The sequence below is a fragment of the Escherichia sp. E14V7 genome, from assembly GCF_004212225.1.
Taxonomy (GTDB): Bacteria; Pseudomonadota; Gammaproteobacteria; order Enterobacterales; family Enterobacteriaceae; genus Escherichia.
Genome location: NZ_RHJJ01000016.1, coordinates 1 through 230,686 on the forward strand (window position 1 = coordinate 1; position 230,686 = coordinate 230,686).

The 230,686-nt window shown below is 50.7% G+C and carries 208 protein-coding genes, 1 tRNA gene, 5 pseudogenes, 1 riboswitch and 1 other annotated feature (1 of these 216 cut by a window edge); of the genes and pseudogenes, 99 read left to right on the top strand and 115 right to left on the bottom strand.

Annotated features, from left to right (window positions below; all coding sequences use genetic code 11):
- Positions 1–227: 227 nt before the first annotated feature.
- A complete protein-coding gene (murI, locus tag D9741_RS18030; protein WP_130215331.1) occupies positions 228–1,085 on the bottom strand; it encodes a glutamate racemase in 858 nt (285 codons plus the stop codon).
- Complete coding sequence (gene btuB / locus D9741_RS18035; protein WP_130215329.1) at positions 1,030–2,874, bottom strand: TonB-dependent vitamin B12 receptor BtuB; 1,845 nt, start codon at positions 2,872–2,874, stop codon at positions 1,030–1,032. The genes murI and btuB overlap by 56 nt, the downstream gene beginning before the upstream one ends.
- A gap of 64 nt (positions 2,875–2,938) precedes the next feature.
- Positions 2,939–3,129: riboswitch (cobalamin riboswitch) on the bottom strand.
- Between the two features lie 113 nt (positions 3,130–3,242).
- Here btuB and trmA point away from each other — a divergent pair.
- Positions 3,243–4,343, top strand: a complete 1,101-nt coding sequence (gene trmA, locus D9741_RS18040) for a tRNA (uridine(54)-C5)-methyltransferase TrmA (protein ID WP_000187026.1) — start codon at positions 3,243–3,245, stop codon at positions 4,341–4,343.
- 39 nt (positions 4,344–4,382) lie between these two features.
- On the opposite strand, the gene D9741_RS18045 is transcribed toward trmA, so the two are convergent.
- The 4 genes from D9741_RS18045 to D9741_RS18060 form a co-directional block, all read right to left on the bottom strand.
- Entirely contained in the window at positions 4,383–4,742 is a 360-nt protein-coding gene (locus D9741_RS18045) for a YijD family membrane protein (protein WP_000806411.1), read from the bottom strand.
- On the bottom strand, positions 4,742–5,392 hold the full coding sequence (gene fabR / locus D9741_RS18050) for an HTH-type transcriptional repressor FabR (RefSeq protein ID WP_001309117.1): 651 nt from the start codon (positions 5,390–5,392) through the stop codon (positions 4,742–4,744). Before fabR ends, D9741_RS18045 begins: the two co-directional genes overlap by 1 nt.
- 103 nt (positions 5,393–5,495) lie before the next feature.
- Positions 5,496–6,812 (bottom strand): citrate-proton symporter, encoded by a 1,317-nt coding sequence (locus tag D9741_RS18055; protein WP_130215327.1) that lies wholly within the window; start codon positions 6,810–6,812, stop codon positions 5,496–5,498.
- A gap of 42 nt (positions 6,813–6,854) precedes the next feature.
- A complete protein-coding gene (locus D9741_RS18060; RefSeq protein WP_130215325.1) occupies positions 6,855–8,021 on the bottom strand; it encodes a M20 aminoacylase family protein in 1,167 nt (388 codons plus the stop codon).
- 329 nt (positions 8,022–8,350) lie between these two features.
- On the opposite strand from D9741_RS18060, the gene sthA reads away from it, so the two are divergent.
- Positions 8,351–9,751, top strand: a complete 1,401-nt coding sequence (gene sthA, locus D9741_RS18065; RefSeq protein WP_130215323.1) for a Si-specific NAD(P)(+) transhydrogenase — start codon at positions 8,351–8,353, stop codon at positions 9,749–9,751.
- On the opposite strand, the gene oxyR is transcribed toward sthA, so the two are convergent.
- The 4 genes from oxyR to argC all read right to left on the bottom strand — a co-directional run bounded on the left by oxyR (position 9,734) and on the right by argC (position 14,140).
- Positions 9,734–10,651 (bottom strand): DNA-binding transcriptional regulator OxyR, encoded by a 918-nt coding sequence (gene oxyR, locus D9741_RS18070; protein WP_130206544.1) that lies wholly within the window; start codon positions 10,649–10,651, stop codon positions 9,734–9,736. The genes sthA and oxyR overlap by 18 nt on opposite strands.
- Positions 10,652–10,917: 266 nt before the next feature.
- Positions 10,918–12,291 (bottom strand): argininosuccinate lyase, encoded by a 1,374-nt coding sequence (gene argH, locus D9741_RS18075; protein WP_130215321.1) that lies wholly within the window; start codon positions 12,289–12,291, stop codon positions 10,918–10,920.
- Positions 12,292–12,351: 60 nt separating this feature from the next.
- A complete protein-coding gene (gene argB / locus D9741_RS18080) occupies positions 12,352–13,128 on the bottom strand; it encodes an acetylglutamate kinase (protein WP_130215319.1) in 777 nt (258 codons plus the stop codon).
- Positions 13,129–13,135: 7 nt separating this feature from the next.
- Positions 13,136–14,140 (bottom strand): N-acetyl-gamma-glutamyl-phosphate reductase, encoded by a 1,005-nt coding sequence (argC, locus tag D9741_RS18085; RefSeq protein ID WP_130215317.1) that lies wholly within the window; start codon positions 14,138–14,140, stop codon positions 13,136–13,138.
- A gap of 153 nt (positions 14,141–14,293) precedes the next feature.
- Between argC and argE the strand changes: the two genes are divergently transcribed.
- The 4 genes from argE (at position 14,294) to D9741_RS18105 (ending at position 21,561) form a co-directional block, all read left to right on the top strand.
- Entirely contained in the window at positions 14,294–15,445 is a 1,152-nt protein-coding gene (gene argE / locus D9741_RS18090) for an acetylornithine deacetylase (RefSeq protein ID WP_130215315.1), read from the top strand.
- 473 nt (positions 15,446–15,918) lie between these two features.
- A complete protein-coding gene (gene ppc / locus D9741_RS18095) occupies positions 15,919–18,570 on the top strand; it encodes a phosphoenolpyruvate carboxylase (RefSeq protein ID WP_130215313.1) in 2,652 nt (883 codons plus the stop codon).
- Between the two features lie 180 nt (positions 18,571–18,750).
- Positions 18,751–20,484, top strand: a complete 1,734-nt coding sequence (locus D9741_RS18100) for a phosphoethanolamine transferase CptA (RefSeq protein WP_130215311.1) — start codon at positions 18,751–18,753, stop codon at positions 20,482–20,484.
- 225 nt (positions 20,485–20,709) lie between these two features.
- Positions 20,710–21,561, top strand: a complete 852-nt coding sequence (locus D9741_RS18105) for an AraC family transcriptional regulator (RefSeq protein WP_000274608.1) — start codon at positions 20,710–20,712, stop codon at positions 21,559–21,561.
- Here D9741_RS18105 and D9741_RS18110 read toward each other — a convergent pair.
- From D9741_RS18110 to D9741_RS18130, 5 genes are read right to left on the bottom strand one after another with little or no spacing between them, the layout of a single operon-like run.
- Entirely contained in the window at positions 21,548–21,889 is a 342-nt protein-coding gene (locus D9741_RS18110; RefSeq protein WP_032304250.1) for a PTS fructose-like transporter subunit IIB, read from the bottom strand. The two genes, D9741_RS18105 and D9741_RS18110, sit on opposite strands and share 14 nt — an antisense overlap.
- Position 21,890: 1 nt before the next feature.
- Positions 21,891–22,769: a [formate-C-acetyltransferase]-activating enzyme gene (locus D9741_RS18115; protein ID WP_130215309.1), complete on the bottom strand. Its 879-nt coding sequence runs from the start codon at positions 22,767–22,769 to the stop codon at positions 21,891–21,893.
- A complete protein-coding gene (locus D9741_RS18120; RefSeq protein ID WP_130215307.1) occupies positions 22,735–25,032 on the bottom strand; it encodes a formate C-acetyltransferase in 2,298 nt (765 codons plus the stop codon). Before D9741_RS18120 ends, D9741_RS18115 begins: the two co-directional genes overlap by 35 nt.
- A 50-nt stretch (positions 25,033–25,082) precedes the next feature.
- Positions 25,083–25,403, bottom strand: a complete 321-nt coding sequence (locus D9741_RS18125; RefSeq protein ID WP_130215305.1) for a PTS fructose-like transporter subunit IIB — start codon at positions 25,401–25,403, stop codon at positions 25,083–25,085.
- Positions 25,404–25,417: 14 nt separating this feature from the next.
- Positions 25,418–26,497, bottom strand: a complete 1,080-nt coding sequence (locus D9741_RS18130) for a PTS fructose transporter subunit EIIC (RefSeq protein WP_130215303.1) — start codon at positions 26,495–26,497, stop codon at positions 25,418–25,420.
- A gap of 309 nt (positions 26,498–26,806) precedes the next feature.
- Here D9741_RS18130 and ptsP point away from each other — a divergent pair, with 309 nt between their 5' ends.
- The 4 genes from ptsP (at position 26,807) to D9741_RS18150 (ending at position 31,988) form a co-directional block, all read left to right on the top strand.
- Positions 26,807–29,308 carry a phosphoenolpyruvate--protein phosphotransferase gene (gene ptsP, locus D9741_RS18135; RefSeq protein ID WP_130215301.1) on the top strand — a complete coding sequence of 834 codons (2,502 nt, stop codon included), beginning with the start codon at positions 26,807–26,809 and terminating at the stop codon, positions 29,306–29,308.
- Between the two features lie 11 nt (positions 29,309–29,319).
- The gene (gene fsa, locus D9741_RS18140) at positions 29,320–29,982 is read left to right on the top strand and encodes a fructose-6-phosphate aldolase (RefSeq protein ID WP_000424838.1); all 663 of its coding nucleotides are present in this window, start codon (positions 29,320–29,322) and stop codon (positions 29,980–29,982) included.
- Between the two features lie 10 nt (positions 29,983–29,992).
- Positions 29,993–31,096 carry a bifunctional L-1,2-propanediol dehydrogenase/glycerol dehydrogenase gene (gene gldA, locus D9741_RS18145; RefSeq protein WP_130215299.1) on the top strand — a complete coding sequence of 368 codons (1,104 nt, stop codon included), beginning with the start codon at positions 29,993–29,995 and terminating at the stop codon, positions 31,094–31,096.
- Between the two features lie 274 nt (positions 31,097–31,370).
- Positions 31,371–31,988, top strand: a complete 618-nt coding sequence (locus D9741_RS18150; protein WP_130215297.1) for a DUF1287 domain-containing protein — start codon at positions 31,371–31,373, stop codon at positions 31,986–31,988.
- 26 nt (positions 31,989–32,014) lie between these two features.
- Here D9741_RS18150 and yijE read toward each other — a convergent pair whose 3' ends face one another.
- The 3 genes from yijE to metF form a co-directional block, all read right to left on the bottom strand.
- Positions 32,015–32,923, bottom strand: coding sequence for a cystine transporter YijE (yijE, locus tag D9741_RS18155; protein ID WP_130215295.1), 909 nt, complete (start codon positions 32,921–32,923; stop codon positions 32,015–32,017).
- A gap of 93 nt (positions 32,924–33,016) precedes the next feature.
- Positions 33,017–35,197: a catalase/peroxidase HPI gene (gene katG / locus D9741_RS18160; RefSeq protein ID WP_130215293.1), complete on the bottom strand. Its 2,181-nt coding sequence runs from the start codon at positions 35,195–35,197 to the stop codon at positions 33,017–33,019.
- 340 nt (positions 35,198–35,537) lie between these two features.
- Positions 35,538–36,428, bottom strand: coding sequence for a methylenetetrahydrofolate reductase (metF, locus tag D9741_RS18165; protein WP_130215291.1), 891 nt, complete (start codon positions 36,426–36,428; stop codon positions 35,538–35,540).
- Between the two features lie 498 nt (positions 36,429–36,926).
- Between metF and D9741_RS18175 the strand changes: the two genes are divergently transcribed.
- Both D9741_RS18175 and malI read left to right on the top strand, forming a co-directional pair.
- Positions 36,927–38,426, top strand: a complete 1,500-nt coding sequence (locus tag D9741_RS18175) for a PTS transporter subunit EIIC (protein ID WP_130215288.1) — start codon at positions 36,927–36,929, stop codon at positions 38,424–38,426.
- Positions 38,427–38,513: 87 nt separating this feature from the next.
- The gene (gene malI, locus D9741_RS18180) at positions 38,514–39,530 is read left to right on the top strand and encodes a Mal regulon transcriptional regulator MalI (RefSeq protein WP_130215286.1); all 1,017 of its coding nucleotides are present in this window, start codon (positions 38,514–38,516) and stop codon (positions 39,528–39,530) included.
- A 73-nt stretch (positions 39,531–39,603) separates the two neighbouring features.
- On the opposite strand, the gene D9741_RS18185 is transcribed toward malI, so the two are convergent.
- Positions 39,604–41,157, bottom strand: coding sequence for a bifunctional UDP-sugar hydrolase/5'-nucleotidase (locus D9741_RS18185; protein WP_130215284.1), 1,554 nt, complete (start codon positions 41,155–41,157; stop codon positions 39,604–39,606).
- Between the two features lie 132 nt (positions 41,158–41,289).
- On the opposite strand from D9741_RS18185, the gene D9741_RS18190 reads away from it, so the two are divergent.
- Entirely contained in the window at positions 41,290–42,420 is a 1,131-nt protein-coding gene (locus tag D9741_RS18190; RefSeq protein WP_130215282.1) for a cytoplasmic protein, read from the top strand.
- On the opposite strand, the gene metL is transcribed toward D9741_RS18190, so the two are convergent.
- Together metL and metB are read right to left on the bottom strand one after the other, a co-directional pair.
- Complete coding sequence (gene metL / locus D9741_RS18195) at positions 42,384–44,816, bottom strand: bifunctional aspartate kinase/homoserine dehydrogenase II (RefSeq protein WP_130215280.1); 2,433 nt, start codon at positions 44,814–44,816, stop codon at positions 42,384–42,386. The genes D9741_RS18190 and metL overlap by 37 nt on opposite strands.
- Before the next feature lie 2 nt (positions 44,817–44,818).
- Positions 44,819–45,979 (bottom strand): cystathionine gamma-synthase, encoded by a 1,161-nt coding sequence (gene metB, locus D9741_RS18200; RefSeq protein WP_130215278.1) that lies wholly within the window; start codon positions 45,977–45,979, stop codon positions 44,819–44,821.
- A 276-nt stretch (positions 45,980–46,255) separates the two neighbouring features.
- On the opposite strand from metB, the gene metJ reads away from it, so the two are divergent.
- Together metJ and D9741_RS18210 are read left to right on the top strand one after the other, a co-directional pair.
- Positions 46,256–46,573, top strand: coding sequence for a met regulon transcriptional regulator MetJ (metJ, locus tag D9741_RS18205; protein WP_000852812.1), 318 nt, complete (start codon positions 46,256–46,258; stop codon positions 46,571–46,573).
- A gap of 183 nt (positions 46,574–46,756) precedes the next feature.
- Positions 46,757–46,933 (top strand): annotated as a pseudogene (locus D9741_RS18210) (YiiX/YebB-like N1pC/P60 family cysteine hydrolase); the annotation flags it as partial.
- Positions 46,934–46,988: 55 nt separating this feature from the next.
- Here D9741_RS18210 and D9741_RS18215 read toward each other — a convergent pair.
- A complete protein-coding gene (locus D9741_RS18215) occupies positions 46,989–48,374 on the bottom strand; it encodes an MFS transporter (protein WP_130206592.1) in 1,386 nt (461 codons plus the stop codon).
- 871 nt (positions 48,375–49,245) lie between these two features.
- On the opposite strand from D9741_RS18215, the gene D9741_RS18220 reads away from it, so the two are divergent.
- From D9741_RS18220 to D9741_RS18230, 3 genes are read left to right on the top strand one after another with little or no spacing between them, the layout of a single operon-like run.
- Positions 49,246–50,478, top strand: coding sequence for an ABC transporter substrate-binding protein (locus tag D9741_RS18220; protein WP_130215276.1), 1,233 nt, complete (start codon positions 49,246–49,248; stop codon positions 50,476–50,478).
- Positions 50,475–52,442 (top strand): ATP-binding protein, encoded by a 1,968-nt coding sequence (locus D9741_RS18225; RefSeq protein ID WP_130215274.1) that lies wholly within the window; start codon positions 50,475–50,477, stop codon positions 52,440–52,442. Before D9741_RS18220 ends, D9741_RS18225 begins: the two co-directional genes overlap by 4 nt.
- 2 nt (positions 52,443–52,444) lie before the next feature.
- Complete coding sequence (locus tag D9741_RS18230; RefSeq protein ID WP_130215272.1) at positions 52,445–53,707, top strand: sigma-54 dependent transcriptional regulator; 1,263 nt, start codon at positions 52,445–52,447, stop codon at positions 53,705–53,707.
- Between the two features lie 81 nt (positions 53,708–53,788).
- Here the strand turns inward: D9741_RS18230 and rpmE are convergent, their stop codons facing one another.
- Positions 53,789–54,001 (bottom strand): 50S ribosomal protein L31, encoded by a 213-nt coding sequence (gene rpmE / locus D9741_RS18235; protein WP_000710769.1) that lies wholly within the window; start codon positions 53,999–54,001, stop codon positions 53,789–53,791.
- 203 nt (positions 54,002–54,204) lie between these two features.
- Between rpmE and priA the strand changes: the two genes are divergently transcribed.
- From priA to D9741_RS18280, 9 genes are all read left to right on the top strand, one after another.
- Positions 54,205–56,403: a primosomal protein N' gene (gene priA, locus D9741_RS18240; RefSeq protein WP_130215270.1), complete on the top strand. Its 2,199-nt coding sequence runs from the start codon at positions 54,205–54,207 to the stop codon at positions 56,401–56,403.
- A 155-nt stretch (positions 56,404–56,558) separates the two neighbouring features.
- Complete coding sequence (cytR, locus tag D9741_RS18245) at positions 56,559–57,584, top strand: DNA-binding transcriptional regulator CytR (protein ID WP_130215268.1); 1,026 nt, start codon at positions 56,559–56,561, stop codon at positions 57,582–57,584.
- A 91-nt stretch (positions 57,585–57,675) separates the two neighbouring features.
- Complete coding sequence (ftsN, locus tag D9741_RS18250; protein ID WP_130215266.1) at positions 57,676–58,635, top strand: cell division protein FtsN; 960 nt, start codon at positions 57,676–57,678, stop codon at positions 58,633–58,635.
- Between the two features lie 92 nt (positions 58,636–58,727).
- Positions 58,728–59,258: an ATP-dependent protease subunit HslV gene (gene hslV, locus D9741_RS18255; RefSeq protein ID WP_000208242.1), complete on the top strand. Its 531-nt coding sequence runs from the start codon at positions 58,728–58,730 to the stop codon at positions 59,256–59,258.
- Positions 59,259–59,267: 9 nt separating this feature from the next.
- On the top strand, positions 59,268–60,599 hold the full coding sequence (hslU, locus tag D9741_RS18260) for an HslU--HslV peptidase ATPase subunit (RefSeq protein WP_001293348.1): 1,332 nt from the start codon (positions 59,268–59,270) through the stop codon (positions 60,597–60,599).
- Between the two features lie 66 nt (positions 60,600–60,665).
- A complete protein-coding gene (menA, locus tag D9741_RS18265) occupies positions 60,666–61,592 on the top strand; it encodes a 1,4-dihydroxy-2-naphthoate polyprenyltransferase (protein ID WP_130206608.1) in 927 nt (308 codons plus the stop codon).
- 92 nt (positions 61,593–61,684) lie between these two features.
- Positions 61,685–62,170: a ribonuclease E activity regulator RraA gene (gene rraA, locus D9741_RS18270; protein ID WP_000872908.1), complete on the top strand. Its 486-nt coding sequence runs from the start codon at positions 61,685–61,687 to the stop codon at positions 62,168–62,170.
- Between the two features lie 59 nt (positions 62,171–62,229).
- Positions 62,230–62,904 carry a hypothetical protein gene (locus D9741_RS18275; RefSeq protein ID WP_130215264.1) on the top strand — a complete coding sequence of 225 codons (675 nt, stop codon included), beginning with the start codon at positions 62,230–62,232 and terminating at the stop codon, positions 62,902–62,904.
- A gap of 122 nt (positions 62,905–63,026) precedes the next feature.
- Positions 63,027–63,653 (top strand): hypothetical protein, encoded by a 627-nt coding sequence (locus tag D9741_RS18280; protein WP_130215339.1) that lies wholly within the window; start codon positions 63,027–63,029, stop codon positions 63,651–63,653.
- A 39-nt stretch (positions 63,654–63,692) separates the two neighbouring features.
- On the opposite strand, the gene zapB is transcribed toward D9741_RS18280, so the two are convergent.
- A complete protein-coding gene (gene zapB, locus D9741_RS18285; RefSeq protein WP_001296623.1) occupies positions 63,693–63,938 on the bottom strand; it encodes a septal ring assembly protein ZapB in 246 nt (81 codons plus the stop codon).
- Between the two features lie 424 nt (positions 63,939–64,362).
- On the opposite strand from zapB, the gene glpF reads away from it, so the two are divergent.
- The 4 genes from glpF (at position 64,363) to fpr (ending at position 68,791) form a co-directional block, all read left to right on the top strand.
- The gene (glpF, locus tag D9741_RS18290; protein WP_130206614.1) at positions 64,363–65,208 is read left to right on the top strand and encodes a glycerol uptake facilitator protein GlpF; all 846 of its coding nucleotides are present in this window, start codon (positions 64,363–64,365) and stop codon (positions 65,206–65,208) included.
- A gap of 22 nt (positions 65,209–65,230) precedes the next feature.
- On the top strand, positions 65,231–66,739 hold the full coding sequence (gene glpK / locus D9741_RS18295) for a glycerol kinase GlpK (protein WP_130215262.1): 1,509 nt from the start codon (positions 65,231–65,233) through the stop codon (positions 66,737–66,739).
- 198 nt (positions 66,740–66,937) lie between these two features.
- On the top strand, positions 66,938–67,948 hold the full coding sequence (gene glpX / locus D9741_RS18300) for a class II fructose-bisphosphatase (RefSeq protein WP_130206618.1): 1,011 nt from the start codon (positions 66,938–66,940) through the stop codon (positions 67,946–67,948).
- Between the two features lie 96 nt (positions 67,949–68,044).
- Positions 68,045–68,791 (top strand): ferredoxin--NADP(+) reductase, encoded by a 747-nt coding sequence (fpr, locus tag D9741_RS18305; RefSeq protein ID WP_130215260.1) that lies wholly within the window; start codon positions 68,045–68,047, stop codon positions 68,789–68,791.
- Positions 68,792–68,795: 4 nt separating this feature from the next.
- On the opposite strand, the gene uspD is transcribed toward fpr, so the two are convergent.
- The 3 genes from uspD to D9741_RS18320 form a co-directional block, all read right to left on the bottom strand.
- Positions 68,796–69,224, bottom strand: a complete 429-nt coding sequence (gene uspD, locus D9741_RS18310) for a universal stress protein UspD (RefSeq protein ID WP_130215258.1) — start codon at positions 69,222–69,224, stop codon at positions 68,796–68,798.
- Positions 69,225–69,250: 26 nt separating this feature from the next.
- Positions 69,251–69,550 (bottom strand): DUF406 domain-containing protein, encoded by a 300-nt coding sequence (locus tag D9741_RS18315; protein ID WP_032204720.1) that lies wholly within the window; start codon positions 69,548–69,550, stop codon positions 69,251–69,253.
- 211 nt (positions 69,551–69,761) lie between these two features.
- Positions 69,762–70,202 carry a DUF805 domain-containing protein gene (locus D9741_RS18320; protein ID WP_064530283.1) on the bottom strand — a complete coding sequence of 147 codons (441 nt, stop codon included), beginning with the start codon at positions 70,200–70,202 and terminating at the stop codon, positions 69,762–69,764.
- Positions 70,203–70,302: 100 nt separating this feature from the next.
- Here D9741_RS18320 and D9741_RS18325 point away from each other — a divergent pair, with 100 nt between their 5' ends.
- Positions 70,303–70,902: a YiiQ family protein gene (locus D9741_RS18325; RefSeq protein ID WP_130206624.1), complete on the top strand. Its 600-nt coding sequence runs from the start codon at positions 70,303–70,305 to the stop codon at positions 70,900–70,902.
- 107 nt (positions 70,903–71,009) lie between these two features.
- Entirely contained in the window at positions 71,010–71,777 is a 768-nt protein-coding gene (tpiA, locus tag D9741_RS18330) for a triose-phosphate isomerase (protein WP_130206626.1), read from the top strand.
- Positions 71,778–71,835: 58 nt separating this feature from the next.
- Here tpiA and cdh read toward each other — a convergent pair whose 3' ends face one another.
- The 5 genes from cdh to cpxP all read right to left on the bottom strand — a co-directional run bounded on the left by cdh (position 71,836) and on the right by cpxP (position 76,690).
- Entirely contained in the window at positions 71,836–72,591 is a 756-nt protein-coding gene (gene cdh, locus D9741_RS18335) for a CDP-diacylglycerol diphosphatase (protein ID WP_130215256.1), read from the bottom strand.
- A gap of 104 nt (positions 72,592–72,695) precedes the next feature.
- Positions 72,696–73,685 (bottom strand): sulfate/thiosulfate ABC transporter substrate-binding protein Sbp, encoded by a 990-nt coding sequence (gene sbp, locus D9741_RS18340; protein WP_130215254.1) that lies wholly within the window; start codon positions 73,683–73,685, stop codon positions 72,696–72,698.
- 310 nt (positions 73,686–73,995) lie between these two features.
- Positions 73,996–74,958 carry a 6-phosphofructokinase gene (pfkA, locus tag D9741_RS18345; RefSeq protein WP_032185626.1) on the bottom strand — a complete coding sequence of 321 codons (963 nt, stop codon included), beginning with the start codon at positions 74,956–74,958 and terminating at the stop codon, positions 73,996–73,998.
- A 180-nt stretch (positions 74,959–75,138) separates the two neighbouring features.
- Complete coding sequence (gene fieF / locus D9741_RS18350; RefSeq protein ID WP_064530279.1) at positions 75,139–76,041, bottom strand: CDF family cation-efflux transporter FieF; 903 nt, start codon at positions 76,039–76,041, stop codon at positions 75,139–75,141.
- A 148-nt stretch (positions 76,042–76,189) separates the two neighbouring features.
- Entirely contained in the window at positions 76,190–76,690 is a 501-nt protein-coding gene (gene cpxP, locus D9741_RS18355) for a cell-envelope stress modulator CpxP (RefSeq protein WP_130206850.1), read from the bottom strand.
- Positions 76,691–76,838: 148 nt separating this feature from the next.
- On the opposite strand from cpxP, the gene cpxR reads away from it, so the two are divergent.
- Both cpxR and cpxA read left to right on the top strand, forming a co-directional pair.
- Positions 76,839–77,537, top strand: coding sequence for an envelope stress response regulator transcription factor CpxR (gene cpxR / locus D9741_RS18360; protein ID WP_130206632.1), 699 nt, complete (start codon positions 76,839–76,841; stop codon positions 77,535–77,537).
- On the top strand, positions 77,534–78,907 hold the full coding sequence (gene cpxA / locus D9741_RS18365; protein ID WP_000580414.1) for an envelope stress sensor histidine kinase CpxA: 1,374 nt from the start codon (positions 77,534–77,536) through the stop codon (positions 78,905–78,907). The genes cpxR and cpxA overlap by 4 nt, the downstream gene beginning before the upstream one ends.
- Positions 78,908–78,982: 75 nt before the next feature.
- On the opposite strand, the gene yiiM is transcribed toward cpxA, so the two are convergent.
- Positions 78,983–79,687: a 6-hydroxyaminopurine reductase gene (yiiM, locus tag D9741_RS18370; RefSeq protein WP_130215252.1), complete on the bottom strand. Its 705-nt coding sequence runs from the start codon at positions 79,685–79,687 to the stop codon at positions 78,983–78,985.
- Positions 79,688–79,839: 152 nt separating this feature from the next.
- Here yiiM and D9741_RS18375 point away from each other — a divergent pair, with 152 nt between their 5' ends.
- A complete protein-coding gene (locus D9741_RS18375; protein ID WP_130215250.1) occupies positions 79,840–80,730 on the top strand; it encodes a dihydrodipicolinate synthase family protein in 891 nt (296 codons plus the stop codon).
- A 55-nt stretch (positions 80,731–80,785) separates the two neighbouring features.
- On the opposite strand, the gene kdgT is transcribed toward D9741_RS18375, so the two are convergent.
- Together kdgT and sodA are read right to left on the bottom strand one after the other, a co-directional pair.
- Positions 80,786–81,769, bottom strand: coding sequence for a 2-keto-3-deoxygluconate transporter (kdgT, locus tag D9741_RS18380; RefSeq protein ID WP_130215248.1), 984 nt, complete (start codon positions 81,767–81,769; stop codon positions 80,786–80,788).
- A 259-nt stretch (positions 81,770–82,028) separates the two neighbouring features.
- Positions 82,029–82,649: a superoxide dismutase [Mn] gene (gene sodA / locus D9741_RS18385; protein ID WP_130215246.1), complete on the bottom strand. Its 621-nt coding sequence runs from the start codon at positions 82,647–82,649 to the stop codon at positions 82,029–82,031.
- A gap of 285 nt (positions 82,650–82,934) precedes the next feature.
- Between sodA and rhaT the strand changes: the two genes are divergently transcribed.
- On the top strand, positions 82,935–83,969 hold the full coding sequence (gene rhaT, locus D9741_RS18390; RefSeq protein WP_130215244.1) for an L-rhamnose/proton symporter RhaT: 1,035 nt from the start codon (positions 82,935–82,937) through the stop codon (positions 83,967–83,969).
- On the opposite strand, the gene rhaR is transcribed toward rhaT, so the two are convergent.
- Positions 83,966–84,814 (bottom strand): HTH-type transcriptional activator RhaR, encoded by an 849-nt coding sequence (gene rhaR / locus D9741_RS18395; protein ID WP_130215242.1) that lies wholly within the window; start codon positions 84,812–84,814, stop codon positions 83,966–83,968. The genes rhaT and rhaR overlap by 4 nt on opposite strands.
- A gap of 72 nt (positions 84,815–84,886) precedes the next feature.
- Entirely contained in the window at positions 84,887–85,723 is an 837-nt protein-coding gene (gene rhaS / locus D9741_RS18400; protein ID WP_130215240.1) for an HTH-type transcriptional activator RhaS, read from the bottom strand.
- A gap of 287 nt (positions 85,724–86,010) precedes the next feature.
- On the opposite strand from rhaS, the gene rhaB reads away from it, so the two are divergent.
- The 5 genes from rhaB (at position 86,011) to rhaM (ending at position 91,266) form a co-directional block, all read left to right on the top strand.
- On the top strand, positions 86,011–87,480 hold the full coding sequence (gene rhaB / locus D9741_RS18410; protein ID WP_130215236.1) for a rhamnulokinase: 1,470 nt from the start codon (positions 86,011–86,013) through the stop codon (positions 87,478–87,480).
- Positions 87,477–88,736, top strand: a complete 1,260-nt coding sequence (gene rhaA / locus D9741_RS18415) for an L-rhamnose isomerase (RefSeq protein WP_130215234.1) — start codon at positions 87,477–87,479, stop codon at positions 88,734–88,736. Before rhaB ends, rhaA begins: the two co-directional genes overlap by 4 nt.
- Positions 88,737–88,910: 174 nt before the next feature.
- Positions 88,911–89,735, top strand: a complete 825-nt coding sequence (gene rhaD, locus D9741_RS18420) for a rhamnulose-1-phosphate aldolase (RefSeq protein ID WP_130215232.1) — start codon at positions 88,911–88,913, stop codon at positions 89,733–89,735.
- Positions 89,736–89,806: 71 nt separating this feature from the next.
- Positions 89,807–90,955 carry a lactaldehyde reductase gene (gene fucO / locus D9741_RS18425; RefSeq protein WP_130215230.1) on the top strand — a complete coding sequence of 383 codons (1,149 nt, stop codon included), beginning with the start codon at positions 89,807–89,809 and terminating at the stop codon, positions 90,953–90,955.
- Positions 90,952–91,266, top strand: coding sequence for an L-rhamnose mutarotase (gene rhaM, locus D9741_RS18430; RefSeq protein ID WP_130215228.1), 315 nt, complete (start codon positions 90,952–90,954; stop codon positions 91,264–91,266). The genes fucO and rhaM overlap by 4 nt, the downstream gene beginning before the upstream one ends.
- A 94-nt stretch (positions 91,267–91,360) precedes the next feature.
- Here rhaM and D9741_RS18435 read toward each other — a convergent pair whose 3' ends face one another.
- Complete coding sequence (locus D9741_RS18435; protein WP_130215226.1) at positions 91,361–92,101, bottom strand: MipA/OmpV family protein; 741 nt, start codon at positions 92,099–92,101, stop codon at positions 91,361–91,363.
- Between the two features lie 124 nt (positions 92,102–92,225).
- On the opposite strand from D9741_RS18435, the gene D9741_RS18440 reads away from it, so the two are divergent.
- Complete coding sequence (locus tag D9741_RS18440) at positions 92,226–93,200, top strand: LysR family transcriptional regulator (protein ID WP_130206642.1); 975 nt, start codon at positions 92,226–92,228, stop codon at positions 93,198–93,200.
- Here the strand turns inward: D9741_RS18440 and D9741_RS18445 are convergent.
- Positions 93,197–94,333: an HlyD family secretion protein gene (locus tag D9741_RS18445; RefSeq protein WP_130215224.1), complete on the bottom strand. Its 1,137-nt coding sequence runs from the start codon at positions 94,331–94,333 to the stop codon at positions 93,197–93,199. The genes D9741_RS18440 and D9741_RS18445 overlap by 4 nt on opposite strands.
- A 5-nt stretch (positions 94,334–94,338) precedes the next feature.
- Entirely contained in the window at positions 94,339–94,662 is a 324-nt protein-coding gene (locus D9741_RS18450) for a DUF3302 domain-containing protein (protein WP_130215222.1), read from the bottom strand.
- A 122-nt stretch (positions 94,663–94,784) separates the two neighbouring features.
- On the opposite strand from D9741_RS18450, the gene D9741_RS18455 reads away from it, so the two are divergent.
- Positions 94,785–94,988, top strand: coding sequence for a hypothetical protein (locus D9741_RS18455; RefSeq protein ID WP_130215220.1), 204 nt, complete (start codon positions 94,785–94,787; stop codon positions 94,986–94,988).
- 218 nt (positions 94,989–95,206) lie between these two features.
- Here D9741_RS18455 and aldB read toward each other — a convergent pair whose 3' ends face one another.
- The 8 genes from aldB to D9741_RS18500 all read right to left on the bottom strand — a co-directional run bounded on the left by aldB (position 95,207) and on the right by D9741_RS18500 (position 105,119).
- The gene (aldB, locus tag D9741_RS18465) at positions 95,207–96,745 is read right to left on the bottom strand and encodes an aldehyde dehydrogenase AldB (protein WP_000183976.1); all 1,539 of its coding nucleotides are present in this window, start codon (positions 96,743–96,745) and stop codon (positions 95,207–95,209) included.
- A 107-nt stretch (positions 96,746–96,852) separates the two neighbouring features.
- The gene (locus tag D9741_RS18470) at positions 96,853–98,148 is read right to left on the bottom strand and encodes a Fic family protein (protein WP_130215218.1); all 1,296 of its coding nucleotides are present in this window, start codon (positions 98,146–98,148) and stop codon (positions 96,853–96,855) included.
- A gap of 119 nt (positions 98,149–98,267) precedes the next feature.
- Positions 98,268–99,419, bottom strand: coding sequence for an L-threonine dehydrogenase (gene yiaY / locus D9741_RS18475; protein ID WP_130215216.1), 1,152 nt, complete (start codon positions 99,417–99,419; stop codon positions 98,268–98,270).
- Positions 99,420–99,608: 189 nt separating this feature from the next.
- Positions 99,609–101,453 (bottom strand): selenocysteine-specific translation elongation factor, encoded by a 1,845-nt coding sequence (selB, locus tag D9741_RS18480; protein ID WP_130215214.1) that lies wholly within the window; start codon positions 101,451–101,453, stop codon positions 99,609–99,611.
- Complete coding sequence (gene selA, locus D9741_RS18485) at positions 101,450–102,841, bottom strand: L-seryl-tRNA(Sec) selenium transferase (RefSeq protein WP_130215212.1); 1,392 nt, start codon at positions 102,839–102,841, stop codon at positions 101,450–101,452. Before selA ends, selB begins: the two co-directional genes overlap by 4 nt.
- A gap of 97 nt (positions 102,842–102,938) precedes the next feature.
- Positions 102,939–103,547 carry a glutathione S-transferase gene (locus D9741_RS18490; protein WP_130215210.1) on the bottom strand — a complete coding sequence of 203 codons (609 nt, stop codon included), beginning with the start codon at positions 103,545–103,547 and terminating at the stop codon, positions 102,939–102,941.
- 70 nt (positions 103,548–103,617) lie between these two features.
- Positions 103,618–104,754: an HlyD family secretion protein gene (locus tag D9741_RS18495; protein WP_000364939.1), complete on the bottom strand. Its 1,137-nt coding sequence runs from the start codon at positions 104,752–104,754 to the stop codon at positions 103,618–103,620.
- 2 nt (positions 104,755–104,756) lie between these two features.
- A complete protein-coding gene (locus D9741_RS18500) occupies positions 104,757–105,119 on the bottom strand; it encodes a DUF3302 domain-containing protein (protein WP_130215208.1) in 363 nt (120 codons plus the stop codon).
- Between the two features lie 535 nt (positions 105,120–105,654).
- Here D9741_RS18500 and mtlA point away from each other — a divergent pair.
- The 3 genes from mtlA to mtlR all read left to right on the top strand — a co-directional run bounded on the left by mtlA (position 105,655) and on the right by mtlR (position 109,666).
- Entirely contained in the window at positions 105,655–107,568 is a 1,914-nt protein-coding gene (gene mtlA, locus D9741_RS18505; RefSeq protein ID WP_130215206.1) for a PTS mannitol transporter subunit IICBA, read from the top strand.
- A 365-nt stretch (positions 107,569–107,933) separates the two neighbouring features.
- On the top strand, positions 107,934–109,079 hold the full coding sequence (gene mtlD, locus D9741_RS18510; protein WP_130206670.1) for a mannitol-1-phosphate 5-dehydrogenase: 1,146 nt from the start codon (positions 107,934–107,936) through the stop codon (positions 109,077–109,079).
- Entirely contained in the window at positions 109,079–109,666 is a 588-nt protein-coding gene (mtlR, locus tag D9741_RS18515) for a mannitol operon repressor MtlR (RefSeq protein WP_130215204.1), read from the top strand. The genes mtlD and mtlR overlap by 1 nt, the downstream gene beginning before the upstream one ends.
- Before the next feature lie 4 nt (positions 109,667–109,670).
- On the opposite strand, the gene yibT is transcribed toward mtlR, so the two are convergent.
- Positions 109,671–109,880 (bottom strand): protein YibT, encoded by a 210-nt coding sequence (yibT, locus tag D9741_RS18520; RefSeq protein ID WP_130215337.1) that lies wholly within the window; start codon positions 109,878–109,880, stop codon positions 109,671–109,673.
- Positions 109,881–110,148: 268 nt separating this feature from the next.
- Here yibT and D9741_RS18525 point away from each other — a divergent pair, with 268 nt between their 5' ends.
- From D9741_RS18525 to D9741_RS18535, 3 genes are all read left to right on the top strand, one after another.
- The gene (locus tag D9741_RS18525) at positions 110,149–110,511 is read left to right on the top strand and encodes a YibL family ribosome-associated protein (RefSeq protein WP_096938243.1); all 363 of its coding nucleotides are present in this window, start codon (positions 110,149–110,151) and stop codon (positions 110,509–110,511) included.
- Between the two features lie 538 nt (positions 110,512–111,049).
- Positions 111,050–111,733 carry a DUF3251 domain-containing protein gene (locus D9741_RS18530; protein ID WP_130215202.1) on the top strand — a complete coding sequence of 228 codons (684 nt, stop codon included), beginning with the start codon at positions 111,050–111,052 and terminating at the stop codon, positions 111,731–111,733.
- 43 nt (positions 111,734–111,776) lie between these two features.
- Positions 111,777–116,165, top strand: a complete 4,389-nt coding sequence (locus tag D9741_RS18535; RefSeq protein ID WP_130215200.1) for a YadA-like family protein — start codon at positions 111,777–111,779, stop codon at positions 116,163–116,165.
- An 80-nt stretch (positions 116,166–116,245) separates the two neighbouring features.
- Here the strand turns inward: D9741_RS18535 and D9741_RS23810 are convergent.
- A pseudogene (locus D9741_RS23810) lies at positions 116,246–116,360 on the bottom strand (hypothetical protein); the annotation flags it as partial.
- 293 nt (positions 116,361–116,653) lie between these two features.
- On the opposite strand from D9741_RS23810, the gene lldP reads away from it, so the two are divergent.
- The 4 genes from lldP to trmL all read left to right on the top strand — a co-directional run bounded on the left by lldP (position 116,654) and on the right by trmL (position 120,848).
- On the top strand, positions 116,654–118,309 hold the full coding sequence (gene lldP, locus D9741_RS18540) for an L-lactate permease (protein ID WP_130215198.1): 1,656 nt from the start codon (positions 116,654–116,656) through the stop codon (positions 118,307–118,309).
- A complete protein-coding gene (lldR, locus tag D9741_RS18545; RefSeq protein WP_130215196.1) occupies positions 118,309–119,085 on the top strand; it encodes a transcriptional regulator LldR in 777 nt (258 codons plus the stop codon). The genes lldP and lldR overlap by 1 nt, the downstream gene beginning before the upstream one ends.
- The gene (lldD, locus tag D9741_RS18550) at positions 119,082–120,272 is read left to right on the top strand and encodes a quinone-dependent L-lactate dehydrogenase (protein WP_130206682.1); all 1,191 of its coding nucleotides are present in this window, start codon (positions 119,082–119,084) and stop codon (positions 120,270–120,272) included. Before lldR ends, lldD begins: the two co-directional genes overlap by 4 nt.
- 102 nt (positions 120,273–120,374) lie before the next feature.
- The gene (trmL, locus tag D9741_RS18555; RefSeq protein WP_000932351.1) at positions 120,375–120,848 is read left to right on the top strand and encodes a tRNA (uridine(34)/cytosine(34)/5-carboxymethylaminomethyluridine(34)-2'-O)-methyltransferase TrmL; all 474 of its coding nucleotides are present in this window, start codon (positions 120,375–120,377) and stop codon (positions 120,846–120,848) included.
- A 52-nt stretch (positions 120,849–120,900) separates the two neighbouring features.
- Here trmL and cysE read toward each other — a convergent pair whose 3' ends face one another.
- From cysE to D9741_RS18580, 5 genes are all read right to left on the bottom strand, one after another.
- Positions 120,901–121,722 (bottom strand): serine O-acetyltransferase, encoded by an 822-nt coding sequence (cysE, locus tag D9741_RS18560; RefSeq protein ID WP_001277565.1) that lies wholly within the window; start codon positions 121,720–121,722, stop codon positions 120,901–120,903.
- 79 nt (positions 121,723–121,801) lie between these two features.
- Complete coding sequence (gpsA, locus tag D9741_RS18565) at positions 121,802–122,821, bottom strand: NAD(P)H-dependent glycerol-3-phosphate dehydrogenase (protein ID WP_112914747.1); 1,020 nt, start codon at positions 122,819–122,821, stop codon at positions 121,802–121,804.
- Positions 122,821–123,288 (bottom strand): protein-export chaperone SecB, encoded by a 468-nt coding sequence (gene secB, locus D9741_RS18570; protein WP_130206686.1) that lies wholly within the window; start codon positions 123,286–123,288, stop codon positions 122,821–122,823. The genes gpsA and secB overlap by 1 nt, the downstream gene beginning before the upstream one ends.
- A gap of 62 nt (positions 123,289–123,350) precedes the next feature.
- Positions 123,351–123,602: a glutaredoxin 3 gene (gene grxC / locus D9741_RS18575; protein WP_000024392.1), complete on the bottom strand. Its 252-nt coding sequence runs from the start codon at positions 123,600–123,602 to the stop codon at positions 123,351–123,353.
- 140 nt (positions 123,603–123,742) lie between these two features.
- Positions 123,743–124,174 carry a rhodanese-like domain-containing protein gene (locus D9741_RS18580; protein WP_130215194.1) on the bottom strand — a complete coding sequence of 144 codons (432 nt, stop codon included), beginning with the start codon at positions 124,172–124,174 and terminating at the stop codon, positions 123,743–123,745.
- 244 nt (positions 124,175–124,418) lie between these two features.
- Here D9741_RS18580 and gpmM point away from each other — a divergent pair, with 244 nt between their 5' ends.
- The 3 genes from gpmM to D9741_RS18600 are packed head-to-tail and all read left to right on the top strand — an operon-like array spanning position 124,419 to position 128,219.
- Complete coding sequence (gene gpmM / locus D9741_RS18590) at positions 124,419–125,963, top strand: 2,3-bisphosphoglycerate-independent phosphoglycerate mutase (RefSeq protein ID WP_130215192.1); 1,545 nt, start codon at positions 124,419–124,421, stop codon at positions 125,961–125,963.
- 33 nt (positions 125,964–125,996) lie between these two features.
- Positions 125,997–127,256 (top strand): murein hydrolase activator EnvC, encoded by a 1,260-nt coding sequence (envC, locus tag D9741_RS18595; RefSeq protein WP_001626259.1) that lies wholly within the window; start codon positions 125,997–125,999, stop codon positions 127,254–127,256.
- Positions 127,257–127,259: 3 nt separating this feature from the next.
- A complete protein-coding gene (locus D9741_RS18600) occupies positions 127,260–128,219 on the top strand; it encodes a divergent polysaccharide deacetylase family protein (RefSeq protein ID WP_130215190.1) in 960 nt (319 codons plus the stop codon).
- On the opposite strand, the gene waaH is transcribed toward D9741_RS18600, so the two are convergent.
- From waaH to kbl, 3 genes are all read right to left on the bottom strand, one after another.
- Entirely contained in the window at positions 128,206–129,240 is a 1,035-nt protein-coding gene (gene waaH, locus D9741_RS18605; RefSeq protein WP_130215188.1) for a UDP-glucuronate:LPS(HepIII) glycosyltransferase, read from the bottom strand. The genes D9741_RS18600 and waaH overlap by 14 nt on opposite strands.
- Before the next feature lie 238 nt (positions 129,241–129,478).
- Positions 129,479–130,504, bottom strand: coding sequence for an L-threonine 3-dehydrogenase (tdh, locus tag D9741_RS18610; RefSeq protein ID WP_130206693.1), 1,026 nt, complete (start codon positions 130,502–130,504; stop codon positions 129,479–129,481).
- A gap of 13 nt (positions 130,505–130,517) precedes the next feature.
- On the bottom strand, positions 130,518–131,714 hold the full coding sequence (gene kbl, locus D9741_RS18615) for a glycine C-acetyltransferase (RefSeq protein WP_130215186.1): 1,197 nt from the start codon (positions 131,712–131,714) through the stop codon (positions 130,518–130,520).
- Between the two features lie 213 nt (positions 131,715–131,927).
- Here kbl and rfaD point away from each other — a divergent pair, with 213 nt between their 5' ends.
- The 4 genes from rfaD to rfaL are packed head-to-tail and all read left to right on the top strand — an operon-like array spanning position 131,928 to position 136,132.
- A complete protein-coding gene (gene rfaD, locus D9741_RS18620) occupies positions 131,928–132,860 on the top strand; it encodes an ADP-glyceromanno-heptose 6-epimerase (protein ID WP_000587764.1) in 933 nt (310 codons plus the stop codon).
- A 9-nt stretch (positions 132,861–132,869) separates the two neighbouring features.
- On the top strand, positions 132,870–133,916 hold the full coding sequence (rfaF, locus tag D9741_RS18625) for an ADP-heptose--LPS heptosyltransferase RfaF (protein ID WP_130215184.1): 1,047 nt from the start codon (positions 132,870–132,872) through the stop codon (positions 133,914–133,916).
- A 3-nt stretch (positions 133,917–133,919) separates the two neighbouring features.
- The gene (gene rfaC / locus D9741_RS18630) at positions 133,920–134,876 is read left to right on the top strand and encodes a lipopolysaccharide heptosyltransferase RfaC (RefSeq protein WP_130215182.1); all 957 of its coding nucleotides are present in this window, start codon (positions 133,920–133,922) and stop codon (positions 134,874–134,876) included.
- Between the two features lie 38 nt (positions 134,877–134,914).
- On the top strand, positions 134,915–136,132 hold the full coding sequence (rfaL, locus tag D9741_RS18635; protein ID WP_130215180.1) for an O-antigen ligase RfaL: 1,218 nt from the start codon (positions 134,915–134,917) through the stop codon (positions 136,130–136,132).
- 53 nt (positions 136,133–136,185) lie between these two features.
- Here the strand turns inward: rfaL and D9741_RS18640 are convergent, their stop codons facing one another.
- The 10 genes from D9741_RS18640 to rfaQ all read right to left on the bottom strand — a co-directional run bounded on the left by D9741_RS18640 (position 136,186) and on the right by rfaQ (position 146,130).
- Complete coding sequence (locus D9741_RS18640) at positions 136,186–137,328, bottom strand: lipopolysaccharide N-acetylglucosaminyltransferase (RefSeq protein ID WP_130215178.1); 1,143 nt, start codon at positions 137,326–137,328, stop codon at positions 136,186–136,188.
- Between the two features lie 87 nt (positions 137,329–137,415).
- Positions 137,416–138,189, bottom strand: a complete 774-nt coding sequence (waaZ, locus tag D9741_RS18645; protein ID WP_130215176.1) for a 3-deoxy-D-manno-oct-2-ulosonate III transferase WaaZ — start codon at positions 138,187–138,189, stop codon at positions 137,416–137,418.
- A gap of 73 nt (positions 138,190–138,262) precedes the next feature.
- Positions 138,263–138,961: a lipopolysaccharide core heptose(II) kinase RfaY gene (gene rfaY / locus D9741_RS18650; protein ID WP_130206705.1), complete on the bottom strand. Its 699-nt coding sequence runs from the start codon at positions 138,959–138,961 to the stop codon at positions 138,263–138,265.
- A 17-nt stretch (positions 138,962–138,978) separates the two neighbouring features.
- A complete protein-coding gene (rfaJ, locus tag D9741_RS18655) occupies positions 138,979–139,995 on the bottom strand; it encodes a lipopolysaccharide 1,2-glucosyltransferase RfaJ (protein WP_130215174.1) in 1,017 nt (338 codons plus the stop codon).
- A gap of 39 nt (positions 139,996–140,034) precedes the next feature.
- Positions 140,035–141,054, bottom strand: coding sequence for a lipopolysaccharide 3-alpha-galactosyltransferase (gene waaO, locus D9741_RS18660; RefSeq protein WP_130215172.1), 1,020 nt, complete (start codon positions 141,052–141,054; stop codon positions 140,035–140,037).
- Positions 141,054–142,133: a lipopolysaccharide 1,6-galactosyltransferase gene (waaB, locus tag D9741_RS18665; RefSeq protein WP_130215170.1), complete on the bottom strand. Its 1,080-nt coding sequence runs from the start codon at positions 142,131–142,133 to the stop codon at positions 141,054–141,056. Before waaB ends, waaO begins: the two co-directional genes overlap by 1 nt.
- Positions 142,134–142,176: 43 nt before the next feature.
- Positions 142,177–143,112, bottom strand: coding sequence for an LPS core biosynthesis protein RfaS (gene rfaS / locus D9741_RS18670; protein ID WP_130215168.1), 936 nt, complete (start codon positions 143,110–143,112; stop codon positions 142,177–142,179).
- Between the two features lie 36 nt (positions 143,113–143,148).
- Positions 143,149–143,946 carry a lipopolysaccharide core heptose(I) kinase RfaP gene (gene rfaP / locus D9741_RS18675; protein WP_130215166.1) on the bottom strand — a complete coding sequence of 266 codons (798 nt, stop codon included), beginning with the start codon at positions 143,944–143,946 and terminating at the stop codon, positions 143,149–143,151.
- Entirely contained in the window at positions 143,939–145,063 is a 1,125-nt protein-coding gene (gene rfaG / locus D9741_RS18680; RefSeq protein ID WP_130215164.1) for a lipopolysaccharide glucosyltransferase I, read from the bottom strand. Before rfaG ends, rfaP begins: the two co-directional genes overlap by 8 nt.
- Positions 145,060–146,130, bottom strand: coding sequence for a lipopolysaccharide core heptosyltransferase RfaQ (gene rfaQ / locus D9741_RS18685; RefSeq protein WP_130215162.1), 1,071 nt, complete (start codon positions 146,128–146,130; stop codon positions 145,060–145,062). Before rfaQ ends, rfaG begins: the two co-directional genes overlap by 4 nt.
- A 404-nt stretch (positions 146,131–146,534) precedes the next feature.
- On the opposite strand from rfaQ, the gene waaA reads away from it, so the two are divergent.
- Both waaA and coaD read left to right on the top strand, forming a co-directional pair.
- A complete protein-coding gene (gene waaA, locus D9741_RS18690; protein ID WP_130215160.1) occupies positions 146,535–147,812 on the top strand; it encodes a lipid IV(A) 3-deoxy-D-manno-octulosonic acid transferase in 1,278 nt (425 codons plus the stop codon).
- Between the two features lie 7 nt (positions 147,813–147,819).
- The gene (coaD, locus tag D9741_RS18695) at positions 147,820–148,299 is read left to right on the top strand and encodes a pantetheine-phosphate adenylyltransferase (protein ID WP_001171866.1); all 480 of its coding nucleotides are present in this window, start codon (positions 147,820–147,822) and stop codon (positions 148,297–148,299) included.
- Positions 148,300–148,337: 38 nt separating this feature from the next.
- Here the strand turns inward: coaD and mutM are convergent, their stop codons facing one another.
- From mutM to radC, 4 genes are all read right to left on the bottom strand, one after another.
- Positions 148,338–149,147, bottom strand: coding sequence for a bifunctional DNA-formamidopyrimidine glycosylase/DNA-(apurinic or apyrimidinic site) lyase (gene mutM / locus D9741_RS18700; RefSeq protein ID WP_001114533.1), 810 nt, complete (start codon positions 149,145–149,147; stop codon positions 148,338–148,340).
- A 97-nt stretch (positions 149,148–149,244) separates the two neighbouring features.
- Positions 149,245–149,412, bottom strand: coding sequence for a 50S ribosomal protein L33 (rpmG, locus tag D9741_RS18705; RefSeq protein WP_001051798.1), 168 nt, complete (start codon positions 149,410–149,412; stop codon positions 149,245–149,247).
- Positions 149,413–149,432: 20 nt separating this feature from the next.
- Positions 149,433–149,669, bottom strand: coding sequence for a 50S ribosomal protein L28 (gene rpmB, locus D9741_RS18710; RefSeq protein WP_000091955.1), 237 nt, complete (start codon positions 149,667–149,669; stop codon positions 149,433–149,435).
- A gap of 216 nt (positions 149,670–149,885) precedes the next feature.
- Complete coding sequence (gene radC, locus D9741_RS18715) at positions 149,886–150,554, bottom strand: DNA repair protein RadC (protein ID WP_130215158.1); 669 nt, start codon at positions 150,552–150,554, stop codon at positions 149,886–149,888.
- A gap of 171 nt (positions 150,555–150,725) precedes the next feature.
- Between radC and coaBC the strand changes: the two genes are divergently transcribed.
- From coaBC to slmA, 3 genes are all read left to right on the top strand, one after another.
- Positions 150,726–151,946, top strand: a complete 1,221-nt coding sequence (gene coaBC / locus D9741_RS18720) for a bifunctional phosphopantothenoylcysteine decarboxylase/phosphopantothenate--cysteine ligase CoaBC (RefSeq protein ID WP_130215156.1) — start codon at positions 150,726–150,728, stop codon at positions 151,944–151,946.
- Entirely contained in the window at positions 151,924–152,382 is a 459-nt protein-coding gene (gene dut / locus D9741_RS18725; protein WP_165383465.1) for a dUTP diphosphatase, read from the top strand. Before coaBC ends, dut begins: the two co-directional genes overlap by 23 nt.
- Before the next feature lie 106 nt (positions 152,383–152,488).
- Positions 152,489–153,085 carry a nucleoid occlusion factor SlmA gene (gene slmA / locus D9741_RS18730; RefSeq protein ID WP_130206731.1) on the top strand — a complete coding sequence of 199 codons (597 nt, stop codon included), beginning with the start codon at positions 152,489–152,491 and terminating at the stop codon, positions 153,083–153,085.
- A gap of 45 nt (positions 153,086–153,130) precedes the next feature.
- On the opposite strand, the gene D9741_RS18735 is transcribed toward slmA, so the two are convergent.
- The 3 genes from D9741_RS18735 to rph all read right to left on the bottom strand — a co-directional run bounded on the left by D9741_RS18735 (position 153,131) and on the right by rph (position 155,811).
- On the bottom strand, positions 153,131–154,090 hold the full coding sequence (locus tag D9741_RS18735; protein ID WP_130215154.1) for a reverse transcriptase family protein: 960 nt from the start codon (positions 154,088–154,090) through the stop codon (positions 153,131–153,133).
- A gap of 297 nt (positions 154,091–154,387) precedes the next feature.
- On the bottom strand, positions 154,388–155,029 hold the full coding sequence (gene pyrE / locus D9741_RS18740) for an orotate phosphoribosyltransferase (RefSeq protein WP_000806177.1): 642 nt from the start codon (positions 155,027–155,029) through the stop codon (positions 154,388–154,390).
- 65 nt (positions 155,030–155,094) lie between these two features.
- On the bottom strand, positions 155,095–155,811 hold the full coding sequence (gene rph, locus D9741_RS18745; protein ID WP_001247086.1) for a ribonuclease PH: 717 nt from the start codon (positions 155,809–155,811) through the stop codon (positions 155,095–155,097).
- 126 nt (positions 155,812–155,937) lie between these two features.
- On the opposite strand from rph, the gene D9741_RS18750 reads away from it, so the two are divergent.
- Both D9741_RS18750 and D9741_RS18755 read left to right on the top strand, forming a co-directional pair.
- The gene (locus tag D9741_RS18750; protein ID WP_000621326.1) at positions 155,938–156,801 is read left to right on the top strand and encodes a YicC/YloC family endoribonuclease; all 864 of its coding nucleotides are present in this window, start codon (positions 155,938–155,940) and stop codon (positions 156,799–156,801) included.
- A gap of 251 nt (positions 156,802–157,052) precedes the next feature.
- The gene (locus tag D9741_RS18755; RefSeq protein WP_064526048.1) at positions 157,053–157,670 is read left to right on the top strand and encodes a trimeric intracellular cation channel family protein; all 618 of its coding nucleotides are present in this window, start codon (positions 157,053–157,055) and stop codon (positions 157,668–157,670) included.
- Here the strand turns inward: D9741_RS18755 and ligB are convergent.
- Positions 157,667–159,352 carry an NAD-dependent DNA ligase LigB gene (gene ligB / locus D9741_RS18760; RefSeq protein ID WP_130215152.1) on the bottom strand — a complete coding sequence of 562 codons (1,686 nt, stop codon included), beginning with the start codon at positions 159,350–159,352 and terminating at the stop codon, positions 157,667–157,669. The two genes, D9741_RS18755 and ligB, sit on opposite strands and share 4 nt — an antisense overlap.
- 258 nt (positions 159,353–159,610) lie before the next feature.
- Here ligB and gmk point away from each other — a divergent pair, with 258 nt between their 5' ends.
- The 5 genes from gmk to recG are packed head-to-tail and all read left to right on the top strand — an operon-like array spanning position 159,611 to position 165,474.
- The gene (gmk, locus tag D9741_RS18765; protein ID WP_010344504.1) at positions 159,611–160,234 is read left to right on the top strand and encodes a guanylate kinase; all 624 of its coding nucleotides are present in this window, start codon (positions 159,611–159,613) and stop codon (positions 160,232–160,234) included.
- 54 nt (positions 160,235–160,288) lie between these two features.
- The gene (gene rpoZ / locus D9741_RS18770; RefSeq protein ID WP_000135058.1) at positions 160,289–160,564 is read left to right on the top strand and encodes a DNA-directed RNA polymerase subunit omega; all 276 of its coding nucleotides are present in this window, start codon (positions 160,289–160,291) and stop codon (positions 160,562–160,564) included.
- Between the two features lie 18 nt (positions 160,565–160,582).
- Positions 160,583–162,691 (top strand): bifunctional GTP diphosphokinase/guanosine-3',5'-bis pyrophosphate 3'-pyrophosphohydrolase, encoded by a 2,109-nt coding sequence (gene spoT, locus D9741_RS18775; RefSeq protein ID WP_130215150.1) that lies wholly within the window; start codon positions 160,583–160,585, stop codon positions 162,689–162,691.
- A 6-nt stretch (positions 162,692–162,697) separates the two neighbouring features.
- Positions 162,698–163,387, top strand: a complete 690-nt coding sequence (gene trmH, locus D9741_RS18780) for a tRNA (guanosine(18)-2'-O)-methyltransferase TrmH (protein ID WP_130215148.1) — start codon at positions 162,698–162,700, stop codon at positions 163,385–163,387.
- Positions 163,388–163,392: 5 nt separating this feature from the next.
- The gene (gene recG / locus D9741_RS18785) at positions 163,393–165,474 is read left to right on the top strand and encodes an ATP-dependent DNA helicase RecG (protein ID WP_130215146.1); all 2,082 of its coding nucleotides are present in this window, start codon (positions 163,393–163,395) and stop codon (positions 165,472–165,474) included.
- Positions 165,475–165,662: 188 nt separating this feature from the next.
- On the opposite strand, the gene gltS is transcribed toward recG, so the two are convergent.
- Entirely contained in the window at positions 165,663–166,868 is a 1,206-nt protein-coding gene (gene gltS / locus D9741_RS18790) for a sodium/glutamate symporter (RefSeq protein WP_064526038.1), read from the bottom strand.
- Positions 166,869–167,148: 280 nt separating this feature from the next.
- Between gltS and xanP the strand changes: the two genes are divergently transcribed.
- The 3 genes from xanP to D9741_RS18805 all read left to right on the top strand — a co-directional run bounded on the left by xanP (position 167,149) and on the right by D9741_RS18805 (position 170,797).
- Positions 167,149–168,540 (top strand): xanthine/proton symporter XanP, encoded by a 1,392-nt coding sequence (xanP, locus tag D9741_RS18795; protein ID WP_130215144.1) that lies wholly within the window; start codon positions 167,149–167,151, stop codon positions 168,538–168,540.
- Positions 168,541–168,661: 121 nt separating this feature from the next.
- A complete protein-coding gene (locus D9741_RS18800) occupies positions 168,662–170,371 on the top strand; it encodes an AsmA family protein (RefSeq protein WP_130215142.1) in 1,710 nt (569 codons plus the stop codon).
- Between the two features lie 331 nt (positions 170,372–170,702).
- Positions 170,703–170,797 (top strand) — tRNA-Sec (locus tag D9741_RS18805).
- 162 nt (positions 170,798–170,959) lie between these two features.
- Here D9741_RS18805 and fliB read toward each other — a convergent pair.
- Complete coding sequence (gene fliB / locus D9741_RS18810) at positions 170,960–172,174, bottom strand: flagellin lysine-N-methylase (protein WP_130215140.1); 1,215 nt, start codon at positions 172,172–172,174, stop codon at positions 170,960–170,962.
- 204 nt (positions 172,175–172,378) lie between these two features.
- On the opposite strand from fliB, the pseudogene D9741_RS18815 reads away from it, so the two are divergent.
- Positions 172,379–173,303, top strand: a pseudogene (locus D9741_RS18815) (carboxylate/amino acid/amine transporter).
- Positions 173,304–173,306: 3 nt separating this feature from the next.
- On the opposite strand, the gene nlpA reads toward D9741_RS18815, so the two are convergent.
- Positions 173,307–174,125, bottom strand: a complete 819-nt coding sequence (gene nlpA / locus D9741_RS18820) for a lipoprotein NlpA (RefSeq protein WP_130215136.1) — start codon at positions 174,123–174,125, stop codon at positions 173,307–173,309.
- A 221-nt stretch (positions 174,126–174,346) separates the two neighbouring features.
- Between nlpA and yicS the strand changes: the two genes are divergently transcribed.
- Positions 174,347–174,640, top strand: coding sequence for a protein YicS (gene yicS / locus D9741_RS18825; protein WP_064526021.1), 294 nt, complete (start codon positions 174,347–174,349; stop codon positions 174,638–174,640).
- Positions 174,641–174,680: 40 nt separating this feature from the next.
- On the opposite strand, the gene nepI is transcribed toward yicS, so the two are convergent.
- The 3 genes from nepI to adeQ form a co-directional block, all read right to left on the bottom strand.
- On the bottom strand, positions 174,681–175,871 hold the full coding sequence (nepI, locus tag D9741_RS18830; RefSeq protein ID WP_130215134.1) for a purine ribonucleoside efflux pump NepI: 1,191 nt from the start codon (positions 175,869–175,871) through the stop codon (positions 174,681–174,683).
- Positions 175,872–176,090: 219 nt separating this feature from the next.
- Entirely contained in the window at positions 176,091–176,543 is a 453-nt protein-coding gene (locus D9741_RS18835) for a DUF1198 family protein (protein ID WP_130206763.1), read from the bottom strand.
- Between the two features lie 52 nt (positions 176,544–176,595).
- Positions 176,596–177,930, bottom strand: coding sequence for an adenine permease AdeQ (adeQ, locus tag D9741_RS18840; RefSeq protein ID WP_130215132.1), 1,335 nt, complete (start codon positions 177,928–177,930; stop codon positions 176,596–176,598).
- A 175-nt stretch (positions 177,931–178,105) separates the two neighbouring features.
- On the opposite strand from adeQ, the gene adeD reads away from it, so the two are divergent.
- Positions 178,106–179,872, top strand: a complete 1,767-nt coding sequence (gene adeD / locus D9741_RS18845; protein WP_130215130.1) for an adenine deaminase — start codon at positions 178,106–178,108, stop codon at positions 179,870–179,872.
- A 46-nt stretch (positions 179,873–179,918) separates the two neighbouring features.
- Here adeD and uhpT read toward each other — a convergent pair whose 3' ends face one another.
- The 7 genes from uhpT to ivbL all read right to left on the bottom strand — a co-directional run bounded on the left by uhpT (position 179,919) and on the right by ivbL (position 187,200).
- Positions 179,919–181,310: a hexose-6-phosphate:phosphate antiporter gene (gene uhpT, locus D9741_RS18850; RefSeq protein WP_130215128.1), complete on the bottom strand. Its 1,392-nt coding sequence runs from the start codon at positions 181,308–181,310 to the stop codon at positions 179,919–179,921.
- A 202-nt stretch (positions 181,311–181,512) separates the two neighbouring features.
- Complete coding sequence (gene uhpC / locus D9741_RS18855; RefSeq protein WP_130206854.1) at positions 181,513–182,832, bottom strand: MFS transporter family glucose-6-phosphate receptor UhpC; 1,320 nt, start codon at positions 182,830–182,832, stop codon at positions 181,513–181,515.
- A 9-nt stretch (positions 182,833–182,841) separates the two neighbouring features.
- Positions 182,842–184,350, bottom strand: a complete 1,509-nt coding sequence (gene uhpB / locus D9741_RS18860; RefSeq protein WP_130215126.1) for a signal transduction histidine-protein kinase/phosphatase UhpB — start codon at positions 184,348–184,350, stop codon at positions 182,842–182,844.
- The gene (gene uhpA, locus D9741_RS18865) at positions 184,350–184,940 is read right to left on the bottom strand and encodes a transcriptional regulator UhpA (RefSeq protein WP_047612689.1); all 591 of its coding nucleotides are present in this window, start codon (positions 184,938–184,940) and stop codon (positions 184,350–184,352) included. Before uhpA ends, uhpB begins: the two co-directional genes overlap by 1 nt.
- Before the next feature lie 73 nt (positions 184,941–185,013).
- The gene (gene ilvN, locus D9741_RS18870) at positions 185,014–185,304 is read right to left on the bottom strand and encodes an acetolactate synthase small subunit (RefSeq protein ID WP_104920000.1); all 291 of its coding nucleotides are present in this window, start codon (positions 185,302–185,304) and stop codon (positions 185,014–185,016) included.
- Positions 185,305–185,307: 3 nt separating this feature from the next.
- Positions 185,308–186,996: an acetolactate synthase large subunit gene (gene ilvB / locus D9741_RS18875; protein WP_130215124.1), complete on the bottom strand. Its 1,689-nt coding sequence runs from the start codon at positions 186,994–186,996 to the stop codon at positions 185,308–185,310.
- A gap of 105 nt (positions 186,997–187,101) precedes the next feature.
- Positions 187,102–187,200, bottom strand: a complete 99-nt coding sequence (ivbL, locus tag D9741_RS18880) for an ilvB operon leader peptide IvbL (RefSeq protein WP_130215122.1) — start codon at positions 187,198–187,200, stop codon at positions 187,102–187,104.
- 563 nt (positions 187,201–187,763) lie between these two features.
- Between ivbL and tisB the strand changes: the two genes are divergently transcribed.
- Complete coding sequence (tisB, locus tag D9741_RS18885; RefSeq protein WP_000060506.1) at positions 187,764–187,853, top strand: type I toxin-antitoxin system toxin TisB; 90 nt, start codon at positions 187,764–187,766, stop codon at positions 187,851–187,853.
- Positions 187,854–188,149: 296 nt separating this feature from the next.
- Entirely contained in the window at positions 188,150–189,334 is a 1,185-nt protein-coding gene (emrD, locus tag D9741_RS18890; RefSeq protein WP_130215120.1) for a multidrug efflux MFS transporter EmrD, read from the top strand.
- Between the two features lie 7 nt (positions 189,335–189,341).
- Here emrD and D9741_RS18895 read toward each other — a convergent pair whose 3' ends face one another.
- From D9741_RS18895 to D9741_RS18905, 3 genes are read right to left on the bottom strand one after another with little or no spacing between them, the layout of a single operon-like run.
- A complete protein-coding gene (locus D9741_RS18895) occupies positions 189,342–189,839 on the bottom strand; it encodes a radical SAM protein (protein ID WP_130215118.1) in 498 nt (165 codons plus the stop codon).
- Positions 189,836–190,198: a DUF202 domain-containing protein gene (locus tag D9741_RS18900; RefSeq protein WP_130206779.1), complete on the bottom strand. Its 363-nt coding sequence runs from the start codon at positions 190,196–190,198 to the stop codon at positions 189,836–189,838. The genes D9741_RS18895 and D9741_RS18900 overlap by 4 nt, the downstream gene beginning before the upstream one ends.
- Positions 190,188–190,535, bottom strand: a complete 348-nt coding sequence (locus tag D9741_RS18905) for a YidH family protein (protein ID WP_000703955.1) — start codon at positions 190,533–190,535, stop codon at positions 190,188–190,190. The genes D9741_RS18900 and D9741_RS18905 overlap by 11 nt, the downstream gene beginning before the upstream one ends.
- Before the next feature lie 108 nt (positions 190,536–190,643).
- On the opposite strand from D9741_RS18905, the gene yidI reads away from it, so the two are divergent.
- Complete coding sequence (gene yidI / locus D9741_RS18910; protein ID WP_130215116.1) at positions 190,644–191,093, top strand: protein YidI; 450 nt, start codon at positions 190,644–190,646, stop codon at positions 191,091–191,093.
- 77 nt (positions 191,094–191,170) lie between these two features.
- Here the strand turns inward: yidI and D9741_RS18915 are convergent, their stop codons facing one another.
- The 3 genes from D9741_RS18915 to ibpA form a co-directional block, all read right to left on the bottom strand.
- Positions 191,171–192,832 (bottom strand): putative transporter, encoded by a 1,662-nt coding sequence (locus D9741_RS18915; protein WP_130206782.1) that lies wholly within the window; start codon positions 192,830–192,832, stop codon positions 191,171–191,173.
- 196 nt (positions 192,833–193,028) lie between these two features.
- Positions 193,029–193,457: a small heat shock chaperone IbpB gene (gene ibpB, locus D9741_RS18920; protein ID WP_001243431.1), complete on the bottom strand. Its 429-nt coding sequence runs from the start codon at positions 193,455–193,457 to the stop codon at positions 193,029–193,031.
- 110 nt (positions 193,458–193,567) lie between these two features.
- The gene (gene ibpA / locus D9741_RS18925) at positions 193,568–193,981 is read right to left on the bottom strand and encodes a small heat shock chaperone IbpA (RefSeq protein WP_001243437.1); all 414 of its coding nucleotides are present in this window, start codon (positions 193,979–193,981) and stop codon (positions 193,568–193,570) included.
- Positions 193,975–194,047: a sequence feature (ROSE (Repression Of Heat Shock gene Expression) occurs in the 5'-region of heat shock genes and acts as an RNA thermometer to modulate expression.), on the bottom strand. It overlaps the preceding gene by 7 nt.
- 238 nt (positions 194,048–194,285) lie before the next feature.
- Here ibpA and D9741_RS18930 point away from each other — a divergent pair.
- A complete protein-coding gene (locus D9741_RS18930) occupies positions 194,286–194,618 on the top strand; it encodes a YceK/YidQ family lipoprotein (protein ID WP_130215114.1) in 333 nt (110 codons plus the stop codon).
- 1 nt (position 194,619) lies between these two features.
- Here D9741_RS18930 and D9741_RS18935 read toward each other — a convergent pair whose 3' ends face one another.
- Positions 194,620–195,834, bottom strand: coding sequence for a DUF3748 domain-containing protein (locus D9741_RS18935; RefSeq protein WP_205712848.1), 1,215 nt, complete (start codon positions 195,832–195,834; stop codon positions 194,620–194,622).
- Positions 195,835–195,934: 100 nt separating this feature from the next.
- Here D9741_RS18935 and cbrA point away from each other — a divergent pair, with 100 nt between their 5' ends.
- The gene (gene cbrA / locus D9741_RS18940) at positions 195,935–197,035 is read left to right on the top strand and encodes a colicin M resistance lipid reductase CbrA (RefSeq protein WP_130215112.1); all 1,101 of its coding nucleotides are present in this window, start codon (positions 195,935–195,937) and stop codon (positions 197,033–197,035) included.
- On the opposite strand, the gene D9741_RS18945 is transcribed toward cbrA, so the two are convergent.
- The 5 genes and pseudogenes from D9741_RS18945 to dgoR form a co-directional block, all read right to left on the bottom strand.
- Positions 196,996–198,333, bottom strand: coding sequence for an MFS transporter (locus tag D9741_RS18945; RefSeq protein ID WP_165383466.1), 1,338 nt, complete (start codon positions 198,331–198,333; stop codon positions 196,996–196,998). The genes cbrA and D9741_RS18945 overlap by 40 nt on opposite strands.
- A gap of 74 nt (positions 198,334–198,407) precedes the next feature.
- On the bottom strand, positions 198,408–199,556 hold the full coding sequence (gene dgoD, locus D9741_RS18950) for a galactonate dehydratase (protein WP_105228040.1): 1,149 nt from the start codon (positions 199,554–199,556) through the stop codon (positions 198,408–198,410).
- Positions 199,553–199,624: pseudogene (locus tag D9741_RS18955) on the bottom strand (2-dehydro-3-deoxy-6-phosphogalactonate aldolase); the annotation flags it as partial. The pseudogene D9741_RS18955 and the gene dgoD, both read right to left, overlap by 4 nt.
- Positions 199,618–199,719 (bottom strand): annotated as a pseudogene (locus D9741_RS18960) (2-oxo-3-deoxygalactonate kinase); the annotation flags it as partial. The pseudogenes D9741_RS18955 and D9741_RS18960, both read right to left, overlap by 7 nt.
- A gap of 28 nt (positions 199,720–199,747) precedes the next feature.
- Entirely contained in the window at positions 199,748–200,437 is a 690-nt protein-coding gene (gene dgoR / locus D9741_RS18965; RefSeq protein ID WP_000174305.1) for a D-galactonate utilization transcriptional regulator DgoR, read from the bottom strand.
- A gap of 277 nt (positions 200,438–200,714) precedes the next feature.
- On the opposite strand from dgoR, the gene D9741_RS18970 reads away from it, so the two are divergent.
- On the top strand, positions 200,715–201,371 hold the full coding sequence (locus D9741_RS18970; RefSeq protein WP_130215108.1) for a hypothetical protein: 657 nt from the start codon (positions 200,715–200,717) through the stop codon (positions 201,369–201,371).
- Between the two features lie 43 nt (positions 201,372–201,414).
- Here D9741_RS18970 and yidA read toward each other — a convergent pair whose 3' ends face one another.
- The 6 genes from yidA to dnaA form a co-directional block, all read right to left on the bottom strand.
- Positions 201,415–202,227: a sugar-phosphatase gene (yidA, locus tag D9741_RS18975; RefSeq protein ID WP_130215106.1), complete on the bottom strand. Its 813-nt coding sequence runs from the start codon at positions 202,225–202,227 to the stop codon at positions 201,415–201,417.
- Between the two features lie 114 nt (positions 202,228–202,341).
- Positions 202,342–202,740 carry a YidB family protein gene (locus tag D9741_RS18980; protein ID WP_205712847.1) on the bottom strand — a complete coding sequence of 133 codons (399 nt, stop codon included), beginning with the start codon at positions 202,738–202,740 and terminating at the stop codon, positions 202,342–202,344.
- Between the two features lie 239 nt (positions 202,741–202,979).
- Complete coding sequence (gyrB, locus tag D9741_RS18985) at positions 202,980–205,394, bottom strand: DNA topoisomerase (ATP-hydrolyzing) subunit B (RefSeq protein WP_130206798.1); 2,415 nt, start codon at positions 205,392–205,394, stop codon at positions 202,980–202,982.
- Positions 205,395–205,422: 28 nt separating this feature from the next.
- Positions 205,423–206,496, bottom strand: a complete 1,074-nt coding sequence (gene recF / locus D9741_RS18990) for a DNA replication/repair protein RecF (RefSeq protein WP_000060112.1) — start codon at positions 206,494–206,496, stop codon at positions 205,423–205,425.
- Positions 206,496–207,596, bottom strand: coding sequence for a DNA polymerase III subunit beta (gene dnaN / locus D9741_RS18995; protein WP_000673464.1), 1,101 nt, complete (start codon positions 207,594–207,596; stop codon positions 206,496–206,498). Before dnaN ends, recF begins: the two co-directional genes overlap by 1 nt.
- Positions 207,597–207,600: 4 nt before the next feature.
- On the bottom strand, positions 207,601–209,001 hold the full coding sequence (gene dnaA, locus D9741_RS19000; protein WP_000059100.1) for a chromosomal replication initiator protein DnaA: 1,401 nt from the start codon (positions 208,999–209,001) through the stop codon (positions 207,601–207,603).
- 296 nt (positions 209,002–209,297) lie between these two features.
- Here dnaA and D9741_RS19005 point away from each other — a divergent pair, with 296 nt between their 5' ends.
- The 13 genes from D9741_RS19005 to yieF all read left to right on the top strand — a co-directional run bounded on the left by D9741_RS19005 (position 209,298) and on the right by yieF (position 220,495).
- Positions 209,298–209,369, top strand: a complete 72-nt coding sequence (locus tag D9741_RS19005) for a hypothetical protein (RefSeq protein ID WP_123057980.1) — start codon at positions 209,298–209,300, stop codon at positions 209,367–209,369.
- A gap of 238 nt (positions 209,370–209,607) precedes the next feature.
- Positions 209,608–209,748: a 50S ribosomal protein L34 gene (rpmH, locus tag D9741_RS19010; RefSeq protein ID WP_000831330.1), complete on the top strand. Its 141-nt coding sequence runs from the start codon at positions 209,608–209,610 to the stop codon at positions 209,746–209,748.
- A 16-nt stretch (positions 209,749–209,764) separates the two neighbouring features.
- Entirely contained in the window at positions 209,765–210,124 is a 360-nt protein-coding gene (gene rnpA, locus D9741_RS19015) for a ribonuclease P protein component (protein ID WP_000239730.1), read from the top strand.
- Entirely contained in the window at positions 210,088–210,345 is a 258-nt protein-coding gene (gene yidD / locus D9741_RS19020; protein ID WP_001307474.1) for a membrane protein insertion efficiency factor YidD, read from the top strand. Before rnpA ends, yidD begins: the two co-directional genes overlap by 37 nt.
- A gap of 2 nt (positions 210,346–210,347) precedes the next feature.
- Positions 210,348–211,994, top strand: a complete 1,647-nt coding sequence (gene yidC, locus D9741_RS19025; RefSeq protein WP_064525945.1) for a membrane protein insertase YidC — start codon at positions 210,348–210,350, stop codon at positions 211,992–211,994.
- A 105-nt stretch (positions 211,995–212,099) separates the two neighbouring features.
- On the top strand, positions 212,100–213,464 hold the full coding sequence (gene mnmE, locus D9741_RS19030; protein ID WP_001282361.1) for a tRNA uridine-5-carboxymethylaminomethyl(34) synthesis GTPase MnmE: 1,365 nt from the start codon (positions 212,100–212,102) through the stop codon (positions 213,462–213,464).
- Positions 213,465–213,706: 242 nt separating this feature from the next.
- On the top strand, positions 213,707–213,781 hold the full coding sequence (gene tnaC / locus D9741_RS19035; protein ID WP_127447239.1) for a tryptophanase leader peptide: 75 nt from the start codon (positions 213,707–213,709) through the stop codon (positions 213,779–213,781).
- A 222-nt stretch (positions 213,782–214,003) separates the two neighbouring features.
- Positions 214,004–215,419 carry a tryptophanase gene (gene tnaA / locus D9741_RS19040; protein ID WP_130206804.1) on the top strand — a complete coding sequence of 472 codons (1,416 nt, stop codon included), beginning with the start codon at positions 214,004–214,006 and terminating at the stop codon, positions 215,417–215,419.
- Between the two features lie 91 nt (positions 215,420–215,510).
- Complete coding sequence (gene tnaB, locus D9741_RS19045) at positions 215,511–216,758, top strand: low affinity tryptophan permease TnaB (protein ID WP_130215102.1); 1,248 nt, start codon at positions 215,511–215,513, stop codon at positions 216,756–216,758.
- 134 nt (positions 216,759–216,892) lie between these two features.
- Positions 216,893–218,068, top strand: coding sequence for a multidrug efflux MFS transporter MdtL (gene mdtL / locus D9741_RS19050; protein ID WP_130215100.1), 1,176 nt, complete (start codon positions 216,893–216,895; stop codon positions 218,066–218,068).
- Entirely contained in the window at positions 218,043–219,002 is a 960-nt protein-coding gene (yidZ, locus tag D9741_RS19055) for an HTH-type transcriptional regulator YidZ (protein ID WP_130215098.1), read from the top strand. The genes mdtL and yidZ overlap by 26 nt, the downstream gene beginning before the upstream one ends.
- Positions 219,003–219,157: 155 nt before the next feature.
- Positions 219,158–219,907 carry a 4'-phosphopantetheinyl transferase superfamily protein gene (locus D9741_RS19060; protein WP_130206812.1) on the top strand — a complete coding sequence of 250 codons (750 nt, stop codon included), beginning with the start codon at positions 219,158–219,160 and terminating at the stop codon, positions 219,905–219,907.
- Between the two features lie 21 nt (positions 219,908–219,928).
- The gene (yieF, locus tag D9741_RS19065; protein WP_130215096.1) at positions 219,929–220,495 is read left to right on the top strand and encodes a class I chromate reductase YieF; all 567 of its coding nucleotides are present in this window, start codon (positions 219,929–219,931) and stop codon (positions 220,493–220,495) included.
- A gap of 53 nt (positions 220,496–220,548) precedes the next feature.
- On the opposite strand, the gene adeP is transcribed toward yieF, so the two are convergent.
- Positions 220,549–221,886 carry an adenine permease AdeP gene (gene adeP, locus D9741_RS19070; RefSeq protein WP_064525932.1) on the bottom strand — a complete coding sequence of 446 codons (1,338 nt, stop codon included), beginning with the start codon at positions 221,884–221,886 and terminating at the stop codon, positions 220,549–220,551.
- Between the two features lie 166 nt (positions 221,887–222,052).
- Here adeP and yieH point away from each other — a divergent pair, with 166 nt between their 5' ends.
- Complete coding sequence (gene yieH, locus D9741_RS19075; protein ID WP_130215094.1) at positions 222,053–222,718, top strand: 6-phosphogluconate phosphatase; 666 nt, start codon at positions 222,053–222,055, stop codon at positions 222,716–222,718.
- A gap of 93 nt (positions 222,719–222,811) precedes the next feature.
- Here yieH and phoU read toward each other — a convergent pair whose 3' ends face one another.
- The 7 genes from phoU to lpfC-O113 all read right to left on the bottom strand — a co-directional run.
- Positions 222,812–223,537, bottom strand: a complete 726-nt coding sequence (gene phoU, locus D9741_RS19080) for a phosphate signaling complex protein PhoU (RefSeq protein ID WP_130206818.1) — start codon at positions 223,535–223,537, stop codon at positions 222,812–222,814.
- A gap of 14 nt (positions 223,538–223,551) precedes the next feature.
- Positions 223,552–224,325 carry a phosphate ABC transporter ATP-binding protein PstB gene (gene pstB, locus D9741_RS19085; protein ID WP_000063126.1) on the bottom strand — a complete coding sequence of 258 codons (774 nt, stop codon included), beginning with the start codon at positions 224,323–224,325 and terminating at the stop codon, positions 223,552–223,554.
- A 90-nt stretch (positions 224,326–224,415) separates the two neighbouring features.
- Positions 224,416–225,306 (bottom strand): phosphate ABC transporter permease PstA, encoded by an 891-nt coding sequence (gene pstA / locus D9741_RS19090; RefSeq protein WP_130215092.1) that lies wholly within the window; start codon positions 225,304–225,306, stop codon positions 224,416–224,418.
- On the bottom strand, positions 225,306–226,265 hold the full coding sequence (gene pstC / locus D9741_RS19095) for a phosphate ABC transporter permease PstC (protein WP_000741620.1): 960 nt from the start codon (positions 226,263–226,265) through the stop codon (positions 225,306–225,308). The genes pstA and pstC overlap by 1 nt, the downstream gene beginning before the upstream one ends.
- Before the next feature lie 86 nt (positions 226,266–226,351).
- On the bottom strand, positions 226,352–227,392 hold the full coding sequence (gene pstS, locus D9741_RS19100) for a phosphate ABC transporter substrate-binding protein PstS (RefSeq protein WP_000867162.1): 1,041 nt from the start codon (positions 227,390–227,392) through the stop codon (positions 226,352–226,354).
- A gap of 247 nt (positions 227,393–227,639) precedes the next feature.
- The gene (locus D9741_RS19105; protein WP_130215090.1) at positions 227,640–228,710 is read right to left on the bottom strand and encodes a fimbrial protein; all 1,071 of its coding nucleotides are present in this window, start codon (positions 228,708–228,710) and stop codon (positions 227,640–227,642) included.
- Positions 228,711–228,720: 10 nt separating this feature from the next.
- Positions 228,721–230,686, bottom strand: the 3' portion of a protein-coding gene (gene lpfC-O113, locus D9741_RS19110) for a long polar fimbrial usher protein LpfC-O113 (protein WP_130215088.1). The gene runs 557 nt beyond the window's last position; the window shows 1,966 of its 2,523 coding nt (coding positions 558–2,523); its start codon lies beyond the right edge, outside the window; it ends in the stop codon at positions 228,721–228,723.

The window sequence follows — 230,686 nt, forward strand, 5'->3', positions numbered from 1 at the left end:
CGACGCGGCTTTCAGCTCACTGTCGCGAGGTGGCGTATAATACGCTTTCCCGCTACAGAGTCAAGCATTTTTTTGCTTTTCTCTGCCGGAATTCTCAGGAGAATCCCGCTGACCCGGCGGCGTGTTTGCCGTTGTTCCGTGTCAGTGGTGGCGCATTATAGGGAGTTATTCTGAGCTGACAAGAGGAAATTTAAAATAATTTTCCGAATGCGCAACATTCAACCAAATCAGCCTGAAACTGCCAGTTTTTCGAGCGTTTTGAAGCCGTAACGCTGTAAAACGGGTAATAACTGTTCAGCTTCTGGCGTCATTGCCATACAAAAGGCAATATTCGCATCGGCAGATTTCGCATCCGGAGCTTCATGTTCCAGCAGCCAGGCCGTTCGGCGGGCAATCGCTGCGCCAGAATCCACCAACCGGGTTCCCTCTGGCAGCACCTTTAACAGTTCTTCTTGTAGTAGAGGAAAATGGGTGCAACCCAGAACAACGGTATCTGGCGGCTCTTTCATTCTTAACCACGGGCGCAGGATACGTTTTAGCGCATCCAGAGAGATTTCTTCGCCATGCAACTTCGCTTCAGCCAGCTCAACCATTTCTGCCGAGCCCAGCATCTCTATCTGACATTCATTAGCGAAACGCGCGATTAGCTCGTGGGTATAAGAACGTTTTACCGTACCACGAGTTGCCAGCAATCCGACAATGCCATTAGCTGTCAGGCGTGCCGCTGGCTTAATTGCCGGAACGACACCGACAACCGGGAACGCAAACTTTTCGCGTAATGCAGGAAGTGAGACGGTACTGGCGGTGTTGCAAGCGACCACAGCCAGCGCAAGGGGATAACGCTCTTGCACTGCGGTGACAATTTCCACCACACGCTCAACAATAAACTCTTCGCTTTTTTCGCCATACGGGAAAGCGACGTTATCGAAAGCATAAATGTAATGGAGATCCGGTAAGAGATGCCGGATCTCGTCATAGACCGACAACCCACCGACGCCGGAGTCAAACACCAGCACGGTGGGACGTGGTTCAGAAGGTGTAGCTGCCAGACAAGGTGTATTCCCGTCCTGCAGTTTGGTAGCCATAGACTGTCTCGTAATCTTTGTCGAACAGGTTGGCTATTTTACCACGAACTGTCAGGTGAGAGGTGACCGGATATGCAACCGCAAGATCCCACAAGCTCACACCGCCCATTTTAACGGTTTGATAAGGATAAGATGAGTAATCCTTATCATAGCGAGAGCCTAAATACTGATAAGTAATACCCCAGTCGAAGTCATACAGCTGCCAGTCGAGCTGGTATTTCACCTGCTGTTTAGCACGGCGTAACAACGGTGTGTCGGTAATTGCGTTACGGGCATCAACATAATCGTAACTCACAGTATGCGTCAGTGGTCCGGTATCAAAATTGGCGGTCGCCTCGACACCTTTAATCCGCGCTTTCCCTTCGTTGTAATATTTCAGGATATGGTCGTCATAATCGATTAAGTCACTAACATCGTTACGATATCCGGAAATACGCCAGTTCACTCCTGCTGTTAAGCCTTCAAACGCGCCTTCCCACTGTTTGCTTTTCTCAGGGTCCAGATCCGGATTACCGTAGAAGCCGTACAGTTGTCCAAGATTTGGTGCCTTATAAGATGTCCCATAGGAAGCGATAAAACGATAACCTTCGATGAACTCCCATCCGACGCTGGTTTGCCAGGTTCCATGACGACCAAACTGTGAGTTATCGTCGCTGCGTGCTGCGCCTTCAAAGGTAAAATCGCCAACTTGTTGCAGCCCGGTCAGATAGATGCCGGTATTACGTTGATCATATCCATCCTCAACGTAACCTGTACCCGGCGTCGTAGTCTGTTTCTGCCAGTCGACACCCGCGCCAATACTACCGTGACCAACGATGACATTGTTTGCCCACTGGACGGTGTATTGCTTCATCTCATCGAGCGTCGCCGACGAATCATAACGACCATAATGCGGATCGTAGTTGTAATCTTTGCTATGGCTATAGCTAGTAATGAGTTGTGATTTAATCAGTTCGCCGTTATAGCGCAGCCCGGCGTCCCAACTTTGACTATAGAGTTTACGGGTATCGACCAATGGTGAACCCGGAGAATAATACGCGTCATAATTGGTCCGATTATCATAGCCATAGCCACGTACAAAGCCGCTCCAGGCATCGGTAAAATTATGTTCCAGCGCACCATAAAGCGTTTTACTTAAGAAACCATCGTTATCAGGCTGCGCTTGCATTCCTGTATTGCCGTAAGCGACAACATCATAACCATGGGTATAAGCGTAATCGCCCAACAGAGTTACCCGTGTCTTATCCCCCAGTTGTTGCTGCGTCGAGACATCGTAGTTCTGATAACTATGGCTTCCCCACCCCGCTGAAATTTCCGTTCCAGGTTCATCGCGCGTCGTGATGATATTCACCACCCCGCCTATTGCATCAGAACCATAAACGGCGGAACGCGGCCCACGGATATATTCAACACGCTGGACAAGCGCAATAGGGAACTGACTAAGGTCAGCAGAACCACTCACCCCCGCCAAATTCAGGCGGACGCCATCAATTAACACCAACACATGACTGGCATTTGTGCCACGAATAAAAATAGAAGAAAGCTGACCTGAACCGCCGTTTTGGGTGATATCCACGCCAGGGAGACGGCGCAGCACATCATTGACCGAGGTCGACTGCCAGCGGTCGATATCCTGACGCGTCACAACAGTAGTTGGCGCAAGCACAGTGCTGCGCGGCTGTTCAAAACGGTTAGCAGTAACAACGAGAGTATCCGGGCTGGTATCCTGTGCCCAAGCGGAAAAGGCTGTGACAGAACACGCCGTCAGCAGCGAAGCTTTTTTAATCATTGTAAAGCATCCACAATAGAAGAAGGATGCCGCAGGTTTCATCAATATTACGCGATGATGAGAACCAGATGCGACGTTGGCCGGCAGGTCTTCGGGCTTGGAGGGGTATCTAAGATACTAAGAGATGATGACTTCCCACCGGATGGCAGTGTCCGCATAACGCAATCATCGCACCTTTCCTTACCGCTGCGCGTCAGCTCCAGATTCGCACTGGATTCCCTATTAACTCACAGGACCGGCAAGTGGATGCTACAGGTTGTAACAAGTTACTGTCCAGACGTAGCTCACAAATAGGAATTCATCAAGATCTGGACATCTGATGAGCAATCCCTACAATCGCCGCGTACTTTAATTTTTCAGGATACATCATGACCCCCGAACACCTTCCAACAGAACAGTATGAAGCGCAGTTAGCCGAAAAAGTGGTACGTTTGCAAAGTATGATGGCACCGTTTTCTGACCTGGTTCCGGAAGTGTTTCGCTCGCCGGTCAGTCATTACCGGATGCGTGCGGAGTTCCGCATCTGGCACGATGGCGATGACCTATATCACATCATTTTCGATCAACAAACCAAAAGCCGTATCCGCGTGGATAGCTTCCCCGCCGCCAGTGAACTCATCAACCAGTTGATGACGGCGATGATTGCGGGTGTGCGTAATAATCCCGTTCTGCGCCACAAGTTGTTCCAGATTGATTACCTCACCACGCTGAGTAATCAGGCGGTGGTTTCCCTGCTGTACCATAAAAAGCTGGATGACGAATGGCGTCAGCAGGCGGAAGCCCTGCGCGATGCGTTGCGCGCGCAGAATCTGAATGTGCATCTGATTGGTCGGGCAACGAAAACCAAAATCGCGCTGGATCAGGATTACATCGATGAACGTCTGCCGGTCGCCGGAAAAGAGATGATCTACCGTCAGGTAGAAAACAGCTTTACCCAGCCAAACGCGGCGATGAATATTCAGATGCTGGAATGGGCGCTGGACGTAACCAAAGGCTCAAAAGGCGATTTGCTGGAGCTGTACTGCGGCAACGGTAACTTTTCATTAGCGCTGGCGCGCAATTTTGATCGGGTATTAGCTACCGAAATCGCCAAGCCGTCGGTTGCTGCTGCGCAATACAACATCGCAGCTAACCATATTGATAACGTACAAATTATTCGTATGGCGGCAGAAGAATTCACTCAGGCGATGAATGGTGTGCGCGAGTTTAACCGCCTGCAAGGGATCGACTTAAAGAGTTATCAGTGCGAAACCATTTTTGTCGACCCGCCGCGCAGCGGTCTGGACAGTGAAACCGAGAAAATGGTGCAGGCGTATCCGCGTATTCTGTATATCTCCTGCAATCCGGAAACATTATGTAAGAATCTGGAAACATTAAGCCAGACGCACAAGGTTGAACGTCTGGCTCTGTTTGATCAGTTCCCCTACACGCACCATATGGAGTGCGGCGTATTACTGACAGCGAAGTAATACCCATGCCGGATGCGCCAGCATCCGGCATGATTCCGATTACTCAGCAACTTCCTGCTTACGGTTACGCATCTTCGCGCCAATCCAGAACACCATAATGACGGACAGCACAGCCGGGAAGAAGTTAGAACCGATATCCGGATATTCCGCACGAACCACAGTGCTATAAAGCAGAACGCCGAGAATAAAACAGGCAGCAGCCAGACCCGGCAAGCCGACCGGCATAGTGCGATTAAGATAACGTTGATGCAGGCAGTAAACCGTCAGCACCAGGGAAATAATCGGGAATACAGAAAATGGCACAATGGAGCTAAACAGCGCTGCGAAAGTACCATTAATCGATAAGCCAGCAACTAACGCCAGCAGCAGCGTACCTCTATCTTGATTTGCTTGTTTCATTACTCGTCCTTCACATTTCCCGGAATAATTGCGGTTTTCTCTTGTTCACGGCGATACCAGTAATAAGCCCCTTTCGAAATCATTCGCAGTTGCAGTACCAGTCGCTCTTCTAATTGCCGACGTTGTTCGACGCCGACATCCAACGCCTCGGCACCCGCACTGAAGACAATCGTCACCATGGCTTCGGCTTGCGCTTCAGTAAACGCGCGAGGCATATGGTTTTCGAGTTCAAGATAGTCCGCAAGTTCCGCAATGAAGTGCTGAATTTCACGCGCAACGGCGGCACGAAACGCGGCGGAGGTGCCGGAGCGTTCCCGCAATAATAACCGGAAGGCGTTAGGATTATTACCGATGAACTCCATAAATGTGGATACCGAGGTACGGATCACACTCCCGCCTTTAGCGATACGCTGACGCGCCTGGCGCATAAGCTGACGCAGCATCAAACCACTCTCGTCAACCATGGTCAGGCCAAGTTCGTCTACGTCGCGGAAATGCCGATAAAAAGAGGTGGGAGCAATGCCCGCTTCACGCGCCACTTCACGTAAACTCAGGCTGGCGAAGCTGCGTTCAGCACTTAATTGGCTAAATGCGGCTTCTACCAGCGAACGTCGGGTTTTTTCTTTTTGCTGCGCTCTTACGCCCATCACGATGTCTGAATCCTTGCCAAAAGTACTGCTGGCACTATACCAGAGAATGAACATACTGGATTGCTCCAGTGTTGTGAATGAACGGTAGCGCAATAAAACACATTTACTGCAACTCTTTAGCCGGTTCTTTTACAAACAGCAACGCCAGCATAGACAGCAATGTTCCCCCGCCCAGATACCACGCCGGAGCCGTCAGGCTATCCAGTAAGACGATGGATTGCGTGGCGAAATATTGCGCAAAACCGCCGAAGATTGCTACGCCAATGCTATAAACCAACGCGAAGCCTAATGCCCGAATCCGTTTCGGCAATAGTTCGGAAATCAGCAACATTACCGGTACCCCACCAAGCGTGGTAAAGCTGACCATCACGAAAACGACCGTCAGCAACATGCCGGGACTGGGGTAATTCACCAACAGCCAGAACGAAGGCCAGCTACAGATCAGCACCATCACACGAGAGATTAAAATCAGTTTTTTACGCCCGACCGAATCACATAGCATCCCCACCAACAGCGCGCCCACAAACGTAATTACCCCCGCCAGTAACATCGCTGCATGAGAATAGTGTTGAGGCATTGCCAGATACTTCGCCGCCCAGGTGCCATAGTAAAAGAGGGAAATATAGGTTGCTACCGTGCTACCAATAGCGAGTAAAACGCCGTTAATGATAGTCGCTTTATGTTGCAGGAGCAGAGAGAACGCGCTTTCGCTGGCAGCAGCTTTTTTATTGTGTACAGGTTCAGGCACATCATTTTCCAGGCTCAGACGCAGCCAGCAACCGATGGGCGCTAAAAGCACACCAATAAAAAATGGCACACGCCAGCCCCATTCGGCCATTACAGTTTCTGAACCTGTGGCGAACGGTAGCCATGCGCTCAGACCTAAAGCGACAACACCACCAAAGGTCGTTGCCAGCCCCTGGGTCGCCAGCGACCAGCTACTGTAAAAGCCACGACGATTTGCCGGAGCTGATTCAACCAGTAAAGACATTGAGGCGCCGACTTCACCACCTGCCGCAATACCCTGAATCAGACGCGCCAGTACCAACGTCGCCGTTCCCCAATAGCCCGCCGTCGCATATGTCGGCGCAATGCCAATCATCAACGTACCGAGGCTCATCAGGGCAATGGTGAACACCATCGCGGGCTTACGTCCGAAGCGATCGGCCCAGGCCCCGACGATAATTCCACCAAGCGGGCGCATAAAAAAACTCACGCCAAACGTTGCAAATGCCAGTAACAGCGCGACATTGTGATCAGCGCTGGGCGGGAAGAAAAGCGTACTGATATAGACCACAAAAAAGTTGTAAACGCCAAAATCAAAAAATTCGAGCGCATTGCCAAACGCCGAAGCAAAAATCACCCGCTTACCGCTGGGCTTTTTCTTCACAATCACGCTTCCATTTACGATCGCCGTCATTCCATGTTCCTTGCCAGAAAGTGTTGTTGTGTGTTGTTTTATTTATTGCAGCCAGGCTTCTACCAGTGCGCCCCAGTAGCTGCATGCCGGGACCAGACTTGCATCGTTGAAGTCGTAGCCCGGGTTATGCACCATGCAGGAACCTTCCCCGACATCGCCATTACCGAACAGCAAAAAAGCGCCTTTCGGCTGGGCTTCCAGCATGAAAGAGAAATCCTCACTGCCCATCAGGGGCTTGATGCCAAACTCGGCCCGATCTTCACCAAACGTTTTACACGCCACCTGCCAGGCGAAGCGCGCCATCTCCTCGTCATTCACTAATACCGGCGTACCGTTAACATGCGTAACATCAGCCGTAGCGCCAAAGCTGACAGCCTGGGCTTGCGCCAGAGCCGGAATACGGGTCAGTAGAAGTTGTCGGGTATCGCGGCTAAGAGAGCGGACGCTGATTTTCATCTCAGCACTGTCAGGAATGACGTTAGCGGCCTCACCCGCAACAATGCTGCCAACGGTAATTACCGCCGCTTCCAGCGGATCGACATTGCGCGACACAATGCTTTGTAATGCAGTGGTGATATGTGCCGCGACCAGCACCGGATCGATGGCTTTGTGAGGAATTGCGCCATGCCCTCCACAGCCACGAACTGTGATGTGGAACTGATCCATTGACGCCATTAGCGCCCCTGGCTGGAAGAAAAACTTGCCAACCGGCAAGCCCGGCATGTTGTGCATCCCGAAAATCACATCGCAGGGGAAGTGGTCAAAAAGACCTTCTTTAACCATAATCTCGCCGCCGTTAATCATCTCTTCTGCGGGCTGGAAGATAAGACGTAACGTGCCGTTAAAACGACGAGTTTCGGCAAGATAACGCGCAGCACCTAGTAATATCGTGGTATGGCCGTCATGCCCGCATGCGTGCATTAAACCGGGATGTTTACTGGCCCAGGGCTTGCCACTATTTTCATAAATTGGCAACGCATCCATATCCGCCCGCAGGCCAATACTTTTCTCTCCATCGCCCACTTTTAACGTGGCTACCACGCCGGTTGTCGCCAGCCCTTGCTCAACCTCATAGCCCCACTGGCGCAGCTTTTCCGCAACCAGAGCACTGGTTTTAAATTCTTGTAGCCCCAACTCCGGGTTTTCGTGGATTTTGTGGCGGATCTCGCGCAACTCTTCCTCAAACCCACGAATGTAGTGTTCGATCATCGACTATTCCTTTATTCACTTATAAACAGGTTAATTAACGGATTTTATTGATGGTATAAATATAAATAAGGCATCAATATAAAATATTTATATATTTGTTTTATAAGAATATTTAACATAGACAATAACAAAAAAGCACACTTCGGCAAGATAAAACTATCAGCCATAATAAAAAGCAATTAATAGTGAATAAATAAAATAAGAAGGAGGAAGACAAAGCAAAGGCCGCTCACGATATAGCCAGATAAATGACGGGGATCAATTGGCTTACCCGCGATAAAATGTTACCATTCTGTTGCTTTTATGTATAAGAACAGGTAAGCCCTACCATGCCACATTCCTACGATTACGATGCCATAGTAATAGGTTCCGGCCCCGGCGGCGAAGGCGCTGCAATGGGCTTGGTTAAACAAGGTGCGCGCGTCGCAGTTATCGAGCGTTATCAAAATGTTGGCGGCGGTTGCACCCACTGGGGAACCATCCCGTCGAAAGCTCTCCGTCACGCCGTCAGCCGCATTATAGAATTCAATCAAAACCCACTTTACAGCGACCATTCCCGACTGCTCCGCTCTTCTTTTGCCGATATCCTTAACCATGCCGATAACGTGATTAATCAACAAACGCGCATGCGTCAGGGATTTTACGAACGTAATCACTGTGAAATATTGCAGGGGAACGCTCGCTTTGTTGACGAGCATACGTTGGCGCTGGATTGCCCGGACGGCAGCGTCGAAACACTAACCGCTGAAAAATTTGTCATTGCCTGCGGCTCACGCCCTTATCATCCAGCAGACGTCGATTTCACCCATCCACGCATTTACGACAGCGACTCAATTCTTAGCATGCACCACGAACCGCGCCATGTACTTATTTACGGTGCTGGAGTGATCGGCTGTGAATATGCGTCGATCTTCCGCGGTATGGATGTAAAAGTAGATCTGATCAATACCCGCGATCGCCTGTTGGCGTTTCTCGATCAAGAGATGTCAGATTCGCTCTCCTATCACTTCTGGAACAGTGGCGTAGTGATTCGTCACAACGAAGAGTACGAGAAGATCGAAGGCTGTGACGACGGTGTGATCATGCATCTGAAGTCGGGCAAAAAACTGAAAGCCGACTGTCTGCTCTATGCCAACGGTCGCACGGGTAATACCGATTCGCTGGCGTTACAGAACATTGGGCTGGAAACTGACAGTCGCGGACAGCTGAAGGTCAACAGCATGTATCAGACCGCGCAGCCGCACGTTTACGCGGTGGGCGACGTGATTGGTTATCCAAGCCTGGCTTCAGCGGCCTATGACCAGGGGCGCATTGCCGCGCAGGCGCTGGTAAAAGGTGAAGCCACCGCGCACTTGATTGAAGATATCCCTACCGGTATTTACACCATCCCGGAAATCAGCTCCGTGGGCAAAACTGAACAGCAGCTGACCGCGATGAAAGTACCGTATGAAGTAGGCCGCGCCCAGTTTAAACATCTGGCGCGTGCACAAATCGTTGGCATGAACGTGGGTACGCTGAAAATTTTGTTCCATCGGGAAACGAAAGAGATTCTGGGGATCCATTGCTTTGGTGAGCGCGCTGCCGAAATTATTCATATCGGTCAGGCGATTATGGAACAGAAAGGTGGCGGCAACACCATTGAGTACTTCGTCAACACCACCTTTAACTACCCGACCATGGCGGAAGCCTATCGGGTAGCGGCATTAAACGGCTTAAACCGCCTGTTTTAACGCTTTATCGAAATGGCCATCCATTTTTGCGCGGATGGCCTCTGCCAGCTGCTCATAGCGGCTGCGCAGCGGTGAGCCTGGACGATAAACCAGACCAATGGTACGGCGTGGTTCCGGCTTAATGCACGGCAGATAAACGACGCCATCGCGTTTGCGTTCTGGTGGTACAGCCAGCGCAGGCAATAAAGTGATCCCGCTACCTGCGGCCACCATGTTGCGCAGCGTCTCCAGACTGGTCGCGCGGAAGTGTGTATCTTCATCCGCTCCAGCTTCAAAGCAGAAGCCCATTGCCTGATCGCGCAGACAGTGACCATCTTCCAGCATCAGCAGTTTTTCCCCTGCCAGATCGGCCATCGGCACGCATTCGCGATTAGACCACGGGTGATCTTCATAGACTGCCAACAACATGGGTTCATCAAACAACGGTACTTCAATGAATGCTTCGCTCTCTTTCACCAGCGCGAGGATCACGCAGTCGAGTTTGCCACTGTCCAGTTGCGCCAGTAACTGATGGGTCTGCGCTTCATGCAGATACATTTCCAGCTTCGGAAAGGTCTGGTGCAGCATCGGGATGATATGCGGCAACAGGTAAGGCCCAACCGTGGGAATCAAACCAATATGCAGCGGCCCGGACATCGTCTCCCCCTGCTGGCTTGCCATCTCTTTAAGGACTTTCACCTCGCGCAGCACGGTACGCGCCTGATCCACCAGTAGCATTCCCGCCTGGGTGAATAACACTTTACGGCTGGTCCGCTCCAGCAACATCACGCCCAGCTCATCTTCCAGCTTACGAATTTGCCCGCTAAGCGTCGGCTGGCTAACGTGGCAGGAATCTGCCGCACGGCGAAAATGGCGGTGCTCGGCCAATGCCACCAGGTACTCAAGATCACGAATATTCATTATCCATCCTCCATCGCCACGATAGTTCATGGCGATAGGTAGCATAGCAACGAACGATTATCCCTATCAAGCATTGTGACTGATAATTGCGCACAGAAACGGAGCGGCACCTCTTTTAACCCTTGAAGTCACTGCCCGTTTCGAGAGTTTCTCAACTCGAATAACTAAAGCCAACGTGAACTTTTGCGGATCTCCAGGATCCGCTTTTTTTTGCCATAAAAAAGCCCGGCGATAAGCCAGGCTCAAATTTGTACATATAAATGTTCTTACCCCAACCGCGCCCTTGCAAAAGCAATCGCCTGCGCCACCTGCTGCGGTGAGACGCCGCCTTTTGCAGCACGCTTGTCGAGGCACGATTGCAGCGACAGAATCGGATAGACATCTTCGCCAATCACCGGGCTGAATTTCTGCAACTCACTGAGAGGCAGCTCTTCCAGCGGTTTGCCCTGACGAATGGCTTCCACCACCGCTTCACCAACAATATGGTGCGCCTCGCGGAACGGTACGCCTTTCGCCACCAGGTAATCCGCCAGTTCGGTGGCGTTGGCGTAACCCTGCTGAGCCGCTTCCTGGCAACGTGGACGTTTCACCTGAATGCCGTCCAGCACCAGCGCCGCCATATGCAGGCAGTCCAGCCAGGTATCGAGCGCGTCGAACAGACCTTCTTTGTCTTCCTGCATATCTTTGTTGTAAGCCAGCGGCAAACCTTTCAGCGTCATCATCATGCCGGTTAACGCGCCCTGCACCCGACCGCATTTACCGCGAATCAGCTCCAGCGCATCCGGGTTTTTCTTCTGCGGCATTAATGATGAACCGGAAGTCACGCGGTCAGAAAGCTCGACAAACCCCGCTTCGCCGGTGTTAAAGAAAATCAGATCTTCAGCAAAACGCGACAGATGCACCATGCCGATAGCGGCAGCAGAAAGCAGTTCCAACACATGGTCACGGTCAGAAACGCTGTCGAGACTGTTACGGGTCGCCGAAGCAAAGCCCAGCCAGCCTGCTAACTGTTCACGGTCGATTTCATAGGCCGTTCCCGCCAGCGCGCCACAGCCTAGCGGGCTGACATCCAGACGCTTAAGCGCGTCCTGCAAACGGCTTTCATCACGCGCCAGCATCTCAACGTAGGCCAGGCACCAGTGCGCGAAAGTCACCGGTTGAGCGCGTTGCAGGTGAGTGTAACCTGGCATCACCGCGTCCTGATTGTTTTGTGCGGTTTCCACCAGCGCCGATTGCAGCTGCCGGTTAGCCGTCAGCAACTCGCTAATGGTATCTTTGCACCACAGTTTCAGGTCAGTCGCTACCTGATCATTACGGCTACGCCCGGTATGCAGTTTTTTGCCTAACTGGCCCACTTTGTCGATCAGTTTACCTTCCACCCAGCTATGGATATCTTCGGCGTCGCTTTCAAGGATTTGTTGTGGCCTGGCGCGAACATCTTCCAGCAGCACGTTCAGCGCCTCTTCCAGTTGCGCCTGCTCTTCTGCGGTTAACACGCCGACCGTTACCAGGGCTTTGGACCAGGCCACAGAGCCAACAATATCCTGCTCCGCCAGACGGTAATCAAAGCGCAGTGAGTCGTTGAATTGTTTGAACCGTTGATCTGCTGCCTGGGTAAAACGCCCGCCCCAAAGTGCCATAACTCTGTTTCCTTATTTTGAAATTCAATGCCGGAAAGCTGCGCCTCCGGCCAACAAAACTTAAGCTAAAATCCGCGTACCCATCGGCATACCGTTAAACAGTACCGGAAGCTGTTCCGCATGACGCCAGGAAGCGATATCTACCGGACGGCCCAGCGTGCGCGCAGCATCCAGCGCCGCGTTCACTTTCACTATCATGCCGTCAGTAATAATGCCCTGCTCAATCAGTTGTTCTGCTTTCGCGGCGGTCATTTCGGCAATGCGTTGCCCTTTGCCGTCGAGAATGCCACTCACGTCGGAGAGCAAAATCAGATCCGCGCCCAGCGTTGCCGCCAGCGCCGTCGCCGCCTGGTCGGCATTGACGTTCATCAGTTGCCCTTCGTCCGTTACGCCAATGGAGCTGACCACTGGCAGATAACCGTTTTCCAGCAACGTATTGATAAGCTTAGGCGAACCTGGCTGCGCCAGTCCAACATGGCCTAACTCTTCATCAAGCTGGGTCACTTTGACGCTGTCGCCGTCACCGAGAAACAAACCTACGGCCGCAATCTGATGTTTCTTCGCCCATGCCAGCAGGGTTTTATTTGCCGTTCCCGCCAGCGCTCCGGTGATAATGTCTATCTGATCCGCAGGCGTCACCCGCAGGCCGTTTTTCTTTTTCACCGGCAGATTCAGCCCTTTCATCAGCTCATCCACCACGCAGCCGCCGCCGTGGACAATCACTAGCGGACGCTGATGTGACTCACGATATTTCACCAGTGCGCTGAACAGCCGTTCCAGCGCCTCTTCGCTATCCAGCAGTACGCCGCCCAGCTTGATAATTAATGGATTCATCATTGCACCCTTAAATAAGAGACTGCGTTTCCGCATAGCCGAAACGAATATTGGCACACTGGATTGCCTGTGCCGCCGCGCCTTTCAGTAAGTTATCTTCGGTCGCCACAATAATCAGATGCTCGCCCTGAACGGCAAATCCGATATCGCAAAACGGCAGCCCGACGACATTTTTTAGTGCCGGAACGCCTTTGTCATACAGACGCACCAACGGTTTATGCGCATACGCCTGCTGTAATGTCTGCGCCACTTGCGCCTGACTCACGCCCGGTTTCAGGCGGCAGGTAATGGTTTCGAGAATACCGCGCGGGAAATTGCCCAGATGCGGGGTGAAGATGACGTCAGCACCGAGATGCGTAGCGATCTCCGGCTGGTGGCGATGGGTAAAGATGCCATACGGTTGCAGACTAACTTCACAAAAACTATTTGAAATCGCTGCCTTACGTCCTGCACCGCTCACGCCGCTGGTGGCGTTGATCACCGGCCACTGATTGAGGTCAAGAAGATCGGCATCAATCAACGGTTTCAGCGCCAACTGTGCCGCCGTCGGATAACAGCCTGGCACCGCAATCAAGTTCGCTTCTTTTAATTTATTACCGCACCACTCCGCCAGACCGTAGGCTGCCTGTTCCAGCAGTTCCGGGTATTGATGGGTAAAGCCGTAATATTTTTCATAGAAGGTGGCGTCGTTAACACGAAACGCGCCGGAAAGGTCGAACACCACGCAGCCCGCTTCAAGAAACTGCGGCGCTAAATCGTGGCTAACTTCATGGGCGGTGGCGAGAAACACCACGTCCACCCCTGGGCTAAACTCGCTGATATCCGACATCGGCTGCAACGGCAGATCAACGATGCCTTTTAGCTGCGGATGCAAATCGGAGATTAACTTTCCCGCATCATTGCTTTGCGCTGAAACAGTCAAAGCGGTTATGTTCATATGCGGATGGCGATTTACATAGGTCACTAGCTCTGCGCCAGCGTAGCCGCTGGCACCCACAATCAGCGTATTTAACATCGGGGCTATTCACCTTCTTATGTCTGGTTGCCAGGTTAAACGTAAAACATTCACCTTACGGCTGGTGGGTTTTATTACGCTCAACGTTAGTGTATTTTTATTCATAAATACTGCATGAATATTGATACTATCATGACCAGAGGTGTGTCAACAATGAAAAACAAATTACCGCCATTTATCGAGATTTACCGCGCTCTGATTGCCACACCTTCAATAAGCGCTACGGAAGAGGCACTCGATCAAAGCAATGCAGATTTAATCACTCTGCTGGCGGACTGGTTTAAAGATTTGGGCTTCAATGTGGAAGTGCAGCCTGTGCCAGGAACTCGCAACAAATTTAATATGCTGGCAAGTACCGGACAGGGGGCTGGCGGCTTGTTGCTGGCGGGGCATACCGATACGGTGCCATTTGATGACGGTCGCTGGACGCGCGATCCGTTTACACTGACGGAGCATGACGGCAAGCTTTACGGCTTAGGCACTGCCGACATGAAAGGCTTTTTTGCGTTTATCCTTGATGCGCTACGCGATGTCGACGTCACGAAACTGAAAAAACCGCTCTACATTCTGGCGACTGCCGATGAAGAAACCAGTATGGCCGGAGCGCGTTATTTTGCCGAAACTACCGCCCTGCGCCCGGATTGCGCCATCATTGGCGAACCGACGTCGCTGCAACCGGTACGCGCGCATAAAGGCCACATCTCAAATGCCATTCGCATTCTGGGTCAGTCGGGCCACTCCAGCGATCCGGCGCGCGGAGTTAACGCTATCGAACTGATGCACGACGCCATCGGCCATATTTTGCAGTTACGCGATAACCTGAAAGAACGTTATCACTACGAAGCGTTTACCGTGCCATACCCCACGCTCAACCTCGGGCATATTCACGGCGGCGACGCCTCTAACCGAATTTGCGCCTGCTGTGAGTTGCATATGGATATTCGACCGCTGCCGGGCATGACACTTAATGAACTTAATGGCCTACTCAACGACGCGCTGGCTCCGGTGAGCGAACGCTGGCCGGGTCGTCTGACGGTCGAAGAGTTACACCCACCGATCCCAGGCTATGAATGCCCGCCAAATCATCAACTGGTTGAAGTGGTTGAGAAATTGCTCGGTGCAAAGACCGACGTGGTTAACTACTGTACCGAAGCGCCGTTTATTCAAACGTTATGCCCGACGCTGGTGCTCGGTCCGGGTTCCATCAATCAAGCTCATCAGCCTGATGAATATCTGGAGACGCGGTTTATTAAACCCACCCGTGAGTTGATTACCCAGGTAATTCATCATTTTTGCTGGCATTAAAACGTAGACCGGATAAGGCGCTCGCGCCGCATCCGGCACCGTTGCCAAACTCCAGTGCCGCAATAATGTCGGATGCGATGCTTGCGCATCTTATCCGACCTACAGTGACTCAAACGATGCCCAACCGTAGACCGGATAAGGCGCTCGCGCCGCATCCGGCAACGTTGCCAAACTCCGGTGCCGCAATAATGTCGGATGCGATGCTTGCGCATCTTATCCGACCTACACCTTTGGTGTTATGTATGGCGATTTTTTAACATTCCCATAAGTTACGCTTATTTAAAACGTTGTGAATTTAATGGCGTAAATTCCTGCTATTTATTCGTTTGCTGAAGCGATTTCGCAGCATTTGACGTCACCGCTTTTACGTGGCTTTATAAAAGACGACGAAAAGCAAAGCCCGAGCATATTCGCGCCAATGCGACGTGAAGGATACAGGGCTATCAAACGATAAGATGGGTGTCTGGGGTCATATGAACGAACAATATTCCGCATTGCGTAGTAATGTCAGTATGCTCGGCAAAGTGCTGGGAGAAACCATCAAGGATGCGTTGGGAGAACACATTCTTGAACGCGTAGAAACTATCCGTAAGTTGTCCAAATCTTCACGCGCTGGCAATGATGCTAACCGCCAGGAGTTACTCACCACTTTACAAAATTTGTCGAACGACGAGCTGCTGCCCGTTGCGCGTGCGTTTAGTCAGTTCCTGAATCTGGCCAACACTGCCGAGCAATACCACAGCATTTCGCCGAAAGGCGAGGCTGCCAGCAATCCGGAGGTGATCGCCCGCACCCTGCGTAAACTGAAAAACCAGCCGGAACTGAGCGAAGACACCATCAAAAAAGCAGTGGAATCGCTGTCGCTGGAACTGGTCCTCACGGCTCACCCTACCGAAATTACCCGTCGGACACTGATCCACAAAATGGTGGAAGTGAACGCCTGCTTAAAACAGCTCGATAACAAAGATATCGCCGACTACGAACACCACCAGCTGATGCGCCGCCTGCGCCAGTTGATTGCTCAGTCCTGGCATACCGATGAAATCCGTAAGCTGCGTCCAAGCCCGGTAGATGAAGCCAAATGGGGCTTTGCCGTAGTGGAAAACAGCCTGTGGCAAGGCGTACCGAATTACCTGCGCGAACTGAACGAACAACTGGAAGAAAACCTCGGCTATAAGCTGCCGGTCGAATTTGTTCCGGTCCGCTTTACCTCGTGGATGGGCGGCGACCGCGACGGCAACCCTAATGTAACCGCCGATATCACCCGCCGAGTCCTGCTGCTCAGCCGCTGGAAAGCCACCGACCTGTTCCTGAAAGATATTCAGGTTCTGGTTTCTGAACTGTCGATGGTTGAGGCCACCCCAGAACTGCTGGCGCTGGTCGGCGAAGAAGGTGCCGCAGAACCGTATCGCTATCTGATGAAAAACCTGCGTTCTCGCCTGATGGCGACACAGGCATGGCTGGAGGCGCGCCTGAAAGGCGAAGAACTGCCAAAACCAGAAGGCCTGCTGACGCAGAACGAAGAACTGTGGGAGCCGCTCTACGCTTGCTACCAGTCACTTCAGGCGTGTGGCATGGGTATTATCGCCAACGGCGATCTGCTCGACACCCTGCGCCGCGTGAAATGTTTCGGCGTACCGCTGGTGCGTATTGATATCCGTCAGGAGAGCACTCGTCATACCGAAGCATTGGGCGAGCTGACCCGCTACCTCGGCATTGGCGATTACGAAAGCTGGTCAGAGGCCGACAAGCAGGCATTCCTGATCCGCGAACTGAACTCCAAACGTCCGCTTCTGCCACGCAACTGGCAACCAAGCGCCGAAACACGCGAAGTGCTTGATACCTGTCAGGTGATTGCCGAAGCGCCGCAAGGCTCTATTGCCGCCTACGTGATCTCGATGGCGAAAACGCCGTCCGACGTACTGGCTGTTCACCTGCTGCTGAAAGAAGCGGGTATCGGGTTTGCGATGCCAGTCGCACCGCTGTTTGAAACTCTCGATGACCTGAACAACGCCAACGATGTCATGACCCAACTGCTGAATATCGACTGGTATCGCGGTCTGATTCAGGGCAAACAGATGGTGATGATTGGCTATTCCGACTCAGCAAAAGATGCGGGCGTGATGGCGGCCTCCTGGGCGCAATATCAGGCACAGGACGCGTTAATCAAAACCTGCGAAAAAGCGGGTATTGAACTGACGCTGTTCCATGGTCGCGGTGGTTCCATTGGTCGCGGCGGCGCACCTGCCCATGCGGCGCTGCTGTCGCAACCGCCGGGAAGCCTGAAAGGTGGCCTGCGTGTAACCGAGCAGGGCGAGATGATCCGCTTTAAATATGGTCTGCCAGAAATCACCGTTAGCAGCTTGTCGCTGTACACCGGGGCGATTCTGGAAGCTAACCTGCTGCCACCGCCTGAGCCGAAAGAGAGCTGGCGTCGCATTATGGATGAACTGTCAGTCATCTCCTGCAATCTCTACCGTGGCTACGTGCGTGAAAACAAAGACTTTGTCCCTTACTTCCGCTCCGCTACGCCGGAACAAGAGCTGGGCAAACTGCCGTTAGGTTCACGCCCGGCGAAACGTCGTCCAACCGGCGGCGTCGAGTCTCTGCGCGCCATTCCGTGGATTTTTGCCTGGACACAAAACCGCCTGATGCTCCCCGCCTGGCTGGGTGCAGGTACGGCGCTGCAAAAAGTGGTGGAAGATGGCAAACAGAGCGAACTGGAAGCCATGTGCCGCGACTGGCCGTTCTTCTCAACGCGTCTGGGTATGCTGGAAATGGTATTCGCCAAAGCAGATCTGTGGCTGGCGGAATACTATGACCAACGCCTGGTCGACAAAACACTGTGGCCGTTAGGTAAAGAGTTACGCAATCTGCAAGAAGAAGACATCAAAGTGGTGCTGGCGATTGCCAACGACTCCCATCTGATGGCCGATCTACCGTGGATTGCCGAGTCTATTCAGCTACGAAATATTTACACCGACCCGCTGAACGTATTGCAGGCCGAGTTGCTGCACCGCTCCCGCCAGGCAGAAAAAGAAGGCCAGGAACCGGATCCTCGCGTCGAGCAGGCGTTAATGGTCACTATTGCTGGGATTGCGGCAGGTATGCGTAATACCGGCTAATCTTCCTCTCCTGCAAACCCTCGTGCTTTTGCGCGAGGGTTTTCTGAAATACTTCTGTTCTAACACCTTCGTTTTCAATATATTTCTGTCTGCATTTCACCCAGATTCTGGATATCCCTTCAGATATCCTTAAGGTTTTGTCCTTACATTCGGCGCTATTATCCAAAACGGGTTCTTACTATGCATTCCACTGAAGTCCAGACTAAACCCATTTTTAGCTGGAAAGCCCTGGGTTGGGCACTGCTCTACTTTTGGTTTTTCTCTACCCTGTTACAGGCCATTATTTACATCAGCGGCTACAGCGGCACCAACGGCATTCGCGACTCGCTGCTGTTCAGTTCGCTGTGGTTGATCCCGGTATTCCTCTTTCCGAAGCGGATTAAGATTATCGCAGCGGTAATCGGCGTAATGCTGTGGGCGGCTTCTCTGGCAGCGTTGTGCTACTACGTCATCTACGGTCAGGAGTTCTCGCAGAGCGTTCTGTTTGTGATGTTTGAAACCAACACCAACGAAGCCAGCGAGTATTTAAGCCAGTATTTCAGCCTGAAGATTGTGCTTATCGCGCTGGCCTATACGGCGGTGGCAGTTTTACTGTGGACGCGCCTGCGCCCGGTCTATATTCCAAAACCGTGGCGTTATGTTGTCTCTTTTGCCCTGCTTTATGGCTTGATTCTGCACCCGATCGCCATGAACACGTTTATCAAACACAAGCCATTTGAGAAAACGTTGGATAATCTGGCATCTCGCATGGAACCTGCCGCGCCGTGGCAATTTCTGACCGGTTATTATCAGTATCGTCAACAACTTAACTCACTGACGAAGCTGCTGAATGAAAATAACGCATTACCGCCACTGGCTAATTTCAAAGACGAATCGGGTAACGAACCGCGCACCTTAGTGCTGGTGATTGGCGAATCGACCCAGCGTGGACGCATGAGCCTGTACGGCTATCCGCGTGAAACCACGCCGGAACTGGATGCGCTGCATAAAACCGATCCGAACCTGACGGTGTTCAATAACGTGGTCACATCGCGTCCGTACACCATTGAAATCCTGCAACAGGCGCTGACCTTTGCCAACGAAAAGAACCCGGACCTGTATCTGACACAGCCGTCGCTGATGAACATGATGAAACAGGCAGGTTATAAAACCTTCTGGATAACCAACCAGCAGACGATGACTGCCCGCAACACCATGCTGACGGTATTTTCGCGCCAGACCGACAAGCAGTACTACATGAACCAGCAACGTACGCAGAGTGCGCGTGAATACGACACCAACGTGCTGAAGCCGTTCCAGGAAGTTCTGAAGGACCCTGCGCCGAAGAAACTGATCATCGTTCATCTGCTGGGTACGCATATCAAATACAAATACCGCTACCCGGAAAATCAGGGCAAGTTTGATGGCAATACCGATCATGTTCCGCCAGGATTAAGCGCAGAAGAGCTGGAGTCATATAACGATTATGACAACGCTAACCTGTATAACGATCATGTAGTTGCCAGCCTGATTAAAGACTTTAAAGCAGCAGATCCGAACGGATTCCTGGTTTATTTCTCTGACCACGGTGAAGAGGTTTACGACACGCCGCCGCACAAAACTCAGGGGCGTAACGAAGACAACCCGACGCGTCATATGTACACCATTCCGTTCCTGCTGTGGACGTCGGAAAAATGGCAAGCGACTCATCCGCGTGATTTCTCGCAGGATGTTGATCGTAAATACAGCCTGGCGGAACTGATCCACACCTGGTCAGATTTGGCGGGCTTATCTTACGACGGTTACGATCCAACCCGTTCAGTGGTGAATCCGCAGTTCAAAGAAACTACCCGCTGGATTGGTAACCCGTATAAGAAAAATGCGCTGATCGATTACGACACTCTGCCGTATGGCGATCAGGTGGGTAATCAGTAATTATCAGCCAGATGCCATTTGCCGGATGCGACGCTTGACGCGTCTTATCCGGCCTACAGATCGCGGCGGTAGGCCAGATAAAGCGTTTACGCCGCATCCGGCAATACAAGGCGACTGAAACTGCCGCAATGTTTACATCGAACTCCCATCAGGCCACACTTTTCAGGTGGCCTTTTTTCATAATGCCAGTTACTGTTTTCCCGTCTACATACCTAAGGGAATAACATGTATCACGACGTCAGCTATCTGCTCTCCCGCCTGATCAACGGCCCGCTGTCGCTGCGCCAGATTTACTTTGCCAGCAGCAACGGTCCGGCGCCCGATCTTGCGTATCAGGTCGATTTTCCACGGCTGGAAATAGTGCTGGAAGGTGAGTTTGTTGATACCGGCGCTGGAGCAACGTTAGTTCCCGGCGATGTGCTGTACGTTCCCGCTGGCGGCTGGAATTTCCCACAATGGCAAGCCCCCGCCACCACCTTTAGCGTGCTGTTTGGCAAACAGCAACTCGGCTTCAGCGTCGTGCAATGGGATGGCAAGCAATATCAAAATCTGGCGAAGCAGCACGTCGCCCGACGCGGCCCGCGCATTGGTTCTTTTCTGCTACAAACGCTCAATGAAATGCAAATGCAGCCACAGGAGCAGCAAACGGCAAGGCTTATCGTCGCCAGCCTGCTTAGCCACTGCCGCGATTTGCTTGGCAGCCAAATCCAGACCGCCTCACGCAGCCAGGCTCTATTCGAAGCTATTCGTGATTATATCGACGAACGCTATGCCTCCGCGCTTACCCGCGAATCTGTCGCACAGGCGTTCTATATTTCACCAAATTATCTCTCGCACCTGTTTCAAAAAACGGGGGCCATTGGTTTTAACGAATACCTGAATCACACGCGACTGGAGCACGCTAAGACGTTATTGAAAGGCTATGACCTGAAGGTAAAAGAAGTGGCGCACGCCTGCGGCTTTGTCGACAGCAACTACTTCTGCCGTCTGTTTCGTAAAAATACCGAACGCTCGCCGTCGGAATATCGTCGGCAGTACCACAGCCAACTGACAGAAAAACCGACTACTCCAGAATAAGATGGGTTTGCTGCGGCGCAGAAAGCACTTTACGCACCGCGCTCATCACCCGCTGCGGCTCACGCAGGAACGCGTAGATACTGCATTGCACGTAGCGACAATGTTCAAATCGCTCGGCACCAGCAAGCTCGATATCCGTAATCAACAGCGCAACATCCGCCCGGCGGATATCCTCGTCCGCTAAACGATTCTCCGTTCCCAGCGCGCCCTGGGTTTCAATGCTGACGCCCCATTTCTCTATCTGGCACAACTTTTCCAGCCGTTCCGCCGCCATATAAGTATGCGCCACGCCGCTCACGCAGGCGGTTACTGCCACCAGGTATGCCATTTTAACCTCCCACGGTAACCTGAAATCCGGCCCGTTCTGCCATTTCGCGCATTGTTGCCACATCGGCTGACGACGGCGCAGAAACCTCTTTCATCGACCATGTTTTCCCCAGCAGACGGTATTTCGGCTCGCCGTACTGATGAAACGGTAACAGATGGATCTGCCTGATATTCAGCGGGATCAGCACGTCCAGCGCCTGCTGCATATTCTCCCGGCTGAGCGTGAAACCGGGGATCAGCGGCAAACGCGGGATCACGTTGACACCCTCACTCACCAGCAAACGCAAGTTCTCCAGCACGCGTGGCAGATTCATCTTCACCACATCCCGCGCCTGAGTCGCGTCCATAATTTTTAAATCGAACAACACTTCATCGCACAATTTCGCCAGCGGCAACAGTTTGCTGGCTGGCGCGTCTCCGGCAGTTTCGATGGCGCATGACACACCCCACAACCGCAGTCGCTGTAAAAAACGGGTAGCAAACTCCGCCTGCATTAATACTTCGCCGCCAGAAAGCGTGACGCCGCCGCCGGACGTGCGAAAGAAAACGTCATCTTTCATCACTTCCCGCTCCAGCGCGTCAAGGCTGATATCGCGACCAATCCGTTCAAACGCCCCGGAGGGGCATTCATCCGCATCGCGCAAACATTTCGCGCAGTGCAGACATTTCGCCTCTCTGCGTACCGTCTGGATTTTGCCGGAGATCGACTCCGGATTAGCACACCACGGGCAAAGATGCGGACAGCCTTTAAAAAAGACCACCGTACGAATGCCCTCGCCGTCATTCAGCGAATAACGCTGAATGTTGAAAATGCGCGCCACATCATCGCGGCGCGTTTCTACAACGTTACAGCTGATGCGCAGTCCGGCGGATGATGTCATCCTGGATCTCCTTCGACAGTTCGACAAAGAAGGCGCTGTATCCGGCAACGCGTACCACCAGCCCCGCATAGTCCTGCGGGCGTAATTGGGCTTCACGTAACGTGTCGGCGTTCACTACGTTAAATTGAACATGCTGCAACTTAAGCTGGGTAAATGCCCGTAAGAAGTCGGCCAGTTTGCGTAATCCCGCTTCACCTTCCAGGGTCGCCGGAGTGAATTTCACGTTCAGCAACGTCCCGTTAGAAAGCAGCGTGTTATCGAGCTTACTGACTGACTTCAGTACCGCCGTTGGCCCTTGCCCGTCCTGACCCAGCATGGGTGACAAGCCGCCGTCTGCCAGCTGTTCCCCAGCAAAACGACCATCTGGCGTCGCACCAACTACCGATCCCAACGGGACGTGAGCAGAAACGGTATACGACCCCGGCGTGAAGTAGCCGCCGCGCGGGTTCTGGTATTTTTCCACTTCTTTGCAGTAGTGGCGTAACAGTTCGGCGCTGATGTTATCCACCTCGTCGATATCGTTACCGTATTTCTCGAAGCGGTTAATTAAGCGAGCGCGGACTTTTTCACCTTCTGGCGTTGCGAAGTTAGCTTTTAATACCGACAGCAATTCGTCAAAACTTAAACGCTGTTGTTCAAAAATCATCCCTTTCAACGCATGGAGAGAATCGCTCAGGTTGGCGATACCGATCCCCTGTACGCCGGAGAAGTTATAACGCGCGCCGCCATCGGTAATATCGCGGCCTTTATCCAGACAATCGCTGATAAACGACGAGAGCAGCGGTACAGGTGCCCAGTCGCGATGACCGATATCGCAAATATTGCTGCCCTCAACCATCAGGGTGATGTAGTGGCTGATCTTGGCGCGGATCTGTTCCAGTAAACCTTCATAAGTCAGCGCAGCATTGCCTTCATTTTCATGCAGGCAGATTTCCATCACTTTCAGCAGGTTAAACATCGCGATGTCATGCAAGCCGTAGGTTCTGCCGGGAATAGATAATTCCACACAGCCCACTACGGAATAGTCGCGCGCATCTTCCAGCGAAACGCCACGGTTGAGGAACGCTGGCACCACCACTTCATCGTTGAAGATTTGCGGAATACCCGTGCCGAGGCGAATGGTTTCTGCGGTTTTCATCAGGAACGGCGTGTCGATCAAGGCGTTAGTGCGCACACCGAGGTTCGGTTGCGGTAATTGCACGCTTTGATAGGCGTCGAGACAGAGGAACGAAAGCACGTTCACCGCGCTACGTCCATTCTCGGTTAACCCGCCGAGCAGTGCGGTATAGCCGGTCGGGAAACCTGCGAAATAACGCGCACTGCTGGTGGAACGCAACAGCACGATGTCGTTGCATTTCACCCATAAAGATTCGAGCAGTTCTTTCAGGAACGCCGGATCTTCGCCCTGGGTTAATGATGCCTGATAGAACGGCAACATATACTGGTCGAAGCGCCCTAAAGACAGCGAACTGGCGTTGGATTCGTATTGCAGAATGATGTTCATGTACCAGAATAACTGGCACGCCTGCCAGAACGTCTGCGGCTTATGTTCGGCGTTATGGCGGGAGATCTCCGCAATAGTCAGCAGTTCTTCGCGACGCTGGGCATCAGTGCAGTTTGCCGCCAGCGTTTCCGCCAGTTCGGCGTAACGCAGAATGTGTTTCTGCGAGGCTTCGAGCAGTAACAGCGCTGCCTGATAAAAGTGATTCTCCGGCTGTTGCTGACAATGTTGCTGCATCTGCGCCACCAGCTCACCCAGCCCATGATTCAGCAGGCGCGGGTAATCAATAATAATGTGCCCCTGACCTTTATCCGTCTGGTTGATACTGAAAATCTGCGTGCTGGTCGCGGCTTTTACTTCATCCGTCATCTGCCCGTTGATGAAATCTTTCATCGAACGTTTTTCCCAGTACGGGAACAACTCTTCACGGTAGATACGTTTGTCTTCTTCGCTAATGGCGAAACGGTCTTGCGGGCGCGTCGGGAATTGATCCAGCTCTTTCAGCAACCAGTAAGGGTCCATTTCCGGCGACATAATCCCGGCGCGCGGTTTTACGGTGCGGTTACCGGCAATCAGTTCTTCATCACGAATCGAAATTTCAACATGTTCAAGGATATACGCTGTTGCTTTCGCCCGGCGCAATATCACTGGCTCGCCTTCGGTTTGCCGATGGCTGGCGGTATAAAGCAGCGCCCGCTCCAGCGAGATTTCACGGGTATTGGCAAACAGTGCAGTTTTGAGGCGAGAGATACGATTCGTCATGAGGAACTCCTGTGGGAAAGCGAACCCGCCCTTACGGGCGGGATAAGAACTTAAGCGGTTTGTGTCAGATGAGCTTCAATTTTGCTCATAATGGCGTCAGCGCGTTTAACCGCGTCGCTGATATTGACGCGCACGATGGTCTTGCCTGCAAAACGCTCTTCAAATTTGATGCCGATATCTTTGGTCAGAATCACCATATCGGCGCTCGCCACGTCTTCCGCAGTCAGTTCATTTTCCAGACCAATCGAGCCCTGGGTTTCCACTTTTACTTCCCAGCCTTTCGCTTTCGCGGCACTTTCCAGCGCCTCTGCCGCCATATAGGTATGGGCAACACCTGAAGGACATGCGGTTACTGCAATAATTTTCGTCATGGCTCGTTCCTCAATTAATTAATTTCAAAATCCAGATCCAGGTCGTCTTCCTTCTCATCAGTCGAAGACCCATTTTTACGCGCCAGACTTTTCAGCACGTTAACGCAGATAGCCGTTGCTACAGCCCCAACAGCCACTGCCGCGATATACCCCAGCTTGCCTTCAACCACCGGCAGCACAATCAGACCACCCCAGCCTGCATAGCACTGCGCACCTACCATTGCAGCGGTCACCGTGCCACAGACAGTCCCCACCATAATGGAAGGAATGACACGCAACGGATCGGCGGCAGCGAAAGGAATCGCCCCTTCAGTGACGCCAACACAGCCCATTACCAGCGCCGCTTTACCGGTTTCGCGCTCTTCTGCGGAGAAATTTTTACGACCAATCAGCGTCGCCAGCCCCATGCCCAGCGGCGGAACACAGATCCCCACGGCAGCAATTGCCACCACGGTATAAACACCCTGAGCAACGCAAATCAGCATGAACGCATAGGCCACTTTGTTAACCGGGCCGCCCATATCGAACGCCAGCATCAGCCCCATGATCACCGCCAGCATCACCACGCTGCCTTGCTGCATCCCCTGAAGCCACTGAGTCAGGCTGTTGGTTAACGCACCGACAGGTTCCCCCAGCCCCCACATCATGACGCCAGCGGTAATCAGTGTGCCGACGATTGGAATGATGAAGATTGGCATCACCGAGCGCAGAACTTTATGCACCGGAATTTTCTTCAGGTAATGCACCACGATGCCGCCGATAATCCCGGCGATCAGCGCACCAAAGAAGCCTGCACCAAAGCTGTTGCCAACCCAGGCACCGATAGCGCACGGAGCCAGCGCAGAGCGTTCTGCAATGGAATAACCGATGTAAGCGGCGAGGAAAGGCACCATCAGCGTTAAACCTGCAACACCGATATCAAACAGTTTTTTCAGATTCGGATCGGCTACGGCATCCGGCACTGCGCCTTTGCCATACAACATGACGGAAACCGCCAGCAAAATACCGCCCGATACCACGAAGGGAATCATGTGTGAAACGCCCGTCATTAAGTGCTGACGAGTGTTTTTCAGGATCTGTACCAACTCATTCATAAGTCGCTCCCAGGCTTACCCAAGCCTATGTCCATATTTTTTGATGGGAGAAACAATAGGCAATCGCAAGCAGGTCAAACAGTGGATAAAAAGGCCATTTACTGGACTTTTGTAATGTCAGTACAAAAATGCGATCCGCCTCATAACTTGCGTTAACTCGGAATCATGCCGGAATGGCGCGTCTTGTGAGACGCGTCGCAAATTGGCGGTTACATTACATTTGTCCAGCTTTTGGCAGATTTGTCACATGGCAGGTCGTTGCCATGCGCTCTTATCCTGTAAACAGAAAACCGTACCGGGAGAGAGGCAATGGCCCTGATTGTGGAATTTATTTGTGAGCTGCCTAACGGCGTACATGCGCGTCCGGCAAGCCACGTTGAAACGCTGTGTAATACTTTTTCATCTCAAATTGAGTGGCATAACCTGCGTACTGACCGTAAAGGCAACGCCAAAAGCGCCCTGGCGCTGATTGGCACCGATACACTGGTGGGCGATAACTGCCAGTTACTGATTTCCGGGGCTGACGAACAAGCAGCACACCAGCGCTTGAGCCAGTGGTTACGTGATGAATTCCCCCACTGCGATGCGCCGCTGGCAGAAGTTAAATCTGACGAGCTGGAGCCGCTGCCGGTTTCACTGACCAATCTGAATCCGCAAATTATCCGCGCCCGCACCGTATGCAGTGGTAGCGCAGGCGGCATTCTGACGCCGATCTCTTCTTTAGATCTCAATGCGCTGGGTAATCTTCCTGCAGCCAAAGACGTTGACGCTGAGCAATCCGCGCTGGAAAACGGCCTGACGCTGGTGATGAAAAACATTGAGTTTCGTCTGCTGGATAGCGACGGTGCCACCAGCGCGATTCTGGAAGCGCACCGCTCGCTGGCTGGCGACACGTCCCTGCGCGAACATTTACTGGCAGGCGTCAGTGCCGGATTAAGCTGCGCCGAAGCGATTGTCGCCAGTGCGAATCACTTTTGCGAAGAGTTCGCCCGTTCCAGCAGTAGCTACCTGCAAGAACGTGCGCTGGACGTACGCGACGTCTGCTTCCAGCTGCTTCAGCAAATCTACGGTGAACAACGCTTCCCGGCACCGGGCAAGCTGACGCAGTCATCTATTTGTATGGCGGATGAGCTGACCCCCAGCCAGTTTCTCGAACTGGATAAAAATCACCTCAAAGGTCTGTTACTGAAAAGCGGCGGCACTACGTCACATACGGTAATTCTTGCCCGTTCGTTCAACATTCCGACGCTGGTTGGTGTGGATATCGATGCCCTTACCCCGTGGCAGCAACAAACGATTTATATCGACGGCAACGCCGGGGCAATTGTGGTTGAGCCTGGGGAAGCCGTAGCCCGTTATTATCAGCAAGAAGCCCGCGTACAGGACGCTCTGCGTGAGCAACAGCGTGTCTGGCTGACCCAGCAAGCGCGTACCGCTGACGGTATCCGTATCGAAGTCGCGGCGAACATCGCCCACTCCGTGGAAGCGCAGGCCGCATTTGGCAATGGCGCGGAAGGCGTTGGTTTGTTCCGTACTGAAATGCTCTATATGGATCGCACCAGTGCACCGGGCGAAAGCGAGTTGTACAACATTTTTTGTCAGGCGCTGGAGTCCGCCAACGGGCGCAGCATTATTGTGCGCACTATGGATATTGGCGGCGACAAACCCGTTGATTATCTGAACATTCCGGCAGAAGCTAACCCGTTCCTCGGTTATCGCGCGGTGCGTATTTATGAAGAGTACGCGTCGTTATTTACCACACAACTACGCTCGATCCTCCGTGCCTCCGCTCACGGCAGCCTGAAAATTATGATCCCGATGATCTCCTCAATGGAAGAGATCTTATGGGTGAAAGAAAAACTGGCAGAAGCCAAACAGCAACTGCGTAACGAACACATTCCGTTTGATGAGAAGATCCAGCTCGGCATTATGCTGGAAGTGCCGTCGGTGATGTTCATCATCGATCAATGCTGCGAAGAGATTGACTTCTTTAGTATCGGTAGTAATGACCTGACGCAGTATCTGCTGGCGGTGGATCGCGATAACGCTAAGGTTACTCGTCACTACAACAGCCTGAATCCGGCATTCTTGCGGGCGCTCGATTACGCCGTGCAGGCGGTGCATCGTCAGGGGAAATGGATTGGTCTGTGCGGAGAACTGGGGGCGAAAGGTTCCGTGCTGCCGTTGCTGATTGGTTTAGGTCTGGATGAACTGAGCATGAGCGCGCCGTCGATTCCGGCCGCGAAAGCGCGAATGGCACAGCTTGATAGCCGCGAATGCCGCCAGTTGCTCAACCAGGCAATGGCCTGCCGGACTTCGCTGGAAGTGGAACATCTGCTGGCGCAATTCCGTATGACCCAACAGGACGCACCGCTGGTCACCGCCGAGTGCATCACGCTGGAAAGCGACTGGCGCAGCAAAGAAGAAGTGCTCAAAGGCATGACCGATAACCTGCTGCTGGCTGGCCGCTGCCGCTATCCGCGTAAACTAGAAGCCGACTTGTGGGCGCGCGAGGCCGTTTTCTCTACCGGTCTGGGCTTTAGTTTTGCCATTCCACACAGCAAATCAGAACACATTGAGCAATCCACCATCAGCGTGGCGCGTCTGCAAGCGCCGGTGCGCTGGGGCGATGATGAAGCGCAATTCATCATTATGTTAACCCTGAACAAACACGCTGCGGGCGATCAGCATATGCGCATTTTCTCGCGCCTCGCTCGTCGCATCATGCACGAAGAATTCCGTAACGCGCTGGTTAACGCCGCCTCTGCCGACGCTATCGCCAGCCTGCTGCAACATGAACTGGAACTGTAAAAGGAAACATCATGGAACTGTATCTGGACACCGCTAACGTCGCAGAAGTCGAACGTCTGGCACGCATATTCCCCATTGCCGGGGTAACAACTAACCCGAGCATTATCGCTGCCAGCAAGGAGTCCATCTGGGAAGTGCTGCCGCGTCTGCAAAAAGCGATTGGTGATGAGGGCATTCTGTTTGCTCAGACCATGAGCCGCGACGCGCAGGGGATGGTGGAGGAAGCGAAGCGCCTGCGCGACGCCATTCCGGGCATTGTGGTGAAAATCCCGGTGACTTCCGAAGGTCTGGCAGCAATTAAAATACTGAAAAAAGAGGGTATTACTACACTTGGCACCGCAGTGTACAGTGCTGCACAAGGGTTACTGGCCGCGCTGGCAGGGGCAAAATACGTTGCTCCCTATGTAAATCGCGTGGACGCTCAGGGCGGAGACGGCATTCGTACCGTCCAGGAGCTGCAAGCGTTACTGGAAATGCACGCGCCAGAAAGCATGGTGCTGGCTGCCAGCTTTAAAACACCACGTCAGGCGCTGGATTGTTTGTTGGCAGGATGTGAATCCATCACACTGCCCTTAGATGTAGCGCAACAAATGCTCAACACCCCTGCGGTAGAGTCAGCTATAGAGAAGTTCGAACACGACTGGAATGCCGCATTTGGCACTACTCATCTCTAAAGGAGCAATTATGGACCGCATTATTCAATCACCGGGTAAATACATCCAGGGCGCTGATGTCATTAATCGCCTGGGCGAATACCTGAAGCCGCTGGCAGAACGTTGGTTGGTTGTTGGCGATAAATTTGTATTAGGTTTTGCTCAGGCAACCGTCGAGCAAAGCTTTAAAGATGCCGGGCTGGTAGTAGAAATTGCGCCGTTTGGCGGTGAATGTTCGCAAAATGAGATCGACCGTCTGCGTGGCATCGCGGAGACTGCGCAGTGTGGCGCAATTCTCGGTATCGGTGGCGGAAAAACCCTCGATACTGCCAAAGCGCTGGCACATTTCATGGGTGTTCCGGTAGCGATCGCACCGACTATCGCCTCTACCGACGCACCGTGCAGCGCATTGTCTGTTATCTACACCGATGATGGTGAGTTTGACCGCTATCTGCTGCTGCCAAATAACCCGAATATGGTCATTGTCGATACTAAAATCGTCGCGTGCGCACCTGCGCGTCTGTTAGCAGCGGGTATCGGTGATGCGCTGGCGACCTGGTTTGAAGCGCGTGCCTGCTCTCGTAGCGGCGCAACCACGATGGCGGGCGGTAAGTGTACTCAGGCGGCGCTGGCGCTGGCTGAACTGTGCTACAACACCCTGCTGGAAGAAAGCGAAAAAGCGATGCTTGCCGCCGAACAGCATGTAGTGACTCCGGCGCTGGAGCGCGTGATTGAAGCGAACACCTATTTGAGCGGCGTTGGTTTTGAAAGCGGTGGTCTGGCGGCGGCTCATGCGGTGCATAACGGCCTGACCGCTATCCCGGATGCGCATCACTATTATCACGGTGAAAAAGTGGCATTCGGTACGCTGACGCAGCTGGTTCTGGAAAACGCGCCGGTTGAGGAAATCGAAACCGTAGCTGCACTTAGCCATGCGGTAGGTTTGCCAATAACCCTCGCCCAACTGGATATTAAAGAAGATGTCCCGGCGAAAATGCGAATTGTGGCAGAAGCGGCATGTGCAGAAGGTGAAACCATTCACAACATGCCTGGCGGCGCGACGCCAGATCAGGTTTACGCCGCACTGCTGGTAGCCGACCAGTACGGTCAGCGTTTCCTGCAAGAGTGGGAATAACCTTGTCAAACTCCCGGCTTGTCCGGGAGTTTGAACGCAAAATTGCCTGATGCGCTACGCTTATCAGGCCTACGTAATCTCTACAATATATTGAATTTGCGTGCTTTTGTAGGCCGAATAAGGCGTTCACGCCGCATCCGGCACTCTGTGCCAGTAAACTAAAACTCCCACGTTGATTGGGAGTTTTTTTATCCGCTTCTGGACATTTTCTCCACAGAACAATCGTTAGCCCGGAAGGTCGAATCTGTGACTCTTATTTTCACGGATGAAACAGATGAAAGCTTCACTGGCGCTGGTCAGCCTGCTAACAGCATTTACCAGCCACTCCTTAAAATCTCCCGCCGTTCCACCAACCGTGGTACAAATCCAGGCCAACACCAATCTTGCCATCGCGGACGGTGCCAGACAGCAAATCGGCAGCACGCTATTTTACGATCCGGCGTATGTGCAGCTTACCTATCCTGGCGGTGATGTCCCGCAAGAACGCGGCGTATGTTCCGATGTGGTGATCCGCGCCTTGCGCAGCCAGAAGGTCGATTTGCAGAAACTGGTTCACGAAGATATGGCGAAGAATTTTGCCGATTATCCGCAAAAATGGCAGTTAAAGCGCCCGGACAGCAACATCGATCACCGTCGGGTGCCTAATCTGGAAACCTGGTTTACCCGCCACGATAAAACACGCCCCACCAGCAAAAACGCCGGGGACTATCAAGCGGGTGATATTGTCTCCTGGCGACTGGACAACGGGCTGGCACATATTGGGGTGGTGTCAGATGGCTTCGCCCGCGACGGTACGCCGCTGGTGATACATAACATTGGCGCAGGCGCGCAGGAAGAAGATGTACTGTTTAGCTGGCGGATGGTGGGGCATTATCGTTATTTTGTTAAATAAGCGATCGCCCCACATGAAGAAAAAATTCAGATCCTTTTTACACTGACGGCTTCTTTTTTCTTACGGCTCACCAGCGCCAGTGCCAGCACAATCAGCACAATACCGCTACCCTCAACCGCGCCAGGATTCTCACCGAGCAGCCACCAGGAAAAAAGTACACCACAAACGGGAACGGCCAGTGTGCTTAAGCTGGCAATACTGGCAGGCAAGTTTTTCAATACAAACAACCATAAGCTCCACGCCAGCGCCGTCGCCAGAATCGCACTGTAGGCCAGCGCCCAGAACACGGTGGGCTGCAAGTCAATTTCACGTTGCGGTACCAGTAAAGCGACCACACTCATCACCAGCGCCGCATACAGCATCTGCCAGGATGTTAACGACAATAAATCCACGCGCGGATGACGGGCATACAGACGTTTAGCAACAATCGCGCTCGCCCCCCAACTGACGCCGGAGAGGATCGCCAGCATGGCGCTTTTCATCGAAGAGAAATCGAGTTGCCACGGCTGCAACACCAAAAATAAACCGAAAGCGGCAATCAGAATCGCGAAATATTGCCCACGTCGCAGGCGTTCACCGAGAAACAACGCGGCGAAAATCACCACCCAGAACGGCATGGTATAGCTCAGGATCGCCACTTTCCCCGCTCCGCCGCTGACCAGCGCCCACTGCGCCAGACCAACCATCCCGCAGGTTTGTAACAGGGCAATGGCTAAGGTGTATTTAAACGGCGTCGGGCGCATTCCGCGACCACGTAATAAAAAAAGGACGATGAATAAAACGAGAGCGCCGAAAATGCAGCGTAAGGCGGTGAAGTCGAAGGCACCGATGTAGCTGGTGACTTGCTTCATGAAAATCCAGCTATAACTCCAGATAAGTGTGAGCACAACCAGGCCACTGATTGCCAGTGGGTTGCTCTTTCCTGCGGCAGACATGAGAGATCCAGTGTGTAGTTTTCCTGTGGACACTATACGCTGGTAAAGAAACTTCAGCGACTGCCTGAAAGGCAGTCGCTGAAGAAGGTCAGATTACAGCAGGTCGAAACGGTCGAGGTTCATCACTTTCACCCATGCCGCCACGAAGTCTTTAACAAACTTCTCGTGGGCATCGCTGCTGGCGTAAACTTCTGCCAGCGCACGCAGGACGGAGTTAGAACCAAATACCAGATCCGCACGGCTGGCGGTGTATTTCACTTCACCCGTTTCACGATCACGGCCTTCGAACAGCTCTTTCGATTCGTCGGTCGCTTTCCACTCGTAGCGCATATCCAGCAAGTTCACAAAGAAGTCATTGCTCAATACGCCCACACGGTCAGTGAAGACACCGTTTTTGCTGCCATCGAAGTTGGCGCCCAGCACACGCATCCCGCCCACCAGCACAGTCATTTCTGGTGCAGTCAGCGTCAGTTGCTGCGCTTTATCGATCAGCAGTGATTCAGTGGTAGCCTCGCCCGACGCAGCGCGATAGTTACGGAAACCATCAGCAACAGGTTTGAGCAGCTCGAACATCTCGATATCCGTCTGATCCTGACGTGCATCTACGCGACCCGGCGTGAACGGAACACTGATGCTGATACCCGCAGCACTCGCCGCTTTTTCGACACCAACAACACCGGCGAGAACAATAATGTCAGCGAGTGAAGCCGTGTGTGAGGATTTATAGATCCCCTCCAGCACCGGCAATGCGCGTGCTGCTGCGGCATTAACCTCCCAGTCGCGCTGCGGAGCTAATGCCAGACGCGCACCGTTGGCACCGCCACGTTTATCCCCAACGCGGAAGGTGGAGGCAGAAGCCCAGGCAACAGAAACCAGCTCGCTCACAGAGAGACCAGACTCAGCAATCGCCGTCTTCAGGTTAAGGATATCTTCCTCGCTCGGGTTGAAGAACGCATGTGGCAGCGGATCTTGCCAGATCAGATCTTCTTTCGGCACTTCCGGTCCGATGTAACGAGATTTCGGCCCCATATCCCTGTGCGTCAGTTTGAACCACGCACGGGCAAAGGCTTCGTTGAACGCTTGCGGATCGTCAAGGAAGCGACGTGAAATCTTCTCAAACTCTGGATCAAAACGCAGCGTCAGGTCAGTGACCAGCATCGTCGGCTTACGTTTCTTCGACGGATCGAACGGATCCGGGATAATTTCCGGTGCATCTACAGCTTCAAACTGGATGGCGCCTGCCGGGCTACGAGTCTGTACCCACTCATACTTGAACAGGTTTTCGAAGAAATAGTTGCTCCACTGGGTCGGCGTCTGGGTCCAGACCACTTCCAGACCTGACGTAATGGCATCGGCACCGACACCGGAACCAAAATCACTTTTCCAGCCTAAGCCCTGGTTTTCGATCGGGGCCGCTTCTGGATCAGGACCTACGTGCGTTGCCGGGCCTGCGCCGTGAGTTTTACCTAACGTATGACCACCCGCGATCAGCGCAACGGTTTCTTCGTCGTTCATCCCCATATTGCCAAATGTCGCGCGAATAGCTGCAGCCGCAGAAAGCGGTTCGCCGCTGGCATTTGGTCCTTCCGGGTTAACGTAAATCAGCCCCATTTCGGTTGCTGCTAATGGGCGTTTTGCCAGTTCTTCCGGGTTACGGTGGGCAAGCCAGGTTTTTTCATCACCCCAGTTTACGTCGAGATCCGGTTCCCAGACGTCTTCACGACCGGCACCAAAACCGAAGGTACGGAAACCGGAGTTTTCCAGCGCCACGTTACCCGCGAGGATAAACAGGTCGGCCCAGGAGATTTTCTGACCATATTTTTGTTTGATTGGCCACAACAGACGACGCGCTTTATCGAGGCTGACGTTATCCGGCCAGGAGTTGAGCGGTGCAAAACGTTGCTGACCACGACCCGCGCCGCCGCGACCATCGATTGAACGGTAAGTCCCCGCGCCGTGCCAGGCCATACGAATAAACAGACCAGCGTAGCTGCCCCAGTCTGCTGGCCACCACGGTTGAGACTCTGTCAGCAGATCTTTCAGATCTTTTTTCAGGCCGTAGTAATCTAGCTTGCTAAATTCTTTGCGGTAGTCGAAGTCCTCACCCAGTGGGTTAGAACGGTTAGAATGTTGGTTTAACAGGTCAACACGGAGTTGTTTTGGCCACCAGTCATGAGTGGTTGTTCCCGCACCGGCGCTCTGGTCATGACCGCCATGATGGAACGGGCATTTTCCGGCTGCTGTTGTGTTATGGATATCGTCTGACGTGCTCATCAATATACTCCCTCTACAGTGTTACCCTTACGATACACAGCGTTAGAGAGAAGTTATAATTGAATTAATCCACGGATGCGATAGTTGGGATCTTACATATCATTAGTTAAAGAGATGTAGATCAAATTGATCTTAAATAAGCCTTTTTGATTATGTCCGATTACGGACAAATACCTTATAAAAAAGGGTTTTATCCCTGTTTTCTCTCTGTTCTTTTAAGGAATGAAGGAGAAAAAGCGAGTCAATAGTTTTACTTGTCTGCCCCCTCGCTTCGAGGAGGCATTTTGTGCTTTGTTTTAATTTTGTGATCACCGTGTGATTTTTACAGAAACCAAAGCACTTATAAACCAGGTCGGACACCCAATGTGTGGCAAATCGCGTAACTCATTTCAGCGCGGTTAAGCGTATAGAAGTGGAAATCTTTCACTCCTTCACGGCTTAAAATCTTCACCATATCCATCGCAATATTCGCGCCCACCAGCTTGCGGGTTTCGGCGTCGTCATCCAGACCATCAAACATTTGCGCCATCCACGCCGGAATGCGTACGTTGGTCATGTCAGCAAATTTCTTCGCCTGTTTAAAGTTAGAGACGGGCAAAATGCCAGGAATAATTTCCACATCGATACCCGCCGAAACGCAGCGATCACGAAAACGCAGGTAGCTTTCGACATCAAAGAAGAATTGGGTAATCGCGCGATTGGCGCCGGCGTCCACTTTGCGTTTCAGGTTAAGCAAATCCGCCTGAGCGCTTTTTGCTTCCGGGTGAACCTCCGGATACGCCGCCACGGAGATATCGAAATCCGCCACTTCTTTTAACAGCGTCACCAGGTCAGAGGCATACATTTCCGGCTTACCGCTTCCCGGCGGCAGGTCGCCACGCAGCGCCACGATATGGCGAATACCGTTATTCCAGTAGTCGCGGGCGATGCTCCGCAGCTCGTCAGGCGTCGCATCAATGCAGGTGAGATGCGGCGCAGCCTCCAGACCCGTACGGTCTTTAATGCCTTTAATAATACTGTGCGTGCGGTCGCGCTCGCCGGAGTTTGCGCCATAGGTCACTGAAACAAATTTCGGTTTCAGGCTACTAAGACGATCGATGGAGTTCCACAGGGTCTGCTCCATTTCACTGGTACGCGGCGGGAAAAATTCGAACGAAACATTAATCTGCCCCTGGACTTCGGCCAGGCTCTGATTCAGGGCATCCCGCTGGCTGGCGTGAAAAAAGCTCATACCTTACCTCATCAATCGCTTGTCGTTATATGTTGTGTTGTGAACATCTATCCATTTAGACGTCCAGATGTAAAGATGAAGGAAAAGCCGAGGGGCGTCAACCGAAAAATGCCCCATGATGGTGAGGAAAAATCAGGGAAGATGAATTTTCTTCATTTGAATGTGGGAGTAAATGGGTTCTCTCACATTATCGCGCGCGAAGTAATGAATAAACGGATAAACCATCGGCTTCAAATTTATTTAAATAAGAGTTAATTAATATGCTCGTCTGTGTTAGCTGGACACTTATTTAAATAAAACAAATAGATACCATAATTTGCATTCAATACTGCATGTTTATTATTTGAACTACTTCAAACTATTAACAATTTCTCCAAAATTATGTTGCAGAGCAATTATGCATCCCCCACGATAAGTAGAACGTTCTACTAGAACGTTCTACTTATACAAAAAAAGACTAATTCGCGCAGATTTATGCGCTATTCGGGGGAAATCAGCATGAATCTGATGTCGAGTTTCGTGAAGTCACTTTCTAAATTGTCGATGATTGGTCGCGCCCTAATGCTGCCAATTTCGCTTCTGCCTGCCGCTGGGTTGTTACTGGCATTCGGCGATAAATTCCATTTGCCTTTGATGATGAATGCAGGCGGCATTATTTTTGATAACTTGCCGATGCTTTTTGCTATCGGTTCCGCCGTAGGGCTGGCTTCTGAATCAGGAATTGCGGCGTTATCCGCAGCCGTTTCCGTTTTTGTCACCAATATCACCATCAGCACCGTACTTAGCATCACGCCAGAAATGGCCGGGCAAGGCGGCAAATACGCGATGGTGGTGGGGATCCCAACACTGCAAATGGGCGTTTTTGGCGGCCTGATATGCGGGATTCTGGCAGCGTGGTGTTACAACCGTTTTCATACCATGCAATTGCCAGAATTCCTTGGTTTTTTCTCTGGCAAACGCTTCGTGGCTATCGCGACAGCTTTTCTTTCCTTCATCCTTGGCTTGTTACTGCCCTATGTCTGGCAACATATTCAGTCGGGAATCGATGCACTATCAGTTATCGTCAATGGTGATAACCAAGCGGCATCGACCTTTATTTTTGGTGTGACAGAACGTGCGCTCATTCCGCTTGGGCTGCACCACATCTGGTATCCGTCGTTCTGGTACTCTTTTGGTGATTACACCACCCAGGCAGGGCAAACAATCCACGGTGACCAAACAATTTGGTTCAAAATGCTGGAAGAAGGTGTGAAATCGTTCAGTAGCGACAGCTACCATAACGCAGGTAAGTTTTTACAGGGCGAGTTCCCGCTCATGCTGTTCGCGCTGCCTGCGGCGTGTCTGGCGATGTACCATGAAGCACACACCAAAAATAAGAAAATTGCCGCCGGTATTCTGTTCTCTGCCGCATTAACCTGTTTCCTGACCGGTATTACAGAACCCGTTGAATTTACATTTATCTTTGTCGCCCCTGTGCTGTATGTCTTCAATGCCATCATGGCGGGCCTTTCCTATATGGCGATGTATCTGCTGCATGCACATATTGCCAAATCCTTCTCTGCGGGGCTGATTGACTATATTTCGTTTGGCATCCTGCCATCCTTTAACGGCTACGAAACCAACTTCCTGAGCGCCATTATCGTCGGCGTGCCAATGGCGGTGATCTACTACTTCACCTTCCGCTTTGTTATTCGTTGTTTTGATGTAAAAACGCCTGGTCGTACCGAAACTACGGTTAGCGCTAATGATAAAACCGATGACGAGCTGGCAACAGAAATCATCACGCTGCTTGGCGGTCAGCAAAACATTAAATCGGTAGGCTCCTGCATCACGCGTTTACGTCTGGAAGTCTCTGATAAAGAAGCGGTGGATCAGGATGGTCTAAATAATATTGGCGCCCGTGGCGTGGTTTTTGTTGGCGATAACGGCATTCAGGTCATTTTTGGCGCGCGAGCGCAATTTATCGCGCAAACCATGTCGACGATGATCGGTAAATAGCCTTAAGATTACTCGATGTCAGAGGTTCTGGTCCCTGACCAGAACCTTCTTGCTATTTAAAGAATCAACGTTGTTCAGGGAGTGAGTTTGAAGAAAGTCAGCATAATTGATGTTGCCAAAAGAGCCGGTGTTTCCGTCTCTACCGTGTCGCTAGTGCTGCGCCAGAAAGGGAAAATCTCAGAGGCGACCATCGGGAAAGTTCATGCTGCTATTGACGAACTGGGCTACGTGCATAATGTTGCCGCCGCCAATTTACGTTCCCACACGTCAAATATTATCGGACTGATTTTACGTGATTTTAGCGATAGCTTTTCCATCAAAGTGATGGCCAGTATTGTTCAGGAACTGGAAGCCAGGGGCTATATGGTATTCCTCGGGCAACCACAGAACGAACATGAACATCTTGAACGTTGTTTACTTTCCTTCAAGCAACAAGGTGTTGCCGGAGTGATTTATCTGGCTTCCGATGCGCATCGTGAAACCCTCCCCACGCTAATCCGCCAGTGTTCGCTTCCCCTTGTTGTCGCGTCACAAACGCCTATCAAAGATGAGTGCAACCTGGTGTTGCGTGACAACCAGCAGGCAGCAAGTCTTGCCACACGTTATTTAATTGAGCGCGGCCATCGTTACATTGCCTATCTCGGTGGCAGAGAGAGTGATCTTATCCGTCAGCAGCGACTGGTTGGTTTTCGCCAGACCCTGGCAAAATTTGGCATTGCTGGTCGTGACGAGTTCACGCCAGCCTGTGACGGTGACACCTGGGCTGCCAGCATGGCAACGCGCCAGCTGCTGGAAAATAACAACGCCATTACCGCCCTGCTCTGCCATTCGCCCGACGCTATGATTGGCGGCATCAACGGCATACATCAGGTGGGGCGCACCGTCGGGAAAGACGTCTTTCTGACCCAGCAGGTAGCGCTAATTGGTTTTGAAGATATGCTGCATATCAACCTGACCTCTCCTGTTTTCACCTATGTATCTTCCGCCAGTGAAGAAACCGGACGCCAGGCAGCGACCCTGATGATTCGCAAATTAAAAGACCCGGATTTGCAAACCCAAAGAATTGCGCTTTCCGGGCAACTGGTGGTGCGGGAATCGGCGTAATACAAATGCCGAATGAGATATACGTCGATATCATCATCCGGCAATAAGGTGTAAACCAACTCAATGCGTATGTTTACTTGATATCTTTCACTCGCATACCGTTGAGCTGTTCATCCGTGATGGTATTGCCCGCTTTGAAGTAATCAACCACGGCGTGATAAACGTAATAACCGCCCGTTGTGTTACGCGCTTTCCCTTCGGTAAAGGCGGTAAAACCATCCCCACCATCAGCAAGGAAACTTTGAGTAGCAATAGGGTAAACCGTCGCATCTTCAATCGGTTTGCCATTCAGAGTCAGTGAGATAACCCGCTGACCAACCGGCTTACTGCTGTCGTACTTCATTTCCAGGCCTTTCGATACCTGTAAAACGCCATTACTTAAACTTGCGCCGTGTTCCATCAAACTGCGTAATTGTTTACCCGTGAGATCCATCGTCACCAGTTCGTTGGGGAACGGGAAGGTACTGATGACGCCGCCCATCGTAATCGCCCCTGCGGGGATCTCATTGCGAATACCGCCAGAGTTGGTTAAAGCCAATTGGGTGTTTTTACCCGCCGCTACCAGTAAAGCGTCAGCCGCCAGGTTCCCGAGGGATGCCGATTCACCATAGGCACGTTTTAATTCAACCGGCGATTGCGCCACCGTTTGTTGCACCACTTCATCAAGCTTTTTATTCCAGCCGTCAATCACCTGTTTCGTTTGTGGATCGGGCTTCCACTCGTCGGCGTAAATGGTTTTAAGCTCGAAGCTTTTCACCGTAAATTTATGCGGCTTCTCTTTGTAGTCCAGCACCAGTTTACCCACATCAATCCCGCCGCTGTCCGTCGAGAGGATCAGCGTATTGCCGACTTTAATCGGTTCCGGTGTACCCACATGCGCATGTCCGGTGATCAAAATATCCAGCCCTTTCACCTGACTTGCCGTCTGAATATCTTTATCCAACGCGCGACGCACATCCGTGCCTCCCATACTGGACTGGCGGGCCGGAACACCTTCGTGGATCAGGGCGACGGTCAAATCAACCTTGCCTTTGAGTTCATCGATATAACGTTGTAGCCATTTAATTTCATCGCGCGCCTCAATACCCACTCGCGTGGCAGCGGATACCGTGTCATTAAAGGCAAATACTCCGTGCAAACCTATAACGCCAATTTTCACGCCGTCTTTTTCGATGATGGTATAGGGCTTATCCCAGAATGATTTACTGCTGTTCTGATAAAAAATATTGCCCTGCACAATAGGGAATTTTGCCTGACTCAACTGTAATAATGTGTTGTCCCAGCCGTGGTCAAATTCATGGTTGCCTATTGTGGCGACATCAAACGGCATGGTATTCATAATATCGATAATAGCTTTGCCTTTGGTCAGGCTGCTGATATAGGGCCCGGTAAAATAGTCACCCGCATCAAAAAACCATGTCGCTTTATTTTTTGCTTTTTCTTGTTTAACCAGCGTAGTGATATTTGCCCAGCCGCCAATATCTCGTTTACCGTCAGCAATCCACGGCACTTTATAAGGCTCTACATGTGCATGGAGATCGTTGGTATAAATGATAGTGACATCTTTGGCGCAAGCCCAGAACGGCAGTGTTAATGCGATACCCGCAGCAAGTATTTTAATTTTCATAAATAGTCCCTTTCAGTGATTTAAAGGATTGCTACATTACGTTCTGAAAGAGTTATTTATGTGAGAGTAATCACATCCACAAGGGAGCGTTGCCGGACAAAATCAACGACCTTGTGAAATCGTTGGTGATATATGTCGACTCTGTTTACGATTAATGCCTGCAAGTCGTTTGGTTGCCGTAATTTAGGACGGTCAACATCGACAGATTACAGCTGGCCTGACTATCGACTGGGTTATGCAGCATTGCACTGCCGGGCATGTGGAAGCTACCCACCGTTGTTTGACGAACAACAATTTCGTGACTGGTTGTCAGTTCACTTATCTACGTGGGCCTCTGAAAAGGGCCATTTCTGCCCGGTATGTTATGGCACAGAGACGATTTGTTATGGTCACAATCCACGAGGTTCGCAACGCATTCAATGCCGTAACTGCAAAAAGGTCTGGACGCCCAAACAATATCAGAAAGAAATAACGCCTCCAGAAATAATCGAAACGGTTGCTCTTCTGGTGCCATTTCAGGGAGCCAGCGGCGGGCAGAAACTGTATGTTTTAATGAGTTTCGATGCTATTCACGGAAATATTCTTCATCTCTCTACTAATTACACGCAGCATCAAGCGGGAGAAAGCCTGCATTACCGATTTAAAGGAAAAGCAGAATCAGAGCTATACGATAGCAATATCGTACACCGCGTTGATATGCGCGAAGCACAATTTCTACGCCGCAGTCAGTTTGATGAAATTCAGTATGGCAGCGCAGCGCTCAAGCGCAATGCCAAAGGCGCTATTCTGCGCCCGGTTATCACTGCACACGGGCATTTCAGAGTACTGAATATTTTATTCCCGACAGTTAAAACTCATGTTATTTCACACGAGTGTTTTTTAAGAGGCGCCATTATTACGGTCTGGGCTGATCTGTTTCGCCAACAGCAAGGTGAAATTTGGTTCATTGAAGAGGAAATAACTGACTGTACCAATAATATGCCCTGGCGTTTTCAGGGAACAACTTATCACGGCTGGTGGAAAAATCAGTGGCAACTCTGGGAGCAGGGAAAAAATCGTAAAATGGTATGTGCATTAACGGGCGGAAAGAGTAGCAAAGCTGAAATGCTCTCTTTGGCAACCAGCAGAGAATTTATCCACTGGCTACATAAACAAGCAGTATTTACTCACAGCACCCCGCTTTCCGCAGGGCGCGTTACGCAAATACTGCTTTCTCTGGCTCAGGATTACAACAACTGCGCCAGACGGTTGATATCCGACTGAATCGCCCCGGCGGTGACATCACGCCCTGCGCCTGGCCCGCGGATCACCAGCGGATTATCGCGATACCAGCGGCTTTCGATGGCAAAGACGTTATCGCACGGCAGCAAAGAAGCCAGTGGATGATCTTCCCGCACCGCTTCCACGCCCACACGCGCTTTGCCATTGGCATCGAAACGCGCCACGTAGCGCAGCACCAGCCCCATTTCGCGGGCCGCTTCCAGCCGTTGCACCATCTGCTCGTTAAGTTCATCGCCATTTTCAAAGAAATGGTCGATGCTGCCGCCTTCGCAATGGGCAGGCACCAGCGACTCCACGCGTACCTGGTCCGGTTCAATGTTGTAACCCGCTTCACGCGCCAGAATCACCAGCTTGCGCATTACGTCTTTGCCGGAAAGGTCATCACGCGGGTCAGGCTCGGTTAAGCCCTGCTGCCAGGCCTGATCCACCAGCTCGGTAAACGGAACGCTACCGTCGAATTGCAGGAACAGCCAGGAGAGCGTGCCGGAGAAGATCCCGCTGATCGACAAAATGGTATCGCCGCTGTCGATCAGATCGCGCACGGTATGGTTGATCGGCAAGCCCGCACCAACGGTGGCGTTGTATAGCCAGTGACGCCCGGTTTTTTCGAAGGCGTCGTGGATCTGGCGATATTTGTTGCTGTCGCTTGCTCCCGCCAGTTTGTTGGCACTGATGACGTGGAAACCGTGGCTGGCGAAATCGAGATACTGATCAGCAAGCTGCTGGCTGGCGGTAACGTCCAGCACCACTAAATCATCATACGGATGGGCGCGCATCCACAGGAACAGCGACTCTTCATCCTGCTCGACGGCTTCGTCGTTGAAGAAGGCTAACGCGCGGCTGGCGTCCAGGCCTTCGTAGCTCAACAGGCTGCGGCGGCTGTCCACCACACCTGCCAGCACAAATTCAAAGCCGGTGCGTGCCGAGAGCGTACTCTGCTCACGGGCGAACAGTTCCAGCCAGCGGGAACCGATATTGCCCTTACCGAACAATACCAGGCCGATGCGTTTTTCTGCGCGGAAGACGGACTGATGCAGGCCCTGAATCAGGCTTTCGGTCGGTCCGGTGCGCAGTACTGCCACCAGGCTGATGCCGTCATCAGACTGCCAGGTAAATTCGACCGGCTGGCCTTTCAGTTGCTGCCAGAAGCGGTGGCAATGCAGCGGGTTACGGGTGACGCCTGCCCCGACCATCGCCACCAGCGCCAGCCCCTGACGCAGGCGCAGTTCACCAGGTAATCCCGCTTCGTCGAGGATTTTCAGCGCACTGTCAGCGACTTCTGAGGTGTAGCAAAATTGCAGCAACTGGCGATCGTTATGCACGCCAACCGCCAGTGGACGCACTTGCGCGCGTTTCAGGATTTGGTCGATCTCTTTATGCGCCAGTTTGAAATCCTGGCTGGTGGGCACCTGAAACTCAATCAAACAGACATCATCGTGGCTGGTGACAATACGCGCGCCAGTACCGGAAGCCAGCACGCGTTCAATGCGCGTGGAGCCTTGATCTGGCGTGTAGCTACAGCGCAGTTGCAGGTCGATTTCGCTGCCAGAAACTGGCTGTAAAGTACGGGCGTGAAGAACGGGAGCCGCCAGACGCGCCAGTTCGCTGGCTTCATCCAGACGCAGCAACGGCAGCAGGCAGGCATCTTTCACTTTACGCGGGTCGGCGCTGTATACCCCGGCGACGTCGCTCCAGATGGTTACGCGAGAAACGCCCGCCAGCGCACCGATTTGTGTCGCGGAATAGTCGGAACCGTTACGCCCCAGCAGCACCGTTTCACCGGCGTTGTTACGGCTGATAAACCCGGTCACCACCAGACGTTTGCCCGGATGTTGTACCAGTAGCTGTTGCAGCAGCGGGTAAGAAAGCCCTTCATCAACCTGCGGCTGCGCGGCGCGTTCAGCGCGTAAAAACTCGCGGGCATCAAGCCAGGCCGCAGGCAGCCCTTGTTGATTAAGCACCGCAGACATCAGGCGCGCCGACCACACTTCCCCGTGGCCCACCACTTCTGCATACACCGCATCGGTGATACCGCTGTCGAGCAGCGCCGCCAGGCGTTCCAGATCGCTGACAAAAGCGCTAATGAGGCTATCGGCTTGTTCGGCGGGTAACAGGCCGCTAATCAGATCGCACTGATAACGACGCAACGTTTGTTGAACCTGATGCGCAGAGAGACGATCGGTCTGGCTTAGTTTCAACCAGTTAATCAACTGGTTAGTGGTGCTACCGGCGGCGGAAACCACCATCATATCGTCGGGCTGGGAGTACTCAGCCATAATGCCCGCGACACGCAAATAACACTTCACATCAGCCAGACTACTGCCACCAAATTTATGCAGTTGACGACCTTTCGCCCCTGCCTGCGCAATCACACTCATTTTTACCCCTTGTTTGCAGCCCGGAAGCCATTTTCCAGGTCGGCAATTAAATCTTCGCCATCTTCAATACCGGTGGAGATACGCAGCAGCGTCTCGGAGATCCCGGCGGCAGCACGCGCTTCTGGCGCCATGCCTGCATGTGTCATGGTTGCGGCGTGAGAGATTAAACTTTCCACTCCCCCTAATGATTCCGCCAGCGTAAACAACGACAGCCCGCCCAGGAAACGACGCAGCGTCTGCTCATCGCCATCCAGTTCAAAACTCAACATTGCGCCAAAGCCTTTTTGCTGGCGCGCGGCAATTTCATGCCCCTGATTTTCCGGCAGCGACGGGTGATACAGTTTTTTCACCAACGGCTGGGTTTGCAGATATTTCACAATCGCCTGCGCGTTGCGCTGGGCCAGCTCCATACGCGGCACCAGAGTACGCAAACCGCGCAGCAGCAGATAGCTGTCAAACGCGCCGCCCGTCACGCCAATATTGTTTGCCCACCAGGCAAGTTCGGTGACAACGTCCGGGTCTTTAGCAATCACCACGCCGGCCACCACGTCTGAGTGACCGTTCAGATATTTCGTACATGAATGCAACACCAGATCGGCACCCAATGCCAGCGGATTTTGCAATGCCGGGCTTAAGAAGGTGTTATCCACCACGCTCACCGCCCCGACTTCCCTTGCCAGATGGCAGATTTTCGCAATATCCACGACGCGTAACAATGGATTACTTGGGCTTTCTACCAGCACCAGTTTAGGTTTTTCTGCCAGCGCTGCCCGTAATGCCTGCTCATCACCTTGATCAACAAACAACACGCGATAGCAACCGCGTTTCGCCAGGCTGTCGAACAGGCGATAGCTGCCGCCGTAGCAGTCGTGTGGCGCAACCAGCAGATCGCCGGGTTTCAAAAAGACGGTAGTCACCAGGTGGATCGCGGACATGCCGGTATTTGTAAGCACTGCACCAGCGCCGCCTTCCAGTTCTGCCAGCGCCCGCTGAACCACATCGCGCGTTGGGTTGCCGCGACGCGAGTAATCATGCGTGCGCGGTTCGTTAAATCCGGTAAAGTTATAGGTGCTGGAAAGATGGATCGGTGGGACAACGCAACCATACTGTTCGTCGTCATTTAACCCGCTACGCACTGCGATGGTGGCCTGTTTACGCGTCATGTGATGAAGTTCCCTGGGCTTTGTCGGTGAAATGTCAGCCACCAGAGTAAACATTGTGTTAATGGACGTCAATACATCTGGACATCTAAACTTCTTTGCGTATAGATTGAGCAATTCCCCAATAACCGTTAAAATTACATGCATTATCACGCCGACAGGTGCATTACACGATGTCACGGTAGCGCCTGTACGGTAAACTATGCGGGTTTATGGCCATTACCCACATTAATTTTGTGGTCTGGTTTCAATTTATTGACGAAGAGGATTAAGTATCTCATGGCTGAATGGAGCGGCGAATATATCAGCCCATACGCTGAGCACGGCAAGAAGAGTGAACAAGTCAAAAAGATTACGGTTTCCATTCCTCTTAAGGTGTTAAAAATCCTCACCGATGAACGCACGCGTCGTCAGGTGAACAACCTGCGTCACGCTACTAACAGCGAACTGCTGTGCGAAGCGTTTCTGCATGCCTTTACCGGGCAACCTCTGCCGGATGATGCCGACCTGCGTAAAGAGCGCAGCGACGAAATTCCGGAAGCGGCAAAAGAGATCATGCGTGAGATGGGGATTAACCCGGAGACGTGGGAATACTAATGCGGAAAAGAGCGGCGCGGAGTGGAATCGCCTGATGCGCTACGCTTATCAGGCCTACGTCATATTGCAATTTATTGAATTTGCACGAACTTGTAGGCCGGATAAGGCGTTCACGCCGCATCCGGCATAAACAACGAGCACGTTGTCTGCGACCCACCGCTTTTTATACATGGACGTTTAACTATGAAAAACAGGCTGCTGATCCTCAGCCTGCTGGTTTCTGTACCTGCCTTTGCCTGGCAGCCACAAACCGGCGACATCATCTTTCAGATCTCTCGCTCATCGCAAAGTAAAGCGATCCAACTGGCAACTCATTCCGATTACAGCCACACCGGAATGCTGGTGATACGCAACAAAAAGCATCGGTGATGAAAGTAAGCGAGTGGGCCAATCACATCGTGACTGGCCCTAAAACCTAGCTTTTTTGGGTCTGAAGCTCTGGTTGATACGTCTCAGCATCATTTTGACGTTGTTTTTCCATAGCGATCGCACCAAAGTGCGTTAACGTACAGAAAATGATGCAACAGATAACACCAGCAAGCAGAAGATAAAAACCACCATCCCAACCAACCTCATCGACCATAATACCAAACAGGCTTGTACCAAGCGTCGCGCCAAGAATATAGCTCATGAAACCACGCAAACCGACAGCGGAGCCCACGGCAAAACTGGGAACAATTTCCATGGTCTGAACAGAGGCCAGGAACTGCGGAACATAGATAAGGCAGCCCACGCAAGCAGCGAAAATAGTAATAGAGAGTAGAGAATCGCTTTTCCAGTAGCCCAACAGGCAGAAGAAAATCAATACCATACTGATAATCGCTGGCGGCATACGGCGACCATGAAATAATTTATCACTCAACCAGCCAGCAAATAATGTCGTTGGAATAGCCGCCCATTCGAAGATTAAAAATGCCGTACTCATTTCGGTCTTCGTAAAATGCTTCACGCTTAACAGATAAATAGGTAACCAGCTGATAATTCCGAAACGCACCATATAGACAAAAACATCAACGAAAGAGACAAACCAGGCATTCTTATTTTTAAGCACATAGGTACAAAAAATTTGCCAGGCAGTCATATCTTCCGGCGCACGATCATCTTTTGCTTTAATGCTGACGTCGTCCGGAACGATTTCGTTTAATGGCGGCAAACCTTCACTTACCGGTGAACCTTTACCTGACATCAGTACCACGATAGCAATGACAACAGAGACAATCGCTGGAATAACATATGTTGCTATTTTCCAGTGTTCAGTCCCCAGCACAGCAAATGCACCACCAACAATCGGAGCAACAATACCGCCACCCACGTTGTGCGAAATATTCCAGACCGCACCGACGATGCCCCGTTCTTTACGAGGAAACCAGTTAGCGATTGTAATAAACGACGGGCCAACACCCATTCCCTGAAAGAAACCATTCAGAATGACAAGTCCTGCAAACATCCAGAATGCGAAACTAAAACCAAGTGCCACGTTAACGAGAGCACAAAGTATTAAACCCACTGCCATATATACTTTGGGATTAGCTTTATCCGCCAGACTGCTCATTATCCCTTTACTAATACCGTAGGCGATCAGCATACAACTGCTTAACAGCCCTATTTGCGTCGCAGAAAGATTAAGTTCTTGTTTTAAATACGGTGTAGAGAGAACAAAGTTATTCCTGACAATGTAATACGAAAGATAACCGATAAATACGCTGAATAACGCCTGCATACGGTAACGATTATAGGTACTTTTCACTTCACTTTCAGGAACCTTATGTGTTGCCACTTTAGGTTTCAATAAAGAAAGCATATATCACCTTCCAGTTCATAGTGTTGTTTAATCAAATAATAATATTCATAGCAATGCTCATTACTACTCTCTGAAGAGTATTTAAAAAGCCTTTGCTTAGTGAGTTTTGAAGATAGTGAAGCAAGAGAGTTTAAGTTACAATACAGGGCAAATGAGTCAAAACTGACTCAAAAAAACAAATCCTATGTTCCATTTCTTTCCCATATTTGATTTTGGAAAATGCAACATGGCTATTATTTAAACCTTAACGTGTTACAACAGGCTCAATTTAAAAAAAATTAGTTTTATTAAAATTTTCATTTTTTGAGTTCAATCACATATTTTGCCTCTATAATCGGGATCATTGAAGATACTTGTTCTTGTTATGCCAGAGAACCATGCTGCACAACATGAAAATCTTCATCAACCCACAACAAAAAACAGAGTCTGAACACCTTCAGGATACCCGTCGTAACACGCGGATTTGTAATCGAATTAAAGCCTTTTTTATGGTTTCTGAAGACTGGAACTCCGTCATGATTACTGAGGCGCTAAGTCTGCATCAGGCCACCGCAGATGACCCTATTCACGATAGTGCTTGTTATAACCATCCTCAACGGGTAAAAAAATGGGCTGAAGCCGCCAATAACAAATTTCATTTTTTACTGCTATACAGTCAGAACCTGAATCTGAGAGCGAAAATGTGGAAATTAATTAATGAGCATTTCCGTAACAGTCACTTGCGGATATAGTAATGCTGGTTGCTTGCCAAATTAATGATAATTTACAAATACAAAAACACATGGCTTGAAGTTCGTTGCTTATGTTAACTAATGGATAACAACATGGATTACAGCCCAGGAATTTATCTCTTATTAATGGGATTTTTGACATGATTCGCATTATACAAAGAGCGCTAATCTGTTGGATTTTATATATCAGCGTTGCCTCAGCGCATGAATTAATGATTGCTACAACGCTTTCTTCGGAAGCGACAGAGCACATTATCAGTCAATGGCAAAAGCAACCACAGGCAACCAAAATCCGTACGCTCAACCGAACCAGCGCATCTATTGAGCGCCTGCTGGAAAATCCATTGGGTGAAAATATTGATCTGGTACTGAGTTCATCCCCTATGTTGCTACAGCGGTTACAAAGTAAAAATCTGCTTCAGCCATTTAATAATCAAATAGAAACAAGTAGAAAGTTAGTACCGGAATCCATTCGTTCAACCACCGTTGCTGTTGCCATATCGGGCTACGGCATTCTTATCAATGTGGCGCATCTGGAAGACAAAAAAGAGCCTGTGCCAACGTCATGGCAGGAATTAAGTAAGTCGCGTTATCAAGGAACGCTATTAATGAGCAGTCCTTCTCGTTCAGATACTACTCATCTGATGATTGAAGATCTTCTGCAACAACAAGGATGGAGTAGCGGTTGGAGTAGACTACTGAAAATAGGCGGTAATCTCGCCACCATTTCATCACGTAGCTTCGGCGTAGCAAATAAGATCAGTACAGGACTGGGGGACGCTGGTCCGGTAATCGACAATTACGCTAACGTACTGCTTAATAATTCAACTTTACGTTTCAGCTATTTCCCCAACTCGCGCGCAGCGCCTATGTTTATTGCCATTACAGAAGGCAGTAATCATCCACAAGAGGCGGGACGTTTTATTGATTTCTTGTTGAGTCAGGAAGGCCAGCAAGCACTGAGCGATTCTGATTCAGGGAAGTATCCGGTATATCCTCTGCCCTCCGGCACTCCACTCGCTGACCAACAAATGCGGTTATTTGCATCTCCTTCGCTTGATTACCCGTTGATCATGCAACGCCAAAAGCTCGTGCAATTGTTATTTGATTATGCGATTACTTTTCGCCTTACCGAGCTTCAGAAAAGTTGGAAAGCATTATATGCCGCAGAACATCGGCTTAAGCGGACATTGCCAGAGGTACGCGCACTATTAACCGCGGTTCCCGTTACTCCGCAACAGTCTGTTAATCCTACATATCTACAGCAATTCGAACTGCAATCAGGTTTTCGTGAAGCCCAGATTATGGCATGGCAGCAGTTTTTCCTGCAGCAGCAGCAATTAGTGAATACGCAACTTGAGTCATTAAAGTGAAACAACTACATACTATCGGTACGAGCTTGCGTCTCGCCTTTGTTTTTAGTGCCGTTCTTACGCTATTCGTTAGTGTAGTTAGCCTTTATTCCTGGCATGAACAAAATTCCCAGGTTCGCTACGCACTTGACGATTATTTCCCACGAATTCAGGCTTCATTTCTTTTTGAAGAAAACCTTACGGCATTGGTAAATGAATTCAATGAGCTACAACAGACAACCAACACCGATAGCCGCCTTCAGGTAAGAGAGCAAATTGAACAACGGCTACAAAAAATTCAGTCGATTAATCCCCATCTTGATTCAGTACATCAAAGTGCGCTTAACCAACAGGTCGCCAGTAGTCGCAAATTGCTGAGTAATCTCGATAAAGCATTAAATGAACATAATAAGGAAAACGGAAAACTCGACGTTATATCGTCAAGAGTCAACTGGTTGCATGACGATTTCAATAATGAACTCAACTCCCTGACTCAGGATTTAAGTTGGCAACAATCATCATTGCTCAATCAACTCAGCCAACGGAAAGATCTTCACGAAAACCAGGGGTTGCAAAATGCACTGCAATCTATTCAAAACGAGTTACAGCTCGTTTTCGAACTCTCACATATAGAAACTGAAATCGTCAGTACCTTAAAGGAGATGCTTAACACGCATAACAATGATACCGAGTCGTTAAGACAACATATTCAATACCTGGATTTTTTGAAGCATCGCATTGACGAAAATGTGCGGTCTTTAGCTTCTTATTCCAGCACTATTACATTACACCAGACAGTTTATTCCCTGTGGGAACTGGGTACACAGCAAAATTATCTACCCGGAACTCTGGCCGCCTGGCAGCAAGCTCAACAGACCCTTATGAATATTATCAGGGATAAAGAGCGTGTTTTTACGCAAATACGCGGCCAATTAGAAACGCAACTGGGTAATAGCCATCAACAGCTACAAACTTTCAATCTGCGATTAGAAAAAATAATGCAAATCAGTGGACTACTGATTTTTGCCGCTATGGTTACGGCCTTACTGTTCGTTATTCTGGTGAATTATTTCTACATTCGACCAAGGATGATCCGCCGTTTTCGCTTACTGAATGATGCCGTCGTCAAATTAAGTAACGGTGAACTCGATGCAGATATTCCAGTCTCCGGCAATGATGAGCTTGGTAGAATTGCCAACCTACTCCGCCAGACGATAGAGAAAATTAATCAACAGCAACGTCAACTGGGGCAGGAAATCTGTGATCGAATCGCGACAGAAAAAAATCTGCGAACCGCACAAAGTGAATTGATCCAAACCGCCAAACTGGCCGTAGTTGGGCAGACAATGACAACACTGGCACATGAAATCAATCAACCGCTTAATGCATTATCTATGTACCTGTTCAGCGCCAATCGCGCTATAGAGCAACAAGACACTGGTTTGGCGAAAAACTATATCATTACGATGCGATCGCTGGTTGAGCGCATGGATAATATCGTTAAACGACTGCGAAACTTCGCCCGCCGACGCGATAGTGAACTCGTAGGTGGAGCAATTAATTTACAGCAGGTAATTTATTCATCCTGGGAGCTTCTGGCATTAAAACATCGACCACTGAAAGCATCTCTTCACTACCCGGATAATTTTCCTGCCGTTTATGGCGACGATGTTTTGATTCAACAAGTTTTAGTTAATTTATTTACGAATGCCCTGGAAGCCAGTCAGGAAAAACCGCCCACAATAACCATTAACTTTGAAGAAGAAGACACCACGTTAACGCTCTATATTGCTGATAATGGAAAAGGCTGGCCAGTGCTTCTGGCTGATCGACTATTAACACCGTTTACGACTGACAAAGCTGTAGGTTTAGGTATTGGTCTTTCGATTAGTCATTCTATTATGCGTCAGTGCCAGGGAGAGCTATATATTGCGTCTACCCTCGACCGCCATGCGTTGGTTATTCTATGTTTCAGGAAACTTTAAGCATGACAGATACAACTCCAACAATACTGCTCATTGATGACGACAATGATGTTCTGCAAGCCTACAGTTCTCTCTTACAGCAAGAGGGCTATGCCGTATGTACCTGTAGCAACCCTTCAGAAGCGCTGCAATTGCTGCAAGATACCTGGGAAGGAATCGTGGTATGCGACGTTTGCATGCCGGATATTTCAGGCATTATGCTGCTGGAAAAAATAATGCTGATTGATCCTAATCTTCCCATTCTGATGATCACCGGCCACGGCGATGTCCCAATGGCCGTTGAAGCGGTAAAAAAAGGCGCGTGGGATTTCCTGCAAAAACCGATCAATCCGGAACAATTTTTATCGCTTATCGAGAAAGCGCTGGCAGAGCGTGAAGATTATCTGGAACAAAAAAAATGGCGGCGAGCGCAATTTAATCGGCACTTAATTGGTAACAGTGGCTGGGTTCGTCAGACGCGTCAGCAGCTTGAAACTCTGGCAGAAACCGATCTTCCCGTCTGTTTTTACGGCGAACCTGGAACCGGCAGAACATTAGCCGCCCATTATCTTCACCAATTTAGTTCTCGCAAGGAAAGGCCTTTAATTGAACGCACACTCAGCGCTAATAGTCAGCAACCACTGGAAGAATGGGTGGAAGAAGCAAAAGGTGGCACACTGTTATTAAAAGAACTTGAATATTTAACGCAAGAAAATCAGCGTCTCTTGATTCAACTCCAGGAACGCCCACAGGATCGATCGTTTCGTCTGATTGTTGTTAATCAAAGCCCTCTGGCTGCACTTGCCGCCACACAAAAAATTATTCCCGCATTGTATTTTCTTTTTTCACTTACCCACATCGAATGCCCACCGCTAAGTCAACGCCCGGGGGATATTGAGCCTATTTTTCACCATTATCTGACTCTCACCTGTAAACGATTAAATCGCCAACAACCGCTGCTGGGGAAAACGTTTTATAAGCGACTGATGGCGCGAACCTGGCCCGGTAATATCATTGAATTAATAAATGCAGCAGAATTGGTGGCTGTGGGTGTTTTAATGCTGGACGATTCAGTCAGTTTGCAGATGATGGATGCAGATCCAACACCACTTGATGAACGTGTAGAAAGCTATGAAAGACAAATAATTATTGATGCACTCAACTTCTTCCAGGGACGTATCAACGACGTTGCCGATTACTTTCAGATCCCCAGAAAAAAGCTGTATTTGCGCATGAAAAAATACGGTATTGATAAAATGGATTTTCGCGATGTAAAGGAAAGATAAAGATCCAATACGTTATCCTGCTAATGAAAGTTTTCAGGCACAAAAAAAGCGCCGTTCGGCGCTTTTTTCGGAAATCCGGTCTTATTTGCTGCCCGGGATGTTGAAACGCTTGTTGAAGCGGTCAACACGGCCACCGGTAGCAACATCACGCTGTTTGCCAGTGAAGAACGGGTGGCACTTGCTGCACACGTCGAGGTTCAGGTCATGACCAACGGTGGAGCGGATTTTCATTACGTTACCGCAAGAGCAGCTAGCAGTAATTTCTTCGTATTTCGGGTGAATATCTTTTTTCATGGGAAAACCTCGGTTTAAGGCCGCGTCGCTCTTCCAGCCCTAACGCCAGACACCACGCGATGTTTAAAGTATAGTTTCAATACGATCATTTCGTATCAAAGGCGCCGAATCATACAGAAATTAACCAGCGTATGCAAACTGATCCGCACTCCTCTACCGCAATGTGTATACTGTTCCACCGAATTTCAAGTCAGGATGATGCTATGCCCGTTGCCCACGTTGCCTTGCCCGTTCCGCTTCCCCGCACCTTTGACTATCTCCTGCCAGAAGGCATGACGGTTAAAGCCGGGTGTCGCGTGCGCGTGCCGTTTGGCAAACAGCAGGAGCGCATCGGGATTGTCGTGTCAGTTAGCGACGTCAGCGAGTTGCCGCTCAACGAACTGAAAACCGTAGTAGAAGTGCTGGACAGTGAACCCGTTTATTCCAGTTCCGTTTGGCGCTTACTGCTTTGGGCGGCGGATTACTATCATCATCCAATTGGCGATGTATTGTTTCATGCCTTGCCTATTTTACTGCGCCAGGGGCGGCCTGCAGCGAACGCGCCCATGTGGTACTGGTTTGCTACCGAACAAGGCCAGGCGGTGGATATCAACAGCCTGAAACGTTCGCCTAAGCAACAACAGGCGCTGGCGGCGTTGCGACAAGGGAAAATCTGGCGTGACCAGGTAGCGGAACTTGAATTTAACGATGCCGCACTACAGGCGCTGCGCAAAAAAGGTCTTTGCGAGCTGGCAAGCGAAACGCCGGAATTTAGCGACTGGCGAACGAACTATGCTGTTACTGGCGAACGTCTACGGCTGAATACCGAACAAGCCACCGCCGTTGGCGCAATTCATAGCGCGGCGGATACTTTTTCTGCCTGGCTGCTGGCGGGCGTTACCGGCTCCGGGAAAACGGAAGTTTATCTAAGCGTACTGGAAAACGTGCTCGCTCAGGGCAAGCAGGCGCTGGTGATGGTGCCGGAAATCGGCCTGACACCCCAAACGATCGCCCGTTTTCGTGAACGGTTTAATGCGCCAGTGGAAGTTCTGCATTCCGGCCTGAATGACAGTGAGCGCCTTTCGGCCTGGCTGAAAGCGAAAAATGGCGAGGCGGCGATTGTAATTGGCACCCGTTCCGCACTGTTTACACCGTTTAAAAATCTCGGTGTGATTGTTATCGATGAAGAGCACGACAGTTCCTACAAGCAGCAGGAAGGCTGGCGCTATCATGCCCGCGACCTGGCGGTATATCGCGCGCACAGCGAGCAAATACCGATAATTCTCGGCTCGGCAACACCCGCACTGGAAACGCTATGCAACGTGCAGCAGAAAAAATACCGCCTGCTGCGCCTGACACGTCGGGCGGGTAATGCGCGTCCGGCAATTCAACATGTACTGGATTTAAAAGGTCAGAAGGTGCAGGCGGGGCTGGCTCCGGCGTTAATCACCCGTATGCGCCAGCATTTGCAGGCCGATAACCAGGTCATTCTCTTTCTTAACCGCCGTGGTTTTGCGCCTGCACTGCTGTGCCACGACTGCGGCTGGATTGCCGAATGTCCACGTTGCGATCACTACTACACGTTGCATCAGGCGCAGCAGCATTTGCGCTGCCATCATTGCGACAGTCAGCGTCCAGTACCGCGCCAGTGTCCGTCCTGCGGCTCTACCCATCTGGTGCCGGTGGGTCTGGGAACAGAACAACTTGAACAGACGTTAGCGCCGCTTTTCCCTGGTGTAGCCATTTCACGTATCGACCGCGATACCACCAGCCGTAAAGGCGCGCTGGAGCAGCAACTGGCAGAAGTGCATCGCGGCGGCGCGCGAATTTTGATTGGCACGCAAATGCTGGCGAAAGGTCACCATTTCCCGGATGTAACGCTGGTTGCATTACTGGACGTGGACGGCGCGCTGTTTTCTGCCGATTTTCGCTCGGCGGAGCGTTTTGCCCAGCTATACACCCAGGTGGCAGGCCGTGCCGGACGCGCAGGTAAACAAGGCGAAGTGGTGCTGCAAACGCACCATCCGGAACATCCTCTCTTACAAACCTTGCTGTATAAAGGTTATGACGCTTTTGCGGAACAGGCGTTGGCCGAGCGGCGAATGATGCAACTGCCGCCGTGGACCAGCCATGTGATTGTGCGCGCGGAAGATCATAACAATCAGCACGCGCCGCTGTTCCTGCAACAGTTGCGAAATCTCATCCTCTCCAGTCCGCTGGCGGATGACAAACTGTGGGTTCTCGGCCCGGTTCCGGCACTGGCACCCAAACGTGGCGGTCGCTGGCGCTGGCAGATCCTGCTACAACACCCTTCCCGCGTGCGTTTACAGCACATCATTAACGGTACGCTGGCGCTTATTAATACAATACCAGATTCACGAAAAGTGAAATGGGTGCTGGATGTCGATCCTATTGAGGGTTAAACCGCTAACGATGCGAGGCGGATCGAAAAATTAAATATTCATCACACTTTTCATGAAAATTCTGTAACCGTTTTCACGCGCTATCTGCTAAAAATGTTGCCGATATGAAGTAAACACGGATGTAGTACGCCTGACGTGCCAGGCGAGGAGTGAGTGTGAAAGTGAAGAAGCAGGAAACTGCCGCAACCATGAAAGACGTTGCCCTGAAGGCAAAAGTCTCTACAGCGACCGTCTCCCGAGCATTAATGAATCCAGATAAAGTCTCCCAGGCCACCCGTAATCGGGTTGAAAAAGCGGCCCGGGAAGTGGGTTATTTTCCGCAGCCACTGGGGCGTAACGCTAAGCGTAATGAATCCCGAACGATTCTGGTGATTGTCCCGGATATCTGCGACCCCTTCTTTAGCGAAATTATTCGCGGTATCGAAGTCACGGCGGCAAGTCATGGATATCTGGTACTGATTGGCGACTGCGCACACCAAAATCAGCAGGAAAAGACCTTTATCGACTTGATCATCACCAAACAAATTGATGGCATGTTGCTGCTGGGTTCAAGGCTGCCGTTTGATGCAAGCATAGAGGAACAACGTAATCTGCCGCCGATGGTGATGGCGAACGAATTCGCACCAGAGCTGGAACTGCCTACGGTTCATATCGACAACCTGACCGCTGCCTTTGATGCCGTAAATTATCTGTATGAACAAGGGCATAAACTGATTGGCTGTATTGCCGGCCCCGAAGAGATGCCATTGTGTCACTACCGTCTACAAGGCTACGTTCAGGCACTGCGTCGCTGCGGTATTATGGTTGATCCGCAATATATCGCCCGGGGTGACTTCACCTTCGAAGCCGGAAGTAAAGCCATGCAACAGCTGCTCGACCTTCCGCAACCGCCAACTGCCGTCTTCTGTCATAGCGATGTAATGGCGCTCGGCGCACTTTCTCAGGCGAAACGCCAGGGGCTGAAAGTCCCTGACGACCTTTCCATAATCGGTTTTGACAACATCGACCTGACACAATTTTGCGATCCGCCGCTGACAACCATTGCACAGCCGCGCTACGAAATTGGTCGGGAAGCTATGCTGTTACTGCTTGATCAAATGCAGGGGCAAACGGTCGGAAGCGGCTCACGTTTAATGGACTGCGAGCTTATTATCCGGGGATCGACGCGCACGTTATCTTAAAGTAAACCTTTAAGGCTTCCGTGACTGGTCAAAGGCCCGCCGCTTAAGTAACATGGCGGGCTGACGAACGAATAAATACAGCGAAACGATAGTGGCACAACGAGATTATGTACGCCGCAGCCAACCGGCACCTTCGCGGCGAAAAAAGAGCACCTCACGGAAAAAGCAACGAAATATGCCTGCGGTTTCTCCCGCAATGGTCGCTATTGCTGCAGCCGTTCTTGTGACCTTTATCGGGGGTCTGTACTTCATTACGCACCACAAGAAAGAAGAGTCTGAGACGCTGCAAAGCCAGAAAGTGACCGGAAACGGACTACCTCCGAAACCGGAAGAACGTTGGCGCTACATTAAAGAGCTGGAAAGTCGCCAGCCGGGCGTGCGTGCGCCAACAGAACCGTCTGCTGGCGGCGAAGTGAAAACGCCGGATCAGCTGACTCCGGAGCAGCGCCAGCTTCTTGAACAAATGCAGGCTGATATGCGTCAGCAACCAACGCAGCTTGCCGAAGTCCCGTGGAATGAGCAGACGCCGGAACAGCGCCAGCAAACGCTGCAACGCCAGCGTCAGGCGCAGCAGTTAGCGGAACAGCAACGTCTGGCTCAGCAGTCGCGTACGACCGAGCAAAGCTGGCAGCAACAGACGCGTACGTCGCAAGCCGCGCCGGTACAGGCGCAACCGCGCCAGTCTAAACCGGCTTCTACCCAGCAACCGTACCAGGATCTGCTGCAAACGCCTGCGCATACAACCTCGCAGCCGAAGCCACAGCAGGCCGCACCAGTAGCACGCGCGGCTGAAGCGCCAAAACCAACAGCGGAGAAGAAAGATGAACGTCGCTGGATGGTTCAGTGCGGTTCATTTAAAGGTGCTGAACAGGCTGAGACTGTACGTGCGCAGTTGGCTTTCGAAGGCTTTGACTCGAAAATTACCACCAACAATGGCTGGAATCGTGTGGTCATCGGGCCGGTGAAAGGCAAAGAGAACGCTGACAACACCCTCAATCGTTTGAAGATGGCAGGCCATACAAACTGCATTCGGCTCGCCACCGGGGGTTGAAACCCTCAAAATCTCCCCCATCTATACTTGCATTATGCCCCGCACAATTGTGCGGGGCTTGAATTCTGTATTCCTAACCAAGGGGTCTGCTCGTGACAACTATAGTAAGCGTACGCCGTAATGGCCACGTAGTAATCGCCGGTGATGGTCAGGCCACACTGGGTAACACCGTAATGAAAGGCAACGTTAAAAAAGTTCGCCGCCTGTATAACGATAAAGTGATCGCAGGCTTTGCCGGCGGCACGGCGGATGCCTTCACGTTGTTCGAACTGTTTGAACGTAAACTGGAAATGCATCAGGGCCATCTGGTTAAAGCGGCAGTTGAGCTGGCAAAAGACTGGCGTACCGATCGCATGTTGCGCAAACTTGAAGCATTGTTGGCGGTCGCGGACGAAACTGCATCGCTGATCATCACCGGTAACGGTGACGTGGTACAGCCAGAAAACGATCTTATTGCTATCGGCTCCGGCGGCCCTTACGCCCAGGCTGCGGCACGCGCTCTGTTAGAAAACACAGAACTTAGCGCCCGTGAAATTGCTGAAAAGGCGTTGGATATTGCAGGCGATATTTGCATCTATACCAACCATTTCCATACCATCGAAGAATTAAGCTACAAAGCGTAAGGATCTCCCATGTCTGAAATGACCCCACGCGAAATCGTCAGCGAACTTGATAAGCACATTATCGGCCAGGATAACGCTAAGCGTTCCGTGGCGATTGCACTGCGTAACCGCTGGCGCCGCATGCAGCTCAACGAAGAGTTGCGCCATGAAGTGACCCCGAAAAACATTCTGATGATCGGCCCGACCGGCGTCGGTAAAACTGAAATCGCCCGTCGTCTGGCTAAACTGGCGAACGCGCCGTTCATCAAAGTTGAAGCAACCAAATTCACCGAAGTCGGTTATGTAGGTAAAGAAGTCGATTCTATTATCCGCGACCTGACCGATGCCGCAGTGAAAATGGTGCGTGTACAAGCTATCGAGAAAAACCGTTATCGCGCTGAAGAACTGGCAGAAGAACGTATTCTCGACGTGCTGATCCCACCGGCTAAAAACAACTGGGGACAGACCGAGCAGCAGCAGGAACCTTCCGCTGCCCGTCAGGCATTCCGCAAAAAACTGCGTGAAGGCCAACTCGATGACAAAGAAATCGAGATCGATCTTGCCGCAGCACCGATGGGCGTTGAAATTATGGCGCCTCCGGGAATGGAAGAGATGACCAGTCAGTTGCAGTCTATGTTCCAGAACCTGGGCGGTCAGAAGCAAAAAGCGCGTAAGCTGAAAATCAAAGACGCCATGAAGCTGCTGATTGAAGAAGAAGCGGCGAAACTGGTAAATCCGGAAGAATTGAAGCAAGACGCTATCGACGCCGTAGAACAGCACGGGATCGTGTTCATCGACGAAATCGACAAAATCTGTAAGCGCGGCGAATCCTCCGGCCCGGATGTTTCTCGTGAAGGCGTTCAGCGTGACCTGCTGCCGCTGGTAGAAGGTTGTACTGTTTCCACCAAACACGGGATGGTCAAAACAGACCACATTCTGTTCATCGCTTCTGGCGCATTCCAGGTTGCGAAACCGTCTGACCTGATCCCAGAACTGCAAGGTCGTCTGCCGATCCGCGTTGAGCTGCAGGCCCTGACCACCAGCGACTTTGAGCGTATTCTGACCGAGCCGAATGCCTCTATCACCGTGCAGTACAAAGCACTGATGGCGACCGAAGGCGTGAATATTGAGTTCACCGACTCCGGTATCAAACGCATTGCAGAAGCGGCATGGCAGGTAAACGAATCTACCGAAAACATCGGTGCGCGTCGTTTACATACCGTTCTGGAGCGTTTGATGGAAGAGATTTCCTACGACGCCAGCGATTTAAGCGGTCAAACCATCACTATTGACGCAGATTATGTGAGCAAACATCTGGATGCGTTGGTGGCAGATGAAGATCTGAGCCGTTTTATCCTATAATCGCGTTCAATCATTTTCATCATTGTTTGATGGGGCTGAAAGGCCCCATTTTTATTGGCGCGTATTATGACTGAACAACAAATTAGCCGAACTCAGGCGTGGCTGGAAAGTTTACGACCTAAAACCCTCCCCCTCGCCTTTGCTGCAATTATCGTCGGGACGGCGCTGGCATGGTGGCAAGGTCACTTCGATCCGCTGGTCGCTCTGCTGGCACTCATTACCGCCGGGCTATTACAGATCCTCTCTAACCTCGCCAATGACTACGGTGATGCCGTCAAAGGTAGCGACAAACCTGACCGCATTGGACCTCTGCGCGGCATGCAAAAAGGGGTCATTACCCAGCAAGAGATGAAACGGGCGCTCATTATTACCGTCGTGCTCATTTGCCTCTCTGGACTGGCGCTGGTCGCAGTGGCGTGTCATAACCTGGCTGATTTTGTCGGCTTCCTGATTCTTGGTGGGTTATCAATTATCGCCGCTATCACCTATACCGTGGGCAATCGCCCTTATGGTTATATCGGCCTGGGTGATATTTCCGTACTGGTTTTCTTTGGCTGGTTGAGCGTAATGGGCAGCTGGTATTTGCAGGCGCATACGCTGATTCCGGCGCTGATCCTTCCGGCAACGGCCTGTGGTCTGCTGGCAACGGCGGTGCTTAACATTAACAATCTGCGCGATATCAATAGCGACCGCGAGAATGGCAAAAACACACTGGTAGTGCGCTTAGGTGAAGTGAACGCCCGTCGTTACCATGCTTGCCTGCTGATGGGCTCGCTGGTGTGTCTGGCGCTGTTTAATCTCTTTTCACTGCATAGCCTGTGGGGTTGGCTGTTCCTGCTGGCAGCACCGTTGCTGGTGAAGCAAGCCCGTTATGTGATGCATGAAATGGACCCGGTGGCGATGCGTCCGATGCTGGAACGCACCGTCAAAGGAGCATTACTAACTAACCTGCTGTTTGTTTTGGGAATATTCTTAAGCCAGTGGGCTACATAACTGACAAATATCAATTAACAATTGATGATTTTGCCAACAACCCACATAGCGCGATATACTGAAAATTCTCGCAGCAACTGAATGTTAAGCCTATGAAATACGATACTTCCGAGCTTTGTGACATCTATCAAGAAGATGTCAACGTCGTGGAACCGCTGTTCTCCAACTTTGGTGGACGGGCGTCGTTTGGCGGACAAATCATCACGGTAAAATGTTTCGAGGACAACGGGTTGCTGTACGATCTGCTCGAACAGAATGGCCGTGGTCGTGTCCTTGTCGTCGATGGCGGTGGTTCTGTTCGTCGCGCACTGGTCGATGCTGAACTGGCGCGTCTGGCAGTACAAAATGAATGGGAAGGCCTGGTCATTTACGGCGCGGTGCGTCAGGTAGATGATCTGGAAGAACTGGACATCGGCATCCAGGCGATGGCGGCAATTCCGGTTGGTGCCGCTGGCGAAGGCATTGGCGAAAGCGATGTCCGCGTCAATTTTGGCGGCGTCACCTTCTTCTCCGGCGACCATCTCTATGCCGACAATACCGGGATTATTCTTTCTGAAGATCCGCTGGATATTGAATAACTCTCTGCCATGCGTTAAAAGGGGAATTAAATTCCCCTTTTTTATACATGGACGTATTCATGCAAAATATTATTCTTTTAATTTTATATTTATTTCTTATAGCCGTTAACCATTTCCGCTACAAATTCCTTTTATCTGGCAACACCGGTGAAATGATTTTATATTTTGCTAACGTATTTTTTAACCCACTTGCCCTATCATTTATTATCGCCACAATCATCTGCATAACGATAAAAAAAAGAAGCAGCCGCAGCTTTATTCGCGGTACTTGTTGGTTAATGGGATTATTTCTTATCTATAGCAGCTATACGGTGTGGGAACGACACAGCACATGGGATTATACTTTCTCGGGGCCAGGTATCACCGTCACGGTTCCGAGCAAACAGTGGGTTGCCAATATAGTAAAACAAGGACCAACCCTGGTGACTCGGGATGCCCATGCTATTTTAGCTATTGTTGCCTTCTCACAAAATGAACTCGGTGTACATTCAATCGAGGAACTTACCGCGACTCAAAACGGAACTGCAGAAATACATGTTTGTGATGTTCAGGGATTTGCCTGCGCTTATCAGGAAGGAGTGCAAACAATGAGTGATGGCAAAGTAAGACATGCTATTTTCATGACTCTACTGGATAACACTAATTTGATACAACTGGTCGCAGCCATCGACCCAGATTATTTGGACGAATATCAAGAAGAAGTAATGAAAATGATGCTTTCTGCCCGTCAATGATCTGATGTGCATGTTAATAATAAGGGATTGATATGAGATACGTTATCTTATTAATATTATGGATAATAACTGTTTTTCTTAGTCATCTTCAGCACAGTAACTTGCTTGCTGGAGATCCTGGCATGGTTGGCGAGTATTTCGGTTCAGTACTTCTGGGGCCGTTATTACTTCCCGTGCTGGTGTCGGGTATTCTGTGCACATTCGCTAAAAAAACGCGTAACTTCGCCAGTTTTACTCGCGGGTGCTGCTGGGTATTGGGAGTACTACTTTTATCCAACGTCGGCAATACGTTTCGTATGTTCACCCCGTGGCAATATACGTTTGAGAATGCCGCTATTTCCGTGACTGTCCCGAACCGACACTGGAATACGGTTTCCATTAGTACTGATAAAACCATTGATATAAGAAGTGAAGATAATAGCGTCTTTATTTCTGCTTTCCGCCTGCCCGCAGGGCGTAGCGCCGATGACTCGCTGGAAGAGTTAAAGAATATGCAGCGAGACAATCTCAAGGATCAATACAATGAAGAAACTTTCCAGTTTCATGACTGTAATGCCAAACATTTCACCTGCAAATATCAGGACGTGTTGATAAATTTTGATGGTCAGCAGAAGAGAACCATCAGTGTTTATCTTGAAGATACCCCCAGGGCTGTGGGGCTCATTGCATTAATGAAGCCAGATACGGCAGATAAATATCGCCAACAGGCGATGGAGATTATGCTGTCTGCTAAAAATGCACTGAAGTAAAAAAATAAGGCGCCTTGCGGCGCCTCTGCGTGGAAGAGATTAAACCTCTTCCATACGACCCAGCAGGGCCTGCAGACGTTCCTGCCAGCCGTTCTGCTGTTCTTTCAGATGGTTGTTCTCACGCTCCAGCTCTTCGCGCTGATGCTGGGCATTTTGAACTTCCTGCGACAGTGAGTTGTTTTTTTCTTTCAGCTCTTCGATTTCCATCTGCAACAGAGTGATGGTATCAATCGCCTGCTGTACTTTTGCTTCCAGTTTCTCAAACACTTCTAATGACATCGTCATACCTCTCCTGAATTGCAAGGCGTTGATGGATAAAAATCCTCGTCCCGATTACCGGTGACGCCTTAATAAATACGAGCGCATTTTAGTTAGCTCCGATTGTATGAAGCCGCGCCATCGCTGTCCAGCGGCACGCCTTGTAGATTACGGTTTGCCACACTTTTCATCCTTCTCCTGGTGACATAATCCACACCAATCGAAAATGTTAACAAAATTGTTGCGCGAATGTTCTAACAAACATGCATCATGTATAAACAGATGAAATAAATAGCGCGATAACGCTCATTTTATGACGAAGCACACACATTTTAAGTTCGATATTTCTCGTTTTCGCTCGTTAACGATAAGTTTACAGCATGCCTACAAGCATCGTGGAGGTCCGTGACTTTCACGCATACAACAAACATTAACTCTTCAGGATCCGATTATGAGTCAAACATCAACCTTGAAAGGCCAGTGCATTGCTGAATTCCTCGGTACCGGGTTGTTGATTTTTTTCGGTGTCGGTTGCGTTGCTGCACTTAAAGTCGCTGGCGCGTCTTTTGGTCAGTGGGAAATCAGTGTTATTTGGGGGCTGGGGGTGGCGATGGCCATCTATCTAACCGCAGGGGTTTCCGGCGCACATCTTAATCCAGCTGTCACCATTGCGTTGTGGCTGTTTGCCTGTTTCGACAAGCGCAAGGTTATTCCTTATATCGTTTCACAAGTCGCCGGAGCTTTCTGCGCTGCGGCATTAGTTTACGGGCTTTACTACAATTTATTCTTCGACTTCGAGCAGACCCATCATATTGTTCGCGGAAGCGTCGAAAGTGTTGATCTGGCGGGTACTTTCTCTACTTATCCTAATCCTCATATCAATTTTGTGCAGGCCTTCGCAGTTGAGATGGTGATTACCGCTATTCTGATGGGGCTGATCCTGGCGTTAACGGACGATGGTAACGGCGTACCGCGCGGCCCTTTGGCTCCCTTGCTGATTGGTCTACTGATTGCGGTCATTGGCGCATCTATGGGGCCATTAACGGGCTTTGCCATGAACCCAGCACGTGATATCGGTCCGAAAGCCTTTGCCTGGCTGGCGGGCTGGGGCAATGTCGCCTTTACCGGCGGCAGAGACATTCCTTACTTCCTGGTGCCGCTTTTTGGCCCTATCGTTGGCGCGATTGTAGGTGCATTCGCCTACCGCAAACTGATTGGCCGCCATTTGCCTTGCGATATCTGTGTTGTGGAAGAAAAGGAGATCACAACTCCTTCAGAACAAAAAGCTTCGCTGTAATGTGACTACGGGACAATTAAACATGACTGAAAAAAAATATATCGTTGCGCTCGACCAGGGCACCACCAGCTCCCGCGCGGTCGTGATGGATCACGATGCCAATATCATTAGCGTGTCACAGCGCGAATTTGAGCAAATTTACCCAAAACCAGGCTGGGTAGAACACGACCCAATGGAAATCTGGGCCACCCAAAGCTCCACACTGGTAGAAGTGCTGGCGAAAGCAGATATTAATTCCGATCAAATTGCAGCTATCGGTATTACGAACCAGCGTGAAACCACCATCGTCTGGGAAAAAGAAACCGGCAAGCCTATCTATAACGCTATTGTCTGGCAGTGCCGTCGTACCGCCGAGATCTGTGAGCATCTCAAGCGTGACGGCATGGAAGAGTACATTCGTAACAACACCGGTCTGGTGATTGACCCGTACTTCTCTGGCACCAAAGTGAAGTGGATCCTCGACCATGTGGAAGGTTCCCGCGAGCGTGCACGCCGTGGTGAACTGCTGTTTGGTACGGTTGATACCTGGCTTATCTGGAAAATGACTCAGGGCCGCGTTCACGTCACTGATTACACTAATGCGTCTCGTACCATGTTATTCAACATCCATACTCTGGACTGGGACGACAAAATGCTCGACGCGCTGGATATCCCGCGTGAGATGCTGCCAGAAGTACGTCGTTCTTCCGAAGTGTACGGTCAGACCAACATTGGCGGCAAAGGCGGCACGCGTATTCCGATCGCCGGGATTGCGGGCGACCAGCAAGCGGCACTCTTCGGCCAGTTGTGCGTGAAAGAAGGGATGGCGAAGAATACCTACGGTACCGGCTGCTTTATGCTGATGAACACCGGCGAGAAAGCGGTGAAATCAGAAAACGGTCTGCTGACCACCATCGCCTGCGGCCCGAGCGGAGAAGTAAACTATGCGCTGGAAGGTGCGGTGTTTATGGCGGGCGCATCCATTCAGTGGCTGCGCGATGAGATGAAGCTGATTAACGACGCCTACGATTCCGAATACTTTGCCAACAAAGTACAAAACACCAACGGTGTGTATGTGGTTCCGGCATTTACCGGGCTGGGTGCGCCCTACTGGGATCCGTATGCGCGCGGGGCCATTTTCGGCTTAACGCGTGGGGTGAACGCCAACCACATCATCCGTGCGACGCTGGAGTCTATTGCTTATCAGACGCGTGACGTACTGGAAGCGATGCAGGCCGACTCCGGTATTCGTCTGCACGCACTGCGCGTGGACGGCGGCGCGGTGGCGAATAACTTCCTGATGCAGTTCCAGTCCGATATTCTTGGTACCCGTGTTGAGCGCCCGGAAGTTCGAGAAGTGACTGCGTTGGGTGCGGCCTATCTTGCTGGTCTGGCGGTTGGCTTCTGGCAAAATCTCGACGAACTGCAAGAGAAAGCAGTGATTGAACGCGAGTTCCGTCCTGGCATCGAAACTACCGAGCGTAATTACCGTTACGCTGGCTGGAAAAAAGCGGTCAAACGCGCGATGGCCTGGGAAGAACACGACGAGTAATGTCAGGCACCTGAACCGATCGCCTGATGCTGATCGCCTGATGCGACGCTTACGCGTCTTATCAGGCCTACGAGCCGGATACATATCCGGCATGTCGCAGACTCTGAAATCGTGCGGGGGCAACCCCCGCACACATCAATAATCCGCTCCCTCCCCTGTGCTACACTTCGCGCCATTCCTTACTGCTTAGAGTTTGCTATGAGACGAGAACTTGCCATCGAATTTTCCCGCGTCACTGAATCTGCGGCGCTGGCTGGCTACAAATGGTTAGGACGCGGCGATAAAAATACCGCTGACGGCGCAGCGGTTAACGCCATGCGCATTATGCTCAACCAGGTCAACATTGACGGCACCATCGTCATTGGTGAAGGTGAAATCGACGAAGCACCGATGCTCTACATTGGTGAAAAAGTCGGTACTGGTCGCGGTGATGCAGTGGATATTGCTGTTGATCCGATTGAAGGCACGCGCATGACGGCGATGGGCCAGGCTAACGCGCTGGCGGTGCTGGCAGTAGGCGATAAAGGCTGCTTCCTCAACGCGCCAGATATGTATATGGAAAAGCTGATCGTCGGACCGGGAGCCAAGGGCGCCATTGACCTGAATCTGCCGTTGGCGGATAACCTGCGCAATGTTGCCGCTGCGCTCGGCAAACCATTGAGCGAACTGACGGTAACGATTCTGGCGAAACCGCGCCACGATGCCGTTATCGCAGAAATGCAGCAACTCGGCGTGCGCGTGTTTGCTATTCCGGATGGTGACGTTGCGGCCTCAATTCTCACCTGTATGCCAGACAGCGAAGTTGACGTGCTTTACGGCATTGGCGGCGCGCCGGAAGGCGTGGTTTCTGCGGCGGTGATTCGGGCGTTAGATGGCGATATGAATGGCCGTCTGCTGGCGCGTCATGATGTCAAAGGCGACAACGCAGAAAATCGCCGCATTGGTGAACAGGAACTGGCACGCTGCAAAGCAATGGGCATCGAAGCGGGTAAAGTGTTGCGTCTGGGCGATATGGCGCGCAGCGATAACGTCATCTTTTCCGCCACCGGTATCACCAAGGGCGATCTACTGGAAGGTATTAGCCGCAAAGGTAATATCGCCACCACCGAAACGCTGCTGATCCGCGGTAAGTCACGCACTATTCGTCGCATTCAGTCGATTCACTATCTGGATCGTAAAGACCCGGATATGCAGGTGCACATTCTCTGAGTGATTTGATCGATTGAGCCTTCCAGTCCTTCGGGACTGGAATTTTTTTGTTCGGAGAACGAAGATAAGGCAAGTCAATCAAAACAGGAGAAAAACATGGCTGATTGGGTAACAGGCAAAGTCACTAAAGTGCAGAACTGGACCGACGCCCTGTTTAGTCTCACCGTTCACGCTCCCGTGCTTCCGTTTACCGCCGGGCAATTCACTAAACTTGGCCTTGAAATTGGCGGCGAACGCGTCCAGCGCGCTTACTCCTACGTTAACTCGCCCGATAATCCCGATCTGGAGTTTTACCTGGTCACCGTCCCCGATGGCAAATTAAGCCCGCGACTGGCGGCGCTAAAACCGGGTGACGAAGTGCAAGTGGTTAGCGAGGCGGCTGGCTTCTTTGTACTGGATGAAGTGCCGGACTGCGAAACACTGTGGATGCTGGCAACCGGTACAGCGATTGGCCCTTATTTATCAATTCTGCAATTGGGCAAAGATTTAGATCGCTTCAAAAACCTGGTGCTGGTTCACGCCGCACGATATGCCGCCGACTTAAGCTATCTGCCGCTGATGCAAGAACTGGAAAAACGCTACGAAGGGAAACTGCGCATTCAGACGGTGGTCAGTCGGGAAACGGCTGCGGGTTCGCTCAGCGGGCGAATACCGGCGTTAATTGAAAGCGGTGAACTGGAAAACGCGGTTGGCCTGGCAATGGATAAAGAAACCAGTCATGTGATGCTCTGTGGTAATCCGCAAATGGTGCGCGATACGCAACAGCTGCTAAAAGAAACCCGGCAGATGACGAAACATTTACGTCGTCGACCGGGCCACATGACAGCGGAGCATTACTGGTAAGCGGTTACTTATCGATAAACGGCACGATGAGCAGGTCCGCATTCAACTTATTGATCATCCCGCGGTATGCCGGCATCAAACGGTTGATAAATGAGTGGTGATGACCACAGACAAGGAGGTCGCACTGCTCTTGTTGCAGAATTTCAAGCAGTGTTTCCGGCATTTCTCCGCGTTCAATACGCAGTTTGGTCTTCGGCCACTGAATATTTTTCGTCAGTTTATACAGCTTGTTATCCGAATTATCTTTCAACAGTTGAAGAATATCTTCTGTTGCAGGGAAGTAAATGCCCGGATACAACTCGCTTAAGCCATCATCAATATGAATCAATGTCAGGTGAGCGTCATTATGTCTGGCGAGATCCAGGGCTTTGTTCACCAGTAAGGCATCTTCTTCATTTCCGGAAATTGCCACGCCAATGTGTTTATAAGCCATGTTTAACTCCTTCTAAAGCGACTCCATCAAGCTAACGAACGCAGGGATAACTCAAAAATAATCATCTCGGCCTGGCATGAGAAGGTGAAGGCCGCATCAAGCTCAACTTGCCCCTCCAGATCCTTAATCTTATAGGCCACACTGGCCCCTTCATCCGCAGAGGATGCAGTGGCGGCAAGCTCTTTCAGTTTGGTCATAAAGGACTCTGCTTCTTCGCGGGTGGCAAAAAAGCGCGAAAACTTACTGGTACAGTTGTCGTTATCAATCACCGTACCGATATCAATCGCACATCCTTTAGTACTGCATTTATCTACGACATCTTTCATAGGGCACCTCTGTATATTCGCCTCTCTGTCGATTACGACTTAAGAATAATGCGCCGTTAAGAGAAGAACAAACAAGTAATGATCTTATGGATTACCATTTTTTTTGATATTGCTTAAGGTGAGGAAATGAGGAGGATTTTCCGGGCATTGTCATTTCCTGCGTGGAAATAACAATCCCGGAAAAAAATAGCAAGAAGAGATATATTAAAGGTTAATTACTTGATTTATTGTCGGCTTTATACTTCACATCCAGAGTATCTTTGCCAAATTTATTTTCGCCCTGCGTACCGACAAATGCGCCAAGATCAATAAGCATCATCACCAGAATCAACGTCGGGACAAAACGCCCCACCGTCCATTGCCAGACGCCCGGTAAAATCGCCCAATTACCCGCCAGCAGCATCCACGCTACAATCATTAAAAATGCCCATGCGCCGGAACGCCCGCGATCGTGCAGTCGTTTGACCGTTACTGCCGCGGTCGGCCAAAGTAAGCACACCAGGCAAAACGCGGCGGTCTGGATATCGAGTAAGTTTTTACCTGCCAGTGAGAAAAGCACCAGCATGCCAACGAACCAGAGGCCAATCCAAATCCAGAAATCACGGCGCCCAATACGCCCTTTAAACGAGAATAACCATTGCTGTATGGTCATGTAAGTTCCTTGATGGTTGTCTTTTCCAGGATTCTACCCTTTTGACAAGGGAGACAGATATCGTTTTAATCGGAGCCAGTCATAACAAAAGGTACTGTCGATGAAGCCAGGGTTTACGCTGTTTTTTCTCTTATGTTCTGCATCAGCCGTTAGCACAACGGTGCATGCACAAACACCAGGTACGGCGACCACTGCGCCCTATCTGCTTGCTGGCGCCCCTACCTTCGATCTCTCCATCAGCCAGTTTCGAGAAAACTTTAACAGCCAGAACCCCAACCTGCCACTGAACGAGTTTCGCGCCATCGACAGCAGCCCCGACAAAGCCAATCTGACTCGCGCCGCCAGTAAAATTAACGAGAACTTGTATGCCTCTACGGCGCTGGAGCGTGGCACTTTAAAAATCAAAAGCATTCAAATTACCTGGCTACCAATCCAGGGACCAGAGCAAAAAGCCGCCAAAGCAAAAGCTCATGAATACATGGCGGCGGTGATCCGCACACTCACCCCGCTGATGACCAAAACACAAAGCCAGAAAAAGCTACAGTCGCTCCTTACTGCGGGGAAAAACAAACGTTATTACACAGAGACAGAAGGCGCACTGCGCTATGTTGTCGCGGACAACGGCGAAAAGGGACTGACCTTCGCTGTTGAACCGATTAAGCTGGCGCTATCTGAATCGCTTGAAGGGTTGAATAAATGACAAAAAGCAAAGCCTTTCCAGTGATGAATCTCTATACTGTTTCACAGACCTGCTGCCCCGCGGGGCGGCCATCTTCCTTTATTCGCTTATAAGCGTGGAGAATTAAAATGCGACATCCTTTAGTGATGGGTAACTGGAAACTGAACGGCAGCCGCCACATGGTTCACGAGCTGGTTTCTAACCTGCGTAAAGAGCTGGCAGGCGTTGATGGCTGTGGCGTTGCAATCGCGCCACCAGAAATGTACATCGATATGGCGAAGCGTGAAGCTGAAGGCAGCCACATCATGCTGGGTGCGCAGAACGTGGACCTGAACCTGTCCGGCGCATTCACTGGTGAAACCTCTGCTGCTATGCTGAAAGACATCGGCGCACAGTACATCATCATCGGTCACTCTGAACGTCGTACTTACCACAAAGAGTCTGACGAACTGATCGCGAAAAAATTCGCGGTGCTGAAAGAGCAGGGTCTGACTCCGGTTCTGTGCATCGGTGAAACCGAAGCTGAAAACGAAGCGGGCAAAACTGAAGAAGTTTGCGCACGTCAGATCGACGCGGTACTGAAAACTCAGGGTGCTGCGGCATTCGAAGGTGCGGTAATCGCTTACGAACCAGTATGGGCAATCGGTACTGGCAAATCTGCAACTCCGGCGCAGGCACAGGCTGTTCACAAATTTATCCGTGACCACATCGCTAAAGTTGACGCTAACATCGCTGAACAAGTGATCATCCAGTACGGCGGTTCTGTAAACGCGTCTAACGCCGCAGAACTGTTCGCTCAGCCGGACATCGACGGCGCGCTGGTTGGCGGTGCTTCTCTGAAAGCTGACGCCTTCGCAGTGATCGTTAAAGCTGCAGAAGCGGCTAAACAGGCTTAAGTCTGACAGGTGCCGGATATCGCATCCGGCACTTAGCTTTCCTCAACAACTCCTCGCTTTAACGCAAAATCTCACACTGATGATCCTGAAGTTCCTCGGCTGAAGCACGATTCAGCGTCAGCAGATTGCGCTGCGTCGCCAGCAATACAAACGAGTTATCACTCTGTCGCACCATTGCCAGCGCGTAACTGCCCATATGTTCCCGTGCCTCTGGTACTTCTTCTGCCAGCATCATAAACGGACTCCGTTTTACCAGCTCGCTTTCAGTTACCCTACGTGCCAGGTATTCATGCCCACGCAGCCCACCGGGCAGCGGTAACCAACGGGTGCTGATATTCGCCAGATTATTATCCAGTTGTTCGCGCACATCAGGACGAATACAAGAGATATGGATATGAAAATGGTTTTGCGTGCGCCCGGTACGGGAGTTAATCGCCAGAGATACCGCGCGATCGGGGACTGGCTGGCCGTATTTTTTGCTCATAAAATCACGCGCCTGCCAGGCTAACCAGAAGAAATTAGGCGTTGAAGGATCGGTTAACAATGGACTTTCAGTGCCGTTAATACGATACGTTGGCATCAACAAATATTGCAGAGGACCGTTGAGGTCTTTTAAAACCACATATCCGGCATTGGGTTTGACTTCCGCACATGGCGAAGGGTTTTGGTTTTGCTGCTGGTTGGGTAAACATTGCTCAAGGGCAATCTGGCGCAACGTGTCCGACTCTTCACCGGTCAATTTCCAGTAACCAATGCCTGCAGCAGCAACAGCGATAACCATCATCGCTAAAAAAAGAAGACCTGCTTTTTTCATCTTTTTTTCCCTGTACCTCAAAGAGATGCAAGGGTAACGCAAAATCGTGACAAATAAAAAACCCGGTCGCGAGATGCCACCGGGTCTGATTGCCTTCAACAAAATTAACGTTTGCTGATTTGGTCAAACGTACCGCCGTTAGAGAAATGCTCTTTTTGCGCTTTCGTCCAGCCACCGAACTCTTCATCAATGGTGAATAACTTCAGCTTCGGAAAGGCATTTTCATATTTTTTCGCTACCTGAGGATCGCGTGGACGATAGTAGTTTTTAGCCGCAATCTCCTGGCCTTCTGGCGAGTAGAGATAGTTCAGGTAAGCTTCCGCCACCTCTTTAGTGCCTTTTTTCTCTACCACTTTATCGACAACTGACACCGTAGGCTCTGCGAGAATAGACTCGCTCGGCGTGACGATTTCGAATTTATCTTTCCCCAGTTCATTCGCCGCCAGCAGAGCTTCGTTTTCCCAGGCAATCAGCACGTCGCCAATGCCGCGCTCAACAAAGGTATTCGTTGAACCGCGCGCGCCGGAATCCAGTACTTCGACGTTTTTATACAACGACTGCACGAATTCCTGCGCTTTTGCCTGATCGTTGTTGTTGTGATGCAGGGCGTATCCCCAGGCTGCCAGGTAGTTCCAGCGTGCACCACCAGAACTTTTCGGGTTCGGGGTGATCACCGAAACACCTGGCTTAATCAAATCGTTCCAGTCGTGAATCTGCTTCGGATTCCCCTTACGCACCAGGAAGACAATGGTAGAAGTATAAGGTGCGGAGTTATCCGGCAGACGCTTGATCCACTCTTTATCGATACGACCACGTTCAGCAATGGCATCCACGTCATAGGCTAGCGCCAGCGTGACGACATCAGCTTCTATGCCATTGATTACCGACGTCGCCTGTTTACCCGAACCGCCGTGCGACTGGCGAATCACCACGTTATCGCCGGTTTGCTGTTTCCAGTGGGCGCTGAAGGCTTTGTTGTACTGCTCGTACAGTTCGCGCGTTGGATCATACGAAACGTTAAGAAGCTGAATATCCTTTGCCATAACGCTGGTCGCTGCCAGCAATAAAGTTAACCCTACGCCCCACTTGTTCATCGCCCGGCTCTCTTATGTTGTGTTGTGATGAACAAAGCGTGCCAGAAAGGGATTCAAACATTAAAGAATAAAAAAAGATTGGCTATAACTTGCGGGTATATATGGGGGAGTTAAAAAGGCGGAAGAAATCCGCCTCATATTGCTGGCAAAGTGCGCTGTGTTCATGCCGGATGCAGCTTATCCGGCCTACAAAAGCTTGCAAACTCAATAGATTGCAGAATTCATGTAGGCCTGATAAGCAAAGCGCATCTGGCATTTTTGCCTCTGTCATCGGTTTCAGGCTAAAGAAATCTGCCTTTTTCCGAAATCATTAATACAGTTTTTTCGCGCAGTCCAGCCAGTCACCTTTGAACGGACGCTTCATGTTTTCGATAGCATCGATGATGTCATGGTGAACCAGTTGTTCGTTCTGGATACCTACGCAACGACCACCGTAGCCTGCCAGCAGCAGATCGATAGCGTAAGCGCCCATACGGGAAGCCAGAATACGGTCGTAAGGTACCGGGGAACCACCACGCTGGATGTGGCCCAGCACAGTTGCGCGGGTTTCACGGCCAGTTTCTTTTTCGATGAAGTGTGCCAGCTCGTCGACGTCACACATATGTTCAGTGATCGCCACAATCGCGTGTTTTTTACCTTTCGCGATACCGGCTTTGATTTCGTTTACCAGATCGTCACGGCTGAATTCAACTTCCGGAACCACAACGAATTCACAGCCACCAGCAATAGCTGCAGCCAGAGTCAGATCGCCACAGTAGCGGCCCATCACTTCCACCACGGAAATACGTTGGTGAGAAGAAGAGGTGTCACGCAGACGGTCGATAGCTTCAACAACGGTGCTCAATGCCGTGAAGAAACCAATGGTGTAGTCAGTACCTTTGATGTCGTTGTCGATGGTGCCCGGCAGGCCGATGCACGGGAAGCCCATTTCGGTCAGACGCATTGCCCCCATGTAGGAACCGTCACCGCCGATAACCACCAGCGCGTCGATACCACGTTTTTTCAGGTTTTCGATAGCCACGGCGCGGATGTTCTCGTCGCGGAATTCCGGGAAGCGCGCAGAACCGAGGAATGTACCACCACGGTTGATCATGTCAGACACGCTGTAACGGTCTAGCTGTACCATACGGTCTTCATACAGACCCAGATAGCCGTCATAAATACCCATTACTTCCAGACCTTCTGTCAGCGCAGAACGAACAACCCCGCGAATTGCGGCGTTCATGCCTGGCGCATCACCGCCGCTTGTCAACACACCGATTTTCTTAATCATGACTACCTCTGAACTTTGGAATGCAAAATGAAATCTGTTGCCGGAAGTCTTCTTGCACATCGAAGTGATCCAACGAATGTACAAATAGTATAACAATCACTTCCTGCTGAATTGATTCAGGTCAGGCCAAATGGCGGTATTTTATACACAAAATGCGGGTCTGGCTCTCTTTTGTACGGATTATGAAAGCGTAGACCGTTTACTCTCCCTGGGTACGACGGAACAAGGATCTTGATGGATAATCACATCTGAACCCGGAAAACGCCGTAAAATAGCCTGCTCTACCTGATCCGCCACCATATGTGCCTGAACCAAAGGCAGAGAGTCTTCCATTTCCAAATGAATCTGAATAAAGCGGGTCGGCCCTGACTGCCGCGTGCGAAGATCGTGAGCGCCGCTAACTCCCGGCCAGGAAGTCACGATATCAATAATTTCCTGTCGTTCGCCATCGGGCAGCGCGCGATCCAATAATGACTGGACCGCCTCATACCCCATGCGTAACGCGCTATATAAAATATAGATGCCGATTCCCAAAGCAAACAGAGCATCAGCACGATGCCAGCCGTACCAGGACAATCCCAGCGCCAGCAAAATCGCGCCGTTCATCATAACATCAGACTGATAATGTAGCATATCTGCCCGCACTGCCTGGCTTTGCGTCCGGCGAACGACCCAACGCTGAAACGAGACAAGAATAATCGTACAAATTAGCGCCACAATAGTCACGATAACCCCAACACCCGGGTCTTTCATCGGTGTCGGAGAAACCAAATGCTGAATACCGGTCAAAAACAGGAACAGCGCGGAACCGGAGATAAACATGCTTTGCGCCAGCGCGGCGAGCGACTCAGCTTTGCCGTGACCAAAGGAGTGATTATCGTCGGCAGGTTGTAGTGAGTAACGCACGACCAATAAGTTAGTTAATGACGCGCCGATATCCACCAGCGAATCCACCAGCGCAGCGAGAATACTCACTGATCCGGTATACCACCATGCAAAAATTTTAATCAGTAATAACAGCGAAGCCATCGCCGTTGCAGCAATCGCCGCCCGACTAACCAGCTGCCCATAAGATTGATTCATAAATACTCCCGCTATCAACTGACGGTAGTATAACGGATGCAAATCATCTGCAATGCATCAAGTAACAGGCAAATTGCGGATAAAAAAAACCCCCACATCATGTGGGGGAAGACAGGGATGGTGTCTATGGCAAGGAAAACAGGGTTTACTACTGGGAACGTGAGTTGCTACTACTCAATAGCTTCAACGATGAACTTTTTTGCCATTGCGTCACGTCGCGCAACTGTTCCATTCGTTGTTGATGTTTCTTGTTTAAAACCGCTTGCTGCTCCGGCGTTAACAGGCGATACATTTGGTTGCGGACTTTTGCCATCTCAACCTGACGAGCTATTTGCTCGTTCGCCATTTTTTCTGCCTGTGCGCGCACAGCGTTTTCATCAAAATTTTCTGCGGTGACAAGGCGATGCATTGTCTCCAGTTCGCTAACATTAACAGGTGGCTGTTCGTGCCGGGCCTGTTGCATAAGATCTCGCATCTGCTGACGCTGATGTTCGGTTAAACTTATGCCGTCGAACATATGGCTCTGCGTACTGCGCTGCGTAAGTTCTTCTCCCGGATGCCAGTTATCGCCTGAACCGACTTCAGCAGCGTGGCTTAATGAACTGACTGCCAGCGTTGAGGCCATGACGGCAGCGGTAACTATGCGCATCATTTGCTCCCAAATCTTTCTGTCGCGATTCAACGATAGAGAGTTTACGATTCAGGCTGCAAACATGCGTCAGGGGGTGTAAAACAACGTAAAGTCATGGATTAGCGACGTCTGATGACGTAATTTCTGCCTCGGAGGTATTTAAACAATGAATAAAATCCTGTTAGTTGATGATGACCGAGAGCTGACATCCCTGTTAAAGGAGCTGCTCGAGATGGAAGGCTTCAACGTGATTGTTGCCCACGACGGGGAACAAGCGCTTGCTCTTCTGGACGACAGCATTGATTTACTTTTGCTTGATGTGATGATGCCGAAGAAAAATGGTATCGATACGCTGAAAGCACTTCGCCAGACACACCAGACGCCAGTCATTATGTTGACGGCTCGCGGCAGTGAACTTGATCGCGTCCTCGGCCTTGAGCTGGGTGCAGATGACTATCTCCCGAAACCGTTTAACGATCGTGAACTGGTTGCACGTATTCGCGCGATCCTGCGCCGTTCGCACTGGAGCGAGCAACAGCAGAACAGCGATAATGGTTCGCCGACGCTGGAAGTTGACGCCTTAGTGCTGAATCCAGGCCGTCAGGAAGCCAGCTTCGACGGGCAAACACTGGAGTTAACCGGTACTGAATTTACCCTGCTCTACCTACTGGCGCAGCATCTGGGTCAGGTGGTTTCTCGCGAGCATTTAAGCCAGGAAGTACTGGGCAAACGCCTGACGCCTTTCGACCGTGCTATCGATATGCATATTTCCAACCTGCGTCGTAAGCTGCCGGATCGTAAAGACGGTCATCCGTGGTTTAAAACATTGCGTGGTCGCGGCTATCTGATGGTTTCCGCTTCATGATAGGCAGCTTAACCGCGCGCATCTTCGCCATCTTCTGGCTGACGCTGGCGCTGGTGTTGATGCTGGTTTTGATGTTACCCAAGCTCGATTCACGCCAGATGACCGAGCTTCTGGATAGCGAACAGCGTCAGGGGCTGATGATTGAGCAGCATGTCGAAGCGGAACTGGCGAACGATCCACCCAACGATTTAATGTGGTGGCGTCGCCTTTTCCGGGCCATTGATAAGTGGGCACCACCAGGCCAGCGTTTATTACTGGTGACCACTGAAGGCCGCGTGATCGGCGCTGAACGCAGCGAAATGCAGATCATTCGCAACTTTATTGGTCAGGCCGATAACGCCGATCATCCGCAGAAGAAAAAGTATGGCCGCGTGGAACTGGTCGGTCCGTTCTCCGTGCGTGATGGCGAAGATAATTACCAGCTTTATCTGATTCGTCCGGCCAGCAGTTCTCAATCCGATTTCATAAACTTACTGTTTGACCGCCCGCTATTGCTGCTGATTGTCACCATGTTGGTCAGTACGCCACTGCTGTTGTGGTTGGCCTGGAGTCTGGCAAAACCGGCACGTAAGCTGAAAAACGCTGCCGATGAAGTTGCCCAGGGGAACTTACGCCAGCATCCGGAACTGGAAGCGGGGCCACAAGAATTTCTTGCCGCAGGTGCCAGTTTTAACCAGATGGTGACCGCACTGGAGCGCATGATGACCTCCCAGCAGCGCCTGCTTTCTGATATCTCTCACGAGCTGCGCACCCCACTGACGCGTCTGCAACTGGGTACGGCGTTACTGCGTCGTCGTAGTGGTGAAAGCAAGGAACTGGAGCGTATTGAAACCGAAGCCCAGCGTCTGGACAGCATGATTAACGACCTGTTGGTGATGTCACGTAATCAGCAGAAAAACGCGCTGGTGAGCGAGACAATCAAAGCCAACCAGTTGTGGAACGAAGTGCTGGATAACGCGGCATTCGAAGCGGAGCAGATGGGCAAGTCGTTTACGGTTAACTTCCCACCAGGGCCGTGGCCGCTGTACGGCAACCCAAATGCCCTGGAAAGTGCGCTGGAAAACATTGTTCGTAATGCCCTGCGTTATTCCCATACGAAGATTGAAGTGGGCTTTGCGGTAGATAAAGACGGTATCACCATTACGGTGGACGACGATGGTCCTGGCGTTAGCCCGGAAGATCGCGAACAGATTTTCCGCCCGTTCTATCGTACAGATGAAGCGCGCGATCGTGAATCTGGCGGTACAGGTTTGGGGCTGGCGATTGTCGAAACCGCCATCCAGCAGCATCGTGGTTGGGTAAAAGCGGAAGACAGCCCGCTTGGCGGTTTACGTCTGGTGATTTGGCTGCCGCTGTATAAGCGGAGTTAAACTCCGCATTTGTAGGCAGGATAAGGCGTTTACACCGCATCCAGCGTCTGAGCATGATGCCTGATGCGACGCTAGTCACGTCTTATCAGGCCTACTCTCCGGGGGGTATTTCCCCCACAACCGCCGTGAATTATCTTCAATCTTGCCGCTAAGTCGGCGTTTCTGCATCGTCCGCGTCCAGCTTTTCGATAGCCCGGCTGCGGAAAGCAAACGGTGATACTGCTCATCATCAAACGGCATATGCCATGCGATGGCGGCAGCCTCTTGCACGGTCACATCGCTAACGCGGGAAACCAACTCCAGCGGAGCATCAGCAGATACCTGCCCCGGCGCAATCACGCTATACAGCCAGCCGACTTTACCCGTGTTTTGCATCAACTGAGCTATATCACTGATATCAAAGTGGTAATTGAGTTTGTAGCACGGAGAGCGCGGCTGGGAGACCTGAATCAACGCCTCTCCCCAGCGGAAAATATCGCCAATATAAACATTGCTTTCCGTCAGACCGTCGGTTGAGAGGTTTTCACCAAACGCAGGTGCAACAAACAACTCTGCCTGTTCCGGAAATTCCCGCGCCCAGTAGAGATAATGCTCGCGAGGATAATGACACAGCGCCCTGTCCGGCCCACCGTGAATCTTTTTCTCTGCCTGTTCGTCGCCTTCCAGCCCCAGTTCTGTCAACATCAACTCGCCATCGACCTGCATTTTCGCAATTGCACTTGGACGGCTTTCCGGATAATCCCGAATTTTGCCTACGTATACATCAACTGGATATCGCATCTGTTCCCTCTCCACCAAGAAATTTCCCCATTAGACCATATTTATTTTACGTCAGGCGCGCAAAATGAGAGCGCGGTTCACATGACGACGCCTTAGAAATGCTATCAATGAGATGAATTTGAAACGCCATTTCATTATAAGGAGTGTTCAACGTGACCGAGCAAAAACAGTTTTCTGGCGTCTGGTGTCCTTCCATCACGCCGATGGATAAAGACGGGAATGTAGACCTTAACGGACTGAAGCAGCATCTGCAGCGACTCACTGACGCTAACATCGATGTGATATTGCTAATGGGAAGCATTGGTGAGTTTGCTTCCTTCACACTGGAAGAGAGGCTCATGCTTATTCGTGAAGCACGAGCCATGAGCACGCTAAAAATGGTGGCCAACGTCTCGTCCACATGCACACATGATGTACTGGTTATGGCGCAAGAAGCGTATCGCGTTGGGTACGATGCGGTGATGATCCTCCCGCCTTATTACTACGGCCAGACGGCGAAGCAATTATTAAGCTATTTCCGCCATCTGGGTCGCGAATTACAGGGCAAATGGTTCGCATATAACTTCCCGGCGCGGACCGGTTGTGATTTAACCCCTGACCTGGTCGCCACACTGGCGAGTGAGTTTCCTGAGTTTGCCGGAATTAAAGATACTGTCGATTGCCAGTCACACACCCGCAGCATGATTCAGGCAACTCAGGCTGTGCGTCCTGATTTTGCGGTGCTTTCGGGGTATGACGAGTATTACATTCCTAATTTGCTGGCTGGCGGCGCGGGGATAATCTCTGGCTTAAATAACGTTATGCCAGAGCTGTTTGTCGGAGCCCGCGAAGCCTTCAAACGCGGCGACCTGGCAGCTTTACAAGATATTCAGCAACAGATTGGTACTTATATGTCCATCTACGCCATCGGTGAAGATTTTGTCACTACCATCAAGACGGTGGTATCACGTAAGTTTGGTTACTGCACAGGAGTGTCGCGCAATGCCGGTGGGGAGTTAACAGAAAGCGAATGTCGGACGATCGATGAGGTGTTTGTTATTTAAGGTAAAACGCCGGATGAACGTCAATTCACCCGGCGATGATATGGAATAAGAGAGGTTATTTCACCGTACCCAGAATTTCGATCTTCGCCGCTCTGGCTTTGGCTTTACGTGACCAGACAGAGGTAAGAATTGGCACCAGAATCGAAGTCACAATTACCGCCGTCGCCACCAACGAAGTTGCCGCAGGCGCCATCGGTTTAAAGGCCGGGATCATTTCCGCAATCAGTACCGGCGTTGCCACTGCGGCCCCGGCAGAACTGGAGGCGGCAATTCCGGCAGTGCCATCGCCACCGCCAATCAATTTATCGGCAATAATCAACGGAATACCGGTCACGATAATCACCGCCACACCCAACAGGATCCCCAACAAACCTGTCTGGGCAATCACGGTTAAATCAATGGTATTGCCCAGCGCGAAGGCAAAGAACGGAATCAGCGTCTGCACCGCTTTGCTAAAAAACTCGCGCAATTCAGGATCAAGGTTCCCCAGCGCGAAGCCCACCAGGAACGGCAATACTGCGCCAACGAAAACATGCGGTTCAAACGAAGCAATCCCGGCGGTTCCCAGAATAATCATCGTCATTAGCGGACCAGATTCCAGCGACATCAACACAAATGCCCCGGCCTCTTCTTTGGTGCCGTACTGTTGCATGATAGAGGCATACAGACCGCCGTTGGTCATGTCCATTGCCGCCACCAGCGCCAGCGTTGAAAGCCCGGCAAAAAATCCAACTTCGACACCGTGCTCAGGAATAATGCGCGAAGCAATGGCTGCAACCACCCACGCAACGGCAATTTTGGTTACCACCAGCGTACCGGATTTACGCAACACTGTTCCCGTCGCGCTTAATTTGATAGACGCCCCCATGCAGAAAAACCACACCGCCAGAATAGGCACCGTGCCAGTAATCATCCCGTTGGTGAATGATCCAAAATATTTACCCGCCCCCGGCGAGAAGGTATGACACAGTGCACCAAGGAACAGCGGGATGAGCATCATCCCCCCCGGGATTTTCTCTATCGTGCGTTTTATCTGCATTTCCATCACCTGTTGGCATATTTTTATAGGCTGATGCGAAGTTCCTTAACGGAGCATCAGTGTTGATGGAAACGAAGATAGACATTCATCATGGCAATAAAAGTGATCAACACCACACCAATTGAAACATCGTTTTAATTTTATAGGATCATTGTTTTTCTTTTGAAATTGATCACAAAAAAACCACCGTTATGCACGATGGTTTGTTTTTTATGCTGACACGAGGCGTCAACGCCTCATTACAGCAGACAAGATGCGATTATTTTTTCGCCGCGAAACGTGCCGCAGCTTCATCCCAGTTCACCACGTTCCAGAACTCTTTGATGTAGTCCGGACGACGGTTCTGGAATTTCAGGTAGTAAGCGTGTTCCCACACATCCAGGCCCACAATCGGGAAGCCGGAAGCGCCAGAAATGGCTTCGCCCATCAGCGGGGAGTCCTGGTTAGCAGTAGAAACCACCGCCAGTTTATCGCCTTTCAGCACCAGCCATGCCCAGCCGGAACCAAAGCGGGAAGCTGCCGCTTTTTCAAATTCTGCTTTGAAGTTTTCAACGGAACCGAAATCACGTTCGATAGCCGCTTTCAGATCGCCCTGCAGGGTGGTGCCTTTTTTCAGACCTTTCCAGAACAGACTGTGGTTAGCGTGACCGCCAGCGTTGTTGCGCAGAACGGTTTTTTTGTCTGCTGGCAGCTGGTCCAGTTTGGTGATCAGCTCTTCAACCGGCAGGTTAGCGAATTCTGGCAGGCTTTCCAGCGCCGCGTTGGCGTTGTTGACGTAGGTCTGATGGTGTTTGGTGTGGTGGATTTCCATGGTCTGCTTATCGAAGTGCGGTTCCAGGGCATCGTAAGCATACGGCAGGGATGGCAGGGTATAGCTCATATTCATCTCCAGTATTGTCGGGCGGCCGATTGTTAATGCCGCGTAAGCAGTTGGTTCATTATAGTTAATTAAATGATATTGAAAATGATTATCAATGCCGTACTTTTCATAGGGGAATGGTTTTGCAGGGAAATGTCCGAGATGTGAACCAAATCACCCACTTAATGCCGTGATTGCCAGTAAATCGGCAACGGCGGCAACAGGCGAAAGGTTAATCGACAGCACGATTTTTACACTCATCTCGTCGGAGATGTGACGCGACGAAAAAATGATGAGGATAAGAAGATGAGTAACGCGATTACGATGGGGATATTTTGGCATTTGATCGGCGCGGCCAGTGCAGCCTGTTTTTACGCTCCGTTCAAAAAAGTAAAAAAGTGGTCATGGGAAACCATGTGGTCAGTCGGTGGGATTGTTTCGTGGATTATTCTGCCGTGGGCCATCAGCGCCATGCTACTACCTGATTTCTTGGCATATTACAGCTCGTTCAGCCTCTCTACCCTGCTGCCTGTTTTTCTGTTCGGCGCTATGTGGGGGATTGGTAATATCAACTACGGCCTGACCATGCGTTATCTCGGCATGTCGATGGGGATTGGTATCGCCATTGGCATTACGTTGATCGTCGGTACGCTGATGACGCCAATTATCAACGGCAATTTCGATGTGCTGATTAACACCGACGGTGGGCGAATGACGTTACTCGGCGTACTGGTGGCGCTGATTGGCGTGGGAATTGTGACTCGCGCCGGGCAGTTGAAAGAGCGCAAAATGGGCATTAAAGCCGAAGAGTTCAACCTGAAAAAAGGGTTGGTGCTGGCAGTAATGTGCGGCATTTTCTCTGCCGGGATGTCTTTTGCGATGAACGCCGCAAAACCGATGCATGAAGCGGCTGCCGCGCTGGGCGTTGATCCGCTGTATGTCGCACTGCCAAGCTATGTTGTCATCATGGGTGGCGGTGCGATCATCAACCTCGGTTTCTGTTTTATTCGTCTGGCAAAAGTGAAAAGTTTGTCGCTAAAAGCCGACTTCTCGCTGGCGAAACCGCTGATCATCCACAACGTATTGCTCTCGGCGTTGGGCGGTTTGATGTGGTATCTGCAATTCTTTTTCTATGCCTGGGGACACGCCCGCATTCCGGCGCAGTATGACTACATCAGTTGGATGCTGCATATGAGTTTCTATGTATTGTGCGGCGGTATTGTCGGGCTGGTGCTGAAAGAGTGGAACAATGCGGGACGCCGTCCGGTTACCGTGTTGAGCCTCGGTTGTGTGGTGATTATTATTGCCGCCAACATCGTCGGTATGGGCATGGCGAGTTAATCTTTCCGGGAATTGCGATGACGCCACTGGCTGGGCGTCATCCCGGTTTCACGGGTAAACACCACCGAAAAATAGTTGCTATCTTCAAAGCCACACTCTGTCGAAATATCACTGATTAACAGGCGGCTATGCTGGAGAAGATATTGCGCATGGCACACTCTGACCTGCCGCAGATATTGATTGATGGTCATCCCGGTCTGCTGGCGAAATTGCTGGCGCAAGACGCGTTCACTACACGCCGCCTCATCACAGAATTTATCCAGCGCAAAAGGACTTTTCAGGCTGGCCGCCAGCCGGGTAATCAGCTTATCCAGCAACGTTTCGCTGGATGTTGGCGGTAACGAATCACTGGTGTAACGATGGCGCTTCAAAAGCATCACCAACTGCCCGAACAGTAACTCCGCCATTTCGTTGGCAAACGGCGCGGGCTGACTGCTCTCGTGCTCAAGCTGCCCGATAACCTGCCGCACCTGCGCCATGCCCGCACTACCTAAACGCCAGTGTGGTTGTCCTGCGCTGGCGTTAAACCCTGGAATCGCCCCCTGCCAGTCGAGATTAAGCGTCAGCCGCTCCGGGCAATAAATAATGTTCTGCAAAACCAGATCGTTAACGGAAGCGTAGGAGTGTTTATCGTCTGCGTGGATATAAAAGAGATCGCCGCGGGTAATACGATGAGGACGATCGTTGAGCACGTGCAAACCGTTACCGCGCCAGACGATCACCAGTTCACAAAAATCATGTGTATGCTCGGCAAAGACATCCTGCGGATAACGATCAGCAACAGCGACCGCCTGCTGTTCGCTGGCAAAAAAATCTTTTTTACGAAGGACAAACTGATGAACCACCGTGCCACCTCAGCCAGAAGACGCGTTTGATTATTCATAAACTGGCGTGGAAATACGTTGAGAAGATTCGCGTTATTGCAGAAAGCCATCCCGCCGCTGGCGAATATCGCGTGGTGACCAGTTAAACTCGCGGCGAAACAGCGTCGAAAAGTGGTTACTGTCGCTGAATCCGCAGCGATATGCGATTTCGGTCACGCTTTCCTCGCTATGACGTAAAAGATGACGCGCCTTCACCAACCGTAAACGGTTAAGGTAACGCTGGGGCGTCAAACCGGTTTGCTGTTTTAGCTGACGATGCAACGTGCGTAGTGACAGAGAAAATTGATCCGCCATCATTTCCCAATTCACCTCGTCGGCAAAATGCTCTTCCAGCCAGGCCAACAACAAGTTCAGGCGCGATTCGCGACTTTCCATGCTCTCCTGCAAACTGTTTTTACGCAGCAAGAGCAGTAATTGCATAAACAAAATCTCACCGCTGGCTTTCGAGGGTAAATCATTCGTTCTGTCCTGCTGTTCCAGTTGCGAAACCAGCTGCCGTACCTGCTGCAATATGCTGTGGCTCACGCGCCAATGGGACGGATATTGCCCGTCTTGCTCTTGCGGTAGAAGCTGATGCAGCCCGGCGAGAAACTGAAATCTATCCGGGGAGCGATACAGCACATTGGTCAAATACAGATTGTCCGTATGTTCATATAAATGCCGATCATGATCGCGCACGAAACAGATTGTTCCACCGGAGATGGTATAAGGCTGCCCATTGAAAATGTGGATACCCGTGCCATGTTCGACAATCACAATCTCATGGAAATCATGGTGATGTTCAGGAAAATCCACCTGTGGAAGCCGGGGTTCTATTGCCACAGACACGTTACCAGACGGAAAAAAATCCACGCAATGTAATACGTCCATATAAGCCTCCTGATGCCGTCAACATGGCGGAATAGTAATCAAGCGGTTTGGTTCTTACCTTAAACTTTCGACAGCAAAACACGTAAAAAATGTCGATTTTTCAAGATAAAGCGTGATTTTTCAGAAAATGCGGCAAACATCACACCACCACAATTCTGAAAATTGTGAACGCCATCACGTTCATCTTTCCCTGGTTGCCAGTGGTGTATTTTCCTGTCAGTAACGAGAAGGTAGCGAAGTCGGGCGCTTCTTAGACTGGGCGTAATGAAACTTAGAAGGATCTCATTATGACCTTTCGCTACTGCGTTGCCGTTGATCTTGGCGCATCCAGTGGGCGCGTAATGCTGGCGCGTTACCACCGTGAATGTCGCAGCCTGACGCTGCGTGAAATCCATCGTTTTACCAATGGGCTGTATTACCAGAGCGGCTATGCCACCTGGGATGTCGATAGTCTGGAAAACGCCATTCGCCTTGGGTTAAACAAGGTGTGTGAAGAAGGGATTCATATCGATAGCATCGGTATTGATACCTGGGGCGTGGACTATGTGCTGCTGGATCAACACGGTCAGCGCGTCGGTTTACCGATTGCCTATCGTGATAGCCGTACTAACGGACTGATGACATTGGCACAGCAGCAACTCGGCAAACGCGATATTTATCAGCGTAGCGGCATCCAGTTTTTGCCCTTCAATACGATCTATCAGCTGCGTGCGCTGACGGAGCAACAACCTGAACTTATCCCGCACATTGCTCACGCTCTGCTGATGCCGGATTACTTTAGTTATCGTCTGACCGGCAAGATGAACTGGGAGTACACCAACGCCACGACCACGCAACTGGTCAATATCAATAGCGATGACTGGGATGAGTCCCTGCTGGCGTGGAGCGGCGCCAACAAAGCCTGGTTTGGTCGTCCGACGCATCCGGGTAATGTCATTGGTCACTGGATTTGCCCACAGGGTAATGAAATTCCGGTGGTCGCCGTTGCCAGCCATGATACCGCCAGCGCGGTTATCGCCTCGCCGTTAAACGGTTCCCGCGCCGCTTATCTCTCCTCCGGCACCTGGTCATTGATGGGCTTCGAAAACCAGACGCCATTCACCAATGATGCGGCGCTGGCAGCCAACATCACCAATGAAGGCGGTGCGGAAGGCCGCTATCGGGTGCTGAAAAATATCATGGGTTTATGGCTTCTTCAGCGGGTGCTTCAGGAGCAGCAAATCAACGATCTCCCGACGCTTATCGCCGCGACACAGGCACTTCCGGCCTGTCGCTTCATCATCAATCCCAATGACGATCGCTTTATTAATCCTGAGGCGATGTGCAGCGAAATTCAGGCTGCGTGTCAGGAAACGGCGCAACCGATCCCAGAAAGTGATGCTGAACTGGCGCGCTGTATTTTCGACAGTCTGGCGCTGCTGTATGCCGATGTACTGCACGAACTGGCGCAGCTACGCGGTGAAGATTTCTCGCAACTGCATATTGTCGGCGGCGGCAGCCAGAACGCGCTGCTCAACCAGTTATGCGCCGATGCCTGCGGTATTCGAGTGATTGCCGGGCCAATTGAAGCCTCGACGCTCGGCAATATCGGCATCCAGTTAATGACACTGGATGAACTCAACAATGTGGATGATTTCCGTCAGGTAGTAAGCGCCACCGCGAATCTGACCACCTTTACCCCTAATCCTGACAGTGAAATTGCCCACTATGTGGCGCGGATTCACTCAACACGACAGACAAAGGAGCTTTGCGCATGACCACTCAACTGGAACAGGCCTGGGAACTGGCGAAACAGCGTTTCGCGGCGGTAGGGATTGATGTCGAGGAGGCGCTGCGCCAACTTGATCGCTTACCCGTTTCAATGCACTGCTGGCAGGGCGATGATGTTTCCGGTTTCGAAAACCCGGAAGGTTCACTGACCGGCGGGATTCAGGCCACAGGTAATTATCCGGGGAAAGCGCGTAATGCCAGCGAGCTACGTGCCGATCTGGAACAAGCTATGCGACTGATTCCTGGCCCAAAACGGCTTAATTTACATGCCATCTATCTGGAGTCAGACACGCCAGTCTCGCGCGACCAAATCAAACCAGAGCACTTCAAAAACTGGGTGCAATGGGCGAAAGCCAATCACCTCGGTCTGGATTTTAACCCCTCCTGTTTTTCGCATCCGCTAAGTGCCGATGGCTTTACGCTCTCGCATCCCGACGACCGCATTCGCCAGTTCTGGATTGACCACTGCAAAGCCAGCCGTCGCGTTTCGGCCTATTTTGGCGAGCAACTTGGCACGCCATCGGTGATGAACATCTGGATACCGGATGGCATGAAAGATATCACCGTTGACCGTCTCGCCCCGCGCCAACGTTTGCTGGCAGCACTGGATGAAGTGATCAGCGAAAAGCTGAACCCTGCGCACCATATCGACGCCGTAGAGAGCAAATTGTTTGGTATTGGCGCGGAGAGCTACACGGTTGGCTCCAATGAGTTTTACATGGGATATGCCACCAGTCGCCAGACTGCGCTGTGCCTGGATGCCGGACACTTCCACCCGACAGAAGTCATTTCCGACAAGATTTCCGCCGCCATGCTGTATGTGCCGCAGTTGCTGCTGCACGTCAGCCGTCCGGTGCGCTGGGACAGCGATCACGTGGTACTGCTGGATGATGAAACCCAGGCGATCGCCAGTGAGATTGTTCGTCATGACCTGTTTGACCGCGTGCATATCGGCCTCGACTTCTTTGATGCCTCCATCAACCGCATTGCCGCGTGGGTCATTGGCACGCGCAATATGAAAAAAGCCCTGCTGCGTGCGTTATTAGAACCGACAGCCGAACTGCGCAAGCTGGAAGCGGCGGGTGATTACACCGCACGACTGGCGTTGCTGGAAGAGCAGAAATCGTTGCCGTGGCAGGCGGTGTGGGAAATGTACTGTCAGCGTCACGATACGCCAGCGGGTAGCGAATGGCTGGAAAGCGTGCGTGATTATGAGAACGCAATTTTAAGCCAGCGCGGGTAAACACTGCCGGATGCGGCACAAGTGCCTTATCCGGCTTACGGGTCAGCAACAGTTGTAGGTCTGATAAGACGCGACAGCATCGCATCAGGCATTGATTGCCAGATGCGGCACGAGTGCCTTATCCGGCTTACAGGTCGTGCATCCGACAACACCGAATTTACAGGAACACAGAACATGCAAAACATTACCCAGTCCTGGTTTGTCCAGGGAATGATCAAAGCCACCACCGACGCCTGGCTGAAAGGCTGGGACGAGCGCAACGGCGGCAACCTGACGCTGCGCCTGGATGACGCCGATATCGCGCCTTATCACGACAACTTCCATCCACAACCGCGCTATATTCCATTAAGCCAACCAATGCCTTTACTGGCAAATACGCCGTTTATCGTCACCGGCTCCGGCAAATTCTTTCGTAACGTCCAGCTCGATCCAGCCGCCAATTTAGGCGTCGTAAAAATCGACAGCGACGGTGCGGGCTACCATATTCTCTGGGGGCTAACCCACGAAGCCGTCCCAACTTCTGAACTTCCGGCACACTTTCTCTCCCATTGCGAACGCATTAAAGCCACCAACGGTAAAGATCGGGTGATCATGCACTGCCATGCCACCAACCTGATCGCCCTCACCTATGTACTGGAAAACGACACGGCGGTCTTCACTCGCCAACTGTGGGAAGGCAGCACCGAGTGCCTGGTGGTATTCCCGGATGGCGTTGGCATTTTGCCGTGGATGGTGCCCGGCACGGACGAAATTGGCCAGGCGACCGCGCAGGAAATGCAAAAACATTCACTGGTTTTGTGGCCATTCCACGGCGTCTTCGGCTGCGGTCCGACGCTGGACGAAGCGTTTGGCCTGATCGATACCGCAGAAAAATCGGCGGAAGTATTGGTGAAAGTGTATTCGATGGGCGGCATGAAACAGACCATCAGCCGTGAAGAGTTGATAGCCCTCGGCAAGCGTTTCGGCGTCACTCCGTTGGCAAGCGCACTGGCGCTTTAACACCCCGTTTCGCATCTGGCGGCGCGGGTTATGCCGCCGAACAGAAGGATTTGCTCTTAAGGAGAATAATCATGAGTTTTATGTTGGCATTACCGAAAATCAGCCTGCATGGCGCTGGGGCAATTGGCGATATGGTAAACCTGGTTGCGAATAAGCAGTGGGGAAAAGCACTGATCGTTACCGATGGGCAACTGGTTAAGTTGGGATTGCTGAACAGTCTGTTCACCGCGCTGGATCAACACGAAATGTCTTACCACCTATTTGATAAGGTCTTTCCAAACCCCACCGAAGAACTGGTGCAAAAAGGCTACGCTGCATTTCAGGACGCCGCATGTGATTACATTATTGCTTTCGGTGGCGGTAGCCCGATTGATACCGCAAAAGCCGTAAAAATCCTTACCGCTAATCCAGGCCCTTCTACTGCTTACTCTGGCATTGGCAAAGTAAGAAACCCAGGCGTGCCGCTGGTGGCGATCAATACTACTGCCGGAACCGCTGCTGAGATGACCAGCAATGCGGTGATCATCGACACTGCGCGGCAAGTGAAAGAAGTCATCATCGATCCGAATATTATTCCTGATATCGCCGTGGATGATGCCAGTGTAATGCTGGAGATCCCGGCCTCCGTTACCGCTGCCACCGGTATGGACGCACTAACCCATGCCATAGAAGCCTATGTTTCCGTTGGCGCCCATCCGCTAACTGATGCCAACGCGCTGGAAGCTATCCGCCTGATTTCTCTGTGGCTGCCGAAGGCGGTAGAAGATGGTCATAATCTGGAAGCTCGCGAACAGATGGCTTTCGGGCAATATCTGGCGGGAATGGCTTTTAACAGCGCGGGACTGGGGCTGGTTCACGCACTGGCGCATCAGCCCGGTGCTACCCACAACCTGCCACACGGGGTGTGTAATGCCATCTTGTTGCCAGTAATCGAAAACTTTAACCGCCCGAATGCCATCGCACGCTTTGCCCGTATCGCCCAGGCGATGGGGGTCGATACGCGCGGGATGAGTGATGAAGCGGCAAGTCTGGAAGCAATTAATGCCATTCGAGTCTTGAGCCATCGCGTGGGTATACCTGCGGGATTTAGTCAACTTGGCATCAGCAAAAAGGATATCGAAGGCTGGTTAGATAAAGCCCTGGCCGACCCATGCGCACCATGTAACCCACGTACCGCCAGCCGCGACGAAGTGCGTGAGCTTTATCTGGAGGCGTTATGATCCGCAAAGCCTTTGTTATGCAAGTCAACCCGGACGCTCACGAAGAGTATCAGCGTCGGCATAACCCGATCTGGCCGGAACTGGAAGCTGTATTGAAATCCCACGGCGCGCATAACTACGCCATCTATCTCGACAGCACGCGTAATTTGCTGTTTGCCACGGTAGAGATTGAATCTGAAGAACGGTGGAATGCGGTTGCCAGCACTGAAGTCTGCCAACGTTGGTGGAAGCATATGCAGGACGTGATGCCCGCTAATCCGGATAACAGCCCGGTCAGTAGCGAGCTGAAAGACGTCTTTTACATGGCATAATCCACTGCGGTGCCGGATCCCCCTCCGACACCGCGATGACAATTGATTAATATAGATTTCGCTGACGCAATTTATCCAACATCTCCCGGGTCAATTAAAAACGCCAGCTCACGCCGGTGACAAAGGTAAAACTCTCATTACGATCAATCATCGGGCTGTCGGTAATCTCTTCCGGCAGCTCGCTGTATCCGGCACTCGCCATTAATACGACGTGTTCTCCGATGGGGTATTTTGCCGTCAGGCTGACATATGGCACCCAGGCATCTTGCGCGGTATAACTCGCCAGACCGCTGCGACGAGACTCGCTCTCTGAAATGCCATAGTAATAGTCACTGAAATTCTCGTCATAATAGAGAACGCCAAGAGCAGGTGTCAGCGACAGGCGACCTATCTGCATTTTGTGGAATAACGATAACTCACCTACCCAACCGTTACTGTTATCCAGAACATCAGCCGCCGCAGAAGCTTTCACGGTCCCCCAACGCTCATGGTGATACCAGGCAACTCCCGCCATTGCCGTACTGTCACGCTTATCGAGTTGTTGCATAGCATGGTCGTCATTATCGGCAGGATCAAATTCCAGCGGCATCCAGGATGCGGTCAGGCTAAGTTCATTTTTTTCACTTTGCGACAGAATAAAACCTAACGTGGTCTGGCGGACATAAAAAGAATCGCCCTCATAACTGATCAGCGGAATTGCTTTGGTATTTTCATTATAACCGCGATAAGGCGATTCATTATAAACTGCGCCAGCACCAACGGATAATTCTGCGGCAGTTGCACTTGCCATAAAAGGCATAAAAAATAACGCCACAATATTGCGGTTAATTAACATGTCCGACATTCCATTTTAAATTAAGATAAAAAAGAGTCGGCATAGTAATGCTTACAATTTCTCCGGTGCAAGATTCATATTTATATAGTAATATATAAAATTATATATAAATTGGACTGTTGCGATGACAAAATTACAACTCAAGTACCGGGAGTTAAAAATTATCTCGGTAATCGCTGCCAGTGAAAATATCAGCCATGCGGCTACCGTGCTTGGCATCGCGCAGGCCAATGTCAGTAAATATCTTGCTGATTTTGAATCAAAAGTGGGCTTAAAAGTCTTTGACAGAACCACACGGCAACTGATGCTGACGCCTTTTGGCACCGCGCTATTACCGTACATTAATGATATGCTCGACAGAAACGAGCAGCTTAATAATTTTATTGCAGATTATAAGCATGAGAAACGTGGTCGGGTTACCATCTACGCACCAACTGGCATTATTACCTATTTATCCAAACACGTTATCGACAAAATTAAAGATATCGGTGAAATCACCTTATCGCTAAAAACCTGCAATCTTGAGCGCAACGCCTTTTATGAAGGTGTCGAATTTCCCGATGATTGTGATGTTTTAATCAGCTACGCGCCACCAAAAGATGAATCGCTGGTTGCCAGTTTTATTACGCAATATGCAGTAACCGCCTATGCCAGCCAAACTTATCTTGAGAAACACCCCATTAGCCGACCAGACGAACTTGAACATCACTCCTGTATTTTGATCGACTCGATGATGATCGATGACGCGAATATCTGGCGCTTCAACGTCGCCGGAAGTAAAGAAGTACGTGATTATCGTGTTAAGGGAAATTACGTCTGTGACAATACTCAGTCGGCGCTGGAGCTGGCGCGAAATCACCTGGGGATTGTGTTTGCGCCAGACAAAAGTGTGCAGAGCGACCTGCAAGACGGCACGCTGATCCCCTGTTTCCAGCAACCGTATGAATGGTGGCTGGATCTGGTGGCTATCTTCCGGAAACGGGAATACCAGCCCTGGCGGGTCCAGTATGTGTTGGACGAGATGCTGCGTGAAATTCGCCACCAGCTTGCCCAGTCGCAGCAACTGCGGCCTGAACAAGCGGCGGAAAACAAAGATTAATGGTCGAGATAAAGGTAATGCACCCAGCTGGTCATGCGTAACAGCACTTTGCGCATAACCGAAACATGGCTGAAATGATCAGAGTAGACCGCCACCTGGGCGTAAATACCGTCTGGTAAAGCGCTCAAATCTGTATGCTCATCCAGTTCAATGGTCGCGATAACGCCATCTGAACCCGGCGCTGTGTTTAACGTCTGTAAGGTGCCGGTCGACTGATAAGCCCCGCCGGGAACGGCTGGACTAATGGCTGCCAGCTTACCGCTGAAGACCTTACCTGGCAGGGCATTAAACACCACTTCCGCATCATCGCCGGGGGCCAGGCGCAGCAAGGAGTTCTGGCGGAACTGCGCCACAATTTGTCGTTTCTGATCGGGTATAAACACCATTACCGGACGCAGCGGCAGCGACGCAGCATACGTTCCTGGACGAATCAGTACCTGAGTCACGTAACCGTCGCTCGGCGCACGCACTACCGTCTGCTCAAGGTTATATTTTGCTTCCGCAAGCTGCGCTTTCAGGCTGGCGATTTGTGAATGTTCACCCAACACCAGGCTATCCAGTTGGCTCTGGATCTGTTTTTGTTCCGCCGCCGAAGACTTCACTGAGGCTTCCTGCGCCAGATAATTTTGCCGCGCCACATCGATATCCCGTTCTGAAAACGGATTTACTTTTGCCTGACTGCCGCGTGCGTAACGCTGGTACTCTTTAGCGAATTTATCCCGCGTGGCCTTTGCCTGCTGGGTATTCGCCGCCATCTCATCTAACTCTGCACCTAATGCCCGCTGCTTATGTTCTGCGGTGACGATATCCGCCATCAGCCGATCCACCCGCGCCTGATAACGCGTCGGGTCCAGTCGGAACAGCACCTCACCTTTTTTAATCAGCGTATTTTTCTTGTCCGTCACTTCAATCACCACGCCTGTCACCTGCGGGACAACAGGAATGGAAATAACCGCTTTTTGCGCTTTAAAGGTGTATGGATGGTTATAGTTCATTAATAGAATTAAGCCGCTGACAATAAATATGCCGCCCAGTGCCGCAGTAGGGATGGTCCATTTATTCACGGGGATTTTAAAAATTTTAAACATTGCCCATGCGAAAGCCACATAGGTCAAAATAATCAGTAAATCCATAAATATTACTCGGTAGAAGGAGCTTTCATATCGGCGAGCTGTTTCTCCAGCCCGGCAATACGCTGTTGCAGTTGCACAACGGATGAATCATGGTTTTGCATTCCCCATCCCCGCTCCGGGCGGTAAAGCGTGGCCCAAATCCACAAAAAGGGCCAGATAACGTGCAGCGTAAAAAGACTCACCCAACCAGCAACATGAATGGCGTCGGCATGAGGATGATTACGTTTTTTCGCTATCAGGTAGGGAATATCATGTAAAATAATAATCCCATAGAAGATCACCAGAAATACAAAAATAAGCACTCCCAGTGCAAAATAATCCAGGAACATATTTTCCTCAGAGAATATAAAAAAGAACAATTAACGCATATTATGAAATGCCATGATGCAGTGCAATTTTCTTATTTATATAACGACATATTGTTTTTTATATACTTTCTGAAGTGTGCTGCGTGGCTTTTCAACAGGCCGAGGCTTATCATATTGAAATAATGGAACTATTAGCCAAACTAATGAATAACTCCAGTAAAACATCCACAATGCAGATTAAGCGTATTAAACCTTCAATTATCTACCGTTTATTATTGATTGGTCTCGGAACGCCAATGGTGATTTACGGCCTGGTTCGCCCGCTCACCATCGAAACGCGAGATTAAACTCCTGGCAAAACACGCCCCAGAAACGCACTTATGTTGGCGTAGTCTGGGTTATTGCGCACGTAGGTTTAAAACGTAAATTGTAACAACGTGCGCTTTGTTTATGCCGGATGCGGCGTGTACGCCTTATCCGGCCTACGGTCAGGTCCCCGTAGGCATGATAAGACGCGTAAGCGTCGCATCAGGCAATGAATACCCGATGCGACCCGCTTTTCACATCAGAACAGCCCCAACGGTTTATCCGAGTAGCTCACCAGCAGACACTTGGTTTGCTGATAATGCTCCAGCATCATCTTATGGGTTTCGCGTCCGATGCCCGACTGTTTGTAGCCGCCAAACGCTGCGTGTGCCGGGTAAGCGTGATAACAGTTGGTCCACACGCGTCCGGCCTGAATGCCGCGCCCCATCTTATAGGCCAGATTGCCGTTACGACTCCAGACGCCTGCGCCCAGGCCATATTGTGTGTCGTTCGCCAGCTCCAGCGCCTCGTCCATCGTTTTGAAGGTGGTTACCGCCAGCACCGGGCCAAATATTTCTTCCTGGAAAACACGCATATTGTTCTGACCAAACAAAATAGTCGGTTCAAGGTAGTAACCGTCTTTCAGCTCGCCTTCCAGCAACTTGCGCCGCCCGCCGGTAAGCACATCTGCGCCCTCTTTTTTACCGATATCAATGTAATTGAGGATGGTTTCCAGTTGCCCGTGAGATACCTGCGCGCCCATTTGCGTCACGCTGTCGAGCGGGTTACCGCTACGAATACTTTCAACACGGCGGATGGCGCGTTCCATGAAGCGTTCGTAGATAGACTCCTGCACTAAAGCACGGCTTGGGCAGGTACAGACTTCGCCCTGGTTAAAAGCAAACAATGCAAAGCCTTCCAGCGCCTTATCGAAAAAGGCATCTTCTTCATCCATCACGTCAGCAAAGAAGATATTTGGCGATTTGCCGCCCAGCTCCAGGGTTACTGGAATAATGTTTTGCGTGGCGTACTGCATAATCTGCTGACCCACTTCCGTTGAGCCAGTAAATGCCACTTTGGCAATACGTTTTGAAGTCGCCAGATATTCGCCAATTTCGCCGCCCGCACCGTTGACCACGTTCACCACGCCCGGCGGCAGTAAATCACCGACAATTTCCATTAGCAGCAGTACAGAAAGCGGGGTAAGTCGTGCGGGTTTCAGCACCACGCAGTTGCCCGCCGCCAGCGCGGGAGCCATTTTCCAGCTCGCCATCAGCAGCGGGAAGTTCCACGGGATAATCTGCCCCACCACACCTAACGGTTCGTGGAAGTGATAAGCCACGGTTTCGCTATCAACTTCACTGATCCCGCCTTCCTGCGCCCGAATACACGAGGCGAAATAGCGGAAATGGTCAATCGCCAGCGGCACATCGGCAGCACTGGTTTCGCGAATGGGTTTGCCGTTATCCCAGGTTTCTGCCGTCGCTAACAGCTCGAGGTTCTGCTCCATCCGATCGGCAATCTTAAACAGAATCGCTGCGCGATCCTGCACCGAGGTATGCGCCCATTTATCTTTCACTTTATGCGCAGCATCCAGCGCCAGATCGATATCTCGTTTGCCCGAAGACGCCACTTCGCACAACAACTGCCCGGTTACCGGCGTCAGGTTCTGGTAATACTCGCCATCGGCGGGCGCGACCCACTCGCCGCCAATAAAGTTGTCATAGCGGGCTTTTAACTTGAGGGGGAAACCATACTCGCCGGGCTTAATCTGTGCTGAAGGGGGATTGTTGGTCATGATCGTCTCCTTGCGGTGTGAGGTATAACAAGGGTAGACGTGACTGGCGAAATCTTCGCCAGTCGGTAACAGCTTTACGACGGCTATCACGAATTTACTGGCAAGGACTACAGCGGGTAATGTGCGACGTACACTACTTGCTGGTCATTAATTTTCTTCTCTTGCGCAAATCCTTCTTTAACAATCGTCCGTAAATCAGTTCGCGCTGTATTATCAGAGACGCCCAGACTCGCGCTGGTTTCAGAAACTGTGTACTCTTTCCCCGGATTGGCGAGCATCACATTCAGAAGCGTCACCTGACGCGGATTCAGTCGCCTAAGCACACCAGAACTGAACAATAGGCGGTCAAGTTTTGCGCTTCGTTGCATAATTTCATCAATATGCTGCTGCCAGTTTTGCACAGCACGTTTAATGACACCCGCCTGATATTCAAGGAAATAAGTCAGATCCATACCATCTGATTCAGTGTACTGGTAGCTGGCGGCATATTTGACTGGTGCAACATGAAGCAAACGGCTGATGGAAATATATTTAAAGACATCGTAGCCCGATTTCAGCATATACCAGTAAAACAGCGCCCGACTGGTGCGCCCGTTGCCATCGCGAAACGGATGCTCATGGGCCAGCATAAAATGCAGAATGCAGGCGCGGACCAGCGGGTGAATATACCCTTCATGGCTGTTTAACCACTGGCAAACTTTTTCCAGTCGTTCCGGCAACAATGCCGCAGCGGGCGGTTGATGCACAATATTGCCGTCATAATCGGCGATCACGACATCATCTGTTTCACGAAATTCACCCGGACGATATTTCGCGTCATTTATTCCTCCCATACCAATAGCATGTAACTGACGTATAAGCGCTGGTGTAAGCTGTTCTGTCAGTAATTGCGGAATTTCCGCCATCAGCCGGGCATTTCCCGCAATCATATGCTCGTCTTCAGTGCGCGGCGCCCGCCCTGTTTCCAGCATTTTTCTCGCCACCAGCGTCGTGGTATTCGCACCTTCCAGTTGGGAACTGGTGATCGGCTCTTCCAGGCGTAACTGGCTTAACTCGGCGCCCGCCCCGCGTAACCGTTCAGTCTGATCTTTCAGCGCCAGCGCGGTGGCATGTTTGTCGACAAGCTCGCACGCTTCTGCAATCACTGGCGTAATGTTGAATCCGGCCTGCTCACCCGCTTCATTGCAATAATTGATTCGCTGGATCGCCGCGTTGCGCGCCAGTCGGGTAAGCGTCCACGCCACTTCAATGTTTTCCCCTTTTTTGATGCGGTACTGCAACTCATCAAAAGGCAGATAACGTCCTTTTTCATCGGTAACCCGGTTAAAGCGTAAGTGGGCCTGGAGTTCCTCACCCGATAAGTGTGATAAAGGAATCAGTCTGGGAGGTGATTTGATAGCCATTTGCTTATCTCAAAAAAGCGCAATATTGAGATAGTGTATAGCAGACTAAAGAAACTATCTCAAAAATCGCAAATTTTGAGATAGCGGCTGACAACACGCCAGCCGCAGGAGAATGGGGATTACATTGCAGCGCGATAAATCGCCACAATTTCTTCTTCAGTTGCCTGAATCGGGTTAGTAAAGCCACAAGCGTCTTTCAGGGCATTGCTTGCCAGCTCCGGGAAATCTTCTTCTTTAACGTTCAGGTCACGCAGACCTGCCGGGATATCCACTTTCTTCGCCAGGTCGCGAATCGCGTTAATACAGGCTTCTGCCCCTTCAGCATCATTTTTACCTGTGACGTTAACGCCCATCGCCGCGGCGCAGTCACGCAAACGTGATGCAACAACTTTGCTGTTATATAACTGCACGTGCGGCAGCAGAATGGCATTACAAACGCCGTGCGGCAGATCGTAAAAGCCACCTAACTGATGCGCCATCGCATGAACATAACCCAGAGAGGCGTTATTGAATGCCATACCTGCGAGGAACTGGGCATAAGCCATTGCTTCACGCGCTTTAGCGTTGCTGCCATCTTCGACGGCTAACGGTAGATTTTCTGCAATCATGGTCATTGCTTTCAGCGCGCAGGCATCCGTAATTGGCGTTGCCACAATAGACACATACGCTTCGATGGCATGAGTGAGAGCATCCATCCCGGTAGCTGCGGTCAGAGACTTAGGCATACCGATCATTAGCGAGGAATCATTAACCGAAAGCAGCGGGGTAACGTGCTTATCCACAATCGCCATTTTGATATGTCGCACTTCGTCGGTGATGATGCAAAAACGGGTCATTTCAGACGCTGTACCCGCCGTGGTATTAATGGCAATCATCGGCAACTGTGGTTTTGCAGAGCGGTCTACGCCTTCATAATCACGGATATCACCACCGTTAGCGGCTACCAGTGCAATACCTTTTGCGCAGTCGTGCGGAGAACCGCCGCCTAAGGAGATCACGCTGTCGCAGTTATTTTCCTTCAACATTTTCAAACCTTCTGCGACATTCTTCGTGGTCGGATTAGGTTGGGTACCCTCATAAATAATGCTAAAAATATTGCGGTCATATAAGGCTTTTTGTACCTCTCCCGCCATACCTAATTTCGCTAGCATACTGTCAGTAACAATTAATATACGGCGAAAACCATATTCCGCCATCATATTCAGCGCATCTTTTAAAGAATCTTCGCCAATGACATTAACAGAAGGAATAAAAAATGTAGAAGCTGCCATAACACACTCCAGAACGAGGATAAAAGGGCGGGCAGCTTACAGAGGATTTATATTTAAAAAGTTGATCGATATTATTCTTTTTAGAATCGTATATTAAAAAAAGCACATTAGACTCATGTTCTAATGCGCTTTTTCAAAATTTATAAGACTTTTAAAGTAATTCGCATTTAATATGAATTAATCATTATCTTATTTATGCGGAAATAATAATGCGTCACGCAATAAATGATCATTTCCCCGACGACGCGTAAAACCAATGCGGTCAAAATATTCCAGAATTTGAATTGCCAGTTTTCGACCAACACCTAAGCGATCGCGGAAATCTGCCGCACAGGTCGAGCCACACTCATGATCGAGATCGCGGATCATGTTGGCAAACTCGACAATCCGATCGTTACGGTAATAACGATCTTTAACGATCGCCGTAATTATCCCCTGCTGCGCCGCCTGCCGTAGTGTCAGGCGCATTGCCTGTTCGTCAGTTCCCGTCTCTTTTGCCAGATCACGCACCCACCACGGCTCGTTGCCAAACAGCGGTTCCACTTTTTGCCAGATTGCTTGCTGCTCTTCGCTAAATCCTGCTTTGTGGTCCGGCAGATGCAGCCAACCATGATGGCTGTGAATGTCGCCGCTTTCGCGCATCTTTTCAATCAGCAACAGCACCAGTGCTTCATCTTCCATCGGCAACGCCATGCGCCGCAGACGCTCGCGTCCTGGACCAGGTTCATCGCGATGTTGCTCATGATAAGTTGCTAATGTGTCGAGAATTTTACGTTGCCAGCGGGCGGCAACTGGAGCGTTCAACAAACTGTAACCCGCCTGAATATAGCCCGGCTGTTGCAGTAATTCGCGCATCCCTTCGCCGTTGAGCTGGCGCGCCCAGGCGAAATCCGCAAGGTTAACCGCTCCGCGTTCCAGATGAACAGATAACGCATCGGCATCGCTCTGCGCCCGTGCAAGAGACGCCAGCCATTGCAGATATTCCGGCTTACGTTTACCGCGACGCGGCGGGTTAAGCATCACCACACGCGCCCCCGCCAGCGTATTGCGGGCCGAGATATCGCGCAACACTAAGCGATCGTTATCCGCCAGCCACAGCGGCGTGTCGAACACCAGCTCGGCAAGGTTATCTTCCAGCAGCGAAACGCGTCCCGTAACGTGGCTGGCGGCGTGGTGAATATGCAGCGGCTGCCACTGGGTCAGCGGCGTATGGGTTTGAAGCTCGACAATCACCCGTGTGAACGGCTCTGGCGGCACATCGGCAAGCAGCCAGTCGCCACGGTTAATCTGCTCTTTTTCCGCATCACCCGCGATGTTAAGCGCGATACGCTGCCCGGCATGGGCGGTTTCAGTTGGCTGGTTTTGCGCATGCAGCGCACGTACACGCATCGGTTTATTTACACCCGTCAGCCATAGTGAATCGCCTACCTTCACTTCCCCGCTTAACGCCGTACCGGTGACCACCAGCCCGGCACCTTTTACGGTAAATGCGCGGTCGATCGCGAGGCGGAAACTATGTTGGCTGGCGTGTTCGCGTTCCGGCAACTGAAGCAGATGTTCGCGCAGGGCATCAATTCCCCGTCCTTCGGTCGCTGCGGTGATAAACAGTTTTGCCTCAGCAAAACCGTATTCCCGCAGCACCTCCTTTACCTGGCGTTCAACCTCATCAACACGCGCTTCGTCCACGCGATCGGCTTTAGTCAGGGCCACTGTCAGCATCGGGTTACCGGTAAGCTGCAAAATCGCCAGATGCTCACGGGTCTGTGCCATCACGCCGTCATCGCACGCCACCACCAGCAACGCGTGATCGATACCTCCGACGCCCGCCAGCATGTTGGAAAGAAACTTTTCATGACCGGGAACGTCGATAAAACCAGGCACGCGTCCATCTGGCTGCGGCCAGTAGGCATAGCCGAGATCGATGGTCATCCCACGCTTCTTTTCTTCCGGCAGACGGTCGGCATTTACGCCCGTAATCGCCTGCAATAAGGTTGTTTTGCCGTGGTCAACGTGTCCGGCAGTCGCAATAATCATTTCAACAACATCTCCAAAAACCGTTGCTCATCTTCAAGGCAGCGTAAATCCAGCCACAATCGTCCGTCATAAATACGACCAATCACCGGCACTGGCAATTCACGCCAGCGGGCGGCTAATGACTCAAGGTGACTACCGCGTCCGTCATGAGGCGTAAACGTCAACGCCGCGCTCGGCAGACGATCCACCGGCAGCGAACCACTGCCAATCTGCGAAAGGCATGGCATAACCTGTACCGCAAACTCCGCGCCATAGTGAGCGGCAAGGGGTGCCTGTAACCGTTGCGCCTGGATTTGAATGACCTCTGCGCTGCGGGTAAGCAGACGCAGGGTCGGTAATTTTTCACTCAGTGCTTCAGGGTGTAAATAAAGACGCAACGTGGCTTCCAGCGCCGCGAGAGTCATTTTATCTGCACGTAATGCACGCTTCAGCGGGTGGCTTTGCAGGCGGGCGATCATCTCTTTTTTACCAACAATAATTCCTGCCTGCGGCCCGCCTAACAGCTTGTCGCCAGAGAAGCTCACCAGACTGACACCCGCCGCAATCAACTCCTGCGGCATCGGCTCTTTTGGCAAACCATACTGACTGAGATCCACCAGCGAACCACTGCCTAAATCAGTCACCACGGGAACATCCAGTTCTTTGCCGAGCGCCACCAGTTCCGCTTCGTCTATCGCTTTGGTGAAGCCTTGAATGCTGTAATTACTGGTATGCACCTTCATCAGCAGCGCGGTATTTTCATTCACTGCCTGACGATAATCATTCGCGTGCGTGCGGTTGGTGGTCCCCACTTCGTGTAGGGTGCAGCTCGCCTGGCGCATGACGTCAGGAATACGAAACGCGCCGCCAATCTCCACCAGTTCGCCGCGAGAAACCACCACTTCTTTACCACTGGCAGTTGCTGCCAACATCAGCAGCACCGCCGCCGCATTGTTATTGACGATACAGGCATCTTCTGCGCCGGTGATGCGACATAACAACTGCGCCAGCGCACGATCGCGATGTCCGCGTCCGGCGTCATCCAGATCATATTCCAGCGTCACCGGCAAACGCATAACTTGCGTAACAGCCTCAACCGCCGCTTCCGCCTGCAATGCCCGCCCAAGGTTCGTATGCAGCACGGTTCCCGTCAGGTTGATCACCGGACGCAGCGCGCTCTGCGCCTCTTTCGCCAGACGAGCATCAACCTCTTGCGCCCAGTTTTCACACCATGCAGGCAGCGACTGGCTGTCACGAATCATTTCCCGCGCTTCGTCGAGCATCTGACGCAGCAACTCCACGACACGGGTATGGCCATAAGTATCACGCAAAGAAAGGAAAGAACTATCACGCAATAAGCGATCGATAGCTGGAAGCTGACTATAGAGGGAACGCGTTTCGGTTGTCATAGGAAACCAGGCTCATCAAGGCCCTCTCGCACGGAGAAGGGCGTTTAACATAACCACGGATTGTAACGTGAGATGGGTCAGGAGGACATATCGCGCATCAAGCCTTTGGCGGTTCGGTGCGAGCGAAGCTTTCGCGGCTAAAGAGATTCTCGACCAGTTTGACTAAGTGTGGGCGGTCGACACACCAACCTGGCGCAACGCGGCGGAAATTGAGATATCCAACGGCACAGGCAATGGCGATAGTCGCCAGATTGACCGTATCGGTTTTGAGCGTGCCATCGACCAGATATCCTTCCAGCACATCCAGGCTGCGGTTGATTTTCTCCCGCTGGCGTAACAATTCATCTTCAGACTGCTGCGCCGCCGGACGCGCCTGTTCACGCACCGACACCAGCCCGGCATCCATAATGCCGTCGGCCAGCGCCTCAATTTTGCGCACTCGCAACGACTCCAAAGGGTCGCGAGGCAACATCGCCGGAGCGACATTCATTAATTCAATATATTCAGCGATGATCGGCGAATCAAACCAGCATTCGCCATCTTCGGTCACCAGCACCGGCACTTTCCCTAACGGGTTAAATTGCGCCACGCCATTGTCCGCGTTATAGGGCAGTTCATTAATAAATTCGAAAGTTACGCCCTTTTCTAACAACAGAATAGAAAGTTTGCGTACAAACGGGCTGGTGTAGCTACCGACGAGTTTCATGCCGAGTCCTTTGTGCGAGGAAAAATATCAGTATGGCCCAGGCTCACGCAAAACACAGGTGATATAAGTCTCAATGATCCAAATAAAGATAATGCATCCAACTGGTCATTCTTAGCAGTACCTTCCGCATCACCGAAACATGGCTGAAATGGTCGGAGTAAACTGCCACCTGGGCGTAGATGCCGTCGGGTAAGGCATCGATATCATCGTTAGGGTCCAGTTCAATGGTTCCCAGCACACCGTCCGTGCCGGGCACGACCGTTAATGATTGCAGTACCCCCTGCGCCTGATACGAACCGCCTGGCACGACAGGTAAAATACTGGTCAGTTTGCCGTGGAACACCTGCCCAGGTAGCGCGTTAAACACTACTTCCGCATCATCGCCGGGTTTCAGACGTAACAGCGAGTTTTGCCGAAATTGGGCGACAATTTGCCGTTTTTGCTCGGGGATGAAGACCATCACCGGACGCAGCGGCAAGGCAGCTGCGTATGTACCTGGGCGGATCAGTACCTGAGTAACGTAGCCATTGCTTGGCGCGCGAATGACGGTCTGCTCAAGGTTATATTTTGCTTCAGTAAGTTGCGCTCTTAAGCTCACAATCTGCGATTGCTCACCGTTGACCATGCTGTCGAGCTGGCTCTGGATCTGCGCCTGCTCCGCCACCGAGCCTTTCACTAACGCATCCTGCGCGAGAAAATTCTGCCGCGCATCGTCGATGTCACGTTCCGAGAACGGATTCACTGCCGCCTGGCTGCCTTTCAGGTAGCGTTGATAATTTTTAAACAGCCGATCGCGCTCCGCTGAAACCTGAGTGGTGTTAGCCTGCGCTTCAGTGAGCTGCGCCCGCAGCGTTTTGATGTTATGCGTCGCCGTCATCAGATCAGCCTGAAGTCTGTCTACTCGCGCCTGGTAACGTACCGGGTCGAGCTTAAAAAGCACCTCGCCCTTCTGAATAAGCTGATTATTTTTATCGGTGACTTCAGTCACGATCCCCGTCACCTGTGGCGTAATGGGGATAGCTATCACCGCCTTTTGCGCCGTAAAAGTGTAAGGATGGTTGTAGTTCATCAACAAAATCAGACCACTCACCAAAAACACACCGCCGAGCGCCGCCGTCGCCAGCGTCCACTGATTCACCGGAATGCGGAAGATTTTAAATACTGCCCACGCCAGCGCCACGTAAGTTAAGACAATCAACAGATCCATGATTAGATCTCCGGAAACGTGGAGTAGTCAGGTTTTTTCTCGGCGGCGAGTTGATGTTCCAGCCGGGAGATACGGTCAGAAAGCGCAGCGATGTCCGGGTCAGGCGCCCTCTCTTGCGGCGTAGTATGCGACTGCATGCCCCAGCCGCGCTCTGGCTGGTAGAGCGTCGCCCAGATCCACAGGAACGGCCAGATAACATGTAGAGTAAACAGGCTCACCCAGCCCGCCGTATGAATAGCATCGGCATGGGGATGATTACGCTTTTTGGCAATCAGATAAGGGATGTCATGAATCGCGATGATTCCATAAAAAATCACCAGAAAGACGAAGATCAGCACTCCCAACGCGAAATAGTTTAGAAACATAGCTGCCTCGAATTCACGCTTATCAGAGTTGTTATGGGCTGGCAGCCAGAGGGGAGTCAGGCTGATTATTTGACAATAATCCGGGTTTGCGATTCTCGCCATAACACCGAAGAATAATTTTTAGATGTGATGAGTTGCTTAGTTACATAACGAATTTATGACTAAGAAATAACATGCTGTAGATCACATCAGGTGAACACCGTAAGAAAATATCTTGTGATTCAGATCACAAAGATTCAACAAACCGTCAAAATAAAAATGTGACATTACTCACATTTAAATGCCATTTTTAGCGAAAATCACCGCCTTGTTGCTTTTTTACACAAGCATTTTGTGATGAACATCACGTCAATTACCTCTCTACCCCCTATATTTATGTGACTAACATCACACAAAAGGCCATCAACTGGACAGTTAACCGATTCAGTGCCAGATTTCGCAGTATCTACAAGGTCCGGCTACCTCTGCCGCCACATTAACAAAAAACCTCGGGCTTCCAGCCTGCGCGACAGCAAACATAAGAAGGGGTGTTTTTATGTCATCCGATATTAAGATCAAAGTGCAAAGCTTTGGTCGTTTCCTCAGCAACATGGTGATGCCGAATATCGGCGCGTTTATCGCGTGGGGTATCATCACCGCGTTATTTATTCCAACAGGGTGGTTACCGAACGAAACGCTGGCGAAGCTGGTCGGGCCGATGATCACCTATCTCCTGCCGCTGCTGATCGGTTATACCGGTGGTAAGCTGGTAGGCGGCGAACGTGGCGGCGTAGTCGGTGCCATCACCACCATGGGCGTTATCGTCGGCGCAGATATGCCGATGTTCCTCGGTTCTATGATTGCAGGTCCGCTGGGTGGCTGGTGCATTAAGCATTTCGACCGCTGGGTAGACGGTAAAATCAAATCCGGTTTTGAGATGCTGGTGAACAACTTCTCTGCCGGTATCATGGGGATGATCCTCGCTATTCTGGCATTCATGGGGATTGGTCCGCTGGTTGAAGCCCTGTCCAAAATGCTGGCTGCGGGCGTTAACTTCATGGTTGTCCATGACATGCTGCCGCTGGCGTCCATCTTTGTTGAGCCAGCGAAAATCCTGTTCCTCAACAACGCCATTAACCACGGTATCTTCTCGCCGCTGGGTATTCAGCAGTCCCATGAACTGGGTAAATCCATATTCTTCCTGATTGAAGCTAACCCAGGTCCAGGTATGGGCGTGCTGCTGGCGTACATGTTCTTTGGTCGTGGTAGCGCTAAACAGTCTGCGGGCGGTGCGGCAATCATCCACTTCCTGGGTGGTATCCACGAAATTTACTTCCCGTATGTGTTGATGAATCCGCGTCTGATTCTGGCCGTTATCCTCGGCGGTATGACTGGCGTGTTCACGCTGACTATTCTGGGCGGTGGTCTGGTTTCTCCGGCATCTCCGGGTTCTATCCTCGCGGTACTGGCGATGACGCCAAAAGGTGCTTACTTCGCTAACATCGCGGGTGTGTGTGCGGCGATGGCAGTGTCCTTCGTTGTCTCTGCCATTCTGCTGAAAACCAGCAAAGTAAAAGAAGAAGATGATATTGAAGCTGCAGCACGTCGCGTTCAGGAAATGAAAGCTGAGTCTAAAGGCGCGTCTCCGCTGTCTGCTGGCGATGTGACTAACGACCTGAGCCACGTACGTAAAATCATCGTTGCCTGTGACGCCGGTATGGGTTCCAGTGCGATGGGCGCAGGTGTGCTGCGTAAGAAAATTCAGGATGCAGGTCTGTCGCAGATTTCAGTTACCAACAGCGCGATCAACAACCTGCCGCCGGATGTGGACCTGGTCATCACTCACCGTGATCTGACCGAACGCGCTATGCGCCAGGTTCCGCAAGCACAGCATATTTCGCTGACTAACTTCCTCGACAGCGGCCTGTACACCAGCCTGACCGAACGTCTGGTTGCTGCCCAGCGCCACACGGCAAACGAAGAGAAAGTAAAAGACAGCCTGAAAGACAGCTTTGATGATTCTAACGCCAACCTGTTCAAACTGGGCGCGGAGAACATCTTCCTCGGTCGCAAAGCGGCCACCAAAGAAGAAGCGATTCGTTTTGCTGGCGAACAGCTGGTGAAAGGCGGTTATGTTGAGCCGGAATACGTACAGGCGATGCTGGACCGTGAAAAACTGACCCCGACTTATCTGGGTGAGTCTATCGCAGTGCCGCACGGTACGGTTGAAGCGAAAGATCGCGTGCTGAAAACGGGCGTGGTGTTCTGCCAGTACCCGGAAGGCGTGCGCTTCGGTGAAGAAGAAGATGACATTGCCCGTCTGGTGATTGGTATTGCAGCCCGTAACAACGAGCACATTCAGGTTATCACCAGCCTGACCAACGCACTGGATGATGAGTCTGTCATCGAGCGTCTGGCACACACCACCAGCGTGGATGAAGTGCTGGAACTGCTGGCAGGTCGTAAGTAATCCAGGCCCACCCTCTCCACATGGAGACGGTGGGGCTGATTACCTGATGCGCTTCGTTTATCAGGCCTACAAAACAAAGCGCAGTTTGTTGAATTTGCACATTCTTGTAGGCCGGATAAGGCGTTTACGCCGCATCCGGCACTGCCTCCTCTCCACATGGAGAAGGTGGGGCTGATTGCCTGATGCGCTTCGCTTATCAGGCCTACAAAACAAAGCGCAGTTTGTTGAATTTGCACATTCTTGTAGGCCGGATAAGGCGTTTACGCCGCATCCGGCGCTGCCCCTCTCCACATGGAGAGGGTTTGGGTGAGGGAAATGCCTCACCCCAGCCCTCTCGGGTAAAAACATTGATGAAGGTTAATACTATGAAAGCATTACATTTTGGCGCAGGTAATATCGGTCGTGGCTTTATCGGTAAACTGCTGGCAGACGCGGGTATCCAACTGACGTTTGCCGATGTAAATCAGGTGGTGCTTGATGCCCTGAATGCCCGTCATAGCTATCAGGTTCATGTGGTCGGCGAAACCGAGCAGGTGGATACCGTTTCCGGTGTAAATGCCGTCAGCAGCATTGGTGATGATGTCGTTGATCTGATTGCTCAGGTTGATTTAGTCACTACCGCCGTTGGCCCGGTCGTGCTGGAACGTATAGCTCCTGCCATCGCTAAAGGGCTGGTGAAACGTAAAGAACAAGGTAATGAATCCCCGCTGAACATCATCGCCTGTGAAAACATGGTACGCGGCACCACGCAGCTGAAAGGCCATGTGATGAACGCCCTGCCGGAAGATGCCAAAGCGTGGGTAGAAGAGCATGTTGGCTTTGTCGATTCCGCCGTTGACCGCATCGTACCGCCTTCCGCTTCAGCAACTAACGATCCGCTGGAAGTCACGGTAGAAACCTTCAGCGAATGGATTGTTGATAAAACCCAGTTCAAAGGCACACTACCGAACATCCCAGGTATGGAATTAACAGACAACCTGATGGCATTTGTCGAGCGTAAACTCTTCACCCTGAACACAGGTCATGCTATAACCGCGTACCTCGGAAAACTGGCGGGCCATCAGACCATTCGTGATGCAATTCTCGACGAGAAAATCCGTGCAGTGGTAAAAGGTGCGATGGAAGAAAGCGGCGCTGTGCTGATCAAGCGCTATGGCTTTGATGCTGACAAACATGCAGCGTACATCCAGAAAATCCTCGGTCGTTTTGAAAATCCGTATCTGAAGGATGATGTGGAGCGTGTAGGGCGTCAGCCACTGCGCAAACTGAGCGCTGGCGATCGTCTGGTAAAACCGCTGTTGGGTACGCTGGAGTACGGTTTGCCGCACAAAAACCTGATTGAAGGTATCGCCGCTGCAATGCACTTCCGTAGTGAAGATGATCCGCAGGCGCAGGAACTGGCGGCGCTGATTACCGAGAAAGGCCCGCAGGAAGCGCTGGCGCAAATTTCCGGGCTTGATGCTAACAGCGAGGTAGTCGCCGAAGCAGTCACGGCTTATAACGCAAAATAATGGTAGACCAGGCGCAGAAAACCCTGCGCCTGAACAACAGATTGTCAGATATGCAGGCAACAATGGAACAAACCCAGGCCTTTGAAAACCGTGTGCTTGAGCGTCTGAATGCTGGCAAAACCGTGCGAAGCTTTTTGATCACCGCCGTTGATCTCCTGACTGAGGCGGTGAATCTTCTGGTGCTTCAGGTATTCCGCAAAGACGATTACGCGGTGAAGTATGCTGTAGAACCGTTACTCGACGGCGATGGTCCGCTGGGCGACCTTTCCGTGCGCTTAAAGCTGATTTATGGGCTTGGCGTGATTAGCCGCAACGAATATGAAGATGCGGAACTCTTGATGGCGCTACGTGAAGAGCTGAATCACGACGGTAACGAGTACGCCTTTACCGATGATGAAATTATTGGGCCATTTGGCGAGCTGCACTGCGTGGCGGCGATCCCTCCGCCGCCACAATTTGAACCAACGGATTCCAGTTTGTACGCGATGCAAGTTCAGCGTTACCAACAAGCTGTGCGATCAACAATGGTCCTTTCACTGACAGAGCTGATTTCCAAAATCAGCTTAAAAAAAGCCTTTCAAAAGTAAGCGATTACTGCTTCTCAACCTGCTTCGGCTGATAAAGTCGGCGATAATATTCCAGACGCTGGAGATATAACGGCACGCTTTCCTCAGGTATATCGGACGGAATCGCGTTACGCGGGGGAAGTTTATTCAGATACTCCCGAAACGCCTGGCTTGATGCCATGAAATCTACGGCTTTATCGATAAAAAGCGGAACGTTTTCGCCTATTTTGCCCATCATAATATCTCCGTATTACCCCGCGCCGGGAATGCGCGGCCGCCAATTTTAGTTTAGATCCCGATCTGAATGACATTAAGGAAAACGTGCGAAATCCACAACGCCCTCCCCTAACAACTCAATATATTTTTGTTAATCAATAGATTACTTAATTTCTGAACACAAAGTTTGTTGCCCAACAAAACTATTACAACACCATCAGTTGTGAACAAAGCACCCCGTCGCGCATACTAGGGGCTATAAATTTATCTTTATCAGAAGCCATCACATGAAAGAAGTCGAAAAAAACGAAATCAAACGTCTCAGCGATCGCCTGGACGCCATCCGCCACCAGCAGGCTGACCTGTCACTGGTTGAAGCCGCAGACAAATATGCCGAGCTGGAAAAAGAGAAAACCACGCTGGAAGCTGAAATTGCGCGTCTGCGCGAAGTTCATAGCCAGAAACTCAGTAAAGAAGCGCAAAAGCTGATGAAGATGCCATTCCAGCGTGCGATTACCAAAAAAGAGCAAGCTGATATGGGCAAACTGAAGAAGAGCGTTCGCGGACTGGTCGTTGTGCACCCGATGACCGCACTGGGCCGTGAAATGGGCCTGCAAGAGATGACAGGGTTCTCAAAGACGGCGTTTTAAGTTCCCTTCAGCGCCATGTAACCACTGTTCCCACATTTCTACAGGCTCTTGCTGGCATATGCAGGAGCCTGTTTCAAATACCAAACATTCTTACCATTGCATGCTCCATGTTGCCCGATTGCTTGCATAAGCGTCGCAAGTCAAATTCTGAAAATATGTTGCGTAATAAAAGCGCTATATATAAATATTAAATATGATTATTCATGTATCAATGCTTAATTATTTATATTTCTCAACAAGAATCACATTTATTTTCCCAAAACATCCACCATACAAATATTAACGTCTTACCCTCCTCACTTTTACTCCGTTAACCATTTGACATTGATTGACACCGATCATTAAAATTCGCACGATTTACTCATTATCATCGACAAACCTAAACAATTTGACATTTAATAACACATTCTCAATGCCCATTAACTCAAAAATTCTCTCATATATTTTTATTGTGAATGTAAAACATTAAATCATTCATATAAAAAATAATTATATCGTAGTCATCAACGCATCAGGATTATGAAAAGGAATTCATCCTATGAGCATAAAAAAAGCACTATTAAGCATGTTAACAATATCATCACTCTGCGCATTAACGGGGTGTGACTATATTGAAAAAGTAAACTCAATCGACCAGTTTGCCAAACAGCAAGCGTTGCAACAAAGTCAAATAGACGCGCTAAAAAAGCAGCAAGAACAATATAAAAGTAAAATTGAACTTTTTGAAAAACAACAAAATAGCATCATAACCAGTACCCAAACGCTTGCCAGCGTCGTGAAATCAGTCAAGGACAAGCAGGATGAGTTTATCTTCACTGAATTTAACCCAGCACAAACACAATACTTCATTTTAAATAACGGCTCAGTCGGTTTAGCAGGACGCATATTGTCTATTGATGCCGTGGAAAATGGCAGCATCATTCGTATTTCACTGGTCAACTTATTAAGCGTTCCCGTATCTAATATTGGTTTTCATGCCACGTGGGGAAATGAAAAACCTGCTGATACTAAAAACTTAGCCAAATGGCAACAATTGCTTTTCAGCACCTCAATGAACTCCTCACTGAAATTATTACCAGGTCAATGGCAAGACATTAACCTGACGCTGAAAGGCGTATCACCCAATAATCTGAAATACCTGAAACTCGTCATCAATATGGCAAATCTTCAGTTCGACGACCTTCACTCTGCTGCATCTCAGCAGCGAAAAAGCAAAAAATAAATGCAGCTTCTGCGCTTATATCAAGGAATAGAGAGCATCAATAATGAACAAAATATTTAAAGTTATCTGGAATCCGGCAACGGGCAGTTACAGCGTTGCCAGCGAAACGGCAAAAAGCCGTGGCAAGAAATCCGGGCGCAGTAAGCTGTTAATTTCTGCTGTGGTTGCGGGTGGGTTGTTGTCGCCATTTGCATATGCAGATAATGCAACTGGTACTCCTGTTGTACCAACAGGTCATAATAGTGGTAATGGATGGGTGGCTATCGGGGAAGGCTCAACAGCAAGCCAGCACACAGGTCTCGACGGTGCATCGACTGCTATAGGGAATCTTGCCAGCGCTTTGGGTAAATATAGTACGTCAATAGGTGCCAGAAGTTCTGCTGACGGCGATGCGTCAACAGCGTTGGGGGTTAACGCTAAAGCTACTGGCAATAGAGGTACAGCTATAGGGGCGTCGGCCAAAGCTGAGGGCCAGTACTCTATGGCGATGGGTGTATTGTCACTGGCGAAAGGTGATTATGCCTCAGCATTCGGCTTTGACAACGACGCGATAGGCGAAAAAAGCCTTGCATTAGGTTACAAAAGTTCCAGTTCTGCACAATATAGTGTCGCCATAGGTGCAGACGCCAGTGCAGAAGGCGTTGATGCGATTGCCGCAGGTCGTGAGAGTGAAGCTAAAGGCACAGACAGCCTGGCATTAGGCAGAAACTCCCTCGCCAGCGCAGCGAACGCTATTGCAATTGGTGCAGACAGCGAAGCTGGTGAAAATGCGACGGCGGTTGGCTTTAACGCGGATGCGACAGGGAAATCCAGCCTGGCGCTGGGAGACAATGCCAGTGCTGGAGAAACCAACTCCATCGCTATAGGTCAAAACAGCAGAGCAACCAAAGTTGGTTCAATTGCACTGGGCAGTGGCAGCACTTCAGCGGGTGAGAACGCCATTGCACTGGGCAACGACAGTAACGCGGGGGGCAAAAGCAGCCTTGCTTTCGGTGTTGGCGCCAGCGCAAATGGTGATAACGCAGTCGCCATTGGTGCAAATTCCATAGCTGATGCAGACAATACTGTATCTGTAGGTAGCCTCGGTTCAGAGCGCAAAATAGTCAATATGGGTAAAGGTGACATCAATAAAGACAGCACCGATGCCATTAACGGATCACAACTTTATGCCATCAGTAAGTCTGTTTCTGACAGACTCGGAGGATTTCATGCTGATCCTAATAATGTTATAAACTCTGACGGGACGCTTAAAGCCCCCACATATTATCTACAAAGCGGCCAGTACAATAACGTGGGAGAGGCTCTCCAGGGCATCGATAATAACACGTTACACTGGGACGAAAAAAACAAGAAATACAGCGCCAGCCATACCACCTTTAATACCGATGGCTCAAAGAAAAACTCCCTGGCACAAAGCGTCATTACTGACGTCGCTGATGGTCTGATTAGTGAAGACAGCTTTGAGGCCGTGAACGGCTCGCAGTTGTATGACCTGAAGCAAGACTCTCTGCTCTGGGATTCCAATGCTGGCGCATTCAGTGCGGCTCATGGTGATCCAAGTACGGTCAGCAAAATTACCAACCTCGATGCTGGAACGATATCCTCAACCAGCACCGACGCCATTAATGGTACACAACTCCAAAGCACTGCGAAAACCATTACGTCCTATTTGGGCGGCGGCGCAACAATGAGTGATACGGGTGTATTTGCTGCACCAACCTATAACATTGGTGGTCAGGAATACCACAACGTTGGCGGCGCTCTGGAGGCGCTTGAGGACGATGCCCTGTTCTGGGATGCAACCGCTAAATCCAATGCTGGCGCATTCAGTGCAGGACATGGAAAAGACAACTCTCCGAGCATTATTACCAACGTCGCTAATGGAGCAGTATCATCAACCAGCACTGACGCGGTTAACGGTTCACAACTGAATACCACCAATAACAACGTCAGCGCCCTGACCACCACTGTCGAAGGTATCGACGGCACAGTGGATAGCCACACCCTGAGCATTGATGCACTTGAAGACGACGCGCTGCAGTGGGATAGTTCTTCCTTCAGCGCCAAACACGGCCCTAACGGTACTGACAGCAAAATCACCAACTTATTGGCAGGTACCGTATCTTCCACCAGCACCGATGCCATTAATGGCTCACAACTTTATAGTTTAGCTGATTCCTTTACGACCTATCTTGGCGGTGGTGCCGATATCAGCGATACGGGCGAATTAACCGGACCAACCTACACTATTGGTGGTAAGCCCTACACTAACGTCGGTGCTGCACTGGAAGCCATTAACACGTCATTTAGCGCTTCGCTCGGTGATGCTCTGCTCTGGGATACTACCGCCAATAAATTCAGCGCCAAACACGGTGGCACCGCCAGCGTCATTACTGACGTCGCAGATGGTGTAGTTTCTAATAACAGCAGCGATGCCATTAACGGTTCGCAACTCTACGACACCAATAAGTACATTGCTGATGCCCTGGGGGGTAACGCAAAAGTTAACGCTGACGGTTCTATCGCTGCGCCAACTTATACAATCGCGGGTGGAAGTTACAACAACGTCGGTGAAGCTCTGGATGCGCTCGATGATAATGCCCTGCTGTGGGATGACGCTGCGGGTGCCTACAGCGCCAACCATAAAGGCAACGCCAGCAAAATCACCAATGTGGCTGATGGTCTGATTGAAGCGGGTAGCACCGACGCCGTCAACGGTTCCCAACTGAATGCCGCTAACCTGCTGATCGAGCAGAATAGCCAAATCATCAATCAGCTTGCCGGAAACACCGACACGACGTACATCGCAGAGAATGGTGCAGGTATTAACTATGTGCGTACCAACGACGACGGCTTAGCGTTCAACGACGCCAGCGCCTCTGGTATTGGTGCTACCGCAGTAGGCTATAACGCTGTTGCCTCTGGTGCCAGCAGTGTAGCTATTGGTCAGGACAGCATCAGCGAAGTTGACACGGGTATCGCCCTGGGTAGCAGCTCTGTTTCCGACCGTGTAATTGTTAAAGGTTCTCGTAACACCAGCGTAACGGAAAATGGCGTAGAGATTGGCTACGACACCACTGACGGTGAATTACTCGGCGCATTGTCGATTGGTGATGATGGCAAGTACCGTCAAATCATCAACGTAGCCGATGGTTCCGAAGCCCATGACGCCGTTACGGTTCGCCAGTTGCAGAATGCCATTGGTGCAGTCGCTACCACGCCGACCAAATACTTCCACGCTAACTCAACGGCTGAAGATTCACTGGCAGTCGGTGAAGACTCGCTGGCAATGGGTGCGAAAACCATCGTTAATGGTAACGCCGGTATTGGTATCGGCTTGAACACTCTGGTTCTGGCAGATGCGATCAACGGTATTGCTATCGGCAGTAACGCACGCGCAAACCATGCAAACAGTATTGCAATGGGTAATGGTTCTCAGACTACCCGTGGCGCGCAGACTGGCTACACCGGTTACAACATGGATGCACCGCAGAACTCTGTGGGCGAATTCTCTGTGGGCAGCGAAGACGGTCAACGTCAGATTACCAACGTCGCAGCAGGTTCAGCGGATACCGATGCGGTTAACGTTGGGCAGCTGAAAGTCACCGACGAGCGTGTGGCGCAAAACACCCAGAGCATTACTAACCTGAATACCCAGGTCACGAATCTGGATACACGCGTCACCAATATCGAAAACGGTATTGGCGATATCGTGACTACCGGTAGCACCAAATACTTCAAGACCAACACGACAGGTGTTGATGCCAACGCGCAGGGTCAAGATAGTGTCGCGATTGGTTCCGGTTCCATTGCTGCCGCTGATAACAGCGTCGCACTGGGTACGGGTTCCGTGGCAGATGAAGAAAATACGATCTCTGTCGGTTCTTCTACCAATCAGCGTCGTATCACCAACGTAGCCGCCGGTAAAAATGCTACCGACGCCGTTAACGTTGCGCAGTTGAAATCTTCTGAAGCGGGTGGCGTGCGCTACGACACCAAATCTGACGGTTCTGTTGACTACAGCAGCATTACCCTCGGTGGTGGCAGTGGCGGTACGACTCGTATCAGCAACGTTTCCGCTGGCGTGAACAACAACGACGCGGTGAACTACGCGCAGTTGAAACAAAGCGTGCAGGAAACGAAGCAATACACCGATCAGCGCATGGTTGAGATGGATAACAAACTGTCCAAAACCGAAAGCAAGTTGAGCGGTGGTATCGCTTCCGCAATGGCGATGACCGGTCTGCCGCAGGCTTACACGCCGGGTGCCAGCATGGCCTCTATTGGTGGCGGTACTTACAACGGTGAATCAGCTGTTGCTTTAGGTGTGTCGATGGTTAGCGCCAATGGTCGTTGGGTCTACAAATTACAAGGTAGTACCAATAGCCAGGGTGAATACTCCGCCGCACTCGGTGCCGGTATTCAGTGGTAATCATCCATTAACGAATGGGTAAACGCCAAATTGCCTGATGCGTTACGCGCATCAGGCCTACAGGAGGATGCTGCACATTCCTGTAGGCCGGATAAGGCGTTCACGCCGCATCCGGCAATGGTGACAAATGCCTGATGCGACGCTTGCGCGTCTTATCAGGCCTACAAATTCTCGCGCCATCCGTAGGCCGGATAAGCGCACCGGGTCAACAATCTAAGGGCAATTCTCTGATGAGGATTGCCCTTTTCTTTACCAGACATCTCCTCCTACAAAAATTGGCCCTACCAATTCTTCGCTTATCTGACCTCTGGTTCACAGTTCCCCAATTAAAACTCACATAACCGTTGCCAATTAATAACATTTGGTTAACCATTCATTGTCATTATCCCTACACTACAAAATTGGCAGTGCCACTTTTACACAACGTGTGACAAGGAGATGAGCAACAGACTCATTACACGATGTGCGTGGACTCCAGGAGACCTGCAATGAATCTCTGGCAACAAAACTATGATCCCGCCGGGAATATCTGGCTTTCCAGCCTGATAGCATCGCTTCCCATCCTGTTTTTCTTCTTTGCGCTGATTAAGCTCAAACTGAAAGGATACGTCGCCGCCACCTGGACGGTTGCCATCGCCCTGGCCGTGGCTTTGCTGTTCTATAAAATGCCGGTCGCCAACGCGCTGGCCTCGGTGGTTTATGGCTTCTTCTACGGTTTGTGGCCAATCGCGTGGATCATTATTGCGGCGGTGTTCGTCTATAAGATCTCGGTGAAAACCGGACAGTTTGACATTATCCGCTCGTCGATTCTTTCGATAACCCCAGACCAGCGTCTGCAAATGCTGATCGTCGGTTTCTGTTTCGGCGCATTTCTCGAAGGGGCTGCGGGCTTCGGCGCACCGGTGGCAATTACCGCCGCATTGCTGGTCGGCCTGGGCTTTAAACCGCTGTACGCCGCCGGACTGTGCCTGATTGTTAACACCGCGCCAGTGGCATTTGGTGCGATGGGTATTCCAATTCTGGTTGCCGGACAGGTAACGGGCATCGACAGCTTTGAGATCGGCCAGATGGTGGGTCGTCAGCTACCGTTTATGACCATTATCGTCCTGTTCTGGATCATGGCGATTATGGACGGCTGGCGCGGTATTAAAGAGACGTGGCCTGCGGTCGTGGTTGCAGGTGGTTCGTTTGCCATCGCACAGTATCTCAGCTCCAACTTCATTGGGCCGGAACTGCCGGACATTATCTCTTCGCTGGTATCGCTGCTCTGCCTGACACTGTTCCTCAAGCGCTGGCAGCCAGTACGCGTTTTCCGCTTCGGCGATCTGGGTGCATCGCAGGTTGATATGACGCTGGCTCACACAGGTTACACGGCGGGTCAGGTGCTGCGAGCCTGGACACCGTTCCTGTTCCTGACCGCCACCGTAACACTTTGGAGTATCCCGCCGTTTAAAGCACTTTTCGCTTCGGGCGGCGCACTTTATGAATGGGTGATCAACATTCCGGTGCCGTATCTCGACAAACTGGTTGCCCGTATGCCGCCAGTGGTCAGCGAGGCTACAGCCTATGCCGCCGTGTTTAAGTTTGACTGGTTCTCTGCCACCGGCACCGCCATTCTGTTTGCTGCGCTGCTCTCGGTTGTCTGGCTGAAGATGAAACCGTCTGACGCTCTCAGCACCTTCGGCAGCACGCTGAAAGAACTGGCGCTGCCCATCTACTCCATCGGTATGGTGCTGGCGTTCGCCTTTATCTCGAACTATTCCGGGCTGTCGTCAACACTGGCGCTGGCACTGGCGCACACCGGTCATGCATTCACCTTCTTCTCGCCGTTCCTCGGCTGGCTGGGGGTATTCCTGACCGGGTCGGATACGTCATCTAACGCTCTGTTTGCCGCTCTGCAAGCCACGGCCGCACAACAAATTGGCGTCTCTGACCTGTTGCTGGTTGCCGCCAATACCACCGGCGGTGTTACCGGGAAGATGATCTCCCCGCAATCCATCGCTATCGCCTGTGCGGCGGTAGGCCTGGTTGGCAAAGAGTCAGACCTGTTCCGCTTTACCGTCAAACACAGCCTGATATTCACCTGTATGGTGGGCGTGATCACCACGCTTCAGGCTTACGTCTTAACGTGGATGATTCCTTAATGATTGCTACACCCAGACGCCTGTCAGACGAAGTTGCCTCCCGTGTGCGGGCGCTGATTGATGAAAAACAGCTGGAGGCGGGCATGAAGTTGCCCGCTGAACGCCAACTGGCGATGCAACTCGGCGTGTCGCGTAATTCACTGCGCGAAGCGCTGGCAAAACTGGTGAGCGAAGGCGTACTTCTTAGTCGTCGCGGTGGTGGCACATTTGTGCGCTGGCGTCATGACGCGTGGTCGGAGCAAAACATCGTCCAGCCGCTGAAAACGCTGATGGCCGATGATCCGGATTACAGTTTCGATATTCTGGAAGCCCGCTACGCCATTGAAGCCAGCACCGCATGGCATGCAGCGATGCGCGCCACGCCTGGTGACAAAGAGAAAATTCAGCTTTGCTTTGAGGCAACGCTCAGCGAAGACCCGGACCTCGCTTCGCAAGCGGACGTTCGTTTTCATCTGGCTATTGCCGAAGCCTCGCATAACATCGTGCTGCTACAAACCATGCGTGGTTTCTTTGATGTTCTGCAATCCTCGGTGATGCAAAGCCGTCAACGGATGTATCTCGTGCCGCCCGTTTTTTCACAACTGACCGAGCAGCATCAGGCAGTCATTGACGCCATTTTTGCCGGGTATGCCGACGGGGCGCGTAAAGCGATGATGGCGCACCTCAGTTTTGTCCACAGCACCATGAAAAGATTCGATGAAGATCAGGCGCGCCGTGCACGGATTACCCGCCTGCCCGGTGAGCATAATGAGCATTCGAGGGAGAAAAACGCATGATTATTTCTGCAGCCAGCGATTATCGCGCCGCAGCACAACGCATTCTGCCGCCGTTCCTGTTCCACTATATGGATGGCGGCGCATATTCTGAATATACCCTGCGTCGTAACATGGAAGATTTATCAGAAGTGGCGCTGCGCCAGCGTATTCTGAAAAACATGTCCGACTTAAGTCTGGAAACGACGCTGTTTAATGAGAAATTGTCGATGCCAGTAGCGCTGGCTCCAGTGGGCTTGTGCGGCATGTATGCGCGACGCGGCGAAGTTCAGGCCGCAAAAGCGGCGGATGCGCATGGCATTCCGTTTACCCTCTCGACGGTTTCCGTTTGCCCGATTGAGGAAGTCGCACCAGCCATCAAGCGCCCAATGTGGTTCCAGCTTTACGTACTGCGCGATCGCGGTTTTATGCGTAACGCACTGGAACGAGCAAAAGCCGCGGGGTGTTCGACGCTGGTTTTCACCGTGGATATGCCAACGCCGGGCGCACGCTACCGTGATGCGCATTCGGGTATGAGCGGCCCGAACGCCGCAATGCGCCGCTACCTGCAGGCGGTGACTCACCCACAATGGGCGTGGGATGTGGGCCTGAATGGTCGTCCGCATGATTTAGGTAATATCTCGGCTTACCTTGGCAAACCGACCGGGCTGGAAGATTACATCGGCTGGCTGGGGAATAACTTCGATCCGTCCATCTCATGGAAAGACCTTGAGTGGATCCGCGATTTCTGGGATGGCCCGATGGTGATCAAAGGGATCCTCGACCCAGAAGATGCGCGTGATGCGGTACGTTTTGGCGCTGACGGGATTGTGGTTTCTAACCACGGCGGTCGTCAGTTAGATGGTGTGCTCTCTTCTGCCCGCGCACTGCCTGCTATTGCGGACGCGGTAAAAGGGGATATCGCCATTCTGGCAGATAGCGGCATTCGTAACGGGCTTGATGTCGTGCGTATGATTGCGCTCGGTGCCGACACCGTACTGCTGGGTCGTGCTTTCCTGTATGCGCTGGCAACGGCGGGCCAGGCTGGCGTGGCTAACCTGCTGAATCTGATCGAAAAAGAGATGAAAGTGGCGATGACGCTGACGGGCGCGAAATCGATCAGTGAAATTACGCAAGATTCGCTGGTGCAGGGGCTGGGTAAAGAGTTGCCTGCGGCGCTGGCTCCGATGGCGAAAGGGAATGCGGCATAGTCGTTTCCCCCTTGCCCCTCTGGGGAGAGGGCCGGGGTGAGGGGAAAAGGCCGCACGGCTCACCAATTTTCTGCTATCCTGCCCCCGCACTAAGGGGGCAGTATGCTAAACATCGTACTTTACGAACCAGAAATTCCGCCAAATACTGGCAACATCATCCGTCTTTGCGCTAACACCGGCTTTCGTCTGCATATCATCGAACCAATGGGATTTGCCTGGGACGATAAGCGCCTGCGCCGCGCAGGGCTGGACTACCACGAATTTACCGCCGTTACGCGTCATCATGACTACAGCGCGTTCCTCGAAGCAGAAAATCCCCAGCGCCTGTTTGCTCTCACTACAAAAGGTACGCCCGCACATAGCGCCGTAAGCTATCAGGATGGCGATTATCTGATGTTCGGCCCGGAAACACGCGGCCTTCCAGCGAGCATTCTTGATGCCCTGCCCGCTGAACAAAAAATTCGTATTCCGATGGTGCCAGACAGCCGCAGCATGAACCTGTCCAATGCGGTGTCGGTAGTGGTGTATGAAGCCTGGCGGCAGCTGGGGTATCCGGGAGCGGTGTTGAGAGATTAGTTACTGTATGCCGGATAGATGATTACATCGCATCCGGCACAATCACAGGACGTCAGATCCCATCACCATACTCAAACGTATGGTTAATACCGTTGAAATGCTGGTCCATATCCATTGATGGCTTATCGCTGTCTGGTTTACCGACAATGCGTGCCGGAACGCCAGCGGCGGTAGTATGCGGCGGCACCGGTTGCAACACCACGGAACCTGCGCCAATCTTCGCGCCGCGCCCAACTTCAATATTGCCGAGAATTTTCGCGCCCGCGCCAATCATCACGCCTTCACGAATTTTCGGGTGACGGTCACCGCTGGTTTTCCCAGTACCGCCAAGGGTGACGGATTGCAGAATCGACACGTCGTTTTCAATCACCGCCGTTTCACCAACGACAATGCCCGTCGCGTGGTCGAGCATAATGCCACGGCCAATTTTTGCTGCCGGGTGAATATCGACCTGGAACGTCACAGAAACCTGGTTTTGCAGAAAAATAGCCAGTGCGCGACGGCCCTGATTCCACAGCCAGTGACCGATGCGATACGCCTGCAAGGCATGAAAACCTTTCAGGTATAACAACGGCGTTGAGTATTTATCGACTGCCGGGTCGCGGGTACGCACCGCCTGAATATCACAGGCCGCAGAAGCGATCATTTCCGGGTCAGCGGCGTAGGCTTCTTCAACCACTTCGCGGATAGCAATGGCAGGCATGATTGGCGATGACAGCTTGTTCGCCAGCATGTAGCTCAGCGCACTGCCAAGGTTTTCGTGCTTGAGTAGCGTCGCGTGGTAAAAACTGGCCAGCATTGGCTCACAGTCCGCCAGCGTTCTGGCTTCAGCTTTAATATTGTTCCAGACAATTTCCAGTTCTTCACACGACATTGCTTACTCCACACGATGAGATAATGACCGGCCCGTTCTGCGCGGGCCGGGTCATAGCGGTAACAAAGGTTCCCTGGGTTTAGTGGCTGCTGCGCTCGTCCTTGCGTGCGCGACCTAGTAAAGTCAATGCTGCCTCGCGCGCGTTTTTTCCGCAATATAATACTTGATAAATTTCCTCGGTTATTGGCATTTCAACGCCGAAGCGATGCGCCAACTCGCGGACTTCTTTCGTATTGCGATAGCCTTCCACCACCTGACCAATCTTCTCCTGCGCGCTTTGTACATCCATGCCCTGACCGAGCATCATGCCAAAACGGCGGTTACGCGACTGGTTGTCGGTACAGGTAAGCACCAGATCGCCCAGCCCCGCCATGCCCATAAAGGTGGCAGGATCGGCACCCAGCGCCGCGCCAAGACGCGACATCTCAGCCAGGCCACGGGTAATTAGCGCCGTTCGTGCATTCGCGCCAAAACCGATACCGTCGGACATCCCCGCGCCAATGGCAATGACGTTTTTCACCGCGCCACCAAGCTGCACGCCAATGAAATCCGGGTTGCTGTAAACGCGGAAACTTTTGCCACAGTGCAGCAACTGCTGGAGATCATCGGCGAAGGTCTGGTCGGTAGAGGCCAGCGAAATAGCCGTCGGTAAACCTGCTGCCAGTTCTTTCGCAAATGTTGGGCCAGAGATAACCGCTAGCGGAATTTGATCGCCTAACGCCTCACGCGCCACGTCCTGTAACAGACGCCCGGTTTCCGCTTCCAGACCTTTAGTCGCCCACACCAGACGCGCATCAGAACGCATCAGCGGTTTAATCTGGCGCAGCACTTCACCAAAGACATGGCTGGGTACGACGACGAGAATATTACGGCTGGCTGCCAGCGCGGTGGCGAGATCGCTTTCAAGATGGAGCGTATCGGGAAAAGGCACATCGGGGAGAAACGCGGCGTTACAGCGGTCGCGTTCAAGCGTTGCGATATGTTCAGGGTCATGGCCCCAGAGGACAACCTCGTGGCCATTTCTTGCCAGGGTGATGGCAAGAGCGGTGCCGTACGAGCCGGCACCGATCACAGTCATTGAAGCATTACGTTGATTCATCAGGCATCCTGATGTTCTTCAGTACCTTCGCCAGCCTGCTGCTGCAAATAGTTCATGAACAGCGCATCGAAGTTAACCGGCGCAAGGTTCAGTTGCGGGAATGTACCGCGGGATACCATGCTGGTGATGCATTCACGAGCATACGGGAACAGAATGTTCGGGCAGTATGCGCCCAGGCAATGTGCCAGCTGGGTGCCTTCGATACCCGCGATGGAGAAAATACCGCCCTGCTGAACTTCACACAGGAACGCAGTTTCTTCGCCCAGGGATGCCGTTACGGTAACACGCAGTACCACTTCGTAAACGTCATCTGCCAGTTGAGAAGATGCCGTATCCAGATCAAGTTTAACTTCTGGCTGCCAATCTTTCTGGAAAACGTGCGGCGCGTTCGGCGCTTCGAAAGAAATATCCTTGGTATAAATACGTTGGATCTGGAAAGTCATTTCGGTGTTGTTTTGTTCTGACATGTGTAGAAAACCCTTAAGTGTTGTCCTTAAATACTGCGCAATGTAATGCCAACGTTCACACGTTATTTCAGCAGGGGATCCAGTCCACCACGTGCATCCAATGCATACAAGTCATCACAGCCGCCAATGTGCTGTGCGTCAATAAAAATCTGGGGAACCGTGGTGCGACCGCTGCGTTTGATCATCTCTTCACGCTTAGCGGCGTTGCCATCGATCGGCAGCTCCTGAAAACTCACGCCCTTGCTGCTCAGCAGTGCTTTTGCACGATGGCAATACGGGCAGGTTTCTTTGGTATAGATTTCAACATTGGCCATAACTTAGCTCCTGTTTTTTACCCTGAAATTTCATGTTGCAGGGCGGCAGCAAAATGGAGTGTCCCCAGAAGCTTATAACAATAAGTCGCTGGGGGCATAATTGCAGCTAACGGCCTGCATCATGAAAGACGACAGGTAAATTATTTGCCGCGCACCAGAGGCAAGTTTTCGCCAGCCCAGCCAGCGACGCCGTCTTTCAGCACGAATACTTGCGCAAAACCAGCTTTCGTCAGCGCGTTTGCAGGCTCCTGGCACTGCATGCCAGAACCGTCTACCACGATAACCGGTTTGTCTTTGTGCTTCTCAAGCTCACCAACATTGTTGGCTTTGATTTCGCTCGGCAACAGATTGATAGAACCTGCGATATGGCCTTTACGGAAGTCATCACGCTGACGTAAATCCACAACCACAGCGTCTTCTTTGTTGATCAGACGCGTAGCTTCACCACGAGTAATCACCTTCACTTTCGAGGTCAGGCTCTTAAACGTAGTGACAAGAACCGCCACCAGTAACGCGATCCAGGCGATACTCAGTATGGGATGACGGCCAACAAATTGCATAATTTCTTGCATGGGGGGTAACAACTCCCGACGTAGTGATTAAAAAAACCAGGAAAGGAGTATACCTGCGCAGTGCGGCAAATACAGCCAGCGCGTTAACTGGAATGCAATTTTGCGGGGCACTACGAAAAAAAATCGCAAATCTGGCATCGGCTTGCCGCGAGCGGTCGTATATTTTGATCTTCAGAGGCTATTTTATCGATTCAGCTGTAGTAAAATTACGCAAATTTTGACTCTTGAGTATGAGGTTGTCGCAATGTCGGTTTCTAAAAAACCTATGGTACTGGTGATTCTGGATGGCTATGGCTATCGCGAAGAACAGCAGGATAACGCCATTTTTAGTGCTAAAACCCCGGTAATGGATGCACTGTGGGCCAATCGTCCGCATACCCTGATCGACGCTTCCGGTCTGGAAGTCGGTCTGCCTGACCGTCAGATGGGTAACTCCGAAGTAGGCCACGTTAACCTGGGTGCCGGCCGCATCGTGTATCAGGACCTGACTCGTCTGGACGTTGAAATCAAAGATCGCGCTTTCTTCGCTAACCCGGTACTGACTGGTGCGGTAGATAAAGCGAAAAACGCAGGCAAAGCAGTACACATTATGGGTCTGCTCTCCGCAGGCGGCGTACACAGCCACGAAGATCACATCATGGCGATGGTAGAACTGGCAGCTGAACGCGGTGCAGAAAAAATCTATCTGCACGCATTCCTTGACGGTCGCGACACTCCGCCGCGCAGTGCTGAATCTTCGCTGAAAAAATTCGAAGAGAAATTTGCCGCGCTGGGTAAAGGCCGCGTAGCGTCCATCATTGGTCGTTACTACGCCATGGACCGCGACAATCGTTGGGATCGCGTTGAAAAAGCCTATGACCTGCTGACTCTGGCGCAGGGTGAATTCCAGGCCGATACTGCCGTTGCTGGTTTGCAGGCTGCTTATGCTCGCGACGAAAACGACGAATTCGTGAAAGCGACCGTTATCCGTGCGGAAGGCCAGCCAGATGCAGCAATGGAAGACGGCGACGCGCTGATTTTCATGAACTTCCGTGCTGACCGTGCGCGTGAAATCACTCGTGCATTCGTGAACGCTGATTTTGACGGCTTCGCGCGTAAGAAAGTGGTTAACGTCGATTTCGTGATGCTGACCGAATACGCCGCTGACATCAAAACCGCAGTGGCTTACCCACCGGCGTCTCTGGTTAACACCTTCGGCGAGTGGATGGCGAAAAACGACAAAACTCAGCTGCGTATTTCCGAAACCGAAAAATATGCCCACGTTACTTTCTTCTTCAACGGTGGCGTAGAAGAGTCGTTCAAAGGCGAAGATCGCATTCTGATCAACTCACCGAAAGTGGCTACCTACGATCTGCAACCGGAAATGAGCTCCGCAGAGCTGACCGAAAAACTGGTTGCGGCAATCAAGAGCGGCAAATACGACACCATTATCTGTAACTATCCGAACGGCGACATGGTAGGTCACACCGGGGTGATGGAAGCGGCGGTTAAAGCGGTAGAAGCGCTGGATCACTGTGTTGCAGAAGTGACAAAAGCCGTTGAGTCCGTGGGTGGACAACTGCTGATCACCGCTGACCACGGTAACGCTGAACAGATGCGCGATCCGGCAACGGGTCAGGCACACACAGCACACACCAACCTGCCAGTTCCGCTGATTTACGTTGGTGATAAGAACGTGAAAGCGGTTGAAGGCGGTAAGCTTTCTGACATCGCACCGACCATGTTGTCGCTGATGGGGATGGAAATTCCACAAGAGATGACTGGTAAGCCGCTGTTCATCGTGGAATAATCCCTCCCCATGAGGGGAAAGGCGATTAATACCATGACACGGGCCACGAAACCGCGCAGGTTTGCAGTCAGGCCCATCATTTACGCCAGCGTTCTTAGCGCTGGCGTATTGTTGTGCACGTTTTCCGCCCACGCGGATGACCGCGACCAACTCAAGTCTATTCAGGCCGATATCGCCGCGAAAGAGCGCGCGGTACGCCAACAGCAACAACAACGCTCAAGCCTGCTTGCTCAGCTGAAAAAGCAGGAAGAGGCGATCTCCGAAGCCACTCGCAAGCTGCGCGAAACGCAAAACACGCTCAATCAACTGAATAAACAGATTGATGAGATGAACGCGTCGATTGCCAAACTGGAGCAGCAAAAAGCCGCCCAGGAACGCAGCCTCGCCGCACAACTGGATGCCGCGTTTCGTCAGGGTGAACATACCGGTATTCAGCTGATTCTCAGCGGTGAAGAAAGCCAGCGCGGTCAACGATTGCAGGCTTACTTCGGCTATCTCAACCAGGCGCGACAAGAAACCATCGCCCAGTTGAAGCAAACGCGTGAAGAAGTCGCCATGCAGCGTGCCGAACTGGAAGAGAAACAAAGCGAGCAACAAACGCTGTTATATGAGCAGCGCGCCCAACAGGCGAAACTGACTCAGGCGCTGAACGAGCGTAAAAAGACGCTGGCGGGGCTGGAATCTTCCATCCAGCAAGGTCAGCAGCAGCTAAGTGAACTGCGTGCCAACGAATCCCGTCTGCGTAACAGCATTGCCCGTGCAGAAGCGGCAGCGAAAGCGCGTGCTGAACGTGAAGCGCGCGAAGCCCAGGCGGTTCGCGACCGTCAGAAAGAAGCGACGCGTAAAGGCACCACCTACAAACCGACTGAAAGCGAAAAATCGCTGATGTCCCGTACCGGTGGTCTGGGCGCGCCGCGCGGTCAGGCATTCTGGCCGGTTCGCGGGCCAACGCTGCATCGCTATGGCGAACAGCTACAAGGCGAACTGCGTTGGAAAGGGATGGTTATCGGTGCTTCTGAAGGTACTGAAGTTAAAGCGATTGCCGACGGTCGGGTGATTCTGGCTGACTGGCTGCAAGGCTACGGTCTGGTGGTGGTGGTTGAGCACGGTAAAGGCGACATGAGTCTTTACGGCTATAATCAGAGCGCACTGGTGAGCGTTGGTTCGCAGGTTCGCGCGGGCCAGCCAATTGCACTGGTGGGCAGCAGTGGTGGTCAGGGTCGGCCTTCACTCTATTTCGAAATTCGCCGCCAGGGTCAGGCGGTCAATCCACAACCGTGGTTGGGAAGATAAGTTTTGTTTCCATTTCGTCGTAACGTTCTTGCATTTGCCGCGCTGTTGGCGCTCTCCTCCCCCGTAATTGCTGGCAAACTAGCCATCGTCATTGATGATTTTGGTTATCGCCCGCACAACGAAAACCAGGTGCTGGCAATGCCCTCCGCGATCTCCGTCGCCGTGTTACCCGATTCACCGCACGCCAGAGAGATGGCGACCAAAGCGCATAACAGCGGTCACGAAGTGTTGATCCATCTGCCAATGGCACCGTTGAGTAAACAGCCGCTGGAGAAAAACACGCTGCGCCCGGAGATGAGCAGCGACGAAATTGAGCGCATTATTCGTAGTGCGGTCAATAACGTGCCCTATGCCGTGGGAATCAACAACCACATGGGCAGCAAAATGACCTCTAACCTGTTTGGTATGCAGAAAGTGATGCAGGCGCTGGCGCGTTACAATCTTTACTTCCTCGACAGCGTAACCATCGGTAATACCCAGGCGATGCGCGCCGCACAAGGCACTGGCGTGAAGGTTATTAAACGGAAGGTGTTCCTCGACGATTCGCAAAATGAAGCGGATATTCGTGTACAGTTTAATCGTGCAATTGACCTGGCGCGTCGCAACGGTTCGACCATCGCCATTGGTCATCCACATCCCTCAACGGTACGCGTATTGCAACAAATGGTTTATAACCTGCCGCCAGACATTACGCTGGTGAAAGCCAGCAGCTTGCTGAATGAACCACAGGTCGATACATCTACACCGCCGAAAAATACTGTGCCCGACGCACCGCGTAATCCGTTCCGTGGCGTGAAGCTGTGTAAACCGAAAAAACCGCTGGAGCCAGTTTATGCGAATCGCTTCTTTGAAGTATTAAGCGAAAGCATCAGCCAGAGCACGCTGATCGTTTACTTTCAACATCAGTGGCAAGGCTGGGGCAAACAGCCCGAAGCGGCGAAGTTTAACGCTAGCGCAAATTAAAGGCGCTACGCGTAATGCGATGGTGCGATCGTGTTTTGTCGCGCCATTGCCATAAGCGGAAAGACCACAGTAATGCCTGATAACCCACCTTTACGCTGCGGACATTAGTAATCAGGCGCTTATACATGCCGGAAGTAAATATCTCAGCAATCATCCGTTGGCGGATAATAATATCTGGCTCTTTGCGCACCGCATGGCAAACACGCAATGCTTCGTAAGTTATTTGCTGATGAAATTCCGGATAAATTGTAATTTTGTCGGCATAATTTCGATTTAATTTCTCCAGCAGGCGGGTAATTTTAATATAGTGACGTTGATAATTAAGGTTTTTATTCCCTTGTCTATTCAACCGACTCACTGACGTATTATGCAGATAATATTTATATAACGATTGCTCGGTATATCGCGCACGCAGCGCGTTAAACATAAATTCTGTTGTCCAGACAATATCCTGATGATGTAATCCGGCAATAAATTTAATGTTATTTTTTACAATAACATCGCGGCGATAAACGCCCATCCAGACAACGTGAGTCCAGCGGCGAGAAGAAAGTCCCATCCGCAGCCAGTCCGGGCCGGTTAATACGCCGGTTGAGCGTATGCGATCGGTGGGAATGGATTGCCAGGTTTCCCCCGTTTCACGAAAACACCAGTCAGCGTTGCACTGCGCCACGTCGAGATCGTCCTCTAACGCCATGGTCATCAGCGTTTCATACATGGTGGGATAGACTTCATCATCAGCATCGACAAAAGCAACATATTTGCCCGTCGCTGCCTCGATCCCGCGATTACGCGCCACCGATGCGCCAGCATTCGCCTGATGCAGCAAGCGAACATGTGGATGTTTTTCTGCGTAATGCTTTGCTATTTCAACAGAATTATCCGTTGATCCATCGTTAATAATAATAATTTCCAGAGCAGTCCAGGTTTGCGCAATTAAAGATTCCATGCAAGCGTTGAAATCATCTCCCGCATTATATAACGGGATAATAACACTTAGTTTATTGGTGCTGTTCATCATAAATTACCGACGACCTCTGAAGTTACCCTAACGTTGTACAGGCTTTGTATTAAGAAACCATTAAGCTTGTGAAATATTATTTTTACGGGTGAGAAAGTCACTTCAGGCTAGAGAGATAATGAAAGCAGCAATATAAGATAACAGCGCAATTACGATATCTTTATTACACTGACAGGATTTTACATATTTAACGGATTATCCTCAGGAGAAAGGGCTGGAATACCAGCCCTTGTTCGTGTTAATCCCAGCTCAGAATAACTTTCCCGGACTGGCCCGAACGCATGGCATCAAAGCCTTTCTGGAAATCGTCGATGGAGAAACGATGGGTAATGATTGGCGAGAGATCCAGACCAGACTGAATCAGCGCCGCCATCTTGTACCAGGTTTCAAACATCTCACGACCGTAAATACCTTTAATGAACAGGCCTTTAAAGATCACTTTTGTCCAGTCGATAGACATATCAGACGGCGGGATACCCAGCATCGCAATACGACCACCGTGATTCATGGTGTCCAGCATCGTGCGAAACGCTGACGGCGCACCAGACATCTCCAGACCAACATCAAAGCCTTCAGTCATGCCCAGCTCGGCCATCACGTCATTGAGGTTTTCTTTGGCGACGTTAACCGCACGAGTGATGCCCATTTTGCGCGCCAGCCCCAGACGGTATTCGTTAACATCAGTGATCACCACGTTGCGTGCACCAACGTGTTTCGCTACCGCCGCGGCCATAATACCAATTGGGCCTGCACCAGAAACCAGCACATCCTCGCCGACCAGATCAAACGATAGCGCCGTATGCACCGCATTTCCGAACGGGTCAAAAATTGCGGCTAAGTCATCGGAAATATTGTCGGGGATTTTGAAGGCGTTGAACGCCGGGATCACCAGATATTCGGCGAAGCAGCCCGGACGGTTAACGCCGACGCCGATCGTGTTGCGGCACAGATGGGTACGACCGCCACGACAGTTGCGACAGTGACCGCAGGTGATATGGCCTTCGCCAGAAACGCGATCGCCGATCTTGAAGCCTTTCACTTCCTGACCGATGCCAACCACCTCACCGACATATTCATGGCCGACAACCATCGGTACTGGGATGGTTTTTTGCGACCACTCATCCCAGTTATAGATGTGAACGTCAGTCCCGCAGATGGCTGTTTTACGGATTTTAATCAGCAGATCGTTATGTCCGAGTTCCGGTTCAGGAACGTCGGTCATCCAGATGCCCTCTTCCGCTTTCAGTTTGGATAACGCTTTCATCTCACATCCTCACTCAGGCGATTACGCCCAGTTGTTTACCAATACGCGTGAACGCTTCTACCGCACGCGTAATTTGCTCAGGGGTATGCGCCGCAGACATCTGGGTACGAATACGCGCCTGACCTTTCGGAACGACCGGATAGAAGAAACCGGTGACGTAAATGCCCTCTTTTTGCAGTTCACGGGCAAATTTTTGCGCCACTACAGCATCGCCAAGCATGACCGGAATAATGGCGTGATCAGCACCCGCCAAGGTAAAGCCCGCCGCCGACATCTGCTCACGGAACTGGCGCGCGTTCGCCCACAGACGGTCACGCAGCTCACTGCCCGCTTCGACCATCTCCAGCACTTTAATGGAAGCAGCCACAATGGCAGGTGCCAGTGAGTTGGAGAACAGGTACGGGCGAGAACGCTGACGCAGCCACTCAACCACCTCTTTACGCGCTGCGGTGTAACCACCAGAAGCCCCGCCCAGTGCTTTACCCAGCGTGCCGGTGATGATATCGACACGGCCCATCACATCGCAGTATTCATGGGAGCCACGTCCGTTTTCGCCGACAAAACCGACCGCATGGGAATCATCCACCATCACCAGCGCATCGTAAATATCTGCCAGATCGCAAACCCCTTTCAGGTTGGCAATTACGCCATCCATAGAGAACACGCCATCGGTGGCGATTAACACATGGCGCGCCCCGGATTCACGCGCTTCTTTCAGGCACGCTTCCAGCTCCTGCATATTGTTGTTGGCATAGCGATAGCGTTTGGCTTTGCACAGTCGCACGCCGTCGATGATCGAGGCATGGTTCAGAGCATCGGAGATAATGGCGTCTTCCGCGCCCAGCAACGTTTCAAACAGACCGCCGTTGGCATCAAAACAGGAAGAGTAGAGAATCGCATCTTCCATGCCGAGAAATGCTGCCAGTTTCTGCTCAAGCTCTTTATGGCTATCCTGGGTGCCGCAAATAAAACGCACCGAAGCCATGCCGAAACCGTGAGAATCCATTCCCGCTTTTGCCGCCGCAATCAGTTCCGGATGATTCGCCAGTCCGAGATAGTTGTTGGCACAAAAGTTAATGACGTGGCTTCCATCAGCCACAGTGATATCTGCTTGCTGCGCAGACGTAATAATGCGTTCTTCTTTAAACAACCCTTCCGCCCTTGCGGTTTCCAGATCGTTAGTTAACTGCTGATAAAATTCTCCACGCATTGCGATTCTCCAGACAGGGCAATTTCCAGCACATATTACCCAAACTTATAGTTTGCGACGAGATGACGCGTTAACACTTCTGTAAAATTTAGAATAAATAACGTCCATCCCCCTCACTTTCGGCGAATGGCTGAAGCCAACGCCGTGTAGTGATATGATAGAAGTATTCGTGTCTGAGATTGTCTCTGACTCCATAATTCGAAGGTTACAGTTATGATCATCGTTACCGGCGGCGCGGGCTTTATCGGCAGCAACATCGTTAAGGCCCTGAATGATAAAGGCATCACCGATATTCTGGTGGTGGACAACCTGAAAGACGGCACCAAGTTTGTGAACCTGGTGGACCTGAACATCGCGGACTATATGGATAAGGAAGACTTCCTGATCCAGATTATGGCGGGCGAAGAGTTCGGCGATGTCGAAGCGATTTTCCACGAAGGTGCGTGCTCTTCCACTACCGAGTGGGACGGCAAGTATATGATGGATAACAACTATCAATACTCCAAAGAGCTGCTGCACTACTGTCTGGAGCGCGAAATCCCGTTCCTGTACGCCTCTTCCGCAGCCACTTACGGCGGTCGCACCTCCGACTTTATTGAATCCCGCGAATACGAAAAACCACTGAACGTCTATGGTTATTCGAAGTTCCTGTTTGATGAATATGTTCGTCAAATCCTGCCAGAAGCGAACTCGCAGATTGTTGGCTTCCGCTATTTCAACGTTTATGGACCGCGTGAAGGCCATAAAGGCAGCATGGCGAGCGTCGCTTTCCATCTCAACACCCAGCTTAATAACGGTGAATCACCGAAACTGTTCGAAGGTAGCGAGAACTTTAAACGCGACTTCGTCTACGTGGGCGACGTGGCTGATGTGAATCTGTGGTTCCTGGAAAATGGCGTTTCCGGCATCTTCAACCTCGGTACTGGTCGTGCGGAATCCTTCCAGGCAGTAGCAGATGCAACACTGGCTTATCACAAGAAAGGTCAGATCGAATACATTCCGTTCCCGGATAAACTGAAAGGCCGCTACCAGGCGTTTACTCAGGCGGATCTGACTAATCTGCGCGCTGCGGGTTACGACAAACCGTTCAAAACCGTTGCTGAAGGTGTAACGGAATACATGGCCTGGCTGAATCGCGACGCATAAGAGCTCTGCATGAAAATACTGGTGATCGGCCCGTCTTGGGTTGGCGACATGATGATGTCGCAAAGTCTCTATCGCACGCTCCAGGCGCGCTATCCCCAGGCGATAATCGACGTGATGGCACCGGCATGGTGCCGTCCATTATTATCGCGGATGCCGGAAGTTAACGAAGCTATCCCTATGCCTCTCGGTCACGGGGCGCTGGAAATCGGCGAACGCCGCAAACTGGGTCATAGTCTGCGTGAAAAGCGCTACGACCGCGCCTACGTCTTACCCAACTCCTTCAAATCCGCATTAGTGCCTTTCTTCGCGGGTATTCCTCATCGCACCGGCTGGCGCGGCGAGATGCGCTACGGTTTACTCAACGATGTACGTGTGCTCGATAAAGAAGCCTGGCCGCTAATGGTGGAACGCTATGTGGCGCTGGCCTATGACAAAGGCGTGATGCGTACCGCACAAGATCTACCAAAACCGTTGTTATGGCCGCAATTGCAAGTGAGCGAAGGTGAAAAATCATATACCTGTAATCAATTTTCGCTTTCATCAGAACGTCCGATGATTGGCTTTTGTCCGGGCGCGGAGTTTGGCCCGGCGAAACGCTGGCCACACTACCACTATGCAGAGCTGGCAAAGCAGCTGATTGATGAAGGTTATCAGGTGGTTCTGTTTGGCTCGGCGAAAGATCATGAGGCGGGCAATGAGATTCTTGCCGCTTTGAATACCGAGCAGCAGGCATGGTGTCGGAACCTGGCGGGGGAAACACAGCTTGAGCAGGCAGTCATTTTGATTGCCGCCTGTAAAGCCATTGTCACTAACGATTCTGGCCTGATGCACGTTGCTGCGGCGCTCAATCGTCCACTGGTTGCTCTGTATGGGCCGAGCAGTCCGGACTTTACGCCGCCGCTTTCCCATAAAGCGCGCGTGATCCGCCTGATTACCGGCTATCACAAAGTGCGTAAAGGCGATGCCGCAGAAGGATATCACCAGAGTCTGATCGACATTACTCCCCAGCGCGTACTGGAAGAACTTAACGCGCTGTTGTTACAAGAGGAAGCCTGACGGATGCGGGTTTTGATCGTTAAAACATCGTCGATGGGCGATGTTCTCCATACGCTGCCCGCACTCACCGATGCCCAGCAGGCAATCCCGGGGATTAAGTTTGATTGGGTGGTGGAAGAGGGATTCGCACAGATTCCTTCCTGGCACGCCGCCGTTGAGCGGGTTATTCCGGTGGCGATACGTCGCTGGCGCAAAGCCTGGTTCTCGGCCCCCATAAAAGCGGAACGGAAAGCGTTTCGTGAAGCCCTTCAAGCGGAAAACTATGACGCAATTATCGACGCCCAAGGGCTGGTAAAAAGCGCAGCGCTGGTGACACGTTTAGCACATGGCGTTAAGCATGGCATGGACTGGCAAACCGCTCGCGAGCCTTTAGCCAGCCTGTTTTACAATCGCAAACATCATATTGCGAAACAGCAGCATGCCGTAGAACGTACCCGTGAACTGTTCGCAAAAAGCCTTGGGTATAGCAAACCGCAGGCCCAGGGCGATTATGCTATTGCGCAGCATTTCCTGACAAATCCTCTACCGGATGCTGGGGAGTATGCTGTATTCCTTCATGCGACCACCCGCGATGATAAACACTGGCCGGAAGAGCACTGGCGAGAATTAATTGGTTTACTGGCAGGTTCAGGGATTCGAATTAAACTACCGTGGGGAGCGCCGCATGAAGAAGAGCGGGCAAAAAGGCTGGCGGAAGGCTTTGATTATGTCGACGTACTGCCGAAGATGACTCTGGAAGGCGTTGCCCGCGTGCTGGCTGGAGCTAAATTTGTTGTGTCAGTCGATACAGGATTAAGCCATTTAACTGCGGCACTTGATAAACCCAATATCACAGTTTATGGGCCTACAGACCCGGGATTAATTGGCGGTTATGGGAAGAATCAGGTAGTTTGCATGGCACCGGATAAAGATCTTGCTCATCTGGCTGCAGAAGCAGTATTAAAAAAAATCAATTCCTGATTAACACGTTCTATATTATTTAAGATGGTGGAGAAGCAATGTTAACAGCCTCGCTGGCGCTGCGTAATAAAGAGAACTGGAAACCATACTGGAATAGAGTGTTGGTATTCCTCTTTATTGCAACCTTTTTCCTTGATGGTATTACCCGTTATAAACATATCATATCTGTACTAATGATTATTACGGTAATTTATCAAGTTTTCCGTGCTCCAGGGACATTTAAAGAGCTCTACAAAAATAATCTTTTTTATAGTGTCCTGGCTCTGTCACTCATTCTTTTATATGCCACTTTCATATCACCAGATCTGAAAATAAGTTTTAAAGAATTCAGTAACACAGTGCTAAAAGGATTTTTGGCATATAGTTTACTTATACCCGTATTATTAAAAGATGAAGATAATGAAAGCATCGGTAAAGTTGTACTATACTCATTAGTTACCGGGCTTGGGTTACGTTGTCTTGTTGAAATTATTTCTTATATTCAAGATTATAATAAAGGAATAATGCCATTTTCGACCTATGAACATCGTAGTATTTCCGACTCAATGGTGTTTCTATTTCCAGCATTATTAAACCTTTGGCTTATCAAGAAAACCTCTTATAAAATAATATTCATAATTTTTAGCGCAGTTTTCTTGTTTCTGCTATTAGGAACGCTCTCTCGTGGTGCATGGCTGGCAGTATTCATAGTGACTCTACTATGGTTAATCTTAAATCGTCAGTGGAAATTATTGATGCTGACCTCTATCATTATTTCTGTTGCAGCAACTTGCGTATTTACCTTTAAAGGTGATCATACCGATGAAGATAGGCTTATTTATAAACTTCAACAGACCGACAGTTCTTATCGCTATACCAATGGTACACAAGGTACAGCATGGACATTAATTATGGAGAACCCGCTTAAGGGATATGGCTATGGCGATGATATTTACCATGCAATATACAATAAGCGTGTCGTAGATTTTCCATCATGGACGTTCAGACAATCCATTGGACCACACAACATTATTTTATCAATTTGGTTTGCAGCAGGTTTAGCTGGGCTACTCGCTTTACTTTATCTGTATGGCTCTATTATCAAAGAAACAGCTAACGCAACATTTAAAAAAGTAGTGGTCACTCCTTATAATGGCCAATTACTGCTATTTTTAACTCTTGTTGGTTTTTATATTATCCGAGGTAATTTCGAGGAAGTTGATCTTAAACCAATTGGCTTGATTGTTGGTTTGCTGTTAGCTATGCGGAATAAATAAAAAAAAGCCTGCCTGACATTGAGTTCAGGCAGGCTCTTCAAATCAAATAATTTTTAACCAAACCAGTTTTGCATTTGTGTCTCAAAACACTGAGTTACATGTTCCCAGCTATATTTTGAAAAAACGAATTTCTGGGCATTTTCAGCAATTTGTACTCTATTACTGTCTGCTAAGACCCGGTTGATATCAGAGAGAATGCTTTCAGACGTCATAGGCTCTGCAAGGTGATATCCTGTTATTCCTTCCAGAACAAACTCGTTTATCCCACCTTTTTGACTCGCAAGAACAGGTTTACCAGCCGCCATCGCTTCAACAGCTACCATGCAAAAAGCTTCTTCTACCTGAGAAGGAACAATAACTAAATCTGCTAAGCGGTAATATTTATGCATCTGCTCTGGTGGCTGCCCACCCGCCATAATACATTGCGCGCCAATAGCTTTCGCTTCATCCAGAACCTTTTTCTGATATTCAGCTTTTTCACCTTTTTTACTGGCAAAAGGATCGCCAACGATAACCAATTTAAGGTTATCTCGATTCTTACGCAGCTTATTGAAAGCATCCATAAGCATCAGACAGCCTTTATCTGGCGATATCCTTCCTGCAAATAATAACACCGTATCATTCGCATCTATGTTAAATTTCTTCCTTAAATCTTCAGTATTATCATGTAAATACGATTCAGAGCAAAAACCATTAGGCACAATAGCGATATCTGCATCAGGCATCTTTTCCGAATAGAAATCGAACAGAAACTGGCTAGGAACAATTATTTTTGCACTTTTGTCTAACTGCCCTGGTTCAAAAGCATTGTGAAGGTGCATGACTAGCTGCGCTTGAGGGCTTCTGCTACGAATCTGTTTATACAGCTTCATACTATTGTGAATAACAATAACTGAGTCTTTCGGATCAGCATTTTTAGGTTGAGTATTTAAAATGCGCTGAGAATACGGCACAGGATCAAGTCGAGTCCACTTTTGGAAAAGTCGTTTATAGACTCGACTAAAACCAATGTAATGAATATCACAATTATCGTTTACTTTTGTGTAGGTCGGGTAACCGTCGTTTCGAATACAGGCGATAGTTGCTGGAATCGAAAGTTTTTTTGCGACCTGATAAATCCATGTTTCAACCGCTGCAGCGCCTTTTGGCGGTATAGAAAATATTGGTGTGACGGTAAATATTATCTTTTTAATCATTATTAGCCAACTCCAATATTTTGATAGCACGAGATAAAGACATAGAAAATACTAGATTATTTTTTAGCAAACCCAAGATTATAAATTTTATGACAGTTCCATAAATGGAATGATATCATATTGAATTGCTGTATCATCCGACAAATTATAAATATTAATATCATCTACATTATCACGCATAAAACGGAAAAATGGCAAGATTTTGAATAAATCCTTACTTAATTCCGAGGGCATAGGATTCTTATTTTCATCATAGAAACGCGAACAACTACCAGTTAAATCAAGACCGGAGCAAATAATTCGCGCATACTTAAGTGAATATGCTATTTGAATTGCAGCAAAAGCGATAGTATGGCATGAGCAATAACCAAGACTAATGTCCTTGCAAAATCCAACCAGACGACCTTTTTTAGACAACGGTACAGAGATTAGCAGTTCTTTGTGAATCTGGCTCAAAATATTAAATTTAATCTTCTTTATCAAACCGCCTTTTTCTCGGCGGTAAAAGGATCGTAATACAAGGCAGTTCTGGAGGATATAAAGTTTATCTTCTTTGGAAGCGTGTTCATAAACGTCAACGTTTACTATGGTATAACGACTTCTCTGGCTAAATTTATAAAAATCATCACGACGCTGATGTAAAAAGCGGACATCTGTAAGTACATATATGAAAGGAACGATATTATGACTTAACAAATATTGCGCAGAACCATTGACAGCAATAATATCCTTTGTTCGTAATGCTGACAAAGGTGTTTTTTGCGATGTAGGACCAGAAAGAAAAATAATAACATCATCAGATGTTTTATTTTCAATCAGGTTTTCAACATCTTTTTTGTCAATGTATCTAATATTCTTCATGATAAACCTGTGAAATAAATAACTCCGCTTAAAACTGTCCTGGTGAAGACATGTAATTATGGATATTTCTATTTTAGCGCGCTGGTTTCCCTTTCAAACGCCGCATAAAATTGCGCATTTTTTTACGATATACTAAAAGATAATAGCCTAGATCTTTAATCTCATTTTTAATACCGTAATGACGCTCTAAGTCAATACGATCTTTCGCTTTACGCTGCGCTGAAGCACGTTTTCCGGAGAGATCAATAATTCGAACCTCACCATTTTTTATAATGAAGTTACCACGATGGGGGTCGCCAGAAACCATACCATGTTGATGTAAGGAATTAATTGATTGCTGAATTTTATTTTTTAGCACATCATCAATATCAGGCATATCACACAACTCTATGCCATCAATATACTCGATGATCATGATATAAGTATGGACAAATCGTAAGGTTTTCCGTTCAGCCAATAAATAAAAATCATTGAGTGTATTTAACCCTTCATTTCTTACTTTTTGGGTTTGCTCAAAAAGGCGTTCGTAATAATCACCTTTTAACAGAGACTTAAAGAAACGTTCGTTACGCTTAACTTTCGGAGAAAAAACCTTAAGAATCAATTTACCGTAATCGGTATCAATAAGCATAACTTTTGTATCATCAATAGAACGAAAAACCTTGATGATATTTATATTATAAGACAAGAAGTCATTTAATACATTGAGATACTTTGAATTGTTTTCATCGGTAAAAACAACCAAGTCTTTGATCTTGCTCTTCTGAATCATAATAAACCAGTTAAATGTTATTTACGGTAATATTTTCGGCAAAGATAACAGACTCCTGCTATAATTCCTGAGATATATTTATGCTGTACTAAAAGATGTTTATATCTTTTTTTAAATTCAATAATTGATTTTGCATCTCGTGGAGAGTCATCTTTCCATGGTGAATTTTCTAAAGCTATTTTATAGTATTTTACCGATGGATAAATTGCCCATTTGTGCCACGGTTTAGTTGCACCTGTATAATGAATAAGCAAAGTACTTTCTGTAATCAGCTTTTTATAGTTTTGATGTCTTTTGTCTTTTAATTCACTTTTAATTGTATAAATTGTATTGTACTCACGAGGCAAAAATATTGTCATCCCTTTCAGTAAGATATTCATAACATCCTGATCAGGGTATTTATAAACATTATCTTTACTCATAAGAATAGACAACGCTTTTTCTGTTAGTTTTGCGTCAGCCCATTTTTTTAAGTCTAAATAAACGACGCCGGAATTAAAGTATTGCCCAAGTAATTCAGGATCAGACAACCTGGATACCGCCTTTTCCTGCATTGGCTCAACATCTTTAACAACAGCAGCTACCGCTCCGTTTAAATCCAGATGCAATAGTTGGCTAATATCGCCTTTACAAACAACATCTGCATCAAGATAAAGCAAACGATCAAGCGTTAAACCCAATAATTGAAATGCAAATAAACGGAAGTACATTGCTCTTGACCAGACCTGTGTACAAGGCAAGCACTGGAGCTTATCAGTGTTAATTCTATATAGCGTGATTCTTAATTGGTATTGCTCTGCAAGCTTTGCGACTTTTTGAAAAAAACCATCATTATAAACATCAGCAATAATATAAAAATCAAGATTAATATGTCGATTATTTAGGACAATTGATGTGATGGAAACACCTACACCATCAAGATAATTAGCATCGACACCATAGGCAACATTTAAACATTCAGAAGTATTTATATTAGCTAGCCGATAATCCCAGGCTTTAACTTTATCTATCTCTATGGCAGGAAATGAGTCCACAATGCTACCCTTATATCATTACTTTATAGTTTCCCAGTTTTAATGCTTTATCTTTTCAATAAAATAAAAAAGATAATTGCTAAATCCTTTTAGATATCTATGCTTTTTAAGCATATGTTTTGCGCTATATCTTAATTGATTGCTATTGTTCGGTTTCAGCAACGCCGTATTCTTCCATGGCGAAGCATTTTTTGCCTCCATAAAGGCTTGTGATACAGGATAATCCCAGGCCCAATCATGCCAGGGCTTGGTTGGACCGATATAGTGGATAAAAATAGTATCGTTGGTTACTGGGTTTGTAAAACTTTCTTTGAGTTGATAGTTTAAGCTAAACTGGGTGTTATATTTTATATCAGCAAAAATAAGTCTGTCTGCCAGCAACATATTTAATACATCCTGATCAGGATGTGTTATTTTTTTGACTATTTCTGGATCATTTAGCATTGCAATGGCTCGTGCAGAAACCTGCTGAGCAGCCCATTGGTCGGTATTAATCAATAAAAAACCGGAGTTAAAGTAACCTTTAGCAATTCCCGCAACACCTAACGAATGTGCGCGTTTTTCCCACCAGTCAGTTTGCCCTTCTGTAACAACCATGGCGACTTTATTGTCAGGAAATGAGAAATTAATTAGTGGCTCAATACTCCCCTGACAAATGATATCTGCATCCAGATAAAGGACTTTAGACGCCTTATTAATAAAGTAATCTGCAATAACAAAGCGAAAATATATTGCATGAGTCCAGTTCTTAGTGCTAGGCAATGAGCGGAGTCGATCAGCATTAATCAGATATATTTTAATTCTGGTTTTATACTGCAGCGCCAGGGCATCAAAATACTTACGATCATCATCACCAAAATAGTCAGTAAAAATATGGAAACACAATCGACTTCCTTCATTATACTTTAATATTGAAGCAATCGAAATTCCGCAACCAAATAGAAAATTTTTGTCAGTTCCATAAGCGATATCCAGACAAAGATTTTCTGTTTCTACTTTATGATTATAATCAATAACTGAATTAAGAAACTCAGTTTCCTGGAAAAACACCTGCTGCATTATTTCCTCCGGGAAATAGCAGAAATAATTATCTTATGTAATCTATCGTAGTACTTCGATTGGTAAAATTTATCGATCGACGCAGGAATTTTTTCATGTTCGATATAAATTTCACCTGCTATATATTTATTGAGAAGAGATACAAAACCAGCAATATCTCCCGGTTGATACAGATGACCATTAACATCAGGTTGAATAATGTCAGCAGGCCCGGAGACACAATCGGCGCTGATGCAAGGAATTCCCCATGACAAGGCTTCAAGTAGGGTCATTGGGAAACCTTCAAAAGATGACGTGAGCAATAACGCACTCACTTTTTTAATATCTTGCTGGACCAATTCCCAGGGATGTTGTTGCCAACCATACCAGACTATTCGATCATCAATATTTAATTCTCTACCATAAGCCTGGCATTTTTCGAAATCGGAACCATCACCCAATACATGGAGTTTCCAGTTACCTTGCGCTTGTGATAAGCCATCAAGGAGGTCTTTAACCCGCTTCTGGCCCTCGAATTTCATACGCCCAACATAAATGAACGTTGCCGTTTCGCCTTCCTCAGGCGCAGGAATGACTGTATCTTTAGCTTCGACTGGATTAAAAATAACATTTATCGTCGATTCTGATACACCCCGATTAATCATTTGCTGTTTAATGCCAGAGCTGATTGCTAAATGATAGTCGGCACAGGTGATATATTCAGCATGTTTTTTGTGATCTAAAGAAAAATGCGGCCATGAAAATACTGGCACATCAATTCCTGATTTTTTACGTGCTTTGGCCGCATACAAACACGAGATAACGTCAATACAAATAACAACATCTGGCTGATAATTCTGAAGCCATTTGCTTAAAGCATGAATATGTTTCGCTCGACGCAAAAAACCTAAGCGAATATTGGAAAATGAACACGAGTACTTAATACCTTCCAGCCATCCCTTATCCATTTTATCATTACGACAAAAGAAAAACATTTCACTATGGATATGTTGTTGCCTGAAGGTAGTAATAACATCACGAATGACTGTTTCCATACCGCCAAATCCAGAAACAGCTTCGCCGATAAATGCTATTTTCATTGAAACTCTCATTAATTGAGTAAAACTCACTGTTTTAACGGTTTTATTTTTCTATAAAATCAGAAACAATTGTTGACATCATTTTATCAGGGCTGAATTTATATAAACTATCATAATCCATTGGTTTAACAGATGAGTTAATAAAATACTCTAACTTATCCCAATCATCATGACCTATTATAAAAAAGCGAGACTCACTATAGATTTCTGAACCAAGTATATTTATATTATTAGTAATTAATTTTTTATTGAAAAATAGTGCCTCAAGTATACGAAGAGTCCAGCCAGATTGGTTTTCTTTAGTTATATCAACAATTATATTAGCATTTAATGTTCTTCTAATATTCTCTTCATACGGTATTTGTTTTTCAATCAAATACTTTGAAGTCGGAGATGATATTTTATCTTTGACAACATTAAAATCTAACTTACATCCTAGTGTTGTTAATCTATCGGCTAATTCATTAATTATTTGAAGACGTCCTTTATCACGACCAAGAAAAAAACATATTGGCTGACTGTTATTTTTGTCAGATAAACTATAATTTCTAATCTCATCCATTCCTATAGGAAAAAATTGTTCTATTGCCTTGGTCTTTTCATTCCCTATAAATCTATGCTCAAAATCATAGATAATATCAAAATAATTAGTGTTATCAAAAATAAAATCTTCGCTGACAGTATTTCTTAGAAGTAATACCTTATGACAATTAATATTTATTAATATTTGCTTGTTAATGCCTTTATTAATTACACTGTCATTAAAGATAATTATATCATCCTTTTTTACAGCATTTAGGTGATGTTTGATAAATAATCGTCCCAACCATGCATTATCCATCCCTAATTTCGAAATTTTCTTATTAAGCCAGTTATATTTTTTTGGCGTTGTTATACTTTTTATCTTGTACTTTCTTTTCAGGTACTGGATCATTTTTAATTCATAATCTGCAACCCAGTTTATAAAATAAATAGTCATAATGAAGTTAGTTCCAGTACATACTGATAAATATTTTTATAATCCTTTACGTTGTGTTCGCTCTTTAATATGCTCGGCCTTAACACTTGCCATGTTCAATAAATTCCGTTCAAGAGATAATATCTTACGTAAAGGCATCCCAAAATAAACCTTCATAAATCGCCAGATATCGCTCTGCGTCAGCCCTATATTCATTGATGAGAAATACAAACCAATCAAATCTTTATCCCGCCAACGACGCGGTACTTTTGCCCGTATCTGTGCCCGGTGCAGATCGATAACCGAAATTTTTAATTCATCTTCCCGGCCAGTAAATGGCAAATGAAGCAAAAAGTGGCAAATATAACAGTCGCGGTGGTTTATCCCTGCGGCGTGCATTTTACGCACCATGGTTGCCACACGCGCGATCAGCATACGTTTAACACGTATATCAGGAGGATTAACGGCCCAATCGGCACAATAATCTTCAAGGCTAATCGTGGGAGTGAGATCTTCGGTAATAATAAATGATGTACGGGTTAATGGGTTTAAACCTTTTTCACCAAACCCAATGCCCTTCATTGTATCAACGCCAACATCACTCAGGCGATGAATAGCGTGCCACTCTCTGTCTGCGCCTAAAACGGGCATCCGCAATGAGAGCAGGTTTTTTATAATTTCTTTTAAAGTCGTCCCTTTGTGCCATTTGAGGAAATAGCTTTTCCCGGCCAGTTCAAAGCGTAATGTGCGACGAGTCTCGAGTTCACGAAAGACCTCGCCATTTAGTTTTTTGACTTCTGCAAAAGCATCTTTACCACGCCAAAGTGTGGCAAGCGGCTCTTTTAATTCAACCATCTAAACCACCTGTAATGATATCTGCGGCTTTCTCTGGCAGGCTATACAAATCCTGAGTATCGGCATAATGGCGAGCATTCTCCGCCCAGGCCATTCGTAATGGAGACTGAGTTAACGCTTTACGTAATACTTCATTTAATTGTTCCTGGGAGAAAGGTTCAGCGATGACCGTTCCACAATTGGCATCCGCAATATAATGCGCATACCCACATACCGCAGTTGTTAAAACAGGTAATCCAGCAGTGATCGCTTCAAGAAGAACGATACCCGCGGCTTCCTGATAAGCGGGATGCAGTAATAAATCAGCGGCTGCCATTAATTCTGACACATCATTGCGGCCAGAGAAGAAATGCACATTGCTCCGCACGCCGAGTTTTTCTGCCAACGCTTCAAATTTCCGCGGTTTATCCTGACCAACAACAAATAAAAGCGTATTGTGACGTAATGATTCCGGTAACGATGCCAAAGCCTCAATTGAGCGATCCACACCTTTACGGCCAAAATCTGATCCAACCTGCAGTAATAAGTTTTGTTGCTCTTTTATGCCATTTTTCTGGCGATAAATTTCACGACTGTTTGGGATTTGCTCGCTGTATTTTCTGTCCGGATAAATACCGGGAGGAAGAATTTGAAAACGTTCAGATTCAGTTTGATAATGCTTCTGGAAATCGGCGATTTGCTTATCGGTCAGCATCATAAGTTTCGTCGATTTACCCTGCTCGAAAGTCGCTCGCTCAAATGCGGCATAATGGCGATATCGTGATGTTAAACGATATAAAAAACCTTTTTCTTGCGCAACTTTCTCGGCGTAACAAACATCAGCGGCAAAATAAACATCCAACCCTGGCATCTTATTAAACCCAACAACGCGATCAGCGGGATGCGCTTTGAGATGATTTTGTACCCAGGCATAATATTCTGCATTGCGTCCATGGTTGGTATGGGACTTAACTGGCACCTGAATAAGCTCAAATGCTTTCGGGCAATCACCTTCCCATGACTGCGTATAGACTCGAACATGGTGGCCCCGTGCGGCAACTGTTGATGCAATGCGCATAAAGTCACGTTGAAGCCCACCAAATGGAAAATATTTATATAAACAAAACGCCACGATCATAATTGTGCATTCCTGTCAGCTGAAGGGACAGCTTCTGGCAACAGCTTTTCCGTAGCGGCGATCACATCTTCCGCTGGAATAACAGAAAGATATTTTTTGTTGCGGTCAAGTTCATGCCGGGTCGGCATTTTCTGATAATTCCCCGCCCAGAACTGAATAATATTCTCGGTCCATGGGCGCCAGAATACATGATCAGTGGCCCCAAATAGGCTAATAACTGGCGTCTTCACCGCCGCCGCAATATGCCCCGGCGCAGAATCCACGCCAATAAAAAGCACAGCATGATCAATTAACGCGCCTAGTTCAGGAAAACGTGTTTTACCTGCAAGGCCAGTAATGGGTTTCGTTTCGCAACCTCGTGCAATCTCATCTACACAAGCGAGATCATCTGCCGAAGGCCCACAGGTCAGGACAACCTGATACCCTCGCTGTTGCAGCGCATCGATAACCTTAGAAAATTTATCGTTATCCCAGCACTTAAATATCTGACGCGCTGTCGGTTGGATGACAACATAATGATCTTTTACGCCCAGGGCATCTAACTCCTGGCGCATCTTCTTCCAGCAATCTTCGGCGTAACTCATTGTTGTGTCGGTGTAGAAATCGGTAATACCTAATGGCTCAAGGACCGATAAATTACGCTCAACAATATGTGTGCCGTGTATTGGCGCTAAGTGTGTGAAGCTTTTTTTCCAAATGCCATGCTGCCGATGACCATAAAGTTGCGATATTTTCATCCGTGCGGGTAAAAAACGTACCAGCAGCGCCACCATCCACTGATCCGTAAGATTAATGACCAGGTCATAATTATTCGCACGCAGAGTTTTTATCAACGAAAGCACATTTTTAATTTTATCGAATGTTCCCGCACCTTTATTGCTTATCCCGTAGAGCGCATTAATTTCCGGGTTTTCAGACAAAATAGGGATGGTATCCTGATAAAGCAGCATATCGATTTTTGCATCAGGATAATTCTGCTTGAGCGTACTGATGACAGGAGTAGTTAATAACATATCTCCATGATATCGCATCTTTATGACCAGGATTTTTCGAAATGGCTTTTCCACTAGCGACTCTTTTGTGTGATTGTCTGGTTAAGTTAAGCAGAAAAAAGCACGCTACCGCCCCAGGCTCAACAGCTACCTGAATACTGATAACGCACTTACTTTGACGTGCTAGTGTATCATTTCTTTCGCAGCAATCCGACCCGAATGATTTTTATACACGAAATATGTTTTAATCATAGAAATCAAACAGATAAAAAATAGCATGTCGATAATGTCGGTACGGCCAATGTAGAGTTGAAAATGGGGCCGAGTTTCAATGATTCGCATAAAAATACAAAAAAATGAAGATGTAGCGGCAGATCAGACCAAACTGAAGCTATTTAAGTCAAAAACGGGAAAAGTAATGGTAAAGCCACCGTTAAATACATAGAATCCCCAGCACATCCATAAGTCAGCTATTTATTATGCTCGAATTGCTTTACACCGCCCTTCTCTACCTTATTCAGCCGCTAATCTGGATACGGCTCTGGGTGCGCGGACGTAAGGCTCCGGCCTATCGAAAACGCTGGGGTGAACGTTACGGTTTTTACCGCCATCCGCTAACACCAGGCGGCATTATGCTGCACTCCGTCTCCGTCGGTGAAACCCTGGCGGCAATCCCGTTGGTGCGCGCGCTGCGTCATCGCTATCCTGATTTACCAATCACAGTCACGACTATGACGCCGACTGGTTCGGAGCGCGTACAATCGGCTTTTGGAAAAGATGTTCAGCACGTCTATCTGCCTTACGATCTGCCCGATGCGCTCAACCGTTTCCTGAATAAAGTCGACCCAAAACTGGTGTTGATTATGGAAACCGAACTATGGCCTAACCTGATTGCGGCGCTACATAAACGTAAAATTCCACTGGTTATCGCTAATGCGCGACTCTCTGCACGCTCTGCCGCAGGTTACGCCAAACTGGGTAAATTTGTTCGTCGCTTGCTCCGCCGTATTACGCTGATTGCTGCGCAAAATGAAGAAGATGCTGCGCGCTTTGTGACGCTAGGTGCAAAAAATAATCAGGTCACCGTCACCGGTAGCCTGAAATTCGATATTTCAGTGACGCCACAGTTAGCCGCTAAAGCAGTAACACTGCGCCGCCAGTGGGCGCCGCATCGTCCGGTATGGATTGCAACCAGTACTCATGATGGCGAAGAGAGCGTAGTGATTGCCGCCCATCAGGCGCTGTTACAACAGTTCCCGAATTTATTGCTCATCCTGGTACCCCGTCATCCGGAACGCTTCCCGGATGCGATTAACCTTGTCCGCCAGGCTGGACTAAGCTATATCACACGCTCTTCCGGAGAGGTCCCTTCCGCCAGTACACAAGTGGTGGTTGGCGATACGATGGGCGAACTGATGTTGCTGTACGGTATTGCCGATCTCGCGTTTGTTGGCGGTTCACTGGTTGAACGCGGTGGGCATAATCCGCTGGAGGCCGCCGCACACGCTATCCCGGTGTTGATGGGGCCGCATACCTTTAACTTTAAAGACATTTGCGCGCGGCTGGAGCAGGCAAGCGGGCTGATTACCGTCACCGATGCCACTACGCTTGCAAAAGAGGTTTCCTCTTTACTCACCGACGCCGATTACCGTAGTTTCTATGGCCGTCATGCCGTTGAAGTGCTGTATCAAAACCAGGGCGCGCTACAGCGTCTGCTTCAACTGCTGGAACCTTACCTGCCACCGAAAACGCATTGAGGTTGTTATGCAAAAACGGGCGATTTATCCGGGTACTTTCGATCCCATTACCAATGGTCATATCGATATCGTGACGCGCGCCACGCAGATGTTCGATCACGTTATTCTGGCGATTGCCGCCAGCCCCAGTAAAAAACCGATGTTTACTCTGGAAGAACGTGTGGCACTGGCACAACAGGCAACTGCGCATCTGGGAAACGTTGAAGTGGTCGGATTTAGCGATTTGATGGCAAACTTCGCCCGCAATCAACACGCCACTGTGCTGATTCGTGGTCTGCGTGCGGTGGCAGATTTTGAATATGAAATGCAGCTGGCGCATATGAATCGCCACTTAATGCCAGAACTGGAAAGTGTGTTTCTGATGCCGTCGAAAGAGTGGTCGTTTATCTCTTCATCGCTGGTTAAAGAAGTGGCGCGCCATCAGGGCGATGTCACCCATTTCCTGCCGGAGAATGTCCATCAGGCGCTGATGGCGAAGTTAGCGTAGCGTTTATGCCGGATGGTATGCCATCCGGCAAGCATCAATTATTTCTGGCACTGCCGACAATAAAACGTAGCCCGCTGCGCATGTTTAGTCGCCACAATCGGCGTACCGCACACCCGACACGGCTCGCCTTTTCGCCCGTAAACCTGCAATTCCTGCGCGAAATAGCCCGGTTTACCATCACTTTGCAGAAAATCTTTCAGCGTTGTACCACCCTGCTCAATCGAACGCAGCAACACCGCTTTAATCACCCGAGCTAACAATTCACATTCTGCCAGCGACAGTGATGACGCCAGCCGATCCGGATGGATCCCCGCCGCAAACAGAGATTCGCTGGCATAGATATTCCCTACGCCTACCACCAGTTTGTTATCCATCAGCCACGGTTTAATCGCCGTTTTTTTCTTCGCGCACTTCTGATGCAGGTACTCACCGTTGAAATCGTCGCTAAGCGGCTCCGGCCCAAGATGTGCCAGCACGTTGTGCCCTTCCAGCTCTTTGGTCCACAACCAGGCACCAAAGCGACGCGGATCGGTGTAGCGCAGCACTTTGCCGTTGCTCATCACCAAATCAACATGGTCATGCTTTTCGGGGGGAAGTTCTTCTGGAAGGATGCGCAGGCTGCCAGACATCCCCAGATGAATGATAATCCAGCCCTCAGGCAGCTCCAGCAGCAGATATTTAGCACGGCGCTGTACACTTAGCACTGGTTGATCGCTTAAACGGTAGATTTCTTCCGAAACCGGCCAGCGCAAGCGTCCGTTGCGCACCACCGCATGAAGAATGGTTGCACCAACGAGATGCGGTTCTATGCCGCGACGGCTGGTTTCAACTTCGGGTAATTCAGGCATAGCATCTCCAGGAATGAACAGATGCAGTCAATATGGGGGCTGGCAGATAACAAAAAACCCCGCCGTAGCGAGGTTTTTCGTTACATCAAAGCGAAAATTATTTGATTTTCGCTTCTTTGTAGATCACGTGCTGGCGAACAACTGGATCGAACTTTTTCAGTTCCAGTTTTTCCGGCTTAGTACGTTTGTTCTTCGTAGTGGTATAGAAGTGACCAGTACCAGCAGAAGAAACCAGCTTGATTTTCTCACGAATACCTTTAGCCATGATTTATTTCCTCTAAGTACTTAGTACTTTTCGCCACGGGCACGCAGTTCAGCCAGAACTGTATCAATGCCTTTTTTATCGATTACACGCATACCTTTAGCAGATACGCGCAGGGTGACAAAACGCTTCTCGCTCTCAACCCAGAAACGGTGAGAGTGCAGGTTCGGCAGGAAACGGCGTTTAGTCGCGTTCAGTGCGTGGGAACGGTTGTTACCGGTCACCGGACGCTTGCCAGTAACTTGGCAGACTCGGGACATGTCTATTCTCCAAAAATCAAATTAGCTCGAGCTTCGTATGGGGTATTGGCGCCTCGTCAGGCTTTACAGCCCGGTCATCGCAGTTCTATGTGAACTCTCGATTGCCAGGCCCAAATGCCAAACCCGAGATTCTCAAAGGTGGCGTAGTATACGCTGACTCGGCGATGTGCTCAAGTCCCGAACAGACAAAGATCCCGAAGGATCGCGCATAGCGGATTAAATCCAGCCGCGTTCGGCAAAAGAAACATATTCTCCACGCCCAATCACGATATGGTCGAGCACGCGTAAATCCATGAACTGACAACTTTTTATTATCCGTTCGGTAATGAGTTTATCCGCTTTACTGGGTTCAGCACAACCAGAAGGGTGATTATGGGCAAGGATCAGCGCCGAGGCGTTTATTTTTATCGCTTCACGAATAATTTCTCGTGGATGGACTTCCACATGATTTAACGTGCCGGAAAAGAGTCGGCTGTGAGTAAGGACCCGGTGTTGGGAATCGAGAAAGATCACCATAAAGATCTCTCGTTCCTCTCCCGTAAGTTGGCTTTGTAAAAACTCCCGCGTCATCTCCGGGCTGAGCAACGGGCTTTCTTCGCGCATCCGCACGTTGTAGTAACGCCGCGCCAGTTCCGCAACTCCCTTTAACTGGGCGAATTTCGCCACACCAATTCCATGAACGCCACTAAATTGTTCATATTCAGAGGATAACAAGCCGTATAGCGACCCAAAATTCTCCAGCATCTCTTTCGCCAGGGTTAACACATCCTTACCGCGCGTACCCGTGCGCAGAAATAACGCCAGCAGTTCAACATCCGTTAACGCGCCAATGCCCAACTTCAGCATTTTTTCGCGTGGCATCAACAATTCTACATTGCTTTTCACCTTCACCTCCTTTGTGGAGGGCGCATGCTGTCATAGTCGTTTGGTTAAATCGACGGCCAGTTTTCAATCCTGGAAAGCGCCTCGCAAAGTGATTCTCAGGTGAAAGCACGACAACAAAAGTATTGTGATAAAATCGCCAACTTCTGGTGTCCCCCTACAGGAAAAATCATCATGAGCCTGGCCGGTAAAAAAATCGTTCTCGGCGTCAGCGGCGGTATTGCTGCCTATAAAACCCCTGAGCTGGTGCGTCGTTTGCGCGATCGCGGAGCAGACGTCCGCGTAGCCATGACCGAAGCGGCAAAAGCCTTTATCACCCCACTTAGCTTGCAGGCGGTTTCGGGTTATCCCGTTTCCGATAGTCTGCTGGATCCAGCAGCCGAGGCGGCTATGGGTCATATTGAGCTGGGTAAATGGGCTGATTTAGTGATTCTCGCCCCAGCCACCGCTGATTTGATTGCCCGCGTAGCTGCCGGGATGGCGAATGATCTGGTATCAACGATTTGCCTGGCCACGCCTGCGCCTGTTGCCGTACTGCCAGCTATGAACCAGCAGATGTATCGTGCTGCGGCTACCCAACATAATTTAGAGGTACTTGCCTCACGTGGTTTGCTGATCTGGGGGCCAGATAGTGGCAGTCAGGCCTGTGGTGATATCGGCCCTGGGCGAATGCTCGATCCATTAACCATTGTGGATATGGCGGTAGCGCATTTTTCGCCCGTCAACGACCTGAAACATCTGAACATTATGATTACCGCCGGCCCGACGCGTGAACCGCTCGATCCCGTGCGTTATATCTCTAATCACAGCTCCGGCAAGATGGGCTTTGCTATCGCCGCAGCCGCTGCCCGTCGCGGAGCGAACGTTACACTGGTTTCCGGACCGGTTTCGCTACCGACACCGCCGTTTGTTAAACGTGTTGATGTGATGACCGCACTGGAGATGGAAGCCGCTGTGAAGGCCTCTGTACAGCAGCAAAATATTTTTATCGGTTGCGCCGCCGTGGCTGATTATCGCGCAGCCGCTGTCGCCAGTGAAAAAATCAAAAAGCAGGCGACTCAGGGGGATGAATTAACAATAAAAATGGTCAAAAACCCTGATATCGTCGCTGGAGTTGCCGCACTAAAAGACCAAAGGCCTTATGTTGTTGGATTTGCGGCCGAAACAAATAATGTGGAAGAATACGCCCGGCAAAAACGTATTCGTAAAAACCTTGATCTGATCTGCGCGAACGATGTTTCCCGGCCAACTCAAGGATTTAACAGCGACAGCAATGCATTACACCTTTTCTGGCAAGACGGAGATAAAGTCTTACCGCTTGAGCGCAAAGAGCTCCTTGGCCAATTATTACTCGACGAGATCGTGACCCGTTATGATGAAAAAAATCGACGTTAAGATTCTGGACCCGCGCGTTGGGAAGGAATTTCCGCTCCCGACTTATGCCACTTCTGGTTCTGCCGGACTTGACCTGCGCGCCTGTCTCGACGACGCCGTAGAACTGGCGCCGGGCGACACCACCCTGGTACCTACCGGGTTGGCGATTCATATTGCCGACCCTTCACTGGCGGCGATGATGCTGCCGCGCTCCGGACTGGGCCATAAGCACGGCATCGTGCTCGGTAACCTGGTGGGATTGATCGATTCTGACTATCAGGGCCAGTTGATGATTTCCGTGTGGAACCGTGGTCAGGACAGCTTCACCATTCAACCTGGCGAACGCATCACCCAGATGATTTTTGTTCCGGTAGTACAGGCCGAATTTAATCTGGTGGAAGATTTTGACGCCACAGATCGCGGTGAAGGCGGCTTTGGTCACTCTGGTCGTCAGTAACACATACGCATCCAAATAACGTCATAACATTGCCGCAAACATTTCGTTTGCGGTCATAGCGTGGGTGCCGCCTGGCAAGTGCTTATTTTCAGGGGTATTTTGTAACATGGCAGAAAAACAAACTGCGAAAAGGAACCGTCGCGAAGAAATACTTCAGTCTCTGGCGCTGATGCTGGAATCCAGCGATGGAAGCCAACGTATCACGACAGCGAAACTGGCCGCCTCTGTCGGCGTTTCCGAAGCGGCTCTGTATCGCCACTTCCCCAGTAAAACCCGCATGTTCGATAGCCTGATTGAGTTTATCGAAGATAGCCTGATTACTCGCATCAATCTGATTCTGAAAGATGAGAAGGACACCACAACGCGCCTGCGTCTGATTGTGCTGTTGCTCCTCGGTTTTGGTGAGCGTAATCCTGGCCTGACCCGCATCCTTACCGGGCATGCGCTGATGTTTGAACAAGACCGCCTGCAAGGGCGCATCAACCAACTGTTCGAGCGTATTGAAGCGCAGTTGCGTCAGGTATTGCGTGAAAAGAGAATGCGTGAGGGTGAAGGTTACACCACCGATGAAACGCTGCTGGCAAGCCAGTTGCTGGCATTTTGTGAAGGTATGCTGTCACGCTTTGTCCGCAGCGAGTTTAAATACCGCCCGACGGATGATTTTGACGCCCGCTGGCCGCTGATTGCTGCGCAGTTGCAGTAATTCTCCCCTAAACGTTCAGGCAGAAACGTCTGCCTGACGCTTTTCTTACCATGCCACCAGCATTCGCTTTACACTTTCCCTCGCCTGTTTAAAGGCCTCATCCTCAGGGTTGATTTGCAATAACCAGTTTATTCTTCCCTGCAAAGCATACAGATACGCCGTTGCCTGTGCGTGGAGATCGCCTGAAGGATCAAGTTCACCACGATGACTAAGATGCGAAATAACGCCATATTTTTGGCACAAATGCACCTCCTGACGCAGCGCCCGGCGCGCTTCACGGGCAAGCTGTGGTTTGTGATTAACAACAATCCCGGTTACCTGCTGGCGCTTACAGGCCGCGACCAGGCAGCTTTTGCGTTGATTGAGGCTCAGGCCCAGCTCCGCTAACAATCCGCACACTTTATTTTTAACCTGGCGGGCATTGAAGTGACCTGAAAAGGTCATGTCATCGCAGTAGCGGGTATAGATAATTCCTCGTGTCTGGCACCATTCCCCTATGCGCTCATCAAAACAGCGCATCACAAGATTGGAAATGGCAGGCGAAGTTGGCGCCCCCTGCGGTAACGCGTCGTTATAGCAACAAAGCCAGGTCAGTATGGTTACCACATTGTGTGGCAACTGAGCCTGGCTAAACACACGCCAGACCTGTAACCAGCTAATGCTATCGAAAAAGTTTTCGATATCGAGTTTCAGGATCTGCGACTGTTGGCAGTGAGGCTGCGCGTTGCTGACGATTGGGCAACCTGGCCGGTAGGCGGTAGCAAAAAGGGAAAGCGGAAATCGTGAAAGTACGTTCTTAAGAATGTTGCGCTGTACGGTTTTGAGCAAGTAATCAGGGGCTAGCAGCATCCGCTGACCACCGTGGCGCTTAGAAAGAATAATGTGTCGGTAATGGCGTCCGACATGATTACTGAGCGCATACAGCCGCTGTATTTCTTTATCGGCACTCCAGCCCGGCGAGCCAAACAAATCGAGCGCCAGAAGGGTTATCCGGGTAGCATCCATTCCACTCTCCACATCACGGCGGCCAAAAGAGGCACCAACAGCGGCAATACCATCAAACCATCCCGAAGGCGCGTAACTGTACTGAGCGCGTCAGCGCGACGTACGCGAAGCGTACTTAAGTACAATGAAGCGGCTTTGGGTATATGGACATACTACTGGCGTTAAGTCGGCGACTCGCCGACCCTACCGGCACAAAAGGCCGGAAACGCTATTGCCACTGCTGGCGAAAGCAGATTAACACGATATCTTAAAGCGCATCACGCTGCGCACAGCAAAAACCCTGCGCAGCGCATATTTTTAAACGCCAAACTCTTCGCGATAGGCCTTAACCGCCGCCAGATGTTCCGCCATTTCTGGCTTCTCTTCCAGGTAGGCAATCAGGTCTTTCAGGGTGATGATAGAGATCACCTTGCAGTTGTAATCACGCTCAACTTCCTGAATCGCCGAAATCTCGCCGCGACCCCGTTCCTGACGATCGAGCGAAATCAGCACGCCAGCAAGCGTCGCGCCATTGGCCTGAATAATTTCCATCGACTCGCGAATCGCCGTCCCGGCGGTGATCACATCATCCACCAGCATCACACGCCCTTGTAACGCGCTACCAACCAGATTGCCGCCTTCACCGTGGTCTTTTGCTTCTTTGCGGTTAAAGCAGTACGGCAGGTCCAGGTCATGATGCTCCGCCAGCGCCACGGCGGTTGTGGTGGCAATCGGGATCCCTTTGTAAGCAGGGCCAAACAGCAGATCGAACTCAATGCCGGAATCCACCAATGCTTCAGCGTAAAAACGGCCTAACAGTGCCAGGTCGCGCCCGGTATTAAACAGCCCGGCGTTGAAGAAATAGGGGCTTTTACGCCCGGATTTCAGCGTAAACTCGCCAAACTTTAACACCTGCTTGCTAAGCGCAAATTCAATAAACTGGCGCTGATATGGTTTCATGCCTTCGCTCCTCATCTTACTTTTCTACAGACAAAAAAAAGGCGACTCATCAGTCGCCTTAAAAATCAGTTTGCCAGCGCCGCCTTCTGCGTCGCTACAATGGATTCGATTCCCCCTCGGGCAAGCGCCAACAAGGTGAGCAGCTCTTCATGGGTGAACGGCTCGCCTTCTGCCGTCCCCTGCACTTCAATGATGCGTCCGTCTTCGGTCATCACCACGTTCATGTCCGTTTCAGCCGCTGAGTCTTCAACGTATTCCAGATCGCAAATCGCTTCGCCGTTAACAATACCGACAGAAACCGCGGCTACCATCCCTTTCATTGGATTGGTTTTCAGCTTGCCATTTTCAACCAGTTTATTCAGGGCATCGGCTAGTGCAACACAAGCACCGGTGATAGAAGCAGTGCGGGTGCCGCCATCGGCCTGAAGTACGTCGCAATCCAGCGTAATGGTGAACTCACCGAGGGCTTTCAAATCTACTGCTGCGCGCAATGCACGAGCGATCAGACGCTGGATTTCCATCGTGCGGCCGCCCTGCTTACCTTTCGCCGCTTCACGAGCATTACGGGTATGGGTAGAACGCGGCAGCATACCGTATTCTGCGGTGATCCAGCCCTGGCCCTGACCTTTCAGGAAGCGCGGCACGCCTTCTTCAATAGAGGCGGTACACAACACTTTGGTATCGCCAAATTCGACCAGCACCGAGCCTTCTGCATGTTTTGTATAGTTACGAGTCAGGGTAACGGGACGCACCTGATTATTGCTACGGCCTGCTGGACGCATATTGAAATCTCCGGCTTGAAACAAATGTGGCTGCGCATTATACGGACTTCCGGCGGTTATTCCTATCCTGACAAGGCATCGATGGCTATAATCCTTCCACCTCTCCTTTTATAAACAGGAACGTCTATGATCCGCAGTATGACCGCCTACGCCCGGCGTGAAATCAAGGGTGAATGGGGGAGCGCAACCTGGGAAATGCGCTCGGTAAACCAGCGTTATCTGGAAACTTACTTTCGTCTGCCGGAGCAGTTCCGTAGCCTTGAACCTGTCGTTCGCGAGCGTATTCGTTCTCGCCTGACGCGCGGTAAAGTGGAATGTACCCTGCGCTATGAGCCAGATGTCAGCGCGCAAGGTGAGCTGATCCTCAACGAAAAACTGGCTAAACAGCTGGTAACTGCCGCGAACTGGGTAAAAATGCAGAGCGACGAAGGGGAAATCAACCCGGTTGATATTCTGCGCTGGCCAGGCGTGATGGCAGCCCAGGAGCAGGATCTCGACGCCATTGCTGCTGAAATTCTTGCGGCGTTGGATGGCACCCTGGACGACTTTATCATCGCGCGTGAAACCGAAGGTCAGGCGCTGAAAGCATTGATCGAGCAGCGTCTGGAAGGCGTCACCGCCGAAGTGGTCAAAGTCCGCGCCCATATGCCGGAAATCCTGCAATGGCAGCGTGAGCGTCTGGTAGCGAAGCTGGAAGATGCCCAGGTGCAACTGGAAAACAACCGTCTGGAGCAGGAGTTGGTTCTGCTGGCACAACGTATTGACGTTGCCGAAGAGCTGGACCGCCTCGAAGCGCATGTTAAAGAAACGTACAACATTCTGAAGAAAAAAGAAGCGGTTGGCCGTCGTCTGGACTTTATGATGCAGGAATTTAACCGCGAGTCGAACACTCTTGCGTCGAAATCTATCAATGCCGAAGTAACAAACTCCGCCATCGAGCTGAAAGTGTTGATCGAGCAAATGCGCGAGCAGATTCAGAACATCGAGTAAGCGACATATCTCCGTAGGCCGTTGTTGATTACAGCGGCGCTACGCATATAGTTTCGTCCTCATATTTATTTACTCCATACTTTTTCTAATGCATTTTACTTATCACAAAATCAGAAAAATGCATTCTTACTACAGAAAATAGCAATTTCACATAACTACAAGTTATCAATCCATTCTCTCCTTAAAAAATCTCAATCGTGACAATGCACACAAATCGCTACCCTGCCAGGCAGATTTTTAGGGAGAGAACCATGCTGTTACACATTTTGTATTTGGTTGGCATTACTGCCGAAGCCATGACAGGGGCGCTGGCGGCCGGACGGCGGCGCATGGATACATTTGGCGTAATTATCATTGCTACCGCCACCGCAATTGGCGGAGGATCAGTACGTGATATTCTGCTGGGCCACTATCCGCTTGGCTGGGTCAAACACCCGGAGTATGTGATTATCGTCGCCACCGCCGCCGTGTTCACCACCATCGTTGCTCCCGTGATGCCTTACCTGCGTAAAGTCTTTCTGGTCCTCGATGCACTCGGACTGGTGGTTTTTTCTATCATTGGCGCACAGGTCGCGCTGGATATGGGACACGGCCCGATCATTGCCGTTGTCGCGGCTGTGACGACTGGCGTGTTTGGCGGCGTTTTGCGCGATATGTTCTGTAAACGCATCCCACTGGTATTCCAGAAAGAGTTGTACGCCGGGGTTTCTTTTGCTTCCGCCGTGCTGTATATCGCACTGCAACACTATGTTTCCAACCATGATGTGGTGATTATTTCCACCCTGGTATTCGGCTTTTTCGCTCGCTTGCTGGCGCTGCGTCTTAAACTGGGATTACCGGTTTTTTATTACAGCCACGAAGGCCACTAAGGCACAAAACCTGTGATCTGCTGGGCAGCCAGCCAGTTGCCCAGCATCTTGATTTGCGCATTATTCTTCCATTCCATAACCTGACTTGCGCGACGCAGCCCTGTCCCCGGTAGTTGCTTCCAATACTGTTCGCTTCTCTGCAAAAGTTGCGCCCAGGAGCTGAAGTCGTTGGCATTAAGCGCCGTTTGGGTTAACGGTATTCCCATTGCCATCACCCAGCGAGTAAAAGGCTGCTGACGTGCCAGGTTAAACTGATGCCATAACTGCTCACCTTTACTCTTCGCGATCCCCGGCGTGTGCTGCAATTGCTCTGGCGTTAATGAAAGCCAGGAAAAAATATGCTCAAAGCGATGCGTCTGATGTAGCGAGCGCCAGCCAGATTCACCGATGCCCTCCAGCCCCAAAACCTGTTTTGATCCCAGCCAAACTAATCGCGATATGAATTGTTCCTGACAAACATCAGAAGCGAAGTAGCATGTCAACGCGTTAAAACGGTTTTCTGGCGGCGTCGGTTTTGTGCGTTCTGCACCGCGCCAGACCACTTCATCAATGCGTGGAATACCCTGACCGGCAAGACTCACAAGGATTTGATCGCCAGGTGCAATGTCCCACTCCTGCCAACGTCTGACGGAACCAATGTTCACCCGCTGAACTTTTTTATCATCCAGCATGACAGGCGCGAGTGATGCCACCACCGAGATTTTTCCGCTCTTACCGACAGCAAACTGTATCGCGTTTACTTCAGTAACCTGGGCCACAGGCTGATATTTCCACGCTATCAGCCAGTCCGCCTGACCCGGTAGCCAATGACGGGATTCGGGTTCCTTAGCCGCTCGCACCACCACGCCATCGGTGACGAAGGGCAATTTCGCTTTCCACCACTCATTACGTGCTCGCTCAACCTCGTCTGCGCTTTTCACCGCAAGGGTATACTTCTGCGTCAAAGTAAAGCCCGCAGTAGCAAGCTGCTGTAATCGCTCGGCCATCAACTGTGGTCCATCCGGCCATGCCCAGATAAACACGCCCAGTGAATGCAGCGTGTCGCTATTGTCCTGGCGCATCAAAATGCCAGCGACCTTTGAACGGGCATTCATTCCTCCCATTTGTTGTTGGATATGCCCCTCACGCTGGAGAAATATCTCACCCTGCAGGGTGCTGTTGGCCAAAGCTCCGCTAACAGATTGCGGAACAGAAGGAATCAAGCGTATTTTCTGCGTCCAGTCCTCACCTTTAAGCCCATTGCCACGACTGATCGCTTTAATCAGTTTTCCATCACGGTAGACCAGTGTTACCGCAACGCCATCAACTTTTGGCTGCACCCATAGATCGCTACGTTCGCGCATCCACAGACTTAATGCGTTTTTATCCGCCATTTTGCGTACACCCGTATGGGCAACAGGATGCATAACCGCACCGTTTAAAGGCGGCATCATAGCGTCGCGATGCGTCTCTTCGCCAAAACAGCGTTGCCACTGTGCAAGGCGGGCGCTTAACTGATCGTAAACCCCATCTTCCACGTCACTTTTCCCTTTTTTCCAGTAATCATCGTCCCACTGTTTTACTTGCTGTTGTAGGCGGGAGATTTCTTCATGCGCTCTGGCTGGCGACCAGGCCGGACAGACCGCCTTCGCTGATGATTGCCAGCACAAAATACTCATTAACACTGCAATCCATACTTTCATCGTCACCTCCGCTGTAGTCAGGCGGGCAGATATACAACGAGATGAATGCAAAGCCGAGTGGCAAAAACGGAGTCTACGAGGACGCTTCCAGAGAATCGTTCTTGTTGCAGTAAATGACCGGGAATTGCGGAAACAGGTACGCAAAACGCAACAACTTTGCGCAAAAAGTGTGAGCAAGGGCTACGTCACATGGCCGCGCCGTGTATAATAAGCCCGTATGTAGGCTTTATTTCGCTTAATCACATACGAAAGATACTCATGGCTCAAGGCACGCTTTATATTGTTTCTGCCCCCAGTGGCGCGGGTAAATCCAGCCTGATTCAGGCTTTATTAAAAACCCAACCGTTGTACGACACTCAGGTTTCTGTTTCACACACCACGCGCGCACCGCGTCCGGGTGAAGTACATGGCGAACACTACTTCTTTGTTAATCATGATGAATTTAAAGAGATGATTAGCAGAGATGCATTCCTTGAGCACGCGGAAGTGTTCGGTAATTACTATGGCACTTCACGCGAGGCCATTGAGCAAGTACTGGCGAGCGGCGTGGATGTTTTTCTGGATATTGACTGGCAGGGCGCACAGCAAATTCGCCAGAAAATGCCGCATGCGCGGAGTATCTTTATTCTACCGCCGTCAAAAATTGAGTTAGACCGCCGTTTACGGGGTCGAGGTCAGGACAGCGAAGAGGTCATTGCAAAGCGTATGGCGCAAGCAGTTGCAGAAATGAGCCATTACGCCGAATATGATTATTTAATAGTGAATGATGATTTCGACACCGCTCTGGGTGATCTAAAGACTATCATTCGCGCCGAACGCTTGCGCATGAGCCGCCAAAAGCAGCGTCATGACGCTTTAATCAGCAAATTGTTGGCAGACTGAACCTTCTTTCAGTATCATGCCCAGTCATTTCTTCACCTGTGGAGCTTTTTAAGTATGGCACGCGTAACTGTTCAGGACGCTGTAGAGAAAATTGGTAACCGTTTTGACCTGGTACTGGTCGCCGCGCGTCGCGCTCGTCAGATGCAGGTAGGCGGAAAGGATCCGCTGGTACCGGAAGAAAACGATAAAACCACAGTAATCGCGTTGCGCGAAATCGAAGAAGGTCTGATCAACAACCAGATCCTCGACGTGCGCGAACGCCAGGAACAGCAAGAGCAGGAAGCCGCTGAATTACAAGCCGTTACCGCTATTGCTGAAGGTCGTCGTTAATCACAAAGCGGGTCGCCCTTGTATCTGTTTGAAAGCCTGAATCAACTGATTCAAAACTACCTGCCGGAAGACCAAATCAAACGTCTGCGGCAGGCGTATCTCGTTGCACGTGATGCTCACGAGGGGCAAACACGTTCAAGCGGTGAACCCTATATCACGCACCCGGTCGCGGTTGCCTGCATTCTGGCCGAGATGAAACTCGACTATGAAACGCTAATGGCAGCGCTGCTGCATGACGTGATTGAAGATACTCCCGCCACCTACCAGGACATGGAACAGCTTTTTGGTAAAAGCGTCGCCGAACTAGTAGAGGGAGTATCAAAGCTTGATAAGCTCAAGTTCCGCGATAAGAAAGAGGCGCAGGCCGAAAACTTTCGCAAGATGATTATGGCGATGGTGCAGGATATCCGCGTCATTCTCATCAAACTCGCAGACCGTACCCACAACATGCGCACGCTGGGCTCACTTCGCCCGGACAAACGTCGCCGCATCGCCCGTGAAACTCTCGAAATCTACAGCCCGCTGGCGCACCGTTTAGGTATCCACCACATTAAAACCGAACTCGAAGAGCTGGGTTTTGAAGCGCTGTATCCCAACCGTTATCGCGTAATCAAAGAAGTGGTGAAGGCCGCGCGCGGCAACCGTAAAGAGATGATCCAAAAAATCCTCTCGGAAATCGAAGGGCGTTTGCAGGAAGCGGGAATACCGTGCCGCGTCAGTGGTCGCGAAAAGCATCTTTATTCGATCTACTGCAAAATGGTGCTCAAAGAGCAGCGTTTTCACTCGATTATGGACATCTACGCCTTCCGCGTGATCGTCAATGATTCCGACACCTGTTATCGCGTGCTCGGGCAAATGCATAGCCTGTACAAGCCGCGTCCGGGTCGCGTGAAAGACTACATCGCCATTCCCAAAGCGAACGGCTATCAATCTTTGCACACCTCGATGATTGGCCCGCACGGCGTGCCGGTTGAGGTCCAGATCCGCACCGAAGATATGGATCAGATGGCGGAGATGGGTGTTGCCGCACACTGGGCTTATAAAGAGCACGGCGAAACCAGCACTACCGCGCAGATCCGCGCCCAGCGCTGGATGCAAAGCCTGCTGGAGCTGCAACAGAGCGCCGGTAGCTCGTTCGAATTTATCGAGAGCGTTAAATCCGATCTCTTCCCGGATGAGATTTACGTTTTCACACCGGAAGGGCGCATTGTCGAACTGCCTGCCGGTGCAACGCCCGTCGACTTCGCTTATGCGGTGCATACCGATATCGGTCATGCCTGCGTGGGCGCGCGCGTCGACCGTCAGCCTTATCCGCTGTCGCAGCCGCTTACCAGTGGTCAAACCGTTGAAATCATTACCGCACCGGGCGCTCGCCCGAATGCCGCATGGCTGAACTTTGTCGTCAGCTCGAAAGCGCGCGCCAAAATTCGTCAGTTGCTGAAAAACCTCAAGCGTGATGATTCTGTAAGCCTGGGCCGCCGTCTGCTCAACCATGCGTTGGGTGGTAGCCGTAAGCTCAATGAAATCCCGCAGGAAAATATTCAGCGCGAACTGGACCGCATGAAGCTGGCAACGCTTGACGATCTGCTGGCTGAAATCGGCCTTGGCAACGCGATGAGCGTGGTGGTCGCGAAAAATCTGCAACATGGAGACGCTTCCATTCCTCCGGCGACCCAAAGTCACGGACATCTGCCAATTAAAGGTGCCGATGGCGTTCTGATCACCTTTGCGAAATGCTGCCGTCCTATTCCTGGCGATCCAATTATCGCTCACGTCAGCCCCGGTAAAGGTCTGGTGATCCACCATGAATCCTGTCGTAACATCCGTGGCTACCAGAAAGAGCCAGAGAAATTTATGGCTGTGGAATGGGATAAAGAGACGGCGCAAGAGTTCATCACCGAAATCAAGGTGGAGATGTTCAATCATCAGGGCGCGCTGGCAAACCTGACGGCAGCGATCAATACGACCAACTCCAATATTCAAAGTTTGAATACAGAAGAAAAGGATGGTCGCGTCTACAGCGCCTTTATTCGTCTGACCGCCCGTGACCGTGTGCATCTGGCGAATATCATGCGCAAAATCCGCGTGATGCCAGACGTGATTAAAGTCACCCGAAACCGAAATTAATGTTTTATGAACCCAACACGTTATGCACGTATCTGCGAAATGCTCGCCAGGCGGCAGCCTGATCTGACCGTCTGCATGGAGCAGGTCCACAAACCCCATAACGTTTCTGCGATTATTCGTACTGCAGATGCCGTTGGCGTACACGAAGTCCACGCCGTCTGGCCTGGCAGCCGGATGCGCACTATGGCTTCAGCTGCGGCTGGCAGCAACAGTTGGGTACAGGTGAAAACGCATCGTACCATTGGCGATGCCGTCGCCCATCTGAAAGGCCAGGGCATGCAGATTCTGGCAACCCATCTTTCTGATAGCGCTGTCGATTTCCGCGAAATTGATTACACCCGCCCGACCTGTATTTTGATGGGTCAGGAGAAAACGGGCATCACTCAGGAAGCATTAGCCCTGGCGGATCAGGACATCATCATTCCGATGATCGGCATGGTGCAGTCGCTGAATGTTTCCGTTGCCTCAGCCCTCATTCTTTACGAAGCCCAGCGCCAGCGGCAAAACGCAGGCATGTACCTGCGTGAAAACAGTATGTTGCCGGAAGCAGAGCAACAACGTTTGTTGTTTGAAGGCGGCTATCCGGTGCTGGCGAAAGTCGCAAAACGCAAAGGTCTGCCTTACCCCCACGTCAATCAGCAAGGCGAAATTGAAGCCGATGCCGACTGGTGGGCCACTATGCAGGCCGCAGGGTAAGCGCCATGAAAGGTCGCCTGTTAGATGCTGTCCCGCTCAGTTCCCTAACGGGCGTGGGCGCAGCGCAAAGTAACAAACTGGCGAAAATCAATCTGCATACCGTGCAGGATTTACTCTTACACCTTCCCCTGCGCTACGAAGATCGCACCCATCTCTACCCCATCGGTGAGCTACTGCCGGGCGTTTATGCCACGGTGGAAGGCGAAGTGCTGAACTGCAATATCTCCTTCGGCGGTCGGCGAATGATGACCTGCCAGATTAGCGACGGTTCCGGCATTCTCACCATGCGCTTTTTCAATTTCAGCGCGGCGATGAAAAATAGCCTGGCGACGGGCCGCCGCGTGCTGGCCTATGGCGAAGCAAAGCGCGGCAAATATGGCGCGGAGATGATCCACCCGGAATACCGCGTGCAGGGCGATCTCAGTACGCCAGAGTTGCAGGAAACGCTCACGCCGGTTTACCCAACAACGGAAGGCGTAAAGCAGGCGACGCTGCGTAAATTAACCGATCAGGCGCTGGATCTACTCGACACCTGCGCCATTGAAGAACTCCTGCCGCCGGAACTGTCACAAGGAATGATGACGTTACCGGAAGCGTTGCGCACTCTGCATCGCCCACCGCCAACGCTGCAACTTAGCGATCTGGAAACCGGGCAGCATCCGGCGCAACGTCGTCTGATTCTGGAAGAACTGCTGGCGCACAACCTTAGCATGCTGGCGTTACGCGCCGGAGCGCAACGTTTCCATGCCCAGCCGCTTAGCGCCAATGACGCGCTGAAAAATAAACTCCTCGCCGCCTTACCGTTCAAGCCAACGGGCGCACAGGCACGCGTAGTGGCGGAGATCGAGCGCGATATGGCGCTGGATGTGCCGATGATGCGTCTGGTACAGGGCGATGTAGGTTCCGGTAAAACGCTGGTCGCCGCCCTCGCCGCGCTGCGTGCGATTGCGCACGGCAAACAGGTGGCGCTGATGGCACCAACCGAATTACTTGCCGAGCAGCACGCCAATAACTTCCGCAACTGGTTTGAACCGCTCGGTATCGAAGTGGGCTGGCTCGCCGGTAAGCAGAAAGGTAAAGCGCGACTGGCTCAGCAAGAAGCCATCGCCAGCGGTCAGGTGCAGATGATTGTTGGCACTCATGCCATTTTCCAGGAACAGGTGCAGTTTAACGGCCTGGCGCTGGTGATTATCGACGAACAGCATCGCTTTGGCGTGCATCAGCGTCTGGCATTGTGGGAGAAAGGCCAGCAACAGGGCTTCCATCCACATCAGTTGATCATGACCGCCACGCCGATCCCCCGCACACTGGCAATGACCGCGTATGCCGATCTCGACACCTCGGTCATTGATGAACTGCCGCCAGGACGTACCCCAGTGACGACAGTGGCAATTCCTGATACGCGCCGTAACGATATTATCGACCGCGTGCGCCACGCCTGCATAACGGAAGGCCGTCAGGCGTACTGGGTTTGTACGTTGATTGAAGAATCGGAATTACTGGAAGCGCAGGCGGCGGAAGCCACGTGGGAAGAGTTGAAACTGGCGCTACCAGAGTTGAATGTCGGTCTGGTGCACGGGCGGATGAAACCAGCCGAGAAACAGGCGGTGATGGCATCGTTTAAACAAGGTGAGCTACACCTGCTGGTTGCCACTACTGTTATTGAAGTCGGCGTTGATGTGCCTAACGCCAGTCTGATGATTATCGAAAACCCGGAGCGTCTCGGTCTGGCGCAGTTACACCAGCTTCGCGGGCGTGTAGGTCGTGGCGCGGTGGCTTCTCACTGTGTCCTGCTCTACAAAACACCGCTCTCCAAAACGGCGCAAATCCGCTTGCAAGTACTGCGCGACAGCAACGACGGTTTTGTGATTGCGCAGAAAGATTTGGAGATACGTGGACCGGGTGAACTGTTAGGCACACGTCAGACGGGTAATGCCGAATTTAAAGTGGCGGATTTACTGCGCGATCAGGCGATGATCCCGGAAGTTCAGCGCCTGGCGCGACATATTCACGAACGTTACCCACAGCAGGCAAAAGCCCTGATAGAGCGCTGGATGCCGGAGACTGAACGTTACTCGAATGCGTAAAAGGCGGCGGTGAGAAGACCGCCGTTTCAGGTTGATCTACCTTCCTGCCGGATGCGGCGTGAGCGCCTTATCCGGCCTACAGAAACTTACGAACTCAATAAATTGTGAATCAATATGTAGGCCTGATAAGCGAAGCTCATCAGGCATTTGTCTTTGTTGAAGCGGCGCTTACACCGCCGCTTCATCGGTTACCCCGCAAAAATCGGCAACATCAAATACAGCTTAATCACCAGGGCGTTAACGATATCGATAAAGAACGCACCGACCATCGGCACTACCAGGAACGCCATGTGCGACGGGCCAAAGCGTTCAGTAATCGCCTGCATGTTGGCGATTGCCGTTGGTGTTGCACCAAGACCAAAGCCACAGTGACCCGCAGCCAGCACCGCCGCATCGTAGTTTTTGCCCATCATGCGCCAGGTGACGAAGATTGCATACAACGCCATGAAGATGGTCTGTACCACCAGAATCGCCAGCATCGGCAGCGCCAGCGAAGCCAGCTCCCACAGCTTCAGGCCCATCAGCGCCATCGCCAGGAACAACGACAGACTTACGTTACCCAGCACCGATACCGCACGTTCAAAGACGCGATAAAAGCCCATCATTGACAGACCGTTGCTCAGAATCACGCCTACAAACAGCACACAAACGAAGGTTGGTAATTCAAAAGCAGTGCCAGCCAAAAGTTGCGCAACAATTTTCCCCACCGTCAGGCAGATAGCAATTAGCGCGATAGTTTCAATCAGCACCAGCGAGGTGATCATGCGCCCTACATCTGGCTTTTCGAACGCCGTCGGGACTTCCTGGTCATCCGGAATACCGTTCGGTGTAGTGGAGTGTTTCACCAGATAACGCGCCACCGGGCCACCAATCAGCCCGCCCAGCACCAGACCGAACGTTGCACAGGCCATTGCGACTTCCGTCGCATTAGTAAAGCCGTAACGTTCAATGAACAATTTACTCCACGCCGCGCCAGTCCCATGACCGCCAGAAAGCGTAATAGACCCTGCTAACAGCCCCATCAGCGGATCAAGACCTAACAGACTGGCCATACCAATACCGATGGCGTTTTGCATCACCAACAGACCAACAACCACAATCAGGAAAATACCCACCACACGGCCACCGGCACGTAAGCTGGCAATGTTGGCGTTCAGGCCGATGGTGGCAAAGAAAGCCAGCATCAACGGATCGCGCAGCGACATATCAAAGTTGACTTCCCAGCCCATGGTTTTTTTCAGCACCAGCAGCGCCAGCGCCACCAGCAAACCACCCGCAACAGGTTCCGGTATGGTGTATTTCTTCAAAAAGGAGACAGAGTGAACTAATTTGCGCCCGAGCAGCAACGTCAGCGTTGCTGCAACAAGCGTTGCTAAAGTGTCGAGATGAAACATAGATAGCTCCTTTGTATCCGCACCACTCTTTCATACTCGTCATACTGCATCGCACATGTACTGTAAGGTGCAGTATGACGAGTTTCGAGTCATGCTTTCCCGGTTCGAATTCTTAGCTGAAAATAAAAAAATGGCATGGATTTTAAGCAGAAAACAACCAAAAGTTATATAAAAAAGTGCATTTATCGCATTTAAATATTTAGAAGAATGCATGGCAAACGTTTGCTTTTGCCCTTCGGTCAGCTAAAATGCCCGCTTTGCTACCACGGGATTGTTTTCGATGTCTGTTTCCACCCTCGAGTCAGAAAATGCGCAACCGGTTGCGCAGACTCAAAACAGCGAACTGATTTATCGTCTTGAAGATCGTCCACCGCTTGCTCAAACTCTGTTTGCCGCCTGTCAGCACCTGCTGGCGATGTTTGTCGCGGTTATCACCCCTGCGCTTCTCATCTGCCAGGCGCTAGGTTTACCGGCACAGGACACACAACACATTATTAGTATGTCGCTGTTTGCCTCCGGTGTGGCATCGATTATTCAGATTAAAGCCTGGGGGCCGGTAGGTTCCGGGTTGTTGTCGATTCAGGGTACCAGCTTCAACTTTGTTGCCCCGCTGATTATGGGCGGCACGGCGCTGAAGACCGGTGGTGCTGATGTTCCCACCATGATGGCGGCACTGTTCGGTACGCTGATGTTAGCAAGCTGCACGGAGATGGTGATCTCTCGAGTTCTGCATCTGGCGCGCCGCATTATTACGCCGCTGGTTTCTGGCATCGTGGTGATGATTATCGGCCTGTCACTAATTCAGGTTGGGTTAACGTCCATTGGTGGCGGCTATGCGGCCATGAGCGACAACACCTTTGGCGCACCGAAAAACCTGCTGCTGGCGGGTGTGGTCTTAGCCTTAATTATCCTGCTTAACCGCCAACGTAACCCTTACTTACGCGTGGCCTCGCTGGTGATTGCGATGGCGGCCGGATATGCGCTGGCGTGGTTTATGGGTATGTTGCCAGAAAGCAACGAACCGATGACGCAAGAACTGATTATGGTACCAACGCCGCTCTATTACGGTCTTGGTATTGAATGGAGCCTACTGCTGCCGCTGATGCTGGTCTTTATGATCACCTCACTGGAAACCATTGGCGATATCACCGCGACCTCTGACGTTTCCGAACAGCCGGTTTCCGGCCCGCTGTACATGAAACGTCTGAAAGGCGGCGTGCTGGCAAACGGCCTGAACTCGTTTGTCTCGGCAGTATTTAACACCTTCCCGAACTCCTGCTTCGGACAGAACAACGGTGTAATTCAGTTAACGGGTGTTGCCAGCCGTTATGTCGGTTTTGTGGTGGCGCTGATGTTGATCGTGCTGGGCCTGTTCCCGGCAGTGAGTGGTTTCGTGCAACACATCCCAGAGCCAGTTCTGGGCGGCGCTACGCTTGTGATGTTTGGCACCATCGCCGCATCCGGTGTACGCATCGTTTCCCGCGAGCCGTTGAACCGTCGGGCAATTCTGATTATTGCACTGTCGCTGGCCGTCGGTCTGGGCGTTTCTCAGCAGCCGCTGATTTTGCAATTTGCCCCTGACTGGCTGAAAAACCTGCTCTCTTCAGGTATTGCCGCTGGCGGTATTACTGCCATTGTGCTGAACCTGATTTTCCCGCCGGAAAAACCGTAATTCACTTAGCGGCGGTAAGTTTCTTTACCGCCGCAGCGACCCTCTTTCACCATTCCCGCCTTGAGGAATGCGCGTAAATCGTGCATAACTCCCTTATGTGTATTTCGCGGGATGGAAGACTATGAAATTTATTGGGAAGCTGCTTCTCTACATTTTCGTCGCGCTACTCGTAGTGATAACTGGCCTCTATTTTCTTCTGCAAACCCGTTGGGGTGCGGAGCATATCAGCGCATGGATTTCCGAAAATAGCGACTACCATTTGGTCTTCGGGGCAATGGATCACCGCTTTTCCGCGCCGTCTCATATCATACTGGAGAACGTCACGTTTGGTCGTGATGGACAGCCCGCTACCCTGGTGGCAAAAAGTGTTGATATCGCCTTGAGTAGTCGGCAACTGACCGAACCGCGCCATGTCGATTCCATTCTGCTGGAAAACGGGACGCTGAATCTCACCGACCAGACCGCCCCGCTACCGTTCAAAGCCGATCGCCTGCAACTGCGCGATATGGCATTTAATAGCCCAAATAGCGAGTGGAAATTAAGTGCTCAGCGGGTAAATGGCGGCGTCATTCCGTGGTCGCCAGAAGCCGGTAAAGTGTTGGGAACGAAAGCGCAGATTCAGTTCAGTGCTGGCTCCCTGTCGCTCAATGATGTTCCTGCCACCAATGTGTTGGTTGAAGGCAGTATTGATAACGATCGCGTTACGCTGACCAATCTGGGTGCCGATATCGCGCGCGGTACGTTAACCGGAAACGCGCAGCGTAACGCCGACGGTAGCTGGCAGGTGGAAAACCTGCGCATGGCGGATATCCGTCTGCAAAGCGAAAAATCGCTGACTGATTTCTTTGCGCCATTGCGCTCTGTGCCTTCGTTACAGATTGGTCGCCTGGAAGTGATAGATGCTCGCCTGCAAGGCCCGGACTGGGCGGTGACCGATCTCGATCTCAGCTTACGCAACATGACCTTCAGTAAAGATGACTGGCAGACACAGGAAGGAAAGCTGTCGATGAATGCCAGCGAGTTTATTTATGGTTCGCTACATTTGTTTGACCCGATTATGAACGCAGAATTTTCCCCGCAGGGCGTGGCGCTGCGCCAGTTTACCAGCCGTTGGGAAGGTGGCATGGTGAGAACGTCAGGAAACTGGCAACGCGACGGGAAAACGCTGATCCTCGATGATGCGGCAATTGTCGGGCTGGAATATACCCTGCCAAAAAACTGGCAACAGTTATGGATGGAAACAACACCCGGCTGGTTAAACAGTCTGCAACTGAAGAGATTTAGCGCCAGCCGCAACCTGATCATTGATATCGACCCTGACTTTCCATGGCAACTCACCGCGCTCGATGGCTATGGCGCGAATCTGACACTGGTTGCCAATCACCAATGGGGCGTCTGGAGTGGCACAGCGAATCTGAATGCCGCCGCCGCGACGTTCAATCGTGTTGATGTTCGCCGTCCGTCGCTGGCACTGGCCGCCAACAGCAGCACGGTGAATATCAGCGAACTTAGCGCGTTTACCGAGAAAGGCATTCTGGAAGCCACTGCCAGTGTTTCACAAACGCCGCAGCGCCAGACTCATATCAGCCTGAATGGACGCGGTGTGCCGGTGAATATTTTGCAACAGTGGGGATGGCCTGAATTACCGTTGACTGGAGACGGCAATATTCAGCTTACCGCCAGCGGCGATATTCAGGCCGATGCACCGCTAAAACCCACGGTTAGCGGGCAACTCCATGCTGTGAACGCTGAAAAGCAGCAGGTAACCCAAACCATGAATGCTGGCGTCGTTTCCAGTGGCGAAGTTACGTCAACGGAGCCAGTGCAGTAAAAATCAATCTCACCGGGTACGACACAGCCGTACCCGGCATTTTTTCAATAAATAACAAACAGTAGAGTATCCAATTACCATGTTCGTTCCCGCTCATTGCACGGCGTAAACCATCCTTAAGAATACGGATATTGCTATTTTTTGTTATCAACTTACGTTTCTTTTTTCTGGGAGCGCGGTTGTGCCAAAGTGTAACTTATGGATTTGCCGAGAGTTTCTGTGAAGAGGATCATGGCAAGGCGAAACGAAGCGGAAAAAAGTGTGATGGGGGATGTGATAAGGCGAGGAAGTAGCTATAATGCGCCCCGCCTCCATGTAGCAATCGAGGCGCGGAAGATCGTCGTCTCCGGTGAGGCGGCTGGACTTCAAATCCAGTTGGGGCCGCCAGCGGTCCCGGGCAGGTTCGACTCCTGTGATCTTCCGCCAAAATGCCTCTTCTGACGTTTACCAATCCCTTGTAATACCGTTTATAGCAGATAATTTCTTCTATTCATGATTCAACCTGCTTTACCGAAGTTGTTCTTAATATTTATTACAGCGGAAGCGAGATGTCAGACAAACGCTTAACCCAATCCCCGACAGGCGAATTTAACTAATCAACAGCAGGCAGGAGAGATCGTCCCCGGCATTGATCATGTCGATCGCTTCATTCATTCGCTGGTTTATCGTTGACGAATGCAAGGTTGACTCGGCAAGGCTCGCCACAATTTTCAGTACCGTTGCCTCATCCAGAGTTGCTTCCAGCGATGTCAGACTCAACAAATGCTTAATATAGAAATAGTCGAGAATTAAACGGTAAACCTGGCGCATGACCGTTGAGAAATCAGCATCCGGAAAATGGCAGTGGTAAATTTTGTAGGTCAGTAAATTGCGCAATACATGCGGGGCGCTAAGGATAGAATCCTGGCAAAGCTGCTGCCACTGTTTATTCAGGACAGCAAACTTATCAGCCAGAGCCTGCTTATCCGGGCTGTTTGCCACGTCTAAATACACCGCCATCTTTCGATGCGCGTCAGCAATAATACGATCCCTGCTGCTCTTATTCGCGACAAGCGACCCCAATACCGTCAGCGCACGCACCTTCAATCCCACCGACTCCGTAGGCGTTGATTGACTCATCAGGCTAATACCGGCCGCCAGCTCGCTTAATAGCTCCTGATGGTACTGTTCAGCCTGCGCAAAATGGTTGTGCAGATCGAACTCAATGCGCTGCAGGTAAACCATAAACTGTGCCAGCGCCATCAGGTTTTCTTCAACGTTCAACGATGGCGCCTGTAGAAGGTGCCAGGCAAAGAGATGCACAATCTGGTGGATCTGATTAACCGGCTGCCTGGCGGTGAAGGTGTTTTTCGCCTTCGCCAACAGATCATCCTGTTCGTGCACTAACATGCTGTCGGCATCAAACAATACCAGTCGGGCTACTTCTGGACATGAGAGCACCATCGAATGGCGAGTTGTATCGGCGTAGTACTTTTTGCTACGTGGATAAGTAGAACAGGTTTCTGAAAGTGCTTTTTCTCCCAGATCGCGATGGACCAGGCAGAATTTATTTTCATCGAGAAACGGACACTGACCCTGCGCGTCCAGTTTGATTATCGAATAGCGGCTTTTACCATTTCTCACCCGTAATAAATTCTCTTTCGCCAACAGGGCAATTTTCGGGTGTTGTTCGTTGAGGTAAGTATGATGGGTTTTCTTGTCGATGTGTATCTGCCATCCCTGACAGCAGGAAATCAGGCAGCTGGGGCCGACGCAGGCAAACTTCTTCACAAACTCGGGGGTTACTACTTTATGGATTTGCATAACATTCTTCGCGTTTAAAAAGCGAACAGTAGCACGCTGTCAGAACAAAATGATAACGTCATAACCTGACGGTTTAACAAGTATTTCACTCGTTTCATAAATGCTCGCCCCATCAAATGACGGGTTTACCTGAAGGGGTCATTCTCACCATTTTTGCTATCATGCCTGCATACATAAACGACAAAACAGCATGCAGAGGGAAAAATGGGTTCCACCAGAAAGGGGATGATAAACGTTCTGATTGCCGCCGTATTATGGGGAAGTTCAGGCGTTTGCGCGCAATACATCATGGAACAAAGTCAGATGTCATCGCAGTTTCTGACCATGACGCGACTGATATTTGCCGGATTTATTCTGCTGACGCTCTCTTTTGTCCACGGCGATAAAGTCTTCTCAATCGTTAAAAATCATAAAGATGCCATCAGCCTGCTTATTTTTTCCATTGTTGGCGCCCTGACCGTCCAGCTAACTTTCTTACTGACGATTGAAAAATCCAATGCAGCTACAGCAACGGTGCTGCAATTTTTATCACCAACGATTATCGTGGCCTGGTTCTCACTGGTACGAAAATCGCGCCCCGGTATTCTGGTATTTACCGCGATTTTGACCTCCCTGATAGGCACATTTTTACTGGTCACCCACGGTAATCCAACATCGTTGTCGATCTCTCCTGCTGCGCTGTTCTGGGGGGTTGCTTCAGCCTTTGCTGCTGCATTCTATACCACCTATCCCTCAACGCTGATTGCCCGCTATGGCACGTTACCGGTCGTCGGCTGGAGTATGCTCATTGGTGGGCTGGTCCTGCTGCCCTTTTATGCCGGGCAAGGAACAAATTTCGTGGTTAATGGCAGCCTGATTCTGGCTTTTTTCTATCTGGTGGTAATTGGAACTTCGCTGACCTTTAGTCTGTATCTGAAAGGCGCACAGTTAATTGGCGGGCCGAAAGCCAGTATTTTGAGTTGTGCAGAACCATTAAGTAGCGCACTGCTCTCTTTGCTGTTGCTGGGGATCACCTTCACATTACCAGATTGGCTGGGAACGCTGCTGATTCTGTCATCGGTGATTTTGATTTCAATGGATTCCCGCCGCCGCGCCAGAAAAATGTAATCGTCCGGCGCGGTACGGTTGATCATTACCAGCCAGGCACCGCGCCACCGTTAAAGAGGGTTTCTGCCGCTTTAGCAACTTCTGGTGACTGATAAGATTGCAGAAACTCCTTCACGTTTTCTGCATCCTTATTATCTTCCCGCGCCACCAGAATGTTCACATACGGTGAATTTTTATCTTCAATAAATACGCTGTCGCGCACCGGAGAAAGTCCTGTTTGCTGGATGTAGGTGGTGCTGATAATCGCTACATCCACTTTCGGGTCGTCCAGTACACGTGGCAACTGTGCCCCTTCCAGCTCCATTATCTGCAAATGGCGTGGATTCTCAGTAATATCCAACGCCGTTGGCAGTAAACCTTTCCCCTCTTTTAAGGTAATAAGTTTCTCTTTTTGCAACAGTAACAGCGCACGCCCCAGATTGGTCGGATCATTCGGAATCGCTACTGTCGCTCCTTCTTTTAGCTGATCGACTGTTTTAATTTTTTTCGAATAGCCAGCCATGGGGAAGACAAAGGTATTTCCTACCGCCACCAGTTTGTAACCGTGCGCCTGATTATCCTGTTCAAGGAAAGGACGATGCTGGAAGACATTGGCATCCAGTTCACCCTGATTAGTTGCATCGTTCGGCAACAACGAACCACTAAATCCAACCAATTCAACTTCAAGGCCATACTTCTCTTGGGCCACTTTTTTAGCGACTTCTGCCACATCCTGTTCGGCACCGTTAATGACGCCAACTTTAATGTGTTTTGCATCGCTATTTTGCTGGTCGCAGCCTGCCAGCAGGATCCCCGCCAGAAATAATGCTGCCCCTGTCCGTAGATGATGTGTTGTCAGTTTCATTTTTTTATCCTTTTATTAACGATTACCTGACTATAGCGGTAAGGTCGCTGCGGTTTAAAAAACGAAACGCTATCGATAAGAATAAAAAGGAATAAAAGTGGAATATAAGGTCTGGCACTTCTTACTGACCACGCAAGCGCGTTTCGTACAGCATGATGAGAGCGATGAAAGCAAACTACACTTATGCTTCATTCGATACACATTTGTAAAAGGTTGAATCCATGAAACCAACGACACTACTGCTTATTTTCACTTTTTTCGCTATGCCAGGCATCGTATACGCCGAGTCGCCTTTTAGCTCACTGCAGTCCGCAAAAGAGAAAAATACGGTATTAGAGGATTTGCGGAAAATTTGCACCCCGAAGGCATCGTTGTCAGATGAAGCGTGGGAAAAGTTAATGTTGTCAGATGAAAACAATAAACAACATATACGCGAGGCCATCGTGGCGATGGAACGTAATAATCAGAGCAATTATTGGGAAGCGTTGGGTAAGGTAGAATGCCCGGATATGTAAGAACGGCAACAACCACTGACCAACGCTTCTTTACCTGATATCAGGATTTCTTCATTTTCACCTTTGCAGTAACTAACAATGCAGTCAGCAACATCAATGTGCCGGACAACATCAGCGGCGAAGTCAGACCAATGTTATCCAACGCATAACCGCCGATTGCCGCACCGCAGGTATTGGCAAGCTGAATAACGGCCACCTGAATAGACCCCGCCTTTTCTGCCTGATCGGCCAATGAGCGAGTGATCCACGTTGACCAGCCAACAGGAATTAAAGCAAAGGTCAGCCCCCAGATAATCGCCACACCGGTAGCAACAATTTTATCGCTTCCCCACAGCGTCAGTACCAGCGCGCTCAGGGCGAGCACAAACGGTGCGCCCGCTAAGGCCAGTTTCACCGAACGTTTGAGAATGAACGACGAAAGCGATGTACCAACAAAACTGGCGATACCAAAACTCAACAGCACCAGCGTTAAGCCATCAACGCCGAATCCCGCCAGATTCATATACACTGGGCGAATATAAGTGAAAAAAGCAAACTGTCCGGCGAAGGACATAAAGATGGCGATCATCCCGGCCATCACCCCCGGACGCTGCAACAGGCGAAAGGCATTTTGTTTCTGATGTGACGGTTCGCCAGGCAGCGAAGGCAATGATTTGATAATCCAGATAATACACAGCACGCCCATCACCGCCGCCGCATTAAAGACATTGCGCCAACCGATAAGCTCGCCTAAAAAACTGCCCAATGGCGCGGCAATTACCAGCGCAATGGACACCGCGCCGAAGATCACCGACAGCGCCTTCGGCACTGTACGAGGCGGTACCAGGCGCATGGTCAGCGACGCCGACATCGCCCAGAATCCACCCAGCGCCAGCCCCAGACAGGCGCGACCGATTAACAGCAGACTGAATGAGTTGGCAAAGGAAACCAGCAAGCAGGAAAGCGTCAGCAAAACGGCGAACAGAATGACAACGTAGCGGCGGTCAGTGGCCTGAATGGTCTGGGTAATAAACAAACTGGCAAACATCGCCACAAAAGCGGTTACGGTCACCGATTGCCCGGCAACCCCTTCCGAAATGCCTAAATCGTGCGCCATCGGCGTCAACAAACTGACGGGCAAAAACTCAACGATAATCAGACAGGCGACGCAAAACGCCACCGAGAAAACGGCTGACCAGTTCGGTCGGGTAATGGCGTCCGCGCCGCGGTTTTCTTCGATATATTCACTCATGGTGTTACCCGTGGCATGTTTCAGGGGAAAAGCCGACCAGTCTAACATTGAAATGTGTGATGCATTTAACGTTTTTGCAACTTTTACAGTGTTGCATGAGGTAGGGGTAAGATCGAAACGGAACAAGACAAAGATTGCCGGATGCGGCGTGAACGCCTTATCCGTACTCGGTCTGTAGGCCTGATAAGACGCGCCAGCGTCGCATCAGGCAAAGCGGTTTTAATGCAGCCAGTAAACGCCCTCAGCAGGCTGAAAAAACGCGTTGTAGCGCATCTGGAATGCATTAATCTCCTGCATTTCAGGCTCTATTTCGCGCAGAAAACCCAGCGCCAGCCTGACCTGAGCATCGGTAATCGGCGCGGCAAGGCGGGCTTTTTGTAAAATCCGATGCCATTGCAGCAGGTTCTGCTCGCTACCATCGACAATGACAACCTGCCAGATAAGCAACACCTGCGCGGCATTTTGCAGGTGCGACTCATCCGGGCGATGCAGATAACGTAAAAATTCGTCACCGGCTGACTTTCCCATTTGATCGACCATTGACTCAACGGGTACAACATCAATATTCAGCCGATCGCTGAGGCGGCGAATCGCTTTTCTGGCCCCGGATGTCAGCACCCGAAAACCAACCACAAACACCACCACCAGCGTAGCGAGCATTATCCAGATCATGAGTTCTCCTGCGTAACCGGCACTCATGATATCTGGAAACACTTATCAGATACTAATCCACCAGGATGATTTTCAGCGCAAACAATGTCGCTACAACCACCACACACAGATTCAGATCGCGCCAGCGCCCGGTGCACACTTTCATGATGCAGTACGACATAAAGCCAAGCGCAATCCCTTCAGTGATCGAGAACGTAAAGGGCATCATCACTGTGGTGATAAATGCGGGTACCGATTCGGTAAAATCATCCCAGTTAACGCGTGCCAGGCTCGATGTCATCAATACGCCAACGAAGATTAAGGCCCCGGCGGTGGCGTAAGGTGGAACCATCGCCACCAGCGGTGAGAAGAACATAACCAGCAGGAACATAACACCAACAACAACCGCAGTCAGCCCCGTGCGACCGCCGACCGCCACGCCAGAAGTACTTTCAATATAGGCGGTAACAGAGGAAGTTCCGATAAACGCGCCAGCCACCGAACTCACGCTATCAACATATAGCGCCTTATTCATGTTAGGGAATTTACCGTTACTATCTATTAAGCCAGCTTTATCAGTTACACCAATTAATGTTCCTGATGAATCAAATAGGTTGATCAGCATAAAGGAGAAAATGATACCGGCAAGCTCAAGCGATAATGCCCCGCTCAAATCAACCTCGCCAATAACACCGCTAATATCAGGTGGAATAGAATAGATTCCGCTGAAATGAACATCTCCGAAAAATAATCCACAACAGGAAGTGACGACGATAGAAACCAACACCGCCGCATGAAAATTACGCGATGACAACACGGTTATAATAAAAAACCCTAAAATACCTAACAACACGCCGTGGGAACTTAAATCACCAATCATCACCAGCGTGTCTTTATTGGCGACAATAACACCGGTATTTTTTAATCCCATTAAGGCAATAAATAGCCCGATACCACTGGTGATACCAATACGTAAACTTAACGGAATGTTGGAGATCATCCAGTAACGGATACGAAAAAGAGTCAGCAAAAATAGCCCAATTGCGCCCCAGAAAATAGCGCCCATTCCCGTCTGCCAGGTGATACCCATTGCTCCCACCACTACGAAGGCGAAAAACGCATTCAGCCCCATCGCAGGCGCCAGCGCGACGGGAAGATTAGCAAAAACTCCCATCGCAATACTGCCAATGCCCGCAATCAAACAGGTAGTAACAAACACCACCTTTGGGTCCATTTGCGCTGCGCCAAGAATTTGTGGGTTAACAAAAACGATGTACACCATAGTTAAAAAAGTGGTCATACCCGCAATCAATTCTGTGCGAACGGTTGTCCCGTGTTGCGGTAGTTTAAATAATCGCGAAAGCGTCCCTGATTCATTACTCACGTAATCGGTATTGTCATTATTCATTTTTTTGTCCATTGGAGGAGATTTAATCCCTTGCTTTTGTAAAACAAATGACAACAACGGTTCAGTGATAATTATCACATTTCAATTGCACATTAATGGATATTCTTTAATAATCTCGCGACGTTTCTTTATGATAAATAATAATCAAATTGATAAAATCAAAATGAGAAAAAATATGAACAATTCTATTAGCCATAAATTTCATCACATTAGTCGGGTAGAATACCAGGAATTGTTAGCCGTTTCCCGTGGCGAAGCCGCTGCCGATTATATTATTGATAATGTCTCTATTCTGGATCTGATCAATGGCGGAGAAATTCCCGGCCCAATCGTGATTAAAGGACGTTACATTGCCGGTGTCGGCGCAGAATACGCTGATGCTCCGGCTTCGCGCCGAATTGACGCCCACGGCGCAACGGCAGTACCGGGGTTTATTGATGCTCACCTGCATATTGAATCCAGCATGATGACCCCAGTCACCTTTGAAACCGCCACTCTGCCACGCGGCCTGACGACTGTTATTTGCGATCCTCATGAAATCGTCAACGTGATGGGCGAAGCCGGGTTTGCCTGGTTTGCTCGCTGTGCCGAACAGGCAAAGCAAAACCAGTATTTGCAGGTCAGCTCTTGCGTACCCGCCCTGGAAGGCTGCGATGTTAACGGTGCCAGTTTTACCCTCGAACAGATGCTCGCCTGGCGCGACCATCCTCAGGTTACTGGTCTGGCCGAAATGATGGACTACCCTGGCGTAATTAGCGGACAAAATGCGCTGCTCGATAAACTGGACGCCTTTCGCCATCTGACACTAGATGGTCACTGCCCCGGTCTAAGCGGTAAAGAACTTAACGCCTATATTGCCGCGGGTATTGAAAACTGCCACGAAAGTTATCAGCTGGAAGAAGGACGCCGGAAATTACAACTTGGCATGTCGTTGATGATCCGCGAAGGGTCCGCTGCCCGCAATCTCAACGCGCTGGCTCCGTTGATCACCGAATTTAACAGCCCACAATGCATGCTTTGTACTGATGACCGTAACCCGTGGGAAATCGCTCACGAAGGGCATATCGACGCCTTAATTCGCCGTCTGATTGAACAACACAATGTGCCGCTGCATGTGGCATATCGCGTAGCCAGCTGGTCGACGGCGCGCCATTTTGGTCTGAATCATCTCGGTTTACTGGCTCCCGGCAAGCAGGCCGACATTGTCCTGTTAAGTGACGCGCGTAAAGTCACAGTGCAACAGGTACTGGTGAAAGGCGAACCGATTGACGCACAAACCTTGCAGGCAGAAGAGTCGGCGAGACTGGCACAATCCGCCCCGCCATATGGCAATACCATTGATCGCCAGCCAGTTTCCGCCAGCGACTTTGCCCTGCAATTTACCCCCGGAAAACGCTATCGCGTCATTGATGTCATCCATAACGAACTGATCACGCACTCCCGCTCCAGCGTCTACAGCGAAAATGGTTTTGATCGCGATGATGTGTGCTTTATTGCCGTACTTGAGCGTTACGGGCAACGTCTGGCTCCGGCCTGTGGTTTGCTCGGCGGCTTTGGCCTGAATGAAGGCGCGCTGGCAGCGACAGTCAGCCATGACAGCCATAATATTGTGGTGATCGGTCGTAGCGCAGAAGAGATGGCGCTGGCGGTCAATCAGGTGATTCAGGATGGCGGCGGGCTGTGCGTGGTCCGTAACAGCCAGGTACAGAGTCATCTGCCGTTGCCCATTGCCGGGCTGATGAGCACCGACACGGCGCAGTCGCTGGCAGAGCAAATTGACGCGTTAAAAGTCGCTGCCCGTGAATGTGGTCCGTTACCCGATGAACCGTTTATTCAGATGGCGTTTCTTTCCCTGCCGGTGATCCCCGCATTGAAACTGACCAGTCAGGGGCTGTTTGATGGCGAGAAGTTTGCCTTCACCGCGCTGGAAATCTCTGAATAATAAAAAAAAGCCCGGCGTCATGCCGGGCAAAAGTCACCAGTTACGTTTATGCCACTGTCAACTGCTGAATTTTTTTCTCGCGGCGGATTTTTCGTTCTTCCATCACCGCGACTATCGCCATCAGGCAGATACAGCCAATAGCGGCGATATCCAGTGCGGCGAAGGTGCCTGCCCAGCCGGTGAGGCCGAACACTGGCGTACCATCGGCAATCATTCCCAGACCTAATTTGGCAAAGCTGTCACCAATCAGGTAGGCGAAAGTGCCTTTAATCCCATCGGCAGCGCCGATCGCTTTTTTCGGTACGAAGCCAACAGCCGCCACGCCAATCAACAGTTGCGGACCAAATACCAGGAAACCTAATGCAAAGAGAGAAGCCAGATAGATATATTGGTTGCTGGCGTGTTGATACACACCAAGCGTGGCGATAATCAGCGCCAGTGCAACACACGCCACCAGGCCACGGCGCCCGTTCGCCAGGTCAGAGAGCCAGCCCCACAGCAGCGTGCCAACCAGAGCACCGGCTTCAAACAGCGTAAAGCCCTGAATCGCCACCGATTTAGAAAGTTTCAGTTCCTGAAAAGCGTACACGGTTGACCACTGGTCGATACCAATGCGTACCACGTACAGGAAGATATTGGCGAAGCACAGCAGCCAGATCACTTTGTTTTTCAAAACATATTCGACAAAGATCTGCCACTTGGTCATATCGGTGGATTCCGTCTCTTTGTCCTCTTCGCTGATCTCTTCACCGAATAGTTCTTCAGCTTTGCCAAGACCATACGCTTCAGGGGAGTCGCTGCCATAACGCAGACCGATAAAACCGACAATCAACGCGATAATCGACGGGAAGATAAACATGCCGATCACGTGACCGTCGAACAGGTAATTTGCGCCGAATAGCGCCACACCCGCCGCCCCCGCGCCGCCGAGGTTGTGGGAAATGTTCCAGAAACCGAGGAAGGTCCCGCGCTTACGACGCGGCGTCCATTTGGTAATCGTGGAGTAACTGCATGAACCGCCAGTGCTCTGGAAAAAACCGCTTAAGGCGTAGAAGGCAATCATCAGGAACAGGCTAACCGAGCCGCTGCCCATGCAGGCGCTGAAGCCCAGCATACAAATAGCGGACAAGATCAGCATGAACGGCAGGAATTGTTTGGTATTTTTGCCGTCGGCGTAGTAGGAAACCAGCGTTTTACCCACGCCGTAAGTGATGGAGAAGCCCAGGCCAATCATCCCCAGCTGCGTCATGCTCAACCCGTAGGTCGAGATCATGTCGTTCTGTGCGATGTTGAAGTTCTTGCGAATCAGGTACATCGTCAGGTAGCCAATAAAGACCACCAGATAGGATTGCATGAACGGTTTGAACCACATTTTGCGCCGCACTTCGAGCGGAAGATCCAGGGTCGGCTTGCGAACCTGGTTTAAGAAAGCCAGCATGGGTTACTCCTGATTTCCCTTCATACTTCAGGCCGCAGGTGCCTTAGCTGCTCGCGTTCCTGCAACTTGAATTATTTGGGGAAAGAATTAACGAATGATGGCATTGTAAAAACCTGCAGCAAATCAGGCTTGAGATAGCGTCCAGGCAAAACCAGGAAAATTTCTTAGTTTTGCCGGATATGAGGTAGAAAAGTGAGATGCATCACGCTTCGCGTGGTGCCTGGGCGTTCAAAAAGGGCAGTAACAACAGTGCCGAAACCCCGGCGGCAATGGCGATAACCACGAAAAAACCACTCCAGTGCCAGGTATCCAGCACTTTCGCCAGCGGCCAACCGGCAAGCGACGCCCCCAGATAAGCAAACAAGCCGACAAACCCCGTCGCCGCACCTGCCGCCTCTTTGTGGGAACACTCTGCCGCTGCCATACCGATTAACATCTGCGGGCCAAAGACAAAAAAACCAATGGTGAAGAAGCAGGTTGCCTGCATCACGTAGCTGGCAAATGGCATCAACCACAGCGAGCCAACGGAGAGCAAAATCCCCGCAGCAAAAATCAAATTCATCGGCCCACGGTTGCCGTTAAACAGTTTGTCCGAGCCCCAACCGGCTACCAGCGCACCGATAAACCCGCCCAGTTCAAACATCGTTACTGCCGTATTCGCCGTGACCAGATCGACGCCCAGCGTCTCGGACATATACAGGTTGCCCCAGTCGTTGATCGCCGCACGAACCACATAGACCAGCACATAACAGAACGAAAGCAGCCAGATATACGGATTCAACAACACATATTTGGTGAGGATCTCTTTACGCGTCAGCCCCGCCCCTTCTTGTTGTTGGGCGATTTCCAGCGCATCGTGCCGCCATTCTCCGACCGCCGGTAAACCTAACGCCTGCGGGCGATCGCGCAGCCGCCAACAAAGAAAAATCCCCACGACTATCGCCATACAACCGGCAATCATCATCCCGGCACGCCAGCCGTAATGCAGCGCGCTCGCTGCCATCACAATGGGAATGAGCGCACCGCCGACGTTATGCGCCGTATTCCATAGCGCCCACCAACCGCCGCGCTCGGTACGAGAATACCAGGCAGTCAACAGACGCGCACAAACCGGCGAACCCCAGCCCTGGAAAAAGGCGTTCAGCACCCACAGCACGGCAAACGCCCACAACGAGGTGGAGAAGCCAAACAGAATGTTGATGATGCCAGTGGCGATAAGCCCAATCCCCATAAAATAGCGGGCATTAGAGCGGTCACTGACAATGCCGGAGACAAATTTCGATACGCCGTAGGTAATGTAAAACAGCGTTGCTAACAGGCCGATATCGCTACGGCTGAGCACGCCGTTGGCAAGGATTTCTGGTACGGCGGCGTTAAAACTTTTACGCGTGAAGTAAAACAGCGCATAGCCCAGCCAGATGGTCAGCAAAATATGCCGACGCCAGTAGCGGTAGCGAGCATCAATTTCACTTTTATCGCTGATCAGCGGTGCGTCGGCAGGCGCTTTCAGAAACGGCAACATCATCAAGCCTTAAACATAACGTTGAGGTAGAGAGACACTGACACGCGTGCCGTGCAGGCAGGAGATGGTCAAGGTGCCGCCCAGCGCGGTGACGCGCTCGCGCATTCCGGTGAGGCCAAAACCTTGCTGCCCGGAACCTGGCGGCAGACCACTACCATCGTCTTCAATCACCAGCATTAAACGCTCATCCTGCTGCCAGCCTTGCAGGATAACCGCACTGGCATCTGCATGTTTCACAATGTTGTTCAGCCCCTCCTGGCAGATACGAAATAGGGTTACGCGCTGGTTTTCACTTAGCGCTGATTCATCTATCCGCCATTCGAGATGACTGACAATGCCGCGCCCTTCCAACTCCATTTCCCGCATCAATGAACGGATGGCCTGCTCCAGGGTCAGATCATCCAACTGGCGCGGACGTAACCGCCCTAACAAGCGGCGCACCGCGTCGTAAACGCCCAGCGACAACTGTTCAATTAACTGCCCGCTCTGTTTCACACTGGCGTTATCCGCCGCCAGCCGCTGGACAATGCCAGCCTGAGTACGAATGGCGGTGATGGTCTGGCCGATATCATCGTGCAGTTCACGCGCTACGTCGCGACGCACACTCTCTTCGGTTTCAAGCAACCGCTCGGCAAGATGTTGATTACGCGCCAGTTCCTTTTGCAGCGACTGGTTAAGTTCACGCAACCGCTGGATGCCTGCGCCCAGTAACAGGCCAGTGAGGCTTTGCACCAGCAGTGAAAGCAATAAATCGACCGGATGATCGCGCCAGGTTTGACTGGCGATCAGCGCGATGGCGTTCATCAACGTCGCAATCAGCGCCCCTTGCCAGCCATAGTGCCAGGCCAGGGCGATAATCGGCAGCGCCAGACAAAACGGGGTAAAGCGCGAAAGTTCGTTCGGCAGCCCCAGTTGCAACCACAGGCTGATAACAAACAACAGCAAATACCAGACCAGATGCCGCCCACGCCAGTTGATCGGCTGGGAAACCAGCGATGGCCCCAGCGGCAGCCAGGTGTTATTCGCCAGATAGTGCCAGAACACCAGGCAAATGGGGGCCAGCGTCAGGCCGCCGGTTAAGGTCATCAGTAGGGCGTTCCAGGGCTCGTTTCCGTACCCATGCCAAAGCCAGGGGGATGACTGTAATAACGCCGCCGCCGTCAGTGCCGCGCCCTGTAACAGCAACGTGCGCCAGTCGCGCTGGTGGCGATAACGAGAAATCAACGCCACAGGAAGTAACGTCAGCAAACTACCGATCATCAATAACGGTTCATGCGTTAACCCAACCGCCTGCGTCAGCCAGTAAATCAGCAGCCATTCTGCGCCCATCAGCACCAGCCAGTATCTGCGCGGGCATTGCAACATCAGCCCCAGTCGCAGACCGAACGGAAACAGCAATACCGCCAGATCCGGTCGTTCAACCAGGTGCAGGCTGATACTCCACAGGCAAAACCATGCGGCAGAGAAGATAAAAAAGCAGGAAATTACAGTATTTAAGCGGGAGAAAAATGTCTTCATCACCAGCCATCAAACATGCGCCGCGCCAGTTCAACGTCGTTGCTGACGCCCAGTTTTTCCATCAGATTGGCACGATGTACATGCACAGTTTTTGGCGACAACCCCAGTTCGGCGGCAATCTCTTTCACCGCCATCCCTTGCGCCAGTTTTTCCGCCACCTGGCGTTCGCGTTTGGTTAGCGGGTCCTGACGGCCCGATGCCAGTTTAATAGCGATATCCGGCGTCAGATAACAGCCGCCAGTTGCAACCGTATGCACGGCAGCGATCAGCTCGTCCGGGCTACAGCGTTTAGAGAGAAAGCCGCGCGCCCCCGCGTTAAGCGCCTGTTCAACCAGCGCCGGACTGTCGTGAACGGAGAGCATAATTGTCGCCATACCTTTCGGTAGCTGGCTTAACAGCTCCAGCCCAGAAATATCCGGCATTGAGATATCGCAAATACACACCTGAACACCGCGCCCAGGTAAGCCAGTCAGCGCCTCACGCCCGGAACCAAACTCGGCAACTACCTGCAAATCAGGTTCCAGCCCCAGCAGCTGCGCAAAGCCGGAGCGGACGATAAGGTGATCGTCTATAAGGGCAACGGTTATCATGGTCTTGTCCTGGCGGGTAAAAAAAACGCGCTTACCTTAACGATAAGCGCGCCACTGTTCAAGCCTTGAGCGGTTACTGAAAAAATACGGCTATCTTGTTAAACATTGTCGGGTCGGACTGATTACGCTGCACTTTCACCACATCCTCCAGTTTGTCGATTTGGCTTATCATTTGTTCCAGTCGCTGATCGTCATTGACCAGTAGCCAGATGTGGCTTTTGTCGCTGTTCTGAATCGGCAGACAAAGAATGCCTTCGACGTTAAAAGCACGACGGGCAAAAAGCCCACACACGTGGGTCATTACACCGGGATGGTTGCGAACGGTGAGTTCCAGAATCACGTTGTCATGAGTTGTGTTTTGCATGGCTTATTCCCCCACCATTTCAGTATTTGCCGCGCCTGGCGGCACCATTGGGTACACTTTTTCTTCGGCATCAATGCGTACGTGGATCAGCGCCGGACCAGGGCGATTGATAATTTCCTGTAATGCCGCCTGAGGATCGGTTTCATTATTCAAATCGCAGGTTTCGAGGCCGAATCCGGCGGCAATCTGCATAAAGTTGATTTTTCCCGGATAGGTAGCGGCAAAAACGCCCTGCTTGTAGAACAGACTCTGTTGCTGATGCACCAGTCCCAGTGCTTCGTTATTCATCAGGATGATTTTGACATCCAGCTGGTTTTCACTGGCGGTCGCCATCTCCTGAATATTCATCATCAGGCTGCCGTCGCCGGAGAAACACAACACTTTGCGATCCGGGTTAGCCAGCGCCGCACCTATCGCTGCGGGTAAACCGAAGCCCATCGTTCCCAGCCCACCAGAAGTCAGCCACTGACGTGGTCGATTGAGCGGATAGGCCTGCGCTGTCCACATCTGATGCTGACCCACGTCGGTGGTGATAATCGCATTGTCATCGACACAGGCGGCAACGGCATTAATCAGCCCGTAATGTGTTAATGGATCGCACGCTTTCGGAATAGGACACGGGAATTCATGTTGTAAATCAGCCACCAGTTGGTGCCACTCTGTACGCGGCTGGGCTTCCACCTGCGGGATCAGCTGCGCCAGCACATCATCAACATCCGCCTGAATCGCCACGTGCGGTTGCTTAACTTTACCCAGCTCCGCGCGGTCGATATCCACATGAATAATTTTGGCATTCGGGCAGAACTCTTCCGTTTTGCCAATTGCCCGGTCATCAAAACGCGCACCGAGAACAATCAGCAGGTCCGCCTCCTGCAAGATATAGTTGGTGCTGCGCACGCCGTGCATCCCCAGCATGCCCAGCGACAGCGGATGTGCTTTTGGCAACATGCCCAGCGCCATTAAGGTCATGGTGGTGGGCAGCTGCGCTTTCTCAGCCAGTTCACGCACCCGCGCGGGCGCGTTAATGACACCGCCCCCCAGATAAAGCACCGGGCGTTTGGCGGCGTTAATCATTGTCGCAGCGTCACGAATACTTTCTTCGCTAAAGGCGGGCGCGGCGGTTTTTTCTGCCGCCGCGGGCTGTTCTTCAATTTCAAAAACCGCCGTTTGCACATCCTTAGGAATGTCTATCCACACCGGGCCAGGGCGGCCTGATTGCGCAATGCGGAAGGCATCGCTCATGACCTGCGGGAGTTCTTCGATATGTCTGACCAGATAGTTGTGTTTGGTGATGGGGATAGAGATGCCGTAGGTGTCCACTTCCTGGAAGGCGTCGGTGCCGATCATCGAGGCGGGAACCTGGCCGGTGATGCAAATCAGCGGAATGGAGTCCAGCCGCGCATCGGCAATGGCAGTCACCAGGTTAGTCGCACCCGGCCCGCTACAGGCCATACAGACCGCCGGTTTGCCGTCGGTACGCGCCATTCCCTGGGCGATAAAGCCCGCGCCCTGTTCATGACGGGCCAGAATATGGCGGATTTGCGTGCTTTGGCTTAAGGCGTCGTAAACAGGGAGAATCGAACCGCCCGGAATCCCCGTCACAATCTTAATGCCCTGCTGTTCCAGAAAATGAACGATAAATTCTGCGCCAGTAAAACGCTTACGTGTCGATGTTGTGCCCGAACTTGCCATGCTCCAGTCCTTTTCTTCTGGGCCGACTTTCCGGGAGGTGTTTAAACGAAAAACCCCGCCCGGTTTGCGCCGGCGGGGTTTTGGAATCGTGTGTTGTTCCAGTCCCTACGGCGCATTGCCGACGACCACCACCACACGCACGACGACCACTGCGGCGGATGGCGCAGTTGGTAGTAGTTTCGCGTTGAGCATGGAAGTAATCATTGGGGACCTTGTTGGTTTTGTGTTTAACAATATTTATACAAGCACAGCTTTACAGGGGAGACAATGGAAAATTTTTCATCAAGGAATAATTGGGGGATTGATCACGTTTTGTACTGAAACGCAGGTAACAAAAAACCCCGCCGGAGCGAGGTTTTGTCAGCCGCCCGCGGCTGGTAACCGCAAAGCACACTGTGTTATGTCAACACTGAAAGTATACGTGTTCCGCGCAGAACGCGCAATTTCGGCACGAATTTTGACTTATTTAGCGCATAATTGAGTATCAATCACAGTTTTGATTTTGTCTAATTTTTACTGTTTATTTATACAGTATAATTCTATAATATCACTGTACGCAATGTGTTATGCGGGGCCGCATCGTTACCCGGCGCACTAAGTCCTGGCTGAAACGGGTGGTGCCGTCAGCGCCTTAACCCCGCGTGAGCACACTGTGTTATGTCAACAAGCACAACGTTTCTTCTGAAGAAGCTGCGTGCGCAACAGCTGGCAACAGGCAGCGGAAAGGTACGTCAGCTGGCAGTGCTCCTGAACCACAGGAGACGCGTATGAGCCTGGTGGATATTGCCATTCTTATCCTCAAACTCATTGTTGCTGCACTGCAACTGCTTGATGCTGTTCTGAAATACCTGAAGTGATTCAGATTCAAGCCGCACTAAAGGGGAGCGGGAAACCGCTCCCCTTTCATATTCTGCTGGCAGATTGGTGTCGTATGCGATGCTGACGCATCTTATCCGGCCCACAGTATTTATTTAAGCCAAAGTCCTTCCGGCAACATTTATTGCCGCTGTTGTTTATATTTTCTGCCGTTTTGTTATTCATCATTCCGTATATATATCTGGCTAACATTTATCAATGTGATAGATTCCTCTCCTGCATTTATTCGAATGCGTAGTAACTTATTCTAAATATATTTTTAAAAGCGTCCGTGATAATGAAAAGGCATAGAAACGTCAATTTATTATTGATGTTGGTATTACTCGTGGCCGTCGGTCAGATGGCACAAACTATTTATATTCCTGCTATTGCCGATATGGCACAAGATCTCAACGTCCGTGAAGGGGCGGTGCAGAGCGTAATGGGCGCTTATCTGCTGACCTACGGTATCTCACAACTATTTTATGGCCCAATTTCCGACAGAGTGGGACGCCGCCCGGTAATCCTCGTCGGAATGTCCATTTTTATGTTGGCGACACTGGTGGCAGTCACCACTTCCAGCCTGACGGTGTTAATTGCCGCCAGTGCGATTCAGGGGATGGGGACCGGGGTCGGCGGCGTAATGGCGCGTACATTGCCGCGTGATTTATATGAACGGACACAGCTTCGTCACGCTAATAGCATGTTAAATATGGGGATTCTCGTAAGTCCGTTGCTCGCACCACTCATTGGCGGCCTGCTGAATACCCTGTGGAGCTGGCGGGCCTGTTATCTGTTTTTACTGGTGCTTTGTGCCAGTGTGACGTTCAGCATGGCGCGCTGGATGCCGGAAACACGCCCTGTCGATGCGCCGCGTACGCGCCTGCTCACCAGTTATAAAACACTCTTTGGCAATGGCAGCTTTAACTGCTATTTGCTGATGTTAATTGGTGGTCTGGCAGGGATTGCCGCTTTCGAAGCCTGTTCCGGTGTGTTGATGGGGGCAGTGTTAGGGTTGAGCAGCATGACAGTCAGTATTTTGTTTATTCTGCCAATTCCAGCGGCATTCTTCGGCGCATGGTTTGCTGGTCGGCCGAATAAACGCTTCTCTACGTTAATGTGGCAGTCGGTTATCTGCTGCCTGTTGGCAGGAATGATGATGTGGATCCCCGGCTGGTTTAGCGTGATGAATGTCTGGACGTTGCTCGTTCCCGCCGCGCTGTTCTTTTTCGGTGCCGGGATGCTGTTTCCGCTCGCAACCAGTGGCGCAATGGAGCCATTCCCCTTCCTGGCTGGCACGGCTGGTGCGCTGGTCGGCGGCCTGCAAAACATTGGTTCCGGCGTGCTGGCGTCGCTCTCCGCGATGCTGCCGCAAACCGGTCAGAGCAGCCTGGGGTTGTTGATGACCTTAATGGGATTGTTGATCGTGCTGTGCTGGCTACCGCTGGCGACGCGGATGTCGCATCAGGGGCAGCCTGTTTAAGCTCACGTCACCGCAGCATCGTCATCAACTCCATGGGAGAACGATGCTGCTTTATCAGGTCACGCATCACCCGCATGTGCGGCGCAGAGTGGGAATAAAAAGCTTGATAGCCAACACAAAGCACGTTGCCAGGAGAATCCTCCTGGGAATGCCGGCACAAGCGATGCCAGTCGCACTCCTGACACTCCCGCCGAAGTTGTACGTTTTCGCTCCCGCACCATTTTTGCAGCGTGGCGTCAAAAAGTTCGACTGATATACGACCAATATCTGCACGCACCCAATGCTCGAACAGTGCGATTAAAAATTGTCCCCACAGTTCAGCCGTCACCGAAGAAGCTGTCAGCTCGCCCCGGTCATCAAATTCTATATGGGGAATAATTTGCACGGAGCGAAGACCCCGCTGTTTGAAATTCTGATAAAAATCGGCAGGTTGTAGCGCGTCTTTATACTCTACAACCAATTTATGCCTGTCCTCTTCAGCATTTACAACCTGACTTCCTGTCATGCGACTCTCTCAATCAATACGATTAGTTGATGTATATGCGTTACAGCAAACAGTATTGCAAGAGATAATACCGCGAGGGAGATCATAAATTTGTCACGGATTACGTTAAATTGAGAAAAATCACTATTAGTCACATCCATTAAATTACGATTACGGGTATAGCGCCAAAGTATTAATGCCACAATGGCGAGGATGCCAATAGAAATCCAGAACAACGCGCCGGCCTGATGCCAGTTGTGTTTAATTGCCAGCGCCATCAGCGCGCCATAGCCCAGCATGGTGCGAAACCACGCCAACGATGTCCGTTCTGGCTGAAGTCCGGGATCAGCAATGCGTCTGGCTTTGCGACTATCCGGCATACAGCACCAGCCCCATGACTATTACCGCTACGATCATCAATATTAAACTGATGATTAATAAGCTGTTGGTATAGGGTAAGTCCTCTTTCAGACGCATCGCTTTTTCATTGCGTAACCAGCGCAGATAGCCATACATCGCTAACCCGCCGGAAAACAGGCATAACAATAACGCCAGCAGCTCACGAATGACGGGCGTGGCGAAGTCTGGCGCAAGTTGATCCAGCCCGACGCCCGCCGCCAGAAATCCCAACGCGGTACGGATCCATGCCAGAAATGTACGTTCATTAGCCAACGAAAAGCGGTAATCAGGCGCTTCTCCGAGGCGGGAAATTTTCATTGTTACTCCTTTGCACTTTCACTAACGCTCTGCCTTTAGCGGTTATTTTTAAGAATTTCGTCCGCCCGTTTCCTGATATGCTTTTGCCATCCATTACAAGGAGGTCTGATGGGTATCATAGCGCAAAATAAAAGCAGTTCACTGGGCATGCTGTTCGGTGCCATCGCTTTATTGATGGGTATTATCCACTTTTCATTCGGCCCTTTTGCCGCGCCACCACCAACGCTGGAAAGCATCGTGGCGGACAAAACGGCTGAAATTAAAAGAGGTCTTCTCGCCGGAATAAAAGGTGAAAAAATCACTACGGTGGAGAAAAAAGAGACGGTTGATGTCGATAAAATCCTCGATCAAGGCGGTATCGCACTGGCCATTGCCGCGCTACTCTGCGCATTTGTTGGCGGTATGCGTAAGGAAAATCGCTGGGGCATTTGCGGCGCACTGGTATTTGGCGGCGGGACGCTGGCTTTCCATACCTTGCTTTTTGGTATCGGCATCGTGTGCAGTATTTTGCTGATATTCCTTATCTTTTCCTTCCTGACCGGCGGTTCACTGGTTTAAGCAACGCGGTAATGTTCAGAAATGCATTGTGAATGCCAGGTGGAGAACCATTTATGGCGACTCCACCCGGAAAAGCGTTAGCCGATACTCCAGAAAAGCACCGCCAGTAACTGCGGTGTGATAATGCGCAGGAACATGACTAATGGATACACCGTGGCGTAAGAGAGCGCTGCCGCACCACTGGTAGGATGAAGATTATTGGCAAACGCCAGCGCCGGAGGATCGGTCATTGAACCCGCGAGCATCCCGCACATCGTGAGATAATTCATTTTGACTAACATCCGCGCCAGAATGCCAGCCGTGATCAGCGGAATTGCAGTAATCAATGCGCCATAGCCTATCCAGCTTAACCCTTCGCCATCCACCAGTGTATGGATAAAATCGCCGCCGGATTTCAGGCCAACTACCGAGAGAAACAGTACGATACCCAGTTCGCGCAGCGCCAGGTTGGCACTTGGCGGCATAAACCAGTAAAGCTTACCAATGCTGCCGATACGCCCGAGGATCAGCGCCATAATCAGCGGACCGCCCGCCAGCCCCAACTTCAACGCAGCCGGGAATCCAGGCACAAACACCGGAATGGAGCCCAACAATACGCCAAGCCCAATACCAATAAACACCGGTAACATTTGTACCTGTTGCAATTTTTGCTGCGCATTACCTAATACATTAGCAACGGCATCAATCGCGGACGGGCGTCCAACCAGGTTGAGAATATCGCCAAATTGCAGGCTAATATCGCTACTTGCAACTAATTCAACGCCAGCACGATTCAGGCGCGAAATAACGACGTCATAGCGCTCCTTAAAATGCAGGTCGCGAATACGTTTGCCAAGCACATTCTCATTGGTGACCACCACGCGTTCGACGCGCAGATCGGTGCCTTTCGTCGACAGCGAGGTATCCACTTCCTGACCAATCACCAATTGCGCATTATGTAAATCCGCAGGCTGCCCCACCAGATGAAGCAAATCGCCCAACTGAATAATGGTTTCCGGAGAAGGTACTTTGAGGGTTTCCTCTCGTTTCAATCGCGAGCAGATAACTTTATCGCCATTGAGAATCGGTACATCTTTAATCGCTAAATTATGTAAGTTAGGGTTATCAACACGGATGTTAATGGTCCTGATCAGCACGCTACCGTTAGTCCGCGTGGACTCGTGTTGCAACGCCTCAGTCTCAACATTGACGCGGAAAATAACCCGCAGCATCCACATAGTGAACAAAATGCCGCAAATCCCAAATGGATACGCCATCGCATAGCTCATCCCCATTTGATCGACCATCTCCATCGGTGTCCCCAGGTCGCGTAAGATCTGCTGACCTGCACCCAGCGCTGGTGTATTGGTGACCGCGCCGGAGAAAATCCCCAGTACCACGGGAAGTGGAATATCGAAAAGTTTATGCAGGATGGCGGTGACCAGACCACCGAGGATGACAACCAAAACAGCAAACAAATTGAGGCGTAATCCGGAGACACGCAACGAGGCAAAGAAGCCCGGCCCCACCTGAATACCGATAGTATAAACGAACAGGATCAGACCAAATTCCTGGATAACATGCAGCATGTCGCTGCTTAATGTCATCCCCGCCTGTGAAACAAAATGGCCGACGATGATCCCACCGAACAGCACGCCGCCAATGCCCAATCCAACACCGCGAAACTTGACGTTGCCGATAAACAACCCGACGACCGCCACCAAAGCCAGAATACTGACCGTTAATGCTATATCACTCATCGTCCATTTCTCTTGAAATAACATTTTAATTGCTACGGATTATGGCTGAATCGGTGAAGCAGATTTGCCTTATGGCGCACATTATCACGGTAAAGAAAGTGCCGGAACATCTTAAATTGGCGAAAATTAAAACATTGTTGAAGATTGCAGGCAAAAAAAAGCCCCACCAAACTGGCGGGGCAAAGAGAATAGCTAATTAGCTATTTAACGCGGGACGTTCGCTGATAGCGATACGCTGCGCTGCGATGGGTTCAGGCTCATTACGAATTAAATCAATATGCAGTAAACCATTAACGAAGGTTGCGCCAGAGACTTCCATATTTTCAGCCAGCGTAAAGCTCAGGCTAAACGGCTGATTCATAAGCCCTTGATGCAGCCATTTCTTCTCTTCTTTTGGCTGCTCCGGCGTGCCTTTTACGCTCAGGCGCGTTCCTTCCAGTTGAATCTCTAAATCTTCCTGACGAAAACCTGCCAGCGCAAGGGTAATGCGGTAGTGGTTATCGTCGCTTTTCTCAATGTTGTACGGCGGGAAGCTCTGGCTTTCACCGGCGTTTTGCAGTGCGTTGGCCAGTTTGTCAAAACCGATCCATTGACGCATCAGTGGGGATAAATCGAAGTTACGCATAGTCATTTCTCCTTCTAAGAAGCGAGTAAGTACCTGCAAATCCGAAGATTCGCATATGCTCCCTGACGGCGAGCATCAAATGTCAGGCCGCGCACTGCGGCCTTAGGGAATTAGTTGATTTCGATACGGCGCGGTTTTTTCGCTTCCGGAATCACGCGTTCGAGATCGATATACAGCAAACCATTTACCAGGTTAGCGCCACGAACATGGATGTTCTCAGCTAACTGGAATTTACGTTCAAAGTTGCGTTCAGCGATGCCCTGGTACAGATAGGTGCGCTCTTTTTGTTCGTCGGCGTGAGCACCTTTCACCACCAGCAGATTGTCCTGGGCGGTAATTTCCAGTTCACTTTCGGCAAAGCCAGCCACCGCGATAGCAATGCGGTAATGGTTTTCGTCTACCAGTTCAACATTGTACGGAGGGTAGCCGCCATTACTCTGGCTCTGGTTGTTTTCTAAGTGGTTAAACAAACGATCAAATCCAATAGCAGAACGGTAAAGCGGGGATAAATCAAAGTTACGCATAATTAATAGCTCCTGAAATCAGCGAGAATGTAAGACCTTCCACAATGGACAGGTCGGATAGCCAGAACACCCATCAGGCGTGTTCTCATTGGCTACGGTATAAAAATGGGTCTGGATATGCACTTTTCAAGTCTTTTCGACGGACTTTTTTTTGCAGTTTGTGGTCTATTGCATAGACTGGGGGGCAGCACGAAACGTTAAAGTGCGATAGCCGCCACAGTGCGACGTAATGATGATGTTATTTTCAGCAAGGGATCGCTATAACACATCATGCCAACACCCACGATCAACAGATGAATTTATTATGATAAGAAATGTGTTGTTAGCGTTCATGATATGCAGCGGAATGGCATTACTCGGAGGATGCTCCAGCGTAATGTCCCATACCGGGGGGAAGGAGGGAACGTATCCCGGCACCCGCGCCAGTGCCACCATGATTGGTGATGACACAACAAACTGGGGAACCAAATCGCTGGCAATTCTCGATATGCCATTTACCGCTGTCATGGATACGCTACTTCTGCCATGGGATGCGTTCCGCAAAGACAGTTCAGTGCGCTCGCGCGTGGAAAAAAGCGAAGCCGACGCGCAAGCCATCAATGCCGTCATTCCACCAGCCAGAATGCCCGTGAACTGATTTAGCGGCCAGTTTTGGTTATCCACAACTGGCCGGCTTCCATCCACGCCAGCCATTGACCATCCGGCGAGAAGACCACCGCGTCCGCCGAAGGTGGGTTGGCGTGATTTTCGGTTAAATACTCAACTTCGCCGCTTTGCGCGTGTACGCAGGCAATACGGTTATCCAGCACAACGCCCAGCCATTCTCCCGATGGATGCCAGTTGAATGCTGACTGAATATCCGTTTTGTTATGGGTTAACTGGCGCGGTTCGCCGCCCTGTGGCGAGATAAGCCACAGTTGCACAATACCGTGATCATCACGCATTAAAAACGCGATTTGCGTTCCTTGCGGGTTACACCGCACCCAGTGGCGCGGGACGTTGACTAACCCCGGATAAGCCCGATGGTGGGTAAAGGTTAAACGTCGCTGCACGACGCCACGCGGTGGCGCGGGCAGAGTTGATTCCGTTCCGCTTAACGGCGCGTCGCCCGGCAATTTCCAGCCGTTTTCATCTTGCGGCAATTCAACAATATACAGCTCCGGCACTTTCTCGCCCTTTTGCGAAAGCGTATCGCCAATAAACGCCAGAGCGTGGTTTCCTACCCATCCTTCTTCATAAGCACGATTGATTTCATCGCTGCCCGGCTGCGGCGTGGGCGTTGTTTTACTCACCAGCACGCACCAGTGGCTACCGCTGTATTCACGCGGATGCTGCTTTTGCACATTGACCGGACCAAACGGCGCTGCCACCCCGACGTTTCGCAAATCCAGCGCTGGATCGCGTTCATGCAGCACGTGGTCGTTATAGGTAAAACTCACCATTTCACCGTTTGGGCTAAAGACATGTACATGACTGCCGCCGCGTAACGCCCCTGGAGTGTACGGAACGGTAATATCCATTGCATCGAGATTGCTCATCTTGCCGCCTTCAACAACCACGCCACGACGGTGATGGAAATCGTAATACCATGTTTCATCAGGATTTTCAGGGCCGTGGATGAAGACATACTTCTCTGACTTCGGATGAACGGTCACCACGCCGACGTGCGCGCCCTGTGACGCGCGGTAGATAACCTCGACCTCGCCGGTATGGATATTCACACGCTCAATGGTCTCACCGGTAAACGACGCGCCAGAAGGACGCACGTCAAACACCAGCCACTGGCTGTCGGGCGTCCAGGTATTGGTATTGGTGAGCAGGTGATTACGGGGAGCAAAGGTTATCTGTTTCATGGCGCGGTCCTGATACAAAACGGTTCCCGCCATCATACTTCACAAGGACTTCACTTTCAGACATTAGTCTTTTGCCATCGTGATGAATGTGAGTGAAAAGATGGAACATTTTGACGTGGCGATTATTGGCCTCGGCCCGGCAGGGTCGGCGTTGGCGCGAAAGTTAGCAGGCAGAATGCAGGTGATCGCGCTGGATAAAAAGCACCAGCATGGTACTGAAGGTTTCAGCAAGCCTTGCGGCGGTCTGCTGGCACCGGACGCGCAGCGATCTTTTATTCGCGATGGACTGACGCTTCCTGTCGATGTGATCGCCAACCCGCAGATTTTCAGCGTCAAAACCGTCGACGTCGCCGCATCGCTCACGCGTAACTACCAGCGAAGCTATATCAATATTAATCGCCATGCTTTCGACTTGTGGATGAAATCGCTGATCCCCGCCAGCGTTGAGGTTTACCACGATAGCCTGTGCCGAAAAATCTGGCGTGAGGATGATAAATGGCATGTCATTTTTCGCGCAGACGGCTGGGAGCAGCATATTACCGCCCGCTATCTGGTCGGTGCCGATGGTGCCAACTCGATGGTACGGCGACATCTCTACCCGGACCATCAAATTCGTAAATATGTTGCTATCCAGCAGTGGTTCGCAGAGAAACATCCGGTGCCGTTCTACTCCTGCATCTTTGATAATTCGATAACTGACTGTTATTCATGGAGTATCAGCAAAGACGGTTATTTTATCTTTGGCGGTGCCTATCCAATGAAAGACGGTCAGACGCGTTTCACGACGCTGAAAGAGAAAATGAGCGCCTTTCAGTTCCAGTTTGGTAAGGCGGTGAAAAGCGAAAAATGCACGGTGCTGTTTCCCTCACGCTGGCAGGATTTTGTCTGCGGTAAGGACAACGCCTTTCTGATTGGTGAAGCGGCGGGATTTATCAGCGCCAGCTCGCTGGAGGGGATAAGCTATGCGCTGGATAGCGCAGACATTCTGCGTTCGGTGTTACTGAAGCAGCCGGAGAAGAGCAACGCCGCCTACTGGCGCGCCACCCGCAAACTGCGTTTAAAACTCTTCGGCAAGATAGTAAAAAGCCGATGCCTGACCGCACCGGCTTTAAGAAAGTGGATTATGCGCAGTGGTGTGGCGCATATTCCACAGTTGAAAGATTATCCAACGCGCTTCACATCGCCCACCAGCAGGATGTAAGAGAGCGCGCCAATCAACGCGACGGCAGAAATATAAACCAGTGCAGGTGCGAAACCGTAACCCTGCGCCAGGTACCCCACCACCAGCGGAACGGTGATGCCGCCCAGACCACCGGCGAAGTTAAACACGCCGCCGGTTAAACCAATCAGGCGCATCGGTGCCAGAGAAGAAACCAGCGACCAGGTAATCGAAGCAAAACCGTTGCCAAAGAATGCCAGCGCCATCAGGCTCATAATCATCATCGGATCGTTGGTGTAGTTAGCGCCCATAATGCAGGTGGAGATCAGCAAGCCGCAGATAATCGGCGTTTTACGCGCAAAGCCCAGTGAAAAGCCCTTACGTACCAGCAGATCCGCGACCCAGCCAGAGAGCAGGACGCCGACAAACGCCGCGAGGAATGGCACCGTGGTCATAAAGCCTGCTTTCAGCGCGGTGATTCCTTTTTCCTGAGTTAAATAGTTCGGGAACCAGGTTAAGAAGAACCACAGTGTAGAAGCCACCGCAAATTGCCCAAGATAGACGCCAATCAGTTTACGATGGAACACCAGTTTCCAGTCTTTGGCTGTTAACGGCTGACGCGCCTCTTTCTTCACCGGCGCATCACCATCCACCAGACCGCCGCCATCACGAATGTAATCCAGTTCAGCTTTGCTGATACCTTTGGTCAGGCGCGGCGGCTGATAAACCTTAAACCAAATCAGCGACCAGATAATGCCGATACCACCAGTGACAATGAACACCCAGTGCCAGCTCAACATTTCCTGAATCCAGATCAGCAGCGGAGTCAAAAACGCCAGACCGACAAACTGACCAGACGTATAAAAACCAACGGCGGAAGCGCGTTCATGTTCCGGGAACCAGCTGGTCACCATCCGGTTATTGGTCGGGAAAGCGGGCGCTTCGAAAATACCGGTTATCGCGCGCAGACCAATTAATGACATTAAGCCCGTGGCAAAGCCCTGGAATAAAGTCGCCACTGACCAACCAAATATCGCAATAAAATAAGTCACCCGAGAACCTACGCGATCTAAAAACCAACCGCCGGGGATCTGACATAAGGTATAAAGCCAGGCGAAGGCCGAAAATACATAGCCCATTTGCGCTTTCGTAATGCCGAACTCTTCCTGAATATGGGCGGAAGCCACGGCCAGGTTAGCGCGGTCAACATAACAAATGACCACCGTAATAAAGATCATCACCAGCGTCAGATAACGCCGACGTCCCGGCTTTGCTGCATTAACGGGAATATCCATAGCGAGCTGTCTCCAGATTTTGGGCATAGCGAAGCCGCTCACCATGCCCTGTAATGTACAGAGGGTTATATTTTTGTATTGCTGTTTTAGTGCCCGATGAGGGGCTTACGTGGCAGGAATTACCACTCTGCTACGCTGTTATCTTCATGACGCCAGAGCGGATTACGCCAGTCCGGGGCATTTTTACTGAACTCAATAACTTTAGCTTCGTCGATTTCCACGCCTAAGCCCGGTTTCGTTAGCGGTTTAAAGAAGCCGCCGACCATGCTGAAGTCTTCTTTGTTTTTCACAAAGTCGAGTAACTCCGCGCCTTTGTTGTAATGAATGCCCATACTTTGTTCCTGAAGTACCGCGTTATAGGAAACAAAGTCGATATGCAGGCAAGCGGCCAGTGCAATCGGTCCGAGCGGACAGTGCGGCGCAAGGGTCACATCATAGGCTTCTGCCATTGCGGCAATTTTGTAGCATTCGGTAATACCGCCTGCGTGGGAGAGATCCGGTTGCAGAATCGAAATACCGCCTGCCTCCAGCACACGTTTAAAATCGAAGCGTGAGAACATGCGTTCACCCGCCGCCAGTGGAATATGCGTTTGTGCCGCCAGTTTCGGGTAGTATTCGGCTTGTTCCGCCAGCACCGGCTCTTCAATAAACAGCGGGCGGTACGGTTCCAGTTCTTTAATCAGCACTTTCGCCATCGGCGCGCTGACGCGACCGTGGAAATCAAGACCAAACTCAATCTGATTGCCAAAAGCTTCACGAATTTGTGCCACGGTGTTGACTGCCGCATCTACCGCGCGGGAGTTATCAATTAGCCCCAGTTCTTCACAACCGTTCAGTTTGAAGGTATCGAAGCCGATTTCGCGCAGGGTTTTAATGCCGTCGATAACATCCGCCGGACGATCACCGCCGACCCAACTGTAGGCTTTAATTTTGTCGCGAACCAGGCCGCCCATCAGTTGCCAGACCGGCGCATTCAGCACTTTGCCTTTGATATCCCATAACGCCTGGTCGATCCCGGCGATGGCGCTCATCAGGATTGGACCGCCACGATAAAATCCGGCGCGATACATCACTTGCCATAAGTCGTTGATGCGCGATGGATCCTGACCAATCAAATAGTCGCTCAGCTCGTGAACTGCCGCTTCCACCGTACGGGCGCGGCCTTCGATCACGGGCTCGCCCCAACCGACCACGCCTTCATCGGTTTCAATTTTCAGGAACATCCAACGGGGAGGTAAACGATACGTGGTAATTTTGGTGATTTTCATTGCACTGCCTCTCGATACGCCTTAACAAATGCTGCTGCCTGCTACGTGGTACGTTCTACGGATTGCCCGGTGCCTGCGCGCCGTGCAATTGGGTTTCTTCACCACGCATATCATTGTGGTTATCGTCATGAGAGAGGCACACGCTGGGGATTATAGAGATATTCCCCAGTCAATTGCGATGTAGCACACTGTCATGTGATTTCCTTTAACCTTCGTGTCGAGCTGGCGATCATGGTAAGCGCCGCCTGCTCTGCCGCATCGCCGTCCTGATGCCGTATCGCATCGAACAGCGCCTTATGTTCCTGGAGCGTTTGCGGCATGTTAGCCTCATCGCCCATCCAGGTTCGTTCAAAAACCGCCCGCTGCAGCGAACTGATCGCGATGCTAAGTTGCTGTAACACCGGGTTATGCACCGATTGCAGTACCGCCTCGTGATAGCGAATATCCGCTTCGTTAAACGCCTCGCGATCCTGATTGTTGGCTATCATCTCGTTCAGCGCCGATTCAATCTGCGCCAGATCGCTGGAAGTCGCGCGCTCCGCCGCCCAGCGGGCAATCGCAGGTTCCACCAGATTTCGTACTTCGCTCATTGCACTGATAAGCCGTGGGTCGTAGTCGTTTTCCAGCACCCATTGCAGTACGTCAGTGTCGAGGTAATTCCACTGGTTACGCGGTGCTACAAACGCCCCGCGATAACGTTTCATTTCAATCAGTCGCTTCGCCATCAGCGAACGGAACACTTCACGGATGATGTTGCGCGAGGTTGCAAACTCCTCACAGAGTTCCGCCTCAGCCGGAAGCGGCGAGCCTGGCACGTATTTGCCGTGAACGATCTGTTTACCCAGCGTAATGACAATGCGATCGGTTTTATTGAGAGTCATGGAGAGTCCTTGTGCTCTGTATGTTCTTCCCTACTTTACCCCGATCGATGCATAACGCGGCAACTTTGTAGTACCAGCGTGATGACGTTCGCGTTTACTGTGCGTGTAATGTAGTACAAAGTTATATTGTTGTACTACAATTTAGATCACAAAAAGAACAATGCATAAAAAATGACATGCGCCGGGCAGAAATCTGAAAAGGGATGTCGGGCGCTAATCAGGAGGGAAATAAGAGTATGCTTTCAACGGCTTAGCACTCTTGTTTAAAGGATTAATCATGAAGTTGAATTTTAAAGGATTTTTTAAGGCTGCCGGTTTGTGTTCTTTGGCATTCGCGTTGACCGGATGTATCACCTGGGGATTGGTTTCCAATACCGCAAGCCCTTCACATGCCGAGCAATGGCGGTCAGACACGATTAAGGGTTTATCGCTGGCAGAGGATAGTAATGGTACGAAAGGCTTTGTTTTTGTAGGAGAATCGCTGGACTACCTGTTGACCAACGGCGGCGATGAGGTGGTTAAAATGCTGAACGATCCGGCAATTCATGGTGAAAGAATCACCGTCCATGATAACGCGAAATTTATTTTAAGCAGCAGTAACAAGAATTTCTCTGGTGCTATTACGCTCTATTACGACTGGAACAACGAAGAAGATAAGGCACTGGCAACACAATATGGTTTTATTTGTGATACCCGGCGTTGTACATGGATGCTGTACGGCCTGAAAGGCTCTATCCACCAGAAAAATAAAAAAGCGGATTACTCAAACGTGATGGTTTTCCATCAACCCTTTACGGTGGGATTTTATGAGTACAAAACAACAGATGGCGTCCCGCGCGGCCTCGTTAACGCGCTGCTACCTGTCACTCTTACGCTGGATATAGTAACGTCACCACTCCAGTTCCTGATTTTATGCACGACCAGAAATTGTTAATCGCTGCGGGCAAACGCATTCATGCTGTTTGCCCGCCCACAGATTAATTCAGCACATACTTCTCAATAGCAAACGCCACGCCATCTTCAAGGTTGGATTTGGTGACAAAGTTCGCCACTTCTTTCACCGAAGGAATAGCGTTATCCATCGCCACACCAACACCTGCATATTCAATCATTGCGATGTCGTTTTCCTGATCGCCAATCGCCATGATTTCTTCCGGTTTAATACCTAACACGTCGGCCAGTGATTTCACACCCGTACCTTTGTTAACGCGTTTATCGAGGATTTCGAGGAAGTACGGCGCACTTTTCAGCACGGTGTATTTCTCTTTCACTTCCTGTGGAATGCGCGCGATGGCCTGGTCGAGAATAGCGGGTTCATCAATCATCATCACTTTCAGGAGCTGTATATTGGGGTCCATTCTTTCCGCTTCGCAGAACACCAGCGGAATGGTGGCAACGAAGGATTCATGCACCGTGTAGTAGCTGATATCACGGTTAGCGGTGTACAGCGTGGTGCGGTCCAGGGCGTGAAAATGAGAACCGACTTCGCGAGAGAGTTTTTCCAGGAAACGATAGTCGTCATAGCTCAATGCTGTTTGCGCCACGGTGCTGCCATCAGCAGCCTTCTGTACCAGCGCGCCGTTGTAAGTAATGCAGTAGTCGCCGGGCTGTTCCATGTGCAGTTCTTTCAGGTAGTTGTGAACGCCTGCATAAGGGCGCCCCGTCGTTAGCACGACATTCACGCCACGGGCGCGAGCTGCGGCAATCGCATTTTTAACGGCGGGTGAAATGGTGTGATCGGGCAGCAGAAGGGTGCCATCCATATCGATAGCAATGAGTTTGATAGCCATGAGTTCCCCAGGTAGATTGTTTCCTGACCCATGCTAACGCGATTGCGCTCAAAAATCAGTACAACACCTGATGGAAAACGGGGATGCAACGCGCGTTGCGTGCTCCCCTTTTGCTTAGCGGAAAAGTTTTCCTTTCAGCAATTCCATGCCTGCGGAAAGCAAATCGTTATTGGCTTGTGGCGAAACTTCGCCCTGCGGCGATAGAGCATCAATAATCTTCGGCAATTGTTCCGCCAGCATGTTGGAAGCAGCACTGGTATCAACACCGAGTTTTTGTCCAAGATCGGACACCGCATTTGTGCCGAGCGCCGACTCCAGTTGTTCTCCGCTCACCGGTTGATTACTTTGTTGGTTACTCAACCAGGATGTGAGAATGGCACCTAAGCCGCCACTTTGCAGTTTTTCAAGCAGCACCTGAATGCCGCCCTGCTCCTCAACCCAACTTAAAATCGCCTGATATTTCCCCGCATCGCCTTTCAGAAAGGCACCGACAACTTCATCAAAAAGCCCCATGATAATCACCTGTAAAGCATTACGTGTTGACTCAAAAAGTATAGTTCTGCGGGATGATAATTGCGGATTGCAGAAATAAAAAGGGCGGAGATAATTTCCGCCCTTTTCTTAAAGCTTCTTGCCGGATGCGGCGTTAACGCCTTCTCCAGCCTACAAAATCATGAAAATTCAATACATTGCATAAGTCTTGTAGGCCTGATAAGCGTAGCGCATCAGGCACGCTCGCATTGTTAACGCCATTAAATATCGATATTCGCCGCTTTCAGGGCGTTCTCTTCGATAAATGCACGACGCGGTTCAACGGCGTCACCCATCAGCGTGGTGAACAGCTGGTCGGCGGCAATCGCATCTTTAACGGTAACGCGCAGCATACGACGGCTTTCCGGGTCCATGGTGGTTTCCCACAACTGTTCCGGGTTCATCTCGCCCAGACCTTTATAACGCTGGATGGAAAGACCGCGACGGGACTCTTTCACCAGCCAGTCCAGCGCCTGCTCGAAGCTGGCTACCGGCTGACGACGCTCGCCACGTTCGATAAACGCATCTTCTTCCAGCAAGCCACGCAGTTTCTCACCCAGAGTGCAGATACGACGATATTCGCCACCGGTGATGAACTCGTGATCCAGCGGGTAGTCAGTATCCACGCCGTGGGTACGCACGCGAACAATCGGCTCGAACAGGTTTTTCTCGGCATTGGTGTGGACATCAAACTTCCACTGGCTGCCGTGTTGCTCTTTGTCGTTCAGTTCGCTGACCAGCGCGTTCACCCAGCGGGTAACGGTCTGCTCATCAGAGAGGTCGGCTTCCGTCAGCGTTGGCTGATAGATAAGCTCTTTCAGCATTGCTTTCGGATAACGACGCTCCATACGCACGATCATTTTCTGCGCCGCATTGTACTCAGACACCAGTTTTTCTAACGCTTCGCCCGCTAAAGCTGGTGCGCTGGCGTTGGTATGTAAGGAAGCACCATCCAGTGCGATGGAGATTTGGTACTGATCCATCGCTTCATCGTCTTTAATGTACTGTTCCTGCTTACCTTTCTTCACTTTGTACAGCGGCGGCTGGGCAATGTAAACGTGACCGCGTTCGATGATTTCCGGCATCTGACGATAGAAGAAGGTCAACAGCAGCGTACGAATGTGCGAACCGTCGACGTCCGCATCGGTCATGATGATGATGCTGTGATAACGCAGTTTGTCCGGGTTGTACTCGTCACGACCAATCCCGCAGCCAAGCGCGGTGATCAGCGTCGCCACTTCCTGGGAAGCCAGCATCTTATCGAAGCGGGCTTTCTCGACGTTGAGGATTTTACCTTTCAACGGCAGAATCGCCTGGTTCTTGCGGTTACGCCCCTGCTTCGCAGAGCCACCCGCAGAGTCCCCTTCCACAAGGTACAGTTCAGAGAGCGCCGGATCGCGTTCCTGACAGTCCGCCAGTTTGCCCGGCAGGCCTGCTAAGTCCAGCGCACCTTTACGACGGGTCATTTCACGAGCGCGACGCGCAGCTTCACGGGCGCGGGCAGCATCGATAATTTTGCCAACCACGATTTTCGCGTCGGTCGGATTTTCCAGCAGGTATTCTGCCAGCAGTTCGTTCATCTGCTGTTCAACCGCCGATTTCACCTCAGAAGAAACCAGTTTGTCTTTGGTCTGAGAGGAGAATTTCGGGTCCGGCACTTTCACGGAGACAACGGCAATCAGGCCTTCACGCGCATCATCGCCAGTGGCGCTGACTTTCGCTTTTTTGCTGTAGCCTTCTTTGTCCATGTAGGCGTTCAGGGTACGGGTCATCGCCGCACGGAAGCCTGCCAGGTGAGTACCGCCGTCACGCTGCGGAATGTTGTTGGTAAAGCAGTAGATGTTTTCCTGGAAGCCATCGTTCCACTGCAGCGCCACTTCAACGCCGATACCGTCTTTTTCGGTGGAGAAGTAGAAGATATTCGGGTGGATCGGCGTTTTGTTCTTGTTCAGATACTCAACGAACGCCTTGATACCGCCTTCATAGTGGAAGTGGTCTTCTTTACCATCACGCTTGTCTTTCAAACGAATGGAGACGCCGGAGTTGAGGAACGACAACTCACGCAGACGTTTCGCCAGAATTTCATATTCGAACTCGGTCACATTGGTGAAGGTTTCGAGGCTGGGCCAGAAACGCACCATCGTGCCGGTTTTATCGGTGTCGCCGGTAACCGCCAGCGGAGCCTGCGGTACACCGTGTTCGTAGATCTGACGGTGAATTTTACCCTCGCGCTGGATAACCAGCTCCAGTTTTTGCGACAGGGCGTTTACTACCGAAACACCAACGCCGTGCAGACCGCCGGACACTTTATAGGAGTTATCGTCAAATTTACCGCCTGCGTGCAGGACGGTCATGATCACCTCCGCCGCCGATACGCCCTCTTCCGGGTGAATACCGGTCGGAATACCGCGCCCGTCGTCCTGTACAGAGACAGAGTTATCGGCGTGAATGGTGACGATAATTTCTTTACAGTGACCCGCGAGCGCTTCGTCGATAGCGTTATCTACCACCTCGAATACCATGTGGTGCAGACCGGTGCCGTCATCCGTGTCGCCGATATACATACCCGGGCGCTTACGCACCGCATCCAGCCCTTTCAGGACTTTGATACTGGAGGAGTCATAAGAATTCGACATCAACGTTTCTCGCTCATTTATACTTGGGTTAATCCGTTATTTTACCCTTTTCCACGGTAAACATCTTCGAATTTTCGTCCGACATGTCTATAACGTGTTCAGCACTGATCGCGCTGACAAAGACCTGTGATTGCGTCGCTTTTAAGCGGCTGGCAAGCAACCCGCGACGCTCATCATCAAGCTCAGAGGCAAAATCATCTATCAGGTAGAGACACCGCCGCCCGCTTTCACGGGTGAGGAACTCTCCTTGCGCCAGACGTAAGGCGCACATCAGCAGTTTAAGCTGCCCACGCGATAAGGTATCTTCCACCGGCGCACCGTCGGCGCGAATGCGTAAGTCCGCTTTATGCGGGCCATGCGCGGTGTAGGTTAGCTGGCGATCGCGTTCAAAATTACGTTCCAGCACCTCAGCGTACTCTGTCTCTTTCTCCCAGCCGCGCTGAAAAGAGAAAGTCAGAGAAAACTCAGGGAGAAATTGCTTACAGGTATCAGCCATATCGGCCGCGATACCGGCGCTATACTCCGCGCGCCAGGTGCTGATTTGCTCCGCCAGCGGGATCAATTCTTTATCCCACGGGCGTAGCTGTTCGTAACGTGTCACCTGGCGCAGCGCCGCATTACGCTGCTTGAGCAACCGCTTGAGATTGCTCCAGGCGGTGAAAAATCCAGGTTCGTTGTGAAAGCATCCCCAGTCGAGGAATGCTCTTCTGTATTTGGGGCCGCCGTTGAGTAAAGTAAACCCTTCTGGCGTTATCAGCTGCATTGGCATCAGATGCGCCAGCTCCGCAACCTTATGCCCGTCAGTACCGTCAATACGGACTTTGCTGTCGCCCTGTTTGTCTTTGGTTAAGCCAATCGCCGTCTCGCGCTCTTCGCCCTGTAATCGCCCGTGGAGAACAAACGCCTCCTGCTCATGGCGAATGACGCGACCAATCTGCAAACTGCGAAACGCCCGACCATGGCCGAGCGTATAGATGGCTTCCAGCACGCTGGTTTTGCCACTGCCGTTGGCACCTACCAGAAAGTTAAAGCCGGGAGATAAAGCGAGATCCGCGGTTTCGATATTGCGGAAATCGCGGATCAACAAGCGGGTGAGGGACATTACAGTCTCATTGGCATGACAACGTAAGCCGCGCTCTGGCTGGCCGCATCTTCAATCTGCACGCTGGAAACCGAATCGGTCAGCATCATGCGCACGTTTTCGCATTTCAGCGCGTTCAGGACATCCAGCACATAGCTGACGTTGAAGCCGATTTCCATCTCCGCACCGCTATAGGTAACGTCGAGGATCTCTTCCGCTTCTTCCTGTTCTGGGTTGTTGGCGGTGATTTTCAGCTGATTTTCGCTGACATACAGACGCACGCCGCGGAATTTCTCGTTAGAGAGAATCGCCGCGCGAGCAAACGCCTGCTTGAGCAGATCGCAGCCAGCTTCCAGATGTTTGTCTGGGTTTTTCGGCAGAACGCGGCGGTAATCCGGGAAGCGACCATCCACCAGTTTCGAGGTGAAGATAAAGTCGCCAACGTGAGCGCGAATGTTGTTGCTGCCAATCTGCACGCGCAGCGGATTGTCGCCGCCGTCGAGCATACGCATCAGTTCAATCACGCCTTTACGCGGCACGATCACCGAATGGCTTGGCAAAGACTGACCAATTGGCATTGAACAGACCGCCAGACGGTGACCGTCGGTCGCCACGGTGCGCAGTTCTTCACCTTCGGTTTCAAACAGCATACCGTTTAAGTAATAACGAACGTCCTGATGCGCCATCGAAAACTGGGTCGCTTCGATCAGACGCTTCATCGTCGCCTGTGGCAGGGTAAATTCGACTTCGCTCTGCCAGTCATCGAGGTTCGGGAAATCCGCCGCTGGCAGGGTAGACAGCGAAAAACGGCTGCGCCCGGAGCGCACCAGCATCCGCTCACCTTCCAGCTGCACGGCAATTTCCGCGCCTTCAGGCAGACCACGGCAGATATCAAAGAATTTGCGCGCCGGAACGGTCGTCGCCCCTGGTTCGTGCGGCTGAACCAGCGCAACGCGTGCCACCATTTCCATCTCGAGATCAGTACCGGTCAGCGACAACGTACCGTCAGCAACCTGTAACAGCAGATTACCGAGAATCGGTAGCGTAGGACGACCACCTAACGGACCGCTCACCTGTTGTAGCGGTTTTAATAAATGCTCACGTTCTACGGTAAATTTCATAGGTTTACGATGACAATGTTCTGATTAAATTAGAGAAATCTTCTTTGATATCGTGGCTCTCTTCACGCAATTGCTCGATCTTACGGCAGGCATGAAGCACCGTCGTGTGGTCACGACCACCAAACGCATCGCCAATCTCCGGCAGACTGTGGTTAGTCAGTTCTTTCGCCAGCGCCATCGCCATCTGACGTGGACGCGCTACCGAGCGGGATCGACGTTTGGAAAGGAGATCCGCGACTTTGATCTTGTAGTACTCTGCCACCGTCTTCTGAATATTGTCGATAGTGACCAGTTTTTCCTGCAAAGCCAGTAAGTCGCGCAGCGCCTCACGTACGAAGTCAATCGTGATCGCCCGTCCGGTAAAGTTGGCGTTAGCAATGACGCGGTTAAGCGCCCCTTCCAGCTCACGTACGTTAGATCGTAGACGCTTGGCGATAAAGAACGCCACTTCGCCCGGCAAACGAATGTCGTTTTCGTCGGCCTTTTTCATCAGGATCGCCACGCGGGTTTCCAGCTCTGGCGGTTCGATCGCCACAGTCAGCCCCCAGCCGAAGCGAGATTTCAAACGATCCTCAACCCCGTTGATCTCTTTCGGATAGCGATCCGACGTGAGGATGATCTGCTGATTACCTTCCAGCAGGGCGTTAAAGGTATGGAAAAACTCTTCCTGGGATCGTTCTTTATTGGCGAAAAACTGAATATCGTCGATCAGCAGCGCATCAACGGAACGGTAGTAGCGTTTAAACTCTTCGATCGCATTGTTTTGCAGGGCTTTTACCATGTCCTGAACAAAGCGTTCGGAGTGCATATAAACCACTTTGGCATTCGGCTTGCGCGCCATAATGCCATTACCCACCGCATGAAGCAGGTGAGTTTTACCCAGCCCCGTGCCGCCATAAAGGAACAGCGGGTTATAGGCGCCGCCCGGGTTGTCTGCCACCTGGCGAGCCGCCGCGCGCGCCAGTTGGTTAGATTTACCTTCGACGAAGTTATCAAACGTATGTTTAACGTTGACGTTGGAACGATAGGTCGGTTCTGCCGGAGCCGGAACGTTATCCCAGCCTGAGCGCGTAGAAGGCGCAGCACGTTGCGGCTGCACCTGCGCTGCCTGAGCGGGTGCAACTGTATTGCTGGCAGGGACTTTCAGCGTTTGTGTCACGGGCTTTGTGCCCACTTCAAAACGCAGCTGTGGGGCATCCGCTCCACAGAAACTGGTTAGCAGTCCATTGATATTATTGAGGTACTTGTCCCTTACCCAATCGAGGACAAAACGGTTTGGCGCGTACAAGGCCAGCGTGTTATCGCTCAGTTCCGCCTGCAATGGGCGTATCCACATACTGAATTCTGTGGCTGGTAACTCATCCTGCAATCGGGCAAGACACTGCTGCCAAAGCGAAAGTGACACGGCGGACTCCACTCGAACAAAAGTCGATTATGACTAAGGCTGAAACATTCATGATTGTTGACGCACGTCGAAAAGACCCTGCATGAGGGTGACGCACGAACCGCTGTCTGCGGTTATATGCCCGATCAAGATCCTGCAAAACGATCGGGACCGCGGATCATAGCCTAAACTGCGCAAGAGATCTTCTGTTTCTCACAGATTTTCCCGATTTATCCACAGGGCTTTCCAGAACTCGCTAAGTGTAAACGATCCTGCCGCAAGGCGGGCACGATTTACGCCGCATATTGGAAAATTTAATGACCTTAGACAAAATTAGACTTAATCGATCTAATAAAGATCCTGGACGATCCTTGCGCTTTACCCGGTAGCCCGTATAATCCTCGCCCCGGCGCGCCATGCTGGTTTTCACTGGTGTGAGACCGTACATTTTCTCAACGAAAAGGTGCGGAAAAGCGCGGTAAATAAGGAAAGAGAATTGACTCCGGAGTGTACAATTATTACAATCCGGCCTCTTTAATCACCCATGGCTTCGGTGTCCATCGTTTCATTTTTCGGCGGATATCCAATAAAGCCATTGAATTTATTCAAGTTTAGGTAGAAATCGCCATGAAACGCACTTTTCAACCGTCTGTACTGAAGCGCAACCGTTCTCACGGCTTCCGTGCTCGTATGGCTACTAAAAATGGTCGTCAGGTTCTGGCACGTCGTCGTGCTAAAGGCCGCGCTCGTCTGACCGTTTCTAAGTAATATAGCTAACCCCTGCGTGGTTAAGCTCGCATTTCCCAGGGAGTTACGTTTGTTAACTCCCAGTCAATTCACATTCGTCTTCCAGCAGCCACAACGGGCTGGCACGCCGCAAATTACCATTCTCGGCCGCCTGAATTCGCTGGGGCATCCCCGTATCGGTCTTACTGTCGCCAAGAAAAACGTTCGACGCGCGCATGAACGCAATCGGATTAAACGTCTGACGCGTGAAAGCTTCCGTCTGCGCCAACATGAACTCCCGGCTATGGATTTCGTGGTGGTGGCGAAAAAAGGGGTTGCCGACCTCGATAACCGTGCTCTCTCGGAAGCGTTGGAAAAATTATGGCGCCGCCACTGTCGCCTGGCTCGCGGGTCCTGATAGCCCTCATTCGGGTCTATCAACGCCTGATTAGTCCGCTACTCGGGCCGCATTGTCGTTTCACTCCAACCTGTTCAAGCTACGGAATTGAGGCATTGCGCAGGTTTGGAGTGATAAAAGGCAGTTGGTTGACGGTGAAACGCGTATTAAAATGCCACCCTTTACACCCTGGTGGTGACGATCCCGTCCCGCCCGGACCATTTGATACCAGAGAACACTAACGATGGATTCGCAACGCAATCTTTTAGTCATCGCTTTGCTGTTCGTGTCTTTCATGATCTGGCAAGCCTGGGAGCAGGATAAAAACCCGCAACCTCAGGCCCAACAGACCACGCAGACAACGACCACCGCAGCGGGTAGCGCCGCCGACCAGGGCGTACCGGCCAGTGGCCAGGGGAAACTGATTTCTGTTAAGACCGACGTGCTTGATCTGACCATCAACACCCGTGGTGGTGATGTTGAACAGGCTCTGCTCCCGGCTTACCCGAAAGAGCTGAACTCTACCCAGCCGTTCCAGCTGCTGGAAACTTCACCGCAGTTTATTTATCAGGCACAGAGCGGTCTGACCGGTCGTGATGGCCCGGATAACCCGGCTAACGGCCCGCGTCCGCTGTATAACGTTGAAAAAGACGCTTATGTGCTGGCTGAAGGTCAAAACGAACTGCAGGTGCCGATGACGTATACCGACGCGGCAGGCAACACGTTTACCAAAACGTTTGTCCTGAAACGTGGTGATTACGCTGTCAACGTCAACTACAACGTGCAGAACGCTGGCGAAAAACCGCTGGAGATCTCCACCTTTGGTCAGTTGAAGCAATCCATCAATCTGCCACCGCATCTCGACACTGGAAGCAGCAACTTCGCACTGCATACTTTCCGTGGCGCGGCGTACTCCACGCCTGACGAGAAGTACGAGAAATACAAGTTCGATACCATTGCCGATAACGAAAACCTGAACATCTCTTCGAAAGGTGGTTGGGTGGCGATGCTGCAACAGTATTTCGCGACTGCGTGGATCCCACATAACGATGGCACCAACAACTTCTACACCGCTAATCTGGGTAACGGCATCGCCGCTATCGGCTATAAATCTCAGCCGGTACTGGTTCAGCCAGGTCAGACTGGCGCGATGAACAGCACCCTGTGGGTTGGCCCGGAAATCCAGGACAAAATGGCAGCTGTTGCTCCGCACCTGGATCTGACCGTTGATTACGGTTGGTTGTGGTTCATTTCTCAGCCGCTGTTCAAACTGCTGAAATGGATCCATAGCTTTGTGGGTAACTGGGGCTTCTCCATTATCATCATCACCTTTATCGTTCGTGGCATCATGTACCCGCTGACCAAAGCGCAGTACACCTCCATGGCGAAGATGCGTATGCTGCAGCCGAAGATTCAGGCTATGCGTGAGCGTCTGGGCGATGACAAACAGCGTATCAGCCAGGAAATGATGGCGCTGTACAAAGCTGAGAAGGTTAACCCGCTGGGCGGCTGCTTCCCGCTGATTATCCAGATGCCAATCTTCCTGGCGTTGTACTACATGCTGATGGGTTCCGTTGAACTGCGTCAGGCGCCGTTTGCACTGTGGATCCACGACCTGTCTGCACAGGACCCGTACTACATCCTGCCGATCCTGATGGGCGTAACGATGTTCTTCATTCAGAAGATGTCGCCGACCACTGTGACCGACCCAATGCAGCAGAAGATCATGACCTTTATGCCGGTCATCTTCACCGTGTTCTTCCTGTGGTTCCCGTCAGGTCTGGTGCTGTACTATATCGTCAGCAACCTGGTTACCATTATTCAGCAGCAGCTGATTTACCGTGGTCTGGAAAAACGTGGCCTGCATAGCCGCGAGAAGAAAAAATCCTGATTCGGTGAGTTTTCGCTAAAATAAGGGCGGTCAGTTGACCGCCTTTTTTCTTTTCGTAGGGCGGATAAGCGCCGCGCATCCGCCACACAAAGCAACAGGAACATCATGAGCGATAATGACACTATCGTAGCCCAGGCCACGCCTCCGGGACGTGGCGGCGTTGGCATCCTGCGCATCTCCGGCCTCAAAGCCCGTGAAGTTGCCGAAACCGTGCTGGGTAAACTGCCTAAGCCGCGCTACGCCGATTATCTTCCGTTTAAAGACGCCGACGGCAGCGTGCTCGATCAGGGGATTGCGCTATGGTTCCCTGGCCCGAACTCGTTCACCGGCGAAGATGTGCTGGAACTGCAGGGTCATGGCGGTCCGGTGATCCTCGACCTGCTGTTAAAACGTATTCTGACCATTCCCGGCCTGCGGATTGCCCGCCCGGGTGAGTTTTCCGAACGCGCGTTTCTTAACGATAAACTCGACTTAGCCCAGGCAGAAGCGATTGCCGATCTGATCGATGCCAGTTCGGAACAGGCAGCCCGTTCGGCACTTAACTCGCTGCAAGGCGCATTCTCCGCACGGGTTAACCATCTGGTGGAAGCCCTCACCCACTTGCGTATTTACGTCGAAGCGGCAATTGATTTCCCTGATGAAGAGATCGATTTCCTCTCCGACGGCAAAATTGAAGCCCAGCTCAATGACGTAATTGCCGATCTTGATGCAGTGCGTGCTGAAGCACGTCAGGGCAGCCTGTTGCGCGAAGGGATGAAGGTGGTGATTGCCGGACGTCCTAACGCCGGTAAATCGAGCCTGCTAAACGCGCTGGCTGGCCGTGAAGCGGCGATCGTAACCGATATCGCCGGAACCACACGTGACGTGCTGCGTGAGCATATCCACATTGACGGAATGCCGCTGCATATCATCGACACCGCCGGGTTACGTGAAGCCAGTGACGAAGTGGAACGTATTGGTATCGAGCGTGCGTGGCAGGAAATTGAACAGGCCGACCGCGTGCTGTTTATGGTCGATGGCACCACGACAGACGCTGTTGATCCGGCAGAGATCTGGCCGGAATTTATCGCCCGTCTGCCTGCGAAACTACCGATCACCGTGGTGCGCAATAAAGCCGATATCACCGGCGAAACGCTGGGAATGAGCGAAGTGAACGGTCACGCGTTAATTCGTCTCTCGGCAAGAACTGGTGAAGGTGTGGACGTGCTGCGTAACCATCTCAAACAGAGCATGGGCTTTGACACCAACATGGAAGGCGGCTTCCTGGCGCGCCGTCGTCACCTACAGGCGCTGGAACAGGCGGCGGAGCATTTGCAGCAAGGTAAAGCACAGCTGTTGGGCGCATGGGCTGGCGAATTGCTGGCGGAAGAGCTGCGCCTGGCGCAGCAGAACTTGAGCGAGATTACCGGGGAGTTTACCTCTGACGACCTACTGGGGCGGATTTTCTCCAGCTTCTGTATCGGTAAGTAACCGCACTTACGAAGCCGCATCTGGTAGTCAGGATGCGGCTTTGTTTTCCTGTTTGCATTCTTTTTATTAATCAATTCATCTTATAAAGATTAAAATTTTAATGCAGCGTATTTTTCTGAAAAAAACATTTAATAATGCATCTCGAACGATTGTGATTCGATTCACATTTAATAAACTTAGGAATAGATATAAAAATCTTAATGTAATAGTGTAGCAACATGTCTTTCGAGGATAAGTGCATTATGAATATCTTACATATATGTGTGACCTCAAAGTGGTTCAATATTGACAACAGGATTGTCGATCACCGCCCTTAATTTGCCCTTCTGTAGCTATCACCAGAGTCAAACCAATTAGATTCAATGTGATCTATTAGTTTGCCATGCCTTAATTTTACCTTTTAGACAAGCCATTATTGCTTTATCTATTTGCTCGTCTAAATAAATGTACTCACATACATAAATATGGTGAATTAATGGTTATTGCAGACGCAATATTCACAGGGATCACTGTAATTAAAATAAATGAAGGATTATGCAATGGAAAACTTTAAACATCTCCCTGAACCGTTCCGGATTCGTGTTATTGAGCCAGTAAAACGTACGACTCGCGCTTACCGTGAAGAAGCGATTATTAAATCTGGTATGAACCCGTTCCTGCTGGATAGCGAAGATGTGTTTATCGATTTACTGACCGACAGCGGCACCGGGGCGGTAACCCAAAGTATGCAGGCAGCGATGATGCGCGGCGACGAAGCCTACAGTGGCAGCCGCAGCTACTATGCGTTAGCCGAGTCAGTGAAAAATATCTTTGGTTATCAATACACTATTCCGACTCACCAGGGCCGTGGCGCAGAGCAAATCTATATTCCAGTACTGATTAAAAAACGCGAGCAGGAAAAAGGTCTGGATCGCAGCAAAATGGTGGCGTTCTCTAACTATTTCTTTGATACCACTCAGGGCCATAGCCAGATTAACGGCTGTACCGTGCGTAACGTCTATATCAAAGAAGCCTTCGATACTGGCGTACGTTACGACTTTAAAGGCAACTTTGACCTCGAAGGATTAGAACGCGGTATTGAAGAAGTTGGCCCGAATAACGTGCCGTATATCGTTGCGACCATTACCAGCAACTCCGCAGGCGGCCAGCCGGTTTCACTGGCAAATATGAAAGCGATGTACAGCATTGCGAAGAAATACGATATTCCGGTAGTGATGGACTCCGCGCGCTTTGCCGAAAACGCCTATTTCATCAAACAGCGTGAAGCGGAATATAAAGACTGGACTATCGAGCAGATCACTCGCGAAACCTATAAATATGCCGATATGCTGGCGATGTCCGCCAAGAAAGATGCGATGGTACCGATGGGCGGCCTGCTGTGCGTGAAAGACGACAGCTTCTTCGATGTCTACACCGAATGCAGAACGCTGTGCGTAGTGCAGGAAGGCTTCCCGACTTATGGTGGTCTGGAAGGCGGTGCGATGGAGCGTCTGGCGGTGGGTCTGTATGACGGCATGAACCATGACTGGCTGGCTTATCGTATTGCGCAGGTGCAGTATCTGGTCGATGGTCTGGAAGAGATTGGCGTAGTATGCCAGCAGGCGGGCGGTCATGCGGCGTTCGTTGATGCCGGTAAACTGTTGCCACATATCCCGGCAGATCAATTCCCGGCACAGGCACTGGCGTGCGAATTGTATAAAGTCGCCGGTATCCGTGCGGTAGAAATTGGTTCCTTCCTGTTAGGTCGCGATCCGAAAACCGGTAAACAACTGCCTTGCCCGGCAGAACTGCTGCGTTTAACCATTCCACGCGCAACATATACCCAAACACATATGGACTTCATTATTGAAGCCTTCAAACATGTGAAAGAGAACGCGACAAATATTAAAGGATTAACCTTTACCTACGAACCAAAAGTATTGCGTCACTTCACCGCAAAACTGAAAGAAGTTTAATTAACACTACAGAGTGGCTATAAGGATGTTAGCCACTCTATTTCCCCTACATCCTCAATAACAAAAATAGCCTTCCTCTAAAGGTGGCATCATGACTGATCAATCAGAAAAAAAGCACTCTGCATTTTGGGGTGTTATGGTTATAGCCGGTACAGTAATTGGCGGTGGGATGTTTGCTTTACCTGTTGACCTTGCCGGTGCCTGGTTTTTTTGGGGCGCTTTTATTCTTATTATCGCCTGGTTTTCAATGTTACATTCAGGTCTATTATTATTAGAAGCAAACTTAAATTACCCCGTCGGCTCCAGTTTTAACACCATCACCAAAGATTTAATTGGCAACACCTGGAACATTATTAGCGGCATTACCGTTGCCTTCGTTCTCTATATTCTCACTTATGCTTATATCTCTGCTAACGGCGCAATCATTAGCGAAACGATATCGATGAATTTGGGCTATCACGCTAATCCACGCATTGTCGGGATCTGTACGGCCATTTTCGTTGCCAGCGTATTGTGGATAAGCTCTTTAGCCGCCAGTCGTATTACCTCGTTGTTCCTCGGGCTGAAGATTATCTCCTTTGTGATCGTGTTTGGTTCTTTCTTCTTCCAGGTCGATTATTCCATTCTGCGCGATTCCACCAGCACGACTGCGGGAACGTCTTACTTCCCGTATATCTTTATGGCTTTGCCGGTGTGTCTGGCGTCATTTGGTTTCCACGGCAATATTCCCAGTCTGATTATTTGCTATGGCAAAAAGAAAGATAAACTAATCAAAAGCGTAGTTTTCGGCTCGCTGCTGGCACTGGTGATTTATCTCTTCTGGCTTTATTGCACGATGGGGAATATCTCGCGAGAAAGTTTTAAAGCGATTATCTCCTCGGGCGGCAACGTTGATTCACTGGTAAAAACGTTCCTCGGCACCAAACAGCATGGCATTATCGAATTTTGCCTGCTGGTGTTCTCCAACTTAGCTGTCGCCAGTTCGTTCTTTGGCGTCACGCTTGGGCTGTTCGATTACCTGGCGGATCTGTTTAAGATTGATAACTCCCACGGCGGACGTTTCAAAACCGTGCTGTTAACCTTCCTGCCACCCGCTTTGTTGTATCTCGTCTTCCCGAATGGCTTTATTTACGGGATTGGCGGTGCCGGACTGTGCGCCACCATCTGGGCGGTCATTATCCCCGCGGTGCTGGCAATCAAAGCTCGCAAGAAGTTTCCCAATCAGATATTTACGGTCTGGGGCGGCAATCTTATTCCGGCGATTGTCATTCTCTTTGGTATCACCGTGATTTTGTGCTGGTTCGGCAACGTATTTAACGTGTTACCTAAATTTGGCTAAGCCCTTAAAGAAGCCAGCGGTCATTCGCTGGCTTCTTGCCTGAAAGGAAATCTCTTTTGTCCAAATGGCAACTCGCCTGATTCTCCTTCACCACGTATGCTTTGCGTCACCTTCCCGTCAGGACGCTTTATCCCATGTCCCGCTTTTTATTTTGTAGTTTTGCTCTGGTTTTACTCTATCCCGCAGGTATTGATATGTACCTGGTCGGCTTACCGCGCATCGCCGCCGATCTCAATGCCAGCGAAGCGCAGTTGCATATTGCGTTCTCCGTTTACCTTGCGGGGATGGCAGCAGCAATGTTATTTGCCGGGAAAGTGGCCGACCGTTCAGGGAGAAAACCTGTCGCCATCCCCGGCGCGGCGCTATTTATTATCGCCTCTGTGCTCTGTTCACTGGCTGAAACCAGCGCGTTATTTCTTGCAGGACGCTTTCTGCAGGGACTCGGCGCGGGCTGTTGTTATGTGGTGGCATTCGCGATTTTACGCGACACGCTGGACGATCGACGTCGGGCAAAAGTGCTGTCATTACTCAACGGCATTACTTGCATCATTCCGGTGTTAGCGCCAGTGCTTGGCCACCTGATTATGCTTAAGTTCCCGTGGCAGAGCCTGTTCTGGGTAATGGCGCTGATGGGTGTCGCGGTACTCGTGTTGTCATTGTTTATTTTAAAAGAAACCCGCCCTGCGGCACCTGCCGCTTCGGGCAAAACACGAGAAAATACCGAGTCTTTGCTTAACCGCTTTTTCCTCAGCCGAGTGCTTATCACCACCCTCAGCGTCTCAGTCATCCTTACCTTCGTGAATACGTCGCCAGTATTGATGATGGAAATCATGGGCTTTGCGCGCGGAGAATACGCCACCATTATGGCGTTGACCGCAGGTGTTAGCATGACCGTATCATTCTCCACGCCATTTGCGTTGGGGATTTTTAAGCCACGTACGTTGATGATCACCTCGCAGGTGTTATTTCTGGCGGCGGGAATCATTCTTGCGTTTTCGCCTTCCCATGCAGTTTCGCTGTTTGGCATCACGTTGATTTGCGCTGGTTTTTCAGTGGGATTCGGCGTGGCAATGAGTCAGGCGTTAGGGCCGTTTTCATTACGCGCGGGCGTAGCCAGTTCGACATTAGGCATTGCACAGGTTTGCGGTTCATCACTGTGGATTTGGCTAGCGGCGGTAGTCGGCGTAGGCGCATGGAATATGCTGATCGGGATTCTGATTGCCTGTAGCATAGTGAGCCTGTTGCTGATTATGCTCGTCGCGCCTGGACGCCCCGTTACCGCTCATGAAGAAATCCATCACCACACTTGATCTGAATTTGCTGCTCTGCCTGCAATTGCTGATGCAGGAGCGCAGCGTGACCAAAGCGGCGAAGCGGATGAACGTGACGCCTTCGGCGGTGAGCAAATCTCTGGCAAAGCTTCGGATATGGTTTGATGACCTGCTCTTTGTGAACTCACCGCTGGGCCTGACGCCAACGCCGCTGATGGTCAGCATGGAGCAAAATCTGGCGGAGTGGATGCAAATGAGCAATCTGCTGCTGGATAAACCGCACCACCAAACGCCACGTGGTCTGAAGTTTGAGCTGGCAGCAGAATCGCCGCTGATGATGATTATGTTTAATGCGCTGTCGAAACATATTTACCAGCGTTACCCACAGGCGACGATTAAACTGCGCAACTGGGATTATGACTCGTTGGATGCAATTATTCGTGGCGAAGTGGATATCGGTTTTACCGGACGAGAAAGCCACCCTCGCTCGCGAGAACAGCTTAGTCTTCTGCCGTTGTCTATTGATTATGACGTATTATTTACAGACTTACCGTGCGTCTGGTTGCGCAAAGATCATCCGGCGCTGCGTGAAGAATGGGATCTGGATACTTTTTTACGTTATCCACATATCAGCATTTGCTGGGAACAGAGCGATACCTGGGCGCTGGACAATGTGTTGCAGGAATCAGGACGCGAACGCACGATTGCCATGAGTCTGCCGGAATTCGAGCAGTCACTGTTTATGGCGGCGCAGCCAGACAATTTGCTACTGGCGACCGCACCGCGCTACTGTCAGTACTACAACCAACTCCACCAGCTTCCACTGGTTGCACTCCCTCTCCCGTTTGACGAAATCCAGCAAAAAAAGCTGGAAGTGCCGTTTACTCTGCTGTGGCACAAACGGAACAGCCATAACCCGAAGATCGTCTGGTTACGGGAAACCATTAAAAATCTTTACGCCTCGATGGCATAATTAAATCGTATAAAATGCGACCACATTTCGCGATGAAATGTAAAAAACATGTAATAAATTTGTCTGAATCGAACTTTTCGCCGCTTTAGTCTGTCCATAATTTTAGTAAATGATTACTCTGTATTCATAATGGACCATTAAGCATGGAGCGAAAAATGGCGACTCACTTTGCCCGAGGGATTTTAACGGAAGGACACCTGATATCTGTTCGTCTACCCTCCCAGTGTCATCAAGAAGCCCTAAATCTTCCCCCTCATCGTCAAAGTCGTTTCCTGGCGTCCAGAGGTTTACTCGCAGAACTGATGTTCTTGCTGTACGGCATTAGTGAATTGCCGGAAATCGTCACCCAGGCTAAAGGAAAACCGGTTTTCCACGATAAAAATTTACCATCATTTTCAATAGCCTATGCCGGAAACATGGTCGGAGTGGCGTTAACAACTGAAGGTGAATGTGGCCTCGATATGGAACTACAGCGCGCGACTCGCGGGTTTCATAGCCCTCACGCGCCCGATAACCATGCTTTTTCCAGCAATGAATCACTATGGATCAGTAAGCAAAACGATCCTAACGAAGCGCGAGCGCAGCTCATCACGCTGCGCCGAAGCGTGCTAAAACTTACCGGTGATGTTTTGAATGACGACCCGCGAAATCTGCAGTTAATGCCCATTGCGGGACGCCTGAAATGTGCCCATGTAAATCATGTAGAAGCGATATGCGACGCAGAGGAAGTGCTGGTATGGTCCGTGGCGGTCAGCCCAGCGATTGAAAAGCTCAATGTCTGGGAGTTTGATGGCAAGCAAGGCTGGAAAAGCCTGCCGGATATTCACAGCCGCGCCAATAATCCAACCAGCCGGATGATGCGTTTTGCCCAGCTCTCTACCGTGAAGTCATTTTTGCCAAATTGATAGACAACCACAGGAGTCATCATGTCTGAAAAATTGAAGGTGGTTACGTTATTGGGAAGCCTGCGCAAAGGTTCATTTAATGGCATGGTTGCACGTACGCTGCCGAAAATTGCCCCAGCGGGTATGGAAGTTAACGCGTTGCCATCTATTGCTGACATTCCCTTATATGACGCAGACGTACAGCAGGAAGACGGTTTTCCAGCAACGGTTGAAGCTCTGGCGGAACAGATTCGTCAGGCGGATGGTGTGGTGATCGTGACGCCGGAATATAACTACTCGGTGCCGGGTGGACTGAAAAATGCCATCGACTGGCTTTCCCGCCTGCCCGATCAGCCATTGGCCGGTAAACCGGTGTTGATTCAGACCAGCTCAATGGGCGTAATTGGCGGCGCACGCTGTCAGTATCATCTGCGCCAGATTCTGGTCTTCCTGGATGCAATGGTAATGAACAAACCAGAGTTTATGGGCGGCGTGATTCAGAACAAAGTCGATCCACAGACTGGAGAAGTGATTGATCCGGGAACGCTGGACCACCTGACCGGGCAGTTGACCGCATTTGGCGAGTTTATTCAACGGGTTAAGATCTAAATAAAAAACCCGCCAGCAATCATGCATGGCGGGTTTTTAACGCGCTATCGATTTTAGTGGGCGTCGATAAAGACAATTTTCAGCACAAACAGCAGCGCCACGATAATCACGCACGGGCTAAGGTCGCGCAGACGGCCTGTACCGATTTTCATCACGCAGTAGGAGATAAAGCCCAGCGCAATACCTTCGGTAATCGAGAAGCTAAACGGCATCATCACGGCAGTAATAAACGCCGGAACGGATTCGGTGAGATCCTGCCATTTCACACGCGCAAGACTTGAGGTCATCAGTACGCCAACGTAAATGAGCGCGCCAGCCGCGGCGTAGCCAGGCACCATCCCCGCCAGCGGCGACAGGAAGATAACCAGCAGGAACAGCAAACCAACAACCACTGCCGTCAGACCAGTACGCCCACCAACGGAAACACCGGAGGAGGACTCAATATACGCTGTAACAGAAGAAGTACCGATAAACGAACCGGTCACGGAAGAGATACTGTCGACATACAGCGCCTGCTTCATGCGCGGGAATTTACCTTTCTCATCCGCCAGACCTGCTTTATCAGTCACGCCAATCAGCGTACCGGAGGAGTCAAACAGGTTAACCAGCATGAAAGAGAAAATCACGCCAGCCAGTCCGAGGTTGAATGAACCAGCTAAATCCACATGCCCCACCACGGTCATCACGCTCGGCGGCGCGGAGACAATGCCGTTGTAGTGCACATCACCCAGCATCCAGCCCAGAAGCGTCGTCACCACGATAGAAACTAGCACCGCTGCGTGAATGTTACGTGAAGCCAGAATAGCGATGATGAAGAAGCCGAGGATACCCAGCAGCACACTGTGAGAAGTCAGATTACCGATACTCACCAGCGTTTCTGGATTAGCGACAATCACACCTGCGTTTTTCAGCCCCATCATACCAATGAACAGGCCGATACCGCTGGTGATCCCCACACGCAGACTCACCGGAATGTTGGCAATCATCCAGTAGCGAACGCGGAAGATTGTCAGTAACAGCAGACCAATCGCGCCCCAGAAGATTGCGCCCATCCCGACCTGCCACGGCAAGCCCATCGCCTGTACAACCACAAAAGCGAAGAACGCATTCAGGCCCATAGCGGGTGCCAGCGCGACTGGCAGGTTAGCAAACAGCCCCATCAGAATACTGCCGAACGCAGCAATCAGACAGGTGGTGACGAAGACGGCGCTGGTGTCCATGCCAGCAACGCCAAGAATTTGCGGGTTAACAAAAACGATGTAAACCATCGTCAGGAAGGTGGTAAAACCGGCGATCACTTCGGTCCGTGCCGTCGTGCCATGTTCGCGCAGTTTAAACACGCGTTCCAGCATCCCCTGGCCAGAAGCCTGGGTTGTGTGTTGTTGACTCATTATCTATTTCCGAACAAGGAGGGAAAATACGTCGCTATCGTATACCAAAATGAGACAATATGGACGGCTGAAGATAACTTTTTTTCATTGTATTTGCTTATACGGCAACGATTGCGTCATGCGAATATGCCTGACGAAAACGTTAAACTAACGATAAAGGAAAGACATGTCCCAGATAGAAGCGGTATTTTTCGACTGCGACGGTACGCTGGTCGACAGTGAGGTCATTTGCTCTCGAGCCTATGTCACGATGTTCAGGGAATTTGGCATTAACGTTGACCTTGAAGAAATTTTTACCCGCTTTAAAGGCGTAAAACTCTACGAAATCATCGACATCATTAGCAAAGAACAGGGCGTAGAAATGGTCCGTGCCGATGCCGAACACGTTTACCGTGCGGAAGTGGCGCGCCTGTTTGATAGCGAGCTTGAGGTGATTGCAGGAGCGAACGAATTGCTGGCTAGTGTGAAAGTGCCGATGTGCGTCGTCTCTAACGGCCCGGTCAGCAAGATGCAGCATTCGCTTGGTAAGCTCAATATGCTGCACTATTTCCCGGAAAAACTGTTCAGCGGTTACGACATTCAGCGTTGGAAGCCCGACCCGGCATTAATGTTCCATGCGGCAAAAGCGATGAATGTGAACGTTGAAAACTGCATTCTGGTCGATGACTCCAGCGCCGGTGCGCAGTCAGGAATCGATGCCGGTATGGAAGTGTTTTACTTCTGCGCTGACCCGCACAATAAGCCGATCGTTCATCCGAAAGTCACCACCTTTACCGAGTTGGCGCAGTTACCTGCTCTGTGGAAGGCTAGGGGATGGGATATTACGCGATAAATAAAGAAACCCGGTGAGCATTTCTCCGGGCTGATTTCGTACTCGCAGATTGCCGGATGCGGCGTAAACGCCTTATCCGGCCTACAGTTTGCGTTACGCTTTCGAATCTTTCTCTGCCAGCAATTTATCCAACTCATCGCCGCCGACGTGACGGAAATCCTGACCCTTCACGTAGTAGAAGATGTATTCGCAGATATTCTGACAGCGGTCACCAATACGTTCGATTGAACGTGCGCAAAACAGCGCGGTAAGTACGCTCGGAATGGTGCGCGAATCTTCCATCATGTAGGTCATCAACTGACGAACAATCCCTTCGTACTCCTGATCGACTTTTTTATCTTCACGATAAATACGCACCGCTTCGTCAATATCCATACGCGCAAACGCGTCCAGCACGTCGTGCAACATCTGGATAGTGTGACGCCCCAGTGATTCCAGGCTTACCAGCAACGGCTGATGCTGCTGGGAGAATTTCTCCAGTGCAGTGCGACAGATTTTATCCGCCACGTCGCCAATACGCTCCAGTTCGGAAATGGTTTTACTGATAACCATAACCAGACGCAGGTCGCTCGCCGTCGGCTGACGTTTGGCAATAATGCGCACGCAGGCTTCATCGATTGCCACTTCCATCATGTTGACGTTTTTATCGCCTTCGATGACCCGCTTCGCCAGATCGCTGTCCTGGTTGTGCATCGCGGTGATTGCATCAGAAAGCTGCTGCTCCACCATGCCGCCCATGGTCATCACCTGCGTGCGGATGCTTTCCAGTTCGGCGTTGAACTGGCCGGAAATATGTTTATTAAGATTGAGACTGTCCATAACGCACTCCTGAATCAACCGTAACGACCGGTGATGTAGTCTTCTGTTTGTTTCTTCGCTGGCTTGGTGAACAGATCGTCCGTGTTGCTGAACTCAATCAATTCGCCCAGATACATAAACGCCGTGTGGTCGGAACAACGCGCAGCCTGCTGCATGTTGTGGGTGACGATCACCACGGTGTAATCCTGCTTCAGTTCGGTGATCAGCTCTTCAATACGCCCGGTAGAGATGGGGTCGAGCGCCGAACACGGTTCGTCGAGCAGCAGCACTTCCGGGCGAATGGCGATACCACGCGCAATACACAGACGCTGTTGCTGACCGCCAGAGAGAGAGTAACCGCTCTGGTGCAATTTATCTTTGGTTTCGTTCCACAATGCGGCTTTGGTCAATGCCCACTGCACGCGCTCGTCCATGTCAGCACGGGAGAGCTTCTCAAACAGACGCACGCCAAAGGCGATGTTGTCGTAAATGGACATCGGGAACGGCGTCGGTTTCTGGAACACCATGCCCACTTTCGCACGCAGCAGAGCGATATCCTGAGTGTTGGTCAGGATGTTGTCGCCATCGAGCAGAATTTCACCTTCCGCGCGCTGCTCTGGATACAGTTCAAACATTTTGTTGAAGGTACGCAGCAGCGTCGATTTACCGCAGCCGGACGGCCCGATAAACGCCGTAACCTGGTTTTTAGCGATATCCAGGTTGATGTTTTTCAGGGCATGGAATTTGCCGTAGTAGAAGTTCAAATTACGAACCTGAATTTTACTCGGGGCAGTTTCAACCATACTCATTGCAATCTTTTCCTCATCGTGCCTGATGCACTTCGCTAATCAGGCTTACCGTAGGCCGGATAAGGCGTTCACGCCGCATCCGGCAAAGTGTTAACCGTGTTTATTCTTCGCAAAAACAACGCGCGCCAGAATGTTCAGCAGCAGTACGCACAGGGTAATGATCAACACCCCGGCCCAGGCCAGTTGCTGCCATTCCGCAAACGGACTCATCGCAAACTTAAAGATCGTCACCGGCAGGTTGGCGATCGGCTGCATCATGTCCGTGCTCCAGAACTGGTTGGAGAGCGCGGTAAACAGCAGCGGCGCGGTTTCACCAGCAATACGGGCAATCGCCAGCAGGATACCGGTCATAATCCCGGACACCGACGCTTTCAGCGTAATCGCGGAGATCATCTTCCACTTCGGCGTACCCAGCGCATAAGCCGCTTCACGCAGGCTGTCCGGCACCAGTTTCAGCATGTTCTCGGTGGTGCGGATAACAATCGGCACCTGTAACAGCGCCAGTGCAATCACACCCGCCCAGCCGGAGAAGTGCTCCATCTGCGCCACCACGATGGTGTAAACAAACAGACCAACCACAATCGACGGCGCGGAGAGCAGAATGTCGTTAATAAAGCGAATCACTTCTGCCAGCCAGGATTTACGACCATATTCCGCCAGATAAATCCCCGCCATAATGCCCAGCGGCGTACCGAATACCGTGGCCCACAAAATTAACAGCCCGCTACCCGCCAGGGCGTTCGCCAGACCACCGCCTTCCGTATTTGGCGGCGGCGTCATTTCAGTGAACAGCGCCAGCGACATACCGTCGATACCGCGAGTGATGGTGGACATTAAAATCCAGACCAGCCAGAACAGACCGAAGGCCATCGTCGCCATCGATAGAGTCAGTGCAATACGGTTTTTGAGGCGGCGACGCGCCTGCATTTTGCGGCGGGATTCCGCCAGCGCCGCAGTGGTTTGCATTTCAACCATAGCCATTAGCGTGCCCCCTCATTCTTAGCCAGGCGCATAATCATAAACTTCGATGCGGCGAGGACGATGAAGGTAATCACAAACAGGATCAGGCCCAGTTCCATCAGTGCGGCAACGTGCAGACCGGATTCCGCTTCGGCAAATTCGTTGGCCAGTGCAGAGGTGATACTGTTGCCCGGCATGTACAGCGAAGCGCTGTCGAGCTGGTAGGTATTACCGATGATAAAGGTCACCGCCATCGTTTCACCAAGCGCACGGCCCAGCCCCAGCATAATGCCGCCGATTACCCCATTTTTGGTGAACGGAAGAACAATACGCCAGATAACTTCCCAGGTGGTGCAGCCAATACCGTAGGCCGACTCTTTCATCATCACCGGGGTTTGTTCGAACACATCGCGCATTACCGCCGCAATGTACGGAATGATCATGATGGCGAGGATCACGCCTGCCGCGAGGATACCGATACCAAAGGCCGGGCCGGAGAACAGCGCGCCGACAATCGGGATATTCGACATGATATTGCCGACCGGCTCCTGGAAGTAAACGGCGAACAGCGGCGCAAAGATAAACAGGCCCCACATGCCGTAAACGATACTTGGAATGGCTGCCAGCAGCTCAATGGCGATACCCAGCGGGCGCTTCAGCCAGCCAGGCGCAAGCTCGGTCAGGAACAGGGCGATACCGAAACTCACCGGGACGGCGATCAGCAGCGCGATAAACGAAGTCACCAACGTACCGTAGATCGGTACCAGCGCCCCGTAGATATCGTTCGGTGCATCCCACTCTTTGGTCCACAGGAAAGCCAGACCAAATTTCTGAATGCTCGGCCAGGAGGAGATGATCAGAGAGACAATAATGCCACCCAACATCAATAGCACAATCAGCGCCGCCAGTTTTACCAGCACGCTGAAAATTATGTCGCCCTTTTTACCCGGTGGGTTAAAAGCAGGCTTGGTTGCAGCCATAAGTTACTCTTCAGTTAAACGCGTTTACAAAGTCATTTTGTAATGCCGGATGCGGCGTAAAACACCGTACCCGGCCTGGAGTTTTATTAGTACAGCGGCTTACCGCTACTGTCTTTAATATTGGTCTTCCACGCTGCGCGAACCTGTTCAACTACGCTATCCGGCAGGCTGGCATAATCCAGGTCGTTCGCCTGTTTAGCCCCGGTTTTGTACGCCCAGTCGAAGAACTTCAGCACTTCTGTGCCTTGTTCTGGTTTCTTCTGATCTTTGTGGATCAGAATGAACGTGGTAGAGGTAATAGGCCACGCATCTTCGCCTTTCTGGTTGGTCAGATCCTGAGCGAATGTTTTGCTCCAGTCTGCACCTTTTGCTGCATTAGCGAAGTTTTCTTCGGTCGGACTAACCGGTTTACCGTCAGCGGAGATCAGTTTGGTGTACGCCAGGTTGTTCTGCTTCGCGTAAGCATATTCAACGTAACCAATTGCACCCGGCAGACGCTGAACGAACGCGGCGATACCGTCGTTACCTTTACCGCCCAGACCAATCGGCCATTTTACGGTAGAGCCAGTACCAACGTTGTTTTTCCACTCTTCGTTCACTTTCGCCAGGTAGCTGGTGAAGACGAAGGAAGTCCCGGAGCCATCTGCACGGCGCACTACAGCGATATTCTGTGAAGGCAGTTTCAGACCCGGATTCAATTTGGCGATGGCTTCATCATCCCACTTTTTAATTTTGCCCAGGTAGATGTCGCCGAGAGTTTTACCGTCCAGCACCAGTTCGCCAGACTTAAGCCCCGGCAGGTTAACCGCCAGTACCACGCCGCCAATTACGGTCGGGAACTGGAACAGGCCTTCCTGAGCCAGTTTTTCGTCAGACAGCGGCGCGTCAGAAGCACCGAAATCAACGGTGTTAGCGATAATCTGTTTTACGCCGCCGGAAGAACCGATACCCTGGTAGTTAACTTTATTACCGGTTTCTTTTTGGTAAGTGTCAGCCCATTTGGCATACACCGGCGCAGGAAAGGTTGCACCTGCACCTGTCAGGCTTGCTTCTGCAAACACAGAGAAAGCGCTCATCGATAAGGTCGCGGCGACAACAGTTGCGACGGTGGTACGCATAACTTTCATAATGTCTCCTGGGAGGATTCATAAAGCATTGTTTGTTGGCTACGAGAAGCAAAATAGGACAAACAGGTGACAGTTATATGTAAGGTTTATGACAGTTTTATGACAAATCAGAATTATTAGTTAACTTTTTGATTTTATTGACTAAGAAAAAGAAAAGTAATGTCACCTTTTTGTCATGCAGAGTGAAAACTCGCGGACAAAAATGCGTAAGATGACAACGGTGTGAGGAACACCGCTGTCAGTTCGTTTAGCGTACAATCTCAATTGTTATCGTTGCAGTCGCGGTAAATGTTCCTGGCGCGGGGCGAGCCCCCGTAAGGCTTGCAGGAGCAGCAGAAAAAGTGACGCTACCTGCTTTTTCACCAAAGACGGTTGATTTACCCATATCTGTCGGCAGTTCACCACCGTTAACATTGATTTCCTTATTATTTTTATCATAAATTTTAATCCCAACGTTCGGGTTTGATGTCACGACCATTGAGTTGTCAGTACTGGGTTCGGTAGCATAAAAAGAGGTACTGATATCATCAGTATTTAGTATTCCTAAATTTTCACACTCAATGGTGACGGTTTTGGTAATTTTATGCGTTGTCACGGTACTTCCAGCTACCGAAGAAAAATCTGCCGCAGGAATTTCTTTAAAATCAAAATTAATGGGTCTTAAACTGTTAATTTCACAGCTTTGCGGTGCAGTGATATCGCCACGAATATAAACATCCGCCATAGGTTGTGAGTAATCAACCGGAGTGTCACGGCTTATGGTTCCGTACAATTTCACCACGAGAGTTTCAGGAATAATTAACTTTCCAGCAAAAGTCTTCTTAATATAAAAATAAATTATTGCTTTTGCACCACTGGAAATACTTAATGGGTCCGTGCGACTACATTTATATGAACCTCCAGTAGGCCTGTTAGCATGGTATTCAAAAGGTGCATTAATGTATCCTACACCGAGAAGGTCTATCGATATTCCAACATCCAAATTAGGATTCAAATTAAAGTAGTTTACATTAGAACGAACACCCGCATAACTTAAGGCCTCGTTTATTCTCGCTGTATAGTAAATATAAGGAAACTCCCCCACTTTCCCTGTATCACAATGGCAGTGAGCAGGATAAGTGTCCCCATTTGTCACGGTTTTATTAAAGGTCTCTCCCACTCTGTTCTCGTCTGCCGTAATCAGATAGCCTGAAAAATCAAGTGTGCTATGAAAGGCCCCATTATCTGAAGTGCAGATACCTTTTGGGGCCGCAAGTGTTGCGCCACTAAAGGAGAAGATAAAAACAGTAAAGCACCACTGTATAATATACTTATTCATAAAAATCCTTTTAATGACATGTCACACCTTGTTCAATTAAGCCGCTCTCACTTTCTGGTATTGAAAGGGAATAATCGAAGGTGCATTTAGTGACGGCATTTTCACCCCAGGAGAGCATCACCTGCCCCTTTTCAGGAAGGCCCGAGAGATAAAGTTCTCCCTGGTCACCGACAATTCCTGAATCAGCGGAGCTTGTATTTTGTACAGAAGCAATAGCGCCAAAAGGTGCTGGTTTACCTTTTGCATTCATTACCCTGAAAAGAACGCGATAACCCACGTGGGTAACAAATTCGGCCTTAACCACCGCGCCACGGGTAGGCACCATCGTGACGACGGTATTATCAAGTTCTATATTCGACTTCGAGAAATAGTTATCGCTGATTGCTACCCGGTTTTCATCATAAGGGTTTAGCTGTGTCTTGACCGTATAGCCGCGCCAGTCTGTCGCAGCACCACGCATATTATCAATTTCCAGCCCTGCGGCCCCTGGCGCTTTAACGAGAGCGATTGTTTCACCCAACTCCTGGCTTAACGTTAAGCCTTCACTGTGCGCCAGAATCCCACCCCTGATACCATAATTAAGTCGCTGGGAATTTTGGCTGTAGTTATAACTGCCGTTCACTGTGCCGTAAGTTCCGTCATAGGTCAGTGACATATTACCGCCGACTTCATCATCACGGCTGTTATAGGACTGCATTAAATTCCAGGAAAGATTATTTCTCTCCAGAGCCGTACCACTGAGTCCAAGTTGATGTGAGCTACCGGAATTATCGTTTTGTGAAACAGAATAGGTGGCGTAACTATTCCCCCACCAGCCCGATAAAGGAACAGATAAAGAGAGCATGTAGATCTGCTCACTGGTGTTATCACTGGCATGGTTGTTACCCGTCCCCTGCCGGGCAGTATTGGAATAACTCCAGGAGACGTTCCACGAGAGACGCTTCCAGCTACTGCTGTAGCCAAATTGCATTAATCGTTCAACATCATCGGTATGCCAGTACTGTTGGCGACTTAATGTCAGATATAAGTTGCCATAATCTCTGCCCAGTGATTGCGTTAGCGTTCCTTCCACACGGCTGCGGCGGTTACCGGTTTCCCAAAAATCTTCAGGATTATTACGCCGGGACGCCCATTCATTGAGGGTATAATAGCCTTCGGTGGAGTAACGATAGCCAACCAGGCGCAAGCTGGTATCCGTATCATCAAAACGTTTCGAATACAGAAAGCGATAAGACTGACCGGTTTCCGTATCATCATGACTAAATTTCGCGCGGGCATGTGTCACATCAAAAGAAATTGCGCCCAGAGAACCTAGATCTTTACCCACGCCCAGAGCGGCAGAACCATAATTTTCAGCAGCCTGTATGCCACCATACAATGTAAAACCATGGGGAAAACCATGAAGGATCTGTGCCTGAAGAACATCAGGGGTAAAGCCATCTTCATCGCGCAATTCCCCCACACTGACATCAACATCAGTCTGACCTTCACGCTTGAGGATCGCCAAAGAGGCATAAGGTTGGGTGAATCGTTGTTCGCTACCATCTTCTTCTTTGATAGTCACGTCCAGATCGCCACCTGTGCTGGCAGTGTTGAGGTCGGTGATTTCAAAGGCACCTTGTGGAACGGCAGATTGATAAATCACGTAGCCATTCTGGCGAATGATGACAGTGGCATTGGATTTTGCAATTCCCCGAACTACTGGCGCAAACCCATTCTGGCTGGCAGGTAACATGTCGTTGTCGGTATACAGGCGTGCTCCGCGGATTTGTGTACTGTCAAAAATATCGCTCGCCGTCCACGTATCGCCGATCATAATCTGGCTTCTTAATGCCGCAATATCACGCTGTATCCAGGTGCTGATAGAGTTGTATTCCGCCCGACCATCAGTGGTGTTTAAGGTACTGTAATTACGTAGCCGCCATGACCCAATATTCAGCCCGTTGCGCAAATTGAGATAACTGGTATCTGTCTCC

Coding starts and splice junctions, on each gene's coding strand:
- murI (WP_130215331.1), bottom strand. CDS start 1,085: ATGGCTACCAAACTGCAGGACGGGAATACACCTTGTCTGGCAGCTACA.
- btuB (WP_130215329.1), bottom strand. CDS start 2,874: ATGATTAAAAAAGCTTCGCTGCTGACGGCGTGTTCTGTCACAGCCTTT.
- trmA (WP_000187026.1), top strand. CDS start 3,243: ATGACCCCCGAACACCTTCCAACAGAACAGTATGAAGCGCAGTTAGCC.
- D9741_RS18045 (WP_000806411.1), bottom strand. CDS start 4,742: ATGAAACAAGCAAATCAAGATAGAGGTACGCTGCTGCTGGCGTTAGTT.
- D9741_RS18055 (WP_130215327.1), bottom strand. CDS start 6,812: ATGACGGCGATCGTAAATGGAAGCGTGATTGTGAAGAAAAAGCCCAGC.
- D9741_RS18060 (WP_130215325.1), bottom strand. CDS start 8,021: ATGATCGAACACTACATTCGTGGGTTTGAGGAAGAGTTGCGCGAGATC.
- sthA (WP_130215323.1), top strand. CDS start 8,351: ATGCCACATTCCTACGATTACGATGCCATAGTAATAGGTTCCGGCCCC.
- oxyR (WP_130206544.1), bottom strand. CDS start 10,651: ATGAATATTCGTGATCTTGAGTACCTGGTGGCATTGGCCGAGCACCGC.
- argH (WP_130215321.1), bottom strand. CDS start 12,291: ATGGCACTTTGGGGCGGGCGTTTTACCCAGGCAGCAGATCAACGGTTC.
- argB (WP_130215319.1), bottom strand. CDS start 13,128: ATGATGAATCCATTAATTATCAAGCTGGGCGGCGTACTGCTGGATAGC.
- argC (WP_130215317.1), bottom strand. CDS start 14,140: ATGTTAAATACGCTGATTGTGGGTGCCAGCGGCTACGCTGGCGCAGAG.
- argE (WP_130215315.1), top strand. CDS start 14,294: ATGAAAAACAAATTACCGCCATTTATCGAGATTTACCGCGCTCTGATT.
- ppc (WP_130215313.1), top strand. CDS start 15,919: ATGAACGAACAATATTCCGCATTGCGTAGTAATGTCAGTATGCTCGGC.
- D9741_RS18100 (WP_130215311.1), top strand. CDS start 18,751: ATGCATTCCACTGAAGTCCAGACTAAACCCATTTTTAGCTGGAAAGCC.
- D9741_RS18105 (WP_000274608.1), top strand. CDS start 20,710: ATGTATCACGACGTCAGCTATCTGCTCTCCCGCCTGATCAACGGCCCG.
- D9741_RS18110 (WP_032304250.1), bottom strand. CDS start 21,889: ATGGCATACCTGGTGGCAGTAACCGCCTGCGTGAGCGGCGTGGCGCAT.
- D9741_RS18115 (WP_130215309.1), bottom strand. CDS start 22,769: ATGACATCATCCGCCGGACTGCGCATCAGCTGTAACGTTGTAGAAACG.
- D9741_RS18120 (WP_130215307.1), bottom strand. CDS start 25,032: ATGACGAATCGTATCTCTCGCCTCAAAACTGCACTGTTTGCCAATACC.
- D9741_RS18125 (WP_130215305.1), bottom strand. CDS start 25,403: ATGACGAAAATTATTGCAGTAACCGCATGTCCTTCAGGTGTTGCCCAT.
- D9741_RS18130 (WP_130215303.1), bottom strand. CDS start 26,497: ATGAATGAGTTGGTACAGATCCTGAAAAACACTCGTCAGCACTTAATG.
- ptsP (WP_130215301.1), top strand. CDS start 26,807: ATGGCCCTGATTGTGGAATTTATTTGTGAGCTGCCTAACGGCGTACAT.
- fsa (WP_000424838.1), top strand. CDS start 29,320: ATGGAACTGTATCTGGACACCGCTAACGTCGCAGAAGTCGAACGTCTG.
- gldA (WP_130215299.1), top strand. CDS start 29,993: ATGGACCGCATTATTCAATCACCGGGTAAATACATCCAGGGCGCTGAT.
- D9741_RS18150 (WP_130215297.1), top strand. CDS start 31,371: ATGAAAGCTTCACTGGCGCTGGTCAGCCTGCTAACAGCATTTACCAGC.
- yijE (WP_130215295.1), bottom strand. CDS start 32,923: ATGTCTGCCGCAGGAAAGAGCAACCCACTGGCAATCAGTGGCCTGGTT.
- katG (WP_130215293.1), bottom strand. CDS start 35,197: ATGAGCACGTCAGACGATATCCATAACACAACAGCAGCCGGAAAATGC.
- metF (WP_130215291.1), bottom strand. CDS start 36,428: ATGAGCTTTTTTCACGCCAGCCAGCGGGATGCCCTGAATCAGAGCCTG.
- D9741_RS18175 (WP_130215288.1), top strand. CDS start 36,927: ATGAATCTGATGTCGAGTTTCGTGAAGTCACTTTCTAAATTGTCGATG.
- D9741_RS18185 (WP_130215284.1), bottom strand. CDS start 41,157: ATGAAAATTAAAATACTTGCTGCGGGTATCGCATTAACACTGCCGTTC.
- D9741_RS18190 (WP_130215282.1), top strand. CDS start 41,290: ATGTCGACTCTGTTTACGATTAATGCCTGCAAGTCGTTTGGTTGCCGT.
- metL (WP_130215280.1), bottom strand. CDS start 44,816: ATGAGTGTGATTGCGCAGGCAGGGGCGAAAGGTCGTCAACTGCATAAA.
- metB (WP_130215278.1), bottom strand. CDS start 45,979: ATGACGCGTAAACAGGCCACCATCGCAGTGCGTAGCGGGTTAAATGAC.
- metJ (WP_000852812.1), top strand. CDS start 46,256: ATGGCTGAATGGAGCGGCGAATATATCAGCCCATACGCTGAGCACGGC.
- D9741_RS18215 (WP_130206592.1), bottom strand. CDS start 48,374: ATGCTTTCTTTATTGAAACCTAAAGTGGCAACACATAAGGTTCCTGAA.
- D9741_RS18220 (WP_130215276.1), top strand. CDS start 49,246: ATGATTCGCATTATACAAAGAGCGCTAATCTGTTGGATTTTATATATC.
- D9741_RS18230 (WP_130215272.1), top strand. CDS start 52,445: ATGACAGATACAACTCCAACAATACTGCTCATTGATGACGACAATGAT.
- rpmE (WP_000710769.1), bottom strand. CDS start 54,001: ATGAAAAAAGATATTCACCCGAAATACGAAGAAATTACTGCTAGCTGC.
- priA (WP_130215270.1), top strand. CDS start 54,205: ATGCCCGTTGCCCACGTTGCCTTGCCCGTTCCGCTTCCCCGCACCTTT.
- hslU (WP_001293348.1), top strand. CDS start 59,268: ATGTCTGAAATGACCCCACGCGAAATCGTCAGCGAACTTGATAAGCAC.
- menA (WP_130206608.1), top strand. CDS start 60,666: ATGACTGAACAACAAATTAGCCGAACTCAGGCGTGGCTGGAAAGTTTA.
- rraA (WP_000872908.1), top strand. CDS start 61,685: ATGAAATACGATACTTCCGAGCTTTGTGACATCTATCAAGAAGATGTC.
- D9741_RS18275 (WP_130215264.1), top strand. CDS start 62,230: ATGCAAAATATTATTCTTTTAATTTTATATTTATTTCTTATAGCCGTT.
- D9741_RS18280 (WP_130215339.1), top strand. CDS start 63,027: ATGGTTGGCGAGTATTTCGGTTCAGTACTTCTGGGGCCGTTATTACTT.
- zapB (WP_001296623.1), bottom strand. CDS start 63,938: ATGACGATGTCATTAGAAGTGTTTGAGAAACTGGAAGCAAAAGTACAG.
- glpF (WP_130206614.1), top strand. CDS start 64,363: ATGAGTCAAACATCAACCTTGAAAGGCCAGTGCATTGCTGAATTCCTC.
- glpK (WP_130215262.1), top strand. CDS start 65,231: ATGACTGAAAAAAAATATATCGTTGCGCTCGACCAGGGCACCACCAGC.
- glpX (WP_130206618.1), top strand. CDS start 66,938: ATGAGACGAGAACTTGCCATCGAATTTTCCCGCGTCACTGAATCTGCG.
- fpr (WP_130215260.1), top strand. CDS start 68,045: ATGGCTGATTGGGTAACAGGCAAAGTCACTAAAGTGCAGAACTGGACC.
- uspD (WP_130215258.1), bottom strand. CDS start 69,224: ATGGCTTATAAACACATTGGCGTGGCAATTTCCGGAAATGAAGAAGAT.
- D9741_RS18315 (WP_032204720.1), bottom strand. CDS start 69,550: ATGAAAGATGTCGTAGATAAATGCAGTACTAAAGGATGTGCGATTGAT.
- D9741_RS18320 (WP_064530283.1), bottom strand. CDS start 70,202: ATGACCATACAGCAATGGTTATTCTCGTTTAAAGGGCGTATTGGGCGC.
- D9741_RS18325 (WP_130206624.1), top strand. CDS start 70,303: ATGAAGCCAGGGTTTACGCTGTTTTTTCTCTTATGTTCTGCATCAGCC.
- tpiA (WP_130206626.1), top strand. CDS start 71,010: ATGCGACATCCTTTAGTGATGGGTAACTGGAAACTGAACGGCAGCCGC.
- cdh (WP_130215256.1), bottom strand. CDS start 72,591: ATGAAAAAAGCAGGTCTTCTTTTTTTAGCGATGATGGTTATCGCTGTT.
- sbp (WP_130215254.1), bottom strand. CDS start 73,685: ATGAACAAGTGGGGCGTAGGGTTAACTTTATTGCTGGCAGCGACCAGC.
- pfkA (WP_032185626.1), bottom strand. CDS start 74,958: ATGATTAAGAAAATCGGTGTGTTGACAAGCGGCGGTGATGCGCCAGGC.
- fieF (WP_064530279.1), bottom strand. CDS start 76,041: ATGAATCAATCTTATGGGCAGCTGGTTAGTCGGGCGGCGATTGCTGCA.
- cpxP (WP_130206850.1), bottom strand. CDS start 76,690: ATGCGCATAGTTACCGCTGCCGTCATGGCCTCAACGCTGGCAGTCAGT.
- cpxR (WP_130206632.1), top strand. CDS start 76,839: ATGAATAAAATCCTGTTAGTTGATGATGACCGAGAGCTGACATCCCTG.
- cpxA (WP_000580414.1), top strand. CDS start 77,534: ATGATAGGCAGCTTAACCGCGCGCATCTTCGCCATCTTCTGGCTGACG.
- yiiM (WP_130215252.1), bottom strand. CDS start 79,687: ATGCGATATCCAGTTGATGTATACGTAGGCAAAATTCGGGATTATCCG.
- kdgT (WP_130215248.1), bottom strand. CDS start 81,769: ATGCAGATAAAACGCACGATAGAGAAAATCCCGGGGGGGATGATGCTC.
- sodA (WP_130215246.1), bottom strand. CDS start 82,649: ATGAGCTATACCCTGCCATCCCTGCCGTATGCTTACGATGCCCTGGAA.
- rhaT (WP_130215244.1), top strand. CDS start 82,935: ATGAGTAACGCGATTACGATGGGGATATTTTGGCATTTGATCGGCGCG.
- rhaS (WP_130215240.1), bottom strand. CDS start 85,723: ATGGACGTATTACATTGCGTGGATTTTTTTCCGTCTGGTAACGTGTCT.
- rhaB (WP_130215236.1), top strand. CDS start 86,011: ATGACCTTTCGCTACTGCGTTGCCGTTGATCTTGGCGCATCCAGTGGG.
- rhaA (WP_130215234.1), top strand. CDS start 87,477: ATGACCACTCAACTGGAACAGGCCTGGGAACTGGCGAAACAGCGTTTC.
- rhaD (WP_130215232.1), top strand. CDS start 88,911: ATGCAAAACATTACCCAGTCCTGGTTTGTCCAGGGAATGATCAAAGCC.
- fucO (WP_130215230.1), top strand. CDS start 89,807: ATGAGTTTTATGTTGGCATTACCGAAAATCAGCCTGCATGGCGCTGGG.
- rhaM (WP_130215228.1), top strand. CDS start 90,952: ATGATCCGCAAAGCCTTTGTTATGCAAGTCAACCCGGACGCTCACGAA.
- D9741_RS18435 (WP_130215226.1), bottom strand. CDS start 92,101: ATGTTAATTAACCGCAATATTGTGGCGTTATTTTTTATGCCTTTTATG.
- D9741_RS18440 (WP_130206642.1), top strand. CDS start 92,226: ATGACAAAATTACAACTCAAGTACCGGGAGTTAAAAATTATCTCGGTA.
- D9741_RS18445 (WP_130215224.1), bottom strand. CDS start 94,333: ATGGATTTACTGATTATTTTGACCTATGTGGCTTTCGCATGGGCAATG.
- D9741_RS18450 (WP_130215222.1), bottom strand. CDS start 94,662: ATGTTCCTGGATTATTTTGCACTGGGAGTGCTTATTTTTGTATTTCTG.
- aldB (WP_000183976.1), bottom strand. CDS start 96,745: ATGACCAACAATCCCCCTTCAGCACAGATTAAGCCCGGCGAGTATGGT.
- D9741_RS18470 (WP_130215218.1), bottom strand. CDS start 98,148: ATGGCTATCAAATCACCTCCCAGACTGATTCCTTTATCACACTTATCG.
- yiaY (WP_130215216.1), bottom strand. CDS start 99,419: ATGGCAGCTTCTACATTTTTTATTCCTTCTGTTAATGTCATTGGCGAA.
- selB (WP_130215214.1), bottom strand. CDS start 101,453: ATGATTATTGCGACTGCCGGACACGTTGACCACGGCAAAACAACCTTA.
- selA (WP_130215212.1), bottom strand. CDS start 102,841: ATGACAACCGAAACGCGTTCCCTCTATAGTCAGCTTCCAGCTATCGAT.
- D9741_RS18490 (WP_130215210.1), bottom strand. CDS start 103,547: ATGAAACTCGTCGGTAGCTACACCAGCCCGTTTGTACGCAAACTTTCT.
- D9741_RS18495 (WP_000364939.1), bottom strand. CDS start 104,754: ATGGATCTGTTGATTGTCTTAACTTACGTGGCGCTGGCGTGGGCAGTA.
- D9741_RS18500 (WP_130215208.1), bottom strand. CDS start 105,119: ATGTTTCTAAACTATTTCGCGTTGGGAGTGCTGATCTTCGTCTTTCTG.
- mtlA (WP_130215206.1), top strand. CDS start 105,655: ATGTCATCCGATATTAAGATCAAAGTGCAAAGCTTTGGTCGTTTCCTC.
- mtlD (WP_130206670.1), top strand. CDS start 107,934: ATGAAAGCATTACATTTTGGCGCAGGTAATATCGGTCGTGGCTTTATC.
- mtlR (WP_130215204.1), top strand. CDS start 109,079: ATGGTAGACCAGGCGCAGAAAACCCTGCGCCTGAACAACAGATTGTCA.
- yibT (WP_130215337.1), bottom strand. CDS start 109,880: ATGGGCAAAATAGGCGAAAACGTTCCGCTTTTTATCGATAAAGCCGTA.
- D9741_RS18525 (WP_096938243.1), top strand. CDS start 110,149: ATGAAAGAAGTCGAAAAAAACGAAATCAAACGTCTCAGCGATCGCCTG.
- D9741_RS18530 (WP_130215202.1), top strand. CDS start 111,050: ATGAGCATAAAAAAAGCACTATTAAGCATGTTAACAATATCATCACTC.
- D9741_RS18535 (WP_130215200.1), top strand. CDS start 111,777: ATGAACAAAATATTTAAAGTTATCTGGAATCCGGCAACGGGCAGTTAC.
- lldP (WP_130215198.1), top strand. CDS start 116,654: ATGAATCTCTGGCAACAAAACTATGATCCCGCCGGGAATATCTGGCTT.
- lldR (WP_130215196.1), top strand. CDS start 118,309: ATGATTGCTACACCCAGACGCCTGTCAGACGAAGTTGCCTCCCGTGTG.
- lldD (WP_130206682.1), top strand. CDS start 119,082: ATGATTATTTCTGCAGCCAGCGATTATCGCGCCGCAGCACAACGCATT.
- trmL (WP_000932351.1), top strand. CDS start 120,375: ATGCTAAACATCGTACTTTACGAACCAGAAATTCCGCCAAATACTGGC.
- cysE (WP_001277565.1), bottom strand. CDS start 121,722: ATGTCGTGTGAAGAACTGGAAATTGTCTGGAACAATATTAAAGCTGAA.
- gpsA (WP_112914747.1), bottom strand. CDS start 122,821: ATGAATCAACGTAATGCTTCAATGACTGTGATCGGTGCCGGCTCGTAC.
- secB (WP_130206686.1), bottom strand. CDS start 123,288: ATGTCAGAACAAAACAACACCGAAATGACTTTCCAGATCCAACGTATT.
- grxC (WP_000024392.1), bottom strand. CDS start 123,602: ATGGCCAATGTTGAAATCTATACCAAAGAAACCTGCCCGTATTGCCAT.
- D9741_RS18580 (WP_130215194.1), bottom strand. CDS start 124,174: ATGCAAGAAATTATGCAATTTGTTGGCCGTCATCCCATACTGAGTATC.
- gpmM (WP_130215192.1), top strand. CDS start 124,419: ATGTCGGTTTCTAAAAAACCTATGGTACTGGTGATTCTGGATGGCTAT.
- envC (WP_001626259.1), top strand. CDS start 125,997: ATGACACGGGCCACGAAACCGCGCAGGTTTGCAGTCAGGCCCATCATT.
- waaH (WP_130215188.1), bottom strand. CDS start 129,240: ATGATGAACAGCACCAATAAACTAAGTGTTATTATCCCGTTATATAAT.
- tdh (WP_130206693.1), bottom strand. CDS start 130,504: ATGAAAGCGTTATCCAAACTGAAAGCGGAAGAGGGCATCTGGATGACC.
- kbl (WP_130215186.1), bottom strand. CDS start 131,714: ATGCGTGGAGAATTTTATCAGCAGTTAACTAACGATCTGGAAACCGCA.
- rfaD (WP_000587764.1), top strand. CDS start 131,928: ATGATCATCGTTACCGGCGGCGCGGGCTTTATCGGCAGCAACATCGTT.
- rfaF (WP_130215184.1), top strand. CDS start 132,870: ATGAAAATACTGGTGATCGGCCCGTCTTGGGTTGGCGACATGATGATG.
- rfaC (WP_130215182.1), top strand. CDS start 133,920: ATGCGGGTTTTGATCGTTAAAACATCGTCGATGGGCGATGTTCTCCAT.
- rfaL (WP_130215180.1), top strand. CDS start 134,915: ATGTTAACAGCCTCGCTGGCGCTGCGTAATAAAGAGAACTGGAAACCA.
- D9741_RS18640 (WP_130215178.1), bottom strand. CDS start 137,328: ATGATTAAAAAGATAATATTTACCGTCACACCAATATTTTCTATACCG.
- waaZ (WP_130215176.1), bottom strand. CDS start 138,189: ATGAAGAATATTAGATACATTGACAAAAAAGATGTTGAAAACCTGATT.
- rfaY (WP_130206705.1), bottom strand. CDS start 138,961: ATGATTCAGAAGAGCAAGATCAAAGACTTGGTTGTTTTTACCGATGAA.
- waaO (WP_130215172.1), bottom strand. CDS start 141,054: ATGCAGCAGGTGTTTTTCCAGGAAACTGAGTTTCTTAATTCAGTTATT.
- waaB (WP_130215170.1), bottom strand. CDS start 142,133: ATGAAAATAGCATTTATCGGCGAAGCTGTTTCTGGATTTGGCGGTATG.
- rfaS (WP_130215168.1), bottom strand. CDS start 143,112: ATGACTATTTATTTTATAAACTGGGTTGCAGATTATGAATTAAAAATG.
- rfaP (WP_130215166.1), bottom strand. CDS start 143,946: ATGGTTGAATTAAAAGAGCCGCTTGCCACACTTTGGCGTGGTAAAGAT.
- rfaG (WP_130215164.1), bottom strand. CDS start 145,063: ATGATCGTGGCGTTTTGTTTATATAAATATTTTCCATTTGGTGGGCTT.
- waaA (WP_130215160.1), top strand. CDS start 146,535: ATGCTCGAATTGCTTTACACCGCCCTTCTCTACCTTATTCAGCCGCTA.
- coaD (WP_001171866.1), top strand. CDS start 147,820: ATGCAAAAACGGGCGATTTATCCGGGTACTTTCGATCCCATTACCAAT.
- mutM (WP_001114533.1), bottom strand. CDS start 149,147: ATGCCTGAATTACCCGAAGTTGAAACCAGCCGTCGCGGCATAGAACCG.
- rpmG (WP_001051798.1), bottom strand. CDS start 149,412: ATGGCTAAAGGTATTCGTGAGAAAATCAAGCTGGTTTCTTCTGCTGGT.
- rpmB (WP_000091955.1), bottom strand. CDS start 149,669: ATGTCCCGAGTCTGCCAAGTTACTGGCAAGCGTCCGGTGACCGGTAAC.
- coaBC (WP_130215156.1), top strand. CDS start 150,726: ATGAGCCTGGCCGGTAAAAAAATCGTTCTCGGCGTCAGCGGCGGTATT.
- dut (WP_165383465.1), top strand. CDS start 151,924: ATGATGAAAAAAATCGACGTTAAGATTCTGGACCCGCGCGTTGGGAAG.
- slmA (WP_130206731.1), top strand. CDS start 152,489: ATGGCAGAAAAACAAACTGCGAAAAGGAACCGTCGCGAAGAAATACTT.
- D9741_RS18735 (WP_130215154.1), bottom strand. CDS start 154,090: ATGGATGCTACCCGGATAACCCTTCTGGCGCTCGATTTGTTTGGCTCG.
- pyrE (WP_000806177.1), bottom strand. CDS start 155,029: ATGAAACCATATCAGCGCCAGTTTATTGAATTTGCGCTTAGCAAGCAG.
- rph (WP_001247086.1), bottom strand. CDS start 155,811: ATGCGTCCAGCAGGCCGTAGCAATAATCAGGTGCGTCCCGTTACCCTG.
- D9741_RS18750 (WP_000621326.1), top strand. CDS start 155,938: ATGATCCGCAGTATGACCGCCTACGCCCGGCGTGAAATCAAGGGTGAA.
- D9741_RS18755 (WP_064526048.1), top strand. CDS start 157,053: ATGCTGTTACACATTTTGTATTTGGTTGGCATTACTGCCGAAGCCATG.
- ligB (WP_130215152.1), bottom strand. CDS start 159,352: ATGAAAGTATGGATTGCAGTGTTAATGAGTATTTTGTGCTGGCAATCA.
- gmk (WP_010344504.1), top strand. CDS start 159,611: ATGGCTCAAGGCACGCTTTATATTGTTTCTGCCCCCAGTGGCGCGGGT.
- rpoZ (WP_000135058.1), top strand. CDS start 160,289: ATGGCACGCGTAACTGTTCAGGACGCTGTAGAGAAAATTGGTAACCGT.
- trmH (WP_130215148.1), top strand. CDS start 162,698: ATGAACCCAACACGTTATGCACGTATCTGCGAAATGCTCGCCAGGCGG.
- recG (WP_130215146.1), top strand. CDS start 163,393: ATGAAAGGTCGCCTGTTAGATGCTGTCCCGCTCAGTTCCCTAACGGGC.
- gltS (WP_064526038.1), bottom strand. CDS start 166,868: ATGTTTCATCTCGACACTTTAGCAACGCTTGTTGCAGCAACGCTGACG.
- xanP (WP_130215144.1), top strand. CDS start 167,149: ATGTCTGTTTCCACCCTCGAGTCAGAAAATGCGCAACCGGTTGCGCAG.
- D9741_RS18800 (WP_130215142.1), top strand. CDS start 168,662: ATGAAATTTATTGGGAAGCTGCTTCTCTACATTTTCGTCGCGCTACTC.
- fliB (WP_130215140.1), bottom strand. CDS start 172,174: ATGCAAATCCATAAAGTAGTAACCCCCGAGTTTGTGAAGAAGTTTGCC.
- nlpA (WP_130215136.1), bottom strand. CDS start 174,125: ATGAAACTGACAACACATCATCTACGGACAGGGGCAGCATTATTTCTG.
- yicS (WP_064526021.1), top strand. CDS start 174,347: ATGAAACCAACGACACTACTGCTTATTTTCACTTTTTTCGCTATGCCA.
- nepI (WP_130215134.1), bottom strand. CDS start 175,871: ATGAGTGAATATATCGAAGAAAACCGCGGCGCGGACGCCATTACCCGA.
- D9741_RS18835 (WP_130206763.1), bottom strand. CDS start 176,543: ATGATCTGGATAATGCTCGCTACGCTGGTGGTGGTGTTTGTGGTTGGT.
- adeQ (WP_130215132.1), bottom strand. CDS start 177,930: ATGAATAATGACAATACCGATTACGTGAGTAATGAATCAGGGACGCTT.
- adeD (WP_130215130.1), top strand. CDS start 178,106: ATGAACAATTCTATTAGCCATAAATTTCATCACATTAGTCGGGTAGAA.
- uhpT (WP_130215128.1), bottom strand. CDS start 181,310: ATGCTGGCTTTCTTAAACCAGGTTCGCAAGCCGACCCTGGATCTTCCG.
- uhpC (WP_130206854.1), bottom strand. CDS start 182,832: ATGTTGCCGTTTCTGAAAGCGCCTGCCGACGCACCGCTGATCAGCGAT.
- uhpB (WP_130215126.1), bottom strand. CDS start 184,350: ATGAAGACATTTTTCTCCCGCTTAAATACTGTAATTTCCTGCTTTTTT.
- uhpA (WP_047612689.1), bottom strand. CDS start 184,940: ATGATAACCGTTGCCCTTATAGACGATCACCTTATCGTCCGCTCCGGC.
- ilvN (WP_104920000.1), bottom strand. CDS start 185,304: ATGCAAAACACAACTCATGACAACGTGATTCTGGAACTCACCGTTCGC.
- ilvB (WP_130215124.1), bottom strand. CDS start 186,996: ATGGCAAGTTCGGGCACAACATCGACACGTAAGCGTTTTACTGGCGCA.
- ivbL (WP_130215122.1), bottom strand. CDS start 187,200: ATGATTACTTCCATGCTCAACGCGAAACTACTACCAACTGCGCCATCC.
- tisB (WP_000060506.1), top strand. CDS start 187,764: ATGAGCCTGGTGGATATTGCCATTCTTATCCTCAAACTCATTGTTGCT.
- emrD (WP_130215120.1), top strand. CDS start 188,150: ATGAAAAGGCATAGAAACGTCAATTTATTATTGATGTTGGTATTACTC.
- D9741_RS18895 (WP_130215118.1), bottom strand. CDS start 189,839: ATGACAGGAAGTCAGGTTGTAAATGCTGAAGAGGACAGGCATAAATTG.
- D9741_RS18900 (WP_130206779.1), bottom strand. CDS start 190,198: ATGCCGGATAGTCGCAAAGCCAGACGCATTGCTGATCCCGGACTTCAG.
- D9741_RS18905 (WP_000703955.1), bottom strand. CDS start 190,535: ATGAAAATTTCCCGCCTCGGAGAAGCGCCTGATTACCGCTTTTCGTTG.
- yidI (WP_130215116.1), top strand. CDS start 190,644: ATGGGTATCATAGCGCAAAATAAAAGCAGTTCACTGGGCATGCTGTTC.
- D9741_RS18915 (WP_130206782.1), bottom strand. CDS start 192,832: ATGAGTGATATAGCATTAACGGTCAGTATTCTGGCTTTGGTGGCGGTC.
- ibpB (WP_001243431.1), bottom strand. CDS start 193,457: ATGCGTAACTTCGATTTATCCCCACTGATGCGTCAATGGATCGGTTTT.
- ibpA (WP_001243437.1), bottom strand. CDS start 193,981: ATGCGTAACTTTGATTTATCCCCGCTTTACCGTTCTGCTATTGGATTT.
- D9741_RS18930 (WP_130215114.1), top strand. CDS start 194,286: ATGATAAGAAATGTGTTGTTAGCGTTCATGATATGCAGCGGAATGGCA.
- D9741_RS18935 (WP_205712848.1), bottom strand. CDS start 195,834: ATGAAACAGATAACCTTTGCTCCCCGTAATCACCTGCTCACCAATACC.
- cbrA (WP_130215112.1), top strand. CDS start 195,935: ATGGAACATTTTGACGTGGCGATTATTGGCCTCGGCCCGGCAGGGTCG.
- D9741_RS18945 (WP_165383466.1), bottom strand. CDS start 198,333: ATGGTGAGCGGCTTCGCTATGCCCAAAATCTGGAGACAGCTCGCTATG.
- dgoD (WP_105228040.1), bottom strand. CDS start 199,556: ATGAAAATCACCAAAATTACCACGTATCGTTTACCTCCCCGTTGGATG.
- dgoR (WP_000174305.1), bottom strand. CDS start 200,437: ATGACTCTCAATAAAACCGATCGCATTGTCATTACGCTGGGTAAACAG.
- D9741_RS18970 (WP_130215108.1), top strand. CDS start 200,715: ATGAAGTTGAATTTTAAAGGATTTTTTAAGGCTGCCGGTTTGTGTTCT.
- yidA (WP_130215106.1), bottom strand. CDS start 202,227: ATGGCTATCAAACTCATTGCTATCGATATGGATGGCACCCTTCTGCTG.
- D9741_RS18980 (WP_205712847.1), bottom strand. CDS start 202,740: ATGGGGCTTTTTGATGAAGTTGTCGGTGCCTTTCTGAAAGGCGATGCG.
- gyrB (WP_130206798.1), bottom strand. CDS start 205,394: ATGTCGAATTCTTATGACTCCTCCAGTATCAAAGTCCTGAAAGGGCTG.
- recF (WP_000060112.1), bottom strand. CDS start 206,496: ATGTCCCTCACCCGCTTGTTGATCCGCGATTTCCGCAATATCGAAACC.
- dnaN (WP_000673464.1), bottom strand. CDS start 207,596: ATGAAATTTACCGTAGAACGTGAGCATTTATTAAAACCGCTACAACAG.
- rpmH (WP_000831330.1), top strand. CDS start 209,608: ATGAAACGCACTTTTCAACCGTCTGTACTGAAGCGCAACCGTTCTCAC.
- yidD (WP_001307474.1), top strand. CDS start 210,088: ATGGCGCCGCCACTGTCGCCTGGCTCGCGGGTCCTGATAGCCCTCATT.
- yidC (WP_064525945.1), top strand. CDS start 210,348: ATGGATTCGCAACGCAATCTTTTAGTCATCGCTTTGCTGTTCGTGTCT.
- mnmE (WP_001282361.1), top strand. CDS start 212,100: ATGAGCGATAATGACACTATCGTAGCCCAGGCCACGCCTCCGGGACGT.
- tnaA (WP_130206804.1), top strand. CDS start 214,004: ATGGAAAACTTTAAACATCTCCCTGAACCGTTCCGGATTCGTGTTATT.
- tnaB (WP_130215102.1), top strand. CDS start 215,511: ATGACTGATCAATCAGAAAAAAAGCACTCTGCATTTTGGGGTGTTATG.
- mdtL (WP_130215100.1), top strand. CDS start 216,893: ATGTCCCGCTTTTTATTTTGTAGTTTTGCTCTGGTTTTACTCTATCCC.
- yidZ (WP_130215098.1), top strand. CDS start 218,043: ATGAAGAAATCCATCACCACACTTGATCTGAATTTGCTGCTCTGCCTG.
- D9741_RS19060 (WP_130206812.1), top strand. CDS start 219,158: ATGGCGACTCACTTTGCCCGAGGGATTTTAACGGAAGGACACCTGATA.
- yieF (WP_130215096.1), top strand. CDS start 219,929: ATGTCTGAAAAATTGAAGGTGGTTACGTTATTGGGAAGCCTGCGCAAA.
- adeP (WP_064525932.1), bottom strand. CDS start 221,886: ATGAGTCAACAACACACAACCCAGGCTTCTGGCCAGGGGATGCTGGAA.
- yieH (WP_130215094.1), top strand. CDS start 222,053: ATGTCCCAGATAGAAGCGGTATTTTTCGACTGCGACGGTACGCTGGTC.
- phoU (WP_130206818.1), bottom strand. CDS start 223,537: ATGGACAGTCTCAATCTTAATAAACATATTTCCGGCCAGTTCAACGCC.
- pstB (WP_000063126.1), bottom strand. CDS start 224,325: ATGAGTATGGTTGAAACTGCCCCGAGTAAAATTCAGGTTCGTAATTTG.
- pstA (WP_130215092.1), bottom strand. CDS start 225,306: ATGGCTATGGTTGAAATGCAAACCACTGCGGCGCTGGCGGAATCCCGC.
- pstC (WP_000741620.1), bottom strand. CDS start 226,265: ATGGCTGCAACCAAGCCTGCTTTTAACCCACCGGGTAAAAAGGGCGAC.
- pstS (WP_000867162.1), bottom strand. CDS start 227,392: ATGAAAGTTATGCGTACCACCGTCGCAACTGTTGTCGCCGCGACCTTA.
- D9741_RS19105 (WP_130215090.1), bottom strand. CDS start 228,710: ATGAATAAGTATATTATACAGTGGTGCTTTACTGTTTTTATCTTCTCC.